This window comes from Nitrospira tepida (assembly GCF_947241125.1).
Taxonomy (GTDB): Bacteria; Nitrospirota; Nitrospiria; order Nitrospirales; family Nitrospiraceae; genus Nitrospira_G; species Nitrospira_G tepida.
The window spans coordinates 3,777,452-4,001,596 of sequence record NZ_OX365700.1 but is presented as its reverse complement, the minus strand read 5'-3'; the positions used below and the strand labels follow the sequence as shown (position 1 = coordinate 4,001,596).

231 protein-coding genes and 5 pseudogenes (1 of these 236 running past the window's edge) are annotated in these 224,145 nt (G+C 61.3%); 140 read left to right on the top strand and 96 right to left on the bottom strand.

Annotated features, from left to right (window positions below; genetic code table 11):
* Positions 1-84: 84 nt before the first annotated feature.
* On the bottom strand, positions 85-216 hold the full coding sequence (locus tag QWI75_RS18990; RefSeq protein ID WP_289270752.1) for a hypothetical protein: 132 nt from the start codon (positions 214-216) through the stop codon (positions 85-87).
* Positions 217-685: 469 nt separating this feature from the next.
* Positions 686-916, bottom strand: a complete 231-nt coding sequence (locus QWI75_RS18985; RefSeq protein ID WP_289270750.1) for a plasmid mobilization protein — start codon at positions 914-916, stop codon at positions 686-688.
* An 896-nt stretch (positions 917-1,812) separates the two neighbouring features.
* On the opposite strand from QWI75_RS18985, the gene QWI75_RS18980 reads away from it, so the two are divergent.
* The 13 genes and pseudogenes from QWI75_RS18980 to QWI75_RS18925 all read left to right on the top strand — a co-directional run bounded on the left by QWI75_RS18980 (position 1,813) and on the right by QWI75_RS18925 (position 10,797).
* The gene (locus QWI75_RS18980; protein WP_289270748.1) at positions 1,813-2,022 is read left to right on the top strand and encodes an AbrB/MazE/SpoVT family DNA-binding domain-containing protein; all 210 of its coding nucleotides are present in this window, start codon (positions 1,813-1,815) and stop codon (positions 2,020-2,022) included.
* Positions 2,019-2,390, top strand: a complete 372-nt coding sequence (locus QWI75_RS18975) for a type II toxin-antitoxin system VapC family toxin (RefSeq protein WP_289270745.1) — start codon at positions 2,019-2,021, stop codon at positions 2,388-2,390. Before QWI75_RS18980 ends, QWI75_RS18975 begins: the two co-directional genes overlap by 4 nt.
* A 422-nt stretch (positions 2,391-2,812) precedes the next feature.
* Positions 2,813-2,938: pseudogene (locus QWI75_RS22940) on the top strand (AbrB/MazE/SpoVT family DNA-binding domain-containing protein); the annotation flags it as partial.
* A 132-nt stretch (positions 2,939-3,070) separates the two neighbouring features.
* Positions 3,071-3,216: pseudogene (locus tag QWI75_RS22935) on the top strand (type II toxin-antitoxin system PemK/MazF family toxin); the annotation flags it as partial.
* A 224-nt stretch (positions 3,217-3,440) separates the two neighbouring features.
* Entirely contained in the window at positions 3,441-4,334 is an 894-nt protein-coding gene (locus tag QWI75_RS18965) for a tetratricopeptide repeat protein (RefSeq protein WP_289270741.1), read from the top strand.
* 347 nt (positions 4,335-4,681) lie between these two features.
* Positions 4,682-4,909: a hypothetical protein gene (locus QWI75_RS18960; RefSeq protein WP_289270739.1), complete on the top strand. Its 228-nt coding sequence runs from the start codon at positions 4,682-4,684 to the stop codon at positions 4,907-4,909.
* Between the two features lie 253 nt (positions 4,910-5,162).
* Complete coding sequence (locus QWI75_RS18955) at positions 5,163-6,347, top strand: deoxyhypusine synthase family protein (protein WP_289270737.1); 1,185 nt, start codon at positions 5,163-5,165, stop codon at positions 6,345-6,347.
* 37 nt (positions 6,348-6,384) lie between these two features.
* Complete coding sequence (locus QWI75_RS18950) at positions 6,385-7,140, top strand: DsbA family protein (RefSeq protein ID WP_289270735.1); 756 nt, start codon at positions 6,385-6,387, stop codon at positions 7,138-7,140.
* A complete protein-coding gene (locus QWI75_RS18945) occupies positions 7,137-7,397 on the top strand; it encodes a hypothetical protein (protein WP_289270732.1) in 261 nt (86 codons plus the stop codon). Before QWI75_RS18950 ends, QWI75_RS18945 begins: the two co-directional genes overlap by 4 nt.
* A 34-nt stretch (positions 7,398-7,431) precedes the next feature.
* A complete protein-coding gene (locus tag QWI75_RS18940) occupies positions 7,432-8,868 on the top strand; it encodes an aldehyde dehydrogenase family protein (protein WP_289270730.1) in 1,437 nt (478 codons plus the stop codon).
* Between the two features lie 171 nt (positions 8,869-9,039).
* Positions 9,040-9,606: a pyruvoyl-dependent arginine decarboxylase gene (locus tag QWI75_RS18935; RefSeq protein WP_289270728.1), complete on the top strand. Its 567-nt coding sequence runs from the start codon at positions 9,040-9,042 to the stop codon at positions 9,604-9,606.
* Between the two features lie 69 nt (positions 9,607-9,675).
* Entirely contained in the window at positions 9,676-9,945 is a 270-nt protein-coding gene (locus QWI75_RS18930) for a hypothetical protein (protein ID WP_289270726.1), read from the top strand.
* A 90-nt stretch (positions 9,946-10,035) separates the two neighbouring features.
* Positions 10,036-10,797, top strand: a complete 762-nt coding sequence (locus QWI75_RS18925; RefSeq protein WP_289270724.1) for a pseudouridine synthase — start codon at positions 10,036-10,038, stop codon at positions 10,795-10,797.
* Between the two features lie 32 nt (positions 10,798-10,829).
* Here the strand turns inward: QWI75_RS18925 and QWI75_RS18920 are convergent, their stop codons facing one another.
* The 4 genes from QWI75_RS18920 to QWI75_RS18905 all read right to left on the bottom strand — a co-directional run bounded on the left by QWI75_RS18920 (position 10,830) and on the right by QWI75_RS18905 (position 16,501).
* Complete coding sequence (locus QWI75_RS18920; protein ID WP_289270722.1) at positions 10,830-11,618, bottom strand: MCP four helix bundle domain-containing protein; 789 nt, start codon at positions 11,616-11,618, stop codon at positions 10,830-10,832.
* 13 nt (positions 11,619-11,631) lie between these two features.
* Positions 11,632-13,311 (bottom strand): ATP-binding cassette domain-containing protein, encoded by a 1,680-nt coding sequence (locus QWI75_RS18915; RefSeq protein ID WP_289270720.1) that lies wholly within the window; start codon positions 13,309-13,311, stop codon positions 11,632-11,634.
* Between the two features lie 150 nt (positions 13,312-13,461).
* Positions 13,462-14,943: a TolC family protein gene (locus QWI75_RS18910; protein ID WP_289270718.1), complete on the bottom strand. Its 1,482-nt coding sequence runs from the start codon at positions 14,941-14,943 to the stop codon at positions 13,462-13,464.
* Between the two features lie 115 nt (positions 14,944-15,058).
* The gene (locus QWI75_RS18905; protein ID WP_289270717.1) at positions 15,059-16,501 is read right to left on the bottom strand and encodes an HlyD family secretion protein; all 1,443 of its coding nucleotides are present in this window, start codon (positions 16,499-16,501) and stop codon (positions 15,059-15,061) included.
* Positions 16,502-16,751: 250 nt separating this feature from the next.
* Between QWI75_RS18905 and purE the strand changes: the two genes are divergently transcribed.
* From purE to QWI75_RS18890, 3 genes are all read left to right on the top strand, one after another.
* Positions 16,752-17,297 carry a 5-(carboxyamino)imidazole ribonucleotide mutase gene (purE, locus tag QWI75_RS18900; protein WP_289270715.1) on the top strand — a complete coding sequence of 182 codons (546 nt, stop codon included), beginning with the start codon at positions 16,752-16,754 and terminating at the stop codon, positions 17,295-17,297.
* Between the two features lie 13 nt (positions 17,298-17,310).
* Positions 17,311-18,495 (top strand): 5-(carboxyamino)imidazole ribonucleotide synthase, encoded by a 1,185-nt coding sequence (locus QWI75_RS18895; RefSeq protein WP_289270713.1) that lies wholly within the window; start codon positions 17,311-17,313, stop codon positions 18,493-18,495.
* A gap of 206 nt (positions 18,496-18,701) precedes the next feature.
* On the top strand, positions 18,702-20,594 hold the full coding sequence (locus QWI75_RS18890) for an ATP-binding response regulator (protein WP_289270711.1): 1,893 nt from the start codon (positions 18,702-18,704) through the stop codon (positions 20,592-20,594).
* 34 nt (positions 20,595-20,628) lie between these two features.
* On the opposite strand, the gene QWI75_RS18885 is transcribed toward QWI75_RS18890, so the two are convergent.
* From QWI75_RS18885 to QWI75_RS18870, 4 genes are all read right to left on the bottom strand, one after another.
* Positions 20,629-21,357, bottom strand: coding sequence for a rhomboid family intramembrane serine protease (locus QWI75_RS18885; protein WP_289270708.1), 729 nt, complete (start codon positions 21,355-21,357; stop codon positions 20,629-20,631).
* Complete coding sequence (locus tag QWI75_RS18880; protein WP_289270706.1) at positions 21,354-22,277, bottom strand: DHHA1 domain-containing protein; 924 nt, start codon at positions 22,275-22,277, stop codon at positions 21,354-21,356. The genes QWI75_RS18885 and QWI75_RS18880 overlap by 4 nt, the downstream gene beginning before the upstream one ends.
* Positions 22,278-22,371: 94 nt before the next feature.
* A complete protein-coding gene (locus QWI75_RS18875; RefSeq protein ID WP_289270704.1) occupies positions 22,372-23,403 on the bottom strand; it encodes an LOG family protein in 1,032 nt (343 codons plus the stop codon).
* A gap of 135 nt (positions 23,404-23,538) precedes the next feature.
* Positions 23,539-24,225 carry a CBS domain-containing protein gene (locus tag QWI75_RS18870; RefSeq protein ID WP_289270702.1) on the bottom strand — a complete coding sequence of 229 codons (687 nt, stop codon included), beginning with the start codon at positions 24,223-24,225 and terminating at the stop codon, positions 23,539-23,541.
* Between the two features lie 252 nt (positions 24,226-24,477).
* On the opposite strand from QWI75_RS18870, the gene QWI75_RS18865 reads away from it, so the two are divergent.
* From QWI75_RS18865 to QWI75_RS18815, 11 genes are all read left to right on the top strand, one after another.
* Positions 24,478-25,986 carry a multinuclear nonheme iron-dependent oxidase gene (locus QWI75_RS18865; RefSeq protein ID WP_289270699.1) on the top strand — a complete coding sequence of 503 codons (1,509 nt, stop codon included), beginning with the start codon at positions 24,478-24,480 and terminating at the stop codon, positions 25,984-25,986.
* The gene (locus tag QWI75_RS18860) at positions 25,983-27,167 is read left to right on the top strand and encodes a tRNA dihydrouridine synthase (protein ID WP_289270697.1); all 1,185 of its coding nucleotides are present in this window, start codon (positions 25,983-25,985) and stop codon (positions 27,165-27,167) included. The genes QWI75_RS18865 and QWI75_RS18860 overlap by 4 nt, the downstream gene beginning before the upstream one ends.
* A gap of 6 nt (positions 27,168-27,173) precedes the next feature.
* On the top strand, positions 27,174-27,803 hold the full coding sequence (locus QWI75_RS18855; RefSeq protein ID WP_289270695.1) for a Maf family protein: 630 nt from the start codon (positions 27,174-27,176) through the stop codon (positions 27,801-27,803).
* 144 nt (positions 27,804-27,947) lie between these two features.
* The gene (locus QWI75_RS18850) at positions 27,948-28,607 is read left to right on the top strand and encodes a hypothetical protein (protein WP_289270693.1); all 660 of its coding nucleotides are present in this window, start codon (positions 27,948-27,950) and stop codon (positions 28,605-28,607) included.
* A gap of 822 nt (positions 28,608-29,429) precedes the next feature.
* Positions 29,430-29,657: a hypothetical protein gene (locus tag QWI75_RS18845; RefSeq protein ID WP_289270691.1), complete on the top strand. Its 228-nt coding sequence runs from the start codon at positions 29,430-29,432 to the stop codon at positions 29,655-29,657.
* A 58-nt stretch (positions 29,658-29,715) separates the two neighbouring features.
* Positions 29,716-30,663, top strand: a complete 948-nt coding sequence (locus QWI75_RS18840) for a carboxypeptidase-like regulatory domain-containing protein (RefSeq protein ID WP_289270689.1) — start codon at positions 29,716-29,718, stop codon at positions 30,661-30,663.
* Between the two features lie 165 nt (positions 30,664-30,828).
* A complete protein-coding gene (locus tag QWI75_RS18835) occupies positions 30,829-32,907 on the top strand; it encodes a CHASE3 domain-containing sensor histidine kinase (RefSeq protein WP_289270687.1) in 2,079 nt (692 codons plus the stop codon).
* Positions 32,904-34,352 carry a sigma-54-dependent transcriptional regulator gene (locus QWI75_RS18830; RefSeq protein ID WP_289270685.1) on the top strand — a complete coding sequence of 483 codons (1,449 nt, stop codon included), beginning with the start codon at positions 32,904-32,906 and terminating at the stop codon, positions 34,350-34,352. The genes QWI75_RS18835 and QWI75_RS18830 overlap by 4 nt, the downstream gene beginning before the upstream one ends.
* Positions 34,353-34,865: 513 nt before the next feature.
* Positions 34,866-38,303 (top strand): molybdopterin-dependent oxidoreductase, encoded by a 3,438-nt coding sequence (locus QWI75_RS18825; RefSeq protein WP_289270683.1) that lies wholly within the window; start codon positions 34,866-34,868, stop codon positions 38,301-38,303.
* A 103-nt stretch (positions 38,304-38,406) separates the two neighbouring features.
* Positions 38,407-39,696, top strand: coding sequence for a 4Fe-4S dicluster domain-containing protein (locus tag QWI75_RS18820; protein WP_289270681.1), 1,290 nt, complete (start codon positions 38,407-38,409; stop codon positions 39,694-39,696).
* A 285-nt stretch (positions 39,697-39,981) separates the two neighbouring features.
* Positions 39,982-40,446 (top strand): hypothetical protein, encoded by a 465-nt coding sequence (locus tag QWI75_RS18815; RefSeq protein ID WP_289270679.1) that lies wholly within the window; start codon positions 39,982-39,984, stop codon positions 40,444-40,446.
* Between the two features lie 61 nt (positions 40,447-40,507).
* Here the strand turns inward: QWI75_RS18815 and QWI75_RS18810 are convergent, their stop codons facing one another.
* The 3 genes from QWI75_RS18810 to QWI75_RS18800 all read right to left on the bottom strand — a co-directional run bounded on the left by QWI75_RS18810 (position 40,508) and on the right by QWI75_RS18800 (position 42,690).
* The gene (locus tag QWI75_RS18810) at positions 40,508-42,247 is read right to left on the bottom strand and encodes an ABC transporter ATP-binding protein (RefSeq protein ID WP_289270677.1); all 1,740 of its coding nucleotides are present in this window, start codon (positions 42,245-42,247) and stop codon (positions 40,508-40,510) included.
* Between the two features lie 99 nt (positions 42,248-42,346).
* Positions 42,347-42,565: a DUF6812 domain-containing protein gene (locus QWI75_RS18805; RefSeq protein WP_289270675.1), complete on the bottom strand. Its 219-nt coding sequence runs from the start codon at positions 42,563-42,565 to the stop codon at positions 42,347-42,349.
* A 29-nt stretch (positions 42,566-42,594) separates the two neighbouring features.
* On the bottom strand, positions 42,595-42,690 hold the full coding sequence (locus QWI75_RS18800) for an AURKAIP1/COX24 domain-containing protein (protein WP_289270673.1): 96 nt from the start codon (positions 42,688-42,690) through the stop codon (positions 42,595-42,597).
* 270 nt (positions 42,691-42,960) lie between these two features.
* Here QWI75_RS18800 and QWI75_RS18795 point away from each other — a divergent pair, with 270 nt between their 5' ends.
* From QWI75_RS18795 to nadB, 3 genes are all read left to right on the top strand, one after another.
* Positions 42,961-44,067: a HEAT repeat domain-containing protein gene (locus QWI75_RS18795; protein WP_289270671.1), complete on the top strand. Its 1,107-nt coding sequence runs from the start codon at positions 42,961-42,963 to the stop codon at positions 44,065-44,067.
* Between the two features lie 144 nt (positions 44,068-44,211).
* Entirely contained in the window at positions 44,212-44,661 is a 450-nt protein-coding gene (locus QWI75_RS18790; RefSeq protein ID WP_289270669.1) for a hypothetical protein, read from the top strand.
* A 21-nt stretch (positions 44,662-44,682) separates the two neighbouring features.
* The gene (gene nadB, locus QWI75_RS18785) at positions 44,683-46,362 is read left to right on the top strand and encodes an L-aspartate oxidase (RefSeq protein ID WP_289270668.1); all 1,680 of its coding nucleotides are present in this window, start codon (positions 44,683-44,685) and stop codon (positions 46,360-46,362) included.
* On the opposite strand, the gene QWI75_RS18780 is transcribed toward nadB, so the two are convergent.
* The 3 genes from QWI75_RS18780 to QWI75_RS18770 form a co-directional block, all read right to left on the bottom strand.
* Positions 46,339-46,959: a lytic transglycosylase domain-containing protein gene (locus QWI75_RS18780; protein WP_289270666.1), complete on the bottom strand. Its 621-nt coding sequence runs from the start codon at positions 46,957-46,959 to the stop codon at positions 46,339-46,341. The genes nadB and QWI75_RS18780 overlap by 24 nt on opposite strands.
* Before the next feature lie 130 nt (positions 46,960-47,089).
* Positions 47,090-47,959: an aminotransferase class IV gene (locus QWI75_RS18775; RefSeq protein ID WP_289270664.1), complete on the bottom strand. Its 870-nt coding sequence runs from the start codon at positions 47,957-47,959 to the stop codon at positions 47,090-47,092.
* A 4-nt stretch (positions 47,960-47,963) separates the two neighbouring features.
* The gene (locus QWI75_RS18770; RefSeq protein WP_289270662.1) at positions 47,964-49,484 is read right to left on the bottom strand and encodes an anthranilate synthase component I family protein; all 1,521 of its coding nucleotides are present in this window, start codon (positions 49,482-49,484) and stop codon (positions 47,964-47,966) included.
* A 232-nt stretch (positions 49,485-49,716) separates the two neighbouring features.
* On the opposite strand from QWI75_RS18770, the gene QWI75_RS18765 reads away from it, so the two are divergent.
* From QWI75_RS18765 to atpF, 4 genes are all read left to right on the top strand, one after another.
* Positions 49,717-49,935 carry an AtpZ/AtpI family protein gene (locus QWI75_RS18765; protein WP_289270660.1) on the top strand — a complete coding sequence of 73 codons (219 nt, stop codon included), beginning with the start codon at positions 49,717-49,719 and terminating at the stop codon, positions 49,933-49,935.
* Between the two features lie 35 nt (positions 49,936-49,970).
* Positions 49,971-50,723: a F0F1 ATP synthase subunit A gene (locus QWI75_RS18760; RefSeq protein ID WP_289270658.1), complete on the top strand. Its 753-nt coding sequence runs from the start codon at positions 49,971-49,973 to the stop codon at positions 50,721-50,723.
* Between the two features lie 38 nt (positions 50,724-50,761).
* Entirely contained in the window at positions 50,762-50,992 is a 231-nt protein-coding gene (atpE, locus tag QWI75_RS18755) for an ATP synthase F0 subunit C (protein WP_053381401.1), read from the top strand.
* Positions 50,993-51,076: 84 nt separating this feature from the next.
* Positions 51,077-51,586, top strand: a complete 510-nt coding sequence (atpF, locus tag QWI75_RS18750; protein WP_289270650.1) for a F0F1 ATP synthase subunit B — start codon at positions 51,077-51,079, stop codon at positions 51,584-51,586.
* A gap of 56 nt (positions 51,587-51,642) precedes the next feature.
* On the opposite strand, the pseudogene larE reads toward atpF, so the two are convergent.
* The 4 genes and pseudogenes from larE to rlmN all read right to left on the bottom strand — a co-directional run.
* A pseudogene (larE, locus tag QWI75_RS18745) lies at positions 51,643-52,446 on the bottom strand (ATP-dependent sacrificial sulfur transferase LarE); the annotation flags it as partial.
* Entirely contained in the window at positions 52,443-53,840 is a 1,398-nt protein-coding gene (locus QWI75_RS18740; RefSeq protein ID WP_289270646.1) for a M16 family metallopeptidase, read from the bottom strand. The gene QWI75_RS18740 and the pseudogene larE, both read right to left, overlap by 4 nt.
* Complete coding sequence (locus QWI75_RS18735) at positions 53,837-55,231, bottom strand: M16 family metallopeptidase (RefSeq protein ID WP_289270644.1); 1,395 nt, start codon at positions 55,229-55,231, stop codon at positions 53,837-53,839. Before QWI75_RS18735 ends, QWI75_RS18740 begins: the two co-directional genes overlap by 4 nt.
* A gap of 31 nt (positions 55,232-55,262) precedes the next feature.
* Complete coding sequence (gene rlmN / locus QWI75_RS18730; protein WP_289270642.1) at positions 55,263-56,378, bottom strand: dual-specificity RNA methyltransferase RlmN; 1,116 nt, start codon at positions 56,376-56,378, stop codon at positions 55,263-55,265.
* Between the two features lie 219 nt (positions 56,379-56,597).
* Between rlmN and QWI75_RS18725 the strand changes: the two genes are divergently transcribed.
* From QWI75_RS18725 to QWI75_RS18685, 9 genes are all read left to right on the top strand, one after another.
* Complete coding sequence (locus tag QWI75_RS18725) at positions 56,598-58,844, top strand: lytic transglycosylase domain-containing protein (RefSeq protein WP_289270640.1); 2,247 nt, start codon at positions 56,598-56,600, stop codon at positions 58,842-58,844.
* Positions 58,845-58,940: 96 nt separating this feature from the next.
* Entirely contained in the window at positions 58,941-59,195 is a 255-nt protein-coding gene (locus tag QWI75_RS18720; RefSeq protein ID WP_289270638.1) for a hypothetical protein, read from the top strand.
* The gene (locus QWI75_RS18715) at positions 59,188-59,484 is read left to right on the top strand and encodes a cell division protein ZapA (protein WP_289270635.1); all 297 of its coding nucleotides are present in this window, start codon (positions 59,188-59,190) and stop codon (positions 59,482-59,484) included. Before QWI75_RS18720 ends, QWI75_RS18715 begins: the two co-directional genes overlap by 8 nt.
* Before the next feature lie 600 nt (positions 59,485-60,084).
* A complete protein-coding gene (gene rny, locus QWI75_RS18710) occupies positions 60,085-61,650 on the top strand; it encodes a ribonuclease Y (protein ID WP_289270633.1) in 1,566 nt (521 codons plus the stop codon).
* Positions 61,651-61,749: 99 nt separating this feature from the next.
* On the top strand, positions 61,750-62,529 hold the full coding sequence (locus QWI75_RS18705; protein WP_289270631.1) for a TIGR00282 family metallophosphoesterase: 780 nt from the start codon (positions 61,750-61,752) through the stop codon (positions 62,527-62,529).
* Complete coding sequence (gene xseA / locus QWI75_RS18700; protein ID WP_289270628.1) at positions 62,526-63,923, top strand: exodeoxyribonuclease VII large subunit; 1,398 nt, start codon at positions 62,526-62,528, stop codon at positions 63,921-63,923. Before QWI75_RS18705 ends, xseA begins: the two co-directional genes overlap by 4 nt.
* Before the next feature lie 54 nt (positions 63,924-63,977).
* Positions 63,978-64,235, top strand: coding sequence for an exodeoxyribonuclease VII small subunit (gene xseB, locus QWI75_RS18695; protein ID WP_289270626.1), 258 nt, complete (start codon positions 63,978-63,980; stop codon positions 64,233-64,235).
* A gap of 30 nt (positions 64,236-64,265) precedes the next feature.
* Positions 64,266-65,114: a TlyA family RNA methyltransferase gene (locus QWI75_RS18690; protein WP_289270624.1), complete on the top strand. Its 849-nt coding sequence runs from the start codon at positions 64,266-64,268 to the stop codon at positions 65,112-65,114.
* A 1-nt stretch (position 65,115) separates the two neighbouring features.
* Positions 65,116-66,039, top strand: a complete 924-nt coding sequence (locus QWI75_RS18685) for an SDR family oxidoreductase (RefSeq protein ID WP_289270623.1) — start codon at positions 65,116-65,118, stop codon at positions 66,037-66,039.
* Between the two features lie 35 nt (positions 66,040-66,074).
* Here the strand turns inward: QWI75_RS18685 and QWI75_RS18680 are convergent, their stop codons facing one another.
* Positions 66,075-66,398 (bottom strand): rhodanese-like domain-containing protein, encoded by a 324-nt coding sequence (locus QWI75_RS18680; protein WP_289270621.1) that lies wholly within the window; start codon positions 66,396-66,398, stop codon positions 66,075-66,077.
* A 150-nt stretch (positions 66,399-66,548) separates the two neighbouring features.
* Between QWI75_RS18680 and cutA the strand changes: the two genes are divergently transcribed.
* From cutA to QWI75_RS18665, 3 genes are all read left to right on the top strand, one after another.
* Positions 66,549-66,863: a divalent-cation tolerance protein CutA gene (cutA, locus tag QWI75_RS18675; RefSeq protein ID WP_289270618.1), complete on the top strand. Its 315-nt coding sequence runs from the start codon at positions 66,549-66,551 to the stop codon at positions 66,861-66,863.
* 115 nt (positions 66,864-66,978) lie between these two features.
* Complete coding sequence (locus tag QWI75_RS18670) at positions 66,979-68,007, top strand: M23 family metallopeptidase (protein ID WP_289270616.1); 1,029 nt, start codon at positions 66,979-66,981, stop codon at positions 68,005-68,007.
* A 238-nt stretch (positions 68,008-68,245) separates the two neighbouring features.
* Complete coding sequence (locus QWI75_RS18665; RefSeq protein ID WP_306417596.1) at positions 68,246-69,919, top strand: formate--tetrahydrofolate ligase; 1,674 nt, start codon at positions 68,246-68,248, stop codon at positions 69,917-69,919.
* Positions 69,920-69,925: 6 nt separating this feature from the next.
* On the opposite strand, the gene hflC is transcribed toward QWI75_RS18665, so the two are convergent.
* The 6 genes from hflC to QWI75_RS18635 form a co-directional block, all read right to left on the bottom strand.
* Positions 69,926-70,780 (bottom strand): protease modulator HflC, encoded by an 855-nt coding sequence (hflC, locus tag QWI75_RS18660; protein WP_289270612.1) that lies wholly within the window; start codon positions 70,778-70,780, stop codon positions 69,926-69,928.
* Between the two features lie 2 nt (positions 70,781-70,782).
* Positions 70,783-71,787, bottom strand: coding sequence for an FtsH protease activity modulator HflK (hflK, locus tag QWI75_RS18655; protein ID WP_289270610.1), 1,005 nt, complete (start codon positions 71,785-71,787; stop codon positions 70,783-70,785).
* A gap of 136 nt (positions 71,788-71,923) precedes the next feature.
* Positions 71,924-73,024: a hypothetical protein gene (locus QWI75_RS18650; protein ID WP_289270608.1), complete on the bottom strand. Its 1,101-nt coding sequence runs from the start codon at positions 73,022-73,024 to the stop codon at positions 71,924-71,926.
* Between the two features lie 86 nt (positions 73,025-73,110).
* Positions 73,111-74,250: an inorganic phosphate transporter gene (locus QWI75_RS18645; RefSeq protein ID WP_289270607.1), complete on the bottom strand. Its 1,140-nt coding sequence runs from the start codon at positions 74,248-74,250 to the stop codon at positions 73,111-73,113.
* Between the two features lie 5 nt (positions 74,251-74,255).
* Positions 74,256-75,305: an arsenosugar biosynthesis radical SAM (seleno)protein ArsS gene (gene arsS / locus QWI75_RS18640; RefSeq protein ID WP_289270605.1), complete on the bottom strand. Its 1,050-nt coding sequence runs from the start codon at positions 75,303-75,305 to the stop codon at positions 74,256-74,258.
* A 3-nt stretch (positions 75,306-75,308) separates the two neighbouring features.
* Entirely contained in the window at positions 75,309-76,496 is a 1,188-nt protein-coding gene (locus QWI75_RS18635; RefSeq protein ID WP_289270603.1) for a methyltransferase domain-containing protein, read from the bottom strand.
* 525 nt (positions 76,497-77,021) lie between these two features.
* Here QWI75_RS18635 and QWI75_RS18630 point away from each other — a divergent pair.
* The 3 genes from QWI75_RS18630 to QWI75_RS18620 are packed head-to-tail and all read left to right on the top strand — an operon-like array spanning position 77,022 to position 78,432.
* Positions 77,022-77,447, top strand: coding sequence for a heavy metal-responsive transcriptional regulator (locus QWI75_RS18630; RefSeq protein ID WP_289270601.1), 426 nt, complete (start codon positions 77,022-77,024; stop codon positions 77,445-77,447).
* A 48-nt stretch (positions 77,448-77,495) separates the two neighbouring features.
* The gene (locus QWI75_RS18625) at positions 77,496-77,909 is read left to right on the top strand and encodes a carboxymuconolactone decarboxylase family protein (protein WP_289270599.1); all 414 of its coding nucleotides are present in this window, start codon (positions 77,496-77,498) and stop codon (positions 77,907-77,909) included.
* On the top strand, positions 77,890-78,432 hold the full coding sequence (locus tag QWI75_RS18620) for a hypothetical protein (RefSeq protein WP_289270597.1): 543 nt from the start codon (positions 77,890-77,892) through the stop codon (positions 78,430-78,432). The genes QWI75_RS18625 and QWI75_RS18620 overlap by 20 nt, the downstream gene beginning before the upstream one ends.
* Before the next feature lie 62 nt (positions 78,433-78,494).
* Here QWI75_RS18620 and QWI75_RS18615 read toward each other — a convergent pair whose 3' ends face one another.
* Positions 78,495-78,710: a hypothetical protein gene (locus QWI75_RS18615; RefSeq protein ID WP_289270596.1), complete on the bottom strand. Its 216-nt coding sequence runs from the start codon at positions 78,708-78,710 to the stop codon at positions 78,495-78,497.
* Between the two features lie 398 nt (positions 78,711-79,108).
* On the opposite strand from QWI75_RS18615, the gene QWI75_RS18610 reads away from it, so the two are divergent.
* From QWI75_RS18610 to QWI75_RS18580, 7 genes and pseudogenes are all read left to right on the top strand, one after another.
* Entirely contained in the window at positions 79,109-79,321 is a 213-nt protein-coding gene (locus QWI75_RS18610; protein ID WP_289270594.1) for a hypothetical protein, read from the top strand.
* Positions 79,322-79,689: 368 nt separating this feature from the next.
* Positions 79,690-79,863 (top strand): hypothetical protein, encoded by a 174-nt coding sequence (locus tag QWI75_RS18605; protein WP_289270592.1) that lies wholly within the window; start codon positions 79,690-79,692, stop codon positions 79,861-79,863.
* A 114-nt stretch (positions 79,864-79,977) separates the two neighbouring features.
* Positions 79,978-81,321: pseudogene (locus QWI75_RS18600) on the top strand (IS1182 family transposase); the annotation flags it as partial.
* 433 nt (positions 81,322-81,754) lie between these two features.
* Positions 81,755-82,420: a CBS domain-containing protein gene (locus QWI75_RS18595; RefSeq protein ID WP_289270590.1), complete on the top strand. Its 666-nt coding sequence runs from the start codon at positions 81,755-81,757 to the stop codon at positions 82,418-82,420.
* Between the two features lie 86 nt (positions 82,421-82,506).
* Positions 82,507-82,713: a tautomerase family protein gene (locus QWI75_RS18590; protein WP_289271661.1), complete on the top strand. Its 207-nt coding sequence runs from the start codon at positions 82,507-82,509 to the stop codon at positions 82,711-82,713.
* 52 nt (positions 82,714-82,765) lie between these two features.
* The gene (locus QWI75_RS18585) at positions 82,766-83,341 is read left to right on the top strand and encodes a carboxymuconolactone decarboxylase family protein (RefSeq protein WP_289270588.1); all 576 of its coding nucleotides are present in this window, start codon (positions 82,766-82,768) and stop codon (positions 83,339-83,341) included.
* Between the two features lie 136 nt (positions 83,342-83,477).
* The gene (locus tag QWI75_RS18580) at positions 83,478-83,888 is read left to right on the top strand and encodes a hypothetical protein (RefSeq protein WP_289270586.1); all 411 of its coding nucleotides are present in this window, start codon (positions 83,478-83,480) and stop codon (positions 83,886-83,888) included.
* Between the two features lie 58 nt (positions 83,889-83,946).
* Here the strand turns inward: QWI75_RS18580 and QWI75_RS18575 are convergent, their stop codons facing one another.
* A complete protein-coding gene (locus QWI75_RS18575) occupies positions 83,947-84,363 on the bottom strand; it encodes a YkvA family protein (RefSeq protein WP_370693651.1) in 417 nt (138 codons plus the stop codon).
* Between the two features lie 486 nt (positions 84,364-84,849).
* Between QWI75_RS18575 and bufA1 the strand changes: the two genes are divergently transcribed.
* From bufA1 to QWI75_RS18545, 6 genes are all read left to right on the top strand, one after another.
* Entirely contained in the window at positions 84,850-85,185 is a 336-nt protein-coding gene (bufA1, locus tag QWI75_RS18570) for a BufA1 family periplasmic bufferin-type metallophore (protein WP_289270584.1), read from the top strand.
* Between the two features lie 11 nt (positions 85,186-85,196).
* Complete coding sequence (gene bufB, locus QWI75_RS18565; RefSeq protein ID WP_289270582.1) at positions 85,197-86,045, top strand: MNIO family bufferin maturase; 849 nt, start codon at positions 85,197-85,199, stop codon at positions 86,043-86,045.
* Positions 86,029-86,220 carry an HvfC/BufC family peptide modification chaperone gene (locus QWI75_RS18560; RefSeq protein ID WP_289270580.1) on the top strand — a complete coding sequence of 64 codons (192 nt, stop codon included), beginning with the start codon at positions 86,029-86,031 and terminating at the stop codon, positions 86,218-86,220. The genes bufB and QWI75_RS18560 overlap by 17 nt, the downstream gene beginning before the upstream one ends.
* Positions 86,221-86,253: 33 nt before the next feature.
* A complete protein-coding gene (locus QWI75_RS18555) occupies positions 86,254-86,805 on the top strand; it encodes a hypothetical protein (protein WP_289270578.1) in 552 nt (183 codons plus the stop codon).
* 47 nt (positions 86,806-86,852) lie between these two features.
* Positions 86,853-87,335, top strand: a complete 483-nt coding sequence (locus QWI75_RS18550) for a DoxX family protein (protein WP_289270576.1) — start codon at positions 86,853-86,855, stop codon at positions 87,333-87,335.
* Positions 87,336-87,814: 479 nt separating this feature from the next.
* Positions 87,815-88,516 carry a Crp/Fnr family transcriptional regulator gene (locus QWI75_RS18545; protein WP_289270574.1) on the top strand — a complete coding sequence of 234 codons (702 nt, stop codon included), beginning with the start codon at positions 87,815-87,817 and terminating at the stop codon, positions 88,514-88,516.
* A 160-nt stretch (positions 88,517-88,676) separates the two neighbouring features.
* On the opposite strand, the gene QWI75_RS18540 is transcribed toward QWI75_RS18545, so the two are convergent.
* The 8 genes from QWI75_RS18540 to QWI75_RS18505 all read right to left on the bottom strand — a co-directional run bounded on the left by QWI75_RS18540 (position 88,677) and on the right by QWI75_RS18505 (position 96,355).
* On the bottom strand, positions 88,677-88,931 hold the full coding sequence (locus QWI75_RS18540) for a hypothetical protein (RefSeq protein WP_289270573.1): 255 nt from the start codon (positions 88,929-88,931) through the stop codon (positions 88,677-88,679).
* A 115-nt stretch (positions 88,932-89,046) separates the two neighbouring features.
* Positions 89,047-90,411, bottom strand: a complete 1,365-nt coding sequence (locus QWI75_RS18535; protein ID WP_289270571.1) for a hypothetical protein — start codon at positions 90,409-90,411, stop codon at positions 89,047-89,049.
* Positions 90,412-90,574: 163 nt separating this feature from the next.
* Positions 90,575-90,886 carry a hypothetical protein gene (locus QWI75_RS18530; protein ID WP_289270569.1) on the bottom strand — a complete coding sequence of 104 codons (312 nt, stop codon included), beginning with the start codon at positions 90,884-90,886 and terminating at the stop codon, positions 90,575-90,577.
* A gap of 228 nt (positions 90,887-91,114) precedes the next feature.
* Positions 91,115-92,878, bottom strand: coding sequence for a cytochrome c peroxidase (locus QWI75_RS18525; RefSeq protein WP_289270567.1), 1,764 nt, complete (start codon positions 92,876-92,878; stop codon positions 91,115-91,117).
* 221 nt (positions 92,879-93,099) lie between these two features.
* Complete coding sequence (locus QWI75_RS18520) at positions 93,100-93,612, bottom strand: Aq_1264-related membrane protein (protein WP_289270565.1); 513 nt, start codon at positions 93,610-93,612, stop codon at positions 93,100-93,102.
* Between the two features lie 25 nt (positions 93,613-93,637).
* The gene (locus tag QWI75_RS18515; protein ID WP_289270563.1) at positions 93,638-94,315 is read right to left on the bottom strand and encodes an FMN-binding protein; all 678 of its coding nucleotides are present in this window, start codon (positions 94,313-94,315) and stop codon (positions 93,638-93,640) included.
* Positions 94,312-94,776, bottom strand: coding sequence for a hypothetical protein (locus QWI75_RS18510; RefSeq protein ID WP_289270561.1), 465 nt, complete (start codon positions 94,774-94,776; stop codon positions 94,312-94,314). Before QWI75_RS18510 ends, QWI75_RS18515 begins: the two co-directional genes overlap by 4 nt.
* Before the next feature lie 70 nt (positions 94,777-94,846).
* On the bottom strand, positions 94,847-96,355 hold the full coding sequence (locus QWI75_RS18505) for a TonB-dependent receptor (RefSeq protein WP_289270559.1): 1,509 nt from the start codon (positions 96,353-96,355) through the stop codon (positions 94,847-94,849).
* 638 nt (positions 96,356-96,993) lie between these two features.
* On the opposite strand from QWI75_RS18505, the gene QWI75_RS18500 reads away from it, so the two are divergent.
* From QWI75_RS18500 to QWI75_RS18485, 4 genes are all read left to right on the top strand, one after another.
* On the top strand, positions 96,994-98,046 hold the full coding sequence (locus QWI75_RS18500) for an FAD:protein FMN transferase (protein ID WP_289270557.1): 1,053 nt from the start codon (positions 96,994-96,996) through the stop codon (positions 98,044-98,046).
* Between the two features lie 413 nt (positions 98,047-98,459).
* Positions 98,460-100,616, top strand: a complete 2,157-nt coding sequence (locus QWI75_RS18495; protein WP_289270555.1) for a zinc metalloprotease — start codon at positions 98,460-98,462, stop codon at positions 100,614-100,616.
* A 28-nt stretch (positions 100,617-100,644) separates the two neighbouring features.
* Entirely contained in the window at positions 100,645-101,016 is a 372-nt protein-coding gene (locus tag QWI75_RS18490) for a hypothetical protein (protein WP_289270553.1), read from the top strand.
* A gap of 130 nt (positions 101,017-101,146) precedes the next feature.
* On the top strand, positions 101,147-102,496 hold the full coding sequence (locus QWI75_RS18485) for a PrsW family glutamic-type intramembrane protease (RefSeq protein WP_289270551.1): 1,350 nt from the start codon (positions 101,147-101,149) through the stop codon (positions 102,494-102,496).
* A gap of 19 nt (positions 102,497-102,515) precedes the next feature.
* Here QWI75_RS18485 and QWI75_RS18480 read toward each other — a convergent pair whose 3' ends face one another.
* Positions 102,516-102,905: a DUF2784 domain-containing protein gene (locus QWI75_RS18480; protein WP_289270549.1), complete on the bottom strand. Its 390-nt coding sequence runs from the start codon at positions 102,903-102,905 to the stop codon at positions 102,516-102,518.
* Positions 102,906-103,150: 245 nt separating this feature from the next.
* The gene (locus tag QWI75_RS18475; RefSeq protein ID WP_289270547.1) at positions 103,151-103,702 is read right to left on the bottom strand and encodes a DUF488 domain-containing protein; all 552 of its coding nucleotides are present in this window, start codon (positions 103,700-103,702) and stop codon (positions 103,151-103,153) included.
* Between the two features lie 135 nt (positions 103,703-103,837).
* Between QWI75_RS18475 and htpX the strand changes: the two genes are divergently transcribed.
* Positions 103,838-104,692 (top strand): zinc metalloprotease HtpX, encoded by an 855-nt coding sequence (htpX, locus tag QWI75_RS18470; protein ID WP_289270545.1) that lies wholly within the window; start codon positions 103,838-103,840, stop codon positions 104,690-104,692.
* Positions 104,693-104,699: 7 nt separating this feature from the next.
* Positions 104,700-105,491, top strand: a complete 792-nt coding sequence (locus QWI75_RS18465; protein WP_289270543.1) for a copper resistance protein NlpE N-terminal domain-containing protein — start codon at positions 104,700-104,702, stop codon at positions 105,489-105,491.
* A gap of 218 nt (positions 105,492-105,709) precedes the next feature.
* Here QWI75_RS18465 and QWI75_RS18460 read toward each other — a convergent pair whose 3' ends face one another.
* From QWI75_RS18460 to QWI75_RS18435, 6 genes are all read right to left on the bottom strand, one after another.
* A complete protein-coding gene (locus tag QWI75_RS18460; protein WP_289270541.1) occupies positions 105,710-107,899 on the bottom strand; it encodes a S8 family serine peptidase in 2,190 nt (729 codons plus the stop codon).
* Between the two features lie 660 nt (positions 107,900-108,559).
* On the bottom strand, positions 108,560-108,940 hold the full coding sequence (locus tag QWI75_RS18455; protein ID WP_289270539.1) for a TfoX/Sxy family protein: 381 nt from the start codon (positions 108,938-108,940) through the stop codon (positions 108,560-108,562).
* A gap of 8 nt (positions 108,941-108,948) precedes the next feature.
* Positions 108,949-109,803, bottom strand: a complete 855-nt coding sequence (locus QWI75_RS18450; protein ID WP_289270537.1) for a class I SAM-dependent methyltransferase — start codon at positions 109,801-109,803, stop codon at positions 108,949-108,951.
* 89 nt (positions 109,804-109,892) lie between these two features.
* On the bottom strand, positions 109,893-110,804 hold the full coding sequence (locus QWI75_RS18445) for a DNA-formamidopyrimidine glycosylase family protein (protein WP_289270536.1): 912 nt from the start codon (positions 110,802-110,804) through the stop codon (positions 109,893-109,895).
* A 46-nt stretch (positions 110,805-110,850) separates the two neighbouring features.
* A complete protein-coding gene (locus QWI75_RS18440; RefSeq protein ID WP_289270533.1) occupies positions 110,851-111,330 on the bottom strand; it encodes an SRPBCC family protein in 480 nt (159 codons plus the stop codon).
* Positions 111,331-111,403: 73 nt separating this feature from the next.
* Entirely contained in the window at positions 111,404-111,838 is a 435-nt protein-coding gene (locus tag QWI75_RS18435; RefSeq protein WP_289270531.1) for a hypothetical protein, read from the bottom strand.
* 275 nt (positions 111,839-112,113) lie between these two features.
* Between QWI75_RS18435 and QWI75_RS18430 the strand changes: the two genes are divergently transcribed.
* The 7 genes from QWI75_RS18430 to QWI75_RS18400 all read left to right on the top strand — a co-directional run bounded on the left by QWI75_RS18430 (position 112,114) and on the right by QWI75_RS18400 (position 121,830).
* The gene (locus QWI75_RS18430; protein WP_289270529.1) at positions 112,114-112,770 is read left to right on the top strand and encodes a Spy/CpxP family protein refolding chaperone; all 657 of its coding nucleotides are present in this window, start codon (positions 112,114-112,116) and stop codon (positions 112,768-112,770) included.
* Positions 112,771-112,845: 75 nt separating this feature from the next.
* Entirely contained in the window at positions 112,846-113,457 is a 612-nt protein-coding gene (locus tag QWI75_RS18425; RefSeq protein WP_289270527.1) for an RNA polymerase sigma factor, read from the top strand.
* On the top strand, positions 113,454-113,777 hold the full coding sequence (locus QWI75_RS18420) for a hypothetical protein (RefSeq protein WP_289270525.1): 324 nt from the start codon (positions 113,454-113,456) through the stop codon (positions 113,775-113,777). The genes QWI75_RS18425 and QWI75_RS18420 overlap by 4 nt, the downstream gene beginning before the upstream one ends.
* A 76-nt stretch (positions 113,778-113,853) precedes the next feature.
* A complete protein-coding gene (locus QWI75_RS18415; protein ID WP_289270523.1) occupies positions 113,854-114,333 on the top strand; it encodes a hypothetical protein in 480 nt (159 codons plus the stop codon).
* Complete coding sequence (locus QWI75_RS18410; RefSeq protein WP_289270521.1) at positions 114,330-115,631, top strand: MdtA/MuxA family multidrug efflux RND transporter periplasmic adaptor subunit; 1,302 nt, start codon at positions 114,330-114,332, stop codon at positions 115,629-115,631. The genes QWI75_RS18415 and QWI75_RS18410 overlap by 4 nt, the downstream gene beginning before the upstream one ends.
* Positions 115,628-118,744: an MdtB/MuxB family multidrug efflux RND transporter permease subunit gene (locus tag QWI75_RS18405; protein WP_289270519.1), complete on the top strand. Its 3,117-nt coding sequence runs from the start codon at positions 115,628-115,630 to the stop codon at positions 118,742-118,744. The genes QWI75_RS18410 and QWI75_RS18405 overlap by 4 nt, the downstream gene beginning before the upstream one ends.
* Entirely contained in the window at positions 118,741-121,830 is a 3,090-nt protein-coding gene (locus QWI75_RS18400) for a multidrug efflux RND transporter permease subunit (protein WP_289270516.1), read from the top strand. Before QWI75_RS18405 ends, QWI75_RS18400 begins: the two co-directional genes overlap by 4 nt.
* 76 nt (positions 121,831-121,906) lie before the next feature.
* Here QWI75_RS18400 and QWI75_RS22930 read toward each other — a convergent pair whose 3' ends face one another.
* Together QWI75_RS22930 and QWI75_RS18395 are read right to left on the bottom strand one after the other, a co-directional pair.
* Positions 121,907-122,188: a type II toxin-antitoxin system RelE family toxin gene (locus QWI75_RS22930; RefSeq protein WP_370693590.1), complete on the bottom strand. Its 282-nt coding sequence runs from the start codon at positions 122,186-122,188 to the stop codon at positions 121,907-121,909.
* Positions 122,185-122,403: a hypothetical protein gene (locus QWI75_RS18395; RefSeq protein WP_289270514.1), complete on the bottom strand. Its 219-nt coding sequence runs from the start codon at positions 122,401-122,403 to the stop codon at positions 122,185-122,187. The genes QWI75_RS22930 and QWI75_RS18395 overlap by 4 nt, the downstream gene beginning before the upstream one ends.
* Positions 122,404-122,697: 294 nt before the next feature.
* Between QWI75_RS18395 and QWI75_RS18390 the strand changes: the two genes are divergently transcribed.
* A complete protein-coding gene (locus QWI75_RS18390) occupies positions 122,698-122,976 on the top strand; it encodes a transposase (protein ID WP_289270512.1) in 279 nt (92 codons plus the stop codon).
* Positions 122,955-123,308, top strand: a complete 354-nt coding sequence (locus QWI75_RS18385) for a hypothetical protein (protein ID WP_289270510.1) — start codon at positions 122,955-122,957, stop codon at positions 123,306-123,308. Before QWI75_RS18390 ends, QWI75_RS18385 begins: the two co-directional genes overlap by 22 nt.
* Here QWI75_RS18385 and istB read toward each other — a convergent pair.
* Both istB and istA read right to left on the bottom strand, forming a co-directional pair.
* Positions 123,236-124,018: an IS21-like element helper ATPase IstB gene (gene istB / locus QWI75_RS18380; RefSeq protein WP_289266911.1), complete on the bottom strand. Its 783-nt coding sequence runs from the start codon at positions 124,016-124,018 to the stop codon at positions 123,236-123,238. The two genes, QWI75_RS18385 and istB, sit on opposite strands and share 73 nt — an antisense overlap.
* Positions 124,015-125,352, bottom strand: coding sequence for an IS21 family transposase (istA, locus tag QWI75_RS18375; RefSeq protein WP_289266912.1), 1,338 nt, complete (start codon positions 125,350-125,352; stop codon positions 124,015-124,017). The genes istB and istA overlap by 4 nt, the downstream gene beginning before the upstream one ends.
* A gap of 76 nt (positions 125,353-125,428) precedes the next feature.
* On the opposite strand from istA, the pseudogene QWI75_RS18370 reads away from it, so the two are divergent.
* Positions 125,429-125,575 (top strand): annotated as a pseudogene (locus QWI75_RS18370) (integrase core domain-containing protein); the annotation flags it as partial.
* A gap of 385 nt (positions 125,576-125,960) precedes the next feature.
* Here QWI75_RS18370 and QWI75_RS18365 read toward each other — a convergent pair.
* The 5 genes from QWI75_RS18365 to QWI75_RS18355 form a co-directional block, all read right to left on the bottom strand.
* A complete protein-coding gene (locus tag QWI75_RS18365) occupies positions 125,961-126,764 on the bottom strand; it encodes an STM3941 family protein (protein ID WP_289270507.1) in 804 nt (267 codons plus the stop codon).
* Positions 126,765-127,555: 791 nt separating this feature from the next.
* The gene (locus tag QWI75_RS22925; RefSeq protein WP_370693589.1) at positions 127,556-127,810 is read right to left on the bottom strand and encodes a type II toxin-antitoxin system RelE/ParE family toxin; all 255 of its coding nucleotides are present in this window, start codon (positions 127,808-127,810) and stop codon (positions 127,556-127,558) included.
* Positions 127,800-128,024 carry an addiction module protein gene (locus QWI75_RS22920; protein WP_370693588.1) on the bottom strand — a complete coding sequence of 75 codons (225 nt, stop codon included), beginning with the start codon at positions 128,022-128,024 and terminating at the stop codon, positions 127,800-127,802. The genes QWI75_RS22925 and QWI75_RS22920 overlap by 11 nt, the downstream gene beginning before the upstream one ends.
* Before the next feature lie 145 nt (positions 128,025-128,169).
* Positions 128,170-128,874, bottom strand: a complete 705-nt coding sequence (locus tag QWI75_RS18360; RefSeq protein ID WP_289270505.1) for a hypothetical protein — start codon at positions 128,872-128,874, stop codon at positions 128,170-128,172.
* Complete coding sequence (locus QWI75_RS18355; RefSeq protein ID WP_289270504.1) at positions 128,865-129,608, bottom strand: hypothetical protein; 744 nt, start codon at positions 129,606-129,608, stop codon at positions 128,865-128,867. The genes QWI75_RS18360 and QWI75_RS18355 overlap by 10 nt, the downstream gene beginning before the upstream one ends.
* A gap of 174 nt (positions 129,609-129,782) precedes the next feature.
* Here QWI75_RS18355 and QWI75_RS18350 point away from each other — a divergent pair, with 174 nt between their 5' ends.
* From QWI75_RS18350 to QWI75_RS18335, 4 genes are all read left to right on the top strand, one after another.
* On the top strand, positions 129,783-130,223 hold the full coding sequence (locus QWI75_RS18350) for a CBS domain-containing protein (protein ID WP_289270502.1): 441 nt from the start codon (positions 129,783-129,785) through the stop codon (positions 130,221-130,223).
* A gap of 137 nt (positions 130,224-130,360) precedes the next feature.
* The gene (locus tag QWI75_RS18345; RefSeq protein WP_289270499.1) at positions 130,361-131,056 is read left to right on the top strand and encodes a DUF2238 domain-containing protein; all 696 of its coding nucleotides are present in this window, start codon (positions 130,361-130,363) and stop codon (positions 131,054-131,056) included.
* Positions 131,057-131,060: 4 nt separating this feature from the next.
* A complete protein-coding gene (locus QWI75_RS18340) occupies positions 131,061-131,735 on the top strand; it encodes a DUF2238 domain-containing protein (protein WP_289270498.1) in 675 nt (224 codons plus the stop codon).
* Between the two features lie 71 nt (positions 131,736-131,806).
* A complete protein-coding gene (locus QWI75_RS18335) occupies positions 131,807-132,028 on the top strand; it encodes a hypothetical protein (RefSeq protein ID WP_289270496.1) in 222 nt (73 codons plus the stop codon).
* 131 nt (positions 132,029-132,159) lie between these two features.
* Here the strand turns inward: QWI75_RS18335 and QWI75_RS18330 are convergent, their stop codons facing one another.
* Together QWI75_RS18330 and QWI75_RS22915 are read right to left on the bottom strand one after the other, a co-directional pair.
* Positions 132,160-133,407, bottom strand: a complete 1,248-nt coding sequence (locus tag QWI75_RS18330) for a DUF3800 domain-containing protein (protein WP_289270494.1) — start codon at positions 133,405-133,407, stop codon at positions 132,160-132,162.
* A 120-nt stretch (positions 133,408-133,527) separates the two neighbouring features.
* The gene (locus QWI75_RS22915; protein ID WP_370693587.1) at positions 133,528-133,893 is read right to left on the bottom strand and encodes a helix-turn-helix domain-containing protein; all 366 of its coding nucleotides are present in this window, start codon (positions 133,891-133,893) and stop codon (positions 133,528-133,530) included.
* Here QWI75_RS22915 and QWI75_RS18325 point away from each other — a divergent pair.
* Positions 133,892-135,535, top strand: a complete 1,644-nt coding sequence (locus QWI75_RS18325) for a flavin monoamine oxidase family protein (RefSeq protein WP_289270493.1) — start codon at positions 133,892-133,894, stop codon at positions 135,533-135,535. The two genes, QWI75_RS22915 and QWI75_RS18325, sit on opposite strands and share 2 nt — an antisense overlap.
* Here QWI75_RS18325 and QWI75_RS18320 read toward each other — a convergent pair.
* Positions 135,532-137,124 carry a B12-binding domain-containing radical SAM protein gene (locus QWI75_RS18320; RefSeq protein WP_289270491.1) on the bottom strand — a complete coding sequence of 531 codons (1,593 nt, stop codon included), beginning with the start codon at positions 137,122-137,124 and terminating at the stop codon, positions 135,532-135,534. The two genes, QWI75_RS18325 and QWI75_RS18320, sit on opposite strands and share 4 nt — an antisense overlap.
* Positions 137,125-137,555: 431 nt before the next feature.
* Here QWI75_RS18320 and QWI75_RS18315 point away from each other — a divergent pair, with 431 nt between their 5' ends.
* From QWI75_RS18315 to QWI75_RS18300, 4 genes are all read left to right on the top strand, one after another.
* Complete coding sequence (locus tag QWI75_RS18315) at positions 137,556-138,701, top strand: PRC-barrel domain-containing protein (protein WP_289270489.1); 1,146 nt, start codon at positions 137,556-137,558, stop codon at positions 138,699-138,701.
* Positions 138,702-138,893: 192 nt separating this feature from the next.
* On the top strand, positions 138,894-140,462 hold the full coding sequence (locus QWI75_RS18310; protein WP_289270487.1) for an ATP-dependent DNA ligase: 1,569 nt from the start codon (positions 138,894-138,896) through the stop codon (positions 140,460-140,462).
* Positions 140,463-140,587: 125 nt separating this feature from the next.
* Positions 140,588-141,547 carry a tetratricopeptide repeat protein gene (locus QWI75_RS18305; protein WP_289270485.1) on the top strand — a complete coding sequence of 320 codons (960 nt, stop codon included), beginning with the start codon at positions 140,588-140,590 and terminating at the stop codon, positions 141,545-141,547.
* Between the two features lie 57 nt (positions 141,548-141,604).
* Positions 141,605-142,288, top strand: coding sequence for an inorganic pyrophosphatase (locus tag QWI75_RS18300; RefSeq protein WP_289270483.1), 684 nt, complete (start codon positions 141,605-141,607; stop codon positions 142,286-142,288).
* Between the two features lie 46 nt (positions 142,289-142,334).
* Here the strand turns inward: QWI75_RS18300 and QWI75_RS18295 are convergent, their stop codons facing one another.
* Positions 142,335-143,264: an ATP adenylyltransferase family protein gene (locus tag QWI75_RS18295; protein ID WP_289270481.1), complete on the bottom strand. Its 930-nt coding sequence runs from the start codon at positions 143,262-143,264 to the stop codon at positions 142,335-142,337.
* 308 nt (positions 143,265-143,572) lie between these two features.
* On the opposite strand from QWI75_RS18295, the gene zwf reads away from it, so the two are divergent.
* The 3 genes from zwf (at position 143,573) to QWI75_RS18280 (ending at position 147,368) form a co-directional block, all read left to right on the top strand.
* Entirely contained in the window at positions 143,573-145,060 is a 1,488-nt protein-coding gene (gene zwf / locus QWI75_RS18290) for a glucose-6-phosphate dehydrogenase (protein ID WP_289271660.1), read from the top strand.
* Positions 145,061-145,410: 350 nt separating this feature from the next.
* On the top strand, positions 145,411-146,424 hold the full coding sequence (locus QWI75_RS18285; RefSeq protein WP_289270479.1) for a methyltransferase: 1,014 nt from the start codon (positions 145,411-145,413) through the stop codon (positions 146,422-146,424).
* Between the two features lie 164 nt (positions 146,425-146,588).
* The gene (locus tag QWI75_RS18280) at positions 146,589-147,368 is read left to right on the top strand and encodes a S8 family serine peptidase (RefSeq protein WP_289270478.1); all 780 of its coding nucleotides are present in this window, start codon (positions 146,589-146,591) and stop codon (positions 147,366-147,368) included.
* Positions 147,369-147,561: 193 nt separating this feature from the next.
* Here QWI75_RS18280 and QWI75_RS18275 read toward each other — a convergent pair whose 3' ends face one another.
* Positions 147,562-147,828 (bottom strand): type II toxin-antitoxin system RelE family toxin, encoded by a 267-nt coding sequence (locus QWI75_RS18275; protein ID WP_289270475.1) that lies wholly within the window; start codon positions 147,826-147,828, stop codon positions 147,562-147,564.
* 5 nt (positions 147,829-147,833) lie between these two features.
* Complete coding sequence (locus tag QWI75_RS18270; RefSeq protein WP_289270473.1) at positions 147,834-148,037, bottom strand: hypothetical protein; 204 nt, start codon at positions 148,035-148,037, stop codon at positions 147,834-147,836.
* A gap of 817 nt (positions 148,038-148,854) precedes the next feature.
* Between QWI75_RS18270 and QWI75_RS18265 the strand changes: the two genes are divergently transcribed.
* A complete protein-coding gene (locus QWI75_RS18265) occupies positions 148,855-149,568 on the top strand; it encodes a hypothetical protein (RefSeq protein ID WP_289270471.1) in 714 nt (237 codons plus the stop codon).
* A 176-nt stretch (positions 149,569-149,744) separates the two neighbouring features.
* Here QWI75_RS18265 and QWI75_RS18260 read toward each other — a convergent pair whose 3' ends face one another.
* The 4 genes from QWI75_RS18260 to QWI75_RS18245 form a co-directional block, all read right to left on the bottom strand.
* On the bottom strand, positions 149,745-150,068 hold the full coding sequence (locus QWI75_RS18260; protein ID WP_289270469.1) for a cysteine rich repeat-containing protein: 324 nt from the start codon (positions 150,066-150,068) through the stop codon (positions 149,745-149,747).
* A gap of 175 nt (positions 150,069-150,243) precedes the next feature.
* On the bottom strand, positions 150,244-150,558 hold the full coding sequence (locus QWI75_RS18255) for a hypothetical protein (RefSeq protein ID WP_289270467.1): 315 nt from the start codon (positions 150,556-150,558) through the stop codon (positions 150,244-150,246).
* A gap of 162 nt (positions 150,559-150,720) precedes the next feature.
* The gene (locus QWI75_RS18250) at positions 150,721-151,479 is read right to left on the bottom strand and encodes a TerC family protein (protein WP_289270465.1); all 759 of its coding nucleotides are present in this window, start codon (positions 151,477-151,479) and stop codon (positions 150,721-150,723) included.
* Between the two features lie 187 nt (positions 151,480-151,666).
* Entirely contained in the window at positions 151,667-151,840 is a 174-nt protein-coding gene (locus QWI75_RS18245) for a hypothetical protein (protein ID WP_289270463.1), read from the bottom strand.
* Between the two features lie 223 nt (positions 151,841-152,063).
* On the opposite strand from QWI75_RS18245, the gene QWI75_RS18240 reads away from it, so the two are divergent.
* Positions 152,064-152,921, top strand: coding sequence for a universal stress protein (locus tag QWI75_RS18240; RefSeq protein ID WP_289270461.1), 858 nt, complete (start codon positions 152,064-152,066; stop codon positions 152,919-152,921).
* An 87-nt stretch (positions 152,922-153,008) separates the two neighbouring features.
* Positions 153,009-153,431, top strand: coding sequence for a CBS domain-containing protein (locus QWI75_RS18235; protein ID WP_289270459.1), 423 nt, complete (start codon positions 153,009-153,011; stop codon positions 153,429-153,431).
* 44 nt (positions 153,432-153,475) lie between these two features.
* Here the strand turns inward: QWI75_RS18235 and QWI75_RS18230 are convergent, their stop codons facing one another.
* The 4 genes from QWI75_RS18230 to QWI75_RS18215 all read right to left on the bottom strand — a co-directional run bounded on the left by QWI75_RS18230 (position 153,476) and on the right by QWI75_RS18215 (position 157,059).
* Positions 153,476-154,120 carry a hypothetical protein gene (locus QWI75_RS18230; protein WP_289270457.1) on the bottom strand — a complete coding sequence of 215 codons (645 nt, stop codon included), beginning with the start codon at positions 154,118-154,120 and terminating at the stop codon, positions 153,476-153,478.
* Positions 154,121-154,276: 156 nt separating this feature from the next.
* Positions 154,277-154,831: a universal stress protein gene (locus QWI75_RS18225; RefSeq protein ID WP_289270455.1), complete on the bottom strand. Its 555-nt coding sequence runs from the start codon at positions 154,829-154,831 to the stop codon at positions 154,277-154,279.
* Between the two features lie 456 nt (positions 154,832-155,287).
* Positions 155,288-156,310, bottom strand: coding sequence for a hypothetical protein (locus QWI75_RS18220; protein ID WP_289270453.1), 1,023 nt, complete (start codon positions 156,308-156,310; stop codon positions 155,288-155,290).
* Between the two features lie 14 nt (positions 156,311-156,324).
* Positions 156,325-157,059: a DUF4412 domain-containing protein gene (locus QWI75_RS18215; protein ID WP_289270451.1), complete on the bottom strand. Its 735-nt coding sequence runs from the start codon at positions 157,057-157,059 to the stop codon at positions 156,325-156,327.
* Positions 157,060-157,822: 763 nt separating this feature from the next.
* Between QWI75_RS18215 and QWI75_RS18210 the strand changes: the two genes are divergently transcribed.
* The 3 genes from QWI75_RS18210 (at position 157,823) to QWI75_RS18200 (ending at position 160,955) form a co-directional block, all read left to right on the top strand.
* Positions 157,823-160,096, top strand: a complete 2,274-nt coding sequence (locus QWI75_RS18210) for an alpha/beta hydrolase (RefSeq protein ID WP_289270449.1) — start codon at positions 157,823-157,825, stop codon at positions 160,094-160,096.
* An 18-nt stretch (positions 160,097-160,114) separates the two neighbouring features.
* A complete protein-coding gene (locus tag QWI75_RS18205) occupies positions 160,115-160,579 on the top strand; it encodes a hypothetical protein (RefSeq protein WP_289270446.1) in 465 nt (154 codons plus the stop codon).
* Between the two features lie 145 nt (positions 160,580-160,724).
* Positions 160,725-160,955: an MBL fold metallo-hydrolase gene (locus tag QWI75_RS18200; protein ID WP_289270445.1), complete on the top strand. Its 231-nt coding sequence runs from the start codon at positions 160,725-160,727 to the stop codon at positions 160,953-160,955.
* Positions 160,956-161,006: 51 nt separating this feature from the next.
* On the opposite strand, the gene QWI75_RS18195 is transcribed toward QWI75_RS18200, so the two are convergent.
* Both QWI75_RS18195 and QWI75_RS18190 read right to left on the bottom strand, forming a co-directional pair.
* Positions 161,007-162,020 carry an MBL fold metallo-hydrolase gene (locus QWI75_RS18195; protein ID WP_289270443.1) on the bottom strand — a complete coding sequence of 338 codons (1,014 nt, stop codon included), beginning with the start codon at positions 162,018-162,020 and terminating at the stop codon, positions 161,007-161,009.
* A gap of 312 nt (positions 162,021-162,332) precedes the next feature.
* Positions 162,333-162,479 carry a hypothetical protein gene (locus tag QWI75_RS18190; protein WP_289270442.1) on the bottom strand — a complete coding sequence of 49 codons (147 nt, stop codon included), beginning with the start codon at positions 162,477-162,479 and terminating at the stop codon, positions 162,333-162,335.
* Between the two features lie 613 nt (positions 162,480-163,092).
* On the opposite strand from QWI75_RS18190, the gene QWI75_RS18185 reads away from it, so the two are divergent.
* The 4 genes from QWI75_RS18185 to QWI75_RS18170 all read left to right on the top strand — a co-directional run bounded on the left by QWI75_RS18185 (position 163,093) and on the right by QWI75_RS18170 (position 165,635).
* Positions 163,093-163,524 (top strand): FKBP-type peptidyl-prolyl cis-trans isomerase, encoded by a 432-nt coding sequence (locus QWI75_RS18185; protein WP_289270440.1) that lies wholly within the window; start codon positions 163,093-163,095, stop codon positions 163,522-163,524.
* Positions 163,525-163,554: 30 nt separating this feature from the next.
* Positions 163,555-164,202 (top strand): DNA-3-methyladenine glycosylase I, encoded by a 648-nt coding sequence (locus QWI75_RS18180; protein ID WP_289270438.1) that lies wholly within the window; start codon positions 163,555-163,557, stop codon positions 164,200-164,202.
* 12 nt (positions 164,203-164,214) lie between these two features.
* Positions 164,215-164,820 carry a short chain dehydrogenase gene (locus QWI75_RS18175; RefSeq protein WP_289270436.1) on the top strand — a complete coding sequence of 202 codons (606 nt, stop codon included), beginning with the start codon at positions 164,215-164,217 and terminating at the stop codon, positions 164,818-164,820.
* A 398-nt stretch (positions 164,821-165,218) separates the two neighbouring features.
* Complete coding sequence (locus tag QWI75_RS18170) at positions 165,219-165,635, top strand: hypothetical protein (RefSeq protein WP_289270434.1); 417 nt, start codon at positions 165,219-165,221, stop codon at positions 165,633-165,635.
* Between the two features lie 35 nt (positions 165,636-165,670).
* Here the strand turns inward: QWI75_RS18170 and QWI75_RS18165 are convergent, their stop codons facing one another.
* Positions 165,671-166,474, bottom strand: coding sequence for a ribonuclease H-like domain-containing protein (locus tag QWI75_RS18165; protein ID WP_289270431.1), 804 nt, complete (start codon positions 166,472-166,474; stop codon positions 165,671-165,673).
* 142 nt (positions 166,475-166,616) lie between these two features.
* Between QWI75_RS18165 and QWI75_RS18160 the strand changes: the two genes are divergently transcribed.
* Positions 166,617-167,051, top strand: a complete 435-nt coding sequence (locus tag QWI75_RS18160) for a DUF3568 family protein (protein ID WP_289270430.1) — start codon at positions 166,617-166,619, stop codon at positions 167,049-167,051.
* Positions 167,052-167,185: 134 nt separating this feature from the next.
* Here QWI75_RS18160 and QWI75_RS18155 read toward each other — a convergent pair whose 3' ends face one another.
* The 3 genes from QWI75_RS18155 to QWI75_RS18145 form a co-directional block, all read right to left on the bottom strand.
* The gene (locus QWI75_RS18155) at positions 167,186-167,794 is read right to left on the bottom strand and encodes a Slp family lipoprotein (RefSeq protein WP_289270428.1); all 609 of its coding nucleotides are present in this window, start codon (positions 167,792-167,794) and stop codon (positions 167,186-167,188) included.
* A 103-nt stretch (positions 167,795-167,897) separates the two neighbouring features.
* Positions 167,898-168,587, bottom strand: coding sequence for a deoxyribonuclease V (gene nfi / locus QWI75_RS18150; protein ID WP_289270426.1), 690 nt, complete (start codon positions 168,585-168,587; stop codon positions 167,898-167,900).
* A complete protein-coding gene (locus tag QWI75_RS18145) occupies positions 168,584-169,129 on the bottom strand; it encodes a Mut7-C RNAse domain-containing protein (RefSeq protein ID WP_289270423.1) in 546 nt (181 codons plus the stop codon). Before QWI75_RS18145 ends, nfi begins: the two co-directional genes overlap by 4 nt.
* Before the next feature lie 116 nt (positions 169,130-169,245).
* Here QWI75_RS18145 and QWI75_RS18140 point away from each other — a divergent pair, with 116 nt between their 5' ends.
* From QWI75_RS18140 to QWI75_RS18110, 7 genes are all read left to right on the top strand, one after another.
* Positions 169,246-169,896 carry an RNA polymerase sigma factor gene (locus QWI75_RS18140; protein WP_289270421.1) on the top strand — a complete coding sequence of 217 codons (651 nt, stop codon included), beginning with the start codon at positions 169,246-169,248 and terminating at the stop codon, positions 169,894-169,896.
* Between the two features lie 142 nt (positions 169,897-170,038).
* Positions 170,039-170,593, top strand: coding sequence for a DUF4396 domain-containing protein (locus QWI75_RS18135; protein WP_289270419.1), 555 nt, complete (start codon positions 170,039-170,041; stop codon positions 170,591-170,593).
* Between the two features lie 70 nt (positions 170,594-170,663).
* Entirely contained in the window at positions 170,664-171,713 is a 1,050-nt protein-coding gene (locus tag QWI75_RS18130) for a hypothetical protein (RefSeq protein WP_289270417.1), read from the top strand.
* A gap of 50 nt (positions 171,714-171,763) precedes the next feature.
* Positions 171,764-172,507 (top strand): transporter, encoded by a 744-nt coding sequence (locus tag QWI75_RS18125; RefSeq protein ID WP_289270414.1) that lies wholly within the window; start codon positions 171,764-171,766, stop codon positions 172,505-172,507.
* A gap of 251 nt (positions 172,508-172,758) precedes the next feature.
* Positions 172,759-173,709: an IS110 family RNA-guided transposase gene (locus QWI75_RS18120; protein ID WP_289266904.1), complete on the top strand. Its 951-nt coding sequence runs from the start codon at positions 172,759-172,761 to the stop codon at positions 173,707-173,709.
* A 290-nt stretch (positions 173,710-173,999) separates the two neighbouring features.
* Complete coding sequence (locus tag QWI75_RS18115; RefSeq protein ID WP_289270412.1) at positions 174,000-174,368, top strand: PilZ domain-containing protein; 369 nt, start codon at positions 174,000-174,002, stop codon at positions 174,366-174,368.
* A 149-nt stretch (positions 174,369-174,517) separates the two neighbouring features.
* Positions 174,518-174,979, top strand: coding sequence for a hypothetical protein (locus tag QWI75_RS18110; RefSeq protein ID WP_289270411.1), 462 nt, complete (start codon positions 174,518-174,520; stop codon positions 174,977-174,979).
* Between the two features lie 6 nt (positions 174,980-174,985).
* Here the strand turns inward: QWI75_RS18110 and QWI75_RS18105 are convergent, their stop codons facing one another.
* Together QWI75_RS18105 and QWI75_RS18100 are read right to left on the bottom strand one after the other, a co-directional pair.
* Positions 174,986-176,374, bottom strand: a complete 1,389-nt coding sequence (locus QWI75_RS18105) for a GAF domain-containing protein (protein WP_289270409.1) — start codon at positions 176,372-176,374, stop codon at positions 174,986-174,988.
* A gap of 3 nt (positions 176,375-176,377) precedes the next feature.
* Positions 176,378-176,833: a pyridoxamine 5'-phosphate oxidase family protein gene (locus QWI75_RS18100; protein ID WP_289270406.1), complete on the bottom strand. Its 456-nt coding sequence runs from the start codon at positions 176,831-176,833 to the stop codon at positions 176,378-176,380.
* 165 nt (positions 176,834-176,998) lie between these two features.
* Between QWI75_RS18100 and QWI75_RS18095 the strand changes: the two genes are divergently transcribed.
* The 8 genes from QWI75_RS18095 (at position 176,999) to QWI75_RS18060 (ending at position 186,046) form a co-directional block, all read left to right on the top strand.
* Complete coding sequence (locus QWI75_RS18095) at positions 176,999-177,859, top strand: hypothetical protein (protein ID WP_289270404.1); 861 nt, start codon at positions 176,999-177,001, stop codon at positions 177,857-177,859.
* Between the two features lie 240 nt (positions 177,860-178,099).
* Positions 178,100-179,785: a tetratricopeptide repeat protein gene (locus QWI75_RS18090; RefSeq protein WP_289270402.1), complete on the top strand. Its 1,686-nt coding sequence runs from the start codon at positions 178,100-178,102 to the stop codon at positions 179,783-179,785.
* 10 nt (positions 179,786-179,795) lie between these two features.
* Positions 179,796-182,108, top strand: a complete 2,313-nt coding sequence (locus tag QWI75_RS18085) for a 6-phosphofructokinase (protein ID WP_289270401.1) — start codon at positions 179,796-179,798, stop codon at positions 182,106-182,108.
* 560 nt (positions 182,109-182,668) lie between these two features.
* Positions 182,669-182,920, top strand: a complete 252-nt coding sequence (locus tag QWI75_RS18080) for an AbrB/MazE/SpoVT family DNA-binding domain-containing protein (protein ID WP_289270399.1) — start codon at positions 182,669-182,671, stop codon at positions 182,918-182,920.
* Positions 182,913-183,323, top strand: a complete 411-nt coding sequence (locus QWI75_RS18075) for a type II toxin-antitoxin system VapC family toxin (RefSeq protein ID WP_289270397.1) — start codon at positions 182,913-182,915, stop codon at positions 183,321-183,323. Before QWI75_RS18080 ends, QWI75_RS18075 begins: the two co-directional genes overlap by 8 nt.
* Before the next feature lie 728 nt (positions 183,324-184,051).
* A complete protein-coding gene (locus tag QWI75_RS18070) occupies positions 184,052-184,288 on the top strand; it encodes a hypothetical protein (RefSeq protein ID WP_289270395.1) in 237 nt (78 codons plus the stop codon).
* Between the two features lie 359 nt (positions 184,289-184,647).
* Positions 184,648-185,331, top strand: coding sequence for a glycosyltransferase family 2 protein (locus QWI75_RS18065; protein WP_289270393.1), 684 nt, complete (start codon positions 184,648-184,650; stop codon positions 185,329-185,331).
* 355 nt (positions 185,332-185,686) lie between these two features.
* Complete coding sequence (locus QWI75_RS18060) at positions 185,687-186,046, top strand: hypothetical protein (protein WP_289270391.1); 360 nt, start codon at positions 185,687-185,689, stop codon at positions 186,044-186,046.
* 349 nt (positions 186,047-186,395) lie between these two features.
* On the opposite strand, the gene QWI75_RS18055 is transcribed toward QWI75_RS18060, so the two are convergent.
* Together QWI75_RS18055 and QWI75_RS18050 are read right to left on the bottom strand one after the other, a co-directional pair.
* Entirely contained in the window at positions 186,396-186,911 is a 516-nt protein-coding gene (locus QWI75_RS18055; RefSeq protein WP_289270390.1) for a hypothetical protein, read from the bottom strand.
* Positions 186,912-187,018: 107 nt separating this feature from the next.
* On the bottom strand, positions 187,019-189,295 hold the full coding sequence (locus QWI75_RS18050; protein ID WP_289270388.1) for a hypothetical protein: 2,277 nt from the start codon (positions 189,293-189,295) through the stop codon (positions 187,019-187,021).
* 1,051 nt (positions 189,296-190,346) lie between these two features.
* Between QWI75_RS18050 and QWI75_RS18045 the strand changes: the two genes are divergently transcribed.
* A complete protein-coding gene (locus QWI75_RS18045) occupies positions 190,347-190,511 on the top strand; it encodes a hypothetical protein (protein ID WP_289270386.1) in 165 nt (54 codons plus the stop codon).
* Positions 190,512-190,546: 35 nt separating this feature from the next.
* Entirely contained in the window at positions 190,547-190,858 is a 312-nt protein-coding gene (locus QWI75_RS18040) for a hypothetical protein (protein WP_289270384.1), read from the top strand.
* 159 nt (positions 190,859-191,017) lie between these two features.
* On the opposite strand, the gene QWI75_RS18035 is transcribed toward QWI75_RS18040, so the two are convergent.
* Positions 191,018-191,968 carry an IS110 family RNA-guided transposase gene (locus QWI75_RS18035; protein WP_289266904.1) on the bottom strand — a complete coding sequence of 317 codons (951 nt, stop codon included), beginning with the start codon at positions 191,966-191,968 and terminating at the stop codon, positions 191,018-191,020.
* Between the two features lie 361 nt (positions 191,969-192,329).
* On the opposite strand from QWI75_RS18035, the gene QWI75_RS18030 reads away from it, so the two are divergent.
* The 11 genes from QWI75_RS18030 (at position 192,330) to QWI75_RS17980 (ending at position 198,696) form a co-directional block, all read left to right on the top strand.
* Positions 192,330-192,500: a hypothetical protein gene (locus QWI75_RS18030; protein WP_289270382.1), complete on the top strand. Its 171-nt coding sequence runs from the start codon at positions 192,330-192,332 to the stop codon at positions 192,498-192,500.
* 118 nt (positions 192,501-192,618) lie between these two features.
* On the top strand, positions 192,619-192,834 hold the full coding sequence (locus QWI75_RS18025; RefSeq protein ID WP_289270380.1) for a hypothetical protein: 216 nt from the start codon (positions 192,619-192,621) through the stop codon (positions 192,832-192,834).
* Between the two features lie 81 nt (positions 192,835-192,915).
* Positions 192,916-193,275, top strand: a complete 360-nt coding sequence (locus tag QWI75_RS18020) for a hypothetical protein (RefSeq protein WP_289270378.1) — start codon at positions 192,916-192,918, stop codon at positions 193,273-193,275.
* A gap of 289 nt (positions 193,276-193,564) precedes the next feature.
* Positions 193,565-193,876, top strand: a complete 312-nt coding sequence (locus QWI75_RS18015; RefSeq protein ID WP_289270376.1) for a hypothetical protein — start codon at positions 193,565-193,567, stop codon at positions 193,874-193,876.
* Positions 193,877-194,085: 209 nt separating this feature from the next.
* Positions 194,086-194,379, top strand: coding sequence for a hypothetical protein (locus QWI75_RS18010; RefSeq protein ID WP_289270374.1), 294 nt, complete (start codon positions 194,086-194,088; stop codon positions 194,377-194,379).
* 155 nt (positions 194,380-194,534) lie between these two features.
* Positions 194,535-194,753 (top strand): hypothetical protein, encoded by a 219-nt coding sequence (locus QWI75_RS18005; protein ID WP_289270372.1) that lies wholly within the window; start codon positions 194,535-194,537, stop codon positions 194,751-194,753.
* A 379-nt stretch (positions 194,754-195,132) separates the two neighbouring features.
* Positions 195,133-195,369 (top strand): class I SAM-dependent methyltransferase, encoded by a 237-nt coding sequence (locus QWI75_RS18000; protein WP_289270370.1) that lies wholly within the window; start codon positions 195,133-195,135, stop codon positions 195,367-195,369.
* An 88-nt stretch (positions 195,370-195,457) separates the two neighbouring features.
* Positions 195,458-196,267, top strand: coding sequence for a class I SAM-dependent methyltransferase (locus QWI75_RS17995; protein ID WP_289270368.1), 810 nt, complete (start codon positions 195,458-195,460; stop codon positions 196,265-196,267).
* Positions 196,268-196,321: 54 nt separating this feature from the next.
* Positions 196,322-196,861 carry an AAA family ATPase gene (locus QWI75_RS17990; RefSeq protein ID WP_289270366.1) on the top strand — a complete coding sequence of 180 codons (540 nt, stop codon included), beginning with the start codon at positions 196,322-196,324 and terminating at the stop codon, positions 196,859-196,861.
* Positions 196,862-197,037: 176 nt separating this feature from the next.
* Complete coding sequence (locus QWI75_RS17985; RefSeq protein WP_289270364.1) at positions 197,038-197,988, top strand: NmrA/HSCARG family protein; 951 nt, start codon at positions 197,038-197,040, stop codon at positions 197,986-197,988.
* Positions 197,989-198,000: 12 nt separating this feature from the next.
* A complete protein-coding gene (locus QWI75_RS17980) occupies positions 198,001-198,696 on the top strand; it encodes a tetratricopeptide repeat protein (protein ID WP_289270362.1) in 696 nt (231 codons plus the stop codon).
* A 42-nt stretch (positions 198,697-198,738) separates the two neighbouring features.
* Here the strand turns inward: QWI75_RS17980 and QWI75_RS17975 are convergent, their stop codons facing one another.
* Both QWI75_RS17975 and QWI75_RS17970 read right to left on the bottom strand, forming a co-directional pair.
* Positions 198,739-199,341 carry a hypothetical protein gene (locus tag QWI75_RS17975; protein ID WP_289270360.1) on the bottom strand — a complete coding sequence of 201 codons (603 nt, stop codon included), beginning with the start codon at positions 199,339-199,341 and terminating at the stop codon, positions 198,739-198,741.
* Between the two features lie 350 nt (positions 199,342-199,691).
* The gene (locus QWI75_RS17970) at positions 199,692-201,194 is read right to left on the bottom strand and encodes a DegQ family serine endoprotease (protein WP_289270358.1); all 1,503 of its coding nucleotides are present in this window, start codon (positions 201,192-201,194) and stop codon (positions 199,692-199,694) included.
* 263 nt (positions 201,195-201,457) lie between these two features.
* Between QWI75_RS17970 and QWI75_RS17965 the strand changes: the two genes are divergently transcribed.
* Both QWI75_RS17965 and QWI75_RS17960 read left to right on the top strand, forming a co-directional pair.
* Complete coding sequence (locus QWI75_RS17965; protein WP_289270356.1) at positions 201,458-203,749, top strand: transglycosylase domain-containing protein; 2,292 nt, start codon at positions 201,458-201,460, stop codon at positions 203,747-203,749.
* Positions 203,703-204,512, top strand: a complete 810-nt coding sequence (locus QWI75_RS17960) for a hypothetical protein (RefSeq protein ID WP_289270354.1) — start codon at positions 203,703-203,705, stop codon at positions 204,510-204,512. Before QWI75_RS17965 ends, QWI75_RS17960 begins: the two co-directional genes overlap by 47 nt.
* On the opposite strand, the gene QWI75_RS17955 is transcribed toward QWI75_RS17960, so the two are convergent.
* Positions 204,496-205,170, bottom strand: coding sequence for a 5-formyltetrahydrofolate cyclo-ligase (locus QWI75_RS17955; protein WP_502890231.1), 675 nt, complete (start codon positions 205,168-205,170; stop codon positions 204,496-204,498). The genes QWI75_RS17960 and QWI75_RS17955 overlap by 17 nt on opposite strands.
* Positions 205,171-205,298: 128 nt before the next feature.
* Between QWI75_RS17955 and QWI75_RS17950 the strand changes: the two genes are divergently transcribed.
* Complete coding sequence (locus QWI75_RS17950; protein ID WP_289270351.1) at positions 205,299-206,405, top strand: AI-2E family transporter; 1,107 nt, start codon at positions 205,299-205,301, stop codon at positions 206,403-206,405.
* 132 nt (positions 206,406-206,537) lie between these two features.
* Here the strand turns inward: QWI75_RS17950 and QWI75_RS17945 are convergent, their stop codons facing one another.
* The 4 genes from QWI75_RS17945 to QWI75_RS17930 all read right to left on the bottom strand — a co-directional run bounded on the left by QWI75_RS17945 (position 206,538) and on the right by QWI75_RS17930 (position 211,187).
* On the bottom strand, positions 206,538-207,134 hold the full coding sequence (locus QWI75_RS17945) for a Tll0287-like domain-containing protein (protein WP_289270349.1): 597 nt from the start codon (positions 207,132-207,134) through the stop codon (positions 206,538-206,540).
* Positions 207,131-209,593, bottom strand: coding sequence for an ATP-binding protein (locus QWI75_RS17940; protein WP_289270347.1), 2,463 nt, complete (start codon positions 209,591-209,593; stop codon positions 207,131-207,133). The genes QWI75_RS17945 and QWI75_RS17940 overlap by 4 nt, the downstream gene beginning before the upstream one ends.
* A 6-nt stretch (positions 209,594-209,599) precedes the next feature.
* Complete coding sequence (locus QWI75_RS17935; RefSeq protein WP_289270345.1) at positions 209,600-210,643, bottom strand: ATP-binding protein; 1,044 nt, start codon at positions 210,641-210,643, stop codon at positions 209,600-209,602.
* 106 nt (positions 210,644-210,749) lie between these two features.
* Positions 210,750-211,187, bottom strand: coding sequence for a response regulator (locus tag QWI75_RS17930; protein ID WP_289270342.1), 438 nt, complete (start codon positions 211,185-211,187; stop codon positions 210,750-210,752).
* Positions 211,188-211,888: 701 nt separating this feature from the next.
* On the opposite strand from QWI75_RS17930, the gene QWI75_RS17925 reads away from it, so the two are divergent.
* The 8 genes from QWI75_RS17925 (at position 211,889) to QWI75_RS17900 (ending at position 215,643) form a co-directional block, all read left to right on the top strand.
* Positions 211,889-212,161, top strand: a complete 273-nt coding sequence (locus QWI75_RS17925; protein ID WP_289270340.1) for a BolA/IbaG family iron-sulfur metabolism protein — start codon at positions 211,889-211,891, stop codon at positions 212,159-212,161.
* Positions 212,162-212,340: 179 nt separating this feature from the next.
* The gene (locus QWI75_RS17920; protein WP_289270338.1) at positions 212,341-212,664 is read left to right on the top strand and encodes a glutaredoxin family protein; all 324 of its coding nucleotides are present in this window, start codon (positions 212,341-212,343) and stop codon (positions 212,662-212,664) included.
* 619 nt (positions 212,665-213,283) lie between these two features.
* Positions 213,284-213,967 carry a hypothetical protein gene (locus QWI75_RS17915; protein ID WP_289270336.1) on the top strand — a complete coding sequence of 228 codons (684 nt, stop codon included), beginning with the start codon at positions 213,284-213,286 and terminating at the stop codon, positions 213,965-213,967.
* A gap of 99 nt (positions 213,968-214,066) precedes the next feature.
* Positions 214,067-214,255 (top strand): hypothetical protein, encoded by a 189-nt coding sequence (locus QWI75_RS17910; RefSeq protein WP_289270335.1) that lies wholly within the window; start codon positions 214,067-214,069, stop codon positions 214,253-214,255.
* 139 nt (positions 214,256-214,394) lie between these two features.
* Positions 214,395-214,619, top strand: a complete 225-nt coding sequence (locus tag QWI75_RS17905) for a DUF433 domain-containing protein (protein ID WP_289270333.1) — start codon at positions 214,395-214,397, stop codon at positions 214,617-214,619.
* Positions 214,616-214,795, top strand: coding sequence for a DUF5615 family PIN-like protein (locus QWI75_RS22910; protein WP_370693586.1), 180 nt, complete (start codon positions 214,616-214,618; stop codon positions 214,793-214,795). Before QWI75_RS17905 ends, QWI75_RS22910 begins: the two co-directional genes overlap by 4 nt.
* A gap of 186 nt (positions 214,796-214,981) precedes the next feature.
* Entirely contained in the window at positions 214,982-215,182 is a 201-nt protein-coding gene (locus QWI75_RS22905; RefSeq protein ID WP_370693585.1) for a DUF5615 family PIN-like protein, read from the top strand.
* A complete protein-coding gene (locus tag QWI75_RS17900; protein ID WP_289270331.1) occupies positions 215,179-215,643 on the top strand; it encodes a MauE/DoxX family redox-associated membrane protein in 465 nt (154 codons plus the stop codon). The genes QWI75_RS22905 and QWI75_RS17900 overlap by 4 nt, the downstream gene beginning before the upstream one ends.
* A 42-nt stretch (positions 215,644-215,685) precedes the next feature.
* Here the strand turns inward: QWI75_RS17900 and QWI75_RS17895 are convergent, their stop codons facing one another.
* The 10 genes from QWI75_RS17895 to QWI75_RS17850 form a co-directional block, all read right to left on the bottom strand.
* Positions 215,686-215,937: a hypothetical protein gene (locus QWI75_RS17895; protein ID WP_289270330.1), complete on the bottom strand. Its 252-nt coding sequence runs from the start codon at positions 215,935-215,937 to the stop codon at positions 215,686-215,688.
* Positions 215,938-216,461: 524 nt separating this feature from the next.
* On the bottom strand, positions 216,462-217,196 hold the full coding sequence (locus QWI75_RS17890; protein ID WP_289270328.1) for an SDR family NAD(P)-dependent oxidoreductase: 735 nt from the start codon (positions 217,194-217,196) through the stop codon (positions 216,462-216,464).
* Positions 217,197-217,213: 17 nt separating this feature from the next.
* Positions 217,214-217,921, bottom strand: coding sequence for a TIGR04282 family arsenosugar biosynthesis glycosyltransferase (locus tag QWI75_RS17885; protein ID WP_289270326.1), 708 nt, complete (start codon positions 217,919-217,921; stop codon positions 217,214-217,216).
* 87 nt (positions 217,922-218,008) lie between these two features.
* A complete protein-coding gene (locus tag QWI75_RS17880; protein ID WP_289270324.1) occupies positions 218,009-218,719 on the bottom strand; it encodes a TIGR04283 family arsenosugar biosynthesis glycosyltransferase in 711 nt (236 codons plus the stop codon).
* 182 nt (positions 218,720-218,901) lie between these two features.
* Complete coding sequence (locus tag QWI75_RS17875; protein ID WP_289270323.1) at positions 218,902-219,291, bottom strand: hypothetical protein; 390 nt, start codon at positions 219,289-219,291, stop codon at positions 218,902-218,904.
* Positions 219,292-219,299: 8 nt separating this feature from the next.
* Positions 219,300-220,457 (bottom strand): 2'-deoxycytidine 5'-triphosphate deaminase, encoded by a 1,158-nt coding sequence (locus QWI75_RS17870; RefSeq protein ID WP_289270321.1) that lies wholly within the window; start codon positions 220,455-220,457, stop codon positions 219,300-219,302.
* Positions 220,454-221,650 carry a KamA family radical SAM protein gene (locus QWI75_RS17865; protein ID WP_289270319.1) on the bottom strand — a complete coding sequence of 399 codons (1,197 nt, stop codon included), beginning with the start codon at positions 221,648-221,650 and terminating at the stop codon, positions 220,454-220,456. The genes QWI75_RS17870 and QWI75_RS17865 overlap by 4 nt, the downstream gene beginning before the upstream one ends.
* Before the next feature lie 59 nt (positions 221,651-221,709).
* Positions 221,710-221,955, bottom strand: a complete 246-nt coding sequence (locus tag QWI75_RS17860) for a glutaredoxin family protein (protein ID WP_289270318.1) — start codon at positions 221,953-221,955, stop codon at positions 221,710-221,712.
* Between the two features lie 13 nt (positions 221,956-221,968).
* Entirely contained in the window at positions 221,969-223,423 is a 1,455-nt protein-coding gene (locus QWI75_RS17855) for a hypothetical protein (protein ID WP_370693650.1), read from the bottom strand.
* Between the two features lie 197 nt (positions 223,424-223,620).
* A protein-coding gene (locus QWI75_RS17850; RefSeq protein WP_289270314.1) for a sensor domain-containing diguanylate cyclase crosses the window boundary here: on the bottom strand, positions 223,621-224,145 show its 3' portion. It continues 483 nt past the right edge of the window; only the last 525 of its 1,008 coding nucleotides appear in the window; the start codon falls outside the window, past its right edge — the gene reads right to left on this strand; the stop codon is at positions 223,621-223,623.

Genomic DNA, 224,145 nt, shown 5'->3' with positions numbered 1-224,145 from the left:
CTAGCCCGTTCCCCCCAGCGGGGTGTATGTGGCCGCTGGGGGTATGGTTATTTTGAATTCGGAGGGGAGGTCGTCCCGCACCCCCTACCGCACCAGCGCTTTCAGTTGGTCTTTGTCCAATTGGACGCCGAACTCCTGTTGCAGCCGTTCCGCCATGTGCGCCCAACTGGTCCCGGTTGCTTTCATCTGTTTTAAGACCTCTAGAGCGCGGGCCATCGACCGATCCGGCTCTGTGGCCGAAGGCTGGGCCGGCGTGTTGGGAGTGGGTGACGTAGCGGGCCGAATCGGTTCCGATGTGGAATTTGCCGCTTGCACCCCCTTTTTTCTGGGGCGATTCCAATATGGGCTTCTGCACTTGGCACACCGCCGCGGTAGCTCAGACTGGCGAGGCCACCAGACATGATGGCACCGTTGACAATGTCGTTTGTGTAGTGTCGTCCCGCCCATATGCTCTTATATGAGTACTCACATGTAGACATAGATTCTACTCACTTGTGAGTACTCACATGTGAGCAGCCTTGACCTGCTTGGCATCTTCATAACTCGTTGCTTCAACGGTCTTTTCTGAACGTTTTGCATGATCTAACGAGAGTACCTACCTGTGCTATTTGCGCCCCCGTATTACTCATAGGGGGCTTGCCCGCGTGCTGGCGGCTGCGCGTCCGCGCAGCCGCACACCTCGACATCATTGCAGCGCCGGGTTGTCCTTGAGACGACGGCTCAGGGCATCCATCGCTTTCATGCCGATCCGCCGCCCGATAATCTTCAAGGCCTGGACCTCTCCATCGATGACCATTTCCATAAGCAGGCAGACCCGAATGTAATCCGCTACCTCCATCCCGGCCCTCTTGGCACACTTCTCGACTAAGGCCTTCTCTTCCTCCGTAACCCGAAATTGCATCATCTGAGTCTTCATGTGCCCTCCGTGTCAATCATGGTGAATGACAAGAGTGTACGTCATGATGAATGACAGTGTCAAGGCACTGTCATTGCCCCGAAGAGGACTGAACTGGATGGACCTGTGCTAATTTTGTACTAACCCTGTGCGTAATCCACAGGATTGCTGGACTCGGTAGAGTCCATAGAAAGTGAATAACCCATTGATATGAAGGAGGAACGGGGAAACCGTCGCAAAATCAAGCCACTGTTAAAACCGCTCTGGATCGACTCTCAAGGCTCAGACACGGGTTCGAATCCCGTTGGGACCACCATACCGCACTTCGTGTGAGCCGGCGGCTCATCGGGCGAAGCCCCTCTTCATTGACGCCGCCGGAGAATCACCTCCAGTGATTTGTCTCTTTTGATCCAAGCTACGCTTGAGCCGCGGGCTCTTTTAGGTCTTTGGAATATGATGCCCGCGGAGAAATCCCTCCAGTGACTTCTTCCCTAATTCGCACTTCGTGTGAGCCGGCAGCTCATCGGGCGAAGCCCCTCTTCATTGACGCCGCCGGAGAAAACCCTTCGGTGTTTCGTATCCTCCTTAATCCGCACTTCGTGAGAGCCGCCCGCTATTCAGGCGAAGCCGTTCTTCATTGAGCGGGCGGAGAGACACCTCCTGTGTCTTTCTTTGCTCTACCCTTCGCTTGAACCGCCGGCCTTCATCGTTTTTTCGTAACTGCGCCGGCGGAGAAGCACCCTAGGCGCGTTTCCCTTTATCCGGTTCTTATAGTCCGCCGGAGAAATACCTCCAGCAACTTCTCTGATAGGCCAACCTTCTTGCCGAGCCGGCGTGGTGCAGCAGGAAATATGCTTGCCTTGACTGACGAGGTATGACGATACTATGATCGATCATCATTTGGTAAGGAGATCCGTATGGCTATGACGACGATTTCGCCGAAATTCCAGGTCGTGATTCCGAAGGAAGTCCGGGACAAACTTCACCTGGTCCCCAGCCAACGTTTGCACGTGGTCGAGAAGGGAGGCGTCATCACCTTGGTGCCGGAAGTGCCGCTGAAGTCGCTCAGGGGCGTGCTGAAGGGCATGGCGACAACCGGGCTCCGAGAAAAAAAGGACCGGATGTGAAGGTCCTCATCGATTCCAGCGGATGGATCGAATTCTTCACAGATGGTCCGCTGGCCGATCGGTATGCGGTCTATCTCACCCCTCGGTACGAAATCGTGACACCCACGATCGTGCTGTACGAGGTCTACAAGATCATCAAGCGGGAGCGAGGGGAGGAAACGGCATTATTGCACACGGCTAGGCTCAACGGGACCCACGTGATTCCGCTGACAAGCTCCATTGCCTATCTTGCCGCAGACCTAAGCCTGCACCACGGGTTGGCCATGGCCGATGCGATCGTCTATGCAACAGGAAAGGACCAAGAGGCCGAGGTCGTCACGGGCGATGCGGATCTGAAAGGACTGCCCGGCGTCGTCTACGTGAGATGACGGGCTCAGCTAAATTGTCGCTTTGCGCCAGCCTGGATGGCCGGCCTCGACGAATATGGTCTTCCAATCAGAGGTCGAAACGAAGGATGGCCTGAAAATCGAAGTGCGAAAAGGTGCGCTTGTGCTGAGGCCGTACCTACTCCGTGCCTATCGGCTCCAGGATCTGGTCAATTGCATCCCCAGCGTCACGTCCACGAGGAGATTGACTTCGGCAGACCAGCGGGTCGAGAGGCGCGCTCAGGAGGCGGCAGCTCACCGGGTGAAGTCCCTCTCCATTGACACCGCCGGAGAGGCACCTCCAGTGACTTCTTCTCCATAACCCAATCTTCCGTTGAATCTCTTGTCTCGCAACTCTCCGTTGAACCGTGCGGTCAGGGAGTATCTACACCGTATCTACTCTAGAGGAATGGAGGACGGCGGAGATGAAAACCACCGCCCAGAAATGGGGCAACAGCTTGGCCATCCGAGTACCGAAGAGCATTGCCCAGCAAGCGGGGCTCAAGGTGAAGGATGATCTGGAGATCGAAATTCGAAAAGGAGCGATTGTCCTAAGGCCACGCCTGCGCCGCGTCTATCGTCTGGAGGATCTGGTTAAACGCATTGCCCCGCGTAACGTGCACGAAGAAACGGACTTCTGCGGACCGGTGGGCCGAGGCATTCTGAAGAGCCGGCGGCCCTATATGCCGGACCGTGGCGACATCGTCTGGATGCAGTTTAGTCCCCAAGCGGGCCATGAATAGGCCGGACATCGACCAGCCCTTGTGCTTTTTCTCCGGCGAGCTACAACCGCCGAAGCGGGCTCATGCTGTGTTGCCCGATGACCAGCTAACGGAAGGACTATCCTTTCGAGTTGCATGGTGCGATGAAACGGCATCCATCATTATTTGGCATCGCGTCCTCGGAATATCTCGCCTCAACAAGACAGGGTCTTTCCACCAAATGCAGGGTAATCAGCACGAACGGATGATTGAGAGCAGCAGCCACTCCGATTAGGATCAGCTCTCGCATCGGACGAATATCACATCCTGGAGCGAGGTCAGACCCATCGCAATGATCGGGCTGTACTTTCCCATGACTTGCGTCTTGGCAGGTGCGATGTTGGGCCTGGGTATGCTGGCCGGATGTCGTAGCCAGTCGGCCCTGTCATTTCCGACCATCGCCCCTGGCTTTCCTTTCCAGAATAACGGCCCTACCACCGCTGTGTCATACAATGCGCGGGGCGTCCAGCGATTGCAGGTGCGGAATGTCTCAGGAGCTTTGGAAGATTTTCGGGAAGCGGTCCGGCTAGAGCCCGAGAACGCAAGATTTCAATTGAATTTTGGCTGGACCCTGGTGCTGTTGCAAGATTATGAGACGGCCCTGGTCGCGCTCAATAGAGCCGTGGCCCTTAATCCGAACGACCCAGAAGCGATCTGGAAGCGAGGGGTCGCGAGACGCTTTTTGAAAGATCTCGGCGGCGCAATGGACGATTATACGCAGGCGCTCGAGCTCGATCCGGCTTCCGTCGGGGCTCGGGCCAACCGGGCATCGCTCCAGCTCATGCTTGGGCACTGGAAGGAGGCGGAGGAAGATTTCACATTGGCCCTGAAGCAGGGCCCCAATGCGGATTTCTTCGCAGGCCGTGCCGAGGGGAGGATTAATCTTCACGATCTGATCGGCGCAAATTTGGACTTATCGCAGGCCATTGAACTCAATTCCAAGGATTCCACCTTGTATATCCGTAGGGCGCAGGTCCGATCTACTTTGTTGGACTATCCGGGCGCGCTGAGGGATTTAGACATGGCCGTCGAGTTGAAACCTTCTGAGGCTCGGTATTACTGGTTACGAGCTCGGTTGCGTCATGCCCTTCACAATCATGTTGGGGCGCAACAGGACTACGAAAGCGCGCTCCGCCTCGATCCAACTCTTCGCGACAAAATTCCCAAGTCCGAGGAACCGATCTGAGGAACCGATCTAGTGTTCACTTCCATAGCCACCATCTTGGATCTGTCCTGTTGGAGTCCCTCAGAACCACTTGCAATCTGACGGCTACGGGCTGACATCACCGGATCAATCTCCTGTAGCCGATCCTGTACCTAGGTCCTCTTTGATCCAACCATTCAGACGAGCGGATAGGAGCGCTTGGCTTCTACCCAGGCATTCGCCAAATCTGTTACGGTCGGCGAATCTGTGTGCGTGACGTCAAGCGCCGTCGAGACTCGACCGCCTGCTCTCGCGACGGTAAGGAGGATCTCGCGGGTTATCGAAGGAAGAGGGGATACATGCCGTTGGACCAGGCTGGACAGATCAGAATGAAGCTGCTGCGGTTCCTCCATGACCGGAACGGTCTGATAAGCGAAGACGAAACGATATTAATTGATTCGGGCGTCATTCGCCTCGAACCGTACCTCCGACAACTCCTGGCGCAGGGCCATATCCGCCGCGATGAAGAGGCCAGAGTCTACCGTCTGACCGAGACCGGCAGAGACGAATTGGCGCGCCTGCAACAAGCCGATGACGCCGCTGGCGATGGCGAGTAACCGGTTCTTCTCCGGCAGGTGACGGATGTGGGCCGCTCGTTTCGGCTCTCCTAATTCCGCTTCCTCCCCCTCATCGTTTTGAACGCTGTGCGGGCTTGGCAGACTATTCGTTCCGCGACGACGGTCCGCCCGATCGCGCGTGAAGCAGAAGAACTGCCATCCGACTGGTTCCTCGAATTGACGCTCTCCGGCAGGGTTGTGTATAACCATAGCTCGCTCGATTTCATCGGATCGTCAGTACCGGAGGAACCTCGTGCAGGCACGCGAATTCAGAGACGGCGCCGAAGACGGGCTGGATGCCCTGGAGCCGCTCGATCCCGACCGCATCGGCTCGTTCACCGACCTGATTAGGGCCATGCGCAAGACCGCATTCGGCGGCCGCCGGGTGGGCGAGGCGTTTGATGTGCTCTGCGCCATGATCGACGATCCCGATTGCATGGTTGTGATGACCCTGTCGGGCGCCATGACGATCGCCAAGATGGGCACGATCATCAGCCGGATGATCGACGAGGGGATGGTGCAGGTCGTGATTTCGACCGGCGCGCTGGTGGCGCATGGGCTGAGCGAATCGACGGGGAAGCAACATTACCGGCATGACCCGACGATGAGCGACGTGGAATTGTTCCGCAAGGGCTACAACCGGGTCTACGACACCCTGGAGATGGAGGCGAACCTCAACTATGTCGAACATGTGGTCACGCAGACCCTGAAGCGGCTGGACCATGGCACGCCCCTCTCGTCGGAACGCCTCACGCACGAACTCGGCAAGACTCTCCATGAAGAATTCGAAGGCACCGGGATTCTCAAGAGCGCCTATGAGCAAGCGGTGCCGGTCTATATTCCAGCCTTTACCGATTCTGAGATGGGCTTGGATGTCGGCATCTGGGCGATGCGGGAATCTCTGGACAAGGCGCGCGCGGAGGCCGCGAAGCGGGATGGCGATCTGGGGGTGCTGAAGGCGCTGCACCGGTATCTGCCGTCGTATAATCCCTATTTGGATTTGAACAGTTACACCGACAAGATCATGTCGGCCAAGCGCTTGGGGATTTTCACGATCGGCGGCGGGGTGCCTCGGAACTGGGCGCAACAGGTCGGACCCTATATTGAAATCGGCAACCTGCGGTTGGGGCTCGACGCCAAACCCCCTCGCTTCCAATACGGTGTGCGGATCTGTCCTGAACCGGACTATTGGGGCGGGCTGAGCGGCTGTACCTACCAGGAAGGCATTTCCTGGGGCAAGTTCGTGCCGCCGACCGATGGCGGACGATTTGCCGAGGTGCTCAGCGACGCCACCGTGGTCTGGCCGCTGCTGATGATGGGGTTGCTGGAGCATCGGCGGGCGCGTCGGCGGAAACCTTCGGCCGACTCCGTCCGTTCCATGCGATCGGTCCGTCCGCCGCGCGCCAAGCGGAGAGCGGCCGCTGATCGTCACCGTTGACTTGGCCATCTCCGATGGCCGTTGAAAGGACTGTGTGTTGACCGGACTTCGTGCGGCTCTCTGCCCTGTGGCCAGGCTCAGTCTCCTCATGCTCATGCTCGCCTGGACGCTCCTCGGCGTTCGGGAGACGCCGGCGGCGCCGTTGCAAGACGACCGGGTGCGTGGCAATCCGCGGGCGCCGGTCACGATCATTGAATATTCGGATTTCACCTGCGGGTATTGCGTGAAATTCTTCCGTGAAACCTGGCCGCTGTTGCAGGCCAAGTATGTCGATGCCGGGAAGGTGCGGTTTCTGTATCGGGACTATCCGCGCGCCGACCAGGGGGTCGGAGTGGCGGCGGCCTTGGCCGCGCGTTGCGCGGGGGAACAGGGACGCTACTGGGCGATGCACGACCGGTTGTTTGCCCAGGGACCGCGGCTTGACGCCTCGCAGTTTCCCCACTATGCCAAGGCGATCGGGCTCAAACCGGACCGGTACGACGCCTGTGTGCGGCAGGAAACGTATCTGGAGTCGATCTTCGAAGATCGTCAGGAAGCCAATCGCTGGGGGTTTCGCGGCACGCCGGGCTTCGTGCTGCTCTTGACCAAGGACATGTCGGGACGGGTGGAAACGCCGGTCACCGTGCCCGGGGCCTTTCCCTTCAATGTCTTTCAGGAACAAATCGAGCGTCTGTTGCGTCGCGCGGGGGCGACGGATGCTCCACAATCGAGCCTGCAGACCGAGCCGTCGCTCCTGGCGGCTTCGTGGAGTTCAGGCCTAACCGGCCCGCCGCCGAAGGTGAACGAGCCATGACAACCACGCAGCACTTCTGGTCGGTGCCCGCGAATCCCGGCGATCCGGATCTGTGGGTCTGCCTGTCCTGCCTGAAGGAAGTTTATCGGCAAAAAGTGCCTCGTCCGAATTGTCCGTCCTGTCAGGGGGTCTCTACCTATGAAGCCTTCACGCTTGAGGCGATCAAGGATTGGGGGACGGACGAGTTGATCGCCAAGGCGCAGGCGGCCGTCGATTCGGCCGACGCGCAGCCGGTGCAGGCGGCCGACGCCGTCTAACCGGTCCGCCATTCCGTCAGTCGGAGCCTCAGACGTGAACCAACCCCGCCCGCTGCTCATCGGGGGTCAGCCGCGCTCGACCTCCCTGCGAGATGCCATCCGCAATCCCTACAACGGTGAGGTGATCGCCGAGGTCTGTCTGGCCGATGACGCGGCCGCGGAGGAGGCGGTCCGTTCGGTCGAGGCGGCGGCGCGGGAGATGAGACGACTTCCGGCCCATGCCCGCGCCGCCGCCTGCGCCAAGATCGCGGAGGCGCTGCGGCAACGGCAGGAAGATTTCGCGCAGGTGATGGTGGCCGAGGCGGGCAAGCCCTTGTCGGATGCCCGGCGCGAAGTGTCGCGCGCGATTCAGACCTTCCTGGTGGCCGGCGAAGAAGCGAAGCGGGTCGGCGGCGAGGTCATTCCGCTGGACTGGACGCCCGGCATGGATCGGTATCTCGGGTTGACCCGTCGGGTGCCGGTCGGGCCGGTGCTGGGGATCACGCCCTTTAATTTTCCCCTGAATTTGGTTGCGCACAAGGTGGCGCCCGCGCTGGCGATCGGGACGGCGATTCTCATCAAGCCGGCTCCGCAGACGCCCTTGACCGCCCTGCTGCTGGGCGAGGTGGTGCAGCAAACGGGACTGCCTCCCGGAGCCTTGAACGTGGTGCCCTGCGATAACGCGATTGCGCAGCGGCTCGTCGAGGACGAGCGCTTCAGCGTCTTGAGCTTCACAGGCAGCGCCGCCGTCGGCTGGATGTTGAAGGGCAAGGCCGGGAAGAAACGGGTGCTCTTGGAACTCGGCGGCAACGCCGGCGTCATCATCGAGCCGGACGCGGATTTGGACCTGGCCGCGCAGCGCTGCGCCGTGGGCGGCTACGGCTATGCGGGCCAAACCTGCATCTCGGTCCAGCGCATTTTGGTCCAGGAATCCGTGTCCGCCGCCTTTACCGAGAAACTGCTGGCGTTGGTCCGGGCCCTGAAGGCGGGGGATCCCCGCCGGGAAGACACGGTGGTCGGGCCGGTGATCAATCAGGCGGCGGTCTCGCGGATCGAGCAGTGGATTCAGGAGGCGTTGCAGCGCGGCGCGCGCCGGCTTCAGGGCGGAGGCCGGACCGGCAACGTCTTCGATCCGGTCGTGCTGACCGATGTCGCGCCCGACATGAAGGTCTCGTGCGAGGAAGTCTTCGGCCCCCTGGTGGCGGTGACCCCCTACCGGACGTTTGACGAGGCGCTCCGCATGCTCAACGAGTCCCACTACGGCCTGCAAGCGGGGGTATTTACCCGCGATGTAAATCGCATTTTTCAGGCGTTTCGCGACCTGGAGGTGGGCGCGGTGCTTGCCAACGAGATCCCGACGTTTCGGGCGGACCACATGCCGTATGGGGGCGTCAAGGATTCGGGGCTCGGCCGGGAAGGGGTTCGCTACGCGATGGAGGAGCTGTCGGAATTGCGGCTGCTCGTCATCAATCAGGCCGAGGCGAGGTCCTGACACCGTCCACGTCGCCATCATCCGCTCCAGTGGCAGCAATCCAGTTGCGAAAGCGCGGGTAAGTTGGTACAAATGCGTCCCGCGTGCCGCACGCACCAGCAAGCGTGAACTCTCCTGATGTGAGCTTCAACCACGTCAGCGTGATCGCCGGGGCCGGCGAAAAGGGGGATTATGGTTCCGACACATCTGTTTCTCACACGTGGCGTGGGGGTGCATCGAGAAAAGTTGGCGTCCTTCGAGCAGGCGTTGCGGTCCGCGGGGGTCGCCTACTGCAACTTGGTCAGCGTCTCCTCGATCCTGCCGCCGAACTGCAAGATCATCCCGCGCAAGCGCGGCGAGAAGCTGCTGAATCCGGGCGAGATCACGTTCTGCGTCATGGCGCGATCGGAAACCAACGAACGGAACCGGCTCGTGTCCGCATCCATCGGTCTTGCGATCCCGACCGATCGGCGCACCTACGGCTATCTGTCCGAACACCACGCCCACGGCGAGACTGACGAAGAAACCGGCGAGTACACCGAAGACTTGGCGGCGCAGATGTTGGCGACGACCCTGGGGGTCGAGTTCGATCCGAATTTGGCCTGGAAGGAACGCGAGCAGGTCTTCAAAATGGGCGGCAAGATCGTGCGGACTCTGAACATTACGCAATCGGCCATCGGGAAGGCCAATCGATGGACGACCGTCGTGGCCTTGGCCGTGTTCATCCCGCCGGAGAATCTGCCGAAGCGGCGCCGGTAGCGGACCGCTGAGGTGTCCGATCCGACGCGGGGCATTGATACCGGCTCTCGTCGCGGCGGTGATCGAACCATGGCCGTCCCTTCAGGTTGGCTGACCATCGAACAGAATTTTCTGGGCCTGGACGAACCCTGCTGCCATCCGGACCAGGCGGGTGTTCACGTGCTCCGGCTCCCTACGAATATACGTCGAGTTATATCCAAGGGTCCGACCACGGTGGATGTCAGTGAAATCGCCCCGATCGACGGATTTGCCGCGCCGCAGTTTTCGATCGCCCGGCTCATCTATCGCCCGTCGGGGCTGATCCACGTCGGGCGCCGGCGAACGCCGAGCGTCCGATAAGTCCACGCCCGCTCCCCGCGGCCTTGCGATCGTCCGCGATCGGGGCTGACGGCGCCGTCATATCCCATATCCACGCCGAGGAATCCGTTCATGGCCCCCGCATCTCCCCGCCGCTCGGAGCCGGGCAGCATCCGCATCAATAAATTTTTTACGGAACAGGGGATCTGTTCGCGCCGGGAGGCAGACCGGCTGGTGGAGGAGGGGCGCGTCACGGTGAACGGCCGCCGGGCGGTCTTGGGCGACGTGGTCACCGCCCGCGACCGGGTCGAGCTGGACGGCCGCCCGATCCCATGGGGATCGCGCCGGGTCTATATCAAGTACCACAAGCCGGTCGGCGTCACGACGACGAGCGAACCGGACGTCGAAGGCAACATCATCGCCGCGATCAAGCACCCCGAGCGCATCTTTCCCATCGGACGATTGGACAAGGATTCCTCCGGGCTCATCCTGCTCACGAACGACGGCGACATCGTCAACGAGATCCTGCGGGTCGAGCACGGCCACGAGCGCGAGTACGTGGTGCGTGTGGACCGCCCGTTCGACGGAACGTTCCTGGATCGCATGGCGGCGGGCGTGCTTGTGTTGGGCCGTCCGACCTTGCCCTGCAAGGTCCGGAGAGAGACGGCCGATCGATTCCGCATCGTGCTGATCGAAGGGCGCAATCGCCAGATCCGCCGCATGTGTCAGGCGCTCGGCTATCGGGTGACCGCCCTCACGCGCGTGCGCATCATGCACATCACGTTGGACGGGCTGCCGGTCGGACGGTGGCAGGATCTGACGGCGACGGAGCGGGACGAACTGTTTCGAACGGTCGGACGCGCCGTGCCCGCAAGGGATCGGACGCGGCCATGAAGGCGGCCGCCGCGCAAGCGAACGGAACGGATCTACTCGGATCCGGCGAGTTTGGTATCCGCGCGAGGGAACGCCAATCCGGCCTCGGCGTTCCTGCTCGAATGACTCGATGACGAAGCGGCCTGCCGCTTTCGAGCCGCGGCGCTTCGCATGGCGACCAGGAGATTCAGAAACGCCAGAAACGTGCTGCCGAAGAACAGCAGCGAGCTGGTGATGCGGATGGTCCTCGTGCCCTGATCCCTCATGTCTTTGGCTACATCCGCCACCGTTTCCAACAGACGGTCCAAGGCGATGCTGACCTGCACGACCTTCGGACCGGCGTTTTCCGCCGCATGCACTTCGGCCTCCCGGCGTAACTTCGTCGCCTGTGCCGGAGTGGGGGCGGTCCATTCCAGGAGCAAGAGATCCGTGGTTTTGCCGGCGCTGTGGAAATAGTCGTCCAGACTGAGCCGGAGCGCCTCCAGGTCTTCCGGTTCGCTGCGCCCGCTTCGGGAGACACGAAGGCTGGCGGCGGCATACCGGTCGATCGCATGTTGAATCTGCGCCCGAAGCTCAGGAAGGCCGGCGGTAATCCGATCGAACTCTTTCTTGCTGTCGGCTTCCAGCGCCCGAACGATCGTGGTCCGGTACCGCATCACGTCCGCCATGATATGGGCCAGATCGGTGGCGCCGAGCGTGTACTCGGTGTACATCACGCGCAGGTCCTGATCGACCTGGCTCAACTCCTGGCCGCCCAACCAGCCCAAGCCGATGATCAGCAGACTGAGGGTGATCTGCGGGAATCCAATTTCGCGAAGGCTGAGGCCTTTGAACAGTTTCACGAGGGCTCGTAGGCTACCCGATTTCGACGCGGCGGTCGATATAGGGCGTCAGGGTCGGATCGTTCGAGATGAACACGACCGACCAGGGTTCTTCTTTGGAGCAGAGGCGGCGCAGGAGCGTTTCGCGCTGGACCGGGTGCATATTGTGCAGCAGGCCGTCGAAGATCAGGATCTGCGGGCGGGTGACGATTGCGCGGGCCACCAACATCTTCTGGATGCGCGCTGGCGAAAAAACGGCTCCTTCGGCCCGCACATGGGTTTTGATGCCCTGTGGCAGGGCGTCGATCTCTTCCTCCAGTTCGGTAAAGCGCAGGGCCCAGCGCAGGTCGCTGTAGGCGATCGACGGGCGGCCCATTGAAATATTGTCCTCCACGGTGCCCTCGAATAGGGTGAGCTTGGAATCCAGCACGAAGCCGCGGCAGGTGTTGATGCTGTCCATGTCGAGGTGGCGGAGATCCACGCCGTTGTATCGGATGACCCCCGAGGCGGGGGACTCCAGGCCGGCCAGCACGCGCGCCAAAGTCGTCTTCGCCTGATTGGATGCCGTGAGGATGCCGACTTTTTCACCCGGCGTGATTTCCAGATCGAAATGTTCAAAAAAGGCGTCGCCCTCCGGTCCAGCCACGCCCACATCCCGGCAGGTCAAACGGATGCCGTGAATGGCCGGGTCCGGGAGGGGAACCGACAGGACGGCCCGATGTTCGTCCTTGGGGAGCGAAAACACAAAATCCAGTTCCGTCAGCGCGGTGAAGAAATAAAAGACATGCCCCATCTTCTTGACGAGCGACTCAAAGCTGAACAATAGGCGGCCGACGATCACCTGCGCCGCCACCAATTGACCGAGCGTCAGTTGCCCGATGGAGAGCAGCCACCCCGCCGTGGCAATGATGCCTCCGTGTCCCAGGGCCTGCCAGACGACCGAGCCGAGATATTGCCGCATCAACACCGCAAACCGGGTTCGTCTGGCTTCCGTATAGCGATCGACCAGCTCGTCCGTCCGGCGCAAGAGATAGGGTTTGGAGGTCGTCGCCTTGAAATGCAGCAGGTTGTAGGCGATCTCTTGGAGCCAATGCATCGTGCTGTATTTCCAATGCGAGACCTCCAGCGTCGCCTTCAGCCCGCCTTGACTCAAGAGCACGAAGACCAGGGCGCCGCCGCCGAACAGCACGATGTTAAAGCCGAGGAAGTAGGGATGATAGAAGACCAGGAGCGTCATCCCGACGATCCCGCCGATCACGACGTCGATGAAGTCGATCAACAATCCCGAGAGGGCGCGCTGCATGAACACGGCTTCCGTGAAGTAGTTGGCGTATCGGGGCTTGAATCCCGCGATCCGCACGTCAGGGAAATGTTGGGTCATCCCCAGCGCGACCCGCGCGAACAGGCGCCGCTGGAGAATCTCTTCCGCATAAACCTGGAAGGCCTTGAACGCCCCGACGAACAGGAGGCTGGCGAGGATGATGATGGAAAGCGTGACGATCGTGATCGGTTGGATGGCAAAGGCGAAGGTGTTGACCAGCTCTTGCACGGTCAACGGGACGATCAAGGAGAACAACCCGATCGCGAGCGCGTAGGAAAAAATGAGTCCGAGCACCCGGCGTTCCGCCCGGAGCAACACCCCGAAGCGGGACATGATGTCGCGGATCGCAAGGGACGGGTGAGGCTGCTGGTTATGGTCCTGTGCCGAGTTCATCAGTCAGGTTCACACTCTCCAGCAGAGAACAGGACTGAACCCCCCAGCCTGAGCGGTGTGCCGACAGACCGGTTCGGTAGGCACCAACGTCACTACCCTATCAAAGGGGGGTAAAAAAAACTACTCCTTCGGCCCTGTCGGTCGGACTCTCTACCGAACTTGTCGATAGCTCACCGGGACCGCACTGGGTCCGCTTTTGGCCCAGGCGCCGATGGCCCATTGATACAGGGCCAGGGCTTTTTGATAGTCGGCCTTGGCCCTGATCAATTGGATCTCCGAATCGACGCTGTTCCGTTCCCGGAGGTTGACGAAGAGGACGCTGGTCGCGCCGAGACTAAACCGAAACCGCTCGCCCTCTTCCAGCGTTTTCGCCAGACGGAGCGAATCGGCGGCGGCTGCGATCCGTTCCTTGGCCCGTTCGATGGCCGACAGGGCGTTATCCACATCGACGACGACCTGTTGCTCCCGGTACTTTTGGAGCAGCACCAGCCGGTCGGCCTTGCCCTGCGCTTCCAGGACCTCGCCGCGGCCCCGCCGCTGCATGATGGGGACCCGGAGTTCCAGCCCGAACTTGTATCCGAGGCCGAGGACGAATTTTTCCGGACTGCGCGCGGGCGAGGCGTCGGCGTCCAGGCTGGGGAGAAGGTTGTTTTTGGCCAGCTCAAGATCGATGTCGTTGAGCTTGGCCTCAATGCCGATCTCGCGCACTTCCGGGCGATCGGCCTTGGCTTGTATCTTGTTGGCCTTCACCGTCTCCGGGCTTGGCGTCGTCTGGTTGGCGGGGAACTCCGGAACCCGGTCGATGGCCGGAGTCACCGGTTCGCTCTTCTCCCACAGGAACAAGGACATCTTGAACTGTTCCTGCTCGACCAGCCGTTGGGCGGCGATCGCCGACTCGCGGCGCCGCTGGACTTCCTGGTTCGCTTCGACCGCATCCAAGGGTGCCACGGCCCCGGCCTTGGCCCGTTGCTCGATCTGCTTCATCCGATCCTCGGCGACCTTCTGCGCCCGCTGGGCCACATCGGCGAGTTTGGCGGCGGCGACCAAGTCCCACAACTGGGTGGCCGCCGCGAGGAACAGTCCTTGGCGGGTTTCGGCGATCTTGACCTCGGCCCGAGGATCGGCCAGTTCTGACCGCTGGAGTTCCGCCGATTCGGGATTGACCAAGAGCCCGCGGAGCAGAGGAATCGAGGCGCCGAGCAGGATCTGGTTGTCCTTGCCGACCTTGAGATCCGGGATCACGGCGTCTCCGATGGAGTAACGATATCCGGCGATACCCTTGATGCCGGAGGGATGCCGGAAGTCCATGAAGGTGTCGTTGAAGCCGGCGGTCTGAGTGCCGAGCTGCGGCCTGGAACTGGAGATAAAGCGCTCGATCTCGGTGTCGTTCACCAGTTGGGGCTCAAAGGCGCCCAAGGCCCGCAACAGGCGGCCCCTCGCCACGACCTTCTCCGTGCCGGCGCTCTTCAGCAGGGGGTGAGAGCGGTCCACCCAGGCGAAGACCTCCTCCTGCGACAGCGGAATCGGCGGCAGCGGTTTCGATTTCGGCTCTTCCGCAAAGGCGGCGGCACCCGTCAGCGCAACGGCGCACAGCAGCGTGGCTGTACCCAAGAGTCGAACGTATGATCTCATGACCCACTCCTTTCTGAGCGATGGCTCATAACGAGAAGAATGACGACGTTCGAGAAAGCGGACGGGATGCAGGCCGTTGTGGCAGGCGACGGGCGTGAGCCGGCTGAGCGCCGGGTCACTTGGCGCTGGTGCCTGCTTTCGGAAGGAGCGTGTCGATCAGTGTGGGCGGCCGTTCCTGGAAGTCCGGCGGGAACAGGTTGAATCGCCGCCACAACTCATACCAGAGCGGAACGCGGTTCAGGATGACCCATCCCATCGTCTTGGTTCCCTGCCGCACGTGCGCCTGATCGGGCCAGGGACGGTCCTCGGGATCCGGCACGACCCAGAACCGGAAGTTTCCTTTCCCGTCGTCCACTTGATCGATCACCTTGATGACGCCCCCGTAGGTGCCGGCCATCACTTCCGGCCAGGCCGGCAGCGGAATCGCGGGAATCCCGTAGAACAGCAGACGGACCTTTCGGCCGACGTTCAGGAGCGGCGCATCGATCCCGTCCGCGACCATTTCGATCGCCTTGTCCATGCTGGTCGGAGAAATCCTGACCAGCTTGTCGCCCTGCTTCACGGTTTCTCCGGGCCCCACCTGGGCCATTCTGACGACCGTGCCGTCCACCGGGGCGTAAATATGTCCGGCCAGGCGCCGCTGGGTGGCGTTCGAGAGGCGCAGCTCGATGTCCGCCAACTCATTGGCCGCCTTGGCCGCCTCGGCAAAGGACCCATCCCTCGACGCTTCGGCCTCCATGAGCCGCTGGAGCACTTCCGCGCTGACCTGTTCCTTGCCGTAGCTCAAGGCCATCATGGCCTGTTGTGCCGCCTTGAGTCCGGCTTGGGCCCCCTGCAGATCGGCCTTCGTCGCGATGGCCGCCTGAATGGTGAGTTCGAGCTCGCGCTGAGAGACCAGCCCTTGCTCGGCCAACTGTTTGTGGCGGTCGACGTTCAGTTCGGCCGTGGCCACGGCGATCTTGGCCGCCTCGACCTTCTGGGTCGCCTCGCGGACTTTGTTCTCCGCCTCGACCACGCGCGCGGCCGCGGAAGGGACGGCCGCCTTCACGAGGTTCTGCATTTCCTTGATGCGCTTATCCAACTGGTCCGCGCGTTCCAGTGCGGCCTTGCGAGTTTGGTCGAGAGCCTTCTTGCGTTCTTCCAGCCTGGCCAGCAGGTCGGGCGCCATGAAGTTGGGATCATAGTCGTCGAGCTCGACGATCAAGTCCCCCTGTTTAACGCGGACGCCTTCGTAGATGTGCCATTTCTTGATGCGGCCTGTGATCTGAGATTCGATCCACTGCGGCCGTTCGTAGGGGGAATAGGCCGACAGTTGGCCGGTGACGGTGATTGTCTGGGTCCAGGGAACGAAGGCGATGATGATCAGGAACGCGAGCAGCAGTTTGATGGCAAGGCGGGATGAAAACCGCAGCCGATCGGGTATCTGAACCGCTTCCCAGGATTGGAGCTTGCTCGAGACGGCCAGATCATCCACGACCAGTTCGTCCAAACCGGTCGGTTGATCCACGAAGGATCGGATCTGCCCTCGGAGCCCGACTTTTCCCGGTTCCGTCGCCATGGGGGAGCGAGCGGGGCGTTTCGGCCTCCACTCGCTGCTGATCATATGCCAAGCAGAGGGGAAGGGTCAATTTCCCACGAGGAAGCAACCAGTTGGTCTGGTGGTTCTTGACGGGCCCCGGGCCTCAGGCTAAGGTGTGCGCGCCCCCGGGTGATCCGCGGAGACCGCGGTCCCGGGCGATCCCTTTCGGCGGGAAGCTCGGTGGGAAGCGGGGCTTGGAAAAGTGAGTCGAACGAAAGGGATAGAGACTATGCCGGATCGTCCTCTCGTCGGTGTGCTCGGCGGCAGCAAGAGCGACTTCCCGATCCTTGAGAAGGCGGTTGCGATCCTCACCCAATTGGGAATCGCGAACGAACTGCTCGTCGTTTCGGCCCACCGGACGCCGGATCGGCTGTTCGCCTATGCCGAACAGGCGGCGGGAAGAGGCATTGAAGTCATCATTGCGGGGGCCGGGGGGGCAGCCCATCTGCCCGGCATGTTGGCGGCCAAGACCCACTTGCCGGTGATCGGCGTGCCGATCCCGACCGAGCACCTGAAGGGCTTGGATTCGCTGCTCTCGATCGTCCAGATGCCGCGGGGCATTCCTGTGGCCACCGTGGCAATCGGCGGGGCCGAGAACGCCGGCCTGCTGGCGGCGCAGATTCTGGCCGGCCGATATGAGCCTATCCGCGAGCGCTTGCTTCAATTCCGAAGCGACCAGACCGATAGGGTGGCCGCAGAGCAACCGGCGTTTCTCGCGGCCGACCATCCCCGTTCCTCGGTTTCGACGGCCCGCCGATCCGGCCGGTCCCGCTAACGACATGTCGGACATGCTCATCGACCCAGGTTCCCTTCTTGGCGTGCTGGGCGGGGGACAGTTGGGCGCAATGTTCGTCACGGCTGCGCGGCGATTAGGCTATCGCACCGTCGTGTGGGACCCCGATGCGCAGGCTCCGGCCCATCGCATCGCCGACCGATCCGTGGTTCGATCCTTTGAGGATCAGGCGGCGCGTACCGACTTCGTGCGGGACCTCGCGGCCATCACCTACGAGTGGGAGAATGTCCCGGCCGAGGTTGTGCTGGCGCTTGAACGACAGACGCCGGTCCGTCCAAGCGGGCGTATTCTTGAACACATCCAAAATCGCCTCGTCCAAAAGCGGTTTCTTCAGCAACGGGGGTTTCCCGTCGCGGCCTTCCGCGAAGTGCGATCGTTCGCCGACCTCTCGGCCGCCGCGGAACTGGGATTTCCCTGTCTCTGCAAAACGGCGACGGCCGGGTATGACGGCAAGGGGCAGTGGCGCATCAATGACGCCCGCGAGCTGGAACGCCTGCAGGGGATTGTTCCCGCTCGGCCCGAACCGTCACGCGCCTGGATCTTGGAACGGCACATCGCGTTTGATCGAGAACTGTCTGTTCTGGCCGTCAGAGGGAGCGACGGCCAACATGTCGTGTATCCCGTTGTGGCCAACGAACATGAAGCCGGGATCCTCCGCCGGACCACGGTCCCGGCCCCCCTTGAGACCGCGACAGCCCGGCGGGCACAGGACCTTGCGGTCGCCGTCGTGGATGCGCTGTCAGGCGTCGGAGTCTTTTGCGCGGAACTCTTCCATACGCCTGCCGGCGAGCTGCTGGTGAACGAGGTTGCGCCCCGTCCCCACAATTCCGGCCACTACACGCTGGATGCCTGCACCGTGTCGCAGTTTGAACAGCAGGTGCGCGCCCTTTGCGGACTTCCCCTGGGAGAAGCCCGCCTCCTGAGCCCCGCCGCGATGGTGAACATCCTCGGGGACGAAATCGTCCGGCTTTGCCGCGGCGTACAACTGCGGACTCTCTTGGAGCAACCCGGCGTCCACCTCCATCTTTACGGGAAAACGGGCATTCGTCCCGGACGAAAGATGGGCCATATCACCGTGACGGCCGATACCATCCAGGACGCGGAGGTCGTGGCAGGGCAGATTGCCCGGATGGCGGTCGATCCGGCGTTCTTGTCTGCACCAGACCGATCGAAAATCTGACTTTCTCGATCAATCTCCGCCCTTTCCCCTCTCCGTTCCTTTTTGTCGATGCCGACGGTTTCCGCAGACAGACCCGGCGGCTACCGTTCATGAAAGCCTGATATTTTGAAAGCTTACGAGCACTGGTCCCGGTACACCCATTGCTTACTTCCATGCCGCGCAAAGGTTCCCGCGACTGCTGATCCCATAACCGTGAGGTATATTCGATGACCCCATCGGCAAGTCTGTCCGTTCCCGAATCCCAATCACTCCCGACTCCGTCCGGCCTCATGGCGCTGCTGTCCGTGCCTCGTTCCCGCTATGTGGTGCTTCAAGCCCTGGTCGGCATCGGCCTGTCCTATGAGTTGCTGTTCGGGGACGAGGTGATCGTTTCCTCGGCCGTTGCGCACCTGATCGTGGCCGGGTTGCTGCTGGTGACGATCGGGCTCGTCCTGACGCCGACGCGGTGGTTGGCCGATCCCTGGTTCATGAGCGGACTGGTCGGCGCCAACACGCTCATGGCGATGGCGATCGTGTATGTGTCAGGCAACGCGCGGGGAGAGTTCTACCTGGCCTTCTTTCTCCTGATGCTGGTGGCGAGTTCGGTGCGCACGCTTGGCCAGATGCTCAGGCTCTCGCTGGTGCTGTGCCTCGGATATGCGCTGTTGCTGGCGCAGGGTGTCCTCATCACGGGTAGCCTCTCCGTCGGGCAGCTCATGGGCCTGCCGCTGTTGCTCATGATGGCGATCTTTTACGGGCTCACGCTGGATGAACTGGCTGGTGAGCGACGCCGAAGCGAGACGCTCTGCCACCGATTGGCGGAGTTGCGGCTGGAAGAAGAGGCGCTCTTGCTGACCCGCGACCGGCTCATGCATGAGGTCAAACGACTTCGGGCGAAGCTGGCCTCGACCACATCGACGCCACCCCTGACCGCGCGCGAGGCCAAACCGATCGTGACGCCGGTCCAGGGCTTGCCGGCCGCCTCGATGGAAGAACCAAGGACAGCCGATGAGGTCCCTCACCTGGCGGCGTGGCTGTCCGGATCGCTCCGCGAACAGGTTCGGGTCATTGGACGTGAAGCCGGTCAACTCCGAACCTCCCTCGCGCGAAGTGATCAGGCCCATAAGTATGTGGACCAGATGTTATTGGCCGGAGAGAAACTGGCGGCCTTCGGGACGCATCTGGACGTATGGGGAGGGACAGGCCCGACACAGCGCCAGGTTCATGCGCTCGACCGGATTCTGGAGCATCTGGACCCGGTGATTCGCAACAGTCTTCCGGCCGGTATGCAGATGATTCTCCAAGCGGACCCTGATACGCCGCTCGTGGCGGCGGAAGATGGGGCCATCGAGCAGATCCTGCTCCAGCTCGTGTTGAACGCCCGCGATGCCATGAGGGAGGGAGGCTCTCTCACGATCAGGGCTGGGGCGGCCCCGGCCGAAGCGGTGAGGCGGATGGCCGGGGACCAAGCCGTTCCCTGCGCGATGCTGACGATCACCGATACGGGCATCGGCATGACGCCGGAGCAGCGGGCCCGTGCGCTGCATCCCTTTCGGGACGGCAGTTTGCCGGGGAGCGGAAAGCCGATGGGGCTCGCCCTCGCGGTGCGAGCGATCAAGAACCTGGGCGGCGAGATCGCGTTCGAAAGTCGAAAGGGACGGGGGACCCAAGTTACGATCCTACTGCCCCAACCCAAGCCGGCGGCGAATCAGAACCGGCAAGGGCGGACCTTCGAGCGGGCCTTGCTGGCGCAGGGATCGGAAACGGTGCTCGTTGTCCTTGAGGAGGAATGGCAGAGAAAATGCGTCGCGGCCGCGCTCCATCGAGCCCAATATCAGGTCTTGGAAGCCGGCTCGGGAGTGGAAGCCTTGATGGTCGCCCGCGAGCAGCCCGGCGGGATTCAGCTCCTTGTGAGCGATCTGGCCATGGCGGAGATGTCGGGCGCCGAACTGGCCGAGCGATTGTTGGCGCAACGGAGAACGATGAAGGCGATTTTCGTCTCAGGCTATCCGGACGATGTCCTGGTTCGTCATCGGATCGCTCCCCGCTGCCACGTGCAAAAACCCGTACGTACGGAAGAGCTGTTGAGGCGGGTGCGCGCGGTGCTCGATCACCCGTAGGCTACCCAAAGGGCCAACACGTTCGGCTGCTGGCTCACCAGCCTGCCCGTTCCCACGGCCGGTGGTGAGCCGGGGCGAAGAGCCGGACCCCCCTCCGCTTGAACAAGGGAATGAGCAGCATCCCGGCGACAAATCCTCCGATATGGGCGAAAAAGGCCACGCCGCCCCCGCCTTCCGGCCGGCCGAGGCTCGACCCTCCGCTCAACAGTTGCATGGCAAACCAGAGTCCGAGGACCATCCAGGCCGGCACGTAGAAGGTTCGCGCGATAAAGCCGAGCGGGATGAGCACCAGGACTTGCGCGTGCGGAAATAGCAGGAGATAGGCGCCCAGCACGCCGGAGATCGCGCCGCTGGCCCCCACCATCGGGATCGTGGATGCCGGATCGATCAAGACGTGCGAAAGCGCCGCGAGGATCCCGGATAGTCCATAGAACAGGATGAAGCGCAGATGGCCCATGGCATCCTCGACGTTGTTGCCGAAGATCCAGAGATAGAGCATGTTGCCGATCAAATGCATCCAGCCGCCGTGGAGAAACATGCTGGTCACGAGCGTGGCATAGGCGGGGAGTCCCGCCAGTTCAGGCGGGAGCGAGGCCTGGCCGGTGACCACGGCAGGAACAGCACCGTACTGGAAGACAAAGGCTTCGCTCGGCCGAGCCGGCAAGCTGACCTGGTACAGGAACACCGCGACGCAGGCCGCGATCGCTGACACCGTGATGATGGGGGGCCGGTCGGTCGGGTTATCGTCCGACAGGGGGATCATGCGGGGCGGGGGATTGAAGATGTGCCTGGCGGAGCGGATGAATCCCTGGATCCCGGTTCGCGCCTGGTCGGACCGGCCGGCGGTCCGACAAAATTCACCTCCGGAGGCGGCATGCCGTCCGGCCCAAGGGGGACCGAGAATCCTGCCGCGTGGGTGTGGCCTCCGCCGCCAAGCGAGGCGGCAAGGCTGCCGACGTCCACCCCATCCTCGCGAGAGCGAAAACTGCAATAACGGCGGCCGTTCCGATCGTGCCAGATGATGCAGAAGGGGTAGCCGACCGACAAAAGTTCGCCGATTTGGCTGGTCAGCACCGCGCTCTGCACGGCGGGCACCCGATAGCCGTGGAAGGTCACCAGGACCGCGTGCGCGGCGATCTTGCGGACCAGTTCCCGCTCGTACCGCAAGATCGCGGTGCCTTCTTGAATGAGCCGTTCCTGGTCGAAGCGATCCCACACATGGAAATCATACGGATAGGCGGCGATGGCCGCGCTGACTTCGCGGCTGGATGGCAGCGCCCATTCCCAAAGATCCTTATCCTGGATATACCGGAGCAGCCAGGGCGCGGGGCTCCGGTGGGCCCATTCCCAGGCCAACACGGCGCCGGACTTCCGTTGGTCAAAATAGGCGTAGGGGAGGCCCTCGAGCGCCTGCTGCGCCGTGATGTGATGATCCAGGACGAGCAGGGCCTTGCTGTCTGCGGCCAGGGTTTCCAGGATCGGCCGCGGGTAGCTGAAGTCCACCATCACGACCTTCAAGGCCGACAGGCCGGACGGGGGTGGTTCTCCATGCTTGACCGGAAGAAATCGCGCGGAGGGGTACCGTTTCCAGATCGCCCAGGCGGCGCCGAAGCCGTCGGCGCATTCGGCGTGATAGAGCACGATATCGGGCATGAACGTCGGGACTGTGCCGGCCTGTGTCATACTGGGAAGATCAGCTTATCATGCGGCGTGTCAAACGCCAACCCGTCGAGCGTCGAAACGCTCGACGGGTTGCATGTCGGGCAACGCGCGCGGCTTACGGCAGCTTGTTGAGATGGTCGATGAGCTGGCGCAAGCGCCCGGCGCTCCGCCGATTGAAGGTAAAGACGAGTCGGGGGAGGTCGGACAGCGCCGGTTCATCCAGTTCTTCCGGCAGGGCGCCTCGCTGCAGGAACAGGCCTTCGGATAACAGGTCGGCAAATTGCTCCTGGATGGCCGCGACCTGGTCGTTGGAAATGGGACGTTGAAGGCGCATCGCCAATTGGCGGCCGACAAAACGCAGCGAGTGATAGGTCCGGTAAAACGTCTGGATTTCGTTCACCGCCTCATCTTCGGATTCGGCGATTCGGAACAGGCTGAGATCTTCGTGGTTGACCAGGCCTCGGCCGAGGAGGTCATCTTGAATGAAGTCGTGCCAACGATGCCAATAATTGCAGCCGGGCGTCTGAAGGCAGACGATGGGCTTGGGGTCGCTCTTTCCAGTTTGCGCCAGGGTGAGGACTTCGAACCCTTCATCGTGGGTGCCGAATCCTCCGGGGAACAGGGCGATAGCGTTGGCTTCCTTTTGAAACATCAGTTTCCGGGTGAAGAAATACTTGAAGGTGATCAACTTGGGATCGTCGGCGATCGTGGAGTTGGCTCCCTGCTCGAAGGGGAGCATGATGTTGACCCCAAAACTGTGCTCCCGGCCGGCGCCCTCCTGGGCGGCCCGCATGATGCCGTCCGCACCGCCCGTGATGACCATGTAACCGTGAGCCACGATCCGTTGCGCGAAGCGGGAGGCCAGTTGATAGAGCGGGTCGTCGGCCGGCGTCCGCGCCGATCCGAACACGCTGACCTTCGGGCGGTTGCGATAGTCGCGAAAGACCGCGAAGGCGTGGCGGAGTTCTTTCATCGCCCGCGTAATGATTTTGAGGTCCAGCAGATCCAGTTGGGCGTCGTGCAATTTGAGGACGTTGGCGACGATCTCCCGCATGAGCGCCATGCGGAGATCGTCTTCGCGACCGTCCAGCAACGTCTGAAGTTGCGAGAGCATCTCTTCTTTCGAGGGCAACACTTTTGGGCGCATTGCGATATCCTTGTCAGTGGACGATGAGTCGTTGTCGGGACAACGCCGACATCGGTTGAGGGCTTCATTCTACCAGGTGGAGAGGCGTCTTCAAGAAAAGATGTTGTGTCGGGAGCACGCCGGCGGCGCGAGCGGTCAGGAATCGGATGCCGGTTGCCGAGATACCCAGTCCCGAATGCGGGTTTGGTCGGAGGCGTTCAAGTGTGTAAATTGGACGGTGAAGGACAGGCCGCGCGAAGCCTGCGGCGTGCCTTCGTCGGATAGGGTCGCGACCTTTCCATACACAGTCATGGAGTCCGAAGTGTCCGGCAAGGCAAAGACGAGCATCACCTGCGTCCTCTGAGGCAGCATCAATGGACACTCCACTGTGGCCGCGAGGTGACTGATCTGCGTCAGAGTGGCCTGGTGTCTGGATCCGTCCGACTTACTGTCGATGAGCGTCACCACGGCCGGGATTCTCACGGCGCAGTGCTTGGCGACATAGACCAAGTCGCGGGCCCGCACGATGCCGACCGGCTGTTGATCTTTGGTGACCACGAGCAAGGCCACCCCCGTGGCGGCCATCATCGTGGAGGCCTCGTCCAGGGGCCGATCATATTCAATGGTCTGAACCGGCCGCGACATGATCGATCGCACCTGGACGTCTTGGGGCTCCAATCCTTGCGCCACGACTTTTTTCACGATGTCGGTATAAGTCATGATGCCGACCCGCGCGTCCGTGTCCTTCACCAGGAGGCAGGGCGCCTGTTCCTTTTGCATCAAAAAGGCGGCCTTCGCGACCGTGATATCGCCGGGAACCTGGATAATGCCGGGTGTCATCATGTGAGAAACCGATGTTGGAGGGGCCCCCTCGCTGGAATGCGACTTCATAGTGCCAGCCGATTTCTTCACAGGGGTTTCGTGCCCGCGAAGGCCCGTCCAGAGACGATTTGTGGCTGTGCGACGCTGTTGTAGAGACAGTATATCAGACGAGCACAGGCGACCCGTCGGGCGCGCGTGCCTTGCGAAAGGGGCTGGTTCGCCTTTAGACTTCGCCTGTTCGGAGGTCCAGTCTTGTCGATTCCGACGTGGCCCATGAGCATTGTCATAGCCGAATTTCGTCAACGAGTCGAGGGAATTGCATTCCAGGGAATCGGACTGTCTGCGGATGCCTATTCGCCGGACATCTTTGAACTGATGGATTCGCTCGCAGCCGGGTCGATGACGCCCGGTTATCTGGAAGTGTTCAGGGCCGCGACGCCCATGCTGGCGGCGATCCGGCGCCGCTATCCGTCCGTTTCCTTGCCCTACCACGCCGAAGGGCTTTGGTGGACGGAACCGGACTGGCGGGAACGGCCCGGAACGGCGATGGAACTTGACCTCGTCGTCGAGCAGGCGCGTACCTTGGGCAGCCCGTGGATCAATCACGAGTGCGCCAGCAAGCGCCTCGGCCCGTACGCCTTCGGCACCTACCTGCCGCCCTTGTTTACGACCGACAGCGCGCGTCTGGTCGCTCGACACGCCGCGATCGTGCAACAGGCGCTGGATTGCGCCTTGGGAAGCGGGCGGGAGGACGGGCCATTGGTGCTGCTGGAACTGCCGCCTCTGACCTATTTTCGCGCCGGAGATTTGAGCGCGGCGGCCTTCTTCGCCGAGATCGCGCAGAGCTGTCCCTGCGGGTTCGTGTTGGACATGGGGCACCTCTGGACCCATTACCGCTATAGCGCCGTCACGAACCGAATTACGCTATCGGAATTTGTGGCCGGCTTTCTGGACGAATTTCCCCTTGAGCGCGTGGTCGAAATTCACGTGGCCGGTCTCTCGTCCCATCCCGTGGTTCCAGCCGGTCCGATCGCGCTTCATCCCGACCTCCCGCTGTGGCTGGACGACCATGCGGCGCCCATTCCGGAGATCCTCTACGACATGTTGGAACAGGTGCTCGCCCGTCCGAATCTGAACTCGCTCAGAGCGATGGGGTTGGAAGTGGATACAAAGCCGGTGGCGGCGATTGTTCGTGAATTTGAAGACTTTCTGCTCCGGTTTGGCAGCATGGTGGATGCGGATCGGCGCCGGGTTTTGGAACAACGCTGCCCGAGCGATTCGTTGCCGAACTTTTCGCGGTCCGTGACGACCGGCACGCCAGAGGCCGATGAACGGCTGGCGGAGGCTTCCCGTCGGTATGCGGATCTGATCGTCGGCATGCCGGGGCCGAATGGCGCGATGCCTGCGCTTCCGGAGATCGATGACGCGCCGCTCCGGTGGTATCGCGAAGGCTATCTGCCCCACGAAATTCTCATCTGGGGCGGCGATCTCCGTTCCATGTTTCCTCGAACCTGCGAGCGCCTGCGCGAAGCCGCGCTGCCATTGGAGGACTTTGTTTCGTTCTGGCTGGCCTGTCGCGAAGAGCTTCCGGCTCCGTTTGATTTCTTCCTGCTCAAGCTTGAGCGGTTCACCCGCTTCGTGTCGGTACGTTGTCCGGCGGCCGGGGAGCTCGTGCGTCAGGAGGCGGCGGAATTGCGGGATGCTTATGAGGCCGCCAATCTTCCGGCGGGATGCGAGTCACCACTGTCCCTGACGGGATGGAAGGCCGAGGCAGGTCGATGAACTTCTGGCAAACCTTGCCCCGGCCGATTTTTGGACTCGCCCCGATGGACGGCGTGACCGATGCCGCGTTCCGCCGCATGGTCGCGCAACAGGGACCGCCGGACGTGATGTTCACCGAATTTACCCATGTCACGGATGTCTGCCGCGGAGCGGACGTCACGATGACGCCGCTGATATATGGAGAGCAGGAACGTCCCGTCGTGGCCCAGCTCTATGGAAAGGACCCGGATCTGTTTTATGTGGCCGCCCAGGTCGCCTGCGAATTGGGGTTCGACGGCATCGACCTCAACATGGGTTGTCCCTCCCGCTGTGTCGCCTCCTCCGGTTCGGGCGCGGGGTTGATCCGAACCCCGGATCTGGCGCGGGCCATCATCCGGGCCGCCAAGCAAGGCATTCAGGATTGGGCGCAGGGGCAAAGGCTGGAAGGGCTGGGGCTCAAACCGGCCAGGCTGTCGTTGATCGAACGGATGAATCGGGCGCGAGGTGCCGGCGCGCCGCCGGCGCGCCGGCCGCTCCCCTTGTCGATCAAGACCCGGCTGGGGTGCGACGATGTCGTCATCGATCAGTGGATCGGGCTCCTGCTGGATGAATCGCCTGCGGCGATTACCGTCCACGGGCGCACGCTCGCGCAAATGTATCGCGGCGAGGCCGACTGGCAGGCCATCGCCAGCGCGGCGCAGGCGGCTCGCGGGACCGCCACGCTGATTCTCGGCAATGGAGACATCCGGTCGCTGGACGAGGCAGTGCGCCGGATCGATGACAGCGGAGTTCAGGGCGTCCTGGTGGGCCGGGGTACGCTGGGAGAACCCTGGTTGTTTCGTGAGAAGGAGTCGGCTCGACGGGGCTTGGCCGGACCGGGTTCAGCCGAATCGCGCCCAAGTCTTCATCCCGAAATTTCGCTTCGGGAACGGATTCAGACGCTCCTGGCCCATGCCCGACTCTTTGAAAAGTTGTTCGGTCGCGCGCGATTTCCGCATATGCGGAAACACCTCGGTTGGTACTGCAAGGGATTCCCTCATGCCGCCGCCGTGCGGGCGCAGATGGTGCGCATGAACGGCGTCGACGAGGTGGCTGCCGCGCTGGCCGACATTGTTCCCCACGATCCCGCTCCGGACAACGTCGCCTGCCGCGCTGGATCCGAACCGGACACGAGAGCACTCGTGCCGGCCTGTCCCGCGTAAGCTTCGATGCGAGTGATCTTAGCCTCGACCTCACCCCGCCGGCGCGAGTTGCTGGCGCTGCTGGGTCTTCCCTTCGAAGTACAGGCGCCGTCGTTCGACGAACGGCTTCTTCCGGGCCTGCCGGTGGCGGACCTCGCGGTGGAGTTCGCCTGCGGCAAGGCCCGCGCCGTCGCGCGGCTGGCGCCCGACGCGGTCGTCATCGGAAGCGATACGCTGATCGAGATCGATCAGGAAGCCCTGGGGAAGCCCGAAACGATCGCGGACGCGCGGGGGATGCTCCGGAAATTAAAGGGGCGGCGGCATCGGATCCACTCGGCGGTGGCCGTCTGTGTGTCGGACCGTCGGTTTGAGGAAACCGCGCTTTCAACGGTGCAGGTCTGGATGAAACCGTTCAGTGATGCCGACTTGGAGGCTTATCTCGCCTCCGGAGAGTCGATCGGAAAGGCGGGCGCCTATGCCATCCAGGGATCCGGGGTCCGGTTGATCGAACGGATTGCCGGCGATTACACCGCAGCCGTGGGGCTTCCGCTGAGCGAGACGGCGGTCTTGCTGGAGAAATGCGGGCTGTCCGTTCCGACTGACCTGCGTCACCTGTATCGATCCCGTCCCTACGCCAACTGGTCCCGCTTTGCCTGAAGGGGGCGGCGCGGGCCACGTTGCAACCATCACCCACTTCCCCTACAATGCGCCCGATTTCATCGGCTGCTCACCTGACTGGTGAGGAGTCTCCAGCCAGGGGAGGCAAGTATGTGCCCTGAGAGGTTTCGACGATCAGATTCGATGATCAGGCCCGTGTCCCTGTTGTTGGCCGGCATCGCGATCCTACTGGGCGGAATTCCGCCGGCTCACGCGATCGACGTGAAGTTGTCCATGGAAGAGGCCAAGAAGGCGTTGGAGGAGGGCCGCCTTCCCATGGAAAAGGCATTGGAGAAGGACGAGAAGACTTCACAGGAGGCGGTCAAGAAGATTGTCCAGCAAGCGTCGGTCAAGACCCGGGTGGGAGCCGATCCGGAAAAGGACCCTTGCGGCGCCAGCGTCGTGCTTCGAACCAAGCGCTATCGTCTCGAAGCGTTCGGCCGGCAAGAAGCCATGGAATCGAAGAAAAAGCAGCAGGACGTTCGGATGCCCGATGAATACATCAAGAAAGTCGTCGATATGCCCAATCTGGAAGTGGAAGTGCAACTGTGCGGGGACGACGAGTATTTCGCCGAGGGGGCGAAGATCGCGTTCCAGCAAGGGGGCAAGAATATCGAGCCGGTCGATGTCAGCCAGGCGGATCGGGGAAGAAAAAACGAGGGCGACGGACCGGCCTACCGGTCGAGGTTCACCGCGCGATTCGCCTACGACACATTTGATCCCAATGCGAAGACGAAAGTGTTCGTCATCTTTCCGGACGGCAAGATGACCGAGATCGACGCGGATTTTTCGAAAGTGAAATAGACGCTGTCGGTCGTCGGACGCCAGGGTGTTCGGCATGCTTGTGCGGCCCCATCTCCAGACGGTCGGCATCGGACCCGCCGTAGCCGTCGCTTGTTTGTGTGTCGGCATTCTCATGCAGCTTCTGGGTGTCCCCACCACCTTGTGGGACCTCACCCTCGACTTGGATCCCGGCGAGACCGCCTCCCCGGAAGGGTTCACGATTCTTTCAACCGTTCCAGGGGTCTTCCCCGGCGACAGTGGCCCTCAGGTTGAAGATGTGCCCAAGCGCTTCGCCAGTCTGATGTTTGACCTTTCTGTGTTTCGTCCACCCGTCTGACCCAATTCAGTCAGTCCAAATTGTCGGCCCCGTGGACTTGCGCGGGTCGTGATGGGCTTCTGCCGGTGATCACTGGCGGAGCCCGCGTTCTCGCGCATGAGACGCGGACCTATCGGCCGGGTCGTCCGGCCGGCTTCCACCGGGAATTCGCACGCACAAACCTATGAGGCAACATTCAGTGGAGAGACAGACCGGACGACACCGGGTCTGACGGTTACGGACGGTTACGGATTGGGCCATCCGGATGAAGAGCGCCGTGCCCTATTTTTAATCGGTCATCATGGTTGAAGAGCTGTTTGACACGACCGACCGATGGTGACCTGGCAAGTGGACGCCAAGAGATGATCATGGGCGCCGGCTTATCTCAAAGCCCATGGAGAGCTTGCGCCGGCCGTGACGGCGATCCTGCGAAGTCCGGACCGTCGGGCCGCCGCGGCCGACAGGCAGGCGCAGGGGGTCATATCCACGTGGTCCACGGATCTGTGAATGGATGAAAGGAGATCGGCATGGGAGGGCTTCACCAGGTGTTGCATTGTTCGCTCTGTCGAAAAATCAAAGACATCCAGGTGGATCAGGTCGATGGCGGGGAATGGACTGCGCTGGAACGCTATCTCCAACGGTATGAGGTTCGGCCTTCCGACCTGGTCCTGTCTGAGACGTTTTGTCCACACTGTCTCGTATTTTATGATCAACTGATGACCTATGGAAAACCGAACCATCCTGAATTAGTCTGAATATAAGCTTTTGAGGCGGTCAGGCTGTAATGCACCCCGATCCGGAGGATAAGACAATATGATGAAAACAGCATCGACGGAGTGGCCAGGACTCCTCGGACTTGTGGTTGGTGGTCTGTTCCTGTGGGATGCCTCGACCGTCCAAGCCTATGAGGCGATGACGGTCGGAGACGGTGGCCGGCTGGTCGGGAATGTGGTGCTGGAGGGTGATGTTCCCAAGCCAAAAGGGTATAACTTGACCACATTGCCCGATCCGATCTACTGCGGACGCATTTCAGACGGTCAGGGATGGAGGCTGCTTCAGCCCTTTCAAGTCGGCGATCAAGGAGAGTTCCGGGAAGTGGTCGTCTTGATCGATGGGATCGAAAAGGGGAAGCCGTTCACCGAGTTCAAATCGCCGAAGATCGAGGCGATCGATTGCCGGTTCCTTCCCTTCGTGAGCATTGTTCGGGATCGTGACGAGGTGACGGTCGTCAACATGGACCCCGCCATGCATGACATTCAAGCGTACGAGACGTCCCACCTGGGGCCTCGTGTGCTGTTCAATGTCCCGCTTCCGATCAGCCCGCGATATCCTCGGGAAGCCAACCTGAGCGCCCACTTCCACAAGCACTTTCCAGGAGAGCCCATGACTCAACAGGTCCGCATGAGCCGAGGACGGCGGGTCTTTCTGATGCAGTGCGGATTTCACGCCTATATGGAGAGCTGGGGGCTGACGGTCGAGAACCCCTACTATGCGATCACTGATCAGAGGGGCCATTTCGAGATCGATCAGATTCCTCCCGGCAAGCACAAGATTGCCGTCTGGCATCCCTACATTGGGGGGATGAAGGAATTTGATGTGACGATTGAGCCTGGCCGGACGGCCAAGCTGGAGATCAAGATTCCTGCGCCGACCGGGCGGCTGTATGCCAATCAAATGGTCGACAACCCGTACATGCGATACAACATTACCGAGGATGCGCAGAGCCAGATCGTGCCGACCCTGGAGAAGCAACGGTACTGAGTTCCTTCATTCGGACAGGCTCCTGGGGCTCGGGTAACCTCCAGATCCACCTTGACACTGTGTTCCGTCTCAGCTTAGGCTTGCCGCCGCTTTTACCATTTCGAACCGGGGGGCCGGCTCGGTTCCGCCTTGGGTGTCAACCTCATCCAAGAGGGTGAGGTCCCGATGGGTACTGCCCAGCAGCGGTGGTGGGACCGGCTCAGCATCCAAAAAAAGGTTTGGGTCGTCCTCCTCTTAGTCGTTGTTCCGCTGGTCGGTGCTCTGGCCACTCACATTGTGCTTGTCAACCAACTGCTTGCGACAGAAAAAACCCGTCACGATTCCGTTCTCGCCCGCGAGCAGACCCAAGTCTTGCGGCGACTTACCGTCGACATCGAAGATGCCTTTCGCGGCTATCTTCTCACGCGCAATAAGGCCTTTCTCACGCCCATGAAGGACGCCGAGCAGAAACTCGACGGGGCGGTCGCGGAGTCGATCGTCCGACTTCGCCGTGTGCCCCAGGTCTCGGCGGATCTGACCGCGGTTGGTGCGAGGCTCCGCGAGCTGTTGGCGTCCAAGCACGTCCTCTTGGCCCGCATCGAGCGCGGCGAGACGGCTGCGGTGTTGAAATATGTCAGTTCAGGCGAGGGGTTGGCTTTGTCCGATCACCTACGGACCGAGTTGCGTCTCTTGGAAGATCAGCTTGAACAGCATATTGATGAACTGGAGGGGGAGGCCGTCAAATTGTCGACCGAGACCTATTGGGGGCTCGTCGCGGTGCTGTGTTTGGGAATCGGCTTGGGAATCGCCGGTGTTCGGTTGCTCACGCGCTCCCTGACGGAGCCGCTCGGGTCCGTGCGTGTCGCTCTCCGACAAGTTGGGAAAGGCGAGCATGAGGCGGGAGCCGCCGCGCTGCAATCCGTTCGGTCCGGCGATGAGATCGGCCAATTGGCGAGATCCTGCGAGGATATGATCACCCGGATCCGCGCTCACCTGCGTGAGCTGGAAGTCATTCAGCAGATCGGACATGAGATCAATACGATCGGGCCGGACGGATTGGAGGGCGTTCTCAAGCGCATCACCGATCAGGCCGTGCAACTGACGGGCGTTGATGTGTGCCTGATCCTGTCGCGGAACGACCGTATGGGCTGTTGGATCATCGAGGCGGCATCGGGCGAATGGAACGACCAGTTGCGGAAAACCGTGCTGTTGTGGGAGGAGCTTCCGGTTTCCGTCCAGGCCTACGAATCCGGCAGCGCCGCAATCGGAGAAAATCTCCGGAACGATACCCGTCCCGAGGTCATGCGGCGAAATCTCATCGGGAACAGTATGTTGGCCATCCCGCTTCGCGCCGAGGGAAAGCCGTTCGGGGTGCTGGCTCTGCTGCGGGACAAACCGGCGGCCGTGGACTGGAATATCCGTCTCTCCGTCAGCCTGGCCGAAGAGGCGGCCGTGGCCATTTCCAACGCGCGGCTCTATGACGCCGCTCACGAAAAGGAACAGCGGGTCAGCGCGCGGCTCCGAACGCTGGAACACATGGCCGAGATGCTCGCTCACGATCTGAAAGGTCCCGGAGAGCGGATGGGCGAGTTGGCGGCGGTCCTGCGGCGAACGCATCATGGCCAACTGGATCAGCAGGTGGACAAGTGGCTGCGTTTGATCGAGGACAACAGCGAAGAGCTATCCGATCGCATCGAGAGCCTCCTGGCGCTTGCCCGGGTCGGAGGACGTGCCGCCTCGGTCGAGGCGGTCGATCCGAATCTGGTCCTCGATCACATTCTGAAATTGCGGGCCGGTGAACTGGAAAAGCATCGAATCCGGATTGAGCGGCACAATCCTTTTCCGATCATCGCCGTTCACCGCGCCTACCTGCATCAGGTCCTGGACAACATCCTTTCCAACGCCATCAAATTCGTCCAAGGGGTGCCCGAGCCACGGATTGTCGTCTCAAGCCACGAACAGGGGAACCTGGTCTGTTTCACCGTGGCCGATAACGGGCCGGGCATTCCCGACAAGCTGAAGGAGAAAGTGTTCGAGCCGTTCGTCCGCCTGCACCCGGCCAACGTGAAAGGAAGCGGTATCGGCCTGACGATCGTCCGGCGCATCGTGGATTTGTACGGAGGCTCGATCTGGATCGAGGATGCGCCAGGAGGAGGCTGCCAGGTGAAATTGACCCTTCCACTGCTTGGTGCGATGACCGCCTCGACTCGGCCCACTGAAACCGAGATGGTGAGATCGTCCTCTTCTCTTGGAGGGTCTGTATGAACCAGGAGACGGGCGACCGCCCGAGTTCCTCCGTCCGCGCCGCTCCGCCGTTCACGATCCTGGTGGTCGATGACAATCCAGGCGACACCGAGCTGATCCTCCATGCATTGGAAGAGGCTGATCTGAAGGCGGTCGGCGGCGAGCTCCAGATCGAAGTCCGAGCGACCGCCGAGGGCGCGCTCAAGGCGCTGGAAACCCAACCGATCGACCTGATCTTGACGGACCTCGTCCTACCCGGCATGGATGGGCTTGATTTGGTCAGCCGGGTGCAGGAAATCGACCGCAATCTCCCGGTGCTGCTGGTCACCCGTCTCAACGCCGTGGATCAGGCGGTCGAAGCTATGAAGCGCGGCGCCTATGATTATGTGATCAAGCCGGTGAATGCCGACGATCTGGGCATGCGCGTGCATCGGGCGATTCGCTTTTCCGAAATCTTACGACACAATTCCGCGTTCGAGCGGCGGTTCTCCAGGGAAATGCAGATTGGTCAGTTGGTCGGCGTCAGCGCGGCGTTTCAGGCCATCATGAACCGTGTGAAGGAGGCCGCGCAGGTTCGATCCACGGTGTTGATCCAGGGGGAGACGGGCACCGGAAAGGGCCGGATCGCCAAGGCCATCCATGAGGCCGGGCGCGAACGCGACAAGCCGTTTCAAGTGATCGACTGCGCGACGTTTCCTGAAGGCATGATGGAGAGCGAGCTGTTCGGTCATGTGCGCGGGGCCTTTACAGGCGCCATTGCGGACAAGCCGGGATTGATCGAGTTGGCCCACGGCGGCACGGTGTTTCTTGACGAGATCGGAGAACTGCCGCCGGCCTTGCAGGCCAAGCTCCTGCGAGTGCTCGAAGACAATGAGGTACGGCCGGTCGGCGGGACGAGGATCAAGCGCGTCGATATGCGCGTGATCGCGGCCACGAATCAGGACCTGGCCGAAAAGGTCCGGGCCGGGTCGTTTCGGAAGGATTTGTATTATCGGCTCGCCGTGATCACCATTGACGTTCCGCCGCTCCGGTCGCGCGTAGAGGACATTCCGGTCATCGCGCGGCACCTGCTGTCGCAGTATGGTCGCGAAATGGGGCGGGGACGGACCTCCTTCGATCTGTCGGCGTTGGCGGAGTTGGCGAGCTACGCCTGGCCGGGCAACGTGCGTGAGCTGCGCAATGTCATTGAGCGGGTGCTCATGTTGGCGAAGGGAGAGCAGATTACGGGCGAGACGATTCGGCCGCTGCTGCAGGGCTCCGTGAAGGATTCCCAGACGTCGAGCTATTGCGACCTTCCCTATGGAGAGGCCAAGCAGCGTGTCGTGACCGAATTCACCACGCAATACCTTCGTGCCAAGCTGGCCTTGTCCGGGGGCGTGATTACCAAGGCCGCGGAGAGCAGCGGCATCCCCCGTCAGCATTTCGCCCTGCTCATGAAACGATTTCTGGGACGGGCGGATACCTAGCCAGCGACCCCCCATGTTTCCACGTGGTAATCCACGGTGGACCACCTCCATCCTGTAGTCTTCTTATTTTGGACTTCTGGCGTTGCCCTTCGGTAACGTCCGAAGCGTTTCCAACCTCCATCCCTTGATTCAGCGGATCAGCCAGGTCCCTCACGCTCGCCCGCATATCCAGTCATGCAGGCCAAAGTTCTTGATTTGATGAAGCTAAAACGCGAGCCACGGCTCTTGCGCATATGTCCATGTGCGCAAGGCGAGTTTTGCGCCGCGGCCTAGTTCGTTCTCTCCCCCTCGATCAGCCTCTAATTCATCTTGTTTTTTAATGGCTTACCCTGCTCTCGCATTTCCATGGTGATCAAAGCTGCTCCTGGCAGCTTCTTTGCTCTACCCCGCCCTGTTTTCGCAGCGAATGTCGGGACAGAGAGAAGGAGGTGAGATTGCAGCTCGACGACGAGTCGACAGGAAGCAAGGGCAGTATCTTCTCTTGATCGTTCATTCAGCAGGGAGGTGCTTTCAATGTTTTTATCACGACGACAATTTCTGAAGGTCACGGCGGGGACGGTGGCGGCCGCGGCGATCGCCGATCGCGCGCTGGCGCTGACGGCCCTCCAGCCGGTCATCGAGGTGGGCAACCCCCTCGGCGACTATCCGGACCGCTCGTGGGAGCGCGTCTACCACGATCAGTACCGGTATGACTCCTCCTTCACCTGGTGCTGTTCCCCCAACGACACGCACGCCTGCCGCATCCGCGCCTTCGTCCGCAACGGCGTCGTCATGCGCGTCGAGCAGAACTACGACCACCAGACCTACGAAGACCTCTACGGCAACCGCGGGACCTTCGCCCACAACCCCCGCATGTGCCTGAAGGGCTTCACCTTCCACCGCCGCGTCTACGGCCCCTATCGCTTGAAAGGCCCCCTGATGCGCAAGGGCTGGAAGGAATGGATGGATGCCGGCTCCCCGGAGCTCACCCCGGAGACCAAGAGCAAGTACAAATTCGACAGCCGGTTTCTGGACGACATGATGCGCGTCTCCTGGGACACGGCCTTCAGCTATGCCGCCAAGGCGATGGTCATCATCGCCACGCGCTATAGTGGCGAGGCCGGCGCCCGGCGGTTGCGCGAGCAGGGCTATCCGCCCGAGATGATCGAGATGATGAAGGGCGCGGGGACCCGCTGCTTCAAGCACCGCGCCGGCATGCCGGTCCTCGGCATCATCGGCAAGATGGGCAATACCCGCATGAACGGTGGGGTCAACGCCTTGCTGGACACCTGGATCCGGAAGGTCGGCCCGGATCAAGCTCAGGGCGGGCGGTATTGGTCCAACTATACCTGGCACGGCGACCAAAACCCCTCGCACCCCTGGTGGTGCGGGGCTCAAGCCTCCGACATAGACCTCTCCGACATGCGTTTCTCCAAGCTGAATACAAGCTGGGGGAAGAACTTCGTCGAGAACAAGATGCCGGAAGCGCATTGGAAGTTGGAGTCGATCGAGCGCGGCGGGCGTATCGTGGTCATCACGCCGGAATACAACCCGACGGCCTATCGCGCAGACTACTGGATGCCGTTGAGGCCACAGTCGGACGGGGCGATCTTCCTGGGCGCGATGAAAATCCTTACCGACGAGAACCTGCACGATGTCGACTTCCTGAAAAGCTTTACGGATGCTCCGCTGCTTGTCCGGACCGATACGCTGCAATTCTTGGATCCCCGGGACGTCGTGAAGGATTACAAGTTCCCTGACTTCTCGATGAGTTACTCGGGGAAAGTGCAGTCGCTGAAACCGGAGCAGGTTGAACGGCTCGGGGGCATGATGGTGTGGGACCTGTCCAAAAACCAGGCGGTTCCTCTGCACCGCGAACAGGTCGGATGGCATTATCACACCAGCGGCATCGACGCCGCCTTGACGGGCACCTATCGCGTCAAGCTGCTCAGCGGGCGGGAAGTCGATACCATTCCGGTGTGGCAGATGTATTTGGTGCACTTTCAGGACTATGACCTGGACACGGTGCATCAGATCTGTCGAACGCCAAAGGACCTGTTGGTCCGTTGGGCGCGGGATTCCGGCACGGTCAAGCCCGCCTCAATCCACAATGGCGAGGGCACGAACCATTACTTCCAGATGACGATCAACTCTCGTGGCGCCGCCATGGTGTTGATCATCACCGGCAACGTCGGCAAGTTCGGGACCGGGCAGCATACCTGGGCCGGGAACTACAAGGCCGGCACCTGGACTGCGACCCCCTGGTCCGGCGCCGGGCTCGGTGTGCATACAGGCGAGGACCCGTTCAACATCACGACGGATCCCAACGTGCATGGCAAGGAGATCAAGACCAGGTCGTATTACTACGGCGAGGAAGTCGGCTATTGGAACCACGGTGACACGGCCTTGATCGTGAATACGCCCAAGTATGGGCGCAAGGTGTTCACAGGCAAGACGCACATGCCGACTCCGAGCAAGTTCCGCTGGGTCACCAACGTGAACGTGCTCAACAATGCCAAGCACCACTACGACATGGTCAAGAACGTCGATCCGAACATCGAGTGTCTCATCACGCAAGACATCGAAATGACGTCGGATGTCAACCACAACGACATCGCCTTCGCGTGCAACTCCTGGATGGAATTCACCTATCCGGAGATGACGGTGACGGTGTCGAATCCGTGGGTGCAGGTGTGGAAGGGCGGCATCCGCCCGCTCTACGACACCCGCAACGACCTCGACACGTTCGCGGGCGTCGCCGCGAAATTGTCTGAAATCACGGGCGATCAGCGCATGAAAGACTATTTCGCGATGGTCTACCTGAACCGGGTGGACGTCTACGTGCAGCGCCTGTTGGATGCCTCCTCGACGTTCTACGGCTATTCGGCGGACGTGCTCTTGAAGTCGGAGAAGGGCTGGATGGTCATGGTCCGGACCTATCCGCGGCATCCGTTCTGGGAGGAAACGAATGAGTCCAAGCCGATGTGGACGAGGACGGGGCGGTACGAGACCTATCGGACCGAGCCGGAGGCGATCGAGTACGGCGAAAACTTCATCTCACACCGCGAGGGGACAGAAGCGACGCCGTACCTGCCCAACGCCATCTTTTCCACGAATCCCTACCTCCGTCCCGATGATTACGGCATCCCCATCACGGCGCAGCACCATGACGATAAGACGGTGCGCAACGTGAAGTTGCCGTGGCAAGAAATCAAGCGGCACAGCAATCCGTTATGGGAGAAGGGGTATCAGTTCTATTGCGTCACCCCCAAGACCCGGCACCGGGTGCACAGCCAGTGGTCGGTGAACGACTGGGTGCAGATCTACGAGTCGAACTTCGGCGATCCGTACCGGATGGACAAGCGGACGCCGGGGGTCGGGGAGCACCAGTTGCACATCAACCCGCAGGCAGCCAAGGATCGCGGCATCAACGACGGGGACTATGTCTATGTGGACGGGAACCCGGTGGATCGGCCCTACCGCGGCTGGAAGCCGAGTGACCCCTACTATAAGGTCGCCCGCTTGATGATCCGGGCCAAGTACAACCCGGCGTATCCGTACCACGTGACGATGGCGAAGCACGCCCCGTACGTGGCGACGGCGAAATCGGTCAAAGGGCACGAGACACGGCCGGACGGCCGCGCCATCGCCCTGGACACCGGCTATCAGTCCAACTTCCGCTACGGGGCCCAACAGTCCTTTACGCGGAGCTGGTTGATGCCGATGCACCAGACCGACAGCTTGCCGGGCAAGCACGCGGTGGCCTGGAAGTTCAAGTGGGGCTATCAGGTCGACCACCACGCGATCAACACGGTGCCGAAGGAATGTCTGATCCGCATCACCAAGGCGGAAGACGGCGGCATCGGCGCCCGCGGCCCGTGGGAACCGGTCCGGACCGGCTTTACCCCCGGGCAGGAGAACGAGTTCATGATCAAGTGGCTCAAGGGCGAGCACATTAAGATCAAGGTGTAATGGCGTCATTCGTCAACCGTCACTCGTCACTTGCAAGAGTGATGGGGTGTTCGGACGGACCGTACGAATGACTAATGACGAATGACGGATTACGGAGGAAACCATGCCTGAAGTCTATAACTGGCAACTGGGCCGCAAGATGCTCTATCCCTACGAGGAGCGGCATCCGAAGTGGCAGTTCGCCTTCGTGTTCAACATCAACCGGTGCTTGGCGTGCCAGACCTGTTCGATGGCCGACAAGTCCACCTGGCTCTTCTCGAAGGGCCAGGAGTACATGTGGTGGAACAACGTGGAGACCAAGCCCTACGGCGGGTATCCCCAGTTCTACGACGTGAAGATCACGCAGTTGATCGAGCAAGTGAACCCGGGCGGGCAGGTGTGGAACGTGCGGGTCGGCCGCAAGCACCATGCCCCTTACGGGGTGTTCGAGGGGATGACCATCTTCGACGCCGGGGCCAAGGTCGGCCAGGCGGCGATCGGCTACATCCCCACGGACCAGGAGTGGCGGTTCGTCAACATCTACGAGGACACGGCCACTTCGATGCGCGCCCTCGTGGAAGGCATCGACAAGACCGGCTTCTCCCGGGACGAACCCTGGAAGATGACGGGCAGCAGTCTGCCGGAGCATGAGACGTTCTTCTTCTATCTCCAGCGGATCTGCAACCACTGCACGTACCCGGGCTGCCTCGCGGCCTGTCCCCGGAAGGCCATCTACAAGCGGCCGGAAGACGGCATCGTGCTGATCGACCAGAACCGCTGCCGCGGGTACAAGAAGTGTGTCGAGCAGTGCCCGTACAAGAAGCCGATGTACCGGGGCACGACCCGGGTCTCGGAGAAGTGCATTGCCTGCTATCCGCGGATCGAGGGGAAGGACCCCTTGACGGGCGGCGAGCCGATGGAAACGCGCTGTATGGCGGCCTGCGTCGGGAAGATCCGGATGCAGTCGCTGGTGCGGATCGGCGAGGACGGGCTGTGGGCCGAGGACCGGTGGCACCCGCTGTACTTCGCCATTCGGGTGGAGCAGGTGGCGTTGCCCCTGTACCCGCAGTGGGGGACGGAGCCCAACGGCTACTACATCCCGCCGCGTCATAGCCCGCGGGGCTATGCCCGGCAGATGTTCGGGCCGGGCGTGGACAATGCGATCGAGAAGTACCTGGTGCCGAGCCGGGAGCTGTTGGCGGTGCTGCAACTGTGGCGGGCCAGCCAGCAGATCATCTTCCGGTACGACGTGATTCCGGGCCCGAAGGTGTTTGAGACCCAGATCCACGGGAAGCGGTTCGAGATGTACAACGACACCGTGCTGGGCTTCAACAAGTCGGGGAAGGAAGTGGCGCGGATCCAGGTCGAGGAGCCGATCTACGTCCGACCGGCAGAACGGGTGACCTGGCTGTAACGCCTACGCCAGTGCCGTTCGCGGAGAGAGGGGGGGCCGGGAGCCGCCAGGCTCCCGGCCCCTCGTGCGTTGGAAGCATCGTGAGGGAGAAGGGGTATGGCGAGGATACTGGCGGGAGGTCTGGTACTGGTGATGATCTACGTTCTCGGAGGGTGTGGCGGGGGCGAGGACACTATGTTCCTCGCGATTCCAACCTTCCCTGCGAGGGGGATTCAAGTTGCGAGCGAAGGGCAAGGGGTCAGGATCCGTGTGTTGCGGCTTGAAGATCGGCGCCATGAAACAGCGATGCTCGGTTTACGGCGGGGCCGGTTCGGGACGCTCGATCTCTATCCGATTCAAGTTGCCGGAGGTGATGTCGGGCGGGCCGTCGCGAACGCCATGACCAGGTATTTGAGAGAAAGAGGGTGGCGAGTCCGCACCAATGGAGACATTGACCCGAGTTTCCCCGATGTGACGTTGACCGGGGAAGTACAGGACTTCAGACTCGACGCGGTGGCCACAGGTCTCTCGACCACGATGACGGCAAAGGCCGTGTTCGTCTTCGAGTGGGTCAATCAAGTCGATGGGAGCGAGTACCGCATTCCGGTGTCTGCTGCGCAGGAGCGACGGGTCTATTGGTTTACAAAGGAAGATGCTCAGCGACTGATCAATGAAGTGGTCGCAGAGAGCCTTGAGCAATTTGTGCACAAGGTCAGGCAGGACGGCGTCTTGTTGCAGCCGGCTGGCCTGGCGTCGCAGGAAACGGGATAGGAGCGTGAACAAGCCGATGACCGGGAGACCTCCTCATGGACCAACGGCCGTGCCGTTGCCCTCACGCAGAGCGAAGTTCGTCCTCGGTCTGCCGGAGCGTGGCGAGGTAGTGGTAGAGCCCTCGCCGCTCGATCAGTTCCGCATGGGTGCCGCTCTCGACGACGGCGCCCTTGTCCAGCACGATGATCCTGTGGGCCTTCTGCACGGTGGTGAGCCGATGGGCCACGACAAAGGTGGTCCGTCCGGCCATCAGGCGATCGAGCGCCTGCTGAACCAATCGTTCGGATTCGGTGTCGAGCGCGGAGGTCGCCTCGTCGAGCAGCAGGACTCGCGGGTTCTTGAGAATGGCCCGCGCAATCGCAATCCGCTGCCGCTGTCCCCCCGACAGGTTCACACCCTTCTCGCCGACTACGGTCTGGTATCCGTCAGGCAAGCGCGTGATGAACTCGTCCGCCAACGCCGCTTCGCTGGCGGCCAGCACGTCCGCTTCGGTCGCGTCTTCACGTCCGTATCGGATGTTGTCGAGGATCGTGCCGCCGAAGAGCACGGTCTCCTGGGGGACCAGCGCCACCTGCCGATACCAACTGTCGAGTCGGACGTGCCGGAGGTCATGGCCATCGACGGTGATGGCGCCGCCGGAGGGATCATAAAACCGGTGGAGCAGGTTGATCACGGTCGTCTTGCCCGCCCCCGTCGGCCCAACCAAGGCGACCACCTCGCCGGGATTGGCCTCCAAACTCACGTCATGGAGAATGACTTGGCGCGAGTCGTATTGAAACGAGACATGCTGAAGCCGCATCTGACCCCGAACGGGAGGGAGGTCCTGCGCGTCAGGGCCATCGGAAACCTCCGGCTGTGTGTCAAGGATCTCGAAGACTCGCTGCATGGCGCCCTGCGCCTCTTTGATTTGGGCGAAGACCCGCGCGGCTGCACCGAACGGCCCGATCAGAATGCCCGCAAACAGGACGAACGCGAAGAGGTCGCCGGGAGAGACCTGCCCTTGGATGACCTGCCGCCCTCCGTACCAGAGCACGGCGGCGCCGGCTGCAAAGGTGAGCAGCGTGATCGTCGGCACGAACACGGCCATGACGACCGCCCGCTTGAGCGCGACACGGACGGCGGCATTCAAGGTGGCAGCGAACCGAGCCTCCTCCCAGGATGTCCGGACGAACGATTTGACCACGCGGATGCCGGATAACACTTCTTCGATGATCGTCGAGAGCGTGGCCGTGCGATCTTGAATAGCCGTCGAGAGCCGCTTGAGCCGGCGGCCGAAGAATTTGGCCACCAGCACCAGCGCGGGCAGCAGCAGGAGAATCAGCACGCATAATTGCCAATTGGTCACGAGCAGAAAGGCGATACCCCCGATCAAGGTCACGGCCTGCTTGGCCAGGTCGATCGGCGTGTCGGTCGCGATGTTCTGGATGACGCCGATGTCGTTCATCAGCCGGGATAGCAGTTCGCCGGTCCGACGTTTAGCGAAAAATCCCAGTGAAAGGCTTTGCAGGTGACGGAAGACATGGCGCCGAAAATCCGCGGTCAGATGTTGCGAAATCCACGCCGCCAGATACCCGTGTCCGACCGAAAAGATCCCCTGTGCCAGGACGAGCAGGAGAAACAGCGCCAGAAGATGATTCATCTCGGTCTCGTTGCGCTGGACGGTGACGACGTCCCACAGGCGCCCCACCAGCCGAATCAACACCAGGTTGATCAGGGCGACGACGGCGACTAAGCCCGCGGCCGCGAGCATTCTCGGGAGGTAGGGCTTTAGGAACGGCAGGAACCGGCGATAGTATTTCATAAGGTATCCGGCAGGCTCCAATAGAAGATGGAGGATGGAGCAGAAAAGGAACCGGCACGGGGTGTCCGTTTCGGAGGGACGCTCGGCGGAGAGAGGACCTTACAGTTGCGCGATCGACTCGATCAAGTTTTTGTTGATGGCCACGAAGTCGGCCTTGTCCTTGTCGTTGATGAGGACGTCTGTCAGGCTGATGAACAGGCGCTGTTCCTCATTGATGGCGTCCGAGACTCGATTGCGCATCGGAGGAATCAAAAAGTCGCCGACGTAGGTGCAATTCACGGTCTTGACCCGAATACGAACCTTCTTCCCTTCAGGCACGGGCGCGCCCTCCTCTGTGGACCGGTGGATTAGCCCTTCCGCCGCAAGAATTTCTGCTTCTTCCGAAGCTTCTTGTATTTATGCTTCCGCATTTTCTTACGACGCTTCTTGAGCACACTCGACATGATCGGCTCCTCGACTAGGGGTTACGCTATCGGCTTCGTGGGGGAAAAGCAAGCAACTCACGAAAGCGCGCAGGCCCCACCGCCGCCTCGGTGTTGGGCGCCGGATGAGGTATCACAGTGCCGAAGTGCTGTCAAGAAAATGGAGGGGCAGGTCACAGAACGTTCTGTGAGGAAAAACGGCGGATGCCCGAGGGGTGCTGACGAGTCGAGCCCAACCTCGCGCTATCTGGGAGGGATCACGACCTGGTTCTTCGATCAGGAGGTGTGCATATGAAGAGGTCATTGATTATTGCCGCCGCAGCCGTTGTTGCTCCTGCCCTCATGTTGACGGTGGAAATGGTGGAAATGATGTCCGGCCATGTGGCGGGGTGGGCCTATCGAGACTATTTCACTCAGGAGCAGAAAGCCCAGCTTTCGAAGATCAAGACTGTTGCTGTGGATGCCGTTGCCCTCACTGACAAGGGGCCGGCTGATGCCGCTCCTTTCAAAGAGATTTTGCAACGGCGGATGTCCGAGCTTGGCTACCACGTCGTCAAAGATACGGCTCAACCTCACGACGTGCTTGTTCGGGCGAAATGCGAGCAACGGAAAACGTGGGAAGGCACCACCGCATCCGGCGGGGACTACGATCTTCCGGATGCTCCCTCTCGGATCTGGAAGGGGCCGGCATGTCAGTTAACTTATGTGCTCGGGGGCATGAAGATCCAATGGCAGAAAGAAGTCCGCACCCCCTTTCAGGATGCGGTCGAGGCGGCGAAAACCGCCAATGCCGGCGATCCTGGCGACTACGCGATGGCCGCGTTGAGAGAGTTGCTCAATCAATACGAGTTTCCTGTCCTGTTGGCCGCCGAATGGGGGCATGATGATCGCCTCCTGAAGATTTTGGATACCACCGGGACCAATCAGCGGAAACTGCTGGTCATCTCTCTGTTGGGTGAAATGTTGTCGGACGAAGCTCTGCCTAAGCTCAAGGAGGCCTTAAAGGATAAAGATCTCTCCAAGGAGGCGGCCGTGGCCTTGGGCAATATCGGGCGAGACGGCATTCCCGTGTTGGTGGAAATCCTCAAGACCTCGACTCAGCCGGAACTGCAGGCGGCGGCTGCGAAAGGGCTCGGGCAAGTGGGTGGGCTGCATGGGGATCCTTCGGTAGTGCCTCCTTTATTGGAGATGCTGGATGCGCCGGGAATTGACATCACCGTCCAGACTGAAATTGCGTGGGCGTTGGGCAAGATGCCGGACAAGCGGTCAATTGAGCCGCTATATGCGCTGGATCGAAAGCTTCAAGCCATCCGCACGAATGACCCCAAGTTCAAGAGGCTCAAGGAGGCCGTCTTTTGGGCGATCAAGCAGTGCGATACATGGGACCAGTACAGTTGAGGGCGAGCGCGCCTGCTTCGACCAGCGCCGCTCCCTTGACCCTGTGGAGAAGCGGTTCCTATACTGCTCTCTATGCCGGGCCGGCTCTCGTCGTCTTCCCTCCGCCGCTTTCTTTATCGCTGTGTCGCTCTCGGCCTTCTGTGCGTGCTGATTACAGGGTGCGGGAGCAAGGGCCCGGTCTATCCGGAAGATCATCTGCGCTTCACCCGGATCTACGATGCGGTCGAGTCGCTTCGCAAGGCCTATGTGGAGAAGGATCTCGGGGGAATCAGCCATCTCCTGCTGTCTTCGGATCAACTCGATCAACTGGTGGCCGACGCGGAAGCGGATTTCCGCACCTATGACACGATCGCGCTCGACCTCGCGATCGAACGGATTCTGATCGACGGGGACCACATCGACATGTACGTGCATTGGCAAGGGCAGTGGAAGCCGCAGGGCACGGACGTGCCAATTCGAGAACGCGGCCACGGTCGTCTCCAATGGGTAGGCAATCAATCCATCCTCTTGCGAGCCGTGGACGGCGATTTGCCGTTCGGCATGGGCACCAGGCAGATGCGTCTCAACCGGCCTCCTCTTCCCGCCGCCAAATAGGATCGGGGATCCTCCCAAGTCATGACGACAGAGATGCATGCTTCGCGAACAGAGGCCGATTTTCTCGTGATCGGCAGCGGCGTGGCCGGGCTTCGTGCCGCGCTTGAATTCGGCCGAACCGGCCGCGTGCTGATGGTGACCAAGGGCCGCCCGTTTGAGAGCAGCTCGATTTACGCGCAGGGCGGGGTCGCGGTGGCCTTGAGCGAGGAGGACGATGTCGCCGTCCATCTGCGCGATACGCTCAAAGCCGGCCACGGACTCTGCCGCAAGGATGCCGTTCGCGTGTTGGTCGAAGAGGGCCCGGCCCGCATTCACGAGTTGATTCGCTGGGGCGCGCAATTCGACAAGACCGGGAGCCAATTTGCCTTTGCGCGGGAAGCGGCCCACAGCCGCAGCCGGATTTTGCGTGCCCGCGGGGACGCGACCGGGAATGAAATGGTCCGCGTGCTCATGGCCGAAGCCCAGCGGTCTCCCCACATCCGATCGCTCGATCATTTTTTTACCGTGGATTTGGTGGTGGTTGACGGGCGCTGCTGCGGCGCCGTGGTCCTGAACGAATTGACCGGCGAAAAATCCGTCATCCCGGCCCGCGCCGTGGTGCTGGCCACCGGCGGCGCCGGACAGGTGTATGCGCGCACGACCAATCCCGCCAGCGCCACCGGAGACGGCATGGCCATGGCGTTTCGTGCCGGCGCCTTGCTGGAGGACATGGAGTTCGTGCAGTTTCATCCGACTGCCCTGTATCTGCCCTCCAGTCCGCCGTTCTTGCTCTCGGAAGCCATCCGGGGAGAGGGGGGCCAGTTGCGGAACAGCACCGGCGAACTGTTCATGCATCGCTATCATCCCGACGGCGCGTTGGCGCCGCGCGATATCGTGGCGCGGGCCATCTGGGCCGAGATGGCCGCCACTCGGGCGCGGCATGTCTACCTGGATGTCACGCACCTGAACCCGGATTTCGTCAAACAACGGTTCCCGACCATTTACGCCACCTGCTTGCGGTACGACATCGACATGACCGAGGAATGGATTCCCGTCTCGCCGAGCGCCCATTATATGATGGGTGGCGTGCGCACGGACCTGAACGGGGCGACGACCGTGCCGGGCCTGTTCGCGGCCGGCGAGGTGGCTTGTAGCGGCGTCCATGGAGCCAATCGACTGGCCAGCAATTCCTTGCTGGAAGGCCTGGTCTTTGGTGCCAGGGCCGCGAAGGCGGCCTTGGCCTCCGCCCGGTCTCCGGTTTCGGCCTCCTCTCTTCCTGCAATCCGGGATCTGGAGGGCTCGGCTCAGGAGCGGCTCGATGATGCTGAAAAATTGCGCAGCTCTCTCCGGCGGCTCATGTGGGGGCGTGTGGGTATAGTCCGAACGGGCGAGTCCTTGGCCAAGGCCGTCGCCCAGTTGACCCGCTGGTCCAAGTTGGTGGCGAAACCGTTGAGCACCAGGGCCGAGCTGGAGGTGAAAAATCTCGTCCAGGTGGCGTATTGCATTGGCGAGGCGGCGCTCTGGCGTGAAAACAGCATCGGGGCCCACTATCGGGCGGATTACCCCCATGCGCCGAAAGCCAATGCCAAACTCCATAGCCAGGTGGTCGGTTTGAACGACGAGTTTTCTCTAGGCAGAAGTGGGTCACGGACTCCCGCGCCGGTTGTCGCGTTGCATAGGACGCGCGCAGGAGGCAGGTCAAGGCGTCGGATGGAGGGGTGAAGGCGCGAGTAAGAAGCGTCGATAGTACCGCAACACCTTCTGCACATATCGCCTGGTTTCATCGATCGGGGGCAGCGACTGGTAGCGATCCACGGTGTGTTCCCCGGCGTTATACGCCGCCAGGGCCAACGGCAGATTTCCGTGAAACCGGTCGAGCAGGTACCGCAGGTGTTTCGTCCCACCCGCAATATTGTCCTCCGGGTCAAACGCGTCGCGGACATGGTGCTGGATGGCCGTCTCCGGCATGAGCTGCATCAAGCCAAGCGCGCCGGCCTGCGAGACGGCGCGCGGATCGAAATCGGATTCCGCCTTGATGATGGCGCGGACCAGGGCTGGATGGAGTCTGTGGAGGCGTGCGGACCTGGTAATCGCGTGGTCGAGTTTCTTCTCCGGGATTGGAGCATGTGCGACCGAGGAAGCGGTCAAGTCGATGCGCTTATAGCGGGCGTCGGTCGGGACATTCGTGAGCGAAATCACCCCGTGCCGATCGATGTACTGGTACACCTCGGACGAGACTGGGTTGGCGAAGGGCGATAGGAAGGTTCCCAGCGCGCATACGAGCGCGAACAGGATCGGCTGTGAATCTGGACGAGCCATGGTTGCAGGCCTGAGTGGTTCCGATTGGTCTCGTATTGCCTCTAAGGTAGCATGCAGGGAGGCACTGTCAAAACGCTCAGAAAACAAGGGGTTCAGGCGAACGGCCCATGGAAAGCGCCGGCCCCGGATATCACGTCAAGGCCGCAACATGGGTGTGGAAGAGCCGCTGTAGGCGGCTGGTGAGGGGGCCGGGGGGACGTGAAGGCAGGTGAGCGCCGTCGACGGATCGAACGGGCAGGATTTCGGAACTCGTATTGGTGATGAAACATTCCTCGGCCTCTCGAAGGAGGGCGGGAAGGAAATGCCCTTCCTCGCTCTGGATACTGTCCCGGCGCGCCAGTTCGAGCACGAGATTGCGCGTGAGTCCGTCAAGAATGCCGCAGTCGATCGAGGGAGTCAGCAGCCGACCCTGACGAACCAGAAACAGATTGCTCGTCGTGCATTCGGCCAATTCTCCGGCCGGGTTCAACATGATTGCGTCGAAGGCCTTTGCGGTGATGGCGTCGCGTTTGGCCAGGATATTGTTCAAAAAGTTCAGCGATTTGATCTGCGGCGACAGGGCGGAGGGATGGTTGCGCCGAATCGTCGCCGTGACCAGGTCCACGCCGGTCTGATACAGGTGGTCGGCCGGGCGCGTCAGCGGCTTGGCCAACACGACGATGGTCGGCGCCTGGCAGAGCGCCGGATCGAGTCCGATGTCGCCCGGCCCGCGCGAAACCGTGATGCGGAGGTAGGCGTCCCGTCCGGCCTGTCCCACGTGGTTCCGCTGCATGGCTTCGGAGAGGATCGGCAGCCAAGCCCCCTCCTCCAGCGGGATCGTCAGCCCGATCAAGTCCGCCGAACGGTAGAGACGCCGGAGATGTTCGCGCAGGAGAAAGATATGGGGACCGTACGAGCGAAGCGTTTCGTAGATGCCGTCGCCATAGAGGAAGCCATGGTCGAACACCGAGATGAGCGCGTCTTCCTTCCGCACGAATCGGTCATTCAGGAAAATCCACATTGAGTCAGACCTTGTGAAGGGCGGTGAAAAAGGCCTGGGCCTTGTCCAGCGTCTCCTGGTACTCCCTGGACGGCTCGGAATCCGCAACAATCCCGGCGCCCACCTGAAGGTAGGCCGACTGCTCCGTCAGCACCATGGTGCGGATCACGATGTTCAAATCGATCGCCCCGGTCCGGCTGAAGTAGCCCAACGATCCGGTATAGGGACCGCGCCGGACCGGTTCCAACTCCTCGATGATCTGCATGCAGCGAATCTTGGGGACGCCCGTAATCGTGCCCCCCGGAAAGACGGATTTGATGAGGTCCAGACGCGGAATGCCCGGTCTCAGCATGCCTGTGACGTTCGAAACCAGATGGCGCACATGGGAATATTCCTCGACAGTCATGAACTCGTTGACCCGGACGGAGCCGCAGCGGCAAACCCGTCCCAGGTCGTTTCGCTCGAGATCCACCAACATGGTGTGTTCGGCGCGCTCTTTGGCGTTGGCCAGCAATTCTTGCCGGAGGCGTTCGTCATGGGTGGGGTCGCCGCTTCGCGGCCTGGTGCCGGCGATGGGTCTGGTTGTCACGGTCTGGCCATGGACTTGGATCAGACGTTCGGGCGAGCAGCTCACCAGGGTGAGGTCTCCGAAGCTCAGCAACGCGGAAAACGGCGACGGATTCACGACACGCAGTCGTTCATAGATCGCCCGCCCCACGTCATGGTGGCGCGACGGTGATCTTGTCGAGGACCCCAGGGCGAAGTGGAACCGATGAGACAGGTTCGCCTGGTAGATGTCTCCGGCCCGGATATACTCCTGACAGCGCTCCACCCGTTCGACATAGTCATCCACGGATTGTCCGGGAACCGCAGGGCCGAGCAGCCTTTCGATCCGGGCTTCCGGATGGGTTTGAGAACCCTTCGCCGTCGGGCCGACAAGGCAGGCATGGAGGGCTTCCACGCGGTCCAGCCCTTCGGCAAACAACTTGTCACGATCCTCGCCGGCGAATCGATCCCAGGACGGTGCAAAGATCACGTGAAGCGTCTGCTGGTGATGGTCGATGGCGGCCGTGAGGTCGAACAATCCCAGTTGGATGTCCGGCAGGTTCCAGTCGTTGAGGGCCTGATCGGGAAGCGGTTCGTATTGGCGAACCAGATCGTAGCCTAAATAGCCCACCGCTCCTCCGGCGAACGGAGGAAGATCCTCCGGCACAGTCAACGTCGGTTGAGACAGCAGAGAGGACAGGGCTGCAAGGGGAGTGGTGACGGCGCAGGTCCTCCGATCGGAACCGATTACCTCGGCCGTGCCGTTCTTGCCACGGAGCAGATGCGAGGGGGAGGAACCGAAGAACGAATAGCGGGCGGCCGGCGTGGTCGGGGCGCCGCTTTCGAGGAGAAACGACGGCTCTCCCTTCCGGGCGATCCGGCGGTACAGCCGGTAGGGGTCAGCCGCCGGAAGGGGACAGGTGAGCACCAACGGCTGAGGCGCGCCCGACAGAAAGCCGGCTCTGGTTGGGAGGATGATCGTGTCTCGTTGGTTGCTCATCTCGGACAGCGAGGGCTTGTCGGACGATCCGTCACGTACCTGGGCATAACGACAGATCTTGACACATCATGTTCATCACATGCCAGCCATGAGGCAATCCGCCGCTCCGGCAAGCGCGGGGCCGCTGCAACGTGCTTCCCTTGACAAATGAACCGAAGATTTGGTTGAATGGCGCGCTTTTCGTTGGCTGCGCGTGGGTATAGGTGTGTGACGTAGTTGACGAAGCAATGTGATGCCTCCCTCGACGGATCCCTTCTATGCGGGCCTGGGTCAGGCGCTTCGCGTGGGAACCGAGGTGCTCGCCGCCTTGATCGTGGGCGGTGGACTCGGGTGGGTGGCCGATACCTACCTGTTCAACACGAGCCCCTGGGGCATGGTGGTCGGGTTGGTGCTGGGCGGCGCGGCTGGCGTGCGCAATGCGTACCGGGCCGCGCAACGGTGGCCGTCCTAGACCGGGCGTGATGTCACGAGAAAGGGTGGGTGCTCTTGGAAGAAAGTCCGCTCCATCCGTTTGAGCTGCACGAGATTATTCCGATCTCGCTGTTTGGATTCGATATTTCGATCAACAAGGCCGTGATCTGGATGTGGATCGTCGTGGCCTTGGTGTCGATCCTCCTGATCGTCGCGGCCAGATCCCGCAGCCTGGTGCCCTCCAAGCTCCAGAGCTTGGCCGAAGTGCTGGTCGATTTCATCCGGGGCATTATTCTGGATACGATCGGGCCTCAGGGAATGAAGTTCTTTCCCTTCGTCGCGACGCTGTTCCTGTTCATTCTCTTCAGCAATTTGTTGGGGCTGATCCCCGGCTCCTATACCGTCACCAGCCAGTTGATTGTGACGGCGGTCTTTGCGCTGGTGGTCTACGGCCTCAGCATCGTGCTGGGGTTTGTGCTCCACGGGGGGAAGTTTCTCGGCATTCTGGTTCCTCCGGGCACGCCCGGCTGGTTGCTGCCGTTGATGATCCCGATCGAACTGGTGAGCCAATTGGCGAGGCCCGTCTCGTTGGCGGTGCGCTTGTTCGCCAACATGACGGCCGGCCATACGATCCTCGCCGTATTATTTGGGTTGGCGATCAGCGGAGGGCTCTTGATCGGCTGGTTGCCGTTCGCATTCACGATCGCGATGAACGCGTTGGAGGTCGGCATCGCGTTCATTCAAGCCTACATTTTCACCGTGCTGACCTGTGTCTATCTGGGAGACGCCGTGACGCTCCACGGACATGGGGACGAGCATGCGCACTGAGGCGTCGGTTCGTCAGATTTAAAGGAGGAGAGACCATCATGGATTCCGCAGCAGCAGCATTGTTGGGCATGGGGTTGGCCGCGGCCGGCTTTGCCGGGGCCGGCGTGGGGATCGGCTATATTTTCGGCAAGATGATCGAAGCGGTGGCGCGCCAGCCCGAGGCGGAAGGGCGGGTTGGCAAGTACATGTGGATCGGGTTCGCTTTGGTAGAAGCGATTGCCTTGTACGGGCTGGTCATTGCCTTCATCATCATGGGGCTCCGCAAGTAGGGAGCGTTAACCGTTATTCGTCAACCGCTAATCGAGACGACTGCTCGTTTAACGATTCACGTTTAACGTTTCACGAGAGCACACATGCCGCAATTTGAGAGCCACTTCTTCTCCTCGCTCATCTTCTGGGAGGTCGTCTCGTTCGCGATCCTCTTTTGGGTGCTCTACAAGTTTGCGTTTCCGGCCATTCTGGAGACGCTCGAAACGAGGGAACGCAAGATCAGGGAATCGCTCGATCAGGCTGAACGCCAGCGGGCGGAGGCGGAGCGGGTCCTGCGCGAGTACGAGAGCAAGCTGAGCCAGGCGTCCAAGGAAGCGGAAGCCCTGCTCGGTCAAGCAAGGGAACGCGCGCAGCGTCTGCTGGAAGAGAACGAACAGCGCCTGACCGCCGAAGCGGAACGCATCAAAGCCGAGTCCACGAGAGAAATCGAGCAGGCGCGGAGACAAGCGGTACAGGAAATCCGCACGCATACGACCGAACTGGCGCTGATGGTGGCGGAAAAGCTGGTGGAGCGGAGCTTGACCGACGCCGATCACAAACGGTTTGCGGATGAGGCGCTGGAGGCGGTGGCCCGCTCTCAGGGCAAGGGCTGAGGACGTTCATCGTCAACCGTCAATTGACCGGTAACGATGAACGGCGGCCGCACACGGTTCGCGTTTCCCGTCCGGTATCCTTCCGGGTCGATCTCGACCTCGTCAAATCCCATGGCCCGGATTTCGTCGACGATCGCCGCATGGCGGGCATATTCGAGCAACCGGCCGACTTCGTCCGATCCGACTTCGAGACGGGCCGTCTTGCCGTCGGACCGCACCCGAACCTGACGGAACCCCGCGTCGCGCAGAATTGTCTCCGCCCGTTCCACGAGGGATAACGTCACCCGATCGATCGGAATCCCCCGCTGAATTCTGGAGGAGAGGCAGGCCGCGGCAGGCTTGTCCCAGTTGGACAGGCCGACGAAGCGGGCAATCGCCCTGACACCTTCCTTGCCGAGGCCCACTTCTGCGAGCGGGCTTCGTACCCCCCACTCCTTGGCTGCAATCAATCCCGGACGGTCGTCCTGCAGATCGTCGGCCTGTACGCCGTTCACCATGGTTCGGAAACCCAGCTCCAGTCGAATTCGGTCCAGCGCCCGATAGAGATCGGTCTTGCAGTAATAACAGCGAAACGCGTCGTTCCGGGTAAACTCGGGAATCGTCAGTTGGTCCGTGCGATGCAGCAGGAGGAGGGCGCCGATCTCCCCGGCGAGCCGCCGGCAGTCGTTCAACTCCGCCTCGGGAAGGGTCGGTGAGACCGCAGTCACCGCGACGGTCCGGGAGCCGAGACGGTCCTGCGCGAGCCGCAGGAGCAGCGTGCTGTCGATTCCGCCTGAAAACGCGACGACGGCGGACTCCAGTGAATCGATCAAGGCCTGGAGCCGTTCGAGCTTGACGCGAAGTATCGGATCAAGCGTCATGGCTTGGTCTCCAACCGGACTTTGGCCTTGCCCTGATCGCCGACGACGATCAGGGCCACGCGTTGGGGATCGAGGTATTGTTTGGCGACACGCAGGACGTCCTCCTTGGTGACCCGCTCGATCCATTGCGGATAGTGAGTGAAATAATCAAGGCCGAGATTGTGAAATTCCACCAACCCCAACGTCTGGGCCAGCTTCGACGTGGTGTCCAGCCGCAGGGCGAAGCTGCCCATGAGATAGGCCTTTGCATCGGCCAGTTCCTGGTCGGACACCGGGGCCTCGCGCATCGCCCGCAGCTCATGCAGGACGCCGGCAATGGCTTGATTGGTCGCTTCCGTTCTGGTTTGCAGGCTGATATAGAAGGGGCCCGGCACCAGCCTGGCATCGAAGAGGCTCATGACCCCATAAGCCAGCCCTTGTTTGTCCCGGATATTGTCCATTAACCGGGACCCAAAGCCGCCCGATCCTAGGATCTGGTTCATCACCGAAACCGCATAGTAATCCGGATTGGAACGGCTGACCCCCACATGCCCGATGACAATGCTGGATTGGGTCAATTCCTTGTCGATGAGTTTGACGGCCGCCCGCTCCAGGGAATGGGGTTTGGGCAATTTGGGACTCGACGCGGCGCCTCGTTTCCACGCCCCGAAATATTTCGTGGCCAGTGAGGCGGCTTCGTCGTGGGAAAGATCCCCCACGATACTGAGGATTGTCTGGTTGGGGAAATAGTGCTGGCTGTGGAATGTCAGGACATCCTGATGGGAGATCTTGGGCAGCGTCTCTTCACTGCCGGTCACCGGCCAGCGGTAGGGATGGCCGGTAAACACCACCTGGTTGAACGCCTTCATCGCCAGGGTGCCGGGCTCGTCCTTCTCGCTGATCACCTGCCCGATCAGCTCGCTTCGCACGCGTTCGAACTCGTGCTTGGGGAACGACGGCCGCTGGAGAATGTCCGCAAGCAACGACAGCCCAAGATCCACGTCTTTCTTGAGGGTCCGAACCGTGGCCGTGGTGTAATCCTCCGTGGCCCGGGCGCCGATCGACCCGCCCACGAACTCGATCTGTTCCGCGATCTGCGCGCTGGTGAGGGTCATCGTGCCTTCGTCGAGCAGACTCGACACCAGATTGGCCAGGCCGGCCTTGTCCGGCGAATCCTGGGCCGATCCGACGCGAACCAGCGCATGGGCCTCCACGATCGGCAAGGCATGTTGTTCCAAAAACAGGACGGTGAGGCCGTTGGGCATGACGAATCGAACCGGACGCAATTCGGCGGGCAGGGCCGGGGCCGTCCAGCAGGTGACCAGCGCCAGCAGGCCCAGGAGGGATCGAAGGACAGTCGCGAGACGCGTTTGATTCGACCAGCGCGAGCCTGTCTTCTGCCGGGACGGCCTCATCGTGACGCCTCGCGTCCGTCCATGGCCGAGGCATGCTCGTCGGTGCGAGGCGGGAGCGGCAGCAAAATGCCGACGGTGCGCCCATCCTCAATGAGGTACTTCTGCGCGACGCGCTGCACGTCCTTGGCCGTGACGCTCCGGATGCGGTCCACGAATTGGCCGACGCTCCGCCAGCCGGCCCCGACGGTTTCGGCCTCTCCAAGCAGCATCGCATGGCGGAAGTTAGAATCCTGCTGAAAAATGTAGGCCGCTTCCACGTTGTTCTTCGCCCGTTGCAGTTCCTGCTCCGACGGCGGCTGAGCCTGGATCTTCTGGATCTCTTTCAGGAGCGCCTCTTCGGCCGCCTCGACCTTCTGTCCTGGTTTCACGATCGTGTAGAAATAAAAGAGTCCCGGGTCGGCTTGCATGAGCGTGTATTCGGCCCCGACTGCCAGGCCGAGTTGCTGCTCGTAGATCAGGCTGCGATACAGGCGGCCGCTTTTCCCATGCGACAAGACGGATTCGAGCACCGATAGCGCGTAGGCGTCGTCACTGGTGAAATTCGGGGCCCGATACCCGACCATCACGAACGGCAGTTGCGCTTCTCGTTTCAGGATGACCCGGCGCTCTCCTCGCTGGTCCGGTTCCTGGCCGACGACGGGCGGAGGCGCCGGTCCGCGCGGAATCGGTTCGAATAACCGCTTGATGCGCGGCAGCAAGGCCTCGGCCTTGATGTCGCCCACCACGACCAAGGTCGCATTGTTCGGCGAATAGTAGGTGTCGTAGTGGCGCTGCAGATCGTCCAACGTCATGGCGTTGAGATCGCTCATCCAGCCGATGATCGGCCAATGGTACGGATGGCTCAAAAAAATCTGCGCGTAGAGGGTTTCCACCAGGTAGGCCTGCGGATCGTCGTCGATGCGCAGGCGCCGTTCCTCCTTGACCACTTCGCGCTCCCGTTGAAATTCCTCGCGGTTCAGCGCGAGGCCCTGCATGCGGTCCGCCTCCAGCTCCAAGGCCAGCTCCACGCGGTCGGCGGAGAGATTCTCGAAATAGGCGGTGAAGTCCTGGCTGGTGAACGCATTGTCCACGCCGCCGTTCTTCTTGATCAGGCGTGAGAACGTGCCTTTGGGGTATTTGGCCGTTCCGTTGAACATCATATGTTCGAGCATGTGGGACAGGCCGGCGCGCCCCATGACTTCGTTTCGCGAGCCAACCTTGTACCAGACCTGAACGGTCACCACGGGCGCCTTCGGCACCTCCACCAGCAGGACCTTCATGCCGTTGCTGAGGAGAAATTCACGAGGCTCTGGGGCGGGGTTGGCGAACGCGGTCGGGGTGACCACGCAAAGAGGAAGGCTCGACAGAAGGCCGATACCGATGAGTCGGGACACAGACGATCTGAGGCTCATGCGGTGCGCGGCTCTCCTCAACTGAATTATGCTAGCAATCGCGTGCGAGGGGAGTCAAGGCAACGGAATGCGGCTCAGGCCCGACGCCGAGTTGTCCGCAGGCGCCCAACACATCCGGGCCCTTGCTCTTCCGAATCAAGGCGTTGATCTGCGATGCCCGTAAGATGGATTGAAATGCCAACACCGATTTGTCGGAAGGGCGGCGGAACGGACTCTGGGGGAATTCGTTGAAGGGGATGAGGTTGACCTTGCAGCGGAATCCGCGCAAGAGTGTGACCAGCCGCGCGGCGTCGGCCCGTGAGTCATTGACGCCGGCCAGCAAGACATACTCAAACGTCAGGCGCGCCCGGGCGGAGAGGGGGAATCGCCGACAGGCGTCCAGCAAGGTCGCGAGCGGATACAGGCGATCGACGGCGGGCATGATCGCGGCGCGTAGGCTATCCGTCGTCGCGTTCAAGGAGACGGCCAACCGTATCCCAAGGCCGGCGACCTCGGGGATTTTGGAGGCCAGCCCCGCGGTCGATACCGTGATCCGGCGGGCGGAGAGGCCGACTCCCCAATCGTCATTGGTAAGGCGCTGGATCGATTCCCTGAGCGCGTCCAGATTCGCCAGCGGTTCGCCCATGCCCATGAAGACCAGGTTGCTGATCCGCTCTTCCGGGGCCAGGGTATCCTGCACGGACAGCATCTGGCCGACGATCTCGTGCGGCTTGAGGTTCCGCTTCAAGCCCATGGTGCCGGTCAGGCAAAACCGGCAGTCAAAGGTACAGCCCACCTGCGAGGACAGGCAGAGGGTAAGCCGACGGCCGTCCGGGATCAGGACGCTTTCCACGATCAGCCCATCATCGAGTTGGAACAGGAATTTTTTGGTTCCGTCGGCCGCCTGTCGCACCGTCGGCGGCGGCAGGCGGAGGAGCATGGTGCGTTCGCGAAGCGTAGAGCGATCGCGGAGCGAAAGGTCGGTCATCTGGTCGATGCTGCGGGCCCGCCGGGCATACAACCACCGCAGGATCTGCCGGGCGCGGAATCCGGGCCAGCCCCATTCCTTGATCAGGGTTTCCAATGAGTCCGGGTCGAGCGCGAGCAGGTTGGGAGGCGCTGAATCGAGGTGGAGGAGGGGCAGAGTATGGCTGCGAGAAGGACTCATGGGCCAAGCTACCATAGCCGATTTCTGCGAGACAAGGCGTACAGGCCTGGCCTGGGCCCGTGTTTGCGATCGAGTTTCGGCCGATTCCACCATCCGTTCTTTCATGCGAGAGATCCGTCGAAAGCTGCTATAATTCCGTGAGGTTTGCGCTCATCCTCTCGGGTTATCCCTAGAGTCATGCCGATATTCGGCGTTCCATTCAACAGGTTCACCTCTGGCTTGATCCGAGTCATCGGAGCGACGGCCTTGTCGATCGGTCTCGCGGCGGCTGCGGTCTCGGCCGTCACCGACAACAGTAACCATCGTGTTCCGGGAACCGAGGCCTTCGGCTGTGAGGAGGCCGAGGGTTGTTTTCGCGCGGCTCTTGCGGAACAGAAAAACGTAACTCGGTCGGCCCTCAATGGGGTCGAGGGGCAGTCGAAATTCGACCTCCAGCTTGATCGGCTTCACTTGCTGATGGAGAAGCATCCGGGCTCCGTTTGGGCCAAACGCGCAGGATTGGTCACTGGAGTCCTGTTGCGCGAGCGGGACCCCGGCCGCGCCGTCCAGTTTCTCCGGTCGGCCAGGCGGGACTTTCCGCTGCTGGAGGATTATCTGCGGTTGTGGATGGGGCAGGCGCTGCTGAAGCTCGGCGACATCGCCGAGGCGGCGGCGCTGATGGAATCCATCCGGGAAGTCGCGCCGGACAGCCCCTTGGCGACCAGGGCTGTCTTTGAAGCGGCGGAAGCCTGGTACCGAGCGGGCCAGTGTGATCGGGCTGTCGATCTTTTCGCGACGGCCCTACGGGCAGACGAGAAGGAATCCGTGGCTCCGGTCGGCTGGCTCCACCTCGCTGACTGCCACCTCCAACTCAGCCAACCTGCCGACGCTCAAGCGGCCCTTCGCTCTCTCTGGGTCAAATTGCCTCAAACGCCTGAAGCACGGGAAGCCTATGCGCGGTTGACCGGCTCCTCGGCCAACGGCCAGCCATGGAGCCCCACGGCGGAGGACCGATATCAACGGGCGAAGGAGTTCCATGCGCAGGCGTTTCATGAGGAAGCGGTCGAAGAGTTTCGGCAGTTTCTCTCCATGACCAATAGGGACCCGCGTATCGCCGACGCCAAGTATAAATTGGCACTCTCGCTGGTGCGGCTCAAGCGGTATGAACAGGCCAAGTTTGTGTTCCAGGACGTGATCGCCGGGCAGACTCCCGAGGCCGGGGAGGCGACCGTGTGGTTGGCTCGGGTCTACCTTCGCCAATCGGAGGGTGACCAACTGCTGGCCTTGAGTCAGACTCCACCCAAGGCGGCGCTGACCCATGAGCAGCGGGCCATGCTCAACATTCTCCGCGGCGTGTGGCTCGAGGACCAGGGTCAGATGGAACAGGCCATTGCGGCCTATCGGAAAGTCGATAGCCCGGAGGCCGGCATCCATCGCGTGGATGGGCTGTGGAAAATGGCATGGGCTCGCTATCAGGCGGGGCAATGGAAAGAGGCGATTGCTGCGCTGCAACGTCTCGTCGACGCGAAGGAGAGCGAGGCGCTTGTTCCGCAGGCGTTGTATTGGATGGCTCGGGCGTCGGACCGATTGAAAAACCACGACGGGGCTTCGTTGCGCGCCCAACTATGCGCCCGATATCCCGTCACGTATTATTGCCAGCTTGTTCGCCAGGCCGGGCAGGCTCAAGCTGATGGGCTGAACAGGATGGATGCGGATGCGGTCCTGCCTGGACCCGAGCAACTTCCTCCTGATAAACGTGAGGAGGTCACGCGGGACCGGGCCTATCGCCGCGCGGTGGAGCTTCGGCTGCTGGGGATGGGGCCGGACGCAGCCAGGGAACTTGCGATTCTGACCCGCCGCTACGGAAAGGATGCCGCCGTGGTCTTGGCCTTGTCGCGCCTGCTGAGCGAGGCCGGCGCGCATGGTCAGGCATTGCGGCTTGCCCGCCTGCACTTCCGAGAGGATTTGGAATTGCGCGGCAACGTGCCTTTGCCGGCCCTTTGGCGCGTCGGGTATCCGACCGCCTTTGTGCCGGCTCAGGCCGCGCAGGGCGTGGACCCGGATCTGGTGTCGGCCATCATCAGAGAGGAGAGCCAATATGACGGACGGGCGGTCTCCAGAGTCGGGGCACTGGGGCTGATGCAGGTGATGCCGGCGACCGCGAACACCGTCGCCAAAAAACTGGGGCTCGCCGAGGTCAAGCGCGACGATCTCTTTGACGAAGAGACCAATGTCCGGATCGGTGCTCGCTATGTGGCCCAATTGCTCGAACAGTTCTCGGGCAACGTCATCTATACGGTGGCGGCCTACAATGCCGGTCCCCAGGCCGTGAACGGATGGATCGCTAAACATGGCCGGCGTGAGCCGGATGAATTCGTCGAGTTGATTCCCTATCAGGAGACGCGGCTATACGTCAAACGTGTCCTGCGCAGCTATCGGGAGTATCAACGGCTTCGCCAAGGGCAGGCTCACGGCCAGGGTACATAGGGCTCCGTGCGCGTCATTCCTTGACAGATCACGGCTCCGGCCACTATAGTTTGCCGATCCTTCCTCATCAATCCTGCGCAGGGTGAAGGCGTCGCGATGGCGCTCGATAAACTCGAAGCTCTTGAAAGCCGAGTCAAAGATCTCGTCAAAGCCCTTCACGATCTCCGCCAAAAAAACCAGCAATTGGAACAGGACTTGCGTGCGGCGCGGGCGCGCCTCCTCGCCCAAGAGGAAATCAATCGCCGGTGGGAACGCGAGCGGGCGGGCATTAAAACCAGGGTGCAGAAGATCCTGGGCGAGGTGGAGCTGCTCGAGTGCTGGGAAGACTCAAAGGAGGTGGCCCTTGGCTAGGACCGTCGAGGTCGAGATCTACGGACAGCGGTACACGCTCCGGGGCGAAGCGGATGAACAATATGTGAAACGGGTGGCCCAATTCGTCGATGACCACATGAAGGCCGTTGCCCAAGGGATGCGGACCGCGACGCTTTCCAAGTTGGCGGTCCTAGCAGCCGTGAATATTGCCCATGAATTGTTCCAGGCCGAACAACAGCGGACCGAAAAAGAAGCGGATGTCGAGCGGCGTATGTTGTCGCTGATGGAATCCATCGAGGAGCAGGTCCAGTCCGCGCTTCCTCGATAACCCTGGGTTGCATCGTACCCAGGGCGTTTGATATGGTTCTGCACCGGTTGACGAGCACAGAGAAGTTTCAGGAGTTCAAATTAGCAGAGGGGCGGAAAACTCAGCAATCGGGCTGTACAGCGGAGCTGACAAGGGTGTGTCACTGACGCGTGGTTGACATTAAAAGTATGCTGATCGTGGTCCACATGGTGATGAAACTCATGGAGGGAAGCCTCCTTGCACGCACCTGGTCTGTTTTCCAGAGTTTCTTGTGGAAGCCTACCGTGTCGGGGGTTCAGGAAAGGCTAAATAGCCGCACCGAATGGAAGGGCCATTCCCTTTTCCTCACCCCGGCCGGCATCCTGCAAGGGTGCCGTACGTCTTGGGCCTATCGAGCAGCGCGAGGGCGACCTCGAACGACTCGATTGAGACGGTAGTCGCTCCGTGCGATCAGCAATGTCCTGTTTCCTTAGTGCCGCCATCGCGTGCTAGATTCTGCCACGCTGTCGAATCCTTCCGCTCCCGCTCCGTATCCAGGAACAATGTCTCTGTGTTTCGTGTGGTGCCGTTCTGAGTTGACGACAGAACCGTGCTGTCGTTCGTGGGAAAGGGGGGGTCATCTTGTCGGACCTAGTGACCTATCTGGCTGTTGCCCTCGTGAGCATGTTGTGCGGGATCGGAGGGTATGAGCTGCTCCGGCGCCGCACGGCGCTGGCAGCCAAAGACCGTGCCCAGGAGGAGGCGCGGCAAATCGTCCAGACTGCCGCGCGGGAAGCAGAGACCCGCGTCAAGGAAGCGAAACTTGAAGCGAAAGACCTTCTGATACAGGCTAAAGCGGAACTGGAGCGCGAGCAGAAGGAAAAAACAATCGTTCTGCAAGAACAGGAGCGCCGGTTTCTCCAGCGGGAGGAACTGCTCGATCGGAAGGCCGGAGGCTTGGAGAAGCGCGAGCAGGACCTATCCAAGCGGGAACGGGAGTTGGATCGCCGCGAGGCGGGGCTCCAGGAGAAAGAGACCGCTTGCGCGCAGGCCTTGCGAGAGCATCGCGAGGCGCTGGAGCGAGTGGCCGGAATGACCGCAGAGGAAGCCAAGCGGCATCTTCTGGCGGAGTATGAAAGCCAGGTCCGCATCGAGGCCGCCGGGCTGTCCAAGCGGACGATCGAAGAGGCAAAAGAAAACGCGGAGCGGGAGGCGCGGGAGATCATCGCGACCTCGATTCAGCGCGTCACGCGCGATTATGTGAGCGAGGCCACCATCTCCATGGTGCCGATCCCCAACGATGCCATGAAGGGCCGGATCATCGGGCGGGAAGGCCGCAACATTCGGGCGATCGAAGCGGCGACCGGTATCGATTTGATCATCGATGAGACGCCCGAAGCGGTCATCATCTCGGGCTTCGACCCCTTGCGCCGGGAAATCGCGAAGGTCTCGCTGGAGCGGCTCATGCAGGACGGTCGCATCCATCCGACGCGGATCGAGGAAATCGTCGAAAAGGTGAAGACCGATGTCGAGAAATTGATGATCGAAGAGGCCGAGAAGGTCATTTTCGAAGTGGGGCTCGCCGATTTCCATCCGGAGATCGTCAAGATCCTCGGACGATTGAAGTATCGGACCAGCTACGGGCAGAACAACCTGTATCATGCCCGGGAGGCGGCGTACATCTGCGGGATTATGGCTTCCGAATTGGGGCTGGACGTAAAGTTGGCCAAGCGCGGCGCCTTGCTTCATGACATCGGAAAGGCGGTCAGCCATGAGGAGGAGGGGCCGCACGCGATGCTGGGGGCCGAGATCGCCAAGCGATACGGCGAAAGCGAAAAAGTGGTCAACGCCATCGCGGCCCATCACGAGCAGGTGGAGCCGATTTGTCCGGAAACCGTGCTGGTGGCGTCGGCGGAGGCGCTGTCCGCCGCCAGGCCCGGGGCCCGGCGGGAGGCGCTGGAATCCTATGTGAAGCGGCTGGAGAAGCTGGAATCCTTGGCGGTGGGGCAGCGCGGCGTCCAAAAGGCCTATGCCATCCAGGCCGGTCGCGAGATTCGCGTGATCGTCAAGCAGGAAGATCTGTCGGACAGCGAGGCCTTCCAGCTCTCACGGGAGCTGGCGAAGAAGATCGAGCAGGAACTGACCTATCCGGGCCAGATCAAGGTGACGGTGATCCGGGAAAGCCGGTATGTCGAATATGCCAAATAGCGCCGTCTTCCTGTTGTGGCGTCTGTCTGCGCGCCGGCCACAATCCATAGCATGTGGCCGGCGCACAAGAGTTCCCGTTCGCGGAGAGGACTGTGCAGCATGAAAGTTCTTCTCATCGGAGACATCATGGGAGAGCCGGGCCGGCGGGCCGTGCTCCGCTGCCTGCCCAAGCTTATCGGGCAACAGGGGATCGACCTGGTGGTGGCGAACGCGGAGAATGCGGCCGGCGGGTTCGGCATCACGCCGGACTTGGCCGACGAATTGTTTGAAGTCGGCGTCTCCGTGATCACGACCGGGAACCACGCCTGGGACAAGAAGGAAATCCTGGACTATTTTAAGACCGAGCGGCGGCTCCTCCGCCCGGCCAATTACCCGCCTGGCGTTCCGGGCTCAGGGGCCGTGATCGTCGAGACCCCGGGTGGCGAGAAGGTGGCGATTCTTCATCTGATGGGGCGAACGTTTCTCCCGACGATCGATTGTCCCTTTCAGGTCGGTCAGCGCGAGGTCGCTCGGCTCAAGCAGGAGACTCCCGCGGTGTTGGTCGATATGCATGCCGAGGCCACATCTGAAAAAATGGCCATGGGATATTATCTAGACGGGAGCGTGACCGCGGTGGTGGGGACTCATACCCACGTTCAGACGGCGGATGAGCAGATCTTGCCCAAGGGAACGGCCTATATTACGGACATCGGGATGACGGGGCCGATCCATTCGGTCATCGGCATCAAGAAGGAAATGGCGATCGAGAAGTTCCTGACGCAGATGCCAAGGCGCTTTGAAGTGGCCGGCGGTCCGGCCATTTTCTGTGCAGTCTTGGTCGAGTTGGACGGCCGTCTGGGGAAAGCCCTTCGGATCGAACGCTTCCGGCTCAGCGAATGAGCACGCGACTGTCGCCATCATCTCACCAACCATCGTTGTTTCAGCCCGAGACGCGCGCCCGCATTCTGACGGTCTCCGCGCTCACGGCGTTGATTCGTTCCCACCTGGAAGAACCCTTCCGAGACATTTGGCTTGAAGGGGAGGTGTCCAACGTGCGGATGCCGGCCTCGGGCCATGTGTACTTTACCCTCAAGGATGAGGCCAGCCAGATTCGGGCGATTCTCTTCCGCCTGGCTGCGCAACAGCTTCGGTTCGACCTGCGCGAAGGGCTGCATGTGATCGTGCGCGGACGGCTGTCGGTCTACGAACCGCGGGGCGACTATCAGGTGGTGGTGGAGTATGCGGAGCCGAAAGGCATCGGGGCGCTCCAGCTTGCCTTTGAACAACTGAAAGAGCGATTGGCCGGTGAAGGCCTGTTCGACTCGACCAAGAAACGTCCGCTCCCGTTTCTGCCAAAGCGTGTCGGCATCGTGTCCTCGCTGGCGGGGGCCGCGCTCCATGACATGCTCGTGGTGATGGAGCGGCGCTGTCCTATTGCGCATATCGTCGTGGCGCCGGTGCCGGTTCAAGGAGCGGACGCGGCCCCATTGATCGCGGAGGCCATTGCGGCGTTAGGTGCCTCTCAATTGATCGACGTGATGATTGTGGGGCGCGGCGGGGGGTCGCTCGAAGACCTGTGGTGCTTTAATGACGAGCGGGTCGTGCGAGCCATTGTCGCTTCTTCCGTGCCGGTGGTGTCGGCCGTCGGGCATGAAACGGACGTGACATTGGCGGATTTTGCTGCGGACTGTCGCGCCCCGACCCCGTCTGCAGCGGCGGAAGCAGTCGTGCCGGTCCTGGATGAGTTGCTGACGCAGATCGGGGACCGTTCGGTCAGGCTGCGCAGGGCCATGCGGCATCGCATCGACTTGGCTCGGCGGTCCTGCCTGGTCATCGAAGGGCGCCTGCGGGAACGGGCGTTCCCCGTCTATCGTCACGCCCAGCGGCTTGATGATGCCTGGTCTCGCTTGCAGTCGAAGGTGGTTCGTGATCAGTCCGATCGACGGCACCGACTCCAGAAGCTTTCCTATGGGATATTGGCTTATGGTCCGCACCAGACTGTCCGCGCCTCGGTCCTGAAGGTGACCCATTTGCAAGTCCGGCTCAGGGATCATGTGAACGTGTTCCTGTCGAAGCGGCGGCACCCACTGGCGCGTCTTCTGGGGCAACTTCACAGCCTCAGTCCGTTGGCCACTTTGCAGCGAGGTTTCAGCGTGTTGCAAACTCTGCCGCAGGGGCAGGTGGTGTGGCGCGCCGATCAGGTTCGAGTGGGGCAGATAATCAAGGCTAGGGTCGCCGTCGGCCATCTCCTGTGTCAAGTTCGCGAAATTCATGGCGGCCCTGACTCGGCTTGACCTCCGTCAGGCCGGGCGCAATAATGACGCGAGAGTTGCTTCAGGAGGAACATTGTGGCGGCTGTGAAATTTGAGCAAGCGATGGCTCGGCTTGAAACCATCGTCGAAGAACTGGAGCGGGGCGAACTCCCGCTTGATGAATCTCTGAAGATCTTCGAGGAAGGCATCCGCTTGTCGAAAACCTGTCTGAAGATGCTCAATGAGGCCGAGCGGAAAGTGGAAATCCTTGTGCAGGATCGAGACGGAAAACGGAGCTTGCGTGCCGTAACATTAGACGACATGGATGGCGATCAGCCATCGTCACTTTCCTAAGATTTTCAATCGACCTCGCCCGTCCCCACCGTGCCATCGATCGGTAAGAATTCGCCCCGAGAGTTGCCTCGCGAGCGGTTGGACTTGGTGTTGGTCCGAAGCGGTCTCGCACGGAGCCGAGAACAGGCGGTTCGGTTGATCATGGCGGGAACGGTTCGTATCGCAGGAAAAGTGATCGACAAGCCGGCGACCCTTGTTCGCGCAGATGAGTCCATCGAGTTGACGAAGCGAGAAACCTGCTATGTCAGCCGAAGCGGAGAGAAATTGGCGGTGGCGCTCGATGCGTTTGGAATCATCCCGACGGGCTGGATCGCCATGGACGTCGGTGCGTCAACGGGAGGGTTTACGGATTGTCTGCTGCGTCGAGGCGTCGCGCGTGTTTATGCGGTAGATGTCGGATACGGGCAACTGGCTTGGTCGCTTCGCCAGGACCATCGTGTTGTCGTCATCGATCGTCAAAACATTCGGTATCTCTCTCCTGATCGTATCCCGGAGCCAATCCACATTGCCGTGGTCGATGTCTCGTTTATTTCGTTGACACTCGTCCTCCCGGTTGTCGTCCACTACCTCGCTGGCGGTGCCTGGCTGGTTGCGCTGGTCAAGCCCCAGTTCGAGGTGGGGAAAGGGCAGGTCGGCCGGGGTGGGATTGTTCGTCAAGAGGGCCAGCGTCAGGCCGTTCTCGAAAAGATCGTGACATTTGCACAGGGCTGTGGTCTAACCTATGTGTCAAGCCTCGATTCTCCCATTGCCGGCCAGAAGGGGAACAGAGAATTCTTGGTTGGCTGGAGATGGGGTGGAGGTAGATGTGACCAATCGGTTATGGAAGGTCGAGATGGGTCCGGGCGACTTGGATCATCGGGGCATGAGGTGAGAGGTTGACATGAAGGTTTTGGTGACAGGGGGGGCGGGGTTTATCGGGTCTCATCTCGTCGATCGGCTGGTTCAAGAAGGCCATGATGTCGTGGTTGTGGACAACTTGTCGACGGGGAAGCGAAAGAACGTGAATCGTGCGGCAACCTTCTATAAAGCGGACATCCAAAGTTCCCGATTGGAGCGGGTGTTTCGCAATGAACGTCCATCGGTCATCATGCATCTCGCGGCTCAGATGAACGTGCGGCGTTCCGTCGACGATCCGATGTTCGATGCGAGCGTCAATATTCTAGGCACCTTGAACGTGATAGAACAGGCCGCCCGACACGGCGCAAGGAAAGTGGTGTTCGCCTCATCCGGAGGGGCCATTTATGGCGAACAGGACATTTTCCCCGCTCCTGAATCGCATCCCACCCGGCCCTTGTCGCCGTACGGAATCAGCAAGCTCAGCGGCGAGCATTATCTGTCGTACTACCAGCGCGCCAGCGGCATCCAGGCCGTCAGCCTGCGCTTTGCCAATGTATACGGGCCTCGGCAAGATCCTGAGGGCGAAGCGGGAGTCGTCGCGATTTTTATTCAGAAGATGTTGACAGGAGAGCAGCCGGTGATCAATGGAAACGGACGGCAAACGCGGGATTTCGTTTTTGTGGAGGACGTCGTCGAGGCCAATCTATTGGTCATGGGCCAGGGAATCGAAGGCGTGTTCAATGTGGGCACGTCTTCGGAAACGACGGTGAATGAACTCTTTGCCATCCTCAAAGAACTGACGAAATCGGACTGCAAGGAGGTACATGGCCCCGCGAAAAAGGGTGAACAGTTGCGGAGCACCATCGACGCAACCAAGCTCCGCCAGCAATTAGGATGGGAACCTAAAGTCGGCCTGTCCGATGGCCTGCGCAAGACTGTCGAGTATTTCAGCGGGCGATTGAGGTAGCGAACTCCGGAACAATCCTCGCCGTTCAGGTGCCATTATCGATAGCGCGGAACAGAGGCGTCCACCTGAACACTCCACGCATCGATTCCCCCGATGAGATTCTTTACGTTGGCAAACCCCTGCTGGAGCAGGAAACTCGTCGCGTCGGCGCTTCTCATGCCGTGATGACAGTAGGCGATGATCTCGGCATTCCGATCTAGTTGATCCAACGAATGCGGCAGTGTCCCAAGCGGAATGAGGAGGGACCCCTCAAGCTTGGCCAAGGAATATTCCCAGGGTTCCCGCACATCCAACAAGACCGGCTTGTTCCCTTTATCGAGCTGCTCCTTTAGTTCTCGCGGCGTAATCGTAAAGCCCATAACATCTCCTCCGGTTGGCAAAAGCTTAGAGACATAGGCCGTGGTTTTTTGTTAACAATAGGGAGGTGTGGCAGATCGTGTCAACTCCCGGAATTTGCGGACAGTACTTCGATTGGTATCGGGCCTGGGGAGGCCGTTGTGAGACAGAGTATGGAAGTCATTGTTTTTGTTACAACTAAATCGGCCTGGGTGGCAAAGAGGATCGGAAAAGCGGTGATCAGTGAGCAACTGGCCGCTTGTGTCACGATCCTCGGCACATGTCAGTCGCTCTATCGATGGAATGGGAAAATACAGGAAAGCGCGGAGTCATTGATGATGATCAAGACCACCGCCCGCTGTTATGAAAGGTTGCAGAAGAGAATTAAGGGACTCCATAGCTATGCTGTCCCAGAGATAGTGGCAGTATCCATCACGAAGGGCCTTCCCGACTATCTTGATTGGGTCAGAAGCTCAGTTCGTAAGTAGCCGGTTTTAAAGACGAAAAATTGCGCGAACTTTTACATTGACCGGTTGGGATTGGTTAGCTAGACTCCTCAAAGAATGTGAAGAGTTTTCTGGCAAGAACTTATGGATTCATCACATGGGCCACAGTAGCGATCAGAGCGACTCTTATACGGTGGTTATTTTTCGAGGGTCCACGGCAAAGCCGCTTCGCTTTAATTTCCCCCGAAAATTCGTCCAGAAGGCCTTGATTGTCGGCTTGATCCTCTTGGTAGCCGATCTCCTGGTTATCTCCCACTACATTGTCAGAACCGGAGAGGTCTGGGAGCTAGCCGCCTTTCGGTCCGAGGCGCTGAGCGCTCGAGCCCAAACCGCCGCTTTTTCCACTGCCGTGGACGACCTCAAGCGTCGACTGACGGCGATGAGGGAGATCAATCAACGGCTTCGTGTAATGCTAGGAATTGAGGAGGTGAAGCCGGGAGATCTCATGAACGGCCAGGGTGGTGATGCCGAACCAATGGGTGAATCTTCAGATGGTGAGATTGAGGATTCAAATTCCGCATTAGGAGAGAGGGCTCTCTCCAATTCCGTGCTCGATAGCGGCAAAGCGGAGTCGAGTATAGTTCGGTCCTCTGCAATTTCCGACGATACCCCCCAAGAACAGTTAGTAAACCGCGTGAAACAAGAGATTGAGCGTCTTGCCGCGGAGGCATCCGTTCAAGAGCGGACTCTCCAGGAACTTTCACAGGCGGCGGAGCAGCGGTCTTTCCGGTGGGCCTCGACTCCTTCTATCTGGCCGGTCCGTGGGTGGGTGACATCCGGGTTTGGACCGCGAATCTCCCCGTTCACCGAGAAGCCAGGATGGCACGACGGGCTTGATATCGGTGCGGCCCCCAATGCTCCGATACAGGCTCCGGCTGCCGGTCGTGTCACCATGACCGGGCACGATGCGAAGATGGGGAATTTGGTTCGCCTTGATCATGGATATGGAGTCGAAACGGTCTACGGGCATCTGGCGAAAGCCTTGGTTAAAGAGGGACAGCGTGTAAAACGGGGAGATGTGATCGCGCTTGTCGGCAGCACAGGGTTATCAACGGGACCTCATCTGCATTACATGGTCAAGGTCAATGGTCAGGCCATTGACCCTAACAAGTATATTCTGGATTAGTTTACTCTTCTCTGGTTCCCTCCTCTCTCTGGCCAGTGCAAGAACTCAAGGATTTCCTGGTTTCCCTTCTTCGGAACTGCCCACTTGTAGAGCATGCATGTGCGGTCAGGATTTCGCATAAACACGGTTTGTCTGCTGTCAGCGAGACTGATTCACAGAAATCCTTGGTGCATTCCTCTTATACAACTCATACAACCCGTACCCGCTTGAAACGATAGCTCATAAGACCGGTGAGGAAATGACGATGTCTCATATTTCCAAGGAGATCTCTGAAGTTGCTCACGAGATGGGACTCCAACAGGGAGATTGGATCCCTTATGGAATCGGAAAAGCCAAAGTTCGGCTAGAGGTCGCGCAGCAGAAGCCGCGTTCGTCTGGTGCTCGATATGTGTTGGTAACAGCCATCAATCCGACCCCGTTGGGCGAAGGGAAGACGACCACGGCGATCGGATTGGCGATGGGACTTTGTGACATGGGTCAAAGAGCTGTGGTGACGCTTCGACAGCCTTCGCTTGGACCGGTCTTTGGGATCAAGGGAGGCGGTACCGGCGGAGGAAAGGCCCAACTTGAGCCCATGCACGATATCAATCTCCACCTGACGGGCGATGCCTATGCGGTTGCCGCCAGCCACAATCTCCTCGCCGCGTTTACCGACAATCATTTGTTTCATGGGAATGAGCTGTCGCTCGATCCTCGGTCGATCACGTGGCCGAGGGCGATGGCGATCAGCGATCGAGCTCTTCGACATGTCACTGTTCCTGGACATAATCAGGTCAAAGGACGGGAAGCGCAGTTTGTCATTACAGAAGCATCAGAGGTCATGGCCATCCTGGCTCTTGCCAGAGATCGATCGGACCTTCGCCAACGGCTGGGCCGTATCTTCGTTGGTATGACGACGAGTGGGAAGCCCGTGTTTGCGGAAGACCTTCGTTGTGCGGGCGCCATGGAAGTGCTCCTTCAAGAGGCGCTTCTCCCGAATCTTGTTCAAACTTCGGAAGGAACTCCCGCGCTGGTTCATGCGGGGCCGTTTGGGAATATCGCACATGGAAATTGTTCCGTGCTGGCCGATGAAATCGCGTTGCGCCATGCGGATTATGTGGTGACCGAAGCAGGCTTTGGGAGCGACCTGGGAGCAGAAAAGTTTTTCAATATCAAATGCAGAGTTTCAGGATTGGTCCCCAATGCCGCGGTGGTGGTTGCAACCTTGCGAGCGTTGAAGCTCCACGGAGGGGGAGGGACAGTGAAGCCCGGTCGCCCGTTACCGGCGAGTCTCACAGACCCCAACCGGCAAGCCCTAGAAAAAGGGCTGGACAATCTCGCTCAACACATCGCCAACATCCGGACGTACGGGGTCCCCGTCGTGGTGGCTGTGAATGCCTTTCCGGAAGATTCCGGGGACGAGTTGGAGTGGGTAAGGACACGCGCGCTCGACCTGGGCGCGGCCGGTGCATCCGTGTCAACTCACTTCCAGGAAGGCGGGAAAGGCGCATCGGATCTCGCACAGACCGTCATCAGAGTGGCTGATCAACCGGTCCGCTATACACCCCTCTACAAGGACACGGACACGATCAAGGGCAAGATTCATGCGATTGCCACGAGCATGTACGGAGCAGGACAGGTCGCCTACGACCCGCAGGCGGAGCGGGATATCGAGCGTGCGACACAGTTGGGGTTCAGCCATCTGCCCATTTGTATGGCCAAGACGCCGCTTTCGCTGTCTCACGACCCATTGCTGAAAGGTCGACCTACGGGGTTTACGATTCCCATCAAAGAAGTGCGCATTCTTTCCGGCGCGGGCTTTCTGACCGCGGTCTGTTCGGGCATGCAACTGATGCCGGGGTTGCCGAAGGTGCCGGCTGGTGAAGGAATCAGCCTGGACCATGAAACAGGAGAGATCCGCGGCCTGAGGTGAACCTGGTTAGGGCTGTTTGAAAAGCCGGAGAAATTCGGAGTCCAGACTGAGGATGACCGACGTATCCTTGGCCAGACTCTTCTTGTACGCCTCCATATAACGGGTCAGCTCAAAAAATTTCGGGTCCTGCCGGTACGCATTGGCATAGATGCGGAAGGCCTCCGCATCTCCACCTCCGCGTAGTTGTTCGGCAGCCTTGTAGGCCTCTGCCAGGATGATTTCTCGGTCACGCTCGGCTTCGGAGCGTATTTTTTGGGCTTCCTCGTCTCCTTCCGCACGGTACTGTTTGGCCTGCCGTTCGCGTTCCGCCTGCATGCGTGCAAACACGTTTTTCTCGTTCTGTTCCGGCAGGTCCGCGCGCTTGATCCGCACGTCGTCGATCGCGATGCCGTAGGCCGATGCCTTTTCATTGGCGCGCTCGGTGACGATGTGCATGATGTCGGACCGTGTCTGGGAAACAATCTCCGAAAGATCGTGGCGGCCCACTTCCACCCGCAGTTCCGAGTAAATGATGTCGTCCAGACGCCGGAGCGCGCCAGCCTGGGACTGAAAGGCCTGATACACCTTGAGGGGGTCGGTAATCCGCCACTTGGCGAAGTTGTCGATTACCAGAGTCTTCTTGTCCTGGGTAATCACGTCCTGTGGGGCCGAGTCGTAATCGAGCAGGCGTTTGTCGAAGTACGTGACGTCCTGGATGAACGGAGTCTTGACGTAGAGGCCAGGCACGGTGACGGTTCGGACGGGCTTGCCCAACTCGACGACGATCGCGCTTTGTGTCACGTCCACCACGTACAGCGGGGAGGCGCCGAATACAAACAACAGAACCAGTACCGCCAGGATGCCCACGATCAGGTTCTTCATGTTCAGGGGCCTCCTCGTTCGGCGCCGCTTTCCGAACCGGTCTGACGGGGTCTCTTCTGGAGCCGATCGAGCGGTAAATAGGGCAGCACGCGGTCGCCAGTCTTACTATCCAGGATTATCTTCTCCACGCCGGACAGCACCTGTTCCATCGTCTCGATGTAAATGCGTTTCGCAATGACGTCCTTGGCCTGTTGGTATTCTTTCAACGTCTTGACGAAACGAGCCGCCTCCCCCTCGGCTCTGGCGACCCGCGCCTGAGCTTGCCCCTTGGCCTCATTGACCACTTGGGCCGCTTGTCCTTTCGCCCGCGGGATGATGTCGTTGCGATAACCTTGCGCCTGGTTGATCAGACGCTCCCGGTCTTCCTTGGCGCTGGCGACATCCTTGAACGCGGCGACGACGGCTTCGGGAGGATCGACGTCTTGGAGCTGCACGGCTGCAATATGGACGCCGGCGTTGTAGCGGTCGAGAATGCTCTGTAGCAGGTCCTGCGTGCCTTGCTGGATCTGAGCCTTGCCGGTCGTTAAGGCGTCGTCGATCTTCGTTTTGCCGATCACCTCGCGCATGGAGGCCTCCGCCGCTTCGGCGACGGTATCCTCCACATCATCCACCTCGAATAGATAGTGCCGCGCGTTCTTGATCTTGTACTGGACGATGAATTCCACAGCGATGATGTTTTCGTCGCCGGTCAGCATGAGGGCTTCGCGGGGAATCATCACAGACTGCCCGCGGGCGTCCTTTCGGAACCCGACCTCCAGCCGGTGCAACTTGGCCACCTTGGGGTGCAGCACCGATTCGATGAACGGCAGCTTGAGGTGAGGACCAGGCCCGACCGTGCGGACGACGTCGCCGAACCGTTTAACGACGCCCTCTTCGTCCGGAGCGACGATAAAAGCGCTTTGGAACGCGAGAACAATGGCGAGAATGACGAGGACTATCGAGCGCGCCCCCCGTCGAGGCATCATCTCCCGGAGTTGGGCCGAAGCCTTGCGAAGCGCTTCATCCACTCCCGGGTCGTTTCTGCTCCAGGGATCTTTGGGATTCCAGACCATTCAGTAGTGTCGCGTAGGAAAGCTGTTCAGAGTAGCTGGAACTCACCTTAACAGGTTCATACGGGCTGGGCAAGACATTCCGGTCGCAGGTCTACCGCATGATTACTCTTCCTCCCTTGCCCCAGTAGTAATAAATGGAGAAATTCGGGAAGATCGCATCCTGAACATTCTGTCCGGCTACGGTGAAGAGCACGCCCGCGGCGCCGACCCAATGATCGCCAAGCCGATATTGAATAGTTGGTTGCACGCCCAGCGAATTGAACCCGTTCCGCTGGCCGACATTGATCGGATGTCCGTCCGCCCGCCACGGGAGCCCGTGAAATCCGACAAACTCCAGGTTGTACCCGAATCCACGGTCATCATTGAGCAGGTGTTCGATGATCAGTCTGGTATTGATGATGTCGGCGGGATACGTGCTTTGGCCGGCATCGCTTCCCGGTAAATGATAGGAGTAGAACACGCCGCCGCTGAGACGAAAGGGGCGGAGGTTCTTGCGGAACATGACGCCCTCGGTCCACGTCAGCGATCCGAATCGCGAAGCAGGCAACCGACCCAACGGAGCGAATCCGCCGGGCGGGCTTTCGCTGCCCGTGATCCAGCGACTGGTAGGGAGCACGATCATATTGAAGGTCGTGACCGAAGGACGCCAGCCGTTCGGATCCTGCACGATGGGGCGGTATTTAAGATAAATCTGCGTGTCTCCCACTCCGGAATCGGTGGTCCAGGGTCCGCCTTGTCCTTGGTTAAGCTGCGTGGTCGATCGTGCCCACCAGAACGAACCGGAGAGTCCCACGTTCAGCTCGAGGTGATTGGTCAGCCCATAAGCCATCGTGACGACCGGGGCGATCTGGTACGTATGGATCGGCGAGGGTTGGCTGTTGACGGTCAGATCGTTTCCAAATCGTTTCTCGCTCACCTGGGAAAACAAAAACGGATGAAAGGTGAACTGTCCCCGGGGATGAATATCGACGCCGCTGATAAAGATCGGACCGTTGGAGAGCGGGTTCCAACTCTGCCGATATCGGCGAATCTCTTCCTCGGTCGGCACCCAATCCCACGCATACCCAACCGGCCCAGATGTGGTTTCCAGACCGAATGTCAGAAACAGGATGCCCATGACGCAGGAAGAGAGCGGCCTTGCCAGAGGATTTCTCAATGGCCTATACCGGGATTGGCGGGGAGAGGGACACATTTATTCACGCTTCTCCTTGCGTTGCGGAGTCATGCCGTATGAGTCCACGGCATCATCTTGTGTACGATACCCACCCTTCAAAACTGTCAGGCCCCTGACATCCGGTGGAGCAAAAGGAAGGCGAGCATGGAGAGGAGGGCGGAGACCGGCAGGGTCACGATCCAGGCAAGCAGCATGTCGCGGACGGTTGTCCACCGGACGCAGGCCAAACCCTTGAGGAGGCCGATACCGATGATGGCTGAGCTGCTGACGTGGGTCGTCGAAACCGGTAGTCCCAGCGTCCCGGAGAGGAGGACGAGCGACGAGGTCGTGAGATTGGCGGACAGCCCTTCCGTATGGTTCATCCTTGTGACCTTTTCGGCGAGCAGTTCCGTCACCCGAGCCCCGCCGAGGTAGCTGCCCCATCCCATTGCAGCGGCGACGCCGGCATAGGCCAGGACTTGCATCGCTATACTTGACCAAGACGTCACGGCGCTGCCTAAGAGCAGCATCGCCACGATCTTCGGCGCATCGTTGGTGCCTCGAGCAAACGATGTGAGGCCGCTGGAGATCCAATGGATGGTGTCGAGGCCGACCACCAACCCCTGTAAGCCGGCCTGGTCGCACTGAGCCGGCACGGCCATCACCGGCTGTCCGAATCGAGACGATTGAAACAGCGTGCGGGTTCCGCCATGTGCATCGATGGCAACCAGGGCACGGGAGGCGGGCATCACGCACAGGCAGGCGCCTTCCCAACGTGCGGCGAGCAGGCGCACCAGAGAGTGGAGGACAAAAGAGGCTGTGAAGGCAAGTAACGGACTGAGCAGCAACGGAAGGACGATCTTTTGCCCGATTGCGGACCAGACCAATCCCTCGCCGCCGAAGGCTGTGAGCCCGGTTCCGACGATCGAGCCGGTTAAGGCATGGGTGGTGGAAACCGGAAGGCCAGTCCGCGAGGCGAACAGGACCCAGGCCATTGAGCCGAGCAGGACGGCCAGCGCCATGGTCGGCGGCACGATCACGCCCGGGTGAATGAGGCCGTGACTGAACGTGTGGATCATGGCGCCGGTGAGGAAGGCGGAGGCCCCGGCGCCGACGGTAGTCCAGAGGCTTCCCCAGAGGATGGCCGTCCGATAGTCGGTGATACCCCCGCCGACCAACGTGGCGATGGATTTCGACACGTCGTTGGCTCCGTTGGCAAAGGCCAGGGCCAAGATGAGGAACAGGGTGAGCGCTGGGATGTCCATGGGGCTTAGCCGGTCACGGCGCCGCCACAGGAGGAGCCGGAGCCGGCCGTGCAGCCGTAACAATGGTTGCGGGTGACGATCTGGCGGTGATCAAGTCGAGCGGGGTCGAAATCGCGAATATGTTGCGGGACACGGCCGTCAACCGGCAGGTCGAGCATCTGGTTGAAGTCGCAATCGTAGAGCGTGCCGTCCCAGCCGACCGAGAGGGTATAGCGACACATGACCCCGGCCGCAGCCGCCGGGTTGAACGCAGTAGCGAGCCGCTCCATGTAGCCGTCATAGTTGCCGCTCTCCACCAGAAACTCCAAGAACCGGCTGATCGGCATGTTGGCGATGGTGTAGAGATGCGTGAACGTCACCCCATAACGTTGCGCCAGCTCCTTGCGAAATTGGGATTCGATTGCCTCTTGCTTCGGAGGCAGGAAGGCCCCGACGGGATTGTAGATGAGGTTGAGGACCAACCCGCTGCCTTCGCGGCCGTATCCCAACTCATTCAGCAGACGAAGGCCCCGGATGGATTTGTCGAACACGCCCTCGCCGCGTTGCGCATCCGTCTGGCCGGCTCGGTAATAGGGAAGCGAGGCGACCACCTCCACGCGGTGATGGGCGAGAAACGAGCCGAGATCCGCTTGCGAGGGGAGCAGCAGGACCGTCAGATTGCAGCGATCCATGACGTGCCGGCCGAGCGCACGGGCTTGCTCGACCAGCCAGCGAAAGTTCGGATTCAGCTCCGGCGCCCCGCCCGTGATATCGACTGTCGGAATGTCGGTCTTCGCCAAGGCCGCGATACAGAGTTCCGCGGTCCCTCGGGACATCGATTCGGTGCGGTCCGGACCGGCATCCACATGGCAATGGCGGCAGGTTTGGTTACACAGCTTGCCGACGTTGATCTGGAAAACTGTGATGCCGGTGGCATGCAAGGGATGGAGGCCCGCTTGTTCAAGCTGTTTGTCAAAGGCCGAGCAGGCGGTTGTCTGGGCGAGCATCTGGAGCTGCCGGCCTGTCGAGGCCAAGGGGCTGGAACGGGCCGCTAAGGTTGAAGCGAGAGGGGCCATGGCTCAACAGCAGGCGCCGTTCGGGTCGCAGGACACAGCCGTACCCGACACGGCATGGCCGGCCCGATTGATGATCGCGAAGTGGGGTCGATAGGCGGGGCTGTCCAATACCGCGAGCGTCTTGGAGCAAATCTCCAAAGGCACTCCTCGCCGGTACACATGGTGGTCATCGTCGCACCCCTCCTGAAACGGCCCGGTCAACAGGGCGAAGTGTCCCTTCCAAACGCAGGGTGACGGCTCAGGCACGATTCCCGTCAGCCTCGGGTCCGGCGGGACAAGAGGGAGCGGCTCCTCTGAGAGCAAAAAGCACGATTCGAAAGGAGCGGTGCGAAGCACCAAAGCGGTCGTCTCGTCGATGGCCTGCGAAACTCCGCGCCTGAACGTCCGGCCGTTCTCGTCGATCACCTGCTTGAACGGACCTCGAAGTGTAGCGTAGCGAGGAACGTCTGAGCGTGAACCCGGACCAATCTTGTACCCCGTTAAGGTCAGCGAAAGGAAATGAATGCCGTCGATGACCTGCCAGGGTGTGAACGTGAGCTGGTGCACGCCCACGAAACCCGCTTCGGTAAGCCCATTGAAGTAATCGGCGACCGTGAGGGCGCCGGACAGGCAGTCCCCCCATTTCTCGCGGTCGTGGATGAGGTATTGCGGCACGGCTTGATCCGACACGATATCGGAAATCGTAAACCGCCCGCCGGGCCTGACCACCCGGAACATTTCCCCGAACACCTTTCGCTTATCCGGCGTGAGGTTGATCACGCAGTTCGAAATGACCAGATCGATCGTGTCGTCCCCGACCGGCATCGCGTCGGCCAGGCCTTTACGAAACTCGACGTTGGGAGCAGGGTAGCCCAGATTGGCGGCGACGATGGGCGCATTGCGCCGGGCGATGTCCAGCATGGTGTCCGTCATGTCGAGACCGATCACACGCCCGGAAGGGCCGACCAGCCGAGAGGCTTCGAAACAATCGATCCCGCCGCCGGAGCCGATGTCCAACACGGTTTCCCCGGGAGCCACCGTCTTGAGGCCGGCGGGAGTTCCGCAACCATAAGAGATGTTCAGCACTTCTTCCGGGATGAAGGTCTTCAGATCGGCAAAATCGTACCCGGTGGGGCAGCACATCGGCTCGCCCGCCGCCGCCGCCCGCGCGTATCGCGCACTGACCTGTTGGGTGATCTCGTCTGTCGGCATAGCCTCCTCGTCGGTTAATCGGTCCATCGAGCTGGGTCTATGTATCAACCGCCTGCCGCTCCGTCAAGGTGCCGGCCAGAAACCGTACCGGATGAGGCATCGCGCATCTGTAAGCTGGCTCACAATTGATTTGGACAGCAGTGCCCTCCGACCCCGCGGCAGGATCGGGTCGTCAAAACCCTCAGTCAGCTCTGGCCGGCCGTTCTTACAGGATCCTCTCTGTTCAGATGTATCGCACCCCTTGACTCGGTACCATGGTGCAGGGTGTAGCATCGGGCTCTGAAGGGAGGTGAGGCCGATGTGCCCATGGGTCGCTACACTCGGCTTCTGTCCGTTTGAGGCGGCATCCAAGGCCTGGCAGTGGGTGCAGAGCTGCTTCGCGTAGGCAGGACAGAGGCGAAAGAGGGCGACCGGGGTGCGGACCCCGGTCGCCCGTAAGGCTCGTTTGACGTGGGGATCCGGAGATGAGGCCTTGCAACCCCCGAGTGAGGCGCATCGTTCTTTCATCAGATTGAGGGAGTTGTTATGACTTCCGGACTGACAATCGGACAGTTGGCCAAGGCGGCCGGGGTGAATGTCCAGACCCTCCGCTATTACGAGCGGCGCAGGCTGCTTCAACCGACAGACCGCAGACCGTCCGGATACCGGTTGTACGCGAATGATGCGCTTCAGCGCCTTCGGTTTATCAAGAATGCCCAAGCCTTGGGTTTCACGCTGAAGGAAATCGTCGAATTGCTGGACCTGGAAGTGCGATCAACCGCTCGCTGCGGCGAGGTCCAACGGAGAGCGGAAGCCAAATTAGCCCACGTGAAGGTCAAGGTTCGAGATCTCCAAGCTCTGGCGCGGGCGCTCGGCGGCTTAATCCGCGCGTGCCGAGCCGGTCGCCCCACCGCGGAGTGCGCGATCTTGAAGAGCTTGAAGGAACGGAAAGGCCAGTCGGGCCTGCCATGAAGACCGGATGAACAACGCTCCAATCATCCTCTATGCGTGAGGTGAGGCATGGATCGGGAAAACGAGGCTCTGTTTCAGGAGTTGCGTCGCGTCAGCCCGACCGTGACCGGCGGGCTCCTGCGCATGCGGCAGGAAACCTATCGTGATGCGGCGGTCGCGGCCAAGTATAAATTGCTCACTGCCATGGCCATCTCCATCGCGATTCGCTGCGAGCCCTGCATTCGGGCCTATGTCCGCATGGCGGTGGAACGAGATGCAACGCAAGCAGAAATCCTGGAATTTCTGAACGTGGCGATGACCATGCAAGGCTGTCCTGGCGAGGAATGGGCACTCAAGGCCTACGCTGCGTACAAGGCAGCCATCAATGAGCGGCGACCGGATCAGTCTGTCACCTGCTGTGTCCACGATGACCCCGGCGGTGAGGTACAAACGGAGGTGAAGGATGAGGACGAGAGGCTATAGCGTCATCTGTGCCTTGGCCGTGAGTCTGCTGATAGGGACTGCTTCGGTGGAGGCGCAACAAACGAACCAGTCCCGCATCCTCATCCACATGAAGACGTCACTGGCCGAGGACGACGCGCAAATCTGCGCCGTGCCGAATGTGGCTTGGGCGGCCGTCAAGGCGGGCCATAGGGTGACAATTCTGGTTGATGCCAGCGCGGTGACGTCAGTGACCAAGGGGTTTGGCTTTTTTCGCAGACTGGTCGGTTCGGAGAGTACCGCGCTCGATCGAGCGGGGCTGCCGGAGCGAGAACGGCAGAGCGTCTCCGAACAGATGGGCGTACCCTTGGAGCAGGTCCCGCATAATTACGGCGAGTACTTTGAGATCCTCAAGCGCAAGCTGGGAGTCGAAATTTACGGCAACCGGACCATGATGCTACTCTACAAGATCGATCTTGATCGGGTGGCGACCTCCATTACCCCCGTTTCGCTCGATCGGATGGTCCAGCTCTTCTCTGAAGCGGACCGGATAATCGTGTATTGAGAGATCATCGAGTCGGTGGGTCGGGGATAGAATACTCTCCACCCCGACCTTGGACAGACAGGCTAAAACGTGATGACCTGATAGCCCGCCGACACCAGCTTCTTGAAGCTCGGATGGCCGTCATATTCTCCCGCCAGCTTCACTCCACATGCGACGACTTTGTCTTTCACGCCGAAGGCTCCGGCACAAAACTCGCACGCGCCGCCGATCCGATCCTTCACCGCGTTGTAGAGCCCGTGCAGCTTGTGATCGGGCTTCTCCAATTCCACGATCCACATTGGGCCCTGCGCCGTCGAAAATCAGTTGGACGTCGTCGTGGCCGTCCTTGAATTCCTTGACGGCCTCCAACGCGTTCACCACCCGGCCCAGCCCCTCATGGGTGTCCGTATCGGCCAGAATAACAATCGCCACTTTGGACATGATGCACTCCTTTCGAAAAACAGTGGGTGAATGACGAGAGCGCCTCCGCCTCACTCATTGACCGGAGGCGGCACGACTATCCTGAACCTCCGCACGCTACCGCGACTCCCATCAATCCATCTGTAGTCTCGCTTACAAACACGCACGCGGCAATTCTCTTTCGCAACCGGTGAGGTGCCTTACAGATGGATGGCGCATCAACAGGTAGGATCGCGCCAGCACACGAACAAACCTCTTCCTTACAAGGAGGCGCGTCATGACCTGCGAACGATGCGATGGCCTGATGGTCGGCGAGCAGATTTGTGATCTGCAAGAGACGAACGGCGAGATCTGCGCGAATGGGTATCGTTGCCTGCTCTGCGGCAATATCATTGATGCGACGATTCTCAAAAACAGGAAGCGGTCAACCGAGGCGCCGGAGCCTCTCACAGCCTCCAGCCCTCTGATGACAAAGCTCGTGGCCGCCTAACCCACATTATTGATGACGGTTCGTGACGAAACCGACAAGACGCCAGGCGAGACGGGCAAGCGGAGCTGCGAAGGACGGAGGCATACTTGAAACAGTATGTTGAGGCCTTGAGGGGCGAGCCTGCCCGCCATACCAAGCTTTGCTTGAACCGCCGCGTTCGATTATCTCGCGGCGGAGATGCACGTTACCTTCGACTTCGCATGCTGGCCAGGGACCCGTTGCAATCTGGGAGCAACGGGTGCCCCGCGGTGTATCGGCGGTTGCAGTAGAAGCGTTCATGAATAATGTGGGCTAAGGCGGGAAGCATGGTCGAAACGATCACCTCTTCCCACGGCTGATTGAGGATGTCCCGAGGTAGGAGACGCCCCATGGCACTACAAGACGAACCGGAAATCGCACTTCGTCTCCAACTCCACCAACTGCCCTGTCCGATGTGTGGCAATCATGAATTGGTGCCGGTGCTCCAATGCGATTACTACCCGGACGGCTGTCTCTGGCTGGTGCGATGTGAAACGTGCCGGGCGCAATACCATCTTGCTTGAGCGCCGGAGCGGGCCCGCTAGGAGCCTGTCCGACATTAGCCCCAACGCACTTGTGTGCAGGCTCTGACTCGTGTATCAGCCATGCAGCATCGTGATGAGCGAGGAGGCTGCGTGATGACGACTCGGACCTTTCGTCCCTATGATCCCGATGAGCTGTGGCTGTTGCCGCCGTCACCCCGCGACTGGTTGCCGGAAGACCACCTGGCGTACTTCCTGGCTGATCTGGTGGAGGAATTGAATCTCCAACCCATCCTGGCGACCTATGGTGGGGTGACGCGCGGCACGGCACCGTATCACCCGCAGCTGCTGGTGAAGGTGCTGCTCTATGCCTATGCCGTGGGGATTCCGGCCTCGCGGCAGATTGCGCGGAAGTTGGAGGAGGATGTGGCCTTTCGAGTGCTGGCGGCGAATCAGCGGCCGGATTTCCGGACCCTCAGTGATTTTCGGAAGCAGCATCTGACGGCGCTGGCCGATCTGTTTGTGCAGGTCCTGAAACTCTGCCAGCGGGCGGGCTTGGTCAAGCTGGGGCATATCGCGCTGGATGGGACGAAGATCAAGGCGAATGCGTCGAAGCATAAGGCGATGAGCTATGGACGGATGGTGACGGAAGAGGCGCGGCTCACGGCGGAAGTCCAGCGGCTGTTGACGCAGGCCGAGGCGGCGGATGCGCGGGATGATGCGGCGTATGGCCCTGACCGGCGGGGTGATGAACTGCCCGCCGAACTGGCGCGCCGGGAGCAACGGCTGGAGACCATTCGGGCGGCCAAGGCGGTGCTGGAGCAGGAGGCCCAGGCGGAGGCCGCCCTCACATAGGCGGCACACGAGGGGCGCAAGGCAGAAAGACCGCGCCGGGGACGGCCGCCGCAGCCCCCCAGCCCGGTGCCCCATCCGAAGGCGCAGCGCAACTTCACGGATCCCGAGAGCCGGATTATGCCGGCGTCGAACGCCAAGGGGAGCGTCGTCCAAGGGTACAACTGCCAAGCGGCCGTCGATGCGAGGACGCAGATCATTGTCGCGGCCGACGTCACCGATGAAGCGAATGACAAGCAGCAAGCGCAGCCGATGCTGACCCAGGTACTGGCCCAGACCGGTCAGGTCCCGCGGACCGTGAGTATGGATGCGGGCTATTTCAGCGAGGCGAACGTCACGGCCCTCACGGCGCTGGGGTGTCGGCCACTCATCCCGCCGGATCGCCACCGCCACAGCCAGGCGATACCCGCCGCGCCCCGGGGCCGACCGCCAGCGGGCCTGTCGGTGGCGGATCGGATGCGCCGCACCCTCCGGACCACACGCGGACGACGACTCTACGCCCGGCGCAAAGCGATCGTCGAGCCGGTCTTCGGCCAGATCAAGCAGGGCCGCGGCTATCGACAGTTCTTGTTGCGCGGGATGCGGCAGGTGCGCGGGGAATGGGCGCTCATCTGTACCACGCATAATGTGCTCAAACTCTGGACTGCCCTGCGCCATCGTCGCCAACGCCCCGGCGAGGGGCTGCGGGCCTTGGGCAGAAGCCGGAAGGCGGAGCGGAAAACCCAGGGGTAGTCGAAAGTCGCCAGGTCAATCCGTCTGTAGCTGTGCGTAGATGGGATTAACCGGAATGCCCATGCTGTGCTCAGGTCAATGTCGGACAAGCTCCTAGCCTGCATTACTCATGACGGTTCGTCGCGTTGCACCCGTTGCAGATCGACCCATTGCAAGAGGAGCGATGGGTACCCCGGCAACGGGTACCCGGCAGTCGCCACGCGCTGGACCCATTGCTCGTCCGTTGCAATGGGCTTAAGCAGCAGAAGCGTTCATGAATAATACAGGTTAGGCCGGACCCTGCACGAACCGGTGCGCCGGCAGGACCGGCGTCGAGTGAACACGCTTAGCGGAGAGAATGGAGGCTCCCATGCGAATCCATGAAGTGATGTCCACCGGAGTGGTGACGGGGACGTCGGCGGACCACGTGCGGGACATCGTCGTCAAAATGTTGTGCTGGCATTGCGGCGCGATTCCGATCGTGAACGCCAATCACGAATTGCTCGGCGTCGTCACTCTGCGCGACGTGATGCTGCCGATGTACCCCAACTGGGAGCCTATCCGACATGACCTGTCTACTGCGGCGAACGATCTGCGGCCATCTGCGTCGTTCTCAGCCCGAAACAATCCGGGGCACCCATTGCTCCGGGATTGCAATGGGTCCCGATTCCAGCGAATACACCTGCGGTTTTGCCGGGCCTGCGGCCTCGCATCTGACCGCACCTCCTTTGCGTCGTCACGAACGGCAATATCGGACAGGCTCCTGGGCGACTACATTCATGATGCGGTGCGCAGCCGGGACTTTCTCGAGATGGAGCAGAACGATCCCGAGGTGCTGACGAAGAAGGCCGAAGAGATCATGGTCCGCAACCCGCTGACCGTCTCGCCGGAGACACCCATCCTTGAGGCCGCGTCGTATATGGGGCTCAAGAACTTGCGACGGATTCCGGTCGTGGATCGCGGCACGCTCGTCGGCATGGTCAGTATCGGTGACATCCACCGGGGACTCTTCTTTGCGCGCGGGGGCTGGAGGTGATTGTTGCGGCCGGTTGTGGAGCGATCAGCCCAGAACCAGGTTTCTATCTCAATTCAGAAGGGAGGTGAGCGCATGCCACTCGCACAATTGAAAGGCTCAGTGGGTATCTCAGCGCGGAGCAGAAGGCCGAACTCATTCGCAAGGTTACGGACGCGATCGTGTCGGTTGAAGGAGAAGGGTTGCGGCCCGTGACCTGGGTCATCATCGAAGGGGTCCCCTCAAGGGACTGGGGCGTCGGCGGGACCCCCGTCACAACCGAGGCGCTGAAGCACATGGCCGTGGAGGGCCGGTAACGTGAGCTCATCGAACAACATAAGATCACACAGTCGAAGAAGGAGAATCACCATGAAGTTTCAGGTCCATACGAAGGAGACGGCTCCAGAGGCGTCGCGCGCAACGCTCGAAGGCACCGCGAAGAAATACGGCTTTCTTCCCAACTTGTTCGGCGTACTCGCCGAGTCCCCGACGGCAGTGCAAGCCTATGCGTCGATCAACAAGGCCCTTGAACAGAGTGCGCTCTCTCCGGTCGAACAGCAGGTGGTGGCCCTCACGGTCAGCACCACGAACGACTGCGCCTACTGCGTGGGCGCCCACTCCACGGTGGCGCAAATGGTCCGCATGCCCGAGGACATGCTTGCAGCACTGCGGGATCAACGGCCGCTCTCCGACCGGAAGCTCAATGCACTCCGAACGTTGGTGCTGTCCATCATGCGCCATCGCGGCTGGGTGCCGGAGGATGATCTTGATCGCTTTGTCGCAGAGGGATACCGCGAGCGGCATCTCCTGGATGTTCTCACGATCGTCGCGCTCAAGACCTTGAGCAACTATCTGAATCACATCGCGCAGACGCCGCTCGATCGGCAGTTTGCGTCACAGGCCTGGCGCGCCAAGGAGAGTTGCACCGGTTGTCTGACGGCCTGAACCTCTTTGCGAGGGAAAGAACGAGTAAGAGGGAGTCCCACGCCGGCACCGGCGTGGGACTGTACCGGGCTATTGTTCGTGACGGATGCCGCCGCGCCTCCGAACGCGGCAAACCTTCTCAGCGGAGTAAACAGATATGAGCCAATCCCGATGGAACCAGAATGTGTGGCGCATTCCTCTCCTGTTTGTCAGCGACCTCAGGAAACAGCCAGCCTGGATTCCGATCTGGGTCCTCGCGCTGATGATCATGAATATGGCCAGCCTCGCGTTCTGGAGCGAACCGCTGGCGAAGGTCATCTTTGTGACGTTTCTGCTGTCGGTCCTGCTGATGATGGGCCTGTATGCCAAATTCGGGTTCGAACGGATACTCGGATTGGGTCATGTGTTCTGGATTCCATTATTGGCGTATGTCCTCGTCCACCTTCGCCGGGCCGAAGGCGAGTTTCAGACGTATCTCACCATGCTCTCCCTTGGTATTGGTGCATCCTTGCTGTTCGACATTGTCGATGTGTGGAAGTACGTTTCAATGAAGAAGTTATCGGACTGACGTTCGGCTTCAGGCGCGCGCCGCTTCTGGCGTCTCGCCTGCAAGCCGTGGTTAGATGTCACAGGCGTTTCCACTCTGCGCGATGATGGCCCACCGCAAATGCCTCATAGGCCCACAATGCGCACAGTGCCGTCAGGAACACCCAAATGCCAATGATTACCACTGCGGCGACTCGGCTCACGGGCTTGCCGTTCGCCGCAGTTTCTTGTGCGCGTGCGTGACACTCGGCCAGCACCTCGGGCGGAACGAGCTTTATGGCGACGACAATCCCGAGAGGAATCAGGATCAGATCATCGAGATACCCCAACACGGGCACGAAATCCGGAATCAGGTCGATCGGGCTGAACGCGTACGCGACAACGCCCGCAACGAATAGCTTCGCGTACCAGGGCGTGCGTGGGTGGCGAGCTGCCAAATACAGGGCGTACGTCTCCCGCTTGAGGTGATGCACGCAGGTCTTGAAGCTTTCCAGCATGGCCTCGGCGCGCTGCTGTGACATCTAACTATTAAGTCAGCCGCCAACACGCCGCGCCTTCTGGCGGCCTATCCCGAGTGATTCCCCTCCCAAAACGCGCAAAACCTGCCGGATTGTCTGAGAAATACAAGAGTGTGTCAATGTGGCCTTTTAAGAAAACCGAAGAAACCATGGCTGGGCGTCCTCCTAATCAGGCATGCCAGATCACGGCTGAACCATCGGGATCCGTCGTGCTTTCGGGAAGCCGGAACAACGGCTGGACTTCGAGAGGCGACTGTAAGCTGCCTCACAGCGACCAGGCCGTAGGAACGGTAAGATCCGACGACGCTAGCCAATGGCCGGAACACGACCAGAGAAGCCTACGACATATCTCGCACCAGCGAAAGGAGGAGCCCGCATGATCGAACCTTGAATCCGTCCCGAAGCGCCGACGGTCAGTCACGACCGATATTCCGAAGATCCTTCACCTTCACACAGGAGTCTCACATGAATGCCAATACGAAGAAGAATGCCATGATGCACTCCGCGTTACTCGCGGCATTGAGCCTGGCAGGGACCCAGGCATTGGCCGAGCCGGCCAAGATGCCGGAATTGCCCAACGGTTGGGAGGCCTGCGGCGGCGTGGCCAAGGCCGGGATGAACGACTGCGCGATCAAGACCAGCCTCCATTCCTGCGTCGGCATGGCCAAGAAAGACAACGAGCCTGATTCGTATGTGTTTCTGCCGAAAGGTGTGTGCGGCAAGATCGCGAACGGCAAAGTGCTGGCCATCACCAAACAGGACTTCGAGGAGATGAAGGCGAAGATGATGAAGAAGATGTAGGACCACAGCCAATGACGGTTCTCGTCTCATCGCCCCCGATTCCGGCCCAAGCCGGGATCGGGCTGCGGTCACGCCACTTTCGGGAAATCCTGAAGGAGCCCCCGCCGGTCGCCTGGATGGAAACCCATCCGGAAAACTATTTCGGGGACGGGGGCCTCCCGCTGCGCGTCCTTGAGCAGATCAGGGCCCGGTACCCATTAAGCTTTCACGGGGTGGGTCTGTCGTTGGGCTCCACCGATCCGCTTGATCGAGGCCATCTGCGAAGGCTCAAATCACTGATTGACCGTTTTGAGCCGGCTCTGGTCTCGGAACATCTCTCTTGGAGTTCCGTGGACGGTCGGTTCCTCAACGAGTTGCTCCCCATGCCCTATACCCAAGAGAGCCTGAATCATGTCTGTGCGCGGATCGACGAGGTCCAGAACGTCCTGCAAGGGCCCCTCCTGATCGAAAACATCACTCGGTATTTGACATGGCGTGATTCCACGATCCCGGAAGGTGAGTTCATAGCCGAGACAGCCAGGCGGACCGGCTGCGGGATTCTGCTTGATCTGAATAATGTCTACGTCAACGCGGTCAACTTTCACCTGGACCCGTTAAAGGTTTTGGATGCGATTCCGGCCGAGACGGTCTGGGAAATCCATCTGGCGGGGTTCGATCGTTTCGGGAGGTGGCTCATCGATACCCATGGCGAGGCGGTCTATCCCGAAGTCTGGGGACTCTTTCAGTGGGCGATTCATCGTTTCGGACCCCGCCCGACGTTGATCGAGTGGGATACCAACATGCCGCCGCTTTCCGTGCTGGTGGAGCAGGCCAAACAGGCGGAGGCGATTCTCGGAGGCAGCCATGTTGCGGCTTCATGAGATTCAGCAGGCATTGGCCGAGGGGGTGATCGAGGGGAAATACCATGTCGTGGCGGATGCGATCGCGCCGGGCGATTCAGCCCTGCGAAGCATGACGCTCTACCGCCGGCTGATCCGGACCAACTATACGCAGGTGCTCGGCGTCACCTTTCCGGTTCTGCGCCGGCTTGTCTGACCTCGGTATTTCGATCTCCTTGCACGTGGATATATGAGGAAATATCCCTCGACCAGCGGCGATCTGTTCCAGTATGGGCGCTCTCTTCCCGCACTTCTTCACGAATTGCGGGGCGATTCCCTGCAGGTCGAGCTGGCGCGATTGGAATGGGCCTGCCATGAAGTATCTCAGGCTGCCGACTCGCCGCCGTTCGCCATCGAGGACCTCGAGATCCTCGCCTCGACCGATCCGTCGCGCGTGACGTTCATCCTCAAGCCGGCTGCGCGACTGCTGCGGTTCTCCCTGCCGGTCCATCGCGTATGGCTGGCATTGCAGCCGGACGCCCCGGCAGACATCGTGGTCGATCTGCCCCTGCCGGAGGAGGAGACCCGCATCGTCGTGACAAGGATCGAAGGGAAAGTCCGCCCGGCCGCTCTGGCTGCTCTCGACTCCCGGTTGCTCGAAGCCATGGCCGAGCGAAAGACCGTCGCCGAGGTTGAGCAAATGGCGATTGAGTCCGACCCCGCGTTCGATGTCATTCGGTTTCTGGCTTCCATTCTAGACTTGAACCTGCTCGCCGGCGTTGCCGTGGAGGTGCCCGCATGACACATGGCACCAGTTCGTTGCCGCGCGCTCTCATTCATGCAGTTTTGATGTACGGTCGATTGGTCAGGGGATTGGAAGCCTTGCTCCCCCTGTTCGACCTGTCAGTCCGCCTGTACCTGGCGCAGATCTTCTGGAAGGGCGGCATGGTCAAGCTCTCCAGTTGGATGTCGACCGTGATGCTCTTCACACTTGTCTACGATGTGCCGGTGCTCCCGCCCGAAATTGCGGCCTACTTGGCGACGGCCGTCGAATTGGGCGGATCGTTCCTGCTGGCGATCGGTCTGGCCGGGCGTTGGGCGGCGCTCTCGCTCTTCGGCCTCAACATCGTGGCGGTGCTCTCATACGGGCAGTTGTCGGAAGCAGCGATCCAGGAAGCGTTTTATTGGGGGATTCTCTTTCTCTATTTCGTACTGCACGGACCAGGACTCCTCTCCGCCGACGCCCTGTTACGCCACCTCGTTCGACGCAGGCAGTCAAAGAGCGATACCGAGCAAAACCTTCCGGAACAGACGATCCCTCGCAGTGCCTAGAAGTCATTTCAAAACCCCCATGATCGTGCTTCGACAAGCTCAGCACGAACGGAAAAATATCTTGTTTTTATGAGCAGATCCGTTCGCCCTGAGCCGGTCGAAGGGTGAACGGAGGGTTTTGAAATGTCTTCTAGGATAGACCCGGACGCACAGAGGAGAGCAGGCCTGTCATCGGGAGGATAACCGAGCCGATCATGCGTGGAGCGCGGCAGAGGATTCGGCACATGGATGCCCGATTGCGGGAAGACGAGAGCTTGCGGGACCGTGGTGGAACAAACTGTAAGCCAGCTCACAGTTTCCTTGCATTCGTCCTGTTATGAAAACGGTTTGAATTGTACGAGTGCCGACAACGCCATGAGACTCTCGGGTTGCCAAGCTCCACGGCAGGACCGATGCCGATAGCCATTCCGCATGCGGAAAGCCATTGCCTTGTCCGAGATGCCCGAGTACCCTAACAGACCCTAGCAGCGAGTTGGTCTATGGATGGCGTCCACACTACCCCTAACAAACTCTGGTACCTCAAACACATTCGCCTGTTCGACGGCATCACTCCATCAGAAATGCAGGAGATGGAGCGAATCACCCGCATGCAGGAAGTGAAAAAGCGCCAGCCTCTCTATTTGCCCGGTGACCCCAGCAGCAATGTCTATCTCCTCAAGAAGGGAAGGGTCAAACTGGCGAATACCGGCGCCAGCGGGAAGGAAGTCACGTTTGACATCCTGGAGCCGGGAGAAATCTTTGGAGAGTTGGAGGTGTTGGAGGGCTTGCCTCGTGAGACGGCTGCTGAAGCGTTGGACGATGCCATGATCTGCGTGATTCGGCGCGAAGATTTTGATCGCTACTTAGCGGCCCATCCCGATATCACCGTCAAGCTCACGAAACTGATCGGGTTACGCCTGAGAAAGATCCAGAGCCGCATTGAGGACTTGGTGTTCAGGGACGTGCCGGCGCGCTTGGCTCATTTGCTTATCGAGCTGAGCAAGAGCGACGGCGTGAAAGAAGCGCAAGGGATACGGCTGCGGGCCAAGCTGACCCATCAGGAAATGGCGAACCTGATTGGGTGCAGCCGGGAAACGGTCAGCACCACCCTGGGCCAGTTCCGCGACGATGGTCTCATCCACATGGACGGTCGAACGATCGTGATCCTCAACCCGGATGCGCTGGCGCGCCTGGTGTCGTAACGAGTCCTCTTCGTGAGACCCATTCCCATTTGACCTATCAGAGTAGAGAAGAGTGTCATGGAGTGACCCCCATCATGACGGATATGATTCCCCAATCTATCAGCTCCTTCCGGGTTCCTTGCCACCGCCATCCATCTTGTTCGCTCGCCTCTTCAAACGGCTACCGCTTCGGTCGCCTACTCCGTTCGTGCAGTCGGCTCACCAACCAGTCCTTGCTCGGCACCCCCACAGCCAACAGCTCCCCGTCAAGCACGAAGGCCGGCACCGCTGGGAGCCCCAGAGTCCGCGCCCGTTCCTGATTGTCGATTACGTCAACCCTGCAGGCGGGAAATTCTTTCCGGATCTGATCGGCCAACACACAGGCCGGCTGCTCCGACATGCACCCGCGGTGAATGAAGACCTGTAAGACCGCCATGCTCAACCAATACCGGAACCGGACTCAAAACATCTGTAATCCCGCTTACAGATCGATCCGGCACGTTCACGATGACAGGCTGCGAAACGTCAGAGCCGTCATGAACCATGGGGGGTCACAATTGGCCACCGGAGTCCGGCGGGATCTTGACGACGAAATGGTTCAGCAGCGCGTGGCGCTCGTAGCTCAAGAGATACAGGTGCAAGACCGAGGGGTCTTCGGCATCCCGATGAAGCAAGGGGCCATCGACGCCGATGGCGTGGTGATCCAACCAGCGGTTCTCCTCGTCAACATGAAATCCATAGAACGTCCGTTGGGTCGGGGGATCAGCCACGACCTGCTCATAGGATTCGAAGAAGCTCGGGTTGCCGATGCCGAATGGAGCCTGCCAGCCCCGGTCGTACCGGGCCGGGCTTGTACGGGGGAGTGTATTCAGGTCGAACCCGCCGATGATGAGATGCGTCGTCTTCCCGGTGTCGCGGCTGCGGAAGGCGAGATCAAGCTCAACCAGAGGCGACGCGTTCCCGGTCAGCCTCACGCGTCGCATCGTGGTGCCGGTGAGCTCGGCAAGGTAATGGAGTTGGGTGTCTTGCGGATGGGCGCGTGAATAGCGTCCCGGCGGGATGAACTTGGCAAATTGGACCGGCGCGACGTACCAGTCACGGTAGGTGGAGGCGACGCGCGTCACAATATTCGTTCGTTTGCTGGCCTGCTCGCCCAAGGCCGCGACCGGCTCGTCCCACTGCGCGATGGCTTCGGCCGGCCATTCTTGCTCGACGGTTCGGAGCCGCTCTAGGCGCACCGGCGTCCCTGACGGATCGACCCAGTGCTCCAGCGACCACCAGTAGAACCAATAGGACAGGCCGGTTACCTGTTCAAAGAGTTCCTTGTAGAGTCCGAGTGGAAACGTGAACCAGAGGTGCTCGTACACTCGCTCTCCGCCATCCTCTTTCGTGAAAAGCAGCAACTCCCAGAGTCCCGCGTTGAGACAGTTGCGGGCGAGATCGACTCGGGTCAGCGCCCGCTGCTCGAATCCGTCCCCGCCCTCGTGTACCTGCACATGGGCGGAGTGCCGAGAAAACCGAACCTGCTGCCGGTTCCATTCCCGGTCAATCAGCGCGATCTTGGTGAGATCCCCATCTGCCCTTGCCCAGGCAGGGGCTGCTGCTACGAAGTGGGCGAGATCGACGTCCGTGAGTTCAATCGCCGTCGAGGCGGGCGTCGCCGGCTCGATCAGGAAGCGAAACCTGGTGCCCTCGGTCTGTTGGATGATCAGATTGCCGTGTCTATAGTCCCCAGAAACAACACTTCGCTTTTCGGGATCTTCCGGGTATTCATCGGCGCTGAACGCCCTGAGCGCCACGGTTTGGCTCGGCGTCTCATCATAACGAACTTGGAACCAGATGACCCCCACGAGGACAATGAGGCTCAGCACACTTGGCAGTACAAGTCCCCACCGTTTCATGGTCCTCACACGCATGGCAGCGCTCCTTTCCGAGACGGGCCACCACGCCCGTGACTGATCGCCGCCTTGATATCCCACACCCTCCGCCACGGACGGATGGGCGCAGCAAACAGCCTCCGGCGTTGGACAATGGCCGTCCCGGGAAACAATGAAATGATGTAGTGAGTGAGTGGACCGTCTACGAAAGAAACGGCGGAGCGCGGGCTTGAACTGTCTTTGGGACGACAGGAAGGACCGGTTGCGGCAACGGACCGGCAGGGCTTAAGGAAACGAGCGAGATGGGGCGCGTCGGCGGCGAGCAGGCCACCAAGCCCGCCTCTCCGCTCGTCCCGATCCAGGTGCAGACCTGATGATGGGGACTGTGCGGTTCGCCCGGACGAGGGATTCCCGCTTCCAGCGCCCAGAGGTGCATCCAAACGGTCAGCGAGAAATACGCCACGCCGATCGCCCAGATGCCGGCCTTTGGAAGCGTGAGGGCGAACCCTCTCATGGTCATCACGCTACAACCGGGTAGGATCCGCTGTCAATTTGCCGGCCTCTCGTTCGCGAGCGTGACCTCATCGAGGAGGAGATTGTTCCAATTGGCAGAGTCGGAGCACTGTGGAGGGTTGCCGCGTCTGGCCCAGGACCATCCGGCAGAAAGCCAACTCCTGTGCAAGCATCCAGCCGTCACGGTGAGGTTCACGTCGGCGCGGGTTCCCATCCTTCGGCGCGTGTTCTATTGGTAGTCCTCGTTCAACGATTTCAGGAAGGCCACGAGCAAGGCCACGTCATTGGCCGTGAGGGCGATTCCCTGAATCGGCCGATTGATCGCGAGATGGCCGTTCCGCAGGGTGCCGGCCCGAGCCTGGTCGGAAATCGTCCGGTAGAATTCGATGATCGCGTCCAGCGTATCGAATTGGCCGTTGTGCATATAGGGCGCGGAGTGCCCGAGGTCACGGAGCCCCGGAGTCTTGAAGGCCGCGATCGTGTCGGTCAGCAAAAGGGTATCCGCGGGGCAAGGGGCGGGGCGAGTCTCGCAGAGCATGGCGCGGATCTTGGCTTGGGGATTCGGCATGTCGGGATTCGCGAAAACGTTCCAGAGTCCGAGATCGACGAGCGCAGGATTCGCGAGGGAGGGGATGGAACGGAATGGTTCGTGAGCCGCGGGGTGCTGCTCGGTGGCCGGCAGGAACTGATTGGGACTCGCGCTGCGTGTGGAAAGGTCAGGAATTGCCAGGGCCGCAAACGCTCCGTTGCCGTGGACAGCGTCGTATTCGGTCTGGGTCGTGCCCGTGTTGCGGAACGTGAAGTCCGTGAAGTTCGGCGCGGGATGGCAGGCCAGACAGTTGCCGATTTTGCCTGATGCCAATTGGGGAGCCGGAGGCGGAACTGACGACGGTTCCGCAAGGAAGATGCGCAGGCCGTCGAGTTCGGAGGCGCCGAATACAAAAGGCTGATCGTGGAACTGGAACCGGCCGTCGGGCCTGTTGGGATTGGACGTGACAAACCGCGGAGCAAAGTGAGGATCGCCGATCGCCGTGCGGAGGCGCCGGCTATAGTCCAACGGCGATTCATCGGGATCGGGTTGCTGAGGCAAGCCATTGATTTCCAGAAACACGTCGAACGGCGAGCGGATCGGGGCGCCGTTGTCGTCGGTCTGTGAAAAGAGCAGCCCCTTCACGTAAGCCGCAACGACCTTCACGACCGCATCGAAAATCTCTTGATCGGTTCCCGAGCCGACAAAGACTTGAAACTCGGGCGGCAGGCGGAATTCGTCGGGGATGGACGCATTCGTGCCGGTAAAGAGCACCCGGTACGGGAGGCCGTCGAACTGTTGCGCGAGGTCGCCGGCGCCGTCGTCGCCGCGGACGACCCCCGCAATGTGCGCAATCGCCTCGGCCTTCTCGCCTGGAAGCCAGCCGAAATTCCTGCCCGTAAAGGTTGCGGCCACAAGATCCTCCATCGAGTTGAACTCCGCGTCGAAGTGAAAGAGGGAACCGCCCGGCCGGTCCAGCGAGGCGTTCACCAACGGCGGAGAATTGCGCGGAGCGTGGGTCTTGCCGTCCGAGCGGGCCGGCACCGGACTGCGCCGCGCAAAGTCGGCATAGGCTCGCATGCCTCCGCCCGGCACACCCAAGTTGTCATCCACAAAATGACAAGACCGGCAGTTGATCGACGTTCCTTGAAAGGGACCGGGACTGATCGGTGGTCCCGTGGTTTCGACGGTCTCCACGACAGGATCGCCGATAGTGGGGTCGTTCACGTCCCCGCCGTTGTCCAGGAACGCCTTGAACGACTGCGCGAAGCGCGTTTCGAGGAACAGTCGTTCCCCGACTGTTTGCTCGGCGCCGGGCGTCCCGGTGGGAGCCGGCGAAGCGGCGGTTCCGTCGGGGTTGTCTCCGGCCGAACAGCCGGCAATAGGAATCGTCAGGACTGCGGCGACAACTCCGGAGAGGAGAATGCGACACGCCGCCTGAGTCAGGTGACTCCTGGTCATCATAGGGGGTACCTCGTAGAGTTCGGAAAAAGGACGATGAATGACGCAAGCGGCGTGCAGATGGAAACACGCGCCTGCCTCATGCCCGCTTAACAGACCCTCGCAGCAACAGAGCCCAACGCCAGGCGACCTTATCCTTCCCGCTCAGGGGACGGGGCCGAAGTCGTTGGGCTCTGGGTTCTAACCGCTGGCCGCTTTCGACTGGGATGCCGAGAGTTATCGAATCATTCTTGATTGGATCGAGCCATCAGGGGCTGTTGCAAGAACCACATTTCGTAGATCGGAATCGCCGTCATGATCGAGAAACCGGCCACCATGAGACAATCTCCGGCCAGCATCGCCAACGAGAAGATCGGGGACACGTAGGTAATGAGCCAGGGCGAAATCAGGTCCAGCATTACGCCTCCGAACCCCGTCCACGTCACGCCGATCTTGAAGCCGTTGCCGGCCCCGGTCAAATAAAGCACATGCGCGAGAATCATGAACACCACCGGCATCGTAAAAAGGTGGAAATGGGTCACCTCAGCCAGTTCTCGAAACGACATGGGTTCCCCGAAGGTGGCGTCCGAACCTCGATAGTGAGCGGCGATGCCTTGAAGCGAAAGCTCCGTCATGCTGTGCGCCCAGAAGAACGAGAAGACGAACCCGGCGGCCATCAGAAACAAAAAGAGCGTGTACACCAACCGGATATGGCGATCGGAGTCCCTCAGGCGAAATCGAGTGTTGAAGTGACGCATCCGGGAGGGCCCGCTTCGCCGCGAGTCATTCGTTGAAAAGGAAATCGAGAAAGCCTTTACCGGACCGCTTTTCCGCGACCTGGTCGCTGCCGCGGCCCAGCGGCTTGAGGTAGAGTTCGTCGATGAGCACCAGCGCGCGTTTCACGCCGGCGCTCATGGAGCGCACCGACATGGTCGCGCCGCTGATGTTGAGGATGTCCCGGTTGATCCGGATCGGATCGGAGACGGTTTTGCCCTCGTATTGGGCGTTGAAGCGTTTGGTGCGGACTTCGCTGCCGCGCGATTCGCGGAACACCAGCAGTTCCACGTTCGTGCACTGTCCCTTGGGATCGACTCCGACCATGTAGGTCATCGGTTTATGCTTGCCGATGGTATTCTGGACCATGGCGTAGCCGTCCAAGGCGGACCCGGTTTCACCGATGTAGATCTCGAACGTCTCTTCGGGAAATTTCCATCCGATCCGCGCCTCGATCTGAGCCTTCTGATCCGGATGCAGCCTCACGATCTCCTTCCTGACTCGTTCCGACTCGGGAAACATCAGCTTCACGGCGTCCTCTTCGGTCAGATACACCTCGGCGTGCATCATCTCCTGTTCAGTGAGGTAACGTTTGAGCTCGCTGTCCCAGATCCGCCCCGCCCAGGATGGAGGAGCGGAAACTCCGAGCAAGAAGAGGAGGACAATGGTGCGAAGCCCAACTGTCATGTGCCGGCACATCCTTTGTCCTGCAAGGTGCTGTTCAGTTGGTTGACGACGTCGTTCATGGCAACCTCAGAGGGCTCGACCGGCCACCATTTCGTGGCCTGGGTGGTTGCCCCCCCTCTGGCGTGCCATCGCTGTCGAGTTTCCAGGACGCTGACGGACGTGATGTCGTCCTGTTGCTTCAGCGCGAGAGTCAGCCGAGCGCGCTCTTTGTTGCCGAAACCTTCCCGCCTGAACAGGCCGTAAGGCCGTTCTTGCCCTTCCATTTCCGTCCAATTGGTTTCGATGAGCCCGTTTTGCTTGTCCTGTACTCGAAGGGAACGGTCCTTCACGGAATTCAAGGCGGCGTCCCACACGACCTCATAAGAACAGACGAAGAATTGCTCCTTGCCGCCGCTCAGCGACACGCAGCCAAGGGTCAGCGCAATGCCCAGCAACAAACACGATGGTCGGAACGCCGCCATGGTCATCATCCTCGGATCATCGGGGGGCCGGAGCCCCTCCCTGGCAAGGGAAAGACTCCGAACCACCGGGTTAGAAATATGTCGCAGCCGAAATCACGAACGCGCTGTCGTGAACGCGCTCCCCCGTATTGGGGTTGAACGCTTGCGGCTGATATTGATAGCTCACCTTGAACACGGCATCCTCGATCGGTCGATAGTTGAGACCGAAGGAAATCTGCTCCAGGTCGCCTTGCCCTCCTCCGAAGTCCAGGTTGGTGTTGACCCGGTCGTAACGGACGACCGCGGTGAACGTGGAGCCCTCGCCGAACCGTTTGGGTGACAGTTTGGCCAGGAAGCTCGGCATGAAGTGGTAGTTGCCTTGAATGTAAAAGCCGCTCATCCGTTGGGGCGGAATTCCGAGCGGGTTGAGACCACCCAGCCCCGTCAACAAAGACCCTGGTGCGAATCCGATGGTGTTGCCCGTGACCGCCCTGGAATTGTGTCTTGCGTAGGCCCAGGCGGCCTCGCCAATGAGTTCGAACGGCCCGCGTTGAATCGTCCAATCGATCGCCATGATGCTGAGGGGATTATAGTTGGAGCCGAATGACCCGCCGCTCGGAGCGGCATTCCCATAATACCCGGAGCCGGCGACTTCGACGCCGAGCATTGGGCTGTAGGCCAGACGTCCCACGACCGCCTTCCCGTTGTTGATGTCGAACCCGTCGTCGGCCGCGCACTTGCGTTGGCGAGCGCCCCGCGTGCCCGATTGTTCGTTGATGGTCGGGGTGCCGTCGGGGTCATATCCGCATGGGCCGGTCGTCACGTAGAATTCGTAGTCCACTTTGCCGGTCCGGCCGGGATAGAAGGAGCCGTAGAAGCCTGCTCCCGTTTCGGCTACGGTGGAGGGGATGATGAGCTGGCTGACGAGGGGCCGATCCGTCAGATCGTTGAGCGGGGAATCGTGAAGCAAGTTGAACTTGCCGATCGGGAGCAGCAAGACCCCCGCCCGCAGGTTGAAGGGTTCTTTGATCAAATAATCGATATGGGCGAATTCGAGCCCGAATTCAATTTCCCGGTCCGGGCCGCCCTCTTCGCGAATGCCATGTTCGATTTCGATTTCCGCGGCGAATTTCACATGTTCGGTGATGTCCGCATAGATGAACGGCACGAACCGCTGCTGGTCGAAGTTGCTGTTGAGCCCACCAAAGCCGTTCTCAATGCTGCGCTGCCGGTGCGTCCGAAACTGGAAATCCATATAGCCGCCGACAATGGCCTTCGGCGCCGAGACGAACGGTTTGGCGTAGACCAAGCGGCCTGATCCGGTGGAACCGAAGGACAGAGCCGGCTGCGTCTCCGCCCGGCGCTCCCGTCCCACTTCGGGCAATGGACCGACGCCCGGCTCCTCAGGCGGTGTCTCCGGCCTGATCAACTCGGGCCGCTCGACGCCTGGAGGAATACCCTCCCGTTCGCGTTGTTCCCGCTCTTCCAACATCTGCTCCAACTTTTTCACTCGTTCCTCAAGGGCCTTGTCTTCCGCCCAAGCCGGCAAGGCCGGCAGCAGGCACAGCACGAGCGTCCCGAGGATTGACCGACTCCTCATCGAGCACCTCCATACACAGCGTCATGGGGTTGTGGTCTGACTCGGGACTCTCGGGTCGCTGGTCTATTCAGTCGTGTCTTCGATCAATAGCTCAATTACCTGTTCTCGTTTCCGGTGCTCCTTTCATCGAGAGATGGGCGAAGGTTCGGGCGGTGCAGGCGTCCACCCCTCTATGGACTTAAACGGGATCACGGTGAAGTGCTTGCAGCGTTTGCATTTCAGCTCAAGGCCTTCTGCGCGCAACTTCGCGATGAGCTGCCCGCACTCGCAGCGCGTCCCGCTGCGGTCGGCCGAGCGGAGGTCCCGGAGTTTGGAATGATCCATGGTGTGGTCGGTGATAATGAAATTGAGAACGATTATTAGCAGCGCCGGGTATACGCAAGTCATATGCCGCTGATGGAACGGGCGTCATTATTGGAGCTTGCTCGCCGGGGAGCTTAAAAGATGAGCGGAATCGCTCATGACGCACTGTGCGAAACTGCTTAAACGCTCGAAGTCGGCGCTGCTCCGAGATCATGTCCAGCCGGACCGGCGGGGCGAGGCTGACCCTTTCGGTGGGCAGAATCACGCGCATATGAAGTAAGAGGCCCTCTCTGCTACTCTTGCGCTTTCGGTCATTCTTCGTGGTCGGAGTTGGTATGTTGCCTCGATCTCTTTTTGCCATCCGGGTGATGCGCGTTCGGATCTTCCAGATCCCCGTCTTATTCTTGCTGAGTGTGAACCTGAGTTGCGCCTCCGTCCCCGCGAATGCCCAGCCGGTGCTCGTCAAGCGGTCTCAGATGCAGATGGGAACCCTCGTGACAGTCACCTCCGTGGCGCCGACTGAAACGGTGGCACAGGCCGCCGCCACAGCCGCGTTTCACGAAATCCATCGCTTGGAAGCATTGATCAGCACTTGGATTCCGACGAGCGAGCTGTCGCAAGCCAACGCAGCGGCCGGTCGGAAGCCGGTGCGAATCAGTCCGGAGACCTTGGCCGTCCTCAAACGTTCACTGGAGATCGCCGCATGGACCGATGGCGGGTTCAACATCGCGATCGGTCCGGCGGCGGAGGCCTGGAGCGTGACGGAGCGGCAGCAGATTCCCAGCGAGCGCGAGCTCCAGGATCTTCGCGATCTTGTCGATCTTTCACAAATCCAATTGGATGACACGGCCGGCACTGTGTTTCTGTCCAAACCGGGCATGAAGGTGGACGTGGGCGGAATCGGAAAGGGCTACGCGGCTGACTTGGCCGCGCGCGCGATGCAACGGGCCGGCGCCACTGCCGGAGTTGTGGCCCTCTCGGGAGACATCAAGACGTTCGGGCGGTTGCCGGGCGGCTCCCGCTTTCCAGTGGGGATCAGACATCCACGAAAGGAAGACGAGCTGCTGGCCTACGTTGAGCTTCAGGATGAAGCCATTTCCACAGCCGGCGATTATGAGCGATTCTTCGAACGGGATGGAATGCGGTATCACCATATCCTGGACCCGACGACGCTCCGTCCTGCGAGAGGGTGCCGGAGCGTGACGGTGATCGCCCGCGAGGGGGCCCTGGCCGACGGGTTGGATACGGGGATCTTTGTCATGGGGCCGGAGCGCGGGATGGACCTGGTCGAGCGGTTGCCTGACGTGGAGGCGGTTATCGTGGATGAAGCAGGGACAGTTCGGGTCTCATCGGGTCTCACCGGACGAGTCCGGATGCTCATGGAATGAGCACCTTCTGCCGTTGGTTCCCGTTCGAGGTCGTTCCCCTGAGCCACTCGTTGAACATGATCGTCGTTCGAGCAAGCGGCGCGGCAGTCCGGCCGGCCGGTTCATGCCCGGTGTATCGAATCAGATACCGCTGTATCTGAAATGGTCCGGCGCCGGCCTGATCGGATACACCGCGCTCCGAAGGCGCGCGAGCTGGCGAGAGAGAAGACCTTCCGGGTCATCCCCTCTTTGTTCTTGCTGATCAAGCGGTTATCAATGCTCCAATTTTCGTCGGCATGCGCCGCTCCTGCACGAGGTACGTGTGATGCATTTCGTTCGCAGCAAGAGGCCAAACAGGCCGATGAGCACGGCGCTCGGCTGCAACGTACGGTCCGGCCTCATCGCACTCACCCCATATGCAGGAGGAATTCAACATGAATGAGCAGATGACCAGCTTGCCCTCGAACATGGAGGGACGAGTCCCCCCCTTGCCTGATCCTTTGCCGCCTTTTCCGGAGCCGCCGGTGCAGCCGTTGCCGCTGCCTCAACCCTTTCCACAACCGATTCCGATTCCCTGGCCTCAGCCGTGGCCGCCGAAAATTCGCAGCCTGCGGTGCGGCTGTTATCTGGTGAACTACAAGCCCAACGGGAGCTTATTCGTGACGTATGACGGCACATTGCGTGTCGAATGTCACAATAACGGCCGAACCGCCAGCGGCGACCTTTACCAGCGTCGCGTGATTTGGCTGCCGATCCCGGGGTTCCCGCCTCAGCCTCCCAAACCGATCCTGCTATCCGGACCCAATCCAGGGGCAGGAATTCCCATACTTAGCCGTGGCAACTACCGCTACTATCTGCGCGTCACGCAGATCCTTGAGTACTTCACGTTCGGAAACAGTTTTACGTTGGGCTTCGAGATGTGGCGTTTCACGAAAAACAGCGGCGGCTGGAGCACGGGAGGGATCTGGACGAACGAGGGCGCGTTCAGCGCGGTGATGACCTGGCAGGCCGCGCCGGCAGGATACCCGTCGAGCGGAGACTACCTGGCGGGCGATGTCAAGAACAGCAGCGGCACGGTCGTCGGCAGGCTGACGATGGGCTGGGTCTCGCCCTACCTGCGCAAGGCCACCGTCGAGATCGATCGCGTCACCCAGTCTGAGGCGGCGATGCACAATGGCGCCGGCGTGGACTGGAGAGCCGTGGGCGATGGGATCGGCTGGGATATCACCGTGGACGAGAGTGACGCCAATGTCGTCGAGCCGAGCGGAGAATTCTGGTCCGATGCCGAGTGCCATGCCGAGATGTTGGCTCGCCGCGATGCGTCCAACCTCGATACAGAATGGCGATACCATGTGTTGTGCGTGCGGGGGCTCGATTCCACTTCGCGGGGAATCATGTACGATGCCTATGGCGGCGATTCGAACAATGTGCCGCGCGAAGGATGCGCCATCGCATCCCATTGGGTAATCCCCAATGCGGCAGAGTGGGGGCTGGTTCGAGGCCTGCGTTTTGGGACGGCATTGTCGCCGTACTTCCGCACGGCGGTCCATGAAGCCGGCCACGCGATGGGACTGTACCACAACACCGCGGACAACGGATTCATGAACACGACCAACGTGATCGCCGACAATTCCCTCACGCCGGGGAGTCCGGCGTTTCCGAACAACATTCAATGGAGCTACAACGCGGAAGACGCGAAGCGTCTCCGACACATGCCGGATATCTATGTGCGTCCCGGCGGGGCCCCGTTCGGCACCTCCTATGCGTCCACGCCAATCAGCCCCACCGACCTTGAGATAGACATGAAGGGCCTGAGCCTGAACGCGACGCCGCTGATCGAGACCGTGCCGCTGGGCGCGCCCGTGCGTCTCACTCTCGAATTGGCCAATACCACGACCGAACCGATCCCTGCTCCGACCACGCTGAGCATGAAGAGCGGGCTGGTGAGAGGGAAAGTGATCGATCCTGCCGGCGCCGTGAGGACCTTTTCACCGATCATCCTCTGTGTCGAGGATCATCCGGTGGCTCTGTTGAACCCGAAGGAACGAATCCGTCACTCCGTGACATTGCTGCGCGGCGCCCAGGGGGCGTTGTTCCCCATGCCCGGGGCGTATCGGATCATCGTTGAAGTTCATTGGGACAGTGGCGGCATCGAAGCCGTCGTCACGGGCGAGACGGACGTGATGGTCACGCCCGCGGTCGACGACGCCCATGCTCAAGCCGCCCTCAAGATCCTCTCCACCCCCGATACGCTCCTCACTCTGGTGCTGGGCGGGGATCATCTCGTCGACGGCATCGAGGCGATCCAGACGGCGATCAAGAACCCGATGCTGCGCCCGCACTACGCGTACATCGAGGCCAAAAGGGTGGCCGAGCGATTCGGCAAACGGAAAGCCAACCTCAAGGCCGCCGCGGAATTGATCGACGATGCGACCGTCATGACGCCTGCGGAGATCAAGAGGGCGGCCGGATTGGTCAAGGCCGAAGGGGCGGACAGTGCTCCTGGAAAGACCCTGGCCAAGAAACTCAAGCACAAGGCGGGTATACTGAAGGCCGGCCATGATGTTCGCGAACTGGTCGATTCGCTGTAACCACAGGCGCAAAAGAGGCCTATGGATCTTGGGTTTCCTGGTGATCATCATCCCCGGCGTGGGATGTGCCTCCACGCCGGGGGACGAGCGGAGTGAAGCCATGCCGGAGCCGGTCGCACCACTGGTCGGAAATTGGGAGAAGATGACCCATTCCGCTTGCAGCGAGAGGTACCCTGATCGGATTCAGTTCCGGGAGGGCCGGTCCTATTCCGGCCACAAGGCCTCACCCGACGCCTTTACGTGGTGGGACGTGGGCACCTACGAGATCACCGGTCCGGGACACATCAACATCTCGACCGCGAACGACGCCATCATCACCTACCGGTTTGATCTTTCAGGCGGGGTGCTGGCATTTCGAGACCCGGATGGGTGTGAGTTCAAATATCGCAAGGTGGGGTAGACCAGATCAGTGCCGTCGCCTGGGAGTGAGCCCTGACACCGGACTCCGCCCCTCTCTTGACAGGAGGCGGGTCGCCCACCGAGACTAGCGCCCGACCAGCCCATGATCATAATCCTCTCCGGGATGCGGAATGGCCCATCCGGATTCGCAGAGCGGCGCCTCGGCTTCCGATCCTCCTCCTTCTCAGGGCACGATTCTACTCATTTGTATTGCCGGACCTGATCGCGGCAAACGGTTCGCCATCCGGACCCAGCCGTTGCTGCTGGGCCAGTCGTCGCAGTGCGACGTGTTGAGCGACGATCCCGAGGTCTCCGCGCGGCATGCTCGGTTCTGGGCGGATGGCCTCCATGCCCGTTGCCAACCGATTGAGACAGCGGTCGTCTTCGTCGATGGACATCGAATTCAGGAGGCGCTGTTGCTCCCGCAGCAGCAGATTCGGATCGGCCGGTCCACCTGGCAATGCGGAGACGGCCGCGCCCAGACCGGCATGCGCTTCGACGGCTGGCTCGACGACCTCAGCGGGCGCATCAGTTCGGTCGCGGGCGTCGAGCGCATCGAAGGGTTCAGCGCGCGGGACATGTTCTCCGAGGTCTTCCGGTCGAGGACCGACGAGGAGGTGGAGGAATACTTTACGGTCGGCACGCCGGCCACGACCCCGCCGCTGAGCCAGGTCGAGACCAACTGGCCCAAGCCCTGGGTGTTCTTCAAAACGTTCACCCTCTCGGTCATGGTGTACCTGGCCTTCGTGTTCGCGATGAAGGAGTTCAACAACCCGAAGCTTATTCCGGGCCTCATCATGACCGGCGCGTTTCTGATTCCGGTCTCCGTGCTGATTTTCTTCTTCGAGATGAACGTGGTGCGCAACGTCTCGCTCTACCAGGTCGTCAAGCTGGTGCTGCTGGGCGGGGTGATTTCTCTCGTCCTGTCGCTCTTCCTGTTCAAATGGACGGACCTCAGCAGTTGGCTCGGCGCGATGAGCGCCGGCATCGTGGAGGAAATCGGCAAGGCGGCGGCCTTGTTGCTGGTGGTGAACAACCTCAAGTACCGCTGGACGCTCAACGGTCTCCTGTTCGGGGCGGCCGTTGGGACGGGGTTCTCGGCGTTCGAATCGGCGGGCTACGCGCTCTTGTCCGGCCTGAGTTATGGGCAAGAGGCCATGCTGGACATCATTACCCTGCGGGGGCTGCTGAGCATGTTGGGGCTCCATGTGATCTGGACCTCCATGGTCGGCGCTGCGCTGTGGCGTGTGCGAGGCGCGAAATCCTTCAGCCTTGAGATGGTGCGCGAGCCTCGGTTCATGCGGGTCTTTCTGTTGGCCGTGGGCTTGCACATGATCTGGAATGCCCCCTTCACCCTGCCGTTTTATCTCAAGTACCTGGCGCTCGGATTCGTGGCCTGGGTCGTCAATCTCGGATTGATTCAGGTCGGGCTCAAGGAAATCCGCGAAGCGCAGCAACAGGAGCGGGCTGCCAGGGCCTGATCGAGCCTGCGCAACGGGGTCAGGTCCGGCGTTCTCCCACGCAGTCCCGCCGCATCCCGCGCCGCCAGTACCATCCATAGACCGCAACGTTCACCGCCACGACCACCAGCCCCAGCGCGATTTGAGTCGTCCTGGTCAGATCGGCAGGATAGACAATCGGCATGATGTAGTGCTCGATGAAATCCCCCTGGTACCCCTCGTTGCCGGCCTTCGCGCGGAGCCAGATCTCAAGCGGCGTCAGCGGGCATAGCCATCCGCCGAATTCCACGGCCGCACCCCAGATTGCAGCCGGCAGGTGCCACCAGATCACGTGTGGCCAGCGATAGACGAACAGCCCCCCAAAGACAACAAAGAGCACGAAGCCCAGGTGCAGCAATACAATCAGGTTGGCAAGCCAGGAATAGAGCATGGCTAGCCCACATTATTCATGACGGTTCGTGACGAAACCGCCAAGGAGCCACGCGAGACGGGCACGCGGAGCCACGAGGAAGGGAGGCAGACTTGAAACAGTCTGTTGACCGACCGAGCGGCAAGCCTGCCCGCTTGGGTGCGGGAACCCGGCAGCCAAGCCTGTCGCAGCCGGGGTACCTGTTGCTCTTTGTCAGCAACGGGTCGAACGGTGGTTGCAGTAGAAGCGTTCATGAATAATGTGGGCTAGTACAGCCGCGGAGCATCCTCATCCGCGGGAGCCGGATAGAACAGGCGTGGCCCTTCCCTCTTGGCGAACGGGGTGAGTTGGTGCTCGTCCGCTCGCTCTTGCGTCATGATGTGCCGGACCGTCCAGTCTCGCGTGAGCAGCGCATCCGCGATCATCGACCGGTGGCAGCGCCAGGGCACCGCCTCGGCGCACTTGATGACTGTGGGGGTCTCCGTTGCTGTCGCCATTAAGTCATCCACGGCGTTCCAAAACGCCGGCGTCTGCATATAGTCGGCGTAGCCACGGAAGCTGGCGTTCTTCCATCCAAGGTTCGGGGAGTCCTTGACGGGTTTGCGCAAGCCGCCGAGTTCCTTGGCGTGGCTATACGCGATCCCGGCTTCCTGCAAGCTCTGGCGGAGGGCTTCGCGGTTGAACTGGGGATTGTGACGGGAGCGAGGGATTGTCCGTACGTCCACCAGTCGGCGGATGCCGTGGGATTGGAGCAGGGCAAGGAAGGTCTCGATCGGTCTGGTCGAATGACCGATCGTCCAGATGATAGGGGGTGGCATCGCGGCTATTGTGCCAGACTGTAAAGTCGAGGGCCAATTGTGGGCTATGGGGTTCTCTATTTCGAGGGTGATAGGATAAACCGGAACGGGGGTTCCGGCTGAATGTAACGGTTGATCGGGCAAGCGAGGTGACGCATGAATCGTCTGAAAACCGCCATGCTGTTGGCGACGCTCACCGCGTTGATGCTGTGGGCGGGGTTTGCGCTTGGCGGTCAACAGGGGCTCCTCACTGCCTTGGTCCTTGCGGGTCTGATGAACATCGTCTCCTACTGGTGGTCGGATCGGATCGCCTTGCGGATGCATCGCGCGCAACAGATCCCAGAAGACGAGACGCCCGAGCTGCATGAGATCCTGCGCACCCTCGCGAAGCGTGCGGACATTCCCACGCCCAAACTCTATCTGATTCCCGAGCAGGCGCCCAACGCCTTTGCGACCGGTCGCAACCCCCAGCATGCGGCCGTGGCGGTGACCGCAGGCCTGACGCAACTCCTCACTCGTGACGAGATCGCAGGGGTGTTGGCCCACGAACTGGGCCACATCAAGAATCGAGACACGCTGATCATGACGGTCGCGGCCACCTTGGCCGGAGCCTTGACCATGCTGGCGCGCTTCGGAATGCTGACGGGTGGAGCCCGTTCACCGGATGATCGAGGCCGAGGCAGCAATCCGCTGGTCACGATGGTTGCGGTCATGCTGGCGCCGGTGGCCGCGGCCTTGATTCAGATGGCCATCTCACGATCCCGGGAGTTCCTCGCGGACGACGCAGGCGCCGAACTCACAGGTCATCCGCTGGGCCTGGCGCAGGCGTTGCGTAAGATCTCAGTCGCCGGTCGTCAGATCCCGATGCAATCGGGATCGCCCGCCACCGCCCATCTGTTCATCATGAATCCCCTGTCCGGAGGAGGCTGGACTTCGCTCTTCAGCACCCACCCGCCAGTGGAACAAAGAATCGCGCGGCTGGAAGCGATGGCAAGACGGAGAGGCGCATAAGGCGCGTATGAAACTACTCCCGTGGGTGATGCCGGCGTTGATGCTCTGGGCCATGTTGGCCGGGTGTGCGGAATCACCGACCGTTCGGCAACTACAGGAGATCCGTTCCGGTGCCCCGCCCGCTGGTTCGCCAAAGACACCATCTGGATTCCGGCTGCCGGCCACGTTTGTCGGGAATCTTCCCTGTGCCGACTGTGCAGGCATCCGCTACCAGCTCAACCTGTGGCCGGATGGACTGTTCTTCCTGAGGACCACCTATCTGGAAAAGCCGGTCGCGGCGGGAGAAACGGACAGGTTCGACGAGATCGGTCTCTGGTCCTTCTCCGCGGATCGCCGCAAGCTGAGTTTACGAGGCAGTCGCGGAGCCAGAGAGAGCTTTACCGTCGTCCGCCCGGATCTGCTCCGCAAGCTGGATCAGAAGGGACGGCCGATCGCATCGGAGCTGAATTACGATCTCACACGCCAGAAGACGGTCGAGCCGTTGGAACCGAGGTTGCTGCTCCGCGGACTGTACTCGTACTATGCGGACGCTGGCAGGCTGAAGGAATGCTTCACCGGGCGCACATTCCCGGTGGCCACGGAGCAGGACAACGTGGCGCTCGAAGTTACGTATCTCAAGCTGCAACAGGAGCCGGGCCAATGGTTGTTGGCGAACCTGGAGGCTCGCGTCGTCCGGCGACCAAAAATGGAGGGAGCCGGCGAGCAGCCTGTCATCGTGGTCGAACGGTTCATCAAAATCCTTCCCGGAGAAACCTGCGAAACGTCCATGTCCACGACGGAGTTGGAGCAAGCCTATTGAGTGTCATTCCTACTTCCTACTCACCGTTCATTCCCCTTGAAGGACTCGCAGCCTGCCCAATGAATGGCTACTCAGCAGCGGTCCTCTCCCGGCCATTCGCGGATGGGGGGCGAAAATGTCCCGCCTTGCGAGCCAGCCAATCAGTTTCAGTGATCGGCTGGCTGACCAAACGTGAAAGAACACGTTCCCCTGAGGGAACCTCGCCGCTCGCGCTTTTCTTAAAGGCCAACAACCCCCACGTAGATCACATTTTCGCTTTGATTGGCGATAAACAGCTCATTCGTGACCGGGTTAAACGCCAAACCCTCAACCTTGGCGGTTCCCCCACCTGGAGCGGTAATGGTCCCGCGCATGGCCAAGGTGTTTCGGTTGAACACCGTGATGGTTCCTGCCGCGGAGTTGCCGCTGAACAAGTACTCCTTTCCATAGGTGAGAGATCGGCAGTCTCCTCCGGGAGGAGGGAATGACCGCACCACGACACCCGTGATGGGGTTGATGACATGGATTCGCGTGATGGTCGAGTAATAGAGGTAGATGCCGTCATAGGCGAGCCCCTCACCACGCCCAGGGGGGACCAGAATGGAACCTACCTGAGCCCCCGTGTTCGGGTCGATGGTATTGATGGAGCCTGAACCTGTGGTGACGTTTGCGACTCGGATCTTGCTGCCATCCCATTCGAGGCTCCCGATGGTATCGTTGGCGGTGGGGTCGATTTTACCCATCACCGTGCCGCTGGTGGGATTCAGATAGTAAATATGCTCCGAGAACGGCTGTTGCGTGAGAAACAGCAGCGCCGATCTGAGCGTCGCTCCGATCCGTATGAGTCGGGCATAGGCGAGGCCGGTGCTGGATCCACTGTTCTTCTGTGGAAATGCCAGCTTTCTCACAACCTGGAAGCGGATGGGTGGTAACGGCGTGGCCAACAAGGCCCTGAAGGCATTGATGCGACCTTTGCCGAGTTTGCCCGCGTAGCCGGGATTCTTCACATCAATGTTGTCGCACGTGTCCTCGATGATCTTTCGAACCTGCTGGTTGGTAAGAGTCTGGTTTCTGGACCAGACCAACGCCGCCAGGCCGGCCACATGAGGCGAGGCCATAGAAGTGCCGTCGAGGAATGCATAATTGTCGTTGGGATAGGTCGAGTAGACATTGACTCCGGGAGCGGAGACGTCCACCTTTGTGCCGTAATTCGAAAATGCCGCGCGGCGATCCTGCTGATTGGTTGCGGCCACAGCGATCACTTCGGGATAGACAGCCGGGTATTGCGGGGTCACGTCGATATCAGCATTGGCGTTGCCGGCCGCGAAGACGACGATAACGTTCTTGCCGACCGCGTTCACAATGGCGTGATGCACTCCCGTATGGTCCCCGTTCATCCTCCAGCTACAGTTGATGACGTATCGCCGAGTCGGATTGGCGACGGCCTGGGAAGCGACATAATTGATCGCATCGGCACGGTTTTGGTTCATTCCGGATGTGAGGTTCACCCGAAGCGGCATGAGTCGGCAACGCGGCGCCACACCGATCACACCGGCTGTGTTATCGACGCCCGCGGCGGTGCCGGCGACATGGGTGCCGTGACCGTTGCTGTCGTCTGGCGACGGGTCCGCAGCGTCGGCGAAGTCCCAGTCTTCGGAGCCGCGTGGCAGAAAGTTGGCTACCAGGTCTGGATGGTCGAGATCGGCGCCGGTGTCGATCACGGCGACGACGACGTCCGGGTTCCCTCGGGTAATATCCCAGGCCTCAGTCGCATCGATATCGGCATCTGCCGTTCCCGTGACGCCGTTCACAACTTGGCCCGTGTTGTGTAACCCCCAGAGTCTTGGAAAATGGGGATCGTCGGGAAGGTAGGCGAGGGCGTCATTAAATCCGGCCTCGCTCGGTTCGGCAAAAGCAACTTCGTCGAGCTGAGAGAACTCACGGAGGGTCTCAAACAAGCCTTTACCTTCCGGCACGGTGAGCGTGTAATAACCGGGCGTACGCTGCCTTGCGACGATCTGACATCCCTTGGATTTGATCAGGCGCTCGGCTTCTTTCTGGCTTACTCCATCGCGAAACTGAACCGTCAATTCATCCGGCAAAAAGTATCGCGTTAGCCCCTCATTGTCGATCAACACCGGGATGGTGTTGACAATTCTCGGACTTGCGCCTAGCGAGTCTCTCGCGGCGGCCACGTCCTGTCCTGGAGCAGTCTGAAACACGGCAAAGCCGCGGTCGAGATTCATGCCTTGACTGAGGGGCAACATGGTCGTCGCCATGACATCTCGGGCCATATCTTCAGTGGCGTGGGGTTGGAATGTCGCCATCACTTCATCGCTCTTTGGGTGAAACGTGATGGTCTTCTTGCTGAACTTGTTGGTATAGGAGTATTTGGTCTCCTGCTTCACTTTGGGCTTTTGGATATCCATCGTGTCTGTTCCTCCTCTTCATCACATGGTCATGGATGCTGAAGGCAGCCGGCTGGTAAGCGACTGGAGCGGCCGGCGAATACGACTCACACTCGAGTACAGCAACTCCTGTGCCGGTACCATTCGCTGCGGCTTGTTTCGGAGGCGTCGATAAAATCGAGAGGATCGTGAAGGCGGCGATAATAATACGGGTATTTCTATTGAGCTATCTCCGGCGGCAACGAGAACAAAATGGATACAGTCTGTATCAGATTCGATACGTGGCTATATTAGGGAGCTGACGCCGATGCCAGGGAGGCCCTATCGGACATGAAGAAAGCGGGCGGCGAGAACAGATCCGGCAATGACAGAGTGACGCCCGCTGTTAACCCACATTATTCATGACGGTTCGTCGCGAAATCGCGCAGTCGCCAGGCGAGACGGGCAAGCACAGCCGCGAAGGACCAAGGCGTACTTGCAACAGTACGTCGAGGGACTGAGCGGCGAGCACGCCCGCCATACCAAGCTTCGCTTGAGCCGCCGCGTTCGATCACATCGCGGCGGAGAGGCACTTTGCCTTCGACTTCTCATGTTGGCTCTGTCGCAGCGGCGAATCGGGGTGCCCGTTGCGCTTCTGTTGCAATGGGCCTAAGCAGCAGAAGCGTTCATGAATAATGCGGGTTAAGCCGAAGCCTGTGTCGCCCAGGTGACAAGTTGCTCCGCGTCCTCAATCACCTCCACCGGCACTTCGTAATAGCTCTTGAGCGTTTGTTTCGAATTCGGTCGAAAGGGCTTCATGCCGCGGGCGACATAGGCCGTGCGCGTGCGCTCGTCGGTTTTGAAGTAGAGCCGACCGCGATGGATGATGCCGAAGAACGTCGCATTCTGATACAAGCCGTAGCCACCGAACATGGCGCGACAGGTCACCCCGCGCACCTCCGCCAGTTGATCCAGCACGAACTCCGTGAAGCCGTCTGATTTGCGATCTGGCGCGGGAGCGGATTTGCGTACTGACGTACGATTGGATTTTAGGGTCGATTTGCCGGCCGGCTTGCGGGGCATGACGGCGCTCATGTTGGTTTGACGGCGGCGACGAACCGGGCGGCGATCGGCAGCGAGACGGCCTCTCCACGCCGGTACTGTTCCACGGACTGAACGATCCGCTTTTCCGCCTCGGCCTGTTGCGATGGGGACAGTTTCGCGAACAGGTTCTGGATGGGTGCCGCGATCTCCATCAGGCTCGAAAAGTATTCACGGCCTGAGGTCAGTTGCACGTCCGCCACGAATTCTTCTTCCGACAGGCTGGAGAGCCCGGCCTGCTGGATCATGCCCATCAGGTCCCCCGATTTCGCCAAACGGAAGATCCCCGGGGCCTGCGGATCGGGCGGAGGCAGCTCGATCAATTGCTTGATGACATCCATCGGGATACGGAGATAGGGGTTCTTTTCGGGGGCCGACCAGACCGCCGCCGCCAGATGGCCGCCCGGCTTCAACACGCGGGCGATCTCCGCGACGGCTTTGGGAATCTCGGGAAGGAACATCAGGCAAAAGCGCGAGGTCACGGCATCGAACGAGCCAGATGGAAACGGCAAGGTCGTCACGTCGCCGGTTCGAAACTCGACGTTGGAGAGACCGAGCCTCGCGGCCTTGCGCCTGGCGGCAGCCAGCATGTCGTCCGCGAGGTCGATGCCGACGACTTGTCCCTGAGGTCTGACTACCTGCGCCGCCAAAAGGGCAGGATAGCCTGTGCCGGAGCCCAGGTCTAACACCTGCTGTCCCTGCCGCAACCGGGCATCCGCGATCAGCCGGTGGTTGAGAAAGGCCATGCTGCGGTCAAACATCTCATCCCATTTCTCCCACCCGGCCGCCACACGATTCCAGTCCTGACGTTGCGCCTCGATGACCTGCTGCGGATCTTGCGACATGATGGATCTCTCCTTCCCTGAAGCTCGACCCAGATTCTCAATCTGGAATTGCGTTAGCCACGGAATCCTATCCTGGTCTGGCAGTCGGCTCAAGTCGATCGTGATGTGGTCTTGTGGAGTTCGAGTTGCTCCACAGTCCGAGGCCAATCGGCCCCAAGCAACCGGGAGAGGCCTCGATCCGCCAGCAGCTTGCCTCCGGTTTGGCAGGTCGCGCAGTAGTTGCACTCATTCTCTGCGTAGCGGATGCGTTGGATCGGCGTACCGCAGATGGGGCAGGGTTGCCGATAACGGCCATGCACGGCCATGTCTGCTCGAAACGCGGTCACGGATTCCGGGAACCGGTCGCCGGTCTCTTCACGCAGGCGGACGATCCACTCCCGCAAGGTCGATTGAGTGGCCTCGAACAGACGAACGATCTCCTCCGGGGAGAGGGTCGATGTGAGTTTCGCCGGAGACAAGCGGGCGCGATGCAGGATCTCGTCGGAATAGGCGTTACCGATGCCGCTGAATAGCCGGGGATCGGTCAGGGCCCGCTTGAGCGTATGGTTCTCGCGGGCGAGGGCCGCCTGAAAAGCCGCAAGATCCGCCTCCAGCGGCTCGATGCCGCCCGAACGAAACTGGTCCAAGCCGGCCAAGCCTCGGACCACGTGTAACGCCGCGCGCTTCTTGCTGCCGGCCTCGGTCAGGAGCAACGTGCCCTCGGCAAACTCAAATGCAGCCAAGCCGATCCTGCCGGGGACCTTGGCCCCGGCCGGTTTCCGATGCAGGCGCCCGGCGATCATCAGATGGAGCAGGAGAAAGAGTTCGTCCTCCAGCTCGAAGACCAGCCGTTTGCCGATCAGTCGGACGGCTCGCAGCAGCTTGCCTTCGGTTTCTGCCAGCGACGGCTCGACAGTGCGGAGCAAAAAGGGACTCGCGAGCGTGATATGCAGCAGCCGATGCCCTACTGCAACACGCTCCAGTGCCTCGCAATAGATGGTCAAATCGGGCAGTTCGGGCATGGCAGATCTGTGCCAGGGCCGGTCGGGTCAGACCTTGGCCCGCCAATCAGGCTTGTTCGCCAAGCACCTGCGCCAGACGATCCAGGCAACCGGTCCATCCGGTCCGGTGACGGTCGCGTTCTTCCGCGGTCGGGAACCGCTCATGAAGCAATGTCAGCTCGGTCCCGCCGGGGACGGTTTGAAACTCCAGCGTCACCAACGTGTCGTAGAATTCAGTCAAACCCCGTCCGCCGCACCTGCTGCCCTCCCAGGCCCAGGTGAAGACCAGCCGCTCCGGCGGGCGTATCTCGCGATAGAGGCCCCTGGCAGTGTACAGCGAGCCGTCCGCCGCCTTCATCTCGATGCGGTACCGGCCGCCGACCCGAAGGTCCACCTCGGCCGACGGCGTCGAATAGTCGCTTGATGGCGAGAACCAGCGCATCAACGCCTGCGGGTTTGTCCAGGCGGCGAAGAGCTGTTCCCGCGGCACGTGGAAGAGACGGGTGAGGCGAAACGTCTGGTTGAACGCCCTAGGCTTGTCTGCCATACGACTGTCTCGGTCGGTGCGGTCTCGCCGAATGGCCGGCCCAATATTGGAACGAGACCGCGCTGCAAGCCGGTTATTTCAACCTCTGGAGTGTGTCGCGCAGCTCCTTGACCTCGGCGGCGAACAGATCCAAGTGTTGCTCGCGCTGTGGCTGATCCTCCTTGAACTTCCAGACCCGCTTGAAAATGGCCCACAGTTCCTTGTTGTGCGTCACCGCCAGCGCGTAGGCCGGTTGCGCTTGCACCGCCTTCTCCACGCAACAGAGGTTGTCATCGAGCGCATGGAACTGGTTGTGAAGGTCGTTCAGCGCCTGATCGTACCCCTTGCCGGCCCTCGCGGCCTTCGCGCCCCCCTCCATCATGTTGGTCAGATTGATCAACGTCTCCACGCCGGTCGCCCCCTTCGCCTTCGCCGCAAACTCCTTCGCGTGGGGGTAGAACAGGTAGCTGCAGCCGCTGAGTCCCATCAGCAGCATGGAAAGGGCGCACAATTGAATCAGCCGTCGCATAGGTCCCTCCCTCTTCTCATGATGATTCTGAACGGCCTTTTGCCAGGTATCTCTTCCAGGACACGCGATAATGGGCCGGCTTTCCCTTCTTGATCCCTGGGTAAATATGGCCCGAAAAGATAACTATATGATCAATCAAGCCCGGCTTACCAGACCCTGACCATGAAGCGGTGCTGTAACCTTTTTCTTCTTAGAGACGACTTGGTAAATGAGGGGGCGAACGGCTCCTCGATGAGCCGCCGGTTCAACCAAAGGTTGGTAGGGAGGTCATTACGATGAACAGGGGAATCAAACGGATCATGGTCGGGATTGCAGCGGCGGTCGTGCTCGGAGGCCTGGCCTCCGTGGCCTGGGCGGACGGGGGAAGCGGCTGCTGGCGAGGCGGGGCGCACGGCGTCGGCATGAAGAAGTACGGTCATGGCTATGCGGCGGTCCACCACGGCATGGCCGGGCATGGAGGCAGCGCGCATCGCCTGGTCCGTCTGCTGCTCAGGCATCAAGAGGAGCTGGGTTTGACCGAGGAGCAGGTGGCCAAGATCAAGGCCCTGTCGCTCGATCAGGACCGGGCGAGGATTCGCGACAAGGCGGATGTGAAGGTGGCCGAGCGGGAGCTTCGGGCTCTGGTCTTGGACGACAAAACGGAGTTGGCGGCGATTGAGGCAAAGGTGAAAGAACGGGCGATGCTCGACGCGAACCTAGACATGATCGGGATCAAGGCCAGGCGCGAGCTTGTAGCGGTTCTCTCGCCTGAGCAGCGGGAGAAGCAGAAAGCGATTCTGGAACGGATGCATCGCGCCCATCGAGGGCATGACCGCGGCCATCCCATGAAGGCGCAATCCCTATCTGGAGAAGAGGGGGAACTGACGGCACAGTCGGAAGGGGAACAGGCGCTTGAGACTGAAACGGGGACGGTCACGAATGATGCAGGGTAAGCTCCCTCCGCCTGAAGCAGCGTGCTGTGGTCCGACCGGCGAGTCAGGTATGATGAGGATGTCAGTTCCTCTGTTGTGGCTGATCTCGACCTCGCGGGAGCGCAGACACCGGTGCACAATGATCAGGAGATTGTCCACCGGGTTCTGGATGGGGAGACCGACCGTTTCGCCGAGCTGATCGAGCGTTATCGGCAGCACGTGGCCAAGATCGTCACGGGCCATGTGCCCTTCGATCAAGTGGAAGAGGTGGCGCAGGATGTCTTCATCCGCGTCTTTACAGGCCTCAATGGATACTCCGGGCGGACTCCGTTTGAGCATTGGCTCTCCGGCATTGCGGTGCGGACTTGCTACGACTTCTGGCGCGAGCGGGGCCGGCAGGAACAGCCGGTCAGTTCCTTGGCGTCCGAACACCAGGCCTGGATCGAACAGGCGCTGGCGGCTGAGTCCGATGAACAGTTCCGCGAGCAGGCCGGCCGCCGGGAGGCGCGGGACCTGTTGGACAAGGCCCTGAGCCGCTTGTCTGCGGAGGACCGGATGGTCCTGACGTTGGTCTATCTCGAAGGGCGATCGGTGCGCGAGGCGGCTGGTCTGCTGGGTTGGAGTGTCGTCAATGTGAAGGTCCGGGCGCATCGCGCCAAACGGGCGCTTCGGAAAATCTTTGCCGAAGAAGAGGAGTCGGCATCATGAAGGACCGCAGGAAGAGGGAGCTCGACAAGCTGGAACAGGTCTGGCCGGCCGTACATCGCGCTCGGCCCGTGCCTCCCTTGGGGGCTGAATGGACCGGCCGCCTCATGGACCGCATCCGGTCGGAGGCCGGCAGCCGGCCGCTCCGGGCGCCGGTCTGGATCGATCAGTTGGTCTGGCGAACCGCTGCGGCGGCTGCCGTCTTTGCCCTGATCTTTGCCGGCTCCGCGCTGCTCTATACGGAGCCGCATAGGGTCGAGGTGGTCTCGCTCTTGTCGGATGAACTCGATGCAGGAGCGCCGCTCGGCGACTGGTCAAGATGAGCGACCTGTCTGAACAGCCTGCACGATGCCACGCGACAGTCCGGCGGCCTATCACGATGCGACGGAGAACAGGCTCATGACACAAGCCAAACTCTGGGGCGGCCTGCTGGTTCTGTTCCTCGCCGGCGTATTGACCGGCCTGGGGGGAACGATCCTCTATCAGCACTACGAGCAGAAGCAGCGCTGGGAACGTGGTCCCGCCGGCCGGCAGGAACGGTTGATGAAGCGGCTGGCCGAGGAATTGTCCTTGACCCAGGCACAATCGCAGGCGATCGAGCCGATCGTGAGTCGCGCGCACATTCAAATCCTGGAGTTGCGGGCCAAGCACCAGCCGGAGCTGGACCGGATCGTGGACCAGGGCGTCAACGAGATCAAGACGAAACTGTCTGCTGACCAGGGGGCCAGGCTCGATACCCTCTACGCCAAGCTGAAGCAACGCTGGCAGGTCTCGCGAGACTATCTGCGCGCCGCGCGGGAACGCCTGCCGCTAGGGAGCAGGGAGGCGGAGTCTGAACCTCAGCCTGAGCCCCGGCCTGAACAGGGATCGCAACCATGAGCCACGCCCAGCCTCCGCTTCCCCCTCCGTCATCGCAGCGGGACATGCCCGAACGGGTGCGCGTCGCCCGCCTGGTGAAGCGATGGTCGATCGGGTTGCTGGTCCTGAGCCTGATCGCCTTCGGCGCCTACGCGCTGGTCACGAAATCCGGCGAGGGCCAGTTGCGCGCGGGCCAAGGGCGCAACACCGGAGCCAGCAGCGTGCCGGTCATCGCCGCGGCAGCCAGAACCGGAGACATCGGGATCTACCTGAACGGTCTCGGCACGGTCGTCCCCTTCAATACCGTCACGGTGCGCAGTCGGGTCGATGGGCAATTGATGCAGGTGCTGTTTCAAGAAGGCCAGATGGTGCGCAAGGGAGATCTGTTGGCGCAGATCGATCCGCGCCCTTTCGAAGTGCAGTTGACCCAGGCGCAAGGGCAGATGGCGCGGGACCTGGCGCAACTCAAGAACGCGCAACTCGACCTGGAGCGCTATCGCGGTTTGGTCAAGCAGGGCTTCGTGCCCAAGCAACAGCTCGACACACAAGAGGCGCTGGTGCGCCAGTACGAGGGCATCGTCAAGGCCGATCAAGGGCAGATCGACAACGCGAAGTTGCAACTCACCTATTGCCGCATCACCGCGCCCATCGACGGACGGGTTGGGTTGCGGCTCGTGGATGTCGGCAACATGGTCCGCGCCAACGATCCCAATGGGCTCCTGGTCATCACCCAGCTCCAGCCGATCACGGTGGTCTTCACGATTCCCGAAGACAACCTTCCGCCGGTGTTGGACAAGCTCAAAGTCGGCGAACAACTGCCGGTCGAGGCCTTCGATCGCGAGCACAAGCAGCGGCTGGCAAGCGGTTCGTTGCTGACGGTGGACAACCAGATCGATCCCAACACCGGCACGGTCCGGCTCAAGGCGGTCTTTGCGAACGAGCAGAACGAGCTGTTCCCCAACCAGTTTGTCAACGCGCGGCTGTTGTTGGACACCAAACGGGGCGTCACGATCGTGCCGTCCGTATCGGTCCAACGGGGGCCGCAAGGCGCCTTCGTCTACATCGTGAAGCGGGATCAGGCCGGCGAGCAAACGGTCGAGGTCCGTCCGGTAGACGTGGGTGTCACGCATGCCGAGGACGCCTCGATCGAGAAGGGCGTGGCGCCGGAGGAACTGGTCGTGGTGGAAGGGACGGAGAAGCTGCGGAATGGGACCAAGGTGGAGGTGCGGCCGCCGGCAGTCGCAGCCGACCAGCCGCAGGCAAGTTCCGAAGCAGCTCCGCAAGCCCAACTCTCCCGTCCGACGAGGAAACCAATGTGAATCCCTCCCGTCTCTTTATCCTCCGGCCGGTCGCAACGGCCCTGACCATGGTGGCCCTCCTGTTGGCCGGCCTCGTCGCCTATCGCCACCTGCCGGTTTCGGCCCTTCCCCAAGTCGATTATCCGACCATTCGGGTGCTGACCCTGTATCCCGGCGCCAGTCCCGATGTGATGGCCTCGTCCGTCACGGCCCCGCTTGAACGGCAGTTCGGCCAGATGCCGGGTCTGAAGCAGATGACCTCGACCAGCTCCGGCGGCAGCTCGGTCGTGACCCTGCAGTTCAGCCTCGATCTGGATTTGGACGTGGCCGAGCAGCAGGTGCAGGCCGCCATCAACACGGCTTCCACGTTTTTGCCGAGGGACCTGCCCAATCCGCCCGTCTACAGCAAGGTGAACCCGGCGGACGCGCCGATCCTCACCTTAGCCCTCACGTCCAACGAGCTGCCTCTTCCCCAGGTCGAAGACCTCGCGGAAACCCGCCTGGCGCAAAAGATTTCCCAGTTGTCGGGCGTGGGGTTGGTCAGCATCGGGGGAGGGCAGCGGCCGGCCGTGCGCATCAGGGCCAATCCGCGCGCCCTGTCCGCCTATGGACTGACCCTCGAAGATCTCCGCCGCGTCGTGGCGGAGGCCAACGTCAACCAGGCCAAGGGGTCTTTCGACGGGCCGAGGCGGGCCTCGATCATCAACGCGACCGATCAGCTCCTGTCGAGCAAGGAATACCAGCCGCTGATCGTGGCCTACCGGAACGGCGCGCCCGTACATTTGTCCGACGTGGCCGACGCCATCGACGACGTGGAGAACGTGAAGCAGGCGGCCTGGATGAACGACCAGCCGGCTGTGATCGTGAACATCCAGCGGCAGCCTGGCGCGAACGTGATCGAGGTGGCGGACCGGGTGAAGAAACTGCTCCCGCAACTGGAGCGGGCCCTTCCGTCCTCCGTCCGCGTCACGGTCCTGACTGATCGGACCACGTCGATCAGGGCCTCGGTCCGCGACGTGCAGTTCGAGCTGATGTTGGCGGTGGCGCTTGTCATCCTGGTGATCTTCCTGTTCTTGCGGACGCTCTCCGCCACCGTCATCCCCGCCGCCGCCGTGCCCCTGTCGCTGATCGGGACCTTCGGCGCCATGTATCTCCTCGGGTTCAGCCTGAACAATCTGACGCTGATGGCGCTGACGATCGCGACGGGGTTCGTCGTAGACGACGCGATCGTCATGATCGAGAACATCGCCCGCTACCTCGAACGGGGCGAGTCGCCGCTGCAGGCGGCGCTTGCCGGCTCCAAGCAAATTGCCTTTACGATTCTGTCGCTGACCGTCTCGCTGGTCGCCGTCTTGATCCCGCTCCTTTTCATGGGCGACGTCGTCGGGCGGCTGTTCCGGGAGTTCGCGGTCACCCTGAGCGTGACGATCCTGATCTCGGCCGTCGTCTCGCTGACCTTGACGCCGATGATGTGCGCGCGGCTGCTCCGGCGCGGTTCGGCTGAGCAGCAGGGGGCGCTCTCGGGAGCGCTCCAGGGTCTGTTTGACCGTATGCTCGCCGGGTACGACCGCACATTACGATGGGTGCTGGCCCATCAGCCGCTGACCTTGGCGGTCGCGATCGGGACGCTGGTCCTGACGGTCGTCCTCTATCTCGTCGTGCCGAAGGGCTTCTTCCCCGTGCAGGACACGGGAGTGATCCTGGGCATGACCCAAGCGGCGGAAACCATTTCCTTCCCGGCGATGGCCGAGCGGCAACAGGAGCTGGCCAAAGTCGTCCTGGAAGATCCCGCGGTCGAGAGCCTGTCTTCGTTCATCGGCGTGGACGGCATCAATACGACGCTCAACAGCGGGCGCATGCAGATCAATCTCAAGCCCTTGTCGGAGCGGGACGCGGGCGCGAGCGAGGTCATCCGCCGCCTGCAGGAACGCGCCGCCGCCGTGCAGGGCATCACCCTGTTCATGCAGCCGGTGCAGGACCTCACGGTCGAGGACCGGGTCAGCCGCACCCAGTATCAGTACACACTCGAAGACGCGGACCAGGAGGAGCTTGCGCGCTGGGCGCCGAAATTGGTGGGGGCCTTGCAAGCGCTGCCGGAACTGCGTGACGTAAGCAGCGACCAGCAGACTCAGGGGCTGGCCGCCCTCGTGACGATCGACCGGAACACGGCCTCGCGGCTCGGGATCACGCCGCAACTGATCGCCGATACGTTGTACAACGCCTTCGGCCAGCGGCAGGTCTCCACGATGTTCACTCAGTTGAACCAGTACCGGGTGATTCTCGAAGTCAGGCCGGAATTTCAGCGTGGACCGCAGGCGTTGGAGTTTCTGGACGTGCGATCCGCGGCCGGCGGGCAGGTGCCGCTGAGCGTCTTTACGCAGGTTGCCGAGACAACCGCGCCGCTCCTCATCAGCCGGCAGGGCCAGTTTCCTGCCGTCACCCTGTCGTTCAACGTGGCGCCGGGTCGGTCGCTGGGCAATGCCGTGGCGGCGATCGAGCGGGCCGCGCTGGACATCGGCTTGCCAACCAGCATTCGCGGCAGGTTCCAGGGCACGGCCCAGGCCTTTCAAGTCGCGCTGGTCAATCAACCCTGGCTGATCCTGGCGGCCCTCGTCACGGTCTATATCGTGCTCGGGATTCTCTACGAGAGCTATATCCATCCGCTGACGATCCTGTCTACCTTGCCCTCCGCCGGGGTGGGCGCGCTGCTGGCCTTGATGTTGGCGGGCATGGACTTCAGTGTGATGGCGCTGATCGGCGTCATCCTCCTCATAGGCATCGTCAAGAAGAACGCGATCATGATGATCGACTTTGCGCTGGATGCGGAACGCAAAGAGGGCAAGCGGCCGGAGGAGGCGATCTACGAGGCCTGTCTCCTGCGCTTCCGCCCGATCATGATGACGACGATGGCCGCGTTGCTGGCGGCCTTGCCGCTTGCCTTGGGCTCGGGCGTCGGGTCCGAGCTGCGCCGGCCCTTGGGGCTCTCGATCGTCGGCGGGCTGATCCTGAGCCAACTGCTCACGCTCTACACGACGCCCGTGGTCTATCTGGCATTCGACCGGCTGGCGCGCCGCATGAAGGCCGGCCGCGTTCCGGCCTCCTCCGAGGAGGTCTTCGGTTCGGGACCGGCATGAATCTCTCCGCTCCCTTCATCAGGCGGCCTGTGGCTACCACCTTGCTGACGATCGGCGTCACGCTGGTCGGCGCCGTCGCCTTCCGGTTTCTCCCCGTCGCTTCGTTGCCGCAAGTCGAGTTTCCGACGATTCAAGTCTCGGCCGAGCTGCCTGGCGCAAGCCCCGAGGTCATGGCCACCGCCGTGGCGGCGCCGCTGGAGCGCCAATTCACCAGGATCGCGGGCGTGACCGAAATGACCTCGACCAGTTCTCTTGGATCGACCGGCATCACCCTGCAATTTGATCTGAACCGCAACATCGACGGCGCCGCGCGGGACGTGCAGGCGGCGATCGCCGCCGCGCGGGCGGACCTGCCGGCCAATCTGCCGCGGAATCCTCGCTATCACAAGATCAATCCGGCCGACGCGCCGATCATGATCCTGGCGCTGACCTCGGAGGTCGTGGGCCGAGGCAAGCTGTACGACGTGGCTTCCAGCATCGTGCAACAGAAGCTGTCGCAGATCGAAGGCGTGGGCCAGGTCTACGTGGGAGGCGGCTCGCTGCCGGCCGTGCGCGTGGAGCTGAACCCCACCGCGCTGAACAAGTACGGGATCGGGCTGGGTGATATCAGGCAGGTGTTGAGCACGACCAACGTCAACCGGCCGAAGGGGTATCTGGAGGATGAATCCCGGACCTGGCAGATCCGGGCCAACGATCAGCTTCATGTAGCCGAGGACTACCTGCCCTTGATCGTGTCCTATCGGGACGGGCGGGCCGTGCGCCTCGCCGACGTGGGCCGGGTCGAGGATTCGGTGGAGGACCTCCGGACGATCGGGCTCTCGAACGGCATGCCTGCGGTCTTGATGATCATCAGCCGCCAGCCTGGCGCAAACGTTATCGAAACCGTAGACCGGATTCAGGCGCGGTTTCCCGAAATTCAGGCGTCCGTTCCCGGCAACATGACGCTCGCGATCGTGATGGACCGCACCCCCGTGATCCGCGCGTCGTTGCATGACGTGGAACGCACGCTGGTCATTTCCGTCCTGCTGGTGATCCTGGTCGTGTTCCTGTTTCTTCGGAGCCCGCGGGCGACCCTCATCCCCAGCGTGGCCGTGCCGGTCTCGCTCGTCAGCACCTTCGGCGTCATGTACCTCTTCGATTACAGCCTCGACAACCTGTCGCTGATGGCATTGGCCATCGCCACCGGCTTTGTGGTCGATGACGCGATCGTCGTCGTCGAAAACATCAGCCGGTACCGCGAACAGGGGATGCCGCCGCTTCAGGCCGCGTTCCGCGGGGCGCAGGAGATCGCCTTCACCGTCCTCTCCATCACGCTCTCGCTGGTCGCCGTGTTTCTGCCGATTCTCCTGCTGGGCGGGATGATCGGCCGCTTGTTCCGGGAGTTTGCGGTGACCCTGTCGAGCGCGATCCTGATCTCGCTCGTGGTCTCGCTGACCCTGACCCCGATGATGTGCGCGCGGCTGCTCAAGCCCGAGCAGGGCCAGCAGCACGGGTGGTGTTATCGAACCAGCGAGCGCCTGTTCGAATCGCTGCGGACCGGCTATGCCGGGAGCCTGGCTTGGGTGCTGCGGCATCCGTTGCTGATGCTGTCGGCGACGCTCGCGACCATGGGATTGAGCGTCTACCTCTACGGCATCGTCCCCAAAGGGTTCTTTCCCCAACAGGACACCGGGCGGCTGTTCGGGACGATCCAGGCGTCGCAAGATACCTCGTTTCAAGCCATGCGCCAGAAACTCCAAACGGTCGTGGAGATCGTGCAGCGCGATCCGGCCGTCGAGACCGTCGATGCCTTCGCCGGGTCGAGCGGCAGCTCCAATATGGGCCGGATGTTCATCGTGCTCAAGCCGCTGGCGGAACGGAAGATCAACTCCGATCAGGTTATCGCGAGGCTGCGGGGGCAACTGGCGGGGGTGCCCGGCGCGCCGACCTATCTCCAGGTGATTCAAGACTTGCGCATCGGGGGCCGGGCCAGCAGCGCGCAGTATCAGTACACGCTTCAGAGCGTGGACCTCGCCGAGCTCAACACCTGGGCGCCGCGGGTCGAGCGCGTCCTGCGGACCCTGCCGGAGATTGCCGATGTCAACAGCGACCAGCAGGACAAAGGATTGCAATCGCTGGTCGTCTACGACCGGGGAACGGCTTCTCGGCTCGGGCTCACGCCGCAGCTCATCGATGACACGTTGTACGATGCCTTCGGCCAGCGGCAGGTGTCGATTATGTACACCCCGTTGAATCAGTACCATGTGGTGATGGGAGTGGCGCGAGAGTATTGGCAGGACCCGGCAGCCCTGCACGACATCTACATCCGGTCGTCTGGCGGCGCACAGGTGCCGTTGAGCGCCGTGGCGCGGTACGAGCCGAAATCGACCTTGCTGTCGGTCAATCACCAGGGTCAGTTTCCCGGGGTCACGCTGTCATTCAACATGACGCCGGGCGTGTCGCTCGGCCAGGCCTTGGAAGCGATCGAGCGGGCGATGCGGGACATCGGCGTGCCCGGGACCATCCGCGGGAGTTTCCAGGGGACGGCGCGCGCCTTTCAATCGTCGTTGAATACGGCGCCCTGGCTGATCTTCGCCGCGCTGGCGACTGTCTACATCGTGTTGGGGATTCTCTACGAAAGCTACATCCACCCGCTCACGATCCTGTCCACCTTGCCCTCCGCCGGGGTCGGGGCGCTGCTGGCCTTGCTGCTGCTCAAGACGGAGCTGAGCATGGTCGCCATCATCGGCATCATTCTGTTGATCGGCATCGTGAAGAAGAACGCGATCCTCATGATCGACTTTGCCTTGGAGGCGGAACGCAGGGAGGGGAAGCGGCCGGCCGAAGCGATTTACGAGGCCTGCCTCTTGCGGTTCCGGCCGATCCTGATGACGACGCTGGCCGCCCTGCTGGGAGCGCTGCCGCTGGCCGTCGGGATGGGGGTGGGTTCCGAGCTCAGGCGGCCGCTCGGCATTGCGATCGTGGGCGGCCTGCTCGTCAGCCAGTTGCTCACGCTCTACACGACACCGGTCGTGTACCTCTATCTCGATCGCGCGAGACTCTGGTTCCTGCGCCTGCGCGCGAGGTCTGAGGCCCGGACGGCGTAGCGGACAGGGTTAGGGGAACGGGAATTGTGTCGTGGAGCTATACGGGCATTGTTTCCGTTCAGTCTCCAGCCGACAGCTAGGGCTTCCGTCGCCCTTGTGAAAGAAGGCGATCGTAATCCCCGTGCGAGCCGATCCAGTACCACACGATCTCATCCCCTTCCAAGATTCCCACCGCTCGATAGTCCTGGCTGATCCGGACAGAATAGATTGGCTGTGTAGGATGGACGGGCTTGAAACGAAGACTGGGATGATTCGGATTCTGGCGGAAGATGCGATAGGCCCGGCGCGCTTGACGCTGAATCTCAGTCGGCAGGCCGGCAAGTAGTTTTCTGAACTGCGCAGTGGTGTGCGAGATCACAACTTGGCCGGATCGAGCTTCTCGGTCCGCCCGGCACGGTGCTCTGCCACCGCTTGCTCGGCAAGCTCAGCCAGCAGATCGTGCGACCCGGCAAAAAGCTCTTCCCAGCGCCGTTCAGAAGACAGTTCGTCGAGCAAGATGCGACCCAGCGTATCCTGCTCATTCTCAGGGAGCTTCGATGCTTCCTCAAACGCTTTTTGAAGCAGCTTTGTCAACTCAACCTCCAGAACAAAAGTGTATCAAAAATCACTCCGGGAATCGACCTGCGACGAGGCTTGAGGGACCTAACCCCTTTACTTGATTTTGATCGGGCCAGACTCTGGTTCCTGCGCCTGCGGGCAAGATCCGAAGCGCGGCGTAGCGAGTAGGGGTAGGAGAGTGAGAGTCCTGTCGAGGAACCATGCGGGCGCTGTGCCCCCGTACAGATTGAAGTTACCCCCGTTTTTTGGACAGGTCGTGAAGCCAAGAAATTATGGTAGAACGACCGTCGCAAAAACCGGGAGACACCTATGGCCCCAAAACGGAAGACCCATTCGGAGGAGTTCAACGCGCGGGTGGCAGTGGAGGCGATCAAGGGGGTGCGGACCCTGAGTGAATTGAGTGCCGTCCATGGTGTGCACCCGACGGTGATTGCCCATTGGAAGCGACAGTTGCTAGACGGGGCGCCGGAGGTGTTCCGGCGAGGTCTGGCGGGCACGGGGCGTAGCGAGGAGGTGGTGACGGCCCCGCTGTACCAGGAGATCGGCCGCCTGAAGATGGAGCTGGAGTGGCTGCGAAAAAAGCTCTGAGCGTGCCGCGGGAGACCCGCCGCGGATGGATCCACGCCGACCCGGGTGCCGTGTCGATCGTGCAGCAGTGTGTGGTGGCGGGCCTGGCGCGCTCGACCTACTACTACGAGCCAGTGCCCGAACGGGCCGAGAATCTGACGTTGATGCGGCTGATCGATGAACTGTACTTGCAACGGCCGTTTTACGGAGTGCCCCGGATGACCTGTCAAGGGTCACCCAAATTTCCCCAGTTATGGTCATCGAAAACTCCCCACCCTGGTTACGTGGTCGTGGCGGCTTCTTCGACGCGCACCAAACCGGCTTTAAGTTTCTCCTTGAGCCGGTACGAATGACCACGGATATTGATGGTGATGGCGTGGTGCAGGACCCGATCCAGGATCGCGGTCGCCAGCACCCGGTCCCCGAAGACCTCCCCCCAGGCCCCGAAACTCTGGTTACTGGTGAGAATCATCGGCCCCTTCTCGTAGCGACGCGAGATGAGTTGGAAAAACAAGTTGGCCCCGGTGCGGTCAATGGGCAGATAGCCGATCTCATCGATGATCAGTAACCGCGGGATCGTGTAGAGCTTCAGCTTGTCCTCCAGCCGATTCTCCGTCAGGGCTCGAGTCAGTGTGGCGATCATGGCGGCGGCCGTCGTGAACAACACCCGATAGCCTCGCTCGATCGCTTTGAGCCCCAGCCCGATGGCCAGGTGGCTTTTGCCGACCCCGGGCGGCCCCAAGATCACGAGATTCTCGCCGTGCTCGATGAAGTGGCAGGTGGCCACTTGCTGGATCTGCTTCTTATCCAGCGACGGCTGGTAGGCGAAGTCGAAGACCTCCAGACTCTTCACAAACGGAAACCGCGCGAGACTGGTGCGCATCGTAATGTTCTTCTCCGCTTTGGCGGTCACTTCTTCACTGAGGACCTGATCGAGGAAGTCCGCATACGACAGGTCCTTGGCCGCCGCCTCCTGTAAGAGGGCGTCGAGCCGCTCGCGGCTCTTCAGGAGCCGCAGCCGCGTCAGCTGTTCACGGAGCCGTTCCAGTTGCGCCGGGTTCATGGCTGCACCTCGTGCGCCGCCGCGCTCCCGCACACCGCCTCGTAGCACGCCAGATCCCGCACTTCGACCTCCGGGACCGCACCGGGGTGAGTGGCCAGTTCGCTCAGGGTTGACCGGCGCTGGCGCGCAATGCGGGCACTGGCGCCGGGGCCGTGCTCCGGCAGAATGCGGAATTGGTGGCGGCCGGGTAACACGGGATGGGTGGCCACCTCGCGGTCGCGATGGAAGATATGGATGGTGTCGCCCCGCCGTTGCGCCTCAACCCGTTGCCCAATCAGGCGGAAGGGCACGGAATACCGATTCGTGTCGAAGCTGACCAGATAGTCTTCAGCCACGATCCGCGAGACCCGCGCCTCCTGCTGGAAGCCGCGCTGGCCCGCCAGTGGCACGAGGTGCTCGCGTTCTCGCTCAAACCGCGCGATCGGTCGCTCATGAGTCGTGCCGTGCAGGCGCTGGTCGGCGATCGTCACGTTCCATTCGTCGAGCTGGGCCTGGAAGTCCACCACGTCGACAAACGTCCGCCCGGGCAGAAAGTTCCGCTTCACATACTTCACGCCCGATTCCACTTTGCCTTTGGTCTGCGCCCGGTAGGGCCGACACACGCGGGGCTCAAAGCCCCAATAGTCGGCAAAGGCTTTGAACGTGGGATTCCAGAGGCGTCGGCCGGTCTCATCCGCATAGCACACGGTGCGCGGACGATCATAGAGATGCTCGCGGGTGTGCCCGCCGAAATGGGCAAAGGCCCGTTCATGGGCCTCCAGAAATTGCGCCAGGCGCTCATCGGCACACGCGTGATAGAAGCCGCGGCGACTGAACCCTAAGGTGAGCACGAACACGTGCACCACGACGGGACCGGTGCGGAAGGGCACGGTGGCCTGGCCCCAATCAATCTGACTTTGCTGCCCCGGCGGGGTCTCAAAGCGGAGGAGGGCCCGCTCCGCTTGCAGCTGGACCTCGCGCAGCGGCGCCACACACCGCTTCACCGTCTCATAACTGCCGGTGTAGCTCCGGCTCGCCCGCAGTTCCTGGTAGAGAATCCGCGCCGAGTACCCCACCTGCGGGGCGCGGGTCCGCACAAAGTCGGCATGGGCGGTGAGCAGCGTCTCCGCCACCGCTGCCCGGCGATAGGGGTGCCACGTCGTCTGCCGCAGACTGCGCCGGACCGTCTTGCGATCCAGATCCAACCGCCGCCCAATCGCTGAAATGGACACCCGCTCCTCGTGAAACAACCGTCGAATCTCCGCCCATCGCTCCTGATCCACCATGCATGCCTCCCCAGATTGGTCCCCCTGGGCACGCATGATCGCCGACGCTCCCGTCTCGTCAAGTCCCATCTCCCTCCTCCTTCAGTTAGGAGGGTGGGGAAAATTCAATGACCACACCTGGGGATTATTGGATGACCGCTGACACGTGAAGTACGAGGAGATCTACCTGCGGGACTACGCCGACGGAGCCGAGGCCTGGGCCGGGTTGCAGCGGTATTTTCTGTTCTACAACACCGAACGACGGCACCAGAGCTTGGGCCGACGGACCCCGGCCGAGGTGCATTTTGGCTGAGTCGAGGGGGCTACTCCGGTATGGACCGACAGGCGATCGCCCCGTATAACCGATCCTGGAGCGAAGTGTTGAAATGCCCCTGCACCCAAACCACGCATTGACGGTTTGTGGCCCGCGCCTCTGGGGAAACAGGAGTCAGAAGAACTCTAAAAGAAAGGAGGGAAGGAGGGAAAGATCCATTAGCTTAATTCAGATGAAAACCTGTCCAAACAATGGGGGGAAGCTCAGATACCCCATTTGATTTTCCGCATGAACCCAAACGCTGTGCGTCAGCGGGCGGTCGCCACCGAAGGGCCAACACGCCCGGAACAACCAAGCAGTGTTGTAAGAGAACAAAAGCAACGAGCAACCAACAACCTGGCGACCGCTCCGCTGCACGCACTCGTTAGACGCTGGCGGTCGGCCTTCGCCAACAGAGCGATCGTTTATTCGTCGTCACACTCATTGCCTTGATGACTGCTTCATTGTCGAAACCCGGCAACTTCTGCAGTCTTTCTAGCAGTTGCTTTTCCCCGGTGGCTCCTTGCGGGATGACACAGCCACCATCCGAGCCGTGGAGAACCCAAAAGACATCCGGCAAAAAGGGACCTTCATCAGTGTTGACGACCTCGACACACTGCAAGTCATCCCACGTGACACGCTCGACCCTTTGGTCAGGCCGCGAGCACGAAACGCCCGTATCAGAGACCTCGACGATAAACAAACTCTCCGGCATGAGCTGCGGCGGTTCTTGGGTTCCGTGTGATGAGGCCTTATACCTGTTAAGTAAATCAGCGAGATCCTCATGCTTGAGCCCATAGGAGTCCGGAATTGCAGCTTCGAACCCCACTAGCTCGGTATTGAATGATCTCAACCTTGGAGACCGCTGGTAGGAATCAACAAAGTTGAACATCACCATTTTGTTGGTGAAGACCTTGCCAACACCAAAACCCGTTACATCCTCCCAACGAATTGTGTGTGAGCGAAATAGTGAGCACATCGTGAATCCATCGGGGGTCAGGAGAAGATATGAAGCCTTTGGAAGCATGCAAATCAGCGAAACAGACAAGCAAAGCCCGAAGAACACAATGCCCATCCAGCCCATGATTTCTCCGGATCGGACCATCCAAATCCCGATCAAAACAAATGCAAGTGAGCAGAGCGCGACCCCAAGCCATTTGGTGGGCTTTGGTCTTAGCATGATGGGCATGTCTGTCTGCATTGGATGGTGCCTAACGTCGTGCTGTGCGGCCGGCCATTTCCGACGGCCGTTGATGACATGCGACGCTTCCGGCCGGTCCACACCAGCTACGGGTTATCTGCCGTTTGTTCATGGCGCTTGCGGTGGGGGAAGATTTGGAAGCGGTCCCCGCCATTGAATGTACTCGCGACCCTTTGGCGATACCTCAATTAGTTCGCCCCGAAAGAAGATTAGGTTGTGACTTTCGAGCACTGAGAGAATCGTGCGCCTTTGCTCCGCCGAAGGAATAAGCGGTTGCCAGAATGTGTCAAAGGCGCCGACCGTCGTTGGAGCTGGCAACGAAGCCAGCCAATCGAGGACGCGTTGGGTCCCCAAGACTAGGAAGTAGTTCAAGTAGCGGTATTCCCAGAAATAGGCCCTAGCGCGTTCTGCCAACATGGCCTGCTGCAGCAACTCGAGTGCTTCGGGAGGAACCGAGACTCCCGCCGGGAGCTCAGGTGGTGTGGGGTTCGGGATCTTTTCGTTCCCAGACTTTGCGCTATTACGCTCTGCGCTCGTAGGGAGTTGCGGCGAATATGCACCATACCATATTGAGGGTCAGGTCTTGCTATGTGCATTGCCGACTGCCAGCGGACTCACGACCCGACTGATCGTTAAATAGTGCAAGCTTACGGCGGGACCGATCTCGGGCAAACTGTACCCTGTTCCAAATCGGCCCCTGCGAATCGCCTCATTGCCTTACGTGCGGCTGCCCCCTGCGTTTCTCGCGTCATTCAGCACATCCGCTTCGGCTCGATGCATTATTGCAAGACCTGACCCTCATCTGAGGAAATATGTTCGTAGAAGACCACGTAGGGAAAGCGGCGTACCAATGCGCGACGATACTTCTTGTGAACAAGCGCATGTATCTTGGGCGTGCGGCGTATTGCTTCAATACAGGCATCGAGGGAGCTTAGAAATTCCTCTCCCAGACCAGGCCGTCGGTCCTCGTACCAAGCGTAGGCTTCTGCCAAGTCCTGCACCGCCTCCGGCGCAACGATCAACTCAGCGGGCACCGAGGCTTCGAACCTTCCGTTTGACTTCTTCCCATGTGAGCCCGGAAGCCGGGTGTTTCATGAGGTTCGCCTTTCGCCGAGCCAGCTCTTCTTTCTGCCAGTCATAAACCGGGACTGCCTCGGGAGTTGAGGCAAGGTCATCCCATAGGTCTTCCACGAGTTGGAGTTTCTCGGATGGGCTCAGATCAAAAATCGAAGAAGGGGTTGGCTTCATCCGCAGTCCTCCTATGGGGAAGGTCAATCATGGTGAGGATGGGATTGTCCGTAGCTTCTACCGGGGTTGTCAAGCTGGGCGTCACGCTGCGGCAACGTCTTAGGTCGAAAATCACGAGATCAGGCGCCCTTGTAGATTGTCACGGTCATTTCAAGACCTCCAGGCGCAGGTCGTCGAAGTAGGTCACGGCGTCGGATTTCGTCCAGAGCCCGATCCGCCCCGACGCAAAGGTTCGATCGCAGAGGTCAAAGACTGGGGCTTCGTCGTAGAACACTTGAATGCGGCAGCCTTGGCTGACCACCCGCAAGGTATGCCACTGCTTCACGTCAATGATCCGGTCAACGTTCTTCAACATCTGTCGGACTCCCTTGACGACCCGATAGATGCGGATGTTCTGTTCAAGCGGGTTCGCGCGAGTCAAATAGTAGTGTCGATCATCGGCCGCCCGCCAGATGAGCCCGCCGCCCATATCCGCCTTTCCTTCCAGAGCCAAAAAGGAAACGGACAGGTCGAGATCTGCGGCCTCGGTTCCTGCAACGAGGACGACCTTATACGCATGTTCCGCGCCTTTCCCTTGCAACTGGCCAAGCACGTGCGGAGGACTCTTGGCCTTGTCCGTGGCCAGCACCTGCCATTCCCCTGCGGTCCGCCCATCGAACAGGGTGCCGACCTCGAAGTTGCGAGGGGGCGCGTTGGACGGATCAGTATCAAAACCCCAGGATTGCGAGGCCGGTGTCCCTGACGACACGCTGTAGAGGACGAACATCGCCAACGAGAGGCCGCCGATCTGAATGAGCCAGAGCCATCGCGTGGAACCGATAGGAGGCATCCTGCCTGTGTTCATCGCCACGTCACCTCCTCCCAGTAGATGTGGACGAAGGTGTCAAAGGGAGGAAAATTCTGCGGGTTCTGTTCTTTCGACCGCACCCAGAGGTCGATTTCCATCCCGGCCGGATCGGTCTCACCACCGGGGAGGGTGCGCGTGACCGGGTAGTGGACTGCATGGGTCTGGGGATCGCGGGACCGTTCCATCACCATGAAATGCGCGTCGTAGTCCTTGTAGAGGACCTGGTCGTTCTTGTGCATGGTCGCGGTGCCCCATCCGGCGAGGTACAGCCAGGTTTTCGGATACAGGGGATCGCCGTTGTTCGAATCGCCATGCTCGTACAGTCTGGTCGCAATGCCTCCATCTTGGAACGGCGCCTTGGCAGCGAAGCGGTCGAAGACGATCCGGTACTGATCAGCGCCCTCGGCAAACTCCGCGACCACCAGGCCGCTGTTCGTAACTTCGTTCACCTTAATCTCGATCGTGCCCTGCACCGGAGTCAGACGCTTGCCGGCATAATCCAGATGATCCCAGGGCGACTGGTCCTGCATGTTGCCGACCAGCGTGGCGCGGTTGCCCGTGAGTCGAAAGGCCCCGCTGTAGAACGGGTGCTCCGTGGCTTTGAAGATCCTCGTGCCTTCATCACCCTTCGGCGTCCCAAACCGAGGCTCTCCCGTGATGCCGGAACCCGTAAGCGCCAGACCCAGTGCCGTGCATAAGGCCGCCACCCAGCCAGCGTATCGAATGTCTTGCCACATGGCGCCCCTCCTTTCCTGGTGGGGTCATGGTTCCAAGAGCCGCAATCATGATGAGCTTCTGAATCCGGGCACGCAATGGTGCCTCCTGAAGAGAACGCAAGGGGTCTGCCCAGTGTCGCTGCCGTGCACGGCCGCGTATTCAGTGATGGAATATAACCTTATGCGAAGGAGGCGATGATGAAGGTACTCGGTAACGTGCCCGGCACGCCGGCGGGCGGCTATCATGTCGTGGCGGACATCTCGGCGACCAACACCGTCCAGGCCAAGCCGGACGACAATGCGATGGATATCGCCATCGCGATGGTGAGCGATGGGTCGCGAGGCCTGCCGGTCGTGGGGGAGGATTATGAGTTTCTCGGGTTCATCAGCGAGGGCGACGTGATCCGGGCCTTGGAAGCCGGCGTCGATTTGAACCGGGCGAAGGCCCGCGACATTATGAACACGGCCTTCGTCGGCGTGGAAGAGAATACGCCGCTGGCCAGTGTGTCGCGTCTGTTCGAAATGGGCTTCCAATTGCTCCCGGTCGTCCAGGACGGCAAGGTGGTGCGGTCGATCACGCGCCACGATGTGCTGCGGGCCCGATTGGGCCTCGGTCCGACCATCGACGAAAAATAGCGGAGTCGGGCCGCTCCCTTGCGGCCATGGCAGCCTCCCGGTACAGTGTATGCAGCCTCCGGAGATCTAGGCTGCGGCACGATGTCGCCGCATCTTGGGCCTCCGAGGCCCATGCGATGACTGTACGAGGAGGCTCTGTGATCGCCCGCAACAAACTGCTCATCGGCCTGGTGGCCTGGTACGTGCTGCTGTCGGCCTGGATGGCCTACTCACCGGTGGACCGGGAATTTTGGGCCCTGGCCAGCATTCTCCCGGCCGTCTTCGTGCTGGGTCTGATCGCGGCCTATCGCTACCTGCCGCTGTCACCCCTGTCCTATGTGCTGATCACCGGGTTTCTGACCTTGCACTCGATCGGCGTCCATTACACCTATGCTCAGACGCCGGTCGGCGCCTGGTTGGAACAGGCGCTGCACCTCGGGCGCAACCATTTCGACCGCGTCGTTCATTTTAGTTTCGGGTTCCTCCTGGCCTATCCGATGGAAGAGGCGTTTCGCCTGCTCGGCCATGCGCGCGGCTGGGTCCTGTATTATCTGCCGGTGACCACGGTGCTCGGGTTGAGCGGATTGTGGGAGATCATCGAGTCCTGGGTCGCCCGGGCCGTGCATCCCGAGCTCGGCATCACCTATCTGGGTTCCCAGGGGGACATGTGGGACGCGCAAAGAGATATGGCCGCGGCCTTCTACGGATCGCTCCTCTGCATGGCGCTGTTGCTGGCGGTTCGCATCGTCCGCCGTCTGCGGGCCGATGCCTCAGCCAAAGGAGGCATCTTGCCTCTGCTCGATCCGAGCGATGAGACCGAGGCAAACAGTGCCATCGCCCAGCGTTCATCCTGATCGAATGGCTCGCGTCCTAGCCAGCGGGCACGAGCCGGCCGAACGGACTCTGCCGCGCCTCTTGCTTGCCGCCTACCTGTTGTTATGGGGTTGGCTGGCGATCGCGCCGATCGACCGGCAGGATTGGCTCCTCGAAAATCTCCTGGCAGTGACGCTCGTCGCGATTCTCGTCCTGACCTACCGGCGTTTCCAGTTTTCCACTTTCTCCTATGTGCTGATCGCTCTGTTCATGGTGCTGCATGCGATCGGGGCGCACTATACCTACGCCAAGGTGCCGGCGGGGTTTTGGCTGCAAGACACCTTTGGCTTGAGCCGCAATCCCTTCGACCGCATCGTCCACTTTGCATACGGTCTCCTGCTCGTCCTGCCCATCAGGGAGTTGCTCATGCGGCTTGCGGGCATACGGGGCTTTTGGTCCTACTATCTCCCGATCAGCGCCGTGCTCGCGCAGAGCGGCTTCTTCGAAGTGGTGGAGGCGGTCGTGGCCTCGATCGTGAGCCCCGAGCTTGGCTCCGCCTACCTCGGCACACAGGGCGACGAGTGGGATGCGCAGAAGGACATGACCGCGGCCTTCACCGGCGCACTGTTGATGACGGGGGTAGCGGCCGTCTTCCTGCCGAATGGCGTATTTCTTGATGGACGTTCGCGGCATGCGGGCGATGCACCGGCTCGAAAGTGAGAGGGACGTACTGCCTCTGGGGCCTCTTCTGTCTTGAGTCATGCTTGAGCGTTCAGTAAGATCCATGGCCGATGAAATTTTCGCGCAAACCGGGTGAGCCGATTTATCTGCGCAAGCACATGGTGGCCTTGGTGTTGGCCCTGCTCGCCACGATCGTGCTCCCGCGTTTATATGAAGTCTTTGTCGGCCCGCTCAGCTTCACGGGCCGATTTCTCTCGGGCATGGTCATCGCCGTCGGCGCCGGCATCGGGCTGTATTTCCTATTCAGATCCTCCGCCCAGAACCAGCCATGAGGCCTGATGGTCCAGATGAATGGTTCCCCGCCGGGGAACCATTCTGGAACAAGAGCCTCTCTGCTGACGCTTCATCGGCAGACTGAGGCTACAGATCGTACCTTCGGTTTGAGAATGGCCCCAGAAAAAGGTCAATCGGGCTTCTCGGCCATACGTTTGAGCCGTGCCAGTTCGTTCCTTTGCATTATCATCTCCCCTTGCCGCGCGTGTTCAGCCGAGAAATCAGCTTTCATGATCGAATCAAAAGCTTTTCTTGTTCTTTCCTGGTAACTCTTCAGCGTGATACGAACGATGCGTGCATGTTGGCTGATCTCACGGGCGAGACAGACCGTATTAGGGCAAGAGGGCGGGACGCGGCGTTCTACATATCGTTTAGTAATCCATAGGGCTAAATCCAAAAGTTGCAGTCCTGGCGAATTTGTGGAAGGAGAAACATCGATGGGGCTTTTATAGGCAGAATTCTTCTCCCTTGTGAAGGTCTCTAGGAACAGCGATCGTTTTTGTTTCCATCGTAAGTTCTTCATCATTTCAAAGGTCCATTCTATGGACTTTCCGAACTGGCTCTGCTCGTCGTGAATCAGTTTTATTTGAAAGGCGTTTTTCTCATTAGCGAAATCTCTCAGCTCGTCAATGAGTGACATAAATGTAACCAGATTAGGCGAATCTAGGTCGTCTCTTCCGACTACTAGCACCGCATCCGGGTATCGTATGGCCCAGGAAAGTGCATCTGAGAGTAGGTCTCTGGCTCGAGCGTCCCTCACCTTTTCCACTACCCTTGCCTGCAACCGTTCAAGTACCTTTTTGAATTGACCGTGATCGAGCTTTTCGTACGCGTTCCAGAAAGTTACTCTATCGCCGTAGGTTATGAGAGGGATTAGACTCAATTCCAGGAAGGCTCGCAGGGGTGAGACGTAATGGAGATGGGAGACGCCTTTGTTATGGTAACTGTCCAGGAGGGTGTCGGCTAATTTAGTAGCAGCGAGGTGGCACTTGTCCAACATTGTAAAAACATATTCGCATTCATGGCTGCCGAGGAAAGTTTGTAGCCGGGGCGCGATTTGCTCGATCCCTTCCAACCCTAGACTGCTTCCATGAAGCTCCTTTACTCCTGAAAAACGACATAATTCATCAACGAAAGTCCTGGCTTCTGCATGAAGATCGTAGGTTGAGACTATTGTCCCTGTCCAAAATGAAGGCTGGGAAGCATCGAATAGATTGAACCCGGTATTTCCTGTTTCATCAGCGTATGCGTGTAGGACATCGACTCTATTTGCTTTTCTGAGTTTCATAACACTGGTTAGTCTATTGCAGTGTTCTTGTGGAGCCAACCGGGTGCCAACACGCCATGACGCACCCTGACCCATGATGAGATACCGCATCAGGAATCTCCTGCTTTTCCTTCTGCTGGGTTTTCTGGGAGCGATTCGGTAGGACTCTTTGTCAGGGGGCGTAGACACGACCCCATAGCGAGAACGGCCTATTGAGAGGAATTGGCTCCGCTATCCAGCGACTCTGCTCATCTTCCTAGCATGTCTCGTCAGCACTCTCCCACGCTGTCGGCCACGAGGGGCTTTGCGAACCGTGACTTCCACGTCTTGGCCGAGCAGCGAAAGGAAGTGCACCAGGCGTTCGATGAATAATCCGGCCATCCGGCTGGCCAGCAATTTGGACACCTCGGCTTGGTCAAGCCCCAACTGAGCCGCAGCTTCAACTTGTTTCCATCCCCGCCCTTTGATTATCTCTTGGAGCGCTAGCAGCAGACTGCCTTTCAGAAGCGGCCCATCTTGGGTCTTCCCCAGCCTGGCCGAAACGGAGTATACAGTGCCCGCTTGGCTGTAGATCTTTCGCCACCAGGAGCAGCGCATGGCACGAACGCCTATTTTCGACCGCTTCACCCGTCTGCTGACAGCCGCGCTTCTTTCGAAGCCGCCTGGACGTTCGGATACGGACACCATCGAGCTGCTGTCGCATCTGTCCAACAGGCAGGCCCGGCAGATCATCAGCCGGCGCGAATTTCTCCATCGTGCCGGGCTCGCGGGGGCGGCGGCCGTGGGTCTCCTCTCCGGAGCCTCCGGCATCGCTCGGGCGGCGCGCCCGTCTGGCTCCTCGCTCGACGTGGGCATTGTCGGGGCCGGGCTCGCCGGCTTGGCCTGTGCCGATGCTCTGAAACAGCGCGGCGTCCGGGCCTCGCTCTATGAAGCGGCGGCGCGGGCTGGCGGTCGCTGCTGGTCGTTGAGGAATGTGCTTCCCGGCCAAGTGGCGGAACGGGGAGGGGAATTGATCGACAATCTCCACAAGACCATGCTCGGCTATGCGCAACGATTCGGGCTTGCCAAGGAGAACGTCGCGAAGGAGCCGGGCGAGGTCTTCTATCATTTTGGAGGCCAACGATACGCCGAGGCAGTGGTCGTCGAAGAGTTCCGCGAATTTGTCGCGGTGATGCGGACCGACCTCAATCGGCTCTCCCGAGAGGTCACGGCCGAGACCCATACGCCGCAGGATGTGCAGCTCGACCGCACGAGCCTGCTGGCCTACCTCGACGGCCAGAATGGAGCAGGGGTGCCCGCCGGCCCCGTGGCGAAGGCCGCGATCGTCGCAGCCTATGAGGCCGAATACGGGCTCGCGGCGGATGAGCAAAGCTGCCTGAACTTTCTCCTGTTCATCCATGCCGACCGGAGAGCGCATTTCAGGCCCTTCGGCGTCTTCAGCGACGAACGCTATCACCTGATCGACGGGAACGATCGCATCGTGGAGGGATTGGCGGGAGAACTCCCCGGACAAATCGAGTACGGCAGCGAACTCGTGCGCGTGCGGCGCACCGCGGCCGGGCGGATTGAACTGACGCTCAGCCAGGGGACGCGGACGATCGTCAAGACGCACGATGTCGTCGTGCTCACGCTGCCGTTCACGATCTTGCGGGAGGTCGAGCTGGATGCGAGCCTTGGTCTGTCGGCCGAGAAGCTGAACGCGATCCGGCAACTGGGCTACGGGACGAACGCCAAAATGATGGTCGGGTTCTCAACCCGGCTCTGGAGGACGCTCGGCAGCAACGGCACGTCCTATTCCGATCTACCGAATCATCAGCTCACCTGGGAGACGAACCCGACCCTCGGCACGGCAACCCGCGGCATCCTCACTGATTATTCGAGTGGCGCGCGCGGGGCTCGTCTGAACCAAAATGACCTCCAGACCGAAGTCGCGCGATTTCTCGGAGATCTGAACGTGGTGTATCCCGGCGCGCTGGGAGCCGCCACGAAAATCGGTACGGACTATCTGGCGCATCTGGAGCATTGGCCTTCGAACCCGTTGTCGAAGGGCAGCTATACCTGCTACAGGCCCGGGCAGTTCACAACGATCGCAGGCCTTGAGGGAACGCCGGCCGGCAATCTGTTCTTCGCCGGCGAGCACGCGAATTCATTCTACGAGTGGCAAGGCTTCATGGAAGGCGCGGCACTCTCCGGCATTCAAGCCGCACAGGACATCCTTACCGCGGCGCGAGTCGGCTAGGCGGCGGCGTCAGCATCCGTGGCCGCCGCCCTCGACGGCGCATAGAAGCAGGGCTCCGGCCGGTTGACCAGGCATTCGCGCGCAAACTCGATGAGGTGGTGGCTCACGACCGCGCTGTGGACAAACTCCTCAAAACGTCCTCTTCCAAGCGTCCGCCAGGCCATCTCCCAAAAGGCGTGGCGATAGGCACCCAGGATGCCGATGCGCCAGAAGATGCGCGCGAAGATGCCAAGCCCTCGCCGGATACTGTGCGGGGCGAGGCGGCGAGGGTCCGTGGGATAACGGAGGCGACGACGGAACGTGTGCCGCTGCTGGTGGGCGTACCGAGCGTAAAGCGCATTGGGTTCGTAGGCGGTTTCGATGCAGCGCCGCCACATGCCGAGGACGGTGTCGTGGGGGAGCAGGAAGTCCACATTGGAGCCCCGTCCTACCTCGGGGCGGAGGCGGCCCGCGCCCTGCAGGCGGGTCCAGAGCGGCGTTTTCGGCAGCGCATAGAGCAGGTTGATCGTCAGGATCGGGATCTGCGAGGCATGGATGAACTCGAGAACGCGGTCGGCTGTATCGTGCGTATCCGTGTCGAGTCCGATGATGATCCCGGAGACGACCTCCATCCCGTAGTGGTTGATGGTTTCGACCGCATCAAGAATCGGCAGGCGCAGGTTCTGCGACTTGGACATCGCCTTGAGCGCCTCGGCCTCCGGGGTCTCGATGCCACAAAACACGGTGACGAAACCGGCCTCGCGCATGAGGTCGAGGAGGGGATCATGCTTGGCGATGTTGAGCGTGGCCTCGCAGGCGATCCGGAGCGGATAGCGATGGTGTTTCTGCCAGGCGACCAGGTGCGGGAGCAGGTGTCGCGCAGCTTTCGGGTTGGCAATAAAGTTGTCATCGACGAAGTAGACCGACTCGGCGCCGCCCTCCCGCAGCCGATCCAGCTCGGCGATGATCTGCTCGGGCGTCTTCAACCGGGCGACGCGTCCATAGAGCGAAGGGATATCGCAGAACTCGCAGGTATAGGGGCATCCGCTGGAGAATTGGATGCTCGCAAGGAAGTACTCGGGAAGCGAGATGAGTTCGTACGCCGGCATCGGGAACTCGGCCAGTGGGAGGCGCTTGTCGGTCGTGAGGATGTGCTGGTGCGCGGGCCGGCCGCCGAGCCCGTCCAGCAGCGCGATGAGCCGATCGGTCGCATCTCCGATCTCCCCGACGTGGACGAAATCGACGTCCGGGTACAGCTCGGGGGCACTGGAGACGGACGGGCCGCCGAGTGCCACCGGGCGGCCGCAGGCGTGCGCCCGGCGGACAATCTCGTCGATGAAGGGCCGCTGCACGTGCATGCCTGAGACGAACACCGCGTCCGCCCAGCGAAAGTCGTCGTCGGTGGCCGCCCGGGCGTTCTCATCTATGAACCGGACTCGCCAGGATTCAGGCAGATAGGCGGCGATCAGCAACAATCCTTGCGGCGGCATGAAGGCCCGGACGCCTCCGAGCAAGGCATAGGCATGGTGGAAGGTTCCGAAGGACGGCGCATAGCGCGGAAAGATGCAGAGGATATGGCGGATGGTCGATGGAGCGTACGGCGTTCTCATACTCACAGTGGATTCTTCTTTCGACACTATACTCGTTGGCTGAGGAGACGCCAGCAATTTCTCCTGATCATTCTGTTCCACGCATCTTGCATGCCGCGAGGACGGCGAAATTCGGACCGGAGGCACTGGTTGTAGCGAGAACCTGCGACCATCGGTGACCGGACAGGCTGTCCATGAGGGACAAGCTGTTCATCGTTCCAAATTCAGCCGGAAAACGGCTGCTTCCAAGGCTCGCGACGTTGCACCGAGACAACTCTTCCCCGCATACCTGATCGCGCCCGGTTAGTCGGCGCAACTATCTTCCCAATAACACGAGCATTCTTCTCGCGGGTCCGATGGTCTGTGCCTTGCGTCCGCAGGAGAGGAGAAGCCTATCGAACCTGGTACCATCCCTAGTTCGGGGTGTGCCTGAGAAAGGAAAGGAGGACTGAATGACACGGGAGCTGCTGATGACCATGATGCTTTCCGGTCTCGTGCTCGAAGGGGCGGCGCCGTCGGCATTCGCCGCCACTCGAGATGCTGGAGAGACCGACGAGTCAGTGCAAGAGTTCGATGCACAAGTCACATTAGGCGGCGCCCAATATTTCGTGGAAGGCTCCATCGCCACGATCGAGGACCGCTACTATTTTGTGAGAAAAAAGGATACGGGCGAGCAGATCAGATTGATCGTCAACCGAGATACGAACCTGGATTGTGCCGGAATGCCCAACCCGCGATCGGGCAAGGCCGCGAAAGCGGACCGGATGGCGAGCGAGCGCACGACTCCCAAAGAGCAAGCGCCCGAGGCCAGTCAACAGCAACTGCGACAGGGACAACGGGAGGACGAGACGGCCAGAGGGTCCGGGTTTCAAGTCGGGTCTTGCGACTTTCGAGTTGGGGATCAGGTGAAGGCGGAGGTCGATGACAATGGGAAGGTGACCACGTTGAAGTACTTGGCCGGCCAACCTCCGGCTGCAGCGAGGGCGACCGGTCCGAGCGCCGGCACAGGACAACTGGCGATGCCCGGAGAACAGGACAAACCCGCTGTGTTGGACATGACGGGCGGGCAAGGCTATCCGCCCAAGGAGTACGCGGTGGTCCCGCTGCGCCGCGGCAAGCTCAAGTCCGACGAGGGCAATACCCTGATTCAAAAGCCTGTCACCAACCTCCGAGGCGAACGGGTGGGAACCCTGGATAATCTGCTCGTGGACACTGCCACGGGCAAGATTGAATACGCAGTCATCCTCCTCGCTCACAGCGACCATCACCTTCATCCCATACCCTGGACGGCTGTAAAGGTCGCGCGCGACGCCACAGGACAGGAGCGGATGGTGGTCAATACCGACCAGTACAAGATTCATCCGGACGTCTCCATGACGGACGTGATGGATCTCTCGCCGGCGGTCGAAACTCTGGTACAGAACATGGAGACGCTGCGAGCGGACGAGCAGAAGCGAGCCAAGCAACGGCCGATCGAGCGGTCCACCGGCCCGCTGGGAGAGCAGGAGACCGGGGGAGCGGGGCCAAGCGGCGATCATGGCGAGCCACCACCCGCACCCTCTCCCAGCTTTGAGAATGAGCAGAACAAGCTCGACTGACAAGAGCGTCGGCCGCTAGCCGATGCAAGCCTGGAGGGAGGCCCGTGGGCGTGTCTCCCTTTCGGGCTGACCGTGCCGAGCCGGTGATCCCTGCCAATCCACTCCACTGAAACTGGCTCCTGCCACGACCACCCAAGTTCTTCCCGTCCTCCGCCAACATCGAAATTCGCGTCACCGAGTATAATAGTCCCCATGCAACTCGCTCGGCTGGTCGAAGCCGTGGCCAAGGTGCGCGCGACGGCCAAAAAGACCGAAAAGATCGCTCTGCTGGCAGAGTGCCTCCGGCAGGCTTCACCCGAGGGCGAGGAGACGGAACTAGCCGCCCTCTATCTCGCCGGGTTGTTGCGTCAGGGGAAGATCGGAATCGGCTGGCGCGTGATCGAGCAGGCCTTGACCGTCGCCCAGACCGAAGCCGATCTGATTCCGCGGGACGAGGCGCCGCTCACCCTCGCCGAGGTGGACCGGGCTTTCGTGGCTATCGCGGCGGAGAGCGGCGCCGGATCGTCGGAGCGTCGTGTCCGGTCATTGCGGCAACTCTTCCAGCGGGCGACGGGTGACGAGCGCCGGTTCTTGACGCAATTACTGATCGGCGAATTGCGTCAAGGTGCCTTGGAAGGATTGCTGCTCGAAGCCGTCGCCAAGGCGGCCACGTTGCCGCCCAGCGATGTCCGGCAGGCCGCGGCCTTTGCCGGCCACATCGGCGAGGTGGCGCGGGCCGCATTGACCGAAGGTCAGGCCGGCCTCGATCGCTTCACGTTGCGATTGCTGGTTCCGGTCGCCCCGATGCTGGCCAACAGCGTGGAGGACGTGCCGGAAGCCTTGGCGCGGCTCGGAGAGGCGGCGTTTGAATACAAGCTGGATGGGGCGCGCATCCAGGTGCACAAGAGCGGCCCAGAGGTGCGGGTGTTCACCCGCCAGCTTCAAGATGTGACGGATCGTGTGCCAGAGATTGTGGAGGCCGTACAGGGTCTGCCGGCGCGCGACCTCGTCTTGGAGGGGGAGGCTATCGCGCTCCGGCCGGACGGCAGGCCCAGGCCGTTTCAGATCACGATGCGACGGTTGGGTCGCATCAAGGATGTGGCGGCGCTGCGTCAGGAGATTCTGCTCTCGTCGTTTTTCTTCGACTGTCTTTACCTCGATGGGGAAGGCCCCCTGCTGACGGTGCCGTATCGACAACGGATGAATCTTCTCGCGCGGGTGGCGCCCGCGTCGTCGCTGTTGCCGAGGCTCGTGACCGGCCAGCCCAAGGAGGCCGAACGCTTTCTCCGCCGGGCCTTGGAGGCGGGGCACGAGGGGGTGATGGCCAAATCGTTGACGGCGCCCTATGTCAGCGGGCAGCGTGGATTTCACTGGCTCAAGCTCAAGGCGGCGGTCACGCTCGATCTCGTCATCCTGGCAGCGGAATGGGGGCACGGGCGCCGCCAGGGCTGGCTCTCCAATCTCCATCTGGGCGCGCGCGATCCCCGGAGCGGACAGTTCGTGATGTTGGGCAAGACCTTCAAGGGTTTGACCGATGACATGCTGCAATGGCAAACGGAGAAGCTGCTGGCCCTCGAAACCCACCGCGACGAGTGGACGGTCCATGTGAAGCCTGAGTTGGTGTCGGAGATCGCCTTCAATGAGATTCAGGAGTCGCCGCGCTATCCCGCCGGCCTGGCGCTGCGCTTCGCGCGGGTGATTCGCTATCGGCCGGACAAGCCGGCCGTAGAAGCGGACACGATTCAGACGGTGATCGAACTGTACGAGCGACAACGCGCGTAGCGGCGACTTCGACTCTTCGTTGCGCCGGATCCGACGGACAGAGTAGAGTGGGTGTCTTGTCTCTTCGTCAATGCTCACCGGGATGCGTGGATTGGGATGCATCGGCTGCATGAAGAGGTCGCGCCATGACGATGTTGTGCCTCATGCTCTTCGCGCTCTTCCTCGTCGTTCCTTCGCCGGCCTGGTCCGTCCCTGAGACATGGCGGCATCCCGTGTCCTCCGTCCGCACCCTGACGGGCGATGAGTTGCTGCGGATCGGACAACTCCATGACGCGCAGGATCATTTCCAGGAAGCGTTGAACTATTACCAACTGGCCTTGTCGGCGTATCGTCAGGCGGAGCAGAAGGGCGGCCAGGCGGCCGCGTTGGTGAAGATGGCCGGTGTTCAGGAACGGCGGGAACAGGTGCGCGAGGCTTATACCTCGTTACAGGAGGCAACAAAACTGTTGGGGACCAAGGGGGCCCTTCGTGTGCGCGCCGATGCCGCCTTGGCCACCGGACGGTTGGCGGCCCGACTCGGGCATGACAGAGAAGCCGAGCAATCTCTTATGGAGGCCGTCACGCTGCATGATCGTCTTCAGGACTCAAATGGACGCCACGTGGCGGTCGTGCAACTGGCTCTGTTGCGGGTGCAGGAGGGTCGTGTGGAAGAAGGGCTGGCCATGCTGGAGCGGGAACGGGGGGAGGCGCAGGCCCGCCAGGCCGGTGGCCATGAGGCGAACGTGCTGCTCGCGCTGGGCGACATCCATTGGTTGATGGGGCGGTACGAGGAGGCGCAACGGACCTATGCGGAAAGTCTCCGCCTCACCGAGGCAGAGCGAAACGGAATGCGGGAAGCGAAGCTCCGGCTCAGGCTGGCCCAGTCGGCCGGCGAGCTGGGCCGTATCGAAGAGGGTATTGAGTTCGGACGGCAGGCCTCCTCCCTCTACCAGGTCATGCGCAAGAATGCGGGCGAGGCGGCCGCGCTGGCGGCGCTGGCCGAGCTGTATCGCCAAGCCGGCAAAGACCGGGAGGCGGAAGAGGCCGGGTTGAACGCGAGGCGGCTCTATCGGAGCCGGCAGATCCAGGTGCATGGTCAGGGGTAGAGCGCGCTGCCGGCAGGCTGCAAATCGGTCGTATGCAGTTCAAAGGAGGTTCCCGGGATGAGCAGTGACAGAGCAGAGAATTGGCAACGACTGATGGGTCTGATGTTCAAGGCCCATCCCTGGCATGGAGTCCCCATCGGGGAGAAAGCACCCGAGGTCGTGACGGCCTACATCGAAATCGTGCCGACCGATACGGTGAAATATGAGGTGGACAAGGCCAGCGGCTTCCTCAAGGTGGATCGGCCGCAGCGGTTCTCGAATTTCTGCCCGGTCTATTACGGGCTTGTGCCCCAGACTTTTTGCGGGGAGCGGGTGGCCGAGCTTTTTGCGAAGCGCGCCAAGCGCAAGCAGATGATCGGGGACGGAGACCCTCTCGACATCTGCGTCCTCACGGAAAAGACCATTCCCCATAGCGACATTCTCCTGACGGCCCTGCCGATCGGCGGCCTCAGCATGGCGGACGGGGGAGAAGCCGACGACAAGATCATCGCGGTGATGAAGGAAGATGCGGTCTATGGCGGGTATACCGACATCGCGGATTGTCCGCTGACCTTGATCGATCGCCTTCAGCATTATTTCCTGACCTACAAGAGCGCGCCGGGGACGACGCAACATAAGGTGGAGATCACCAGCGTCTACGGCCGTGAGGAGGCGCTCAACGTCATTCGAGCCAGCCACGAGGACTATCGCGAGAAATTCCCCGAGTTGGAAACCTTCTGGTCGAAAGGTGCCGCGAAATAGAATACGAACGGGAACCCTTCCCGGTTTATCCCATAAGGCTCCGCCGTCACGGTTGCCGAGGAAAGCCGACCTGACGCAGCGCGGTCATCGGCCCGCGCGTTTTCACGATCTCCAGTTGTGTCTGATCCTTCACCAGTAACCCCCCGGCAAACCCCAAGGCATTGATCGAGATCCCTTCAAAACATTCCGCCGAACGGGGGACCAAGAGCATCCATGGCCGGGTGACGAGCAGGTTGTAGGGACCGGTCCGCAAACCCTCCGGAGTCCGGCTGATCGGTACCTGCGCCCGCTGCAGCAATGTTTCGTACCGCGTCAGCAGCAGCGGGGCCGATTCCACCGGACTGTCGAGCCAGCGTGGGTCCATCGGCGCAAAGGCATGGAGAAACGGCAAGCCCGGAATCACGCCGGCCGGACCGGTGATGCGCGAATGCCTGACGAATGCCTCGATCGGCAGGCGAGGCCCTGTCTGACAGAGCGGAAGCGGCACGAGTTGCAGATGCCTGTGCTTCTGGCTGGCTCCGGCCACCCGTCCCGCGTTGTAAAACCCCAAACCGTCAATCTCCGCCAGACAGACCAACAGCGCCAGACAGTCCTGTTCCGTCAGCAGCATGTCCTGCTCCTCGAACGAACGGGTGACGATCAGCAGGTGATGGTCCACCACGTTGAATTTGTTCAACAGCGCGACATGGGTGGGCGACACATCGGCGACGAACAGGTTCGGATCATAAGGAAGGAAGGGATTGGCCGGAGGCTCTGCCGGTTGCGAATGGCCCGGTGGCGGCTGTGCCGTGGCCGCTTCCGCCTTCCTCGCCAGCGCCGCGACCAGACGGATGAGGAACGTGATCCCCTCTTGGTCCACCGTTTCTTCGGTCGTCGGGATGGAGACGATCGCCCCGCAGCGGCGCGCCTGTTCCGTCCGCTCGCGCAATGCCGGCCACAAGGTGCCGGGCGTCAGAAGGAATGGTTGACGGCTCATCGTAGAAGCAGAGTAGACGAACTGTGATCGCTAGAAAAGAGCCTGCTCGAAACGAGCCCCGCCGTAGTTGCTTGTGCGACAGTCTCGTTGGCATAGACCATCCCGATTCCGTCCCACGCTGGCCTCCGACATTGAGACTGTTCCCCCGGCTGTGCGAAAGTAGCAAGAGTGCGGGCGTCCTCGCCGATTGCAAGCCATGATCCGGCCTGTGTGGCGCGGAGAGGGCGGATACGCGCACGACGACGGCTCCTCCTCGCCGGAGGGAAGCGGACTGAGCGGACCGATCAAGAAGGGAACTGGTTGTGGTTATGACAGAAGGCGCGACCGCGCCGTTAGTGGAGCAAACGGTCGAGCCGCATACCTTTGTCATTCTCGGCGCCACCGGCGATCTGACGCGGCGGAAACTGCTGCCGGCGCTCTATCATTTAGGCGACCACGGCGTTTTGGACCGGCGGAAGACCTTGATCGTCGGGGCCGCGTTGCCGGAGATGAGCGAAGAAGCCTTTCGCCTCTGGGCCTACGAAGGGCTGCACAATGCGGGCTTGCGCAATGAGCCGGAGTTGCGCGCCTGGTGCGAAGCCTGCCTCCATTACCATTCCTTGCACGGAGGGGGGGCGGAAGAGTTTGCCGCGTTGGCCGGGGCCATCCGCCGGTTGGAACGATCCCGTTCGATGCCGGAGAACCGCATCTTCTACCTGGCGTTGCCGCCGGACACGGTTCCCGCTGCCATCGAACAGCTCGACCAGGTAGGGCTTCTGAAAGGCCGCGGGTGGGTCCGCGTCGTGTTTGAAAAACCCTTCGGCCACGATTTTCATTCTGCCCGAGCCCTGAATACGCGGCTGCACCGGTACCTCGACGAATCGCAGATCTACCGGATCGACCATTACCTGGGCAAGGAAACGGTGCAGAATCTCCTGGCGTTCCGCTTTGCCAATCCGATTTTTGAATCGCTGTGGAACCGCGACATCGTCGAGAGCGTGCAGATCACGGTGGCGGAGGATATCGGGGTCGAGCATCGCGGCGCCTATTACCAGCAGGCCGGCGCCCTGCGCGACATGGTCCAGAATCACTTGACGCAACTCATGACGGTCGTGGCCATGGAAGTGCCGGTGTCCTTTGACGCCGGCGCGATCCAGGGCGAGAAGCTGAAGGCGCTGCATTCGATCGCGCCGATTCCGCCGCAGGATGTGGTGTTCGGCCAGTACACCGCCTGGCGGATCGCGGACATCACGATTCCCGGCTATCGCGAGGAGAAGGGCGTGCCGGCGGATTCGACGACGGAAACCTATGTCGCCCTGAAAGCGGAGATCCACAACTGGCGATGGAAAGGGGTGCCGTTTTATCTGAGGACCGGCAAGCGGCTTCCGCGCAAGCTGACCCAGATCACGGTCACCTTTCGCGAGGCGCCGACGCAAGTGTTTCGCTCTCTCGCGCCGGGCAGCATGCCGCCCAACAAGCTGCTCATCACCTTGCAGCCGAGCGAAGGGTTTTCGCTGTGTTTTTCCGTCAAGTCACCGGGCCGGCCGTTCCGGTTTGCCGACCGGGCGTTGCAGTTTGATTATGAAGACGCCTTCGGCCGATTGCCGGAGGCCTACGAGACGTTGCTGCGCGACGTGATGATCGGCGACCAGACCCTGTTCGTCACGGCCGACTTCACCGAAACCGCCTGGCGGTTATACGACCCGTTGCTGGCCGGCGAGCGGTCCGTGCATTTCTACACGGCCGGGACCTGGGGGCCCCGGGAGGCGGAGGCACTGCTGGAGCGGAATGGGCATGGGTGGCAGTTGGGGTGGTGAGGAAGGGATGGAAAGCCACCCATACTGGTCCTGTGCTCCCAGAGCCCGCGCGCTCAGAAGCACGCTCGCTCCATGGCCGCAGTTGGACCAGCACGAGGGCCCTTCCATAGTGGGGACGATTAGCGAGCTTTGAGGGAGCATCATAGGCGGTGCCGGGGGACCCGTTGCTCTTTCCTTTATGCAACGGGTCGCGACGCGCGCAGTTGACGCCTCGCCGCCCTTGTCTTTCCGCCGCCTATCTCTCGTGCCCTCGCCGGTCTCCGCCCTGCTGTTCCCACCGACAAGCCGTTGACTTCCCAAGTGTCGCGGCGTAGCTTGTGCGCGGTTTTTTCACCCGAAGGAGCCCAAGCATGCCTCAACCCACACTTTCTCCCGATCGGATCATGCAACTCGGTTTCGGCTTCTGGGGATCGAAGACGCTGCTCAGCGCCGTCGAGCTGGGTCTGTTCACGGAACTGGCGAAAGGTCCGCTGGATGCGGAGGCGTTGGCCAAGCGGCTGAATCTCCATCCGCGAAGCGCCAGGGATTTCTTCGACGCGCTCGTCGCGTTGGGGATGTTGAAGCGAACGGGCCGCCGCTATGCCAACACGCCGGAAACCGCCATGTTCCTTGATCGGGCCAAACCCTCCTATATGGGCGGCATGCTGGAGATGTCCAATGCCCGGCTCTACCGATTCTGGGGATCGCTCACCGAAGCGCTGCGCACCGGCAAGCCGCAGAACGAGGCGAAGACGGGCGAGGACTTCTTCGGCGCGCTCTATGCGGACCCGCAACGGTTGGAAGGGTTTCTCAAGGCCATGACCGGGCTCAGCCTGGGGACGGCGCGGGCCATCGCGAAGAAGTTTCCATGGAAGCGGTATCGGTCGTTCGTGGACATCGGGTGCGCGCAGGGCGGCGTGGCGGTCGAGATCGCGTTGGCGCACAAGCATCAGACGGGCGGCGGAATGGATCTGCCGGTGGTGCGGCCGGTGTTTGAGGCTTATGTCAGGGCGAAGGGGCTGGCCCAGAGACTGCGCTTCCAGTCCGGCGACTTCTTCAAGGACCCCTTGCCGAAGGCGGACGTGCTGATTATGGGCCATATCCTGCACGACTGGAACCTCGACGAAAAGCTGATGCTCCTGCGCAAGGCCTATGAGGCGTTGCCTGCCGGCGGCGCGATCATCGTGCACGAGGCGATCATCGACGACGAACGGAAACGGAACGCGTTCGGACTGCTCATGAGCCTGAACATGCTCATTGAAACGCACGGCGGCTTCGACTTCACCGGTGCCGACTGCAAGCAATGGATGAAGGAGGCGGGGTTCAAGCGGGCGAGTGTCGAAAAGCTGGCAGGGCCGGATGCGATGGTGGTGGGGGTGAAATGAGGCGAGGGGAGTAGTAGCCAGGCAGCCCTCTGTGCTCGCAGAGGCCGCACACTCAGAAGGTGCTCCCTCCATGCGCGCAGTGGAGGGCAACCCGGCTACTCCCCTCGGAGAGCGAGGGTGGCATAGGCAAGCTCGGTGGGAGCATCATAGCGGAAAGTCACTCGATGGCCGCAGGAGCCCTGGTCGTGATTGCCGCAGGCAACGACGCAGTGGACGCGGCCAGCGTGACGCCGGCCAGTTGCGATGAAGGGTTCACGGTCGCAGCCAGCGACTATCGCGGCCACCTGGTGACGCGCTACTCGAACTTTGGACCGGACGTGAAGATCCTGGCGCCGGGGGGCGACCTTCGGCGGGACGACAACGGCGACAGCCAGCCGGACGGCGTCCTCAGCATGGTGAAGGGAGGGTATGCCTACTTCAACGGCACCTCGATGGCGGCTCCCCACGTCGCGGGGGTGGCGGCGCTGATTTTCGCCGAAGATCCCAGCATGATCCCGGGACAGGTGATGGCCCGGCTCATGAACGATGCGACACCCCGCACATCGACTCAGTGTCCGAAACCTTGCGGGGCGGGACTGCTGACGGCGTTCAAGGGAGGTCCCCCACCGGAAACGCCGGTGTCCATCAAGCTGCCGATCATTCCGCCCCCTCCGCCGGCGACAGGGGGGACGCTCACGCAGCCCAATCAAAAGCTGTCCTACTCCTTCGACGTCGTGCAAGCCGCCAAGTATACGGTGGAGACCCATGGGACGACGGATGTGTTCATGTCATTGTTCGGCCCCAACAGCGCCGCCAGGCTGATCGAAGAGGACGACGATGACGGGGAATCGTCCAATGCGAAGATCACGCAACAGTTGGCGCCGGGGAGCTATCACGTGCAGGTGCGCCATTACAGTCCGGCCGGAACCGGGGAGTTCACCATCACCGTGCAACAGGAGCGGTGAGCGTTCCGGCCGTGCCGGAATCGTCGTGCTCCAAATCATGCGTCATGGGTGGGTCGCGAGGCGCCGGCGCTTCGCGACCCACTCCGTTTCGCTTCGCCTGCCCCGCTCGGGAGACATGCCGCTCAATGTACGATTGGCCTATGACGATTGACGTATGACGATTGACGAATCCCCCGCCCGCTGGAGGCCTTTTTCAGCATCCTGCCACGCGAGACTTGTGCAGGATGCCATGCACGTCGAGCACCTGGTCGGCTCGGTCGATGGAGTAGAAGATCCGCCAGTCGCCGACCGCATATTTCGCCAAACCCGGCAGGTCCGGCGCAATCGGTTCGTGGCGAAGATTCTCGACGTTGGAGGCGAGCCACTTGGTCTTGTCGAACAACCGCTGGGCCAGCGCCTGATCTACTTCGGCCAGGTCGGCCACGACGGCCGGTTTGAACGCCAGGCGATACCAGGGCATGGTTGCTACCAGCGCAACCCGAGTTTTTCAGCCAGGTCGTCCCCGCTGATCCGCTCGCCGCTCGTCAAGGATTCTTTGAGCCTGGCTCGGAGCGCCTCTCCAAGCTGAAGCCCCAAATCCGGATCGCCCAGGAGTTCGCGCAACCGGTCGTCCACGAGGCCGCGGACGAGTTCTTTGAATTCTGCCGGGGTGAGGTTGGAGAGGTCCATTGGGGGAGAATAAGAGGAGGGATCGGCGAATTGCAAGGAGGGAAATGGTGGAAGGGTGGCTTGTTGATCTCCCGTGCTCGCGCAACGCGCACACTAGGTTGTTCAGATTGTCATGTTGCGGGCGGTGCTCGTTGGACGCGCGCAGTTAGAGACCAATCAAGCCACCCTTCCTGTGATGTGACAGGGAGCAAGCTTGGAAGGACCATTCGAAGAAAGCGGTGAGGGCGCGGAGAGAACGGCCAGCCATCCTTCTTGCTCACGGAGGCCGCACAATGAGAGGAGATGGAAGGCCACCCATACTGGTCCTGCGCTCCCGGAGTACGCGGAAGGGGAGGGCGAGGCGGCTGGTGTGGTTTCTGTGCTCGCAGAGGCCGCACGCTCAGAAGGTGCTCCCTCCATGCGCGCAATGGAAACCACACCAGCCGTCTCGCAGGCGAAAAACAACGAGCAAGCTTAGAGGGAGCATCATAGATAAGTGTCGAACGACGCCCGCAGTGGGACCAGCACGAGTGTCCATCCATGGGGAAGAGGCAACGAGCAAGCTTGGAGGGAACGTTTATATCTGTGCTCGCGCAACGCGCACACTAGGTTGTTCAGATTGTCATGTTGTGGGCGGTGCTTGTTGGACGCGCGCAGTTAGAGAGCAATCAGGCCGCCCTTCCTGAGAAGCGACAACGAGCAAGCTCGGAAGGAGCATAACAGTGGATGCCTATTGGGCTTTCCAGTAGACTTGCTCGCTAGGCGGATTCACAGGCTGCCGAGCCTTGTTGAAACGAAGGTTGGTAGTAGCCCACTAGAGGAATTGGAGGATGAGATCATGTCATTGAGAAACCTGCTCTTCGGCCTCGTAATTCTCTGTTCAGGCTGTGCAAGTTATGTGACTCCTGGCGGATCGGTGAACTTGGCAGACATCAATCGCGCCGACATTGCCGAAGCTGCTTCGCGCAAGCCCTCTCCTAACTTTCCCTCCCGCCTGGCGGTTGCAAGGGTTCAAGCACCCCAATACAAATCCTACACATCAACGAGCTACGGCTCTGGTCCGTTTAGCGTTGTAACGACGCAGGAATTACTTACCGAAGACCAGATTGAAAGCATCTCAAAGTGGCCATCTGTGGCAGGGGTCGCTCCCATCAATCGGCTACTTCTCCCTCCTTCTCTGAATTCCCTTGATGATCTAAGGGTTTCAGCTGCTCAAGTCCAAGCTGATGTCTTGCTCATTTATACAATCGACACTTCATTCAGAGTTCAAGGGCGCACCTATGCTCCACTGTCCCCATTGTCTCTTGGAATAGTGCCAGATCGTGACGCACACATCACATCCACAGCGTCTGCTCTCTTTACTGACGTCCGCACTGGATTTGTCTATGGCCTTTCGGAAGCTACTGCCAATGCCACGGGGCTCACCAATGTATGGGGATCAACAGACACTGTTGATAGGAAGAGACTGGAAGCAGAGCGAGAAGCATTTGCACTGCTCATCCCGCAGATGGAAAAGACATGGGCAGGCATTGCAAAGCAGTATGCGAAATAGAAAACGGCCAAGCGGCGGACCCACAAAGTGACTGCTCGGATAAAACAAAGGAATCAGCCCCATTCTTTCGGAAGGCCCTGTGGAATCCGTATCAAAGGCATCGCAGATGAAACCGAACAGGCAAGCTCGGAGGGAACCCCTCCGTCTTGAACTACCAACGTCCACCACTGTCCGGACTATTGCGACGGAGCCTTCGGCTGCTTGTTCTTCTTCTGCATCCGGCGCTGCATCAGCTCCGAGCAATCCTGCGACAGGTCTGTGGCGTGTTGTTCGAGGCATTGCACGATGCGGCCCTCGCCCGGCTTGACTCCCTCACAGAACCGTTTGACATCATCGCCACAGGCCTGTCTGATCTTCTCCCTCCCGCGTTTGTGCGCATCGGAGGCGGCTGAAGGCGGCGCGCTTGATTGTGGATTCTGGTCGCTGGCGAACGCACAGATGGCCACTTCTCCTCCCATGAGGATGCCGAATGCCAGCAAAGCGATGACAAATGGTTTCACAGGGGACATCTCCCACCTCCGGGTACCAGCCTGACGGTTTCCATTCAGGCATAGACTTCGGCCTGATGCGGACGGCCGGTGCGGTGTGATAGCGATAGCGCTGATCTGATGCGACAAGCTCCGCCGGTCTTTCGGCCGGCGGAGCTTGAGTGGCTGAATTCAGATGGCACGACAGTTATTTTCCCAGCGTGCCCATCGGATTCTTCATCGTGTCCTTGGCGCTGTCCTTCAAGTCCTTGGCGTCTTGTTTGACCTGGCCGGTGCCCTGCTTGGTCTTCTCGAGATCGAGGGCCTTGGCGTCCTCTGCCGTCTTGGTCGCGTCGGTCTTCAGCTTGCCGGCGGACTCGGTCACCGACTTGCTCGTTCCCTTCATGGCATCCTTGCCTTCGGCTGCCATCCCTTCGGCCTGAGCCGGCGCCATGAGCGCCGGGACGCCGCCCGTAGCCAGCCAAACGACCATTGCGGCTATCGCCAACCACGATCTATGCATGACTATCCTCCTTGGTTCGGTGGGAAACGGCTGCTCCGTCTCGGTGCGACGGGTCTGGCCTTGCGAGGGCATGATAACACAACGGGTCCCTGTCTATCGGCTCCCTCAGCCGGCGGTGAATGGCCATCCGCGTCTCCCGCACGATCGCAACGGACAGTCAACTCAGTCTTGCTGCTGGTCCCGCGCGTACTTGCTGTGCAGCTTGATCGGCGCCCGCCGGTTCTTCCTCATGCGGATGTTGAGCATTTCGACGCCGACGGAAAAGGCCATGGCGAAATAGATGTACCCCTTGGGCACGTGCACGTCGAATCCTTCGACCATGAGCGTGACGCCCACGAGGATCAAAAACGACAGGGCCAGGATCTTGATCGTCGGGTGGGCTTCGACGAAATCCCCGATGGCCTTGGCTGCCATGAGCATCACGACCACGGCCAGGATGATGGCGATGGCCATGATGGAAACATGCTCGGCCAGGCCGACGGCGGTAATCACGGAATCGAGCGAGAACACGATATCCAACAGCGCGATCTGCAGCAAGACCATCCCCAGTCCGGCGGCCATGACCTTGCGATCGCTCTCCTCGACGCCTTCGAGGCTCTCGTGGATCTCATGCGTGGCCTTGGCCAGCAGAAACAATCCGCCTCCGATGAGAATCAGATCGCGCCCGGAGATCTCCTGAGCCAGGACGGTGAACAAGGGCTGGGTCAAGCTCATGACCCAGGAGATGGAAAACAGCAGGCCCAGGCGGGCGATCATGGCGAGGCCGAGGCCTGCCTGTCGAGCGAGAGTACGTTGCTTCTCGGGGAGGCGGCCGACCAGGATGGAGATGAAAATAATGTTGTCGATGCCCAGCACGATCTCCAGGGCGGTCAAGGTCCCCAAGGCGATCCAGGCTTCGGGGTTGGTCAACCATTCAAACATCAGGCTCTCCATTCTGTGATTGAGCGTCAGGCGCCCGCCCGTACCTCAGCGTACGCCACGCTGATGGATGGGGGTACATGGAGGAACTTTGGCGACACCGGGCATTCTACTGCGGTGTGTCGTACAGGGGCATCAGCTTTATTCTTTATGAACAGGCGGGCTCTCTGTCGTCGCTCGGCGGAAAGGCTTACGATTCGAGCCGCTTGATCATGCTCATGAGCACCGCCTTCCGCTCTTTCAGATCTTGCCGCATTTCAAAGTTTTCGGTATCGGCAATCTCCGCCCCAAGGTCCGAGACGACGCTCCTGAGCGCCCACACAAGAATCTCCTGCTCGTTCGTTTCCAAGGATAGGGTGATCATGGGATTCCTCCCGTCTATTCCAAGGACTTGGCTATCGTGTCGCAAGCCGATCCCTTCTCGGCGTAGAAGATTACACGGATATTCTATCGCTGGTGGTTGACCTCGGTCATCACGTTGGGAGTATGATGACATAGCTACCGATCTCGGGAGATCCCTCCGGAGGTCGGGATCTCTCGCATCGGTCGAAAAGCGACTGCCGTACCATTCCAGCCTGAGGGGCGCCATGCGCACCGTGGTCGCCGTTGATTGGTCGGACCAGGCCTTCAATGCGGTCCGGGTCGTCTGCCGCCTCTTTACCCATGAAGAGCTGACCCTGGTCCATGCGGTGGACCTCCGGCCGTTCGAGAATCCCATCTTTGCCCAGCCGATCGGGCGCAGCACCGCCGAAGACCTCCGACACTCGATGATGGACGCGGCCGAACGGCTGCTCGATCAGACCAGCGCCATGCTGCCGGCCACGGTCTCCTCCATCAAACGGTTTCATCAGGTCGGCAACCCGGCGAAGGTCGTGCTTGAGACGGTCCGTTCGACCGGGTGCGATCTGGTGGCGGTGGGATCTCAAGGGCGGGGACGGGTCGCGGAATTGTTCCTCGGCAGCGTGTCGCACCGGGTGGTCTTGCATGCCCCCTGCGCGTCGTTGCTCGTGCGGAATGACCCGGGGAAACTCCAATCCGTCCTGCTGGCCGTCGAGGGACAGGAGGATGCCCGGCGGCTCTGTGCCTGGCTGCAACGCCATCGATTCATCCAGCCGATTTCGTTGGCCTTGCTCAGCGTGGTCCCGACCCTCCACGCCGGCGACGAGGCCCTCGGGGCTCGGTCCGAGAAATGGACGGGGGAGATCGAACAGTATGCCGAACAGCTTGTGGAGGAGACTGCGGCTTCTCTGCGGGATCTCTTCCCCGCCGTCACGCCTCGGGTAGGGCGCGGCGACCCGGCCCGTTGTATCGCGCAGGCGGCGCGCCAGGCCGACCTGGTGATCCTAGGGTCCCATGGCTGGAAGGGCATCGAGCACTTCCTGCTCGGCAGCGTCTCCCATGCGGTGTTGCATCAGGTGACGTGTCCCGTGCTGATCGTCCGCTAGTTTGCTCCAATTCTTCCTCGTCCGAAGTGGGTGTCACGGGCGGCTTGGACATCGGCCGTGCCTTGGGGCAGAAAGGAGTGGACCAACATGGAATGGAACATTGCGTCGAAAATCGTCCGCAAAGTCGTGGTGCTCGACGAGAATCACACCGTGCTCGAAGCCGCGATTCTGATGGCCGAGGAGTTCGTGGGATCGGTGGTCATCACCAGCGCCTCAAAAATCACCGGCATCTTCACCGAGCGGGATCTGATGTTGCGGGTGGTCGGAAAGAAGCGGGATCCCGAACAGGTCACGATCAGGGACGTGATGACCAAGGAAGTGGTCCGGGTCAGCCCCAAGGACAGCGCGAGCGCCTGCCTGAACTTGATGAAGGAACATCGCTGCCGCCATCTGCTGGTCTTCGACGGCGACGAATTTGTCGGGCTGGTCTCGCTCCGCGATCTGGTGGCCTTGATGATGGAGGAGAAGGAGGAACTGATCGGCTACCTCCAACGGTACATCAGTTCGTGACCCTGGCGCATCGCGACGGAAGCAAGCGGGCGGTGGGCTCCGGGTCAGCTTAGTTCGACCGTTCTGCTTTTGAGTTCATGCTGGAAGAGGACGGCCTGGGCCTCCTGCAAAAAGTCCGGGATGGCGACCGCGATGACAGCGCTGCCGAACGCCGGGGACGCCTGCGCGTGGACCGGCTCCCGGCCGAGCAGATCGGATAGCTCCTCCCACAGGTTGAGAAAATACTCCTTCTTGGAGTCAAAGCCGCTCAGGATGGGCAAGAGCGTCTCTTTGAACAGCAGCCGGGCGTCGTCCGACAGGGGCTGCAGCCAGCCCTCCCTGGTCCCGACCTCGCGATAGACCCGTTTCAACAGCACGTCCTTGGGGCCGGTGCCGTCAGCCCCGAGTTCCTGGCAAATTTCCGCCAGGATGTCCTCCGGGTACTTGTTGAGATAGTAGATGGTCTGGCGGGGGAAGCTCTCGGCCGACAGCACGAGCGAGCCTGCCTGTTGCCTCAGGCGGGTGAGTTTTTCCTGCGTCGTGCCGGTCGAAGGGAGCCCGAGGTCCTCCAGCCAGTCGGAGAGTTCCTTGGAAATGGAGAAGCTCAAATAACAATCGATCAGCTTGTCGCGCCATTCTCCGAGGGTCTGTGGAGAGACGGGAGGGCCCTGTGTCGTCCCGTCGCCGCCGTGGCGGTTCGCGGCAGCCACCTCGTCCGTGGCGGGATCCCCACGGAACGTCACCCGGGTACCGCAAGCGGGACAGAAACGCGCCCTCAGCGGGAGTAGGGAACGACAGGCCTGACAGTCCATGGCGCCCTCCCTTTTTGAGCATCCTGTGACTCTTTCTACAGAGCGGATATTTTGTTACCCCAGGACCCAGACCGCAATCCCGGACGCCTCCCGCAGCACGTGCTCGGTGATGCCGTTGCCGAAGAGTCGTTTCGCGCCGGACGTGCCGTGGCGGCTCACCACGATCGTGCCGTACCCGCCGGTGCGCGCTTCATCGAGAATGGTGTCGGCAATGTCGCGTTCATGGCCGAACTTGAGCGTCACCCGCTCGATGGGGAAGCCGGTCTTCCCCAGACCCTGCAAGGCCTTCAGTAGGATCGGATATTCGATGGTCCCTTCCTCCTTCACCCATGCCTCCTGCTCTTTCCGCAACTGTCTCCCCAACTGATCTTCCACCGTCGGATCTTCGGAGCCGCCGTGCTCCAACAATTCACGGGGCATCGGCTTCAGCACGTGGAACAACGTCACGGCCACGTCCTGCGTGTCCCGGAGCAGGACTCCGACGTAGTGGACCGCGCGGGCCGACTGTTCCGAATCGTCCACGGCGACCAGGATCTTTTTGGAGACGGTTCGGTTCGTCGCATCCTGCGCGTCTCTGGAAAGGATTGTGTGGCTCGTGGTGGCAGCCATGGCATCACCCCTGGAGATCAGGAAGACCAAGTGAACTCACTCGCTCGCCGCTCTCTTGTGCCTGCAGGCAGTCGGGATCCGGCCCTGCGGGAGAGGGTCTTGCGTTGAGAGCCAGTCGGTCGGGCGGCGGCTTCCACTTCCGGCGGCGGGAAACCCGGTGTGCCTTTCGGTCGTCTCGGTACAGTCCGCTTCGAAAAGCGCCCTTGGCCAAGAATTCACTGCCTCCTCTGGCGGGCTACCACCATCGAGGCTCTGTGAAGGGCTACCGTGAAGAAGCCAGCCGCCCAATCGAGCGGCCATGGTGGCGTGGTGGAGTGCGGTCTTCCATGACGACCCCTCCCTGTTGAGGATCGCCGAGGCGAACGGGATAGGAATAGGTTGTTGCCCCCTTCACCTGTGCGATCGGCGTGCGTTCAGCCTATTCCTGAGCAGCGAGTAAGTCAATGCACCAAAAACTCAGAACCCCAATTCTTTTTCCAGATCGGATTGGCCTTTCTTGAATTGCTCTTTCTCTTGATCGCCCTTCTCGGCGAACGCCCCCTTCATCTGGTTTTTCATCTTCTCCGCCGACTGCTCCATCCCCCGGGCGAACTCCTCCTGTTTGGCCTTCACCTGCGCCGCCTTCTTCGAGCCGGCGAATTCGTAGTAGGCGAGCGCAGCGCCCTGCGCCAGGGTGGCATCGCCCCGTTTCATGACGGTATCGCCGCGCTGTTCCGCCCGCGTCTTGGCCGGGCCGTTGCCCCCGGGGAGAAATTCCATCCAAGCGGCCGCCGTCCTGAGCTTGGCCAGTGACTTGGTCGAGGAGGTCGTCATGGTCGCCAGGTCGGCGGACAGGCCTGCCGCCTCTTTCTCCTCCGCCGCCAGCAGCTTGGCGATATTGGCCGAGGCCGTCTTCTCCAACTCCTGGCGGTAGGCAGCCGGCGCCTTGTACCGTTCCTCCGCGCCGGTCTGGGCCTGGTGCCAGGTCCGTCTGCCGGACAGTTGGTCGATCGTCCAGGCAGCCTTGAACAGGTCCAAATCATCCGGCTTGGCTCGGACGGCTTTCAGCATGACCTGGTCGGCCTCGCGGAACTGGCCGGAGGCCTCCAGCCAGGCGAATGCCGACGCCCGCTCATTGGCCTTTCTGCTCTCGCCGGAGTTGGTGTAGATCGTGTCCTTGGAATAGAGCCGGCCCTGGACTTCAGCCTTGGCCGCCAGGTCGCGGCCGAGTTTCGGGAGCGCCTGGCCCGCCTTCATGCGCAGGTCGTCCGCCACGCAGTCGTCGCGTTGGATTGAATCGTAGAGGAGAAACAGGTCCGCCTGCTTGCCGGCCTTTTCGGCCTTGGAGAGGTCGGCCTTGACCTGCTCCGTCCATTTCTTCCGCTCGTCCAGCCCGCCGCAGATGTCGTCGGCCTGGGCGGGCGGGCCAGAAGACAGGAGCATGAGGCCCGACAGACCCATGAAGGATACGGCCAGGCTCCACCGTGCGATCAGCGTCATCGTCCTCTCCTCCATTACTTGCCCATCATCTGTTTCATCATGTTGTTGATCGCGTCCATATCAGGCTGGTCCTTCCCTGGCGCCTCCTGCTTCATGCCCTTCATCATCTCGGACAGATCGGGTCTGCCCTTCCGGCCATGGCCCATGCCCATCATGGCTCCCATGTCGGTCTTGGCAAAGGTAGCCGGGACTTCGAACAACTTGGGGTCCTGTTTGCCTACCTTGAGATTCGTCAGCTCCATCTTGATCCGATGCGTCTCGGTTCCCTCTTTGTACAAGAGATCGGCCTTGACCGTGACGCCGTCCTTGGTCCGCCAGGAGAATCCGCCGTATTTCTTGCCGTCCTTCGCCGTGGCGATGGCCTTGTATTTCGTCGTCTTCATCCCGTTGACGATTTCCTCGCCGACGACTGTCTCCTGCCAATCCAGGTTCTTGAGATCCTGGACATCGGAGGCGTCCAGCGACATCTCCATATACATCTTGGCGTCCGGCATGACGTTCCATATCACGTTCTTGTCCCGGTGGATGATCATGTAGGAAGCCCCGTCCATTCCCGGAACACCCATGTCGTTCCGCTGCTTGGCAGGGGTGTAATAGATCCGGCCCCTCATCGTCATGAGTTCGGTTTCCATGACGGAGTCCGCCGAGTATTCGACCTGCGGTTCCACCAACGGTACGGCCCGGACGGATGGGACCGGCAGCAGGGCGGCGCCCAAGACCAGGGCTGCGCCCACAGACAGGTTCTTCATTGGTTCTTCTCCTTGCAAAGGGTGGGGGAATGAGGCCCGGATAGGCTAAACTATCTATCCCGATGAAGTCAAAGCAGGTGCGCCGCCACAGCCGATCGCGCGGCTGTGCATCATAGATAGATCAAGGGCGGTACTCAGCTGACACTTACTCCGACCCGACATCGGCGATGGGCCCCTAGTATCCAAACCTATACAGGACTGTATTGGTATAGATACGATCCCTCTCGGCGCCGACGGCGCTCTCACCTTAAGCCTGCGGTCTGGCGAACATTTCTGATCGAGACCCTTGCCGCACGGTTCTTGCTCTCCACAAGAAGGGTCCGAATCAGCCGGCGCAGGCGCCACTAGCCCACATTATTCATGACGGTTCGTCACGAAACCACTGAGACGCCAAGCGTTGGACCCATGTATGGAGAAGAGCAATGGGTACCCCCACGCGGAGCCCCTTGCGGCGGAGGCGTACTTGAAACAGTAGGTTGAGGCCGTGAGGGGCGAGCCTGCCCGCCATACCAAGCTTCGCTTGAGCCGCCGCGTTCGATCATCTCGCGGCGGAGAGGCCCTTTGCCTTCGACTTCGCATGCTGGCCAGGGACCCGTTGCAATCTGAGAGCAACGGGTGCCCCGCGGCGTATCGGCGGTTGCAGTAGAAGCGTTCATGAATAATGTGGGCTAGGACGATGCACCTCCGTCATGCACGCGCGAAATGGACGTGAATCGCGGTGACCGGTTCGACGATTCGCAGACCTTCCACCAGGAGGATACCCATGAGGTCCTGGAACTGTTCGTGTCTCTTGGTCATGTGCCTTGCCATGGTGTTTTGGCTCTCGCCATCCGTCGCGGCCCAGCCGGATGACGTGACAGAGCGTTTCGACGGCCACGCCTTCCGCTGGGAGCGAATCCCGGCGCCGGCCCCTGCCGCGTCGCTGTTGGATCTCGGGCACCACTATCGGGTCCGTCTTGCCGAGGAGGGCAAGGCCACCGAGGTTCAACTGCCGGTGAAAGCGCAGGCCATCGGGGCCATGGACCTGAGCACCTTGCGTTGGGGGCGGCTGGACCCCGGAACGAAACAGTACGAGGTCCTCGATGTTCCGGTGGTGGTCTCGGGCAAGGGAACGAGCGTGCGGCTGGCCCAGAGCGGAGACTATTCCCTGTTCGGGCTGCCGGCCGAGCCGCTGGGCAAGGCCGCGATCGGGCGGGTCTGCGCCATAGAAGGACGGCCGACTCCGGCGCAGATCGAACCGATCTGTACCAAGATCTATTGCGCGGGTTTCAAAGAAGTCGGCCCCATCGGCGTCTCGGGCGATCCGGGCATCCCCGGGATGCCGCCGAGGCCGGGACCGGGAGGGGGCGACATCTGCGAGCGCTGCATGAACCGCGGCGGTCGCCTTCCCGAAGCGATTGCGGAATGCCACCTGACCAAAGGCATCGATGTCGGCATCGTGCTCCCGCCGCTGTTCCCCCTCCCGGTCTGTCAGGTGTCGCCGGCTTCCATGGTCGATCCGTCGGAACCGGGAAACTATCCGGTCGCCTCCACGGAGTATAAATTCGTGGACGCCATCAACATTCCTCCGAACGATCCCAACACCGATGTTTGGGCGACAGTCCGATACCCCGGTGCGGCCGCCGGACCGGACGCCGCCATCGCCCCCGGCACGACCAAATTTCCGCTCGTCCTCTACCTGCATGGGAACCATGGCACGGTGATTTCGGGAAGCAGCCATGTCTGCGGCGGAAGCGGCCCTCCGGTGCCGAATCACGACGGATACAACTATGTCCTGGACCGGCTTGCCAGTTTGGGTTTCATTGCCGTCTCCATCAATGCCAACGATCTCAACTGCAAGGCCGATCGCATCCCGGAACGGGGAAAGCTGATTCTCGAACACCTCCGGCGATGGAAAAACTGGAACGACCCAGGTCAGCCGGATGCCGATTTCGGCGGGCGTTTTTACAACCGCGTCGACCTCAACCGGATCGGCTTGGCCGGTCATTCGCGCGGCGGGGAAGCCGTCCTTTCCGCCTATCTCGAAAACAAGAACGCCGGGTTGGGGTTCGGCATCAAGGCGCTCCATTCGATCGCCCCCGTGGACTTTCACGGGCTGATCCTGGAAGACGTGCCCTATTACGTGTTGCTGCCGGCTGCCGATGGGGATGTGTCCAGCCTCGCCGGGGCTCGTCTTTACGACCGCGCCGCGCCGCGCGCCAATCCGAACAAGATGCCGAAGATGCAATCCCATGTGTACGGCGCCAACCATAATTGGTTCAACACGGTGTGGTTCCAGGACGAGGGCAGTCCGCCAGGGGGCACGGCCGGACGGCTGACGCAGCCGCAACAACAGGCGGTGGAGCGGGTGATGGCCGTGGCATTCTTCCGCCAGTTTCTGCAAGGGTTCACGTCTGCCCGCGGGTTGTTCACCGGAACGGCCGCCGTGGCTTCCTTGGCACCAGCGGAAATCTATCGGTCCTACCAAGATCCGGTGCATCTCAATGTCGATGACTTCGAAGACCTGCCGGCCAACGTCGCGCTCAATTCCCTGGGAGGAAGCAACGCGGGCGTCTCGCTCTCCCCGTTCGGCGAGTTTTCCTTCACGCAGGGCAGCGCATTCAACCCGAGCTTCTTTCAACAGACCAAAGGCCTGATCGCGGGATGGAACGCCGCCGGAGACCAGTTCACCCTCGCCATCCCGGCGTCCAAGAAGGATGTGTCGGCTTATCGCTACCTGTCGTTCCGCATCACGCAGGTGTTCGACAACGGAGCCGTGAACCCCGTAGGGCAGGACCAGGATTTGGACGTGGGATTGGAGGACGAACTGGGGAATAAAATCTTTCTGCGGGTGGGGACCTACGATCGCATCCCCTTTCCCTATCAACGTCCCTCTTTGATAAAATCCATGTTGCAAACGGTTCGGCTGGGTCTCGTGTGTTTTTCCTGTCGGACGCTCGTGGGCGTACACACCAAAGCAGTCGTGAAAATCCACTTCCGGTTCAATCGGAAGGCGGCCGGACTCGTCGGCATCGACTCGATTCAATTCACGCGCTGAACGAGGAAGGAGACAGTCATGATGAGACAGGCGAAAACGATGGCAGTCACGGCGGTGTTCTGTCTCTTGGCGAGCGCGGTCGCCTATGGCGAGTCTCCCCAGGAGGCGCCTGGCGAGGCGCAGGTCAAGCTCAACCAACCGATCCCGGGGGCCAAGCTGACCGTGGAGCGGGTGTCTCTCACCACCCCGATGGAGGTGCTGGAAGCCGGACGGAAGCGGCAGGTGAAAGAGGTGCTCGAATTCCGCGTGACCTCTTCCGAGCCCATTGAAGCGAGGGCGCTGGACCCCGTCCTCTACGTGGGGAAGACCAAGGTCACCGACTATCGGTACGAGGACGACGGGCGGACGGTGGTCTTTTTGCTGACCGACACGAAGAAGGCGCAGGACGGCGCGCCCACCTATGTCCAGTTTGGGGATCAGGTCAGCACGAAGACGCCGCTGCAGAAGTTTTCGCGGAAACAGGCGAAAGAGCTGACACGCTAGTTTAGTGCGTGTAACGCTTCTTGACATTTCACGTTCGCCCTGAGCTAGTCGAAGGGCTTATGGTTCTGACGGCTTCGGTTCGTGCTTCGACAGGCTCAGCACGAACGGGCGTGTAAAGCCATTTCTGACGCACTACACTAGCCCGATGGTCCAGATCACCGAAATCGCCCCGGATATATTCCGGATCTCGACCTTTGTTCCCGACTTCGATCTGCAGTTCAACCAATTCCTCGTGAGGGACGATGAGCCGCTGCTGTTTCACACGGGGCTCCGCGCGATCTCCCCCGCGGTGATGGATGCGGTCGTGTCGCTTATCCAGCCGGACCGGTTGCGATGGATCGGCTTCAGCCACGTGGAGGCCGATGAGTACGACTGATCGGTCGGCGGTTTGCCACCCTTGGTCTGTGGCTTCACCGTGGGCGATACATCATCCAAAACGATAATGTTTCCCCACGGCAGATGGCACGACGACCTCCTCGCCGAAGGCATTCACCAAAGCCGTGATGGCCCGCCAACCGGTACAATGACCCGGGATGATCATTTTGAGATCAAAGCTCAGCAAGTCCCTCACGGTTTCGGGGATGATCTTTTCCGGACCGGAGCCGGACAAATGGAATCCACCCATGACCGCATAGAGGGGGATGGCGGGGAACGTGGCTCGGGCTTGCTTCGACACGTTGACGACTCCCGCATGGGAGCAGGCGGTGAGGATGATGAGGCCTTTCTCTTTCACCCTCACCGCCAGGAACTGCTCATCCATGATGAAGGGGTCTGGTTCCCATGTGACGCCGTCTTCCGCCTTCCGCATGTGGTTCGGGAAGCCCTGTTCGTAGGTGGTGACTCGCGCGATCTCGCCGCTGATATAGAAGCATCCTTCGAGCAGGCATCTTGGTTCTGAGACACAGACCACTGAACCGCCCTTCTTTGACAGGGCTTCTGGCCGAGGCACATCCTTAAAAGGCACAACCTCTCCCGAGGGAAGCCTGAACCCCCGCGATCGGAACACGTCCGGGTGGAGATATACGGGTACCTTCCGGTCTTTGTTGTGGGAGATCAACTCCAGCGCCTTGGGCAGCCCGCCGCCGTGATCCCAATGACCGTGTGAGAGCATGACACACTCGATCGCGCCGAACGCGACGCCCAGCCGTTGCCCGTTTCGTTCAACAGCGTATCCTTCTGGGCCGGTGTCGAAGAGCAGGGTATGCCTCGCGCCGTTTGCGTGAGCGGTCAGGATCAGGGACAGCCCGTGATGGGCGCAACAGATGGACTCACCGCCCCATTCGGTCATCCCGGCGCTCAACAGGCGGGCCAATTCCGATCGTACGCCGTTGGGGTTGGTCGAAAGTTGGTCGGAGACGTTGTCCACCAGTACTTGGACTTCCAGTCGATCGACCGGGAGCAGTTCAACAGAGGATTCCGACGGATGGTATCCCCTTGCCATCTCGACCTCCTGATTCCGGCAAGCGGCCTGACGCTGCGTCCGTTTCATCCAAGACACAACGCGGCGAAGAATGCCCGTGCGCGTGCCACTGCCCCTGGAAGCCTGGATCGAGGGGCAACCCACAGCGAAGCGGGGCTCCCGCCGTGACGCTTGTGTGAGTTTCACCGATGATGGTTTTCCACCAGAGTGGCAATTTGCACGAAATCGACGCTGGGACGTACCCCGTAGAGACCGGTGACTTTCTCGATGAGTTCACTGGTGAAGAACGATCTGGCTGCCTCCTCCGAGTCCCAAACATAGAAATTGGTCGCTTCACGCGCTCCGGGGATTGAGGGTGAAGGCCTTGTAGCGCAGTCCCGGCATTCCCTCGAACCGTCCTCGCGCCGTCTCGGCGATCTTTCGGATGGCGGTCTCATCGAAGCGCTCCCCGTATCGAAACGTCACGAATACGCCGATCATCTCCCCCTCCTTCCGTGAGTGGCAGGAAAATATCATGAGGCCACAATCTTCACAATGTTCCGACTCCGTCGGGCTGAGAGGCGCCGACGAGGTCGGCGGGTCTTGTTCTGTTCCGTTCGCGAATCGACGCGGGACTCCATTCGCCGTGAATGCCGGTGGACTTAGCTCCGGCGGCCGAGCCGACGGCCGTTGCGATCCCGGGACGGTGCGCGGCGACCCGGCGCGCGCTTTTGTCGAGGCCGATACCGGTCGCAGGCGCATTCGCGGCAGGGGCCGCGGCTCACGGCCACGACGCGATGCTGCCGCTTGTTGTGGCCGCAGTGGCAAACTCGGTCCGCTTTGCTCCTGGCGCTCATGCGAGGGACCTCGAATTGCGACCATTCTATATTCTGACGCAGCCGTGCTTCCATCACAGAGAGCATGTCCGGTGGAAGCGGTTCTTTGGATGTGATAGGGTCGGCTGCGCCTATGGCGAGGGGCCGAAACGATGGCTCGATCGTCACCGCAGCTCGCGGGATTCCGTACCACGGAAATTCTCCAGCCACGGTTCTCGCAAAGCGGGCGGTGCAGCACTCGCTTTTTCACCTACGCATGTCGGAAAGGAGACAGGCCCATGGTTGTCGCACAGGGGTTGGTCGTGTCGCTCGAATATACGTTGCGGCTCGACAATGCCGAGATCATCGATTCGACGGAGGGCAAGGCGCCGCTGACCTATACGCACGGGGCACAGGAAATCATCACGGGCTTGGAAAAGGAACTCGAAGGCATGGCGGTGGGTGAGCGCAAGCAGGTGACGGTGAGCCCGAGCGAAGGCTACGGCGAAGTGCATCCGGAGGGGCGGTTCGAAGTCGCCAAGGACCGCGTTCCTGCCGAGGCGCTGCGAATCGGGGCCACGCTTCAGGGCGAGGGGCCGGACGGCAAGCCCGTGTATCCCCATGTGGCGGAGATTCGGGAGCACACCGTGCTGCTCGATCTCAACCATCCGCTGGCGGGCCAGACGCTCCACTTCGACGTCACGGTGGTCGATATCCAGGCGCAGGCGTAGCCCTCCCGGTTCGACCTGATAAAAGCGGACATGCAGAAGGGCGGCAGGAAGACGAGGAAGACCGCTGCAAAAGGGGCGAGTCCTTCCAAGCCTCGGTGCGCATGGGCGGGAGACAAGCCTCACATGATCCGCTACCACGATGAAGAGTGGGGCAGGCCCGTCCACGACGATCGGCGCCATTTTGAGATGTTGCTGCTGGAAGGGGCGCAGGCCGGCCTGTCCTGGGAGACGATCCTGCGCCGGCGCGAGGGCTATCGTCGGGCCTTTGCCGGGTTCGATCCGGCGAAGGTGGCCACGTTCGATGCGAAGAAGAAGGCGGCGCTGCTCAAGGACGCCGGCATCATCCGCAATCGCCTGAAGATCGATGCCGCCGTGGCAAATGCGCAGGCCTTCCTGAAGATCCAAAAGGAATTCGGCTCGTTCGATCGATACGTCTGGCCGTTCGTCGGGGGGAGGCCGAAGGTCAATCACTGGACGAGGATTGCTCAGGTGCCGGCCACCAGTCCGGAGAGCGACGCGCTGTCGAAGGATCTCAAAAAACGCGGCTTCCGCTTCGTCGGCAGCACGATCATCTATGCCCACATGCAGGCGGTCGGCATGGTGAATGATCACCTGCTCGACTGTTTCGTGCGGACATCACGGTCGCGGAAGGCGAGCCGGAAATCAAGAATCCCATAGCGGAGTGGAACCATGCGAATCGCAGTGATCGGTGCGACCGGGACGATCGGGCAGGCCGTGTGCCGGGCATTGGCGTCTCGGCACGAGGTGATCAAGGTCGGGAACAAGGGCGGGGACTTTCAGGTCGATCTTGCCAATCCCGACTCGATCCGATCTCTCTACCAGGCGATCGGTCCGGTGGATGCCGTGGTCTCGGCAGCCGGACGGGCCGCCTTTGCGGACTTGACGAAACTGACGGATGAGGATTTTGCATTCAGCCTGTCCCATAAACTGATGGGGCAGGTGAATCTGGTCCGGATCGGAGCCGCATTGTTGCGAGACCGGGGATCGTTCACGCTCACCAGCGGCGTGTTGAGCCAGGAGCCGATGAAGGGGAGTGCGGCGATCAGCCTGGTCAACGGGGGGCTCGACGGGTTTGTGCGGGCGGCGGCGCTGGAGTTGCCGCGTGGCCTTCGCATCAATGTGGTGAGCCCCACCTGGGTGACCGAAACCTTGAAGGCCCGCGGAATGGATCTGGCCGGCGGCATGCCGGCCGACGAGGTCGCGCTCGCCTATGTGGAAAGCGTCGAAGGAACGCAAACGGGCCAGGTGCTCAATACGAGAATGTTCAGAAGATAATTTCCCGCGGTCCTCTTCCGCCAGATACGCATCTACGCACTCCCTCTGATCCACTCTGCCGTTCCATCGAACCGACAGCCCGAGAGAATGAGTCGGCTGCTTCGCCGAACCGGCCCCCTCTCGCGGTCTGGCATGCCCCATTCGAACGAGGCGCCTTGGGTCAGGCACTGACGGATACAGCGGCGTATTGGAAGAGATACACCTGCCAGTCCCCACCTGAGCGGCTCCTCTACGTTTCAACGGTTTACACCTAATGCGTCCAAATTGTGATCCGGCGTGCTCCTTGCTCCATATGGGAGCGTGTGACAGTAGGGATAATGCCCTGGGTGGTTGCATGACCGATCGGAGATTCAGGCTCAAGGCGGAAGATCCGGTCTCGCTCCAAGAGGAGGTTGACCATGAAACGCTTGATGACGACGATTGCCTGTCTGAGCATCCTGTTCGTGTCCACGTCCTGCGTGGCCTACCGCACGTGCAGCAGCGAAGAGATGGTCAAGATGAAAGAAGGCGGATTCAGCGTTGAGGACATCAACAGAGCCTGTACGAGCTCTAAAATTCCCGACGAAGTGATAGACGCAACCCGCACGATTATTCAGGGGGAACTCGATAGACGGTATCAGAACGGGAATCGTCCGTCTGCTGACGGCGATCAGACGTCTTATCAACCGGCTACACGCACGTCCGTGGCCGCCACTTCCGTTGCGACAACCTGCGTGACGCGACAGGGTAGGTGTCCGTTGATCCAGCCGGGTGTCAGGGGAGCGCCCTGCCTGTGTCATTCCTGGTACGGACAGTTCCCGGGTGAGATGAGGTGATCCGGAGGCTCGGAGGAGGACGGCGATCCGAGCGGTCAGAGGCCGCCGGATGTCGCACCGAGAAGAGCAGGACGCTCATGATTGAAGAATCCGTCGAGACCGCATCGTTCCCGCAGGCCGGAGTAGAGGAGGTCGGCCAGCGGCTCGAGGTTGATGCAATCGGCGGCGTTGTAGGCCAACAGCCGTTCGAGCGCCGCCGGATCGTGCCCGCGCCGCCACTGATTCCACAGGCGCACGGCATCCCACCCGTCCAACCCGTCGATCCCAGCCGGCCGTTCGATGCCGGCCTGCCGTTCTACCTGTTTGAGCCCGCCTCTCCATTGGAGCGCGCGGCCTGCGAAACGGAGATCCAGATGCGCGTGATCAAGCGGGAGCCGCGGGAATTGGCTTCGTAAGCAAGGCAAGTCGAAGCCGGCGCCGTTGAACGTGACGAGCAGGTCGTATTGCGAAAGGTGCTCGCCGAGCCGCGCCTCCGTCAAGGTCTCCCCGCGAACGAGCTGTACCATCCGGCCCTGTCCGAACAGGCCGACGACGGTCACGTCGCCGAAAGGGCCGGCAGTCTCGATATCAAGGAAAACGGTACGTGGACGGAGCCATTCATACAGCCGCCAGTGCTCGCGCGTCTTGAGGCGCGGCGCAAACCAACGTGGATTGTCCCTTTCATACTGCTCTTGCGCGGCCTTCACCAGCTCATCATAGTGTGTTTTCCAAGTCCCGCTGACACGGGGAATCCGGCAGGTCTCCAGGAACGTTTGCCAAGTGAGGATGCCGCTCGACCACAATTGCCGCTCGCGCACGGCGGCGATGCCGGGAAGGAAGAGAAAAGTGGATGCAATCATGATGTCTGCGCCATCGTACCATGACCGTGCCGTGAATGGAGCGGCCTCCATCCACCCGGGTTGCGGTTGCCGGTTGATCAGGCCGTTCGATGCAGGCACAATGGGAGCGAGCTGTCGAGCGCGAACGAACCAAGGAGCGGATATGCGGTCAGGTCGAACGATATCGGCGGAACTGAAGCCACCTGCCTGGATGAGTCATCTCGTGCTCTGCCTGATGTTGGGGGCCTTTGCCTCCGGCTGCGTCGCGCTGGCGGTCGGCGCGGCGGGCGGAGTGGCCGGGGCCGTGTACGTGATGGGCAAGCTCAAGGATGAAGTGAATCACGACGTCCCTACCGTCCACGCGGCGGCCGTGGAGGCCATGAAGGACTTGGATCTGAAATTGTCAGAAGACAAGGCCGACAAGGTGTCGGCCCATCTCGAATCAGAATTCGCCGACGGGAAACACGTCTGGATTGATCTGGAATCTATTCCGGAGAGCCGCACCAGCCTGACCATTCGAGTCGGGCTCACCGGGGACGAGGTGCGGGCAAGAAAAATTCATGAGGCGATCAAGCGCCACCTGCCGTCGTCCGCGTAAGACATCGCCGTGAGATACCCCTGGCTGGCAACCAATCCTGTTCGGCCTCCGTCTCGTTTTCTGCGTCCATACTCTTCTCACCCTCTCTCCTTTGCCCTCCACGGGGAGAGGAGGCGGTGAAGAGGACGCAACGACTATGGCGCAGGACCAAATTCCCCGCCAAGCCCCGCCGGCACGTTCATGATTGCGTTCGGGTCCGTCGAGATTTCCCAGGCATTGTCATGACTGGCGCCGGATGAGGTCCAGCCTCTGGCGTACAGGAGCGAGAGGACTGGTTCGCTGCCGGAAGCCCCGTGGGGCGAGGCAGACCAGGTGCCGACGACGCGTCCGACGACCGTGATGCGGGCCCAATGGCGATACTGGCCGGAAAACCGGCTCCGGTTCGACGCGGTCACCCAGAAGTAGCCGGCCTCGGGACTGTCCTGCGTCACCGGACGGTGGGGGCGGTAGGTATCATCGAGCGGACGATTCTTGAGCCGGACCCAGAGCTGGTCCTGATCCAGCCGCTCCTCCACAACCACCCCGCCCAGCATCACAACCTTGTCGCGATACCGATCGGGATGGGCCATGAGCGCCGTCAAGGTCACGTCCTTTTCCGCCTGCGCGAGGTATCGTGGAGGAACCGGAGGGCGGCAGCCTTCCGTCGCACAGACAGCAAGGAAGAGGAAAGCAATAATGGCCAAGCGAGGCGATTTCAACTCGAGCGATTGGCTTGGCGCCAACGATGCGGTCGGCTTGTTCATGGCAATAATGATCGGATCTATGTCGGCCCTACAAGTTTCTGCTTGCCTCAAGTGGCGGCAAGGGCCTCCTTGATACCCTGGTCCGGGGATCGGATGCAACAGGTCATCCCGAACCAGCCGCCTCCCGTTTCGCTCGTTCGGCCAGGATATCGGCCTGCCTCGTCGGTTCGGGAACCCGGTATCCCTTGCCACAGGCGAGCGTCAATCGGACGGCTTGGGCGAGGCCGATGCGATGACCGACCGAGACGAACACTGGTCGCACATTGTCGCAGGTGCGGAGGACCGAGCCGATCACCTTCTTGTCGCGGCTGAGGAGTGGGGAAGTCGCTCCCCGCTTGGGCCCGGGCTCGCGATAGCCGCCGATCAACCGTGACTTGGCGCAGCCGATCGTCGGCTTCTCCAGGCACAGGCCGATGTGGCAGGCCAGGCCGGCCGCGCGGGGATGCGACAGACCGTGCCCATCGATAAACACGACATCGGGCTCATGTCGAAGTTTCGAGAAGGCGCGCAGGAGCGCCGGCGCTTCACGAAACGACAGGAGACCGGGAACATAGGGAAAGGACAGGCGATGGCGTGATACGGCCGTCTCGACGACCTCGAGATCGGGATAGGCCAGCACGACGACGGCCGCATAGACCTGCCGAGCGTGAAGATCGAAGGCGGCGTCGGCTCCCGCGACCAATTTCGGACGAGGCGTCCGTCCCCGCGGGATCACGAGGGCTCGTATCTGTTCTTGAATCCGTACCGCCTCGCGCGGGGTGACCGTCCAGGAGTGGAACTGCCCGACGTTCATGGCCGTGCAGCTCCGTCCCTGATCCGGGCCAATCGATCGAGAAACGAGGTCCACTGGGTCCCAGGCCAGAACAGGCGCCGGCAGGTAGGGCAGCACATGAAGGTCGGGTATTGGGATGCCACAACCGGCGGGATCAGCGGAGCAGCCTCCGCCGCCGACATGGGAATGAGCGCGGTATTGCAGTCGGCGCAGCGATGGGCCGTTTGATCTCCGACCGACAAACGCAGATGGAGTTCTCGGCGTAGCTGCCGAAGCTGGTCCTGGACATGATCGTCGGCGATCAAGGTATGCCGCCCGCGAAGTACACGCCGCCGGACGAGATAGCGGTCCCGGGTCAGGAGCCATCGGTCTTCGGCGAGGACGCGCGCGGCCAACTCATCGTCGGCAATGAATTTCTCATAGGCCGTATCGTAGCCGAGCATCCGGAGCCAGCGCGCAAGGCGCCCGAGCATCGCGTCGGCGAAAAAGGCCCGAGCGAAGCTGTCGTTGTGGCCAGCGCCGTCGGCATGATCGGCCTGGTTGGACGGAGCTTCCTGCGGCATGCGCCATTGTACCCTGGACGGTCCGAAATCCCGTAGGCGCGGGCTTCGCGCATCTCGTCGAGCCTTGTCTTGAATGGCCGCACGAACGACGGGTAAGCTGTGCCGGGAGGTCGTTCATGCCCAAGGAAGGCAACAGAGAAGATCCCGGCAAGAAAACGGCCGAAGCCTCGCAGGATCGAGAGACGCGAAGAGACGGGGACGAGACCCGAACCCAAGACCGTCAGCCGGAGCTGTCGGTTCGGCGGCTCCTCGACCAACAGCCGGAGTTCATGGGATTCCTGCGACGGCGGCTTGGCAGCGAGACGGTTGCGGAGGATCTGTTCCAGCAGAGTCTGGTTCGGGCGGTCGAACGTTACCATTCGCTCAAGCACGACGAAAGCGTCGTGCCCTGGTTTTATCGGATTCTGCGCCATGCGGTGATCGACTACTATCGAGCCCACGATGCGGAAGCGCGCCGCGATGACGCCTATTTGCGTGACCTTGTCCAGGCCGGCGAGGACCAGGAGCCGGCATTCGACGAACTGAAACCCTCCGTCTGCGCCTGCCTCTCTCGCCTGTTGCCGACGCTCAGGCCGAACTATGCCGAATTGATCCGCCGCATTGATCTCGGCGGCGAAGCCTCTCAGCGGGTCGCCGAGGAGTTGAACATTTCACAGAACAACCTCACGGTCCGGCTCCATCGCGCCCGGCAGGCCCTGAAGGAAAGCCTGGAAGAGACCTGCGGGATCTGTACGACCCACGGCTGTCTTCATTGCACCTGCGAGTGAGCCGCGGTCTGAGCGCTTGCCCCACACGTGCTTCCCCCGTCGTGCGGGCGGTCGCACCGCACTGTAATAATCGACACCCTCTTCCGTCTGTAGTGGTGAACAGGCGAAATCCTTCGCCGGTCGACGATCAGGAGGGTAGACGATGATCACCACAGAACAGGCGCCGGCAGCCATGTCTCACCATGAACTTCATCACCATCAGGACCACAGGCATGACCACCATCATCACCAAAGGGAGGAAGTCGACAACAGGACCTCCTTGAATCGGGTGGCCTTCTCCGCGACAGTCCATTGCTTGACAGGCTGCGCCATCGGCGAGGTCGTGGGAATGGTGATCGGGACGGCCTTGGGCTGGGGCAATTGGGAGACCGTGACCTTGGCGGTCGGGTTGGCCTTTGCCACTGGGTATGCCATGACGCTCTGGCCGCTGCTTCGTGCCGGGCTTGCGCCGGCGACGGCATTGGGGCTCGCCTTCGCGTCGGACACCTTATCCATCACCACGATGGAGATCGTGGATAATGGATTGATGCTGGCGATACCCGGCGCAATGGAGGCCGGGCTGGGCGATCCCCTGTTCTGGGGCAGCCTTGCGCTCTCCATGATTATAGCGGGGGCCACAGCCTTTCCGGTCAACCGCTGGTTGATCGCACGCGGTCAAGGCCATGCCTTGGTGCATGCGCATCATGGGCATGAATGAAGCGAGCCTCTCAATCAAACGAAATACCGGCGCGCCCTGCATCCGACCGGGCGCGCCGTCAAGGAGCGGTATGAACAGAACCAATCTTGTATGGTTCGCCGGCGCGCTTCTGTTGCTGGTCGGGCTCGGGGCGTTCGCCGGCTGCTCGGAGTTCGAGCCGCGCGACAAACGGTTTTACTACCGGGCGCTCTGGAACTTCGCCCTTCGGGAAGATTTGGCCGAGTTGGACAGCGAGTTCAATGGCGTGGACTTCGGGCATGCCAATCTCTACGAAAACCTGTTGCTGACCGGAGGCCGGGACGTGGACGCGATCGAGAACCGGGCCCGCAAAGAGACGCTGGCGTTCATCGCGACCAAGCCGACGCTGAATCCCAACGAGGAGGCGATCGCTCCGGCCTACATGAAGCTCGCATGGCGCGCGCAGAATACCTTCGACGAAGCGCATGCATTGCATCGGGCGACGTACGACATCATGGTGGCCGACTTGTCCGACCGGGAGGAAGAGGCGGCGATCCGGAAGGTTCTGGCCTATTATCAGGACAGCCGCTATGCGCTGACGGCACGGCGGTTGGACCATCACCGCCTGGATGCGTTCCCGTACTCCGGTGAGTTCCGGCGGCGCTTCCCGCTGTTCAACGCCACCATCTGGTCCTATCACTATCTGCAAGTGGCGGTCTATGACCCGCTGCAGGCCGCCCCGAATCTCGACGAGAAAACGCGCGCGGTCCGGCCGATCTTGAGCACCTATCGGGGCTATCTGGAACGGCCGCCGGTGCACTGGACCTTCATGCCCTTGACCGCCGAATACAGCCCCTCATTCGCTGCCCGCTATCCGGAGGTGGCGAATATCTTCGACAACCTCCACATGTTGCACGACAACATCAGCGACATCCTGGCGAGCGGCTTGCTCCCGACCTGGGAGGTCAAGCGGGCCGAGATCTATCGCCTCGTGGATTCGTACTATCTCGCCTCCGCTGATGCGACCAACCCCATGATCGTCCAAGAGGGGCATGAACAGCATTCCATGCCTCCTGTCCAGCCATCTAGCGGCGCCCCGCCGTCCGTTCCCGGTCAACCGGCGCCCTCGAAGCCCGCCCACCAGCATCACGAGGTGCAGTAACCATGCATCGGTGGATCGTCGGCCTTTTTCTGTCTGTTGGCGGATGTGTGATGGCCATGAACGTGATCAGTGAATCGGCGCTCGCGCTGGACCATGACAATCTCGACCCGAATCGGCCGATCGCGATCGAAGACGCCTACGCCATCCCCGAGGGCGAGATGGGGGTGGAAGGAGGCGTCCGGTTCAACGACCGTCGCCGAGGCCGGACACAGGCGACCTTTCAGCCGCAGATCATCTACGGCGCCTTTCGCAACACGCAGATCGAAATTCAGGGCGATCTGTTCACGGACCCGCAAACCGTGGTCGGCGCCAACAAATCCGGGGACCTGCACCTGGGTCTGCTCTATAACTTCAACACCGAGACGTTGAGGCTGCCGGCCTTCGCGGTGCGCGTGGAGGCGGACCTGCCGACCGGCGTCAACTCGCGCGGGGTGGATACGCAGATGACCGGGATCATGACCCGCTCGTTCGACCGCTGGCGCCTGCACGTCAACGCCGGCTATACGGTGCTGGGCTCGCCGCAAGGCCAGGAGCGGCCGGGGACCTATCGGGCCATCGTGGCCGTCAGTTATCCGTTCGGTTATCCTATGCGGTTTCGCGAGACCGTGATCGCGAGCCTCTACACGCGCCAATCCGATCTTCGAGGACAGTCGAACCATACAGGCATCGAAATGGGCGTGCGGCATCAATTCACCTCTCGCGTTGTGCTCGATGCCGGGATTGGAACGGAATTCCTCGGCCCTGCCGACCGGGCGGCCTTACAGGGGACGGTGGGGGTCTCGGTGGGGTTCTAGCAGGATGCTGAAAAAGTCCGCCAGCTTTGTTCTCGCGTCGTTCAGAGGCTCGACGTACCGAAAAGCGTACGCCTTGTATCTTGGAATTGTGGTACATGAGACATACGGAATGTGACAGATCGATACGCCTCCGGTCCGAAGAGACCGCGGCCGAGCCGGGTCGTCACATTCCCTATTCCATAAGCCCGCACAGTTGCCTGGGCCACCGAGCCCGCATCAAGACAAGGACGGGCTTCACCAAGGAGGAGGCGATGCAGACATCGTCGGTGTGTGTCGGAATTGATATCTCGAAAGCGCAGCTGGACGTCGCCATGCGGCCGGCTGGCACGCCGCTGAGCGTCCCGTATGATGCCCAGGGAATCAGCACGGTGATCGCACGGCTGAGCCAGGTATCGCCGATACGGATTGTCGTGGAAGCCACCGGGGGCTTGGAACGGCCGTTGCTGCGGGCGCTGGTGGACGCCGCCTTGCCCGTGATCGCGGTCAATCCGCGCCAGGTCCGGGACTTTGCCAAAGCGACGGGCCGGTTGGCGAAGACCGATACGCTGGACGCGCAGGTGTTGGCCCGCTTCGCAGAGGTCATCCAACCGGAAGTGCGGGCGCTCCCCGATCCGCAGACCGCGGAACTGGCGGCCCTGTTGGCGCGACGCCGCCAAGTGCTGGCGATGCAGCGGGCCGAGCAGAACCGGTTGGACCGAGCTCCAGCCCGCGTGCGGAAGCGGATTGAAGCCCATCTGCGCTGGTTGCGCACCGAACTGGCCCGGCTCGACGAGGACCTCGATGACATGATTGAAGAGAGCCCCATCTGGCGTGCACGCGAAGATTTGTTGCAGAGCGTGCCCGGCATCGGACCGGTAATGAGTCGCACGGTCTTGGCCGAGCTGCCGGAGTTGGGCTTGCTGAATCGCAAGCAAATTGCGGCCTTGGTGGGCGTCGCGCCCTTCAATCGGGACAGTGGGCGGCTGCGCGGCCGACGCACCATCTGGGGTGGGCGGGCCCCCGTCCGCACCGCGCTGTACATGGCGACCTTGGTGGCGACGCGCTGGAACCCCGTCATCCGGCAGTTCTACCAGCGACTGCGTACCGCCGGCAAAGCATCCAAGGTCGCGCTGGTCGCCGCGATGCGCAAGCTGCTGACCATTCTCAATGCGATGGTACATCATGGGACTCCATGGCAACCGGCCGCTGCACGGAGAGCTTGACATTCAAGACAGTTGCTCGCCTCCTCGCTCGTTGCGGCCGCGCTGGACGGCCTTTTTGAGCATCCTGTACGGCGTATAACTGTCGTCTCAGACCCCGCCTATCTGTGGCAATTTGAGGGATCGAAAGCAGTTTTCCCGCAACCGGCTAGGGCATCGCCGGCCGTCGTCCGTCAGGCGTCAATCGTCAAGCGGGAAGGCTGGTTGAAACAACGAAATGAATATCGAGGGAACCTCACTTCCGATAGACTGGTGCCGACATACGTTTCTCATCCGCGACCAGGGTGGCCGTGATGAACCAGCCGGTGAATCGGAATCCCGTTCCCGCCTCGAAAGCGGAACCCAAAGAGCGTCGTGGCCGCCGCGTGCCGATCGAATGCCGCCTGTTCCTCTTCGGAGCGAACGACTTCGAGGCCGAGGCGCGGGTGCTCGATCTCTCCGCGGGTGGCTGTCGGGCCGAGTCGAGCAGTCCGGTCGAGGTGGGGATGGAACTGAAGCTCTCGTTGTTCCTGACCGACCATCCCTGGCCGATCAGGATCGACGGCGCCATCGTGCGCTGGGTTTCTGGGGACACGTTCGGAGTCGAATTTTTTTCGATCCGACCCGCCGTTCAAGACCGCATCAGAAAGTTCGTCAGAGACCATCCTGCCGGCAAGCTGTAATCCCGTTCCGCCGCCTCCGCTCCTGCTGCTTTCCAGGAACTTCTGTTCCGACACCGCGGATCGTCAACCGTCAAACGTCAATCGTCAGACGTAAGAAAAGTGGACGCTCTTGAAACCGTGACGCCCGTCGCCGTAGGGTTCGGCTCGGTATGAAGCCGGTGGCGCAGGAAGAACGGACGGGCTGTGGGATCGCGGCCGTGGCCACGTTGGCCGGCGTCACCTATCAAGAAGCCAGGAGGGCGGCGCTCCGACTTGGCATCAGCGCCTCAGATCCGCTCCTCTGGTCGGACCAGTCTCATGTTCGCCGGTTACTGGCCCAGTACCACATTCACTTGGCCAAGAACGAAGCGCCGTTTCGATCCTGGGAGGCGTTGCCGGGCGTTGCGCTACTAGCGATCAAGTGGCACCGCGCGAAGGGGCTGGCCTTCTGGCATTGGGTCGTGTTCCACCGCGGGCCTGACGGCCCGGTCGTGCTCGATTCCAACCGATCGCTGCGTTCCCATCGCCGCAGGGACTTCGGCCGCCTGAGGCCGAAATGGTTTATCCCCCTCACCTTGCCTCGACTGTCGAACAGCCGTCGTTCGGCAGAGCCCAACCCTCGGCGGGAATGAACGCTGTCAATTCGATCGTTCCGACAAGGCGATCGCCACGTCCGTTTCGAGCGCAAATCGGCCTCGTCCCCGCGGGACAAGCCGGATGTCGGGGCACTTCTGCTCCAAACGTTTGCGCAGCAGAATCAGCCGGCTTTCGAGGTTGTCCTTCAATTCCGGCAGGCCCAGCCACCCATCCATGCGCAGCGCCCGATTCGTGAACTCCGTCCGGCCTTCGTCCTGGTATTGGCGCAAAATCCGCCACAGAATGCGGCCCGGGACGTTCCGGATCAGGTATTCACCGTCCACGAAAACACAATCATCCTCCCGGAAGAAGCAGAACGACCGAATTCTTGTGGCAGTCGGAGATGCCTGTGCGCGCCCCGGTCGTCCCGGCTCCAAGGGAGCAGCCTCTTCGCTCTCCCGTCCGAGTTGGTCGATGCCGGCCGCCAACTGCCCGCCGATGATCGCGAGCAACGTTTCTTCCTTTGCCTGAAACGCCCCCGGGTCCCGGCTTTCCACCGCCAGCACCCCCACGAGCCGGCCGCGGGCCTGGAGCGGGACCGCAAGTTGGCTGCAGGCCGCCTGCAATCCTGGCAGCGGGATTTCCCGGCTTATCTGGTCCAACCCGGCGAGCCTGTCCGCCCGATCACGGGCGGCTCGCGCATAACGGAGGCTGTGGTCCAGGCCCGCGAGCCTGAGGCCCCGCTTCGCGAGGGCGACAGTGCCGATCAGTCCTTCTCCGTAGCCGATCTCCGACCCCACCCCGTTGGCCGGATAGCCGCGGCTCGCGATCGTGAGCAGCTTCCGGGTCTTGTCCTCGGCGATCAGAATCAGCGCATGGCGGAAGCCGAAGAACTCATCGAGCAACTGAAGCGTGCCGTCCAACAGGTCTCCCAGCAGTTCGGCGCGATTGATCCGTTCGACGATGACGCGAAGGGCCGCCAGCTCGTGGCTGACGAACAACGGATCGGCGCGCTCGGAAGGAGGCGGCTCGGGCAGCCTGGTAAAGCCTGCCACCCGCTCGATCTCCAGCACGCGGTAGACGTCGGCGGCACGCAGGCGAAAGACCTCCGACATGCCCACGTGCGAGGCGATGGCTTGAAGCTGGAGCGACATGGACTCGAACAGCGGTCCGGAGGATTCGGACCGCTCGTAATGGAGGCGCATCCGGTAGGCCTGCAACGTGCGGGGATCCATGAACATGATGCAGGCGTAGGGGTGCTCGGAAATGTTACGGTGGGTCTTGTTGAAAAACTGAAACGAGATGGCCACGTGGGACGCATCGACATAGTAGACCTGGCTGACGAAACTGATGTTCGGAATGCCGTCGCGCGAACAGGTGCTGATCGCGGCGGGGATCATGCCCTGAAAACAGGGCCACAAGGATTCAAGCGACGGCGTATCGGCCCCCATCGATTACGCCCTGTCTCCCGCGCCGGGCCCCGGCGTCTGGCCGAATGACTCCTGCACATCGACTTCGACGGCGAGCACCGGGTCGGTGATCAGGGCCTCGCAGAGCTCGGCCGGGACGCCGACGGCCACGAGTTCGCTGAAAAACTCGCGCTTCCATCGGCTGCGTGGTGTCTCGTCACGCGGGTCGGCCGGACGAATAAGCCGGACAGTGCCCTTCAGTTGGCAGGCGGTGTGGTCGCTGGGTCTGGTGCAGGTGATCGCGATGCGGCCGTTCTCCCGGAGGTTGGCGAGCGTTCTCCGCGAGATTGTTTCAGTCAGGAAGACGGTGACGGACGCGGCATCCGGCTCCACCTTGATGCCCCATGCCCTCGTGCATTCGGGCATGAGGGCGTGATCGCGGGTGCCGACCATGACCGAGACGCCGGTCTCCAACAGATCACGCAGAAGTTGGGGAATCATCGTCGGTCGAGCCAGCCTGATCGCCGTTAGGGAAAAAGTAGCGACAGCTTAGCATAGTTTTAGGGAAGCGCCGCTCGCGTTCCGTGGTAGAGTCCCGCCGCGTCAGAGACAACAGCCTCGAACCGGAACCCGGTTCGCCACCGACAGACAGAAAGGAGCGCTTCCATGAAGAGTCGAAATCCTCGCACGATCAAGGTATCGAACATTCTACTTGCCGCGGCCCTGGCCGTCGGGACGACGGTGATGCCGGTTCATCAGGCGGCCGCCGAGCAGGCCGGCGCAGGGCCCGTCATTTTCACCGCCCATGATTATGGATTCAAGGGGCCGGATCGGATTCCGGCCGGCATGACGGCGGTGCGTGTGGTCAACCAGGGGAAAGGGCCGCACCACGTGCAGCTCGTGAGGTTGGCTCAAGGGAAAACGGCGGCGGACTTTGCTGCCGCGATGATGGAAAACCCGGCTCACCCGCCGGCCTGGGCGACCTTTGTCGGCGGCCCCAACGCGGTGGTGCCGGGAGGCCAAGCCGAAGCCATCATGCGGCTCGACGCCGGCGAGTACGTCTTGCTCTGTTTGATCCCGAATGGGCAGGGCGTTCCGCACCTGGCTCTGGGCATGCAGAAGCCCGTGACCGTCATGCCGGCCAAATCCGCAGCGTTCGCCGAGCCGAAGGCCGACCTGACCATTACCCAATCCGATTTCAGCTTCTCCCTCTCGCAGCCGGTCAGGGCCGGACACCATATGGTCCAGGTCACCAACAAGGGCGCGCAACCGCATGAGGTCGTGGTGGTGAAGCTGGCCCCCGGCGCCACCGCGAAGGATTGGGCTGCTTCGTTCGAGCCAGGCGCATCCGGTCCGCCCCCCGGGCTGCCCGTCGGCGGCATCGTGGGGATCGAAAAGGGAGGCCGGGGCTATTTCATAGAGGATTTCGAAGCCGGCCGGTATGGGTTGCTCTGTTTCTTCGAAGATCCGCAGACCGGCGCCCCCCATTTCACCAAGGGCATGATGCTGGATTTTTCGGTCGAGTAGAACCCTTCGCTCTTATGCGTGGCCGGCCGGATGGACCGGCCGGCCGCGCGCTCTTGTGCCTCGCGCGAGCCTGTGCTAGGAAACTACCGTCCCAAACAGGAAGCGCGGTCCTCTCCGATGTCGGACGGAAGCAATCTCTCTTCCGTTGGCCGGCTTCCTTCGATCCGGAAGCATCCAACAGCTTGTCGTGGGTCGCGCCGTGAACGGTCTGGCGTCGGCCCATGGGTGATTGGAGGAATCATGATGATGAGACCATATAGCGGCGTGATGCGGGGCTGGCTCTTCGGGCTCATCCTGTTCTGGGTGCTTGCAGCCGCCGTTGTGTCGGCCGATCAGAAGCACCATCAAGGTCGTGCGCAGGTCGGCGGAGAGGGCGGCACACCGCTGTTCGACAACCTCGGCAAGCTCCACCATCCCATCACCACCTCGTCGCCCAAAGCACAACAATACTTCGATCAAGGGTTACGATTGGTCTTTGCCTTCAACCATGAGGAGGCCGTCAATTCGTTTAACGAGGCGGCGAAGCTCGATCCCAAGGCGGCGATGCCCCATTGGGGGATCGCCTTGGCGCTCGGCCCGAACATCAACATGCCGATGGAGCGCGAAGCGGAGAAACGGGCCTATGAGGCGATTCAGCAGGCCCGTTCCCGTGCCGAAGGCGCAAGTGCACAAGAGCGGGCCTACATCGAGGCGCTGGCTTTGCGCTATGCCGTCGATCCCAATGCGAAGCGGGAAACGTTGGATCATGCCTATGCCGAGGTGATGGGAAAGGTGGCGGCCCAGTACCGCGATGATGCCGATGCCGCGACCCTCTATGCCGAGGCTATGATGGATCTTCAGCCTTGGGATTATTGGACGCCGGAGGGACAACCCAAGGGCCGCGCCAACGAGATCGTCTCGACGCTGGAACGGGCGCTGACGTTGAACCCCGACCATCCCGGGGCCTGTCATTATTACATCCACGCGGTCGAGGCCTCGCCGAAGCCCGAGCGGGCGCTGCCCTGCGCCAGGCGCTTGCCGGATCTGATGCCGGGCGCCGGCCACCTGGTCCATATGCCGGGACACATCTATTTGCGGTTGGGCATGTACAAGGAGGCGGCGGAGCAGAACATCCACGCGACGGCCATTGATCATGACTATCTGGCGCATCGCCAGCTCACCGGCATCTATCCGATGGGCTACTATCCCCACAACGTGCACTTCCTCTGGTCGGCCTTGACGATGGAGGGGCGCAGCCAGGAGGCGATCAAGGCCGCACGCAATCTCCGTGAATTGGTGCCCTGGGAGGCAGCGAAGCAAGTGCCGGCGCTGGAAGAGTTCACGCCCTCGCTGCTGTTCTCGCTGGTGCGGTTCGGCCAGTGGGAGGAGATTCTTTCGCTGCCCAAGCCGCCGGCCGAGCTCAGCTATACGACGGCGATCTGGCATTACGCGCGCGGGATGGCCTTCGCGGCGACCAAGCGGTTCGACGAGGCGCAGCAGGAGCACAGGGCCTTGCTCGATCTCGCCGGTTCGTTGCCGGAGGACCGGACCCTTGGCGTGACCCCTGTGGTGGATCTGGCCCGGATCGCGGAACGGGTGCTGGCGGGCGAGATTGCCGCGCGTCAGGGCCACGACGACGAGGCCGTTACGATCCTGAACGGAGCTGCGAAGCTGGAGGATGCGCTGCGCTACTACGAGCCGCCCCTGTGGCACATTCCGGTGCGCCATTCCCTGGGCGCCGTCCTGTTGCAGGCCAAGCGACCTGCCGAGGCGGAGCGGGTCTATCGTCTCGATCTCACGCAGCACCCGCACAATGGCTGGGCCCTGTTCGGGTTAAAGCAGAGCCTGGAGGCCCAACAGAAAACTAAGGAAGCCGCGGCGGTCGAAGCGGACTTTCGCAAGGCTTGGGAGCGGGCGGATATCAGACTGACTGCCTCACGGTTTTAACGGAGCGAAGATGTCCAAGACCGACCATCTCCAATTCGTCACGGTGGAATCGTTGCTGGCTTACGGGGAGGCGCTGAGCCGCTTGCCGCGTATCGGCGAGGCGGTGCTGCCGGGGCCGATCGCGCCTTCCGCTGATCGTGTCAGGCAGGCCACGGCCGCGCAGGCTGGTATCCTGTCTGTTGTCGAGCGGGCTGCGGCCGGGTTTGCCGATGCCGGCGCCTATCGTGCAGCCAGACAGGAACTGATCGACGGTCCTTGCGGCGGCGATGCCCTCGTCTTCTATGCCGCCTGGAACAGGCTGGTGGCGGAGGGGCGGCTCGTGTCCCTCTATCGGGCCGCCATCGGACGGGTGCAGAAGCCGCCGATCCGGCGTCCCGTCGCGATCGTGCCCCGCGCGCAGCTCACCCCGCAACTGGCAGAGGGGCGGATCGTCCTCGACTTGGGAGACGACCGCTTCTGGCTCCTGCCCCGCGACCTGACCGAGCGCACGCTGCTGTTTGCGATGCGGCACGGCATCTCGCAGGTCGAAAGCAAGACCCATCGGGTCGGCTGCCGGCTGGCGAACGTGCTGGATCAGGAACGGGGCATCGCCAAGGCGGAGGCGGTCGGAACGGCCTTGGCAAAGATTCTCGGGGTGGTCGGGCAGCAGCTCGATTATTTGCATGTCCACAACTATCTGGACCCGCAATCGTTCGTGCACCTGGTGAGCCGCAGCCCGAACACGACGCAATTGTATCAGCGGGTGTCCGCGGCGCTGGCGGCGGGACGAGGAGAGTCGGCCGCTCCCATGACGGCCGATGCCTTGGAGTCGCAGGACTTCGGCTGGGTGACCGGCATCGAGAAGGCGGCGGAGGCCGAGGCGGCGGCGCAGGCGTTCGGCGTCGACGCGAAGGTCGCCAAGACCCTGCTCAAACATCCGCTCTACTGCTATCCGGGCGGCAACTCCTTTTTCGATACCTATGTGAGCGTGGTCGATGGCATTCATCGGCTGGCGGAGGCGCATCGCGGCACCGTGGCCTGCCTCTACACCCACAGCTCGACCTTGCGGGCGCTGATGATCTTTCTGGACCCTCGTCCGTTCGCGGAGGCCTTCACCGAGTTCGGCGAATATAAAGAAGGCCAGGACAACGTCGTGTTGCTGACCTATGAGAACCGCCAGATCTCGGGCTATTCAACCGCGGTGGGCCTGTCGCAGCGCGAGCGGGCGGAGCGGGAAGCCTGGATGTCGGTGGAACGCACCAGGCGGGATCGCGTCATGTTGAAGCCGCAGCAGGTGAGGCGGATCGTGGCGCTGGTGTCGGGCGGAGACTTTGCCGGGGCCGGGGCGGCGCTGAAGGAATTGCGGGTGACTGGAAACCGGTTCGGATTGGAAGTGTACTTCGTGCGGCACGGCTTTCTCGGCCTGGCGAACAATTGGATCGAGAAGGTCTCCGAACAGGACACGCGCATGCTGGGCAGCAGGCCGAGCAGCCCGATCGGCAGCAGCCGGTTCGAAGATTTCAAGGACGAACAGGTGCAACGGGCGGCGGTGCGGCATCTGGAGCCGTTCCTACGGGACGGCGCCCTGGTCGTGCTCGGCGGCGACGGCAGCCTGCGCGGGGCGCGCGCCATCTATGAGACCTTCGGGGTCCAGGTGGTCGGGATTCCCGGGACGATCGACAACAATCTGGCCGGGACCACGTCGCTGGGCTTTCATTCGGCCATCCGATTGGCCGACCAGTCGATCGAATCGTTGAAGGCGACCAGCTCGGCGATGGGGAGCGTGTTCTTCGTGGAGGTGATGGGAGCCGGGTCCGGCCATCTGGCCCTGGCCTGTGCCTATCAGGCCCGGGCGGAAGGGGTGCTGGTGAACGAACATCCCGATCCGGACGCCTACATCGACGAGGTGATTCTCGGCACCCTGAAACGGTCGTTGGGCGTACCGAACAAGAGCCATCTGTTTCTCGTCGCCGAACGGACGCCGCATCGCCACCATCCGGAGGGCGGGGTGCACGGCCTGCCCGAGTTTGTGGCGCGGGAGGTCGCGGGCTGGCCGCAGGTGCGCCCGCACGACGGGCACTATCCGCTCACGCCCGCCACGAAGGCCACGATCCTCGGCCACACGTTGCGCGGCGCGCCGCCGACGCCGGAGGACAAGGCCATCGCGCAGCACCTGGCCTATGAAACAATCCGCCGGCTGGTTGAACGGCCCGCAGATGTCGTGGGCTGCATGCTGGCCTACCGGGACCAGGCCGCGGTCGAAGCCATCCCGCTGCACGCGCTCGCCCCCAAGCCCTTCGATTGGGAGCTGTTCATGAGGATGCATGGGAGGGAGAGGGAGTAAGGGCGGTCTGGGATGAATAGAAGGGGCAGCCAGGCCATCCTTCTTGCTCGCAGAGCCCCCACGATGAAACAGTGGTCGCTCCATGCGCGCAGTAAAGGACAGCCTGGCTGCCCCTTTTACGAAATAGCTGCCAGATCAACAGATGCGGCAATCATAGACTCACGGAATAAGGCCGCTCTTATAGGTGAGAGTGACAACGAGCAAGCTTGGAGGGAGCATTGGTAGTTCCTGGGGTGGTGCGGAGCGGCTGGCATGGTCTCTGTGCTCGCAGAGGCCGCACGATCAGAACGAGCGCACTGGCAGGGTCGGGTCTTGCGATGATACATGACTATGGTCCCCTCCCATACCTCCCTGGATAAGATGACACGCCCGTGACGGCTACTTTTCCTCTGGGGCCGCGAACCTGGGTCTTGAAGTCCGCCTTCGGTAAGCAACCTTCATGCGCGATTTTGACCACCAAGGGGTGTGTGGCGTCGAGGAGGGCCTGCTGTTCGTCGCATTGACGTGGGTGAAATGTAGTACTAGAATTAACATGTACTACAAAAGGCAAGGAGGTAGGAATGCTTGAATCAACCATGACCCGAAAGGGACAAGTCACAATCCCCAAGGTCATTCGGGATCGTCTGGGGGTCAAAGAAGGGGAGAAGGTGTTCTTTGTGGTGCGTGGTGAGGAAGTCGTCTTGAAGGTCATCAAGGGCACCATCCTCGATCTTAAAGGGTCGGTTCAGCCATCGATGCATCCTGAAGATTTTGACAAGATTCGTCAGGCGGTGAAGCACACTGTGGCCAAGAGGGTGGCCGGACATGGTTAACCTGTTCGTCGATACCAATGTGTTTCTCCGTTTCTTAACCAACGACGACCCGGGCAAAGCCAAACGCGCCGAGACACTGTTTCGAGACGCCCTGCGCGGCAAGGTTCGGTTGGCGACGAGCCTGCTCGTCATCGCCGAAATCATCTGGACCCTGGAGTCTTTTTACAAGGTCGCCAAACCAGATATCGCAGCGAAGGTCGAGAAAATTCTGAATACACCCAACCTGGAATGTCCCGACATGCCGCTTATTCTTCTGGCGCTTGATCTCTATGTGCATGCAAGCATCGACTTTGTCGATGCGTACACCGCCTTCGAAATGAGAGAGCGGGGGCTCACGCAGATCCTTACCTACGATCACAAGCACTTTGCCCGTGTCCCGTGGATCCAAATCGAGGATTTCTGATCACCGTTCCGCAGTCCGTAGTCACGCCTCCGCCTAGGGTCCATTGCCAGTACCGAACATCAGCGGCGGTGCGCTGACAGCCCCGTCACGGCTTTTCGGCCGACGTGCCCGCGCGATGGGTTCTAGCCCACATTATTCATGACGGTTCGTCACGAAACCACTGAGACGCCAAGCGTTGGACCCATTGCATGGAGAAGAGCAATGGGTACCCCCACGCGGAGCCCCTTGAGGCGGAGGCGTACTTGAAACAGTACGTTGAGGCCGTGAGGGGCGAGCCTGCCCGCCAGCATACCCCAGAGGCGCATGCTGGCTTGTCGCAGCGGCGTGTCGGTGGTTGCAGTAGAAGCGCTCATGAATAATGTGGGCTGGGGTCCGCATGAAGAACAGGTGTGGTTTCCCTGCCTCCTTGTAGGGTGCGCAGCGTTTTTGACAAGGCCCTCGCTTTTCCCATTGACTGCATTCCATAGACTTTGGGAGCATTAGTGAGTGTATTTTGAAATCCTTGGGTCGATCACTCAGATTGAGACATTTGCAGTTGGGACAGGGATTCGAGAGGTCGCACGGCTCCGAAAGATCTATGGGAAGGGGCGTTGGCGCAAGCGAAAGGGCATTGCCAAGGTTCGGCTTTCAGATGGGTCAGTTCATGAGGCTGAGATCCACTGGTATGAGGCCACACGCATAGGTCGCAAAGAATATAAGATCAAGCGATTGTTGTGAGGAGTTTCCCGATGAGGATTCCTAAACTCTCTACCGCGCGGTTTGTGATTTGTGTCGAGAACAAGGGCTATGTCACGTCGCTCGAAAAGCGAAAAATCTACATCTCTTTGCCGGATCCCAGCGCTCTCAAGCATGGGCAAGTTCGTGTGATCGATGAGTCCGGTGAGGATTATCTCTATCCCAAAGACTTCTTCCATCCCATCACCGTTCCTCAGTCTGTTCGCAGGGCGATCCTCAAGGCCGCGTAGTCGCGTCTCGTCGCATTGTCTGGCGCAAGGCGCGGTTCGGCCCGCTTCCGTGAAGTGCCGGACGGAGTCGGGTCTTGCGATAAGACATCAAGAAACTTAAGCCCTGATCAGACTGACAGACTCGTCACCGGCTACCCTGATGGTCACGTCATCATGCCATTGGCGGCGTGCTGTCATGTTCTGAGCCGGTGGGGACGGCGTCTCGCGACATCCCGGTTCGTGATGTTCCTTGACACATTTCTGTCCCCGTCCTAGCCTTTTTTTACAAGCTCCCTGTCGAAACCGCCGCTGAAGGCGGAGGCTCGTCGCTGTTCGAGCCCGCGTGCGGAGGAAAACCTCGGGGCCAAGGGAAGGGTGCGATGAAGCTCTCGATTGTCATTCCTGTGTATAACGAGCTCGCCACGATCACCGAGATTGTCTCGCGCGTGCGGAAGGCCCCGTTTGAAAAGGAGATCATCATCGTCGATGACGGGTCTACGGACGGCACGCGGGCGCAACTGGAAGTCATGAAGCGGCATCCCGATGTCCGGGTGCTGTTCCATGAGCGCAATCGAGGCAAGGGCGCCGCGCTGCGCACCGGCTTTGAAGCCGTCGGCGGCGATGTGGTGATCATCCAGGATGCGGACTTGGAGTACGATCCCGCGGACTACCCGATCCTCTTGCGGCCCATTCAAGAGGGCCATGCCGATGTGGTGTATGGGTCGCGGTTTCTTGGCGGGCCTCACCGGGTGCTGTTCTTCTGGCATTACATCGGCAATAAGCTGTTGACGCTGCTCTCCAACGTGCTCAGTAACTTGAACCTGTCCGACATGGAGGTCTGTTACAAAGTGTTCAGGCGGGAAGTCCTGAAGGATCTGCCGCTCAGGTCCGACCGGTTCGGCTTTGAGCCGGAGTTTACGATGAAGGTGGCCAAGCGAGGATACCGGATCTATGAAGTGCCCGTCAGCTATCGGGGCCGCACGTATCAAGAGGGCAAGAAGATCACCTGGAAGGACGGCTTGGCCGCCATCTACACCATCATCCGATTTCGCCTCTCCGATTAACGTATCCGTTGGCTTACTCGATACCTCGTCCAGTCGTCACCTCGTCATCACGCGCTCGACCAACCGGCTCCATGAACGGCATCTTGCCTCTCTGATACGGCAGGGGTAAGATTCGGCCACCTCGCGTGTGGGATGGCAGGAGGTGGGTGGCCATGACCCGGACCGCTCCTCTGCATACCTGTAGTCTCTCTCGATTGTCGCATCCAACCCCTGCGAATACTCTGTGTCGAACCAGGATCGTCTATGGAGCAGGTTTCGCTCCGCTCGTGGGCGATCCGCGTCTCTCGTTCGAAACGCATCGCGCTCACTGTTCAACGGCCTATTCAAGACCTTATTCAAGATTGGGAGGTGGGATATGGGTCCGACCAAGGCGATCGTGAAAGGGCACGCGCTGTATGAGGCGGTGGGAGGGAAGCTGATTCGTGACGGGTTCACGAGCCAGCGCGAGATCGAAGACTACGTGAACCATCACTACCTCGTGTTGCCCGTCGTCGATAACGCAGGCCGGCCGTGGTTGCTGGACGGGAAGCTGATCTACTGCCTCCGCGGCGTCCAATATGAGACGGTGGATGATCGCAGGGTCCACCTGGCCCGCTGTCCGGATTGCGGCGGGATGGGCATCAGGTCCGATGAGTTTACGGTCGAGTCGGACTGCATCCGTTGCACCGCCTGTGGGCATGAGTTTGATGCGAGGCTGGAGATGATGGAGACATGAGGGGAGGACGGGCACCCGTACTGGTCCTGTGCTCCCGGAGCGCGCGCCCTCGGAAGGGCCTCACTCGACGGCCGCAGGGGGACCAGCGCGGGTGCCCGTCCTGGGAAATAGACAACGAGCAAGCTTGGAAGGAGCATTGATAGCCGTGGTCGCACGAGGCGCGGCCTCAGAAAGCCTTCGTGGGATGCGCGCGGTGAGGATCCTACCAGACTGCTCTCCAAGGGAAAGACAACGAACGAGCTTGGAGGAAGCCTCGTAGATAAAAGTTGCTCGATGGCCTCAATGGCACCAGCACGGGTGACGTTGCAAGGAAGAGACGAGAGGTAAAGCAGAGAATCCCTGCCAGCCGTTATCCCCGCACCTCGACCACAAGCAGATTCGAGGTGACGGTGAATTTGGGGATCAATCCCAGCCGGTCCAGCACCGCGGCCCGTTCAACATCCTGTCCGAACTTTCCCAACCACTGATCCGGGCTTCTGCTCTCGGTTGAGAGTACAAGCTGGAATTCATAGCGACCCGGCAGGGATGGGCGGAAATTGGCGAAGGTGCTGACTGGAAGGTAGGACGCTCCGGCTTTTGTCGTCGGATCGAATCCGGCTCCCGGTTGGAGCAGGTGAAAGTCCGCCAGACGCAGAGGGCTTACCAATGGGTCTTCCGGGACCGGCGGATTCGCGATGGCTCGCCCGCCGAGTTTGATTTCCGGAAGATAATGCGGATAGCGGGTGCCGGTTTCCGATCCGTCCAGGACCCCGACCATCCAGACGCTGCCGGATGAGACGTTCTTCACCTCGATCCTGATCGGCACCGGCGATCCAAGCGTCAGCGGCCGATCCGGACCGTGCAATGTCAGCGTCACAATGGCCATAGAACGAGCAGGACCACCTTTGCCGGGCAAAGGCTGAAGCAGGCGTTGGCCAACGCCTGCTTCAGCCTGCCTGTCACCGCGATCTCATCACGGCGCCGTCATGGACGTCAATGTTTCCGCCTCGCCCGACGGCCGTTGTTGTTGCTCTCGCCGGAATGGCCTCCCAACCCCAACGAAGCCTTTTCAGCCTCCGCCTGAGCCGTGATCCGTCGCAACACCTGCGGCTTGAGCTGCTTTCTCTTGAACGTCTCGACCATCCGGTCGAGGGTGGCTTCCGCCCTGTCGAGATCGCCCGCCTTCTTCTGGGCGCGCGCGATGCGGCGGATGACCATGTTCAGCGTGATGTTGTCCACGCCCCGCTCGCCGGCCGATGCTTCGGCGACGGACGACAATTGCTGGATGCTTTCTCCCGCTTCCGCTTTGCGTACCGAGACCGTTTTATCCGGCCTGTCGGCCGCCAGCCGTTTGTAGTCGCGTCCGGCGTTGATGCCCTTGACCAGGTTCGCATAGACGGCGAGCGGATGCTTGCCGTGCTTGGCCAGCAGCTCATCGAACGCTTCGTTGCCCCGCTTCAGCGCGTCGGAGTCCGACCCGAGCAGGTAGAGCAGTTTGCCCTGTTCGTCACCCATCAACAACTCAGCCACTTCTTCGTCGGCCGCCGAATGGGGCGAGCGGACCCGAATCGTCAACGTCGGGGACACGACGCGCGATCCGTCCGGCGCGACATAGATGGCGCGGAGCTGATAGGCGCCGGGCTGCTCGAAATAGAATCCATCCTTCCCGTATCCGATGTAGGCGCTCTCGTAGACGGCCGGTTGGTCGGGATCGAGCTTCGTCGTCCGCTCCTCGTCGACGCAGTGCTCGATCATCGGGCGATAGAGCAGGGTTCGGCCCGAGGGTTGCCGGATGGCGATCTGGACCATGGTCGTGTTCGGGTGGAGGAACGTATGCACGTGTCGTCCTCTCGTGTCCGTGGTGGAGAGCTTGATCTCTACGACCACCGGTTCGCCAAAGGCAAAGGCCGATCTCGCGCGCAGTTCGAGCTGTAGACCAGAATAATCCTCGACGGCGTCCGCGAACAGCATGGGGTCGATTTCGGCGGCTCCCGTCGCGAAGGCGTTTCCGCCCAAGATGATATTGCGGTAGAACGCGTGCCGGAGATGGGCGATCTCGTTGTCGGTAAATTGGAACGGGAAGTTCGCCCAATAGGCCGCTTCTCCGCCGGGGGCCGGCGGGGGCGGCTGATATTGCCAGGCATAGTTCATCCACGACAGATCGCCCAGGCCGCCGTTGGGGCCGAGCGGCGCCGGTGGGTTCGCCAGATTCTTCTGCCATGAATGGAGCAGGTTGAAGCAATGGCCCAGCTCATGCACGTAGGTGCGGAGCTGGGCGCGCTGGGTCGCCGCGTCGGTGCCCTTGATCGCGTCGTAGAAGACGGCGCAGCCTTGCCGCTGGAAGGCATCGGCGTAGTCGAACATGATGCCGCGATACCCGCCTTCATGAGCGGTGGCGACCAGCAGATAGACCTTCCATTGCGGGATGTTCGCCCAGAGGCTGAAGTTATTCACCATCGCGGCGTGTAATTCCGAATCGCTCCACTTGGCGTTCGGGCCGGCTTCGGAGCTGTTCACGATGTTTGCCATGCCGGCGGTTTGCATCTCGATGCCGGCCTCCGCGTAGGCCTTGGCCACGCCGAGGTCCCGGACCGGACTGGTGGCTGGTTGCGGAAGCGACCCGGTGTTGTACGACACGAACGGGACCGTGCCCTGCACGCAATCCTGCTCCCATTGCACGGTGCGGAAATAGGCGGAGACGAACGGGCAGAGATAGCTCGCCCCGGCCGTGCCGGACGGAGTTGCAAACTGTACCGTCGCGCTGCCGGGCGGCGAAAAGATCAGCGTCCGCGGGATCGTCACCTTCACCTTCTGATAGGCGGTGGACCAGGTGAACTGGCCGATGCCCTCGATGGTCGCCTGCGTTGCCGTCACAGAGATCGTTGGGGCAGCCACGATAAAGGAGCCGAAATAGGCGGAGGTTGACCCGCTGGTGCTGAAAAAGTCGCCGCTGAACCGGTTGGTCGGCCGAGACCCGTCCACATCCATGCGGAGTTCCAATTGGAACCCCGTGCCGCTGCTCCGATACCGGCCGCTCACCCGCCGGCGAAGTATCTTGATCGGAGTGACGGGCAGGGGTGGCGCGATCGGGGCGGCGGTGATGGCCGGTTTGGCCTTCGCGGCCGTGTCCGCTGTCGCGTCGTACTCCGCCGTCTCCGTCTGCTCCTCCCTTTCGTGGACCTCGGACAGAGCCAGTCGAGCGAGATCATCCAATTCCAAGTCCTCTGCGATCGAGCTGCTGCTTTCCATTCTGGTGGGATCCGGACTCATAGTGTCGCCTCCTTTAGTGGTTGATTGATCAATGGGCGAATGATAGTGATGGCGAGATGATTTGGGCTAAACAACCCTGTGCGGGCCGCCACGCTCCCGTCCCGAGCGCAACAGCTTCACGTAAAAGAGCAATCACGGTGCCACGATCCGAAGGCAGAGTGACGCCCTGTCCGAATGGAATCATATTCAGGTTTTTGAGCGGTTAGGAATCGAGGTGTCTCACTCCAACGGGTGATGGACCAGTGGCGTGTATCCAAACAGATAAACTCTGTATCGAAACAGATTCATGTAGGGAATTGAGTGCAGCGAGGGATCGGGGCGGCAAGAGTGCCTTGCTCGGTCCCGTAGAGAAGAGGCTCTCGGAGCTTTTTCACCCAACATGTACCGCGTTGCCCTGATTCGCCGCGATGGGCCAGAGACAATCTTTGGGGTTTTTGACAGTCCTGGCATGAAAAAATATATACCCGCATAGAATCATGGCCTTACGAAAGCTTCGCTCACGATGTGCATTGACTCCACAGATGGCGCCCTGTAGGGTGAACCTATGAGTTGTCTTGAGCCTCGCTGACTGTCCTATCCCTCGCGCGTCCCGATCTCTCCTGCGCGTCTGATTCCTCAGTCTCCGCCGCTCGCGGTCAGGTTCTTCTGAAGCGCAATTGGTCTGTGTTTGACCAAGTCGATGTGACCGCCGGGTTTGACGGCATTCGTGTTTCTTGTGTCGGCGGAGGGAGCCCCGAATGATCTGCATAATGTGTTCACGTTGCGGTGGGTTAAGAAGGCGCATCGAAATGAGGGACGCGATAAGCGGCGAGTCTATCCCTGGGTGGCAGTGCTTGCTGTGCGGGGACGTCATCGATTCCGTCATCGAAGCCCATCGTCAAAATCATCTGGAGCCGACGCCGAACCGCGCCCGTCTGCCTGTGGCATTTTCTTGAGGCGGGAGGAGGGCCGATGCCGCGGTCCGGCCGGAGAGAAGGTTGTGGATGAGTGCGCTTCGATCTTGGGCCTGTCGAAGCGTTGGGTTCTGAGGCCTGGTCAAGGAGAGAGTCAAATGAATAATGTCGGTTCGTTCATCGATGGAGCACTGGCGACCGGAGGGCTCATTGTGACCCTCATCGGGTCGGTGTGGGCGCTGGTGGCTTCGAATTCAATCCTGGCTATCGACGCACAAGATGCCGAAGAGGCTCTGAAGCCGGCCATGAAGAAGGCGGCCTAACCGGGTCACGTTACAGCAAGGGAGGGACGGCAACCATGAGAATCCATCCGATCATCAAGTCCACGATCCTCGTTGCACCGCTGGTGTTGATCCTGGGGATCTCGGGGACGTCTGCACAGGCGGCGGATCAGTCGTTGACGGCGGCGATCACCTCCGCTCCAACCATCACCCCCGCTCCCACAGGCGAAGCGTCCGGGGTGGCCTCTGGCGCTGTTGAGGACACGCTGTCGGCCTGCATGGCGAGAATTCCCAAGGATGCCAGCGACGGTCAGCGCATGATGGCAGAAGAGAGCTGCAACCGGGACGAGGGGTCGAGAACAGTCTCACAGGTCGCGCCCACGTTCTGAACACGTGTCTTTGTGAATCGTCATGTTGATCGCGCGCATTGGTGAGTAAGCGGTAGCGCCTTAGCGCGCATTATTCATGACGGTTCGTCACGAAACCGTGGAGTCGCGTTGCGAGACGGGCGCGCGGAGCCGGGAGGACCCGAGCAACTGTCTTGAATGTCAAGCTCTCCGTGCAGCGGCCGGTTGCCATGGAGTCCCATGATGTACCATCGCATTGAGAATGGTCAGCAGCTTGCGCATCGCGGCGACCAGCGCGACCTTGGATGCTTTGCCGGCGGTACGCAGTCGCTGGTAGAACTGCCGGATGACGGGGTTCCAGCGCGTCGCCACCAAGGTCGCCATGTACAGCGCGGTGCGGACGGGGGCCCGCCCACCCCAGATGGTGCGTCGGCCGCGCAGCCGCCCACTGTCCCGATTGAAGGGCGCGACGCCCACCAAGGCCGCAATTTGCTTGCGATTCAGCAAGCCCAACTCCGGCAGCTCGGCCAAGACCGTGCGACTCATTACCGGTCCGATGCCGGGCACGCTCTGCAACAAATCTTCGCGTGCACGCCAGATGGGGCTCTCTTCAATCATGTCATCGAGGTCCTCGTCGAGCCGGGCCAGTTCGGTGCGCAACCAGCGCAGATGGGCTTCAATCCGCTTCCGCACGCGGGCTGGAGCTCGGTCCAACCGGTTCTGCTCGGCCCGCTGCATCGCCAGCACTTGGCGGCGTCGCGCCAACAGGGCCGCCAGTTCCGCGGTCTGCGGATCGGGGAGCGCCCGCACTTCCGGTTGGATGACCTCTGCGAAGCGGGCCAACACCTGCGCGTCCAGCGTATCGGTCTTCGCCAACCGGCCCGTCGCTTTGGCAAAGTCCCGGACCTGGCGCGGATTGACCGCGATCACGGGCAAGGCGGCGTCCACCAGCGCCCGCAGCAACGGCCGTTCCAAGCCCCCGGTGGCTTCCACGACAATCCGTATCGGCGATACCTGGCTCAGCCGTGCGATCACCGTGCTGATTCCCTGGGCATCATACGGGACGCTCAGCGGCGTGCCAGCCGGCCGCATGGCGACGTCCAGCTGCGCTTTCGAGATATCAATTCCGACACACACCGACGATGTCTGCATCGCCTCCTCCTTGGTGAAGCCCGTCCTTGTCTTGATGCGGGCTCGGTGGCCCAGGCAACTGTGCGGGCTTATGGAATAGGGAATGTGACGACCCGGCTCGGCCGCGGTCTCTTCGGACCGGAGGCGTATCGATCTGTCACATTCCGTATGTCTCATGTACCACAATTCCAAGATACAAGGCGTACTTGAAACAGTACGTCGAGGGTCTGAGCGGCGAGCCCGCCCGTCTGCACGCCGCAAAGACCGCGTGCAGGCCGGTCGCAGCAGCGAATACGCGGTTGCAGTAGAAGCGTTCATGAATAATGCGCGTTAGCCCAGGAGGGCGAGCCGAATCAGCGGATGATGTCGGGGGAGAATCATCATGAATGACGTACCGATCATGCTCCAGTGGTTCATGACACATCCCTTATCGGGCGCTGCCGTCGTCTTTGGCGGGGCGATGGTCGCGGTGACGGTCTATACGTATCTCCATGACTATAAGATGTTCGCGGATGGAGGCCAGGCTCCGGACAAATCAGATCAAGTCAGATGAGGGGCCTGCATACGACCGACCCTCCTTGAGGGGGGGGGAGAGAACGAAGAGGCCAAGGCGGGGCTGATGCGGGCCGATTCATGTATGCCGCGCCATCACGTTCGGTGACAGGGCAGCCATGGCTGAGACCTGCTATTCACATGGAGTGAAGATCATCCTCGTGCCGAGCCGGAACAAGAACGGAAAGTGGGTCTGTCGATTTACCATTCCGGGATTTCACGGAACAGGAATCGGTGGGTATTCAGACCACCCACCCGGAGAGCACGAGACGGAAGGGGCCGCCAAAACGGCGGCGTTTGAGCATGCCAAACGTCTGCTGGATTCTTCGCGGTAGATCACGACCATGACCATAAGGACAACGTGTGACCACATCGGCCGTCGAGTCCGTCGGGAGGCGGAGAGGGAGAACAATGGCATGAGAAAGATCGTCATCAACACGAGCCATGGTAACGGACGCTACGGCGGGTTTTGTCTCAGCCATCGGGCGTTTCGAGAGCTGAGGAAGCTAGGACAACGGGAGGCGCTTCAGGAAGTGGACCATGGGGCCTACTGGCCCATCGCGGCCACCCCGAAAGAGCCGCGCCTCAACCAGTGCGGACGCCTGATCCCCCGAGACGACGACATGCTGGTGCGCGTGGTCGAAACGCTCGGCGCGGAGGCCAACGGCCATTGCGCGGAGTTGAAAATCGTGGAAATTCCGGCTGACGTCGCATGGGAGATCGAGAAGGTGGACGGGGTGGAGCACGTGAGCGAAGTCCATCGCACCTGGAGATGATTGCGGGCGGTGCAAGGAGCGGCGAGGCTCACGCCAGTTGCTGCCTCGTCTTCCCATACACCTCATCGCGTGACGTGAATGGCGGCCCGGCGACCCACTGTGGCGGCCGGTGCTGTTGCTTCAGAAGAAAACGGCCCATCCGGCGGCCGAAGCATTTACTCAATTTGTGCTGTCAAAAGAAGGCCAGGCGATCGTCGATGAGATGTTCGTGCCCTATCGTCTTCCGGCTCATTAAGGTCGGCCGGGCGAAGGCAACGATGAGGGCAGACATGTTGAGGCAGGATGCTGCATGAAGGTGGATGCCCAATCACATGCCGGGACGACTGTGATGATCGTGTCGTTCATCGCGGCCGTCTTTGTTCTCGATCTATTGACGCCGCTGGGGATACCCTATTGGCTTCTGTACGGCATCCCGTTCTTCTTCATCCGCTACAACACGCCGCGGAATTTTGCGTTCATTTTGGCAGGCACGTGCACCGTTCTCATTTTTGTCGGCTACGTCCTCTCTCCCGGGGAGAGGGCGGAACCCCTGACCCATCGCGCCTCAGCGGCCTTGATCCTCTGGAGCGTGGCGATCATCTTGGCTCGGCAAAGGCTGTGAATCCGGCAGCGGTATGCCGCCTGGCATCTCCCTGTTGGCAGGGAGTGGGCCGCGGTTCATCAATGATGAGCGATACAGGTTCTTCCGCCGCGCGAGGCTTCATGTTCTCGCTGAATCGCTCCAGGCCCGCGATGCGTCAGCCCGGCTCTTCTTGGAGCCGGGCGACCCCATCATCGAAATCTTCCCGTTCTTTCAAAGAGGTGAAGCGCATGATGATGCACCTGCTGGCGTTCGCTATCGTCATTGGGCTGCCCCTGTCCAGCGCCGCTCAGTTTGTGAACAAGGGCGGCTACGTGGCGGTAAAAAAAGGGACCCTGTTGTGCTCGAATGTCACCATGGAACAGGCCAAGGGGACGCTCGATCCGGGGCGTGTGTTCTGGAGAGTGACCAGCCCCATGCGGGCCAATCGCACCCAGACCGTCGCCGCCATGTTCCGTGAAACCGTCTATGACCGTCAGAGCCTGTCTCACGAGCGGACCCGGAAACACGGCTGCTCTGGATGACCTGAAAGCCGAGCGGGCTGTCGTGAAAAACAAAATTGCGGCATTGAGCGACGTGCTCGCCGTCTTTCGGTCCGTTTGACGGAGGCTGCGACGCGCGACCGGTCGCGCGTCGCAGCAAGGTTCACACCGCGGGCCGATCCCGCGATGGAGGAGGCATGAAGAACGTACAACAAGTCTACGTGCTCACGCTGCATGCATCGTCACGACCTAAGGTGCGACTGTGGAGCGGAACGAGCCTCCATGCCCTGCGGCACTGTTCCGTGAGTCAGCTCGGCCATGCGCTGATGGACATGCAGCAGCAACTGGAAACGCTACAACGTGCCGTCGCAACGCCGGCGACCGGCGGGTCGTATTCTCTGAACCGCTCTCGATAATGACACGACCGGTGGCGTCGCACCCGGCAGGAAGGCGGACCGTGAGTAGGGATGGAGATCAGTGCAGGACCCAGCCAAACGACAGAAGACCGAGATTGCTGGAAAATCGGCTGGGGCGCCGCAGAAACGACGCGTCGATGATCTCACGTGCAGCGAATCCGAAATGGAGGACGTGTTTTCAGAAGGCGAGTCCGTTGCGGTGATCGGCAAGGGTCCCATCCGGAAGCGCCGACCGAAGACACAGCCATAACACAGACAGCATCAGGGAAGTCCCAATTGCTCCGGGTCGGGCCATCATCTGCGCTCGACTGGCTCCGGGGAAGGCGACAGGGTATGCTGTGGCCCCTTGACCGGGAAGCCGCAATGAACAGGCCAATACGTGAATGCAGGTCTCGGGGGGCGCTTCCACGCGACGACTGGTCCGCCCCCCTTGACCGAAGTGTGGCTGGACCGGTTGGATCTGGTTCCGGGCGTCACGATCCTGGATGTCGCATCCGGCCATGGCATCCCGCCCTTTCGCCTGGCCGAACTGGTCGGCCAGACCGGAACTGTGCTCGGGATGGACTGGAGCGAACGGCAGGTCGCGAGCGCGTGCGTCTCGCGCCGACCGTCATGAAGCCGGTGTCTGAAGATCTGCCCGGCTTCATACCATTGATTGCGCAGCGTTGCCTGTTGTCCGGATGGAGAGGGATGGAGGAGGGAAGATGAGGGGCCAGCCGCGATCGGACTATGTCTTTCAGCGGGCGGAGGATCAGAAGGAACTGGAGCGCCTTCGTGTGATCGAAACGGTCTGTGATCCGGCCAGCCGGCGGCGCCTCTCGGGGACGGGCCTGCGCGCGGGCTGGCGCTGTCTGGAAGTCGGCCCCGGCGCTGGGTCGATCATGAACTGGATGGGCGAGATGGTCGGTTCGAGGGGACAGGTCGTGGCCGTGGACCTCTCGACCAAGTTTCTGGCGGATCAGCATGGCTCGAACGTGGAGATCCTGCAGGAGGATATTCGCACGGCTGCGCTGCCGCCTCGGTCGTTTGATCTGGTTCATGCCCGATATGTATTGATCCACATGCAGGACTGCGAAGTGGCGCTGGACCGGATGTTGGACTGCCTCAAACCGGGTGGCTGGCTTGTCATCGAGGAGCCGGACTTTTCAGCGTCGCGCGGGATCACCGGACCGGAGGAGACGTTGCGCTCTGTGGAGAAGGTCAATCAGGCGATCGAGCGGATGTACAGGAGGCTCGGGATGGACTTCATGCTGGGAGTGAAGCTCCCGTCCCTGTTGCAACGTCGGGGGCTCCGATCTCTGGCGGTGGAGAATGAGGCGCCCCTCTCGCCCGGCGGGTCCGGCATGGCGACGATCATGAGGCTGTCTGCGGTGCAACTGCGGGAGAAGTATCTGGCGACCGGGGTCGTCAGTGAGGCGGACCTCGAGCGGTACTGCCGCTTTGCGGATGATCCTGAGACCTGGGCGATCTACTACGCCACGGTTGCAGTAAGCGGGCAACAAGCGAGGGGATGACGGCACAGGACGGGACTCGCCCTCTCGCCGTTTCATCGCGAAATGGAGAACGATATGGCGACCACGACGATGCCAACGGCCGCAACCCTTCCGGGAGTGACGCCGGCAATGATCCGGCGGCTCGTGCCGCGGCTGGCCGGTGCAAGGTCTCGGCAGATCAAGGAGGGCGGCGTCATCGTGCTCGCCGGTTCCACCAAGCTGCAACGCCGTAAGGCCGTCGATCTGCTGTCGGCCGAACTGGACCGGCGGGTCTTGCGCGTCGATCTCTCTCACATTGAGAGCCGGTACATCGGCGAGACGGAGAAAAATCTGGCCCGTCTGCTGGATCAGGCGGCTCGCACGGGCGCGATCCTGTTCTTTGACGAAGCAGACGCCCTGTTCGGGCGGAGGAATGCCGTCACAGATGCGCAGGATCGGTATGCCGACCCAAAGGTGAACGATCTGCTGGAACAACTCGCCCGTCATCCGGGGCCGGTCGTGGTCACCGTGAGCCGAATCTCTCGACTCTCCCACCTGCCTCCCGCGTTGCGCTGTGAGGTGCGGGCTGTGATCATCAAGAAACCGACTCGCCAACGCGCCGCAAATAAATCCTGATCTCTGCCGAGCCGCGACATGGTCGGAAGGTGAAAGCGGACGTGTCCGACTTGGCAGCCGGTTCGCCTGCATGGCACAATCACCACTCATCGCCCGCTTGAGTCGAGGCGTAGGCTGTGTCGCACAAGGAGCGCATTGACCCGCGGTCATCGCGAGCATCACGGAAAGGAATGAACATGGCTGAAAAGAACATCATTGCGGTCGTCGGGGCGACCGGGGCGCAGGGCGGCGGATTGGTCCGCGCGATCATGAGCGAGCCGAACAGCGGCTTCACAGCCCGCGCCCTCACGCGCGACGTGAACGGGGACAAGGCCAAGGAATTGGCTCGCATGGGCGCCGAGGTCGTTCAAGCCGATGTCCATGATCCGGACAGCATCCAACGAGCCTTCCGAGGCGCCTACGGGGCCTTTTGCGTGACCTTCTTCTGGGCTCACATGTCGCCGGAGAAGGAATATGCCGAGGCGGCCGGCATGGCGAAGGCGGCGAAACAGGCGGGCCTCCAACACGTGATCTGGTCCACCTTGGAGGACACGCGCCGGTGGGTGCCGTTGAGCGACAACCGGATGCCGACGCTGATGGAGAAGTACAAGGTGCCGCACTTCGACGCCAAGGGCGAGGCCGATGCGGAATTCACCAAGCTCGGGGTTCCGACCACGTTCTTGCTGACCTCGTTCTATTGGGACAACCTGATTTATTTCGGGATGGGACCGAAGAAGGGACCGGACGGGAAGCTGGTGTTCACGCTGCCGATGGGGGACAGAAAACTGCCCGGCATCGCGGCCGAGGATATCGGCAAATGCGCCTTGGGTCTGTTTCGGAAGGGCCGGGAGTTCATCGGCAAGACCGTCGGCATTGCCGGCGAGCACCTCACCGGCGCCCAAATGGCCGCCTCATTGAGCCGGGCTTTGGGAAGGGACGTGACACATCAGTCGGTGCCGTTTGACGTCTACCGGTCTTTCGGGTTCCCCGCCGCCGCCGACATCGGCAACATGTTCCAGTTCATGCACGATTTCAATGACGTGTTTTGCGGCGCTCGCAGCCTGGAGTTCTCGCGATCCTTGAATCCGTCGCTGCTGACGTTTGACCGGTGGCTGGCGCAGAACAAATCCCGCATCCCAATTACCTAACGGCAGGTTGTATTGGGTCTTTCTCTCGCCGCCCTCTTGTCCCTGGCCTTCCTGTTCCTCGGCGTGCCTGTTGCCGAGGCTTCTACGGCAACGCCGGCGGTCGCCGAAGGTCCAACGGAGGCCGACCTCGAAGCGGAGTTTCGCCGAGCCCGCGAGCGGCTTCGTGCATCCCCTGCGTTCAGCGGAACCGACGCCCAGACTCGGTATCGGCTGGCCGAAGAATTGTCCCACCGCGGCGACATGAACGGGGCGGCGGAGGAGTACCGCGCCGCCATCGGGCTCGATCCGGAATTTGGCGAAGCCTATCGAGGACTCGGGCAGGTGCTCCTAGACTACCATAACTATGCCGGAGCGGCGGAGGCGTTGGAAGCGGCGGTCCGTCTCCATCGGGATGACGGGGAGGCCCACTACTGGCTGGGACGGGCGCTGATGGGGGTCGGCCGCTGGCCTGAGGCCGCACAGGCCATGGAGGCGGCGGCGCGTATCAAACCGGAGGATGCGGAGGCCTTTGTCGATCTTGGGCTGCTGCACATGGTGCAAGGCCATGGCGTGGAAGCCCAGGCTGCGCTTGACCGGGCGATCCGCTTGAAGCCTGATGATGCCGAGGCCCACCGGCTGCGCGAGCTGTTGCTGCGGCATCAGGAGGATCGAGAACAACTCGTAGCGGCGGCTCGGAAAGTCTTGCACGATCTCTTCGAGCGGGAATAGTTCCGGCGGGGTCGCTGTGCAGGTCGGTGCGACGAACCGCGGTCAGGGGAGCCAGTCAGGTTGGTCCGATCTCGTGGACAACACCATCGCATGGAGGCGGAGGGTGTGCCCATAGGGCACCTCTTTGGTCCGGATGAAGATCATCTGAAGATCCCGGACTTCGATCGGGCCGAACGACACCCATCCGGGCTTGGCCGGCAGTTCCCCGATCACGCAGGTCTTCCCACAGATGTGGAGCCAGGGGTGGCCGGGATCGCCGGACCCGAATACCCAGAGGTGGTAGGACCCGCCGGAAATCGTAACTCTGGCCCGGAGGGGCGCCACGCCCGGGAGGGGCTGGCGCACCAGAACGACTTGCTCGGCCTGTTCGCGCGGCACGCCGCAGGTGGCGGCGGTGGCATAGACCCAGAGGGTGTATTCCCCCGAGTTGGCCGCGCAGCCTTCCAACCCCACATCCGACGCCCCTTTGAGATCGCGCGCGTGGAAGATCTGCTCGGCGCCGGCTGCTTCTTCCGGAGCCCGTCTGTCTTGTTCACCGCCCGCCGGACTGGGGCCTGCCATGGCCGGTCCGGCGAGGACCGACAGCGACAAGATGACCATCGCCCATGGAGCCGCGTTGTGGGACTTGTGGGCGGCGAGCGGCATTATCGGTGACCCGGGCCCGTCATGCCCGCGGCAGGACGGTGAAAAAGTCCGCCAGCTTTGTTCTCGCATCGCTCAAAGGTTCGACGTACCGGAGAAGAGTACGCCTCACCCTTTTGCTTGCTGCGGCCTCGCTGGACGACCTTTTTGACCATCCTGCAATGCAATTCTGGCTGCGGGCGCCGCCGGAGGAATGAAGCGCGACCTATTCGATCGCCTTGAGGAATGAAAAGATGACGATGGCGCACACCAAAAGGGTGCCGCCCATGAATGCGTACGCGAACAGTTCAAGCATAACGTTGCATGTCCTCTCTGGTGGAATTCCCCGCTCCGCCTCCTGTCGATCGCGCTGCCTATGGCGCGATCGACAGGAAGATGGTGGCGTTCCCTCGATTGATCAAGAGCAGCACCGGCGTCTTGGCGCTGAGCTGGCCGGTGAGTTTATCAAAATCCGCGACCGTTCGTACCGTCTTTCTGTTGATCTCCAGGATCACGTCGCCCGGCCGGACCCCGGCCCGCTCGGCGGCGCTGTCCGGCTCCACGTCCGTGACCACGACGCCGCCGCGATGGCGGCTCTTTCCCGACCGGTCCTTATTCTCCTCCACCGTGATCCCCGCCAGCGCATGCTCGCCCTTGGAGCTTTCCGGCCCTTCTTTGGAGGCCTTGGCCAGGTCCTTGGGCAGCTCCGTGATGGTCACCTTGAAGTCTTTCTTGTCCTTGTCACGCAGGACCGTGACCGTGCTGGTCGTGTCCGGCGAGGTTTCCGCCACCATGCTGCGCAGGTGCGACGGGTCCTTCACCGGTACCCCGTTGAAGGCGATGATGACGTCGCCGCGCTGCAACTTGGCCTTGGCGGCGGGACTGTCGTCGAGCACGTCGGCGACCAGGGCTCCTTGTGCGTCGGCAACGCCGAACTCCTTGGCCAGATCCGGCGTCAGCTCCTGGATGGACACGCCGAGCCAGCCGCGCACGACCTTTCCATGTTTGACGAGGCTGTTCATCACGTTCCGGACCATGTTGCTGGGAATGGCGAAGCCGATCCCCATGTAGCCGCCGCTCCGCGAAAAGATCGCCGTGTTGATGCCGATCAATTCGCCCTTGAGGTTCACCAAGGCGCCGCCAGAATTGCCGGGATTGATCGCGGCGTCGGTCTGGATGAAGTCCTCATAATCGACGATGCCCATGTTGGCCCGGCCGACCGCGCTGATGATGCCCATCGTCACGGTTTGATTGAGTCCAAAGGGATTGCCGACCGCCAGGACCAATTCCCCGACCTGCAATTGGGCCGAATCGGCCCACTTCAATGTCGGCAGGTCGGTCGCGTCGATCTTGATCACCGCCAGATCGGTCTTGGGGTCGGTGCCGATGACCTTGCCTTTGAAGCTGCGCTTGTCGCCCAGCAACACCTTGATCTCGTCGGCCTGTTCGACGACATGGTTGTTCGTGACGATGTAGCCGTCTGTGCTCACGATCACGCCGGACCCGAGCCCCTGCTCTTGGCGCTCCCGTTCCCTCGGGGCCTTGAAGCGTTTTTCGAACTCGTCCCCGAAGAACCGGCGGAAGAACGGATCGTCGAACGGGCTGCCGAACGGCTGTCCCTCCTGCTTGACCTTGCGGGAGGATGAAATATTCACGACGGAGGCGCGGGCCGCTTTGGCGATGTTGATGAAGGTTTCGTTGGCCGGCAAGGTCGCGGCTCCCGTGGTGGCCACCGACACGGGAATCGGCCCGGCCTGCGCGTCCTGGGCCGAGACCGTCTCCGATTGAGGAGTGGCGTTGGAAGGGGGCGGGGATTCAGTACAGCCGGCGCCGATGAAGGCGCCAATCGCCAGCAAGCCGGTGGCTCGAAGGATCATGGAAGTCATCGGGTGTGCCAAGTCTGCTCACCTTGATCAGGGGATCCCTGCCTTTCATTAAAAGAACGCACATTAAGAGGACGCACAATTCGTTAGGGGTCCGGACCGCCCATTGGTATGGTGAGTGTTAATGTAAAACACTCTTCGGGACTGTCAAGAGGAACGTGACGATGGCAGGCCGTTTGCCCGGTAGAGCCGCACGCTCTTTTTTCTGCCCGGTCGTTCCCGTATTCTGACAGGCTCACCGTCGTTTGTGGTACCTGATGCCCCGACTCGCACGCTGGGTGACCAGCAGCCTCAAGGCCGGTCTCTACGGGATCGCGCTCGTGATCGCGATGCTCGTGCTGTCCGGCGCCTATCTCGCCACCACCTTGACCTTACCAAAGGGGGAAGAACGCCCGCCACTGTTGATTTATGGGGCGGCCTTTCCCCTGCGGGTGGATCGAGATCTTCGGGAAGGCCGCGTGATCGAGCGGCTTGGGCGACTCGGGTACCATGTGGTCGCGCACGAGCCGCGCCAGCCCGGCGAGTTTCGCCTGACTCCCGACACGTTGGATGTGTTTCTGCGCGAGCAGCCGGACCTGCACGTCAGCCCGACTTTGGTTCGTCTGTTGCTCGATCACACCCGCATCCGGGACATCAGGCTCATGCCACAGGACGTGCCCTCCTTCCCCGTGGCGCTTGAGCCGCAGTTGATCAGCGGGCTGCGAGGCGAATCCCGGCAGGTGCGCTCCTGGGTTCCGATTCGGGACATGCCGCCGCGCTTGATCGAGACGGTCCTTGCGGTGGAGGATCATCGGTTCTACTGGCATCCGGGGATCGATCCCATTGCGGTGGGGCGCGCGCTCTGGCGCAATCTGCTCAAGGGTGGTGTCGTCCAGGGCGGCAGCACGATCACCCAACAGTTGGCCAAGAACCTTTTCTACAGTCCGAAGCGCACGTTCGGGCGGAAGGTTCAGGAGGCGATGGCGGCGCTGGTCTTGGAGGCGAAGTACCGAAAGGACGAAATTCTGGAGAGCTATCTGAACGAAATCTATCTGGGGCAGGCCGGGTCGGTCGGCATCTACGGCATGGAGGCAGCCGCGAACAGCTACTTCAGCAAAACCCTGCATGACCTGACGATCGACGAGATGGCCCTGATCGCCGGCCTGATCAAGGGCCCCAACACCTACTCGCCGCTACGGGACCGGGACCTCGCCCGGCAGCGGCGGGATATCGTGCTCCGCCGGTTGCGCGAGGAAGGGAAACTCTCCGAAGAAGAATGGACGCAGGCCGTGAACCGCCCGCTTTCGGTCCACCCGCCGCAGGACATGGTGGCCGACGCGCCCTATTTCGTGGACTACATCATGGGGCGGATCGAAGAACTGAGCGGCCAGCCCTTGCCGCCGGGGGCCAGGGTCTATACGACGCTCGACCCGATCTTGCAGCGGACGGCGGCCGAGGTCCTTGCGCGCGGGCTTGGGCGGCTGGAACAGACCCATGCTCATTTGACCAAGAACGGCGAACCCTTGCAGGGCGCGATGGTCGTGCTCGATCCCCGCAGCGGAGAAATCGTCGCGATGGTCGGCGGGCGCGACTACCGGATGAGCCAGTTCAACCGCGCGGTGCAGGCCAGGCGGCAGCCAGGCTCGCTGTTCAAGCCGCTGGTCTATCTGGCCGCGTTCGAGTCCAAGCAAACGGACGGCGGCCAGCCGATCACGGCGGCCAGTCTGTTGCTCGATGAGCCGGTCTCCTTCGAGTCGCCCGCGGGAACCTGGTCGCCGCAGAACTACGACAAGCAGTTTCGCGGCAAGGTCACGGTCCGCACGGCCCTCGAACAGTCGCTGAACGTGCCGGTGGTGCGGGTGGCTCAAACGGTCGGGGCCAAGCGCATCGCGCAGGTGGCGCGTGGACTCGGCATCAGGAGCCCGCTGGACGAGAACCTGACGCTCGCGCTGGGCGGCTCCGCCGTGTCGTTGTTGGAAATGACCGGCAGCTACGGTGCCCTGGCCCATGACGGGATCGTCATGGGGCCGACGGCGTTCCGGCAGGTGATCGCGCAGGAGGGCGATCCCCTGTGGCAGCCGGTGACGGACCGCCGCCAAGCCGTCTCGCCCCAGGCTGCCTATCTGATGACCTCGCTGCTCAAGGGTGTGGTCGAGCGGGGCACAGCCGCGCGGGCCAGGTCCCTTGGCCTCATTCATCCGGCGGCCGGTAAGACCGGCACCACGGACGGGTTTCGGGACGCCTGGTTCATCGGCTACACGCCGGAATTGGTGGTCGGCGTCTGGGTCGGGTTTGACGACGGGCGCGAGCTGAAGCTCAGCGGGTCTCAGGCCGCGCTTCCGATCTGGGTGGACTTCATGAAGGACATGCTGCCGGCCGATTCGCCGGATTTTCCTGTGCCGTCCGGTATCGTGACCAGGTCGATCGATCCGCAAACCGGCCAATTGGCCACGTCGCAATGCCCTGAATCCGTGAACGAAGTCTTTATTGAAGGGACCGAGCCAACCCTGTATTGTGAAGCGCATGGGGAAGGATTCTGGGATCGGTTCAAACGGATTTTCGGCCTATGACCACCGTGGATCATCGTCCGCTGATTCAGCGGCGAGCCGGCGTTTCGGCCTCCTGTCGGACCGTCTGGTTGGGGCCGGTGTCCTCTTGTGGCTTTCGCTGATCCTGTTGCAGGGTTCAGTCCTGGCAGACAGCCTGGCCGGTCCCCCGACAGATCCTCAAGACGAGCGGGCAAGCGGCTCGACCAAAAAGTGGAATTTCGACGACGACGTGCCGGGGCGGTTGCCGGCCGGGTTCACGCTGGGCACCCTCTTCGACGGGCGCCCGGCCGGCGAATGGAAAGTCTTTCACAGCGAACGGGCGAGGAGTTCCATGCAGGTGCTGGCTCAGGTCCAATCCAAAGGCGCGGACCATGCCTACAAGATGTTGCTGATCAACGGCACCGACGCGGCCGATCTGGACATGGAGGTGGCGTTCCTGCCGGTCGGCGGCAAGGCGGAGTTGGGCGCCGGCGTGATCTGGCGCGCGGCCGATGATCGGAACTATTACCTCCTGCGAGTCAGCGCGGTCGAGCAGAACGTCCGGCTCTACCGAGTGGTGAAGGGTGTGCAACAATTGGTCGAGAGCCGGAGCCAGACGATTTCTCTCAAGAACTGGCACAAGCTGCGCGTGCGCGCCGAAGGGTGCGAGATTTCGATCTCATACGACGGCCGCGAGTTGCTGCATCTCTGCGACCGCACGTTTCAATCCGGCCGCATCGGCCTCTGGACCAGATCGGACGCGGTCACCTATTTCGACGATCTGATTTTCACCCGCCTTTCTTGAGTTTTCTCAGCAGCGGCATGGCTTGGAGCTGCTCCTCGGTCAGCCTTGTCCAATCAAGGCCCGCCGGAGCAGGGAACGGCTTTCTCACGCGCAGAGTTCGGCTCGGCGTCACGATCATGGATAGGGGCAGGTCGGCGAGGTCTCTCGGAAAGTCGCCGACGATCTGGCTATCATGAACGGTTGTGCCGACCGGCACCGGCGGATGGCCCAACTCGCGCAGGATGGCATACTCCAGATCGCTGTACCCTTCCCCCTTGCCGCAACGTTTGCCCCCCTTCGTCACGGCGACCGAGCCGCAGACAATGGCGTCCATATGCGGGAGATTTTCGAGGGCTACGTCTTCCGCCCAGGCCGCTCCGCTCGACAGGCCGGCTGCTTCCCTGATGCGCTCCGCCGGAATCCTGGCCGGGTCGAGTTTTTTGAATCCGCCGCGCAACCGGGGCGTGGGGATGAAGACGGTAATGCCGAGGCGGAGCGCCAGTTCCCGCACGGGCCGTTGTGGCGCATCGGGGTTGACCTTGATCCGCTTGGCGCTCTTCCAGGGTTCGATCTCGAAGAGCCGCTCGGCCGCCTCCCTGGCTCCCACGAAATTCGGAATGCGGCCCTGCGGCGGAAAGGGAAAGGCGGCCAGCCCCTCCTTCGCCAATCGATCCCACACGAAGCGGCGCGCGGCTGCTTTGGAGCGAAAACGCCGGACCGCGGTCTGTGCGGCGGGGCGCCGATTCGAGCGCCGACTCTGTCTCTTGCGTGACAACACGGTCGGCATTCTGCTATCTACGAGGCGCCTTGGACAAGACCCTCTCCCTCCTCACGCGCCAGCAGATCTTCGGACTCGCGTTTTTCGCGATTCTCCTGTTCCTGGTGTATCAACTCGCGCTGATGTTCCAGCCCTTTCTGCTGGCGATGGTCTGGGCGACCGTGCTCGCCCATCTGCTCTATCCCCTGTACAGCCGCTTGACGGCCCGATTGGGAGGGCGGGAATCCCTGGCGGCCGGCATCCTCACCATCGGTATCATGTTGTTGGGCGTGCTGCCGTTGATCTGGATGGGCGGCGTGATCGTGCGGGAAGCGGTGGTGCTGGAGAAGGCGATCCGGATCTGGGTCAGCGAAGGGGGGCTCGAACGGCTGCCGGAGCATCTTTCCAAACTGCCGCTCGGGGGAGAGTATCTGCGGGGCTGGTACGATCGCCTGGAGGCCGGCCCGGACAATCTTGAGGAGATGCTGATATCGAGCGCGAAGTCGCTCAGTCAATTTCTGGTCGGCGGGTTGACCGGGTTCGTCAAGAATGTCTTTGCGTTTTTTGCGAACGCGCTGATCATGATCGTCACCCTGTTCTTTTTCTTCAGGGACGGGCGCGACCTGGTCGCCAAACTGTATGAGCTGATCCCGCTCGACTCGTCGCACAAGTCGAAGATCTTTGTCCGGCTGGACCTGACCATGCGGGCCGTGGTCAAGGGAGTGGTCGTGACGGCGATCGTGCAGGGACTCTTGGCCGGGCTGGCCTACGCCGTGCTCGGCGTGCCGGTTCCAGTTGTACTGATGGCGGTGACGACGATCCTGGCGCCGATCCCATTCGGCGGCACCGCCCTGGTCTGGGTGCCGGTCGCCCTGTGGCTGCTCTGGGCCGGGCCTGTGTGGAAAGGCGTCGCGCTGTTTGTTTGGGGAGCCGGCATCGTGTCAACGGTGGATCAGGTGCTTCGCCCGCTGCTGATCGGGCACGGCGCCCAGATTCCCGTGTTTCTCCTGATGTTCAGCGTGCTGGGCGGGCTCTCGGTCTATGGAGTCATCGGCATTTTCATCGGCCCGATCGTGGTCGCGCTTCTATTGACCGCCCTGCAGATCTATCGCGAGGAGTATCATCACCCCACGGCCCCCGCCGTCCATTCGCCGTAGCGAGATATTGAAATGACGCGTCAAACGTCAACCGTCAGTCGCCCCGGAAAGGCATCTCCGTCCGAGGCTTCCAGTTCCTTCAGGGTTGACGATTCACGAATCACGATTCACGAATCCCCGCCTGCCGCAGCCTTACTCCACCGGGATGGTGATGGCAATGCCTCCCATGATGTCGCTCATCCTGAAGTCCCGTTTGGGGCTCAAGGGGTGTTGGTTGTGGCAACTGACGCAGGCGGCTGAGACCGCGCGATCGGCATAGATGGCTTGGAAATATCGTTTCTTCCCGCTGGTGACGATGCCGCGATAGGGCTCCGCCGGGTTGTCCGCCAACGTTTCAAGCGCCTTGCGTTCAAATGGGGTGGCGGGACTGTTCTGTTGGTTGATGGGCCAGAGGCTGATCAGCCGGTACCGGATGCCGCTGCCGTTCTCCGCCACGACCTGCCCGGAGTGTTTCAGGAACTGGGCCGGCAAGGGGAGCGTGCCCTCGTTTTCCCAATGCTCGGTCGCCTTGACGATGCCCCGTTCCTGCATCCGGTTGACCACCTGCGCCGTGTAGAATTTGCGGTCCGCCTCGATGATCGCGTGGATGTAATCGGCGACCTTCTCGGGAGAGAGCAAGGGCGGAGGCGTCTCATCCTTGTTCTTGGGAGGGGCCGACAGCGCGCCCGTCGCGAACATGCCGAAGAGCGCCAGGCAGCCCCAGAGCGTGAATGTGGTGATCTTCGTCATCCTTTTCCCTCCGTTCGGGCTGCGTCCTGCGGGATCGGAAAGGTGATGATGCAGGACGCGCCCTGTCCGGGCGTGCTTTCCATGCGGATATGGCCGCCGTTCTTCATGAGCAGGCGGCGCGCGATCGTGAGGCCCAGCCCGCTGCCCTGTCCCTGTTGCTTGGTCGTGAAGAAGGGATCAAAAATTTTCAGGAGGTGCGATTTCGAAATCCCCGGTCCCGAATCCTGGATGGTGATTTGGAGGAGCACCGGTCCCTGCTCGGCGGTGATTGTGAGGCGTCCCTTGCCCTTCATGGCCTGGGCGGCGTTCAGGATGACATTGACGAAGGCTTGCAACAGTTCCTCTCCCACCGCGTTGATCGGCGGGAGCGACCCGTACCGCTTCTCGACCTCGATCTCCCACCCTCCCATGGATTGCTGAACGAGCCGGAGCGCGCTGTCGAGCAGCCGGGCCAGATCGACCGAGCATCGCCGGTCCCCTGTGTCCGCCCGCGTGACCCCCGCAAAGTCGCGGATGATGCCGGCCATCCGCTTGCCATGCTGGACGATGTCCTTGGCATATTGCTTGATCTGCTCCGAGTCGGGCTCGTGTTGAATCGCTTCCCCCAACCCGAGAATGCCGAAGAGCGGATTGTTCAGTTCGTGTCCGATGCCGGCCGTCAGCACGCCCAGGCTGCCTTTCTTCTCCGCCTCGATGAGTTGCTCCTGCAGGCGGCTTTCGTCGGTGGCGTTTCTCAACACCAGGCCGAGCCGGGCCTCCTCGCCGGGCCTGGCCGGCAATGAAAACCATTCGTAGCGGTACACGGCGTTCCCGACCTGGAGTTCCCGGCGGTCCGCCTCATCATCGCCGCCGCCGGGGGCGAGCGGGTCTCGCGCCAGGGCGGTCCGGGTGGCCGGCGTCCGGCGTTCGCGTCCCTGGCCGTTGCCGAGGATCGCCAGTTCCCGCTTCAATCGGTCACGCGCGCCGGCCGGCAGGTGCAGCAGGTCGTAGAGGTTGCCGGACTCCTGGTTGGCCTCCTGGAGGTCGAAGGCCTCTCGGGAGGCCCGGTTCATGTAGTGAACCGCGCCTTGGTGATCCACCATGAAGATCGGCGAGGGGACGGCGTCCAGGATCTGGTCGGTGGATTGCTCCAGAATGCGGACCTCCTGGCTCTTGAGTTCGACCTGGCTGGTCAGGCCGGCAAAGGCCCGTTCGAGTTGGCTGTTCATGCGGTTGATTTCCTCGGCCAGCTCTTCCAGTTCGTCTCCGGTCTTGACGGCGATCGGCTCCCGCAGCTCGCCGCGGCCGATGGCGCGCGCGGCCGATTGCAGCTTGCGGACGGGGGTGACGATGCGGCCGGCGGCAAACGAGCCGAGCGCGGCGAGCAGGACCACGGCCAGGGACCCGAAGACGGACATCCAGGTGAACAAATGCTGGATCGGCGCGAACAGCTCCTCCGAGGATTGCCAGACGAAGGTGTGCCAGGCGCCTTCGTCGATGGCGCCGTTGGTCGCCCGGCTGGTTTCCGGCAGCGGAGAAAACCCGATGATCGATTTGGACGTCCCGCCGTGCCCGTCGCTCGATGCCTGCACCCACCCCGGCTCGCGCGGAGTGACCAGCGGGATCAAGTCGGGATCGGCAAGGCGCACGCCGGTCGGCAGGATCGGGCAGCTCATCACGATGCCCCGGCTGTCGATGAGCATGACGTGGCCGGTCTTGCCGAACCGGATCGGATGGGTGGAGGGGGAAAAGAAGGCTTTCGCGTCGATCACCCGATGGAGCACGCCCACGGCTTCATATCGGAGGCTGTCCATGATGGGCAGCGAAATGCTGAACACATAGGTGTCGGATCGTTCGTCGAAATACAGGTCCTGGATGAAGAGTTGTCCGACCCCGTTGTTATACGCGCCCTTCCACCAGGCGTAGTGCCCGTTGTCATAAGGAGGTTTGGCGGTGAGGGCCGCGACCAGGTGCCCGTCGAGGTCGGTGATATAGAGCATCTGGGTCGCGGCCCGGACGACATGCGGGAGCATCTGATCCAGTTCGGTGCTGGAGCCGCTGTAGTACTCCCGCAACAGGCGCGCGAGCGGATTGTCGGTGATGGCTTTGACCGTCACCGGGTCTTTGGCTTCCCATTTTTCGCGCTTCTGGGCGGCGCGGCGCTGGCGTTCCGTTTCGGGCAGGTCGTGCCGGGCATCCCGTTGCCGTTCCATTTCGAGCACGATGACCGGATCGGCGGCAATCCGGGACGTGCGCGCGACCTCTTCTCCGACGAGCAGATCAAGTTTTCTGGCCGCTTCGATGGCCAAGGCCTTGAAACTCTCGCCGCTGACCTCGCGAATTTCCCGCGAACCCTGAAAAAAAGCCAGCAGCAGGCCGGTGAGCAGCGGAACCACGCCCACCAACAACATGGAGACGATGAGCTTGCCTTTCAACCCCCATCGGGAGGGGCGAACAGGCGGCGAGCCGGCAGTCGTCATGGGGCGCTAGCCGACGGGTTTGGCGATCGGCAGCCGGAGCAGGAAGGTCGTGCCCGTTCCCACTTCGCTTTCGACCGCGATCGTGCCTTCCAGCTTCTTGAGTATGGCGTTGACATTATACAATCCCAGGCCGGTGCCTTTCCCAGGCGCCTTGGTGGTGTAGAACGGCTCGAAAATCCGCTCCAGCGCCTCGCGGGGAATGCCGCAGCCCGTATCGGTCACCCCGATCTCCAGCCAGGCGTCGCGCTCGCTCGTTCGAAGGGTCAAGGTGCCCCGGCCTTCCATGGCCTGAATGGCGTTGGTGATGAGATTGACGAACATGTGCAGGATGTCGTCGGGGTTGCCCTGGACGGTGGCGTGGACGGCTCCGTAGGCTTTCTGCACGACGATGTCCTGGAAGAGCAGGGCATAGCGCCCGATCTTGACGGCCTCGTCGAGCTTGGCGTGTACGTCCACAGGGGCCGTTCCCTGGTCGTCCGCGCGCCGGGCGTAGCGCGTCAGATCCGAGCAGATGCGGCTGGTGCGTTTGACCGCGTCGATGATGTCCCGGGCATGTTGCCGGACGACCGCCGGGTCGGTTTGCTCCATCAGGTCTTCCGCGAGCCCCAGGATGAGGTAGAGCGGGTTATTGATGTCGTGGGCGATGCCCGCGGCAAAGGAGCCGATGGCCGCCAGCTTGTCGGTGTGCGACACCTCGGCCTGGAGCTGCGACTCGTGCTGCATCAGGTGCCAGAGCAGCTTGGAGGCGGCCCCGGTCAGTGTTTCCGTTCCCGGTGATTTGTGTTGGGCGATGATCCGCGGCAGGGCCGGGTCGCCGGTGACATCGATGATCAAGTTGATGCCGTGGTTGCCGATGAAGTCCGTCACATGCTGGCTGACGGGAATGTTCAGATCGAGCGCTCGGCGCAGCCCCGGCGCGTTCGGGTTCTTGTCGGCCACGCCGCAGATCTGCACCCCCGGGAGCTGACTCAACACTTCCAAGAGCCGCGAGCCGCCCTTTCCCGCGCCGAGGATGGCAACCTTCATCTGCTCGTAGTTCGGGCTACCCATGATACCCCCTGTGACCGGCCGGCGTGGTTAAGCCCGGAACATTCCCACACCATGCGAGGAGCGGGGTGCTCCTCGCAGGAGGGGAATCCGACAAGGGAGTGCCACGTTACAAAGAGGCGACTTCGCGCTGCTCCATCGCGCGAGCCACGGCGGCTTTGAGCTTCTCGCCTTCTACCGGTTTCACGAGATAGTCCACGATCCCGCCGTCGCGCAGGAACGTCGCGGCCATCTCGGTGTCCGGGAATCCGGTCAGGACGATGATGGGGACGCGCTTGTAGTTCTTCCGGAAGTAGGCGATGGCCTCCACGCCGTTGATCTTCGGCATGCGGATGTCGCAGACCAGGACATCGAGCATCAGGCGGTTTTCGCCTGTGTTGATGATTTCAATGGCCTTCTCGCCGTTCTCGGCTTCGAGCACGTCGTAGCCGGCCTTTTGCAAGGTCATCCGGACGACCTTTCTGATATCCGGCTCATCATCCACGACTAACACGCGACCATTCCCGGTTGACGCTCCGAACAACGCATCCGATCGTTTCTCCGTCATGGCTCCCCTCCTTGTGTGAGTGACGTTCATGGCATCCTGCCGCTGATCTTCATCATGCCCCGCTCGTGAAACCCGAGGCTTCAAGACCAGTTCCTTGAGCAACATCAGTGCCGAGTCCAGTTCAGCGCGACGGGCCTGAAATCCGCGGGAATGATAGAGTGCGCTGAGATAAGCCTGCCGTCGCATGGTTGAAATCCACCAATCGGAGATGAGATGCACCACCAGCTCAACATGGGTCGACTCGTCTCTCGTTCGATAAATAAACGGGTCACCAGAGTTTGGTAACCATCCAATAGGTCGCGAGTCCGATCAACATGGCGGCCATTGGCAATGTGTAGGTCATGAACATCATCGTCGTTCCCTTTCCGATACGATGTGAACTACGGCTCGGCAGTACCGCAAGCTTCATACCAAGATAGAGCCGGCAAGACGGAAATGGGTTCATTTCATGAGAATGATTGAAGTCTCAAGCACATAGCAAATTTGAGGCGACCAATGGACCGGCGCGGAGGGGTCCAAAGGATTCTAGGGTGTATCGACTTCGATACGGTGCCGAGACAATCGGATAAACCAATCGAATAAACATGGGAGCGGTGGAATGGTTATCAGGGGCACGGGTGGCAGGGCCGTTGAGATTCGAGGATGGTTACGGTAAGGTCAGCGCAGCAACCCTGCGGGAATGTTGAAGGAAATGAAATGAAATGATTACGACCCAGACCTTGACCGACTATGTCCGCAGGGCGATGCCCGATGCGACCGTGACGGTCACGGATAAGACCGGAACGATGGATCACCTGATCGTGCGGATCGTCTCCCGGCATTTTGCGGGAAAGAATCTGTTGGATCGGCACCGGATGGTCTACCAGGCGCTGGATGCGCCGCTCAAGGACGGCCGCATCCATGCGTTGGAATTGACCGCCGCCACGCCGGAGGAGATAGGAGGGACAGAACAGATTGGGAAGGGAATCACGTGAGGTGTTTCTCCGGCGGCGATCCATGAAAGTAGAGGAATGGAAACACGCGCAAGGGGCTTCTCCGCCGGCTCAGTTACGAAAGCACAATGAATAGCCGGCGGTTCAAGCGTAGCTTGGTATAGAGGGGCTACGCCCGATGAGCCGCCGATTCAACCAAAGGTTGGTATGGAGGGATAGATATGGCAGACCCCATTCAAGAAGAAATCGAGCGCGAGATCAAAGCCCATAAGATCTTGGTGTACGGCAAGGGCACCAAGCAGTTCCCCATGTGCGGGTTCACGCGGGAGACCATGCAATTCTTCGACAGGTACGGGTACCCCTATGAAGTCATCGATGTGCTGCAAAATCCCGCGAAGCGCGAAGCCCTCAGCAGGATGACCAACTGGCCGACCCTCCCCAAGGTCTTCATCGACGGACAGTTCTATGGGGATACGGATATTTTGGACCCAATGGAGAAGAAGGGCGAGATCGAGCCGCTGCTGAAGAAGGCGTTCGGAAAGTAAGAAACGAATCAGCAGAGACAGTTTGAGGAGGGCGCCTGCCAAACTCTCCTGCTCGCGAAACGCGCACGATCGGAATGTGCTCGTTCGACGCGCGCAATCGAGAGTTCGGCAGACGCCCTCCTTTTTTGTCCGGCATCGGACTCGGGGTGAGGACATGGGCGCCTCTCGTGTTCTCGTGCTCGCAGATCCCGCGCTTCAAGAAATAGTGTCGTCTCGGCTGACGAACGGCGCGCGGGTGCGGTCGCGCCATCATGCGAAATAGACAGACGGCCGTCGGATGCGTTTGCCCTTTCCTCGCCTGCTCCTCTAAGGCTGCGGCGTTCTGCCGCAATGCCGTCGCACGCGATACGTTGCTTTCTTACCGCATAGGCAGCGTCCGCAATGGCGCGATCACACCGCGCATCCGTTCCATCCGAGATTGGGGAGACGAAGCGGCTCGATGGGGTGGGGACGACGGCGGCGCGGTAAGCGCTTGAGGCTCACCGCGCCGGGCGCCGTTCTACCATCTACGGCTTTCGAAGTTCGGGATTAGGGGTAGGAGATGATATGTGTGTTTGGTGTGCGCGAATCTGGCAGCACATTCGCTTGTGCCGGTAACCTGAAGCAGAATTAGCGTTACATGACGCAAGAAAGAACAGTGAATCTTGTGACTATCGGGATTCAGTTGAAGTTGCTTAAAAACTTCCTGAATTGTGTTTCTGTAGAGGCAGACCGTGAACTCAGCTCAATCGAAGAGCGGAGGCTGGCTGGTGAGTTCCAATCGCTCGGAGACTTTGAGCAGGCCGTCGACTATCCGATTGCGCGAATCGAGATTGCGGCACGCGCGATCGCTTACGAGTTAGTTGCGCTTGTTGAGGGCGAGTTACACCGACTCGCCCACGGTCCGTGGCTAAACTCTACTGTTCACAAGGGTCCAAAGAACATTCAAGAGCTGTTAGACGTAAACCCAGAGACACTGACGAAGCTGAGAATGGTGTCTGACTTACCATTCGATGAGATCGTGAAGCTGATAGAAACATCCATTGGCTTCAGTCTTTGCAATGTCGAGGGCTGGAATGAGATACGAGTCTTACGGAATGCCGTCAACTCACTCAAGCATCGGAGAGGGCTAAAGCATCCGCGTGAAATCGACTGGCGGAGCAAGGATTGCGTCGTTCCACAGCGTTACAGGATTAGCCGCGAAGAGACTGTTGAGATGATCAACACGGTTGATCGGTTCTTCAGAGCTCTCAAAGGCGTTCTGGGGATACCTCTCAAACAACTCGAACTAAGTCCTATTGAACAGGAGAAATCCAGTTCGTAGTGTAGCGATTTCCACTTCTGGTAAAGGCGTGGGGATCTATCGTCCAGTCCGGTGAGTCAAGAGATACCAAGAGTCCTTTCGGCACGAAGGAGCCTTACCATGACGGGAAGACTTACAGGGAGGGTGGCGCCGGTGACCGGCGGGTCATGCAGCATCGGGGCGGCCATTGCCGGGCGGCTCGCGGCCAAGACGGTTCAGACCTTCGGACGACTGGAAGATCTCGTGCTGGGGCTCACCTTGTGGCGAATCGCTGAACAGCCAGTAGTGTCTGTCTCGCACCCAATCTAAGGCACGGAGCGTCGATCTGAGTAGCCTTCCACTGGCGGCTTAGTCTCATCGCCCCAAATCTTGTCAGCCATGGTCCTGGATGGCTTGATCTGGTACACTGCCTCCCGGTCGGTCTGATTGATCCAGAAAGGTCCACCACATGGCCGAACTCGTCGAACGCATTACGGTGAATCCTGAGCAGTGTGGGGGGCGACCCTGCATTCGCGGAATGCGGATTCGTGTGGTCGATGTCCTCGATCTGCTGGCCGCAGGACTCACCCAACAGCAGGTTCTCGAAGAGTTGCCGGCCCTCGAACCGGAAGATATTTCGGCCTGCCTGCGATTTGCCAGTAGCCGGCTCAACCATCCGATCCTTGCGGCGTGAAGATCTGGATCGACGCGCAAATCTCATCCGTTATCGCCCGATGGCTCAGCGCGACGTATGGCGTCGAAGCCGTACCGGTGAGGAACCTGGGACTACGCAGTGCGAAAGATCGCGATATCTTCTACGCCGCCCGGGATGCGGGGGCGATTGTCCTGACTAACCCACATTATTCATGAGCACTTCTACTGCAACCACCGATACGCCGCTGCGACAAGTTGGCATGCAGCTTCGCGGCATGCCAACGGGCGGGCTCGCCCTTCGCGGCCTCAACGTACTGTTTCAAGTACGCTTCGGCCTCTCGGGGCTCCACGCGCCCGTCTCACTTGGCGTCTTGGTGGTTTCGTCACGAACCGTCATGAATAATGTGGGCTAAAGATCGTGACTTGGTCGACCTGGTCGTGCAACAGGGTTCGCCGCCGCAGATACTCTGGATCACCTGCGGGAACACATCCAATGCAAGGCTGAAGGTTATTCTCTCGCTGGCTTGGTCTACCGCCGAGAGGCTTCTCAGGGCTGGCGAAAAGGTCATTGAGGTCAGTGACACAGTCACGCAGCGACGATGAGGAAGATTCCTCATACGCTCTCGCGAATTGATACGGATACGAAGCGGGATTCTCGGCAGATCGGGTTGCAGTGGGTGCTCCGGGCGGTGCTCGGCGGCATTCTCCTTGCCTCGGCGCTGGGGAAGTCGCTCGATCTGTCCGGGTTCGTGGAGGTGCTCGTCTCCTATCGCGCCTTTCCCGACTGGTCGCTCTGGCCGATCGCGCTCTTCATCACGACGATCGAATGGGTGCTGGGCCTCTGGGTCCTGTCCGGACGCCACTTGTCAAGAGCCGCGCTGGCGACCGTGCTGCTGAACGGCGTCTATGCCGTCTGGATGGCCATCTCGCTTGCCCGTGGGCTCGACCTGCCCAATTGCGGCTGTTACGGCGTCTACTTTCCCCAGCCGTTGCGCTGGTATTCCCCGCTCGAGGATCTCGTGCTGGTGGCGCTGGGGCTCATCTTGTGGCGGCTCGCCAAATGACCCGAACGGAAGCACGAATGCATCGGAGGTCTCTTTACTCGGCTAACTGCCGATGGAGTCACCGGCTGCTTGGAGGCGGGCGAGTTCGTGTCTGCCTGTGTCGGTCACCGAGTAGATTCGGGTTTCCTGATCATGCCGGATGCAGCCCTGAACGATGAGTTCGGCAAGGTATCGATCGATCTCAATGCTGCCGGCCTCGATGTGTCTCCATTCCTCCTTGCTGATGGCGCCGCCACGGTCGTCGAGTAGTTTCAGGATCTTCATCCTGATCTGATTGTTCATCTCCAGGGGCATGGGACCCTCTCCTTTCCATTTCATTCATTCCCTGCCGAGACGATCCTCTGCGCGAGAATATGGGCCAGGGGAGGATCGGGATGACTTGTCACGCAAGCGATAGCCGAAACCCTAGCAGATTTGCTGAGATGTGGTAGAGGAGAGAGACTGTAGCCGCGTGGCCGAATGGATCGGTCAGAAGTGCCCTAGGCTATGGCTCTGTGTGGTGGGGAACAGCGCTCCCAGGCGGGGTGTTCGGACTTTGTTCATCTGCGCGCGTGGAGGGAGCACCTTCCGAGGTGCGGCCTCTGCGAGCAGGCAGGCCATACTGCCTCGCTACCCCCTTCTTGACGCTCCGCGACCGGCATTTTCTTTCATCAGCCTTCCCAGCAGGGTGCGCAGGCCTGTCTCAACTGCGCGCATCCCGACCCGTTGCAATAGGTGAGCAACAGGTCCCCCGGCACCGCCCTTCACCAGAAATTATGATGGTCGTGTGGGTGCGCGGTCTGCGAGTGAAGAGACAGACCTGCTGCGCCCTGCCCCCCTTATATTCCCCAGGCCCCGCTGATCTGCAGATTCGCACCGTTGACGTACCGGGCTTCGTCCGAGAGGAGGTAGCGCACGGCGGCTGTGATGTCGCCGACCTGGCCGATGTAGCCGGCGGGAATCCGTTTGGTCATGCCGGCCAGTTCCTCCGGCGGGGCGCTGCCGGAGTCGATGAAGCCCGGCGAGACGGCGTTGACGGTGATCCCGTGCGGCGCCAGCAGCTTGGCGAGCGTACGGGTGAGGATCAGGACCCCGGCCTTGGCGATATAGTGGGCCGTCACGTCCGGCTGCGACACCATCTGGTCGGCGTTGGCCATGCTGAACGTGACGATCCGCCCGCTTTTGCGCTGGATCATGCCTGGCACGGCTGCCTGCGCCACATAGAACAGGGAATGGAGGTTGCCGGCGAACATGTCATTCCAGCCCTGCGGCGTCTCGTCGAACAGCTTGATCCGGTGATAGGGACCGGCGCAGTGGATCAACGCATCGATCCTGCCCCAGCGCTGCTCCACCTCCTGCACGAACCTCCGCGCCGCCTCGACCTGCGCCACATCGGCTTGGAGCAAAAAGGCCTGGCCGCCGCGCTTGACGATCTCGTCGCAGGTGGCCTTCGCCGCTTGTTCGCTGTTGCGATAACAGATGGCCACCTGCCAGCCCTGCGAAGCCAGTTCCAGCGCGATGTCCCTTCCGATGCCCTTGGCTCCTCCCGGGATGGCGGCGACTTTTGCTGACATGGAAACTCCTCCGTGACTTATTGTGCGCGGGCCTGTAACCGTTGGCCGATCAATTGCAACGCGCCGGCGGTCCGCGCGGAGAACTGCCGTTGCGGTTTAGGCCGTCGCTCGTCTTGTTTCGCTTCCTGAATGATGAATCGGAGATCCTCGATCGTATCAGCGTCCCGCCAAGATTGGAGCTGCCCCACCGAGAGCCCGGCCGCTTCGGCGCGGGCCAGCGTGGCCTTCAGCGCCTCAGCGGTGGACCAGGGGATCCGATCAAATAATTCGGGCGCCGGCTGCGTGAGCCCCAACAGATAATAGCCTCCGTCCAGGGCCGGGCCCAGCACGACCGGATGGCGGTCCAGTTGTGCGAGCGCGTCCCGATAGGTCGAGAGTGGGAGCGACGGGAGGTCCGTGCCGACGATCAGCAGGCGGCGATAGCCCTCGGCAAACAGGGTTGACGCGGCCTGGTCCATTCTGGCTCCGAGATCGTCTCCCACCTGATCGATCAGCCGGACTCCATGGCGCTCGCCGAGAATTTTGAAGAACGCATGAGCGGCCGAGGGCGCGCAGGCCAGGATGCGATCGAGAGACAGCTTCTGCTGCTGGATCGCCGCCTTGCTCCGCTCCAAACTGTCGAGCACGAAGCTGCCGTGAAGACTGGCCGCCTCATCGGGGGTGAGCGGCGGGCAGAGCCTCGTCTTGACCTGGCCTGCGATGGGAGCTTTGGCGAAGAGAACCAACGCGGCCTCCGCGCGGCGCGATGAGGTGGTATGACGAGATGATCCGCTCGATCCTGTGCGCGGCGGTAGCGTCATGGATGATGCCGTTCAGCGAACGGGCCGGTAGTAACGGGCCAGCCGGTGCGGACTCACGCCCAGCCAATACAACAGCCGGAGGCCCCACATCCTTACAATAGTCCGGATCGGACCGCAATGGGCCCAGCGGCGATAGGAGGTCACGACTTGGGCGCGAAGGGATGCCACCTTCCCCATGTGTTTCAGCCGGCGGCTGAGCTCGAGGTCTTCCATGAGCGGGATCGCGGCGAACCCTCCGAGGGAGCGGAATGTCTCGCTTCGGAGGAACAGCGCCTGATCGCCGGTCATCATGCCGGTCCAGCGCGAGCGCAGGTTCATCATCCGGGCGATGGTGCGGCTCAGCAACGTGTCGCGGTCGAAGCGGACGTCGAACCGTCCCGCCACGACTGAGGGATCGGCGAGGGCCTTTGTGATCTCGCGCCGGGCGTCGCTCGGCAGGAGCGTGTCTGCGTGGAGAAACAACAGCACCTTACCCTGCGCCGCCGCGGCGCCGGCGTTCAGTTGGCCGGCGCGGCCGGCGAGCGCCTCGATGATCGTCAGGGAGCATGGACCGTGATGGGGCGAACGGGTTGCGACAGCCGCTTGCGCCCGTTCGATGGTGCCGTCGGTGCTGCCGCCGTCTACGAGGATCAATTCGTCAAAGCCGAGCGAGAGGGTGTGGGGAAGGGTGACGGCCAGGGCCTGCGCTTCATTCAGCACGGGCATGACCACGGTGATGGTCATGTTGTGTTCGGCAGGACGTTGAAAAAGCCCGCCAGCTTTGTTCTCGCGACGCTCAGAAACTCGACATACCGAAAAGAGTATGCCTCGTTTCTTTGCTTGCTGCGGCCGCGCTGGACGGTCTTTTTGAACATCCTGCTGGAGCCTGCTTTTATCCGTGGTCTCTAGCGATCCAGGGCTATTATCTATTCCCCTGGGGTGCTCGTCTTGAACATGAAATAGGAGACGAGGATGACGGTCCCCCAGAAGATGACCTGCTTGTGCCAGAACAGCACCTCGCCGAAGTGGAAGAAGGCCAGGCCGGCGGTGATTGCGCCGCCCATGACCAGATAGCGCACGGTGACGTTTTCGACGGTGGCGTTGGCCCAAATCGCGAGCCCGCCGAAATAGAGCAGGATCGGCTTGACGTCGATTTCGAACCCGCCGCTGATGGAGAGCAGCACGGTCAAGAAGCCGAGGAACATCAGGGCCGTCCCGATCATCAGCCCGATCACGTTCTGGTGCTCGGGCACGCGCCGCGGTTTCTTGGGGCCGGATGTCTGGCGTCCGCCGTCCGGCGGTGAATCGTCCGTCATCGAAATCGTTAGACCTTAAAATGTTTGCTCAGGGTCAGGGTTTGGCGCTGATAGGAAGAGCCCAGGGCCATGCCGTAGACGTGACTGGGGGCGTTGAGCATCCTGTCATATACAACCTTGAAGAAGGTTTGTCCATCGTGGATCAGGAAGGGCACGTCGTGCGGCCGGACTTCCAGCACCACTTGCGTGCCGAGCACCTCGCCCTTGCCGCCGTAGCCGAATCCCGGGTCGAAGAACCCGGCATAATGCGTCCGCAGCTCACCGCAGGCGGCCTCATAGGCGACCATCTCCGCCGCATAACCGGGGGGAACCCGGACCCGTTCCTTCGAGGCCAGGATGTAGAACTCCTCCGGCTCCAGCAACAGGCTGCCTTCCTTCCGGCGCTTGATCGGCTCCCAAAAATCCACGGCGCGATAGTGGCCGACTTTGGAAAGGTCGATCACGTGGCTGTTCTTCTTGGCCCGATAGCCGATGATCGGCTGATCGTCCCGCTCCACGCCCTTTAAGTCGATGCGCAGAAACAGGCCACGGTCCAGCCGCAGCTCGCGAGGGCCGAGCGGCGTGGCGGAGGCGAGGTTGTGGTAGACCAGCGGGTCTGCTCGATGTTGCTGCAGCAGTTGTGCGTCGGACATCGTGACCCGGCCTTGCACAAAGCGGATCTGATTGAGGGATTGGCCGGTCTTGACCTTGATCGTGAACGAGCGCGGCACGACTTCGAGGTATAGCGGGCCGCGATAGCCGGCGCGGATTTCATCGTAGCCGGTATTCAGGTCGGTGACGACCCTGGTGAAAATATCAAGGCGGCCGGTCGTGCTCTTGGGGTTGGCTCTGGCCCGCAGCGTGGGAGGCAGGTTAAGCCGCTCCAGCAAGGGCACGAGATACACGTGCCCCTTCTCCAGGATCGCCCCCTCCGTGAGGTCCATCTCGTACATCACGAGGTCGGACTGGTAGAAATCCAGCACGTTCAGGCGGCTGGTGATCTCCGTCTGCTCGGGAAGGAAGCTGGCCAGCAGGCGGTAGGCCTTGGCGCCCAAGCGGAGGTCCAGACTCGCCGGCTGGACCTGCCGATCTTCGATCGGCAGGGCGGCGGTGATGGCGCCCCTCGCCATGAGCTGCCTGATCTGCTGATAGGGGAGAATGCCGGACTGGCGAGCTCTGGTCGTCACAGGTCGTCGTAATCCCCCCCGCAACTGTTTCCCCAGGCGGCAAAACCGTCGAGTTTGCCGGTATGGCTGTCTCCGCAAGAGGCGTAGCCGTCCCGCGTGGAGGAGGATGCGGCATAGGCGCCCACCATCGGCAGTTCTCGCTTCCCGTTGGCGGAAGGTTGCGGGTAGTGGAAGGTCTTCTGCTCGTAGTTTTGCAGGACGACCCCGTCCTCATCCATGTGCACCAGATAGTCGGACGGGAGCACGGGAATCTTGCCGCCTCCGCCCGGCGCGTCGATGACGAAGTGGGGGACCGCCATGCCGCTTGTATGGCCTTGGAGCGCCTTGATGATCTGCATGCCGGTTTCCACGGTGGTCCTGAAGTGATTGGTGCCTTTGGTCAGGTCGGCCTGATAGAGGTAATAGGGCTTCACGCGGGCCAGAAGCAACTGGTGCATCAGCCGTTTCATGACCTCGGGATCGTCGTTCACGCCCTTGAGCAGCACCGTCTGGGCGCCCAGGGGAATCCCCGCGTCGGCCAACAGGCCGCAGGCCCGCTTGACTTCGGGGGTCAGCTCGTCAGGATGGTTGAAATGGAGGTTCATGTAAAACGGATGATACTTCTTAAGCATCTCGCAGAGCCTGGGCGTGATCCGTTCCGGCAAGGTGCCGGGCACGCGCGAACCGATCCGGATCAGCTCCAGATGCGGAATCGTCCGCAGCGCTTTCAGGATGCGCTCGAGCAGATGGTCCGGCAGCAGCAGCGGATCGCCGCCTGAGAGGATGACGTCCCGGACTTCCGTATGGTCCCGCAGGTAGGCGATGGCCCGATCCAACTCGCCTTTCTTGAGGAACCCGGGTTTGCCCACGAGCCGCTTGCGCGTGCAGAAGCGGCAGTAGATCGGGCACTGGTTGGTCACCATCAGGAGCACCCGGTCCGGATACCGGTGGACCAGATGCGGCACCGGACTCATCAGGTCCTCTTCGAGCGGATCATCCTCCGCCTCCGCGTCGGCCAGCTCGACCGTATCGGGAACGACCTGTTTCCAGATCGCGTCCCCCTTTTCCTTGATCGTGGCCAGCACCGTCGGCGTGATGCGCATCGGGTAAGGCCCGACGACGGCCTCGAGTTCCTCGGCATCCAGACCGAACCGTTCGGCGAGCTGCTTCGGCTTGACCAGGCTGTCAGCGAGAATGCGTCTCCACTCTTCCACGACGGCTCCTTTGGCTCAGATGCATCGCCTGCTCGCGCGGGGTTGCGGCCGGTCGATCTTCATGGTCCGGTGGTCGCGCGCAGCCGATCGAGATACGCCACAATCTCATCCGTCTCGGTCAACACGGTTTCCCCGTCCTTGAGGACCGGCACGAAATACTGTCCGGAAACCTCGAACACCTGCTTTCGCATCGGTCGGAAATCCGGCACCACGACGCTCTCGTAGGGCAGTCCCAGAGAGTCGAGTTTATCCCGAACCTCGATACAGTCCGGACACCAGTGGACGTGGTAGAGCGTCAGAGCCATTGAAAACCCTCTTTTACGTGACGGGGGCGACGGCGCAGGGCACCATGACGGCGTCCTGCATCCCGTGAATGACTTTTTTCTCCGCCGGGGTGACGGTGGCGAGGATTCCGCCCAACTCGGCCCGTCCCTCCACCACGAAGTAGTAGGGACACAGGCGAGCCCGCCCCGTCATGGATCGGATCTCGCCGCTGTCGGAGTCCTGATAGGTGACGTGGCCGGACCGACTCTTGTGAAACACCTGGAGGACATGCGGAGTCTGTGGAAACGAGGCCATCGCGCGATCGAGCGCCGCTTCCCACTCTGCCTGCGGGAGGTCGTGCCCCACCGAGACGCCGCGGCTGCCCCAGGCCTGTTCGGAAAATCCCGACGGCTTCAGGACATACCGGCGTTCCTTTTGCCCTGCCTTGGCCAGCGATCGCCAATCGGCCAGCGGCCGCCCGCCGAGGATGAGATTGGGAATCACGGCGGTCGGCGGGATCGGACTGGGGTCCAGGACCCAGGTCTGGGGCATCAGCGATTGGAGCGATCGATAGAGGTCCTCCCCCAACTCCCGCTCCCAGAACGGCGTCAGCAGGGGATGGTGCAACAGCGCGAAGGCCAATTTTTCCTCCAGGGCCGGCTTGAACGGAGGCGTCACCTCCACCAGGTCCTTCTTGGCTCCGTACATGAGCAGCTCGACCTTGGGAATGTTCTTCAGGTCGAATAATTCAAAGAAGCGGTAGACCGCGGCCACCGGGCGCTCTTCCGCCCCGATCTGCGCGCGAAACCCTTCCTCGGTAAACCGAAGGTCGCGCGGATGGATGCAGGTTGTGTCCAATCCTCCCGCTCGCAGCCGGTCGGCCGCCCACTCCATTTCCGGACGGTACTCCTTCGCCTCATCCGAGACAACGATGGCCACGATCCCGGTTCGTGCGCCGATCTGATGCCGCAGCATGTCGCCAAACCGGCCGATCATGCCGGACGCGCCGCCGATCCAATTCCATTCGCGCGGCGCCGCCTCCTCATAGAAGCGCGTCAGCGCCGCGGTCACGCCGATGCCGCCGGGGACCGAGTCGAGCTCCGTGATGACCATGCCGTGATCCGTCGGCAGCACATCCGGTCGGATGACGGCGGGTAGAGCTTGGCGGAACCGATTCATCCTGCTGTAGACCACCAGGGATTCGGGCTTGCCCTGATCGAGATAGGATGCCACCCACGGGGGCTGCGAGCCCCTCACGCTCTCGAAGTAGAGGCGATTGAGGGCTCGGTAGAACGACAGCAGGCGTCCGCCGAGATCGGAGAAAAACGCCAGGTCATCCGGGGTCAGCCAAAACGGCGTCGTTGCAACTCTCCAGTGCGAGGTGAAACCCGTCGCCTCTCCGTTCGAGGATGAGACGGACCACAAGCCTGCGCGGATCAGTTGGCGGCGAATTGCGGAGCAGCGATGGGAGGCAGCGTCCGTGGCTGGCTGCTCCGGCCAATGGTGCACGAGTGCCAATGCGAGGTCTCCCGCGGAGTCTCCCCTTGGGTTCGGATGCTGAGGTCCCGGCGAATCATGCGGATCAGACTGCCTCAGTGATAAGCCGACTGGAAGTCATCGTAGCATGGCACCGGCGGGCACTCAAGGGGATGGGAGCGCAGCACGCGAGGAGAACGCGCCCGGTGTGCCGCGTTCGATCGCGCCGGCTACCGCCCAGTCCGATCGCTGAGCCGCTTCGCCTCGGCGACACGGATGCAATTCTTCCCGGCGGTTTTCGCCGCGTAGACGGCCGCGTCCGCCGCCGCCAGCAGATCGGCGGCGCTCACCGCATGGAGCGGGTAGGCGGCGACGCCGATGCTCCAGCTCAGCCTGTGGGCCGACCGATCCAACGGGGCCAGTTCGGGCAGGGAAGACAGGGTTGTCACGCGATGGCGCAGCAGTTCGGCCACGACCAGCGCGCCCGGCAGATCGGTGTTCGGCAGAATCAAGGCGAACTCCTCGCCGCCGTATCGGGCCGCCACGTCGCTGGCGCGGCGGACCCGCCTCCCGTCGCCGGCCCGGTACTGGCCGTCGAGCAGGCCTCCGATCTCGCGCAAGACCTGATCTCCGGTGGCATGGCCGAACGAGTCGTTGATCACCTTAAAGTCGTCGAGGTCGAGAAAGAGGAGCGAGACGGACGAACCGGTGCGCTGGGCCTGAGCGATCAAGGAGGAGAGCAGGGATTGGAAATA

Coding starts and splice junctions, on each gene's coding strand:
- cutA (WP_289270618.1), top strand. CDS start 66,549: ATGGAAGTCATTGTTTTTGTTACAACTAAATCGGCCTGGGTGGCAAAG.
- QWI75_RS18665 (WP_306417596.1), top strand. CDS start 68,246: ATGACGATGTCTCATATTTCCAAGGAGATCTCTGAAGTTGCTCACGAG.
- QWI75_RS18885 (WP_289270708.1), bottom strand. CDS start 21,357: ATGATCCCCCTGTCGGACGATAACCCGACCGACCGGCCCCCCATCATC.
- QWI75_RS18620 (WP_289270597.1), top strand. CDS start 77,890: ATGAGGACGAGAGGCTATAGCGTCATCTGTGCCTTGGCCGTGAGTCTG.
- QWI75_RS18795 (WP_289270671.1), top strand. CDS start 42,961: ATGAAGAGGTCATTGATTATTGCCGCCGCAGCCGTTGTTGCTCCTGCC.
- QWI75_RS18915 (WP_289270720.1), bottom strand. CDS start 13,311: ATGAACTCGGCACAGGACCATAACCAGCAGCCTCACCCGTCCCTTGCG.
- QWI75_RS17960 (WP_289270354.1), top strand. CDS start 203,703: ATGGGGAAGGATTCTGGGATCGGTTCAAACGGATTTTCGGCCTATGAC.
- QWI75_RS18680 (WP_289270621.1), bottom strand. CDS start 66,398: ATGGGCTTTACGATTACGCCGCGAGAACTAAAGGAGCAGCTCGATAAA.
- QWI75_RS18555 (WP_289270578.1), top strand. CDS start 86,254: ATGAGGAAATATCCCTCGACCAGCGGCGATCTGTTCCAGTATGGGCGC.
- QWI75_RS18880 (WP_289270706.1), bottom strand. CDS start 22,277: ATGACACAGGCCGGCACAGTCCCGACGTTCATGCCCGATATCGTGCTC.
- QWI75_RS18420 (WP_289270525.1), top strand. CDS start 113,454: ATGAAGGACCGCAGGAAGAGGGAGCTCGACAAGCTGGAACAGGTCTGG.
- QWI75_RS18400 (WP_289270516.1), top strand. CDS start 118,741: ATGAATCTCTCCGCTCCCTTCATCAGGCGGCCTGTGGCTACCACCTTG.
- QWI75_RS18075 (WP_289270397.1), top strand. CDS start 182,913: ATGGTTAACCTGTTCGTCGATACCAATGTGTTTCTCCGTTTCTTAACC.
- QWI75_RS18480 (WP_289270549.1), bottom strand. CDS start 102,905: ATGCTCTATTCCTGGCTTGCCAACCTGATTGTATTGCTGCACCTGGGC.
- QWI75_RS18815 (WP_289270679.1), top strand. CDS start 39,982: ATGCTCGGTTTACGGCGGGGCCGGTTCGGGACGCTCGATCTCTATCCG.
- QWI75_RS22905 (WP_370693585.1), top strand. CDS start 214,982: ATGTGGGCTAAAGATCGTGACTTGGTCGACCTGGTCGTGCAACAGGGT.
- QWI75_RS18825 (WP_289270683.1), top strand. CDS start 34,866: ATGTTTTTATCACGACGACAATTTCTGAAGGTCACGGCGGGGACGGTG.
- QWI75_RS18270 (WP_289270473.1), bottom strand. CDS start 148,037: ATGGACCTCTCCAACCTCACCCCGGCAGAATTCAAAGAACTCGTCCGC.
- QWI75_RS18980 (WP_289270748.1), top strand. CDS start 1,813: ATGGCTATGACGACGATTTCGCCGAAATTCCAGGTCGTGATTCCGAAG.
- QWI75_RS18455 (WP_289270539.1), bottom strand. CDS start 108,940: ATGCCCCGCAAGCCGGCCGGCAAATCGACCCTAAAATCCAATCGTACG.
- QWI75_RS18055 (WP_289270390.1), bottom strand. CDS start 186,911: ATGGCCATTGTGACGCTGACATTGCACGGTCCGGATCGGCCGCTGACG.
- QWI75_RS18960 (WP_289270739.1), top strand. CDS start 4,682: ATGAAGCTGCTGCGGTTCCTCCATGACCGGAACGGTCTGATAAGCGAA.
- QWI75_RS18040 (WP_289270384.1), top strand. CDS start 190,547: ATGAGAATCCATCCGATCATCAAGTCCACGATCCTCGTTGCACCGCTG.
- QWI75_RS17930 (WP_289270342.1), bottom strand. CDS start 211,187: ATGACGGAGAAACGATCGGATGCGTTGTTCGGAGCGTCAACCGGGAAT.
- QWI75_RS18090 (WP_289270402.1), top strand. CDS start 178,100: ATGATGATGAGACCATATAGCGGCGTGATGCGGGGCTGGCTCTTCGGG.
- QWI75_RS18170 (WP_289270434.1), top strand. CDS start 165,219: ATGAAACGCTTGATGACGACGATTGCCTGTCTGAGCATCCTGTTCGTG.
- QWI75_RS18875 (WP_289270704.1), bottom strand. CDS start 23,403: ATGCGCCCAAAAGTGTTGCCCTCGAAAGAAGAGATGCTCTCGCAACTT.
- QWI75_RS18540 (WP_289270573.1), bottom strand. CDS start 88,931: ATGGCGGTCTTACAGGTCTTCATTCACCGCGGGTGCATGTCGGAGCAG.
- QWI75_RS18670 (WP_289270616.1), top strand. CDS start 66,979: ATGGGCCACAGTAGCGATCAGAGCGACTCTTATACGGTGGTTATTTTT.
- QWI75_RS18840 (WP_289270689.1), top strand. CDS start 29,716: ATGATGAAAACAGCATCGACGGAGTGGCCAGGACTCCTCGGACTTGTG.
- QWI75_RS18495 (WP_289270555.1), top strand. CDS start 98,460: ATGAATGAGCAGATGACCAGCTTGCCCTCGAACATGGAGGGACGAGTC.
- QWI75_RS18515 (WP_289270563.1), bottom strand. CDS start 94,315: ATGACAGTTGGGCTTCGCACCATTGTCCTCCTCTTCTTGCTCGGAGTT.
- QWI75_RS18185 (WP_289270440.1), top strand. CDS start 163,093: ATGGTTGTCGCACAGGGGTTGGTCGTGTCGCTCGAATATACGTTGCGG.
- QWI75_RS18080 (WP_289270399.1), top strand. CDS start 182,669: ATGCTTGAATCAACCATGACCCGAAAGGGACAAGTCACAATCCCCAAG.
- QWI75_RS18265 (WP_289270471.1), top strand. CDS start 148,855: ATGTCATTGAGAAACCTGCTCTTCGGCCTCGTAATTCTCTGTTCAGGC.
- QWI75_RS18935 (WP_289270728.1), top strand. CDS start 9,040: ATGGTTCCGACACATCTGTTTCTCACACGTGGCGTGGGGGTGCATCGA.
- QWI75_RS17990 (WP_289270366.1), top strand. CDS start 196,322: ATGGCGACCACGACGATGCCAACGGCCGCAACCCTTCCGGGAGTGACG.
- QWI75_RS18145 (WP_289270423.1), bottom strand. CDS start 169,129: ATGCCGCAGGAAGCTCCGTCCAACCAGGCCGATCATGCCGACGGCGCT.
- QWI75_RS18245 (WP_289270463.1), bottom strand. CDS start 151,840: ATGATCACCCTATCCTTGGAAACGAACGAGCAGGAGATTCTTGTGTGG.
- QWI75_RS18180 (WP_289270438.1), top strand. CDS start 163,555: ATGCAGAAGGGCGGCAGGAAGACGAGGAAGACCGCTGCAAAAGGGGCG.
- QWI75_RS18280 (WP_289270478.1), top strand. CDS start 146,589: ATGGCCGCAGGAGCCCTGGTCGTGATTGCCGCAGGCAACGACGCAGTG.
- QWI75_RS18315 (WP_289270489.1), top strand. CDS start 137,556: ATGACACGGGAGCTGCTGATGACCATGATGCTTTCCGGTCTCGTGCTC.
- hflC (WP_289270612.1), bottom strand. CDS start 70,780: ATGAAGAACCTGATCGTGGGCATCCTGGCGGTACTGGTTCTGTTGTTT.
- QWI75_RS18855 (WP_289270695.1), top strand. CDS start 27,174: ATGCGAGTGATCTTAGCCTCGACCTCACCCCGCCGGCGCGAGTTGCTG.
- QWI75_RS18635 (WP_289270603.1), bottom strand. CDS start 76,496: ATGCCGACAGACGAGATCACCCAACAGGTCAGTGCGCGATACGCGCGG.
- QWI75_RS18910 (WP_289270718.1), bottom strand. CDS start 14,943: ATGAGATCATACGTTCGACTCTTGGGTACAGCCACGCTGCTGTGCGCC.
- QWI75_RS18625 (WP_289270599.1), top strand. CDS start 77,496: ATGGATCGGGAAAACGAGGCTCTGTTTCAGGAGTTGCGTCGCGTCAGC.
- QWI75_RS18615 (WP_289270596.1), bottom strand. CDS start 78,710: ATGTGGATCGTGGAATTGGAGAAGCCCGATCACAAGCTGCACGGGCTC.
- QWI75_RS18410 (WP_289270521.1), top strand. CDS start 114,330: ATGAGCCACGCCCAGCCTCCGCTTCCCCCTCCGTCATCGCAGCGGGAC.
- QWI75_RS18580 (WP_289270586.1), top strand. CDS start 83,478: ATGAGCCAATCCCGATGGAACCAGAATGTGTGGCGCATTCCTCTCCTG.
- QWI75_RS18720 (WP_289270638.1), top strand. CDS start 58,941: ATGGCGCTCGATAAACTCGAAGCTCTTGAAAGCCGAGTCAAAGATCTC.
- QWI75_RS18645 (WP_289270607.1), bottom strand. CDS start 74,250: ATGGACATCCCAGCGCTCACCCTGTTCCTCATCTTGGCCCTGGCCTTT.
- QWI75_RS17915 (WP_289270336.1), top strand. CDS start 213,284: ATGACGCAAGAAAGAACAGTGAATCTTGTGACTATCGGGATTCAGTTG.
- QWI75_RS22915 (WP_370693587.1), bottom strand. CDS start 133,893: ATGCGCTGCTCCTGGTGGCGAAAGATCTACAGCCAAGCGGGCACTGTA.
- QWI75_RS17895 (WP_289270330.1), bottom strand. CDS start 215,937: ATGCCCCTGGAGATGAACAATCAGATCAGGATGAAGATCCTGAAACTA.
- QWI75_RS18105 (WP_289270409.1), bottom strand. CDS start 176,374: ATGGGGGCCGATACGCCGTCGCTTGAATCCTTGTGGCCCTGTTTTCAG.
- QWI75_RS18335 (WP_289270496.1), top strand. CDS start 131,807: ATGAAATTTTCGCGCAAACCGGGTGAGCCGATTTATCTGCGCAAGCAC.
- QWI75_RS18895 (WP_289270713.1), top strand. CDS start 17,311: ATGCTCATCGACCCAGGTTCCCTTCTTGGCGTGCTGGGCGGGGGACAG.
- QWI75_RS18365 (WP_289270507.1), bottom strand. CDS start 126,764: ATGCCCATCATGCTAAGACCAAAGCCCACCAAATGGCTTGGGGTCGCG.
- QWI75_RS18440 (WP_289270533.1), bottom strand. CDS start 111,330: ATGGCAGACAAGCCTAGGGCGTTCAACCAGACGTTTCGCCTCACCCGT.
- QWI75_RS18155 (WP_289270428.1), bottom strand. CDS start 167,794: ATGAACAAGCCGACCGCATCGTTGGCGCCAAGCCAATCGCTCGAGTTG.
- QWI75_RS18485 (WP_289270551.1), top strand. CDS start 101,147: ATGGCCCATCCGGATTCGCAGAGCGGCGCCTCGGCTTCCGATCCTCCT.
- QWI75_RS18905 (WP_289270717.1), bottom strand. CDS start 16,501: ATGGCGACGGAACCGGGAAAAGTCGGGCTCCGAGGGCAGATCCGATCC.
- QWI75_RS18925 (WP_289270724.1), top strand. CDS start 10,036: ATGGCCCCCGCATCTCCCCGCCGCTCGGAGCCGGGCAGCATCCGCATC.
- QWI75_RS18110 (WP_289270411.1), top strand. CDS start 174,518: ATGAAGCCGGTGGCGCAGGAAGAACGGACGGGCTGTGGGATCGCGGCC.
- QWI75_RS18510 (WP_289270561.1), bottom strand. CDS start 94,776: ATGGCGGCGTTCCGACCATCGTGTTTGTTGCTGGGCATTGCGCTGACC.
- QWI75_RS18295 (WP_289270481.1), bottom strand. CDS start 143,264: ATGAGCCGTCAACCATTCCTTCTGACGCCCGGCACCTTGTGGCCGGCA.
- QWI75_RS18765 (WP_289270660.1), top strand. CDS start 49,717: ATGCCTCCCTCGACGGATCCCTTCTATGCGGGCCTGGGTCAGGCGCTT.
- QWI75_RS18705 (WP_289270631.1), top strand. CDS start 61,750: ATGAAAGTTCTTCTCATCGGAGACATCATGGGAGAGCCGGGCCGGCGG.
- QWI75_RS18820 (WP_289270681.1), top strand. CDS start 38,407: ATGCCTGAAGTCTATAACTGGCAACTGGGCCGCAAGATGCTCTATCCC.
- QWI75_RS18125 (WP_289270414.1), top strand. CDS start 171,764: ATGGCCATGAACGTGATCAGTGAATCGGCGCTCGCGCTGGACCATGAC.
- QWI75_RS18030 (WP_289270382.1), top strand. CDS start 192,330: ATGAATGACGTACCGATCATGCTCCAGTGGTTCATGACACATCCCTTA.
- bufA1 (WP_289270584.1), top strand. CDS start 84,850: ATGAATGCCAATACGAAGAAGAATGCCATGATGCACTCCGCGTTACTC.
- QWI75_RS17905 (WP_289270333.1), top strand. CDS start 214,395: ATGGCCGAACTCGTCGAACGCATTACGGTGAATCCTGAGCAGTGTGGG.
- QWI75_RS18865 (WP_289270699.1), top strand. CDS start 24,478: ATGAGCATTGTCATAGCCGAATTTCGTCAACGAGTCGAGGGAATTGCA.
- rlmN (WP_289270642.1), bottom strand. CDS start 56,378: ATGAGTCCTTCTCGCAGCCATACTCTGCCCCTCCTCCACCTCGATTCA.
- QWI75_RS17975 (WP_289270360.1), bottom strand. CDS start 199,341: ATGCCGCTCGCCGCCCACAAGTCCCACAACGCGGCTCCATGGGCGATG.
- QWI75_RS18500 (WP_289270557.1), top strand. CDS start 96,994: ATGTTGCCTCGATCTCTTTTTGCCATCCGGGTGATGCGCGTTCGGATC.
- QWI75_RS18195 (WP_289270443.1), bottom strand. CDS start 162,020: ATGGCAAGGGGATACCATCCGTCGGAATCCTCTGTTGAACTGCTCCCG.
- QWI75_RS18220 (WP_289270453.1), bottom strand. CDS start 156,310: ATGACGCTGATCGCACGGTGGAGCCTGGCCGTATCCTTCATGGGTCTG.
- QWI75_RS17880 (WP_289270324.1), bottom strand. CDS start 218,719: ATGACCATCACCGTGGTCATGCCCGTGCTGAATGAAGCGCAGGCCCTG.
- QWI75_RS17910 (WP_289270335.1), top strand. CDS start 214,067: ATGACGGGAAGACTTACAGGGAGGGTGGCGCCGGTGACCGGCGGGTCA.
- QWI75_RS18505 (WP_289270559.1), bottom strand. CDS start 96,355: ATGAGGAGTCGGTCAATCCTCGGGACGCTCGTGCTGTGCCTGCTGCCG.
- QWI75_RS18135 (WP_289270419.1), top strand. CDS start 170,039: ATGATCACCACAGAACAGGCGCCGGCAGCCATGTCTCACCATGAACTT.
- QWI75_RS18330 (WP_289270494.1), bottom strand. CDS start 133,407: ATGCGGTATCTCATCATGGGTCAGGGTGCGTCATGGCGTGTTGGCACC.
- QWI75_RS18250 (WP_289270465.1), bottom strand. CDS start 151,479: ATGTTTGAATGGTTGACCAACCCCGAAGCCTGGATCGCCTTGGGGACC.
- QWI75_RS18430 (WP_289270529.1), top strand. CDS start 112,114: ATGAACAGGGGAATCAAACGGATCATGGTCGGGATTGCAGCGGCGGTC.
- QWI75_RS18965 (WP_289270741.1), top strand. CDS start 3,441: ATGATCGGGCTGTACTTTCCCATGACTTGCGTCTTGGCAGGTGCGATG.
- QWI75_RS18445 (WP_289270536.1), bottom strand. CDS start 110,804: ATGCCCGAACTGCCCGATTTGACCATCTATTGCGAGGCACTGGAGCGT.
- htpX (WP_289270545.1), top strand. CDS start 103,838: ATGAATCGTCTGAAAACCGCCATGCTGTTGGCGACGCTCACCGCGTTG.
- QWI75_RS18450 (WP_289270537.1), bottom strand. CDS start 109,803: ATGTCGCAAGATCCGCAGCAGGTCATCGAGGCGCAACGTCAGGACTGG.
- QWI75_RS18610 (WP_289270594.1), top strand. CDS start 79,109: ATGACCTGCGAACGATGCGATGGCCTGATGGTCGGCGAGCAGATTTGT.
- QWI75_RS18605 (WP_289270592.1), top strand. CDS start 79,690: ATGGCACTACAAGACGAACCGGAAATCGCACTTCGTCTCCAACTCCAC.
- QWI75_RS22920 (WP_370693588.1), bottom strand. CDS start 128,024: ATGAAGCCAACCCCTTCTTCGATTTTTGATCTGAGCCCATCCGAGAAA.
- nadB (WP_289270668.1), top strand. CDS start 44,683: ATGACGACAGAGATGCATGCTTCGCGAACAGAGGCCGATTTTCTCGTG.
- QWI75_RS17970 (WP_289270358.1), bottom strand. CDS start 201,194: ATGATCCTTCGAGCCACCGGCTTGCTGGCGATTGGCGCCTTCATCGGC.
- QWI75_RS18650 (WP_289270608.1), bottom strand. CDS start 73,024: ATGTGTCCCTCTCCCCGCCAATCCCGGTATAGGCCATTGAGAAATCCT.
- QWI75_RS18160 (WP_289270430.1), top strand. CDS start 166,617: ATGCGGTCAGGTCGAACGATATCGGCGGAACTGAAGCCACCTGCCTGG.
- istB (WP_289266911.1), bottom strand. CDS start 124,018: ATGAACCCGGCGCAACTGGAACGGCTCCGTGAACAGCTGACGCGGCTG.
- QWI75_RS17995 (WP_289270368.1), top strand. CDS start 195,458: ATGAGGGGCCAGCCGCGATCGGACTATGTCTTTCAGCGGGCGGAGGAT.
- QWI75_RS18460 (WP_289270541.1), bottom strand. CDS start 107,899: ATGGATATCCAAAAGCCCAAAGTGAAGCAGGAGACCAAATACTCCTAT.
- QWI75_RS17940 (WP_289270347.1), bottom strand. CDS start 209,593: ATGACGACTGCCGGCTCGCCGCCTGTTCGCCCCTCCCGATGGGGGTTG.
- istA (WP_289266912.1), bottom strand. CDS start 125,352: ATGGGACTTGACGAGACGGGAGCGTCGGCGATCATGCGTGCCCAGGGG.
- zwf (WP_289271660.1), top strand. CDS start 143,573: ATGACAGAAGGCGCGACCGCGCCGTTAGTGGAGCAAACGGTCGAGCCG.
- QWI75_RS18255 (WP_289270467.1), bottom strand. CDS start 150,558: ATGCATAGATCGTGGTTGGCGATAGCCGCAATGGTCGTTTGGCTGGCT.
- QWI75_RS18990 (WP_289270752.1), bottom strand. CDS start 216: ATGGCCCGCGCTCTAGAGGTCTTAAAACAGATGAAAGCAACCGGGACC.
- QWI75_RS18890 (WP_289270711.1), top strand. CDS start 18,702: ATGACCCCATCGGCAAGTCTGTCCGTTCCCGAATCCCAATCACTCCCG.
- QWI75_RS18845 (WP_289270691.1), top strand. CDS start 29,430: ATGGGAGGGCTTCACCAGGTGTTGCATTGTTCGCTCTGTCGAAAAATC.
- QWI75_RS18045 (WP_289270386.1), top strand. CDS start 190,347: ATGAATAATGTCGGTTCGTTCATCGATGGAGCACTGGCGACCGGAGGG.
- QWI75_RS18415 (WP_289270523.1), top strand. CDS start 113,854: ATGACACAAGCCAAACTCTGGGGCGGCCTGCTGGTTCTGTTCCTCGCC.
- QWI75_RS17890 (WP_289270328.1), bottom strand. CDS start 217,196: ATGTCAGCAAAAGTCGCCGCCATCCCGGGAGGAGCCAAGGGCATCGGA.
- QWI75_RS18560 (WP_289270580.1), top strand. CDS start 86,029: ATGTTGCGGCTTCATGAGATTCAGCAGGCATTGGCCGAGGGGGTGATC.
- QWI75_RS18225 (WP_289270455.1), bottom strand. CDS start 154,831: ATGGCTGCCACCACGAGCCACACAATCCTTTCCAGAGACGCGCAGGAT.
- QWI75_RS18545 (WP_289270574.1), top strand. CDS start 87,815: ATGGATGGCGTCCACACTACCCCTAACAAACTCTGGTACCTCAAACAC.
- QWI75_RS18435 (WP_289270531.1), bottom strand. CDS start 111,838: ATGCGACGGCTGATTCAATTGTGCGCCCTTTCCATGCTGCTGATGGGA.
- QWI75_RS17945 (WP_289270349.1), bottom strand. CDS start 207,134: ATGACGAAGATCACCACATTCACGCTCTGGGGCTGCCTGGCGCTCTTC.
- QWI75_RS17920 (WP_289270338.1), top strand. CDS start 212,341: ATGGCAGACCCCATTCAAGAAGAAATCGAGCGCGAGATCAAAGCCCAT.
- QWI75_RS18005 (WP_289270372.1), top strand. CDS start 194,535: ATGAAGAACGTACAACAAGTCTACGTGCTCACGCTGCATGCATCGTCA.
- bufB (WP_289270582.1), top strand. CDS start 85,197: ATGACGGTTCTCGTCTCATCGCCCCCGATTCCGGCCCAAGCCGGGATC.
- QWI75_RS18070 (WP_289270395.1), top strand. CDS start 184,052: ATGAGGATTCCTAAACTCTCTACCGCGCGGTTTGTGATTTGTGTCGAG.
- QWI75_RS18770 (WP_289270662.1), bottom strand. CDS start 49,484: ATGAGCAACCAACGAGACACGATCATCCTCCCAACCAGAGCCGGCTTT.
- atpE (WP_053381401.1), top strand. CDS start 50,762: ATGGATTCCGCAGCAGCAGCATTGTTGGGCATGGGGTTGGCCGCGGCC.
- QWI75_RS18305 (WP_289270485.1), top strand. CDS start 140,588: ATGACGATGTTGTGCCTCATGCTCTTCGCGCTCTTCCTCGTCGTTCCT.
- QWI75_RS17875 (WP_289270323.1), bottom strand. CDS start 219,291: ATGACGGACGATTCACCGCCGGACGGCGGACGCCAGACATCCGGCCCC.
- QWI75_RS18945 (WP_289270732.1), top strand. CDS start 7,137: ATGACAACCACGCAGCACTTCTGGTCGGTGCCCGCGAATCCCGGCGAT.
- QWI75_RS18025 (WP_289270380.1), top strand. CDS start 192,619: ATGGCTGAGACCTGCTATTCACATGGAGTGAAGATCATCCTCGTGCCG.
- QWI75_RS18525 (WP_289270567.1), bottom strand. CDS start 92,878: ATGATGACCAGGAGTCACCTGACTCAGGCGGCGTGTCGCATTCTCCTC.
- QWI75_RS18165 (WP_289270431.1), bottom strand. CDS start 166,474: ATGATTGCATCCACTTTTCTCTTCCTTCCCGGCATCGCCGCCGTGCGC.
- QWI75_RS18465 (WP_289270543.1), top strand. CDS start 104,700: ATGAAACTACTCCCGTGGGTGATGCCGGCGTTGATGCTCTGGGCCATG.
- QWI75_RS18240 (WP_289270461.1), top strand. CDS start 152,064: ATGCGCACCGTGGTCGCCGTTGATTGGTCGGACCAGGCCTTCAATGCG.
- QWI75_RS18235 (WP_289270459.1), top strand. CDS start 153,009: ATGGAATGGAACATTGCGTCGAAAATCGTCCGCAAAGTCGTGGTGCTC.
- QWI75_RS18035 (WP_289266904.1), bottom strand. CDS start 191,968: ATGCAGACATCGTCGGTGTGTGTCGGAATTGATATCTCGAAAGCGCAG.
- QWI75_RS18200 (WP_289270445.1), top strand. CDS start 160,725: ATGGTCCAGATCACCGAAATCGCCCCGGATATATTCCGGATCTCGACC.
- QWI75_RS18175 (WP_289270436.1), top strand. CDS start 164,215: ATGCGAATCGCAGTGATCGGTGCGACCGGGACGATCGGGCAGGCCGTG.
- QWI75_RS18530 (WP_289270569.1), bottom strand. CDS start 90,886: ATGAGAGGGTTCGCCCTCACGCTTCCAAAGGCCGGCATCTGGGCGATC.
- QWI75_RS17900 (WP_289270331.1), top strand. CDS start 215,179: ATGAGGAAGATTCCTCATACGCTCTCGCGAATTGATACGGATACGAAG.
- xseA (WP_289270628.1), top strand. CDS start 62,526: ATGAGCACGCGACTGTCGCCATCATCTCACCAACCATCGTTGTTTCAG.
- QWI75_RS17860 (WP_289270318.1), bottom strand. CDS start 221,955: ATGGCTCTGACGCTCTACCACGTCCACTGGTGTCCGGACTGTATCGAG.
- QWI75_RS17965 (WP_289270356.1), top strand. CDS start 201,458: ATGCCCCGACTCGCACGCTGGGTGACCAGCAGCCTCAAGGCCGGTCTC.
- QWI75_RS18585 (WP_289270588.1), top strand. CDS start 82,766: ATGAAGTTTCAGGTCCATACGAAGGAGACGGCTCCAGAGGCGTCGCGC.
- QWI75_RS18010 (WP_289270374.1), top strand. CDS start 194,086: ATGATGATGCACCTGCTGGCGTTCGCTATCGTCATTGGGCTGCCCCTG.
- QWI75_RS18575 (WP_370693651.1), bottom strand. CDS start 84,363: ATGCTGGAAAGCTTCAAGACCTGCGTGCATCACCTCAAGCGGGAGACG.
- QWI75_RS18595 (WP_289270590.1), top strand. CDS start 81,755: ATGCGAATCCATGAAGTGATGTCCACCGGAGTGGTGACGGGGACGTCG.
- QWI75_RS18775 (WP_289270664.1), bottom strand. CDS start 47,959: ATGTGGATTTTCCTGAATGACCGATTCGTGCGGAAGGAAGACGCGCTC.
- atpF (WP_289270650.1), top strand. CDS start 51,077: ATGCCGCAATTTGAGAGCCACTTCTTCTCCTCGCTCATCTTCTGGGAG.
- QWI75_RS18850 (WP_289270693.1), top strand. CDS start 27,948: ATGATCAGGCCCGTGTCCCTGTTGTTGGCCGGCATCGCGATCCTACTG.
- QWI75_RS18115 (WP_289270412.1), top strand. CDS start 174,000: ATGAACCAGCCGGTGAATCGGAATCCCGTTCCCGCCTCGAAAGCGGAA.
- nfi (WP_289270426.1), bottom strand. CDS start 168,587: ATGAACGTCGGGCAGTTCCACTCCTGGACGGTCACCCCGCGCGAGGCG.
- QWI75_RS18985 (WP_289270750.1), bottom strand. CDS start 916: ATGAAGACTCAGATGATGCAATTTCGGGTTACGGAGGAAGAGAAGGCC.
- QWI75_RS18685 (WP_289270623.1), top strand. CDS start 65,116: ATGAAGGTTTTGGTGACAGGGGGGGCGGGGTTTATCGGGTCTCATCTC.
- QWI75_RS18735 (WP_289270644.1), bottom strand. CDS start 55,231: ATGAGCCTCAGATCGTCTGTGTCCCGACTCATCGGTATCGGCCTTCTG.
- QWI75_RS18550 (WP_289270576.1), top strand. CDS start 86,853: ATGTACGGTCGATTGGTCAGGGGATTGGAAGCCTTGCTCCCCCTGTTC.
- QWI75_RS18275 (WP_289270475.1), bottom strand. CDS start 147,828: ATGCCCTGGTATCGCCTGGCGTTCAAACCGGCCGTCGTGGCCGACCTG.
- QWI75_RS18390 (WP_289270512.1), top strand. CDS start 122,698: ATGGCCCCAAAACGGAAGACCCATTCGGAGGAGTTCAACGCGCGGGTG.
- QWI75_RS18120 (WP_289266904.1), top strand. CDS start 172,759: ATGCAGACATCGTCGGTGTGTGTCGGAATTGATATCTCGAAAGCGCAG.
- QWI75_RS18215 (WP_289270451.1), bottom strand. CDS start 157,059: ATGAAGAACCTGTCTGTGGGCGCAGCCCTGGTCTTGGGCGCCGCCCTG.
- QWI75_RS18285 (WP_289270479.1), top strand. CDS start 145,411: ATGCCTCAACCCACACTTTCTCCCGATCGGATCATGCAACTCGGTTTC.
- purE (WP_289270715.1), top strand. CDS start 16,752: ATGCCGGATCGTCCTCTCGTCGGTGTGCTCGGCGGCAGCAAGAGCGAC.
- QWI75_RS18130 (WP_289270417.1), top strand. CDS start 170,664: ATGAACAGAACCAATCTTGTATGGTTCGCCGGCGCGCTTCTGTTGCTG.
- arsS (WP_289270605.1), bottom strand. CDS start 75,305: ATGGCCCCTCTCGCTTCAACCTTAGCGGCCCGTTCCAGCCCCTTGGCC.
- QWI75_RS17925 (WP_289270340.1), top strand. CDS start 211,889: ATGATTACGACCCAGACCTTGACCGACTATGTCCGCAGGGCGATGCCC.
- QWI75_RS18320 (WP_289270491.1), bottom strand. CDS start 137,124: ATGAGAACGCCGTACGCTCCATCGACCATCCGCCATATCCTCTGCATC.
- QWI75_RS18860 (WP_289270697.1), top strand. CDS start 25,983: ATGAACTTCTGGCAAACCTTGCCCCGGCCGATTTTTGGACTCGCCCCG.
- QWI75_RS18015 (WP_289270376.1), top strand. CDS start 193,565: ATGAAGGTGGATGCCCAATCACATGCCGGGACGACTGTGATGATCGTG.
- QWI75_RS18630 (WP_289270601.1), top strand. CDS start 77,022: ATGACTTCCGGACTGACAATCGGACAGTTGGCCAAGGCGGCCGGGGTG.
- QWI75_RS18095 (WP_289270404.1), top strand. CDS start 176,999: ATGAAGAGTCGAAATCCTCGCACGATCAAGGTATCGAACATTCTACTT.
- QWI75_RS18830 (WP_289270685.1), top strand. CDS start 32,904: ATGAACCAGGAGACGGGCGACCGCCCGAGTTCCTCCGTCCGCGCCGCT.
- QWI75_RS18300 (WP_289270483.1), top strand. CDS start 141,605: ATGAGCAGTGACAGAGCAGAGAATTGGCAACGACTGATGGGTCTGATG.
- QWI75_RS18325 (WP_289270493.1), top strand. CDS start 133,892: ATGGCACGAACGCCTATTTTCGACCGCTTCACCCGTCTGCTGACAGCC.
- QWI75_RS18210 (WP_289270449.1), top strand. CDS start 157,823: ATGAGGTCCTGGAACTGTTCGTGTCTCTTGGTCATGTGCCTTGCCATG.
- QWI75_RS18020 (WP_289270378.1), top strand. CDS start 192,916: ATGAGAAAGATCGTCATCAACACGAGCCATGGTAACGGACGCTACGGC.
- QWI75_RS18065 (WP_289270393.1), top strand. CDS start 184,648: ATGAAGCTCTCGATTGTCATTCCTGTGTATAACGAGCTCGCCACGATC.
- QWI75_RS18060 (WP_289270391.1), top strand. CDS start 185,687: ATGGGTCCGACCAAGGCGATCGTGAAAGGGCACGCGCTGTATGAGGCG.
- QWI75_RS18535 (WP_289270571.1), bottom strand. CDS start 90,411: ATGCGTGTGAGGACCATGAAACGGTGGGGACTTGTACTGCCAAGTGTG.
- QWI75_RS17985 (WP_289270364.1), top strand. CDS start 197,038: ATGGCTGAAAAGAACATCATTGCGGTCGTCGGGGCGACCGGGGCGCAG.
- QWI75_RS18810 (WP_289270677.1), bottom strand. CDS start 42,247: ATGAAATACTATCGCCGGTTCCTGCCGTTCCTAAAGCCCTACCTCCCG.
- QWI75_RS18740 (WP_289270646.1), bottom strand. CDS start 53,840: ATGAGGCCGTCCCGGCAGAAGACAGGCTCGCGCTGGTCGAATCAAACG.
- QWI75_RS18100 (WP_289270406.1), bottom strand. CDS start 176,833: ATGATTCCCCAACTTCTGCGTGATCTGTTGGAGACCGGCGTCTCGGTC.
- QWI75_RS18205 (WP_289270446.1), top strand. CDS start 160,115: ATGATGAGACAGGCGAAAACGATGGCAGTCACGGCGGTGTTCTGTCTC.
- QWI75_RS18800 (WP_289270673.1), bottom strand. CDS start 42,690: ATGTCGAGTGTGCTCAAGAAGCGTCGTAAGAAAATGCGGAAGCATAAA.
- QWI75_RS18870 (WP_289270702.1), bottom strand. CDS start 24,225: ATGATGACACCCGGCATTATCCAGGTTCCCGGCGATATCACGGTCGCG.
- QWI75_RS18340 (WP_289270498.1), top strand. CDS start 131,061: ATGGCTCGCGTCCTAGCCAGCGGGCACGAGCCGGCCGAACGGACTCTG.
- QWI75_RS18930 (WP_289270726.1), top strand. CDS start 9,676: ATGGCCGTCCCTTCAGGTTGGCTGACCATCGAACAGAATTTTCTGGGC.
- QWI75_RS18190 (WP_289270442.1), bottom strand. CDS start 162,479: ATGATCGGCGTATTCGTGACGTTTCGATACGGGGAGCGCTTCGATGAG.
- QWI75_RS18780 (WP_289270666.1), bottom strand. CDS start 46,959: ATGGCTCGTCCAGATTCACAGCCGATCCTGTTCGCGCTCGTATGCGCG.
- QWI75_RS18085 (WP_289270401.1), top strand. CDS start 179,796: ATGTCCAAGACCGACCATCTCCAATTCGTCACGGTGGAATCGTTGCTG.
- QWI75_RS18355 (WP_289270504.1), bottom strand. CDS start 129,608: ATGTGGCAAGACATTCGATACGCTGGCTGGGTGGCGGCCTTATGCACG.
- QWI75_RS17935 (WP_289270345.1), bottom strand. CDS start 210,643: ATGGGTAGCCCGAACTACGAGCAGATGAAGGTTGCCATCCTCGGCGCG.
- QWI75_RS18475 (WP_289270547.1), bottom strand. CDS start 103,702: ATGCCACCCCCTATCATCTGGACGATCGGTCATTCGACCAGACCGATC.
- QWI75_RS18350 (WP_289270502.1), top strand. CDS start 129,783: ATGATGAAGGTACTCGGTAACGTGCCCGGCACGCCGGCGGGCGGCTAT.
- QWI75_RS18520 (WP_289270565.1), bottom strand. CDS start 93,612: ATGCGTCACTTCAACACTCGATTTCGCCTGAGGGACTCCGATCGCCAT.
- QWI75_RS18835 (WP_289270687.1), top strand. CDS start 30,829: ATGGGTACTGCCCAGCAGCGGTGGTGGGACCGGCTCAGCATCCAAAAA.
- QWI75_RS18050 (WP_289270388.1), bottom strand. CDS start 189,295: ATGAGTCCGGATCCCACCAGAATGGAAAGCAGCAGCTCGATCGCAGAG.
- QWI75_RS18310 (WP_289270487.1), top strand. CDS start 138,894: ATGCAACTCGCTCGGCTGGTCGAAGCCGTGGCCAAGGTGCGCGCGACG.
- QWI75_RS18140 (WP_289270421.1), top strand. CDS start 169,246: ATGCCCAAGGAAGGCAACAGAGAAGATCCCGGCAAGAAAACGGCCGAA.